Source organism: Solibacillus sp. FSL H8-0538 (assembly GCF_038003525.1).
Lineage (GTDB): Bacteria > Bacillota > Bacilli > Bacillales_A > Planococcaceae > JBBOPI01.
In genome coordinates, this window is the sequence record NZ_JBBOPI010000001.1 from 518,700 (window position 1) to 749,385 (window position 230,686).

Genomic DNA, 230,686 nt, shown 5'->3' on the forward strand with positions numbered 1-230,686 from the left:
TGATTCGTCACGTATACGGAGAGGCGTTCTTTGCAAAAAATGTGATTATCAAGTAGTAATGTTGTTCAACTACGGAAAATTTGAATGTCCTACATGTCGGACGCGAAGCAACGAAGGGTTACTTGAAGCACTGGAGGATTATCGATTATTAGTAAGTGAGTGGATTTCGAATAGAGAGTTTCGGATGTTTTTTGGAATTGATTCAATAGATGCGACAAAACGATTGTTAAAGTCTCTGAATTTAGAGTACGAGGGTTCTTATAAGGATCGGAAATATAGGATTAGGGCTCTTAATTTGTGAAGTTGCCAGTATTTGTCCCGAAGTCGCCAGTATTTTCAGTTTGTCGCCAGTATTTGTTCCGAAGTCGCCAGTGTTACCAGTTTGTCGCCAGTATTTGTTCCAAAGTAGCGAGTGTTTCCAGATTGTTGCCAGTATTTGTCCCGAAGTCGTGAGTATTTCCAGTTTGTCGCCAGTATTTGTCCCGAAGTCGCCAGTATTTCCAGGTTGTCGCCAGTATTTGTCCCGAAGTCGCCAGTGTTTCCAGTTTGTCGCCAGTATTTGTTCCAAAGTAGCGAGTGTTTCCAGGTTGTTGCCAGTATTTGTCCCGAAGTCGTGAGTATTTCCAGTTTGTCGCCAGTATTTGTCCCGAAGTCGCCAGTATTTCCAGTTTGTCGCCAGTATTTGTTCCGAAGTCGCCAGTATTTCCAGCTTGTCGCCAGTATTTGTTCCGAAGTCGCCAGTATTTCCAGTTTGTCGCGAGTATTTCACCCGAAGTCGCCATTGTTACCAGGTTGTCGCGAGTATTTCACCCGAGGTCGCCAGTGTTTCCAGGTTGTCGCCAGTATTTGTTCAGAAGTCGCCAGTATTTCCAGGTTGTCGCCAGTATTTCACCCGAAGTCGCCAGTAAACCCCAAAAAAAACGCTCGGCACTAAGCCGAGCGGACCCCAAAAATTAAACCAGCAACGCAAACAATGTGCTGTCGTTGTTCACTTCTTTGTATTCAAATCCGTTTGCATGCATACGCTCAAGTAGGCCGGCATAATCGTCGCGGTGACCAAGCTCGATGCCAACAAGGGCTGGACCGCTTTCTTTGTTGTTTTTCTTTGTATATTCAAACGTTGTAATATCATCATTCGGTCCTAAAACACCTGTTAGGAACTGGCGAAGTGCGCCTGAACGCTGCGGGAAGCTAACGATGAAATAGTATAGTAAGCCTTCATAAATTAACGATTTCTCTTTAATTTCCTGCATGCGGCCGATGTCATTGTTACCACCAGAAATAATGACGACAACAGACTTACCGCGAATTTCTTCTGCATAAAAATCAAGTGCTGCAACAGATAGGGCGCCTGCAGGTTCTGCGATAATAGCATGCTTATTGTATAAGTCTAAAATTGTTGTACACACTTTGCCTTCTGGAACAGCTACGATATCGTCTAAATACTGTTTGCAAAGGGCATACGTATCATTGCCGACGCATTTTACTGCAGCGCCGTCGACGAATTTATCGATCCAGTTAAGTGCAAGTGGACCCCCATTTCCAAAAGCGGCCTTCATGCTACTTGCGCCAGCCGGTTCAACACCAATAACTTTACTTGATGGTGAAAGGTTTTTTACATAAGCAGAAACGCCAGACATTAAGCCTCCGCCACCGATACTGCCAAACACATAATCAATCGGTTCTTCGATATCATTCATAATTTCAACGGCTACCGTACCTTGACCAGCCATGACGTCAAGATCATCGAATGGGTGGATAAAAATTCGCCCAGCTTCCGCGGAATATGCAAGTGCGCTTTCAGCAGAATCATCAAAAGTATCGCCAGCTAATGTAATTTCAACGAATTCACGGCCGAACATGCGAACTTGATCAATCTTTTGTTTTGGTGTCGTTTTTGGCATAAAGATGTTTGCTTGAATTTCAAGTTTCGCACAGGCATAGGCAACACCTTGTGCATGGTTACCTGCACTTGCGCAAACAATACCTGCCAAACGTGCAGCTTCTTCAATTTTCTTTATTTTATAGTAAGCGCCACGTAGTTTGAATGAACGAACATGCTGTAGGTCTTCGCGCTTGAAGTAAATATTAGCGCCGTACTTTTCTGATAAATAATCATTGTGCTGTAAAGGCGTGTGAACAACAACATCTTTTAAAAAATGATGTGCGATTAAAACATTTTCGACAGCAACTGTCTTTGTTTGTACAACTTCCATCTTTATGTGACCTCCGTTTTGGCTAAAACATTGACTAATTTTATCACAAATACATGATAGAATGTTGGAAAAATTCCGTTAATTTTAAAAAATACTCAAATGTTCATAATGAAAGCGTTTTACTCCAAATTGTCGAAATTTAATCAAAAAAAAACCCGAGCAAACGAGCTCGAGTCTTTTGAAATTAAAATATCAGATGCGCAATTAACGCGATAATTGGTAGTGAAATGATTGTACGGATTAAGAAGATAATAAATAAATCCCATAATTTAATCGGTAATTTAGTCCCTAAAATTAATCCGCCTACTTCTGACATGTAAATTAGTTGCGTTACAGAGACGGTTGCAATAACGAAGCGTGTCATTTCTGACTCAATGCCTGCACCTAAAATTGAAGGTAGCAACATATCCGCGAAACCGACGATCATCGTTTGTGCGGCTTCACCGGCTTCGGGAATTTGAAGAAGCGCTAAAATTGGTTCAAACGGCATCCCTAAAATACGGAAGAAGCTTGTGAATTCAGCAAGTGCTAAAGCGATTGTACCGAATGCCATAATAATTGGTGCTACAGCGAACCACATTTCAAGTACATTTTTTAAGCCAGAACCAACTATTTTGCCTAGGTTTTTATTTTCCTCTGCTTTTTCTAGCGCATTTTTTAAACCATACGTAAACACGTTAAAGCCTTCTGGAACTTCTTCGCGGTTACCTTGAGGCGCAGTGCCATCAATAAATGTGTCTGATTTTCGTTTTAATGGGTAAATACGAGGCATGATAATCGCCAGTAAAATCCCTGAAAAAATAACAGTGCCGTAAAACTCTGCGAAATAATCTTGAATGCCGATTGTTTCAACAACAACTAAACAGAATGTAATCGATACAACTGAGAATGTAGTCGCAATCGTTGCGGCCTCACGTGCGGTATAGTTTCCATCCTCATATTGCTTGCTTGTTAGCAACACACCGATTGTACCGTCGCCAACCCATGATGCTAGACAGTCAATTGAAGCACGACCAGGAATTTTGAATAGTGGGCGCATGATTTTTACCATCATCGAGCCAAAGAAATCAAGTAAACCAAAATCTGTTAGTAGCGGCAGTAGAAGTCCGGCAAAGAAGAATAGCACGAACATGTACGTAACTAGACCGCTAGCAGGATCTAGTAAAACGCCTGCTGTTACATCACTATTAATTTGTGATGGACCAAAATCAAATAAATACATTGTTGCAAAGATTACTGAAAAGACGCGCATGCTTGTCCAGAACCAGTTGACTCGGAATAATGAATCAAATAGATTGATCTTAGCATTTTTTTGTTTTGGGAATGCCTTAATAATAAGAGACCCAAGCGCTGCAATAACAAATACAGTATATGTGAACCAGTGAATGTATGGTTCTACTTTTCCTGCAAGTGTGTTGGCTAAAATGGCGATTGGTACCTTCGTGCCGTCAGCTGTACTAACCGGTGTAATGAATAAGAACACCCCTAAGGAAGACAGAACGATGAAGAGTGACCATATATATAGTGAATACTTTTTCATATTATAACCCCATAAAATTTTATTTTTGAATATTTATACACTATATACCTTGTAAAATGCAGTTGTCTATATTTTTGAATATAGACGGAGTATTCAGAAAAAAACTCCGAATACATTTTGAATATACAATTTGGTGGGAATAATAGTAGATGTATTAACCACAACAATAGTAGAGTATCAACTACATTAAAAAGAGTAGTTAGAGTGAATATTTATACAAAAAATAGAATGCAAAAGCGAGTAGTGCATAAGAGCAACTACTCGCTTTGAAATATTAGTTAAATTACAAATGTGCACTGTCCATTGATTGATCTACCTCGTCTTCATGACGAATAACATAAAATTTCTCCACGTTCAGCCAGCTTTCACTCATAGGCTCACCGTCTTCTATACGTTTCGTCGTTTCGTCCATCATCCAAGCAGTTTGTGAGGCATGTGCGCGCAATGTATCAAGCTTATCCATTTTCACCGAGCTGACGTCAGTTACAATATGCGCCTCACCGTTTTTCTCGATAGTGTCGTTGGCAAAGGCACAGCCGAGAATACGTGGACGCTGTTCTTTTGGCATACGGCGAACTGCTTCCACAACCGCACGTGCAGTAGCTTCGTGATCGGGATGTACGGCGAAACCAGGTAGGAATGTGAAAATTAATGAAGGGTTTAACTCGTCGATTAAATCTGCTACCAGTTTCACCATTTTTTCGTCATCTTCAAACTCAATTGTTTTGTCACGTAGACCCATCATACGCAAGTCTTCAATACCCATTGCCTCACATGCAAGCTTCAGTTCACGGCGACGAATTTCTGGTAGTGATTCACGTGTTGCGAATGGTGGATTGCCAAGGTTACGTCCCATCTCACCAAGTGTTAAGCAGGCATATGTAACGGGAACACCCATATTACGGTATAAACGAATCGAGCCTGCTATAGAAAAGGCTTCATCATCCGGGTGAGGATAGACAGCTAAAATATGACGTTCATTTTGTAAGGTCATGTGCAATTCCTCCTTAATAGGCAAATGGCGTTTCGCTAACTTCGAGCGCGATGGCCAGTTTCCCAGAATAATCAAGACCAGCCATTAGTAGGCGACCTTGTTCGTCTAATTCATAATGTGTAATTCCTTGTGCGTAGACCCAGCCATGCTCCATTTTTAAGCCGACGCGGTGCGGCGTATCTTCAATTACTTTACCAAGCTCATAACGAATTTTAACGTTTCGAATGAAAGCCCCGGCATTAAATACATTTGCATCAAAATGTGTTGCGTAAGACCCGTTCGTCGTTTCTAAATGTATATATACATCTTTGTTCGCAAAAGAATTAAGTAATTCCTGGAGCGCTACAATATTTACTTCCTTCATCTTAACTCTCCTTTCGAATCGTTCTACGTATAAGTATAGTAAAGTTTAAGTATGAATGAAAAGGAAAAGTCACATAAGATGAAATTCATCCAATGTGACTTTTGGTTTTATAGCGTTGTAACAGTTACTTCTGGAGCACCGAAACGAGGTTTTGCGCCGTGCATAACAGGTCCCACATGTTCATTTAATGCCCAGCCATGTTTAATAGCAGCTGAAACGAATTCTTTTGCTTCGATAATTGATTCTTCTACAGAAAATCCATTTGCAAGATTTGCGCATACAGAGGCAGCAAATGTGCAGCCGGCCCCGTGGTTGTAAGTTGACGCTACTTTTTCTGTTTCTAATAGTTTGAATTCATTTCCATCGTAGAATAAGTCTACAGCTTTTTCATGTGCTAATGCTTTGCCGCCTTTAATCACAACGTTTTTTGCACCTAGCTCGTGAATTTTTGCAGCAGCTACTTGCATTTCTTCGATTGTTTTCGGTGTACCAGTGCCAGCAAGTTGACCCGCTTCAAAAAGGTTTGGTGTCACAACTGTCGCGTAAGGAAGTAAGTAATTAATCATTGCTGTTGTGTTGCCAGGATTTAATACTTCGTCGTCACCTTTACATACCATAACTGGATCAATTACGACTAAATTTGTGCCTGATTTTTGAATCGCATCAGAAGCGATTTGGATGATTTCTGCAGAAGCGAGCATCCCAGTTTTGATTGCGTCTACACCCGTTGATAATGCAGTATCAATCTGCATTTTTAATAATTCAGTTGGGAGTGGAGTAACATTGTGGCTCCATGTTTTAGGGTCCATAGTTACGACTACTGTAAGTGCTACCATTCCGTATGTACCATGCTCTTGGAATGCTTTTAAATCCGCTTGCATGCCTGCTCCTGCAGAAGTATCAGAGCCGGCAATTGTTAATGTTTTTTTTAATGACATATATACGCATCTCCTTGAGTTGACTAAAGTTTAGTTATAGTAAATTATAAAGCAGAACTGACTGCATAAAAATGGTCAGAATTATAATTTTCTATACGGTCAGTGCGAAATTGCTATGAATTTAGCTTGTGTTTCTAAAATAAATTATATACCGTGTTAGAAAGAGGTGAATGTCGTGAAAAATCAATTAACAAATGACTGGAAAGTGGTGCTAACTAAAGAATTTGATAAGCCGTATTTTAGCCAGCTCGAGCAATTTTTGCAGCAGGAATATGCAATGGCTACTGTGTATCCCGCAAAAGAAGCTGTATTGCGTGCGCTACAGGTAACGGCATTTCAAGATGTCAAAGTAGTGCTGCTCGGACAAGATCCATATCACGGGGCAGGCCAAGCACAAGGATTAAGCTTTTCGGTACAACCGGGTATACCGCATCCACCAAGCCTTCGCAATATGTTAAAGGAACTCCAGGATGACATCGGTTGTAGCATTCCGCAAGAGGGTAGCTTAATGAAATGGGCACAACAGGGAGTTCTTCTATTAAATACTGTATTAACTGTACGTGAGGGAAAGGCGAATTCGCATAAAGGGCAGGGGTGGGAGTTGTTTACTGATGCTGTAATTGAAACACTAGCCGAGCGAGAAGAGCCGATAGTATTTTTATTATGGGGTAAACATGCGCAAGCAAAACGAGCATTGATTGAACGCATTAGTGTGCATCACATTATTTTAGAAGCCCCACATCCAAGTCCATTTAGTGCACGTCTTGGTTTTTTTGGAAGCAAACCATATTCACATACAAATGAGGTATTAATTCGCCTTGGTAAACAGCCGATTGATTGGAGTTTAGGTAATCAATAAGCTAAACATTTCAATTAAATCATGGTAAAGTGTACTAGAAAGAGAGGGAGTAAAGATGAGAGTAGATTGCTTTAAATGCAAATATTTTCGTGTCACGTGGGATCAGAATAATCCACGCGGCTGTTCTGCTTACGGCTTTAAAACAAAGCAGCTTCCTTCTATATTAGTCAAACAATCTTCTGGCATGGACTGCCTGAAGTTTTCACCAAAGCCACAGCAGGAGGGCAAGCGATGATTTCATATACAACGTTAGTGAAGCAAATTGAAAGGCATGTTACAGCAGCACAGCAAGCAAGTACGGAGCAGCAACTACGTGAGCAATTAACAGCTGTACGTGCGCTGTGTGATGTTGTTCTAACAGGTGATCAGACAGTGCAGCCAATGGAACGAGTAATGGTGCGCGACATTACGGAAGAGCCGGTATTTGTAGCTGCACAGCCGGTACAAACAGTGCCTTCACAAAAACTTCAAGAAAGCGATGCAAACGGCGATTCAATATTTGATTTTTAAATGCCATTATTGGGTGTACGCATGGTGAAATTGATATAGAAAGAGGTAACAGGGAAATGAAGGGTTCAATTATTTCAGGTGCGATTCATGGCTTTTTAGCAGTAGCATTGGGTGCATTCGGTGCACATGCACTAAAAGAAATACTAGATGATTACGGTGTGGGAATTTGGAATACGGCTGTACAATATCAAATGTTTCATGCCACTGCACTTATATTCGTTGGAATTTTAATGAGTTCGTCACTTTTTCGTGCGGTAAAACAATTAAAATGGGCAATGGTTTGCTTTAATGTAGGTATTGTTTTCTTCTCTGGAAGTTTACTTGTACTAGCTGTAACAGGCATAAAAATTTTAGGCGCGGTTACTCCTATTGGTGGCGTGTTCTTTTTAGCTGGTTGGGTTCTTGTAATCATCAGTGCAGCGAAATACGCAAAATAATAAAAGATGTTCAATTTGTATGAAATATGACAAATTGAGCATCTTTTTTTTTGAGTAGACTTAATAGTTAGAAAATACTGTATAGTATAAGCAACGTATATTTTAGAAAGTAGGGATTGTTAATGAACGAATTATATATAAAGCTCCAGTCGAAATTTGAGGAAATGGTAGTCATTCGTCGTTATTTACATGAACGTCCAGAGTTATCACATCAAGAAGTACATACACCGGCTTATATTGCTAATTATCACCGGAAATTAGGGCTAGAAGTGCGCGAGGGTGTTGGTGAACGCGGAGTTGTAGCAACATTACGTGGTGGCAAGCCTGGTAAAACGGTTGCGTTGCGTGCGGATTTTGACGCATTAGCCATTCAGGAATTAAATGATTTACCCTATAAATCAAAAAATGATGGTGTTATGCATGCTTGTGGTCATGATGGACATACGGCAACGCTACTTGTTTTAGCAAACGTATTAGCGGAAATGCGTGAAGAGATCGAAGGAAATGTAGTGTTCATTCATCAACATGCGGAAGAGCTTGCTCCAGGTGGTGCGAAGGCAATGATTGAAGACTGCTGTTTAGAAGGTGTGGACGTAATTTTCGGTACGCATTTATGGGCACCTACACCTCTAGGCGATATTTTAGTGCGTGAAGGCGCAATTATGGCGGCTGCCGATCGTTTCGAAATTACGATTCAAGGAAAAGGTGGTCACGGTGCGGAGCCGCATCATTCAATTGATGCAATTGTCATTGGTTCACAATTTGTAACACAGCTACAAACACTTGTTTCTCGCCGTGTAGATCCACTTCAATCGGCTGTCGTTTCAGTAGGTCACTTTGAAGCAACCAACCCATTCAATGTCATTGCAGATACAGTTCGATTAAAAGGAACGGTCCGCACATTTGATGAAAATGTCCGTACATTACTAGAGAAGGAAATTGAGCAATTATTACAGGCGGTATGTACAGGAATGCATGCAACATATGAATATAGCTATATTTTAGGCTATCCACCAGTTGTCAATCACGTCAATGAAACACATTTCGTTGCAGATGTTGCAGCACAAGTTCCAGGTGTTGAACGTGTGATCGAATGCCCACCGTTTATGATTGGGGAGGATTTTGCCTACTATATGGAGCATGTTCCAGGGACGTTTTTCATCACAGGTGCAAAACATCCAGAGTGGGAGCAGGCTTATCCGCATCATCATGCCCGTTTTGATTTTGATGAGCGTGCGATGCTCATTGCTGCACAAGTGTTAGGAGAAGCGACGTTAAACTACTTGAAGGCGGAAGAATCGAATCGTTGATAATAAAAGTCGAACGTTAAAAACAATAATAAAAGATGAAAAATGCTGCTTTAGTAGTTTATAATATTTAAGTACCCTACAATGTAATATGTTGTTAATTATGGAAAATATTTTAATAGTATGTATACAAACAAGAGAGAAGGAAATCAAGTGAGTGTAGGTAAAAAACTGAATGCCTCGTTTTACTCAATTATTATTCTTTTATGTATTACAATCGGGATAAACTTTTTAAGCTTAAATAATATTGAGAAGAAAACCGAAGAAGCATTTGATCAACGTGTAGAACAAATTCGTATAACAGATCAAATTAAATTTAGTTTAGCGATGCAAGGTTCATATGTACGTGCATTAATGCTAGAAAACACGAAACAGAACGAAGAAAAACTAATGTATTATCAGACCTATTTAGATGAACAAATAGCACTTCTGGCTTCGGTGGCTCTTAGTGATACGATGAAGGGTTATATTAGTGAAATTGAAGGGTTTAATAGTAAATTTAATGAAGATGCGGCAAAAGCATTAAAAGCTTATAAGGAAGGCAATATTCAATTAGCAACGGAAATTGTAAACAATGAACTAGAAATTTCCAACGACGGTATTTTAAACAGCGCATCAGAGATTATTACCTATCAGGAGAAGCAACTAGATGGTATTAGTGAAGAAACAGTAGAGGCCATTGCTAGCTCAAAAACAACGTCTATTGTTGTATTAGTTATTAGTTTATTATTTGGCGTAATTTTAGTCATTTTTGTACGCAAAACAATTACAGTTCCACTAAGAATGGTTGTAAATGAGGCGAATATTATTGCATCAGGTGACTTGTCAAAAGAAGATATTTCGATTCGTACACGTGACGAAATTGGCGATCTTGGTAAAGCCTTTAATACAATGAAAAATAATTTAGCAAATTTAATTAAAAACGTGCAGAATAATACTGAGCAGTTAAGCGCAGCGGCCGAGGAGTTATCTGCAAGTACCCAAGAAATTTCTGCGACGACAGAAGACGTCACGAAGCGTGTAAGTGATACGGCAGAAGCAGCTCAAGCGTCATCACAATCTGCTGTAGAAAGTGCACGTGCAATGGAAGAAACGGCAACAGGTGTGCAACGGATTGCAGAAGCAACGCAAACATTACATTCAAGCTCTATTGATGCGAGTGAAACGGCAAGTCACGGTGGCGAAATTATTAATCACGCGAAGAAGCAAATGCAAGTCATTAATGATTCAACAAATTCTGTAAATACACTAGTAAATAAACTAGCGATGCAAACTGAAGAGATCGGTAACATCACGAAGGTTATTACTGATATTACAGATCAAACGAATTTACTTGCTCTAAATGCTGCCATTGAAGCAGCTCGTGCAGGTGAGCATGGGAAAGGATTCGCCGTTGTAGCTGACGAAGTTCGTAAGCTAGCCGAAGAATCGAAAAACTCAGCGAGCTCAATTGTCGCGTTAACACTCGAAATTAAATCGGATACAGAAAATGTAGAAAAGGCTGTTTCTGACTCATTAGTTTCTGTAAAAGAGGGTGTTGCCATTATTAGCGATGCAGGCGAGTCATTTACTGCCATCGTACAAGCTGTTGAACAGATGACGACGCAAATCCAAGAAATTTCGGCAACATCAGAAGAAATTTCAGCAAGTGCTGAGGAAGTAACTGCCTCAGTAAATGAAATCGCAAACGGTGCTAGTAATGCAGCAGCAAGCATTGATATGATTGCAGCCGCAATGGAAGAACAAGCAGCGACAATGGAACAAGTAAATGGTGTTGCAGTAGGCCTAAGTGAAAGTGCGCAAGCGCTACAAACCGAAATTCAACAATTCCGCGTTTAAACGACATAAAAGGTCGACTTTGCCAATGGGCGAAGTCGACCTTTCTCATTTATGGCGTTTGTGTAAAGTAAGCCATCTCTTCATCAAATTCCGCATAATCAAAATAAATCATTGGGAATAGGAAACGGTGATCGGTTTTTAGGTCACGTATAATGGCATGATCACGACCAGCAGCTTCTACAACTCCACGCACAGCTTTCGTCTTTGAACCTTCTATCGCATTATCAAAAGAAAAATAAAACGTTGCTGGTTTTCCGCGATTTAGTCGTAAAATATTTTCAATGTAAGATTCCTCGCGAGGACCAGCAAAACCTCGTGTATTGGCGGGAATCGTTATACCAGTAGGATTCATTTGCTGCATAGGGGGTGTCCAGTAATAAGTCAATTTAGCATCCTTTCTTGTTCATTATTAAACTTCTGGGCAATCAGATTCTGTCGGGGCAAAGAAACAATGGGCTATAAAGCGCCCAGTATTCCATTGACCGTACCATTGTGCGGGGCAGTCACCATCTGGCCTAAAAAACCAAAGTGAATGTGATGCTGGATGAAAGCGTTCGCCTTTAATGACGCGCTCCGCTAATCGAATGTCTTGCGGACGAGCGCGCTGATAAAAATAGCTTTTCGTCGTTTTCTCAAATCCACCAGGACGCTGAAAAACCATTTGTTCTAAATTGCGAATATCGCCAAAATCTAAACAGTTCGCTAAGACGCGGTTGACACCGACATTGCCGACCATTTACATTCCGAGTTCGCCGTCACCTTCTGCTTCTGCACGCATGAGTCGTGCAAGTAATGATGTATAACTGTCAGTAGTTTGAATGGCTGGCGATGGAGTAACCTCCTTTTTTTAGTGGATAAGAAAGTATAACTTTCCAATTCATTTAAGGAAGGACATCAACTTGCCCTGTTTTCGGGGAGCTGAGTCTTTCTAACAGTGTATGCACGTACAACAAAAAAATGATGCCCAATTTAATGTATAATGCCGATTGAATATTTATATACTAGTAGTCATAGCGATATAAAGATGCCGTGAGGGATTTTTAAAATTACATGTAGTCTCAGAACTTAAATAAAATTACACGGGGATGTAATGTAGTATTAGATTTGTGGGTATTATCTTAAGACGATATAGAAGAGAAATGTTGCCTCGTGTATAGGATAACCCGAGGAGTGAAGAAATCATGCAAGTTGGTGTCTGGATTGGTATTTTACTCAGTGCAATTTTGTCTTTTATTGTGGGGGATATTTACGGTCAGCCATTACATTGGTACCTATTTATTATCCTTGTAATTATTGGTGTTTTCATTAACACAATTATTTTAATTTTAAAAGCACACGACGATAATACGTAAAGATTTGAGCCAAATAGTATGAGTACATCTCTTTTATTTTCGTGATTTTTTTTCCATAGAGAAAGTATAAACGCCTGAGGGAATTCCCTCAGGCGTTTGTGTTTTTCTAATTAGACAGATAATAATTTTACTAATTTATCGTTATCAAGTAAGTTACCTACTAGGAACTCACCGAATTCACCGTAACGAGCTGAAACTTCATCAAAGCGCATTTCGTAGACGATTTTTTTGAATTGTAGCATGTCATCAGCGAATAATGTTACGCCCCATTCGTGATCGTCAAGACCAACTGAACCTGTAATAATTTGTTTGATTTTACCCGCATAGCTACGACCAATCATGCTATGAGAGCGCATTAAGTTTTTACGTACATCCATATCAAGCATATACCAGTTGTCATTGCCTTCACGACGTTTGTCCATCGGGTAGAAACATACGTATTTTGAACGTGGAAGCTCTGGATATAGACGTGCACGTACATGTGGATTTTGGTATGGATCTTCATTTGACTCGCCCGATAAGTAGTTTGAAAGCTCTACTACTGAAACATAAGAGTAAGTAGGGATTGTGAAATCAGCGATCGCTAATTTATTGAACTCTGTTTCTAACTCGTTTAATTCTTCAGGTGTTTCACGTAAAGTCATAATCATGAAATCTGCTTTTTGACCAATAATCGAGTAGAAAGCATGAGAACCCGTTTTTGTAACATCGGCTAAACTTAATTTTTCTAGGTATTGAATAAATTCTTCAGTAGCTGCTTTGCGCTCCTCTGCAGAAACTAATTTCCATGAAGCCCAGTCAATTGAACGGAAATCATGTAGTGCGTACCAACCATCTAGAGTAATTGCTGCTTCGTTCATGTATAAACACTCCTTGTAATTGAAAATCATTCACAGTTAAGTGTAGCACAAATAGTCAAAAATTCATTCATGAAACATACAAATTTAGGGGATTTCACGAATTTGACATGACTTTGAATTGCGGTATGCTAAAGTTATTCGCAAAACGGGGGAGTTAGCAACATGGAATCTCTATTAACACAAACAAAATGGCGCTTTATCGATCAGTCGATTAGCGCAAAAACAGCATCACCACTTGAATCGTTCGCCATGGACGATACACTTTGCCATCTTGTCGGACAGCAGCTAGGAAAGCCAACGATTCGCACGTGGGTACATAATGACTCCGTTGTGCTCGGTATTCAAGATCACCGCCTGCCGTATGTTGAGGCAGGAATGAATGAACTCTGTGCAAACGGGTATAATCCTATTGTAAGAAATTCAGGAGGCTTAGCGGTTGTTTTGGACAGCGGTGTTCTAAACGTATCAGTGATAGTAAGTGAGCAGCAGCCTATTAGCATTAACAGGGCATTTGAGGTGATGGTAGAATTTATTAAAGCCATATTTCCTGAACTACAAGATAAAATAGAAGCGTTTGAAATCGTTGGCTCGTATTGCCCCGGTTCTTATGATTTAAGTATAGGTGGACAAAAATTCGCAGGTATTTCTCAGCGCCGAATGAAAAACGGTGTTGCTGTACAAATTTATTTATGTGTTGAAGGAAGCGGAAGTGAACGAGCTGAACTGATTAAGAAATTTTATCAAATAAGTTTGCAAAATGAGCAGACGAAATTTAAATACCCAACGATTACACCGCATGTAATGGCATCACTCCAACAACTGACAGGACAACAAATTACAGTAGAAGACGTGAATTTACGTATTCAGCAGCTTCTTTTAGAGTGGGATGACCAGCTAGAAATCATGCCATTACAGCAAGATGAAGTTGAGCTTTATTCGTACTATTTAACACGAATCTTTAAGCGTAATGAATCACTTCTACGCTAAAATTGTAAACTCTTGATAATTTCTTTTGAAATGAGAAATTATCAAGAGTTTTTTTGATGTAAAAAATATTTCAAGGTTTATATTGAAATAAGAAAATAATTTTCATATAATGTGAAAGTGCTTACATTTCGATAAGCATTAGACAGACACATCTCGCTTCAAAATAGGGCAAGATGATGTCCTTATTATGTGGTTAAGGGGGCGCAAAGTGGACGCTTATTTATTAATTATTACGTTGTTATCAATCGTACTCGTTATTGTAGGGGTATCGGTTTTTAAATGGCATGCTTTTATTAGTTTACTCATGGCTAGCTTATTTTTAGCCATTTTCTCTGGCATGAACTTTACGGAAATTGTTGCGGCTTATGAAACAGGTGTTGGCGGTCAGCTCGGACACTTAATTGGAATTTTAGCTTTAGGAACAATTTTAGGTAAGCTTTTAGCGGAGTCTGGTGCAGGTCTTCAAATTGCAAACTTCTTTATTAAAGTATTTGGTGAGAAGAAACTTCCGTGGGCAATGTTTGCTTCAGGTTTTATTATCGGGATACCGGTATTCTTTGAAGTCGGGATTTTAATTCTGTTACCATTAATCATTTCAATTCAACAATCAACGAAGAAAAATATTTTATTAATCGGGTTACCAGCCATTGCTGGTTTATCCATCGTACACGGTTTAGTTCCACCGCATCCAGGTGCTGTTGCAGCCATTGGAATTTACGGTGCAAACCTTGGTACAGTATTACTTTACTCATTAATCATCGCGATTCCAACAGGGATCATTGGTGGACCGCTATTTGCGAAATTTATCTCAAAACGTGTAAAACCACAAGGTGAGCCTGAATTGCTTCAAGCAGGCGAACGTCCAGAAGGAATTACATTACCAAGCGTATTTTTATCATTCTTCTCAATCTTGTTACCAGTTGTGTTAATGGTACTTGGCACAATCGCAGGAACTATTACGAGTAATGAAACAGCACAAGGCGTACTTGGATTTATCGGAAGTCCGCTAATTTCATTATTAATCTCTGTATTCTTTGGAACATATGTTTTAGGTTATATGCGTGGACGTGACCGCAAAACGATTAAGAAGTTTATTGAAGAATGTTTATTACCAGTCGGTTCAATTGCACTTATTATCGGAGCGGGATCAGGCTTTAAACAAATTTTAATCGAATCAGGTGTCGGTACGATGATTGGGGAAATGGCACAGGACATGTCATTATCGCCACTTGTACTAGCGTTCATTATCGCGGGTCTTATCCGTATCGCAACGGGTTCGGCAACAGTAGCATTAACAACAGCTGCAGGTATCGTAGCGCCAATTATTGAATCAATGAGCGGTGTAAACTTAGAATTACTTGTTATTGTAACGGGTGCGGGTTCATTAATGTTCTCTCACGTAAATGATGCCGGCTTCTGGATGGTAAAAGAATATTTAGGTCTAACTATTGAAGAAACGTTTAAAACATGGACGGTTCTTGAAACAATTCTATCATTCGTAGCATGTGCTTGCGCGCTTGCGTTAGACGCGTTCCTATAAAAAAGCGTATTCGTGTCCGTTTACACCGGACAAGCGCTACGAACTCTTTGCGAGCGGGAGAATGCCGAGACATAAAAAAAACTAATCCTACTTAATCGTAGGATTAGTTTCTTCCGTTATTAGATTCGTGTTTGAGAAATCGCTTTACGCATTTTTTCAAGTGCATGTTTCCCCTTATCTTTATGCAGCACCATAATATTCACGTACAGTGCATCAACTATGCTGAGCTGCGCAATCCGTGATGATAATGCCTCAGAGCGGTATTCGGTTTCCTCCGAAGTAGTGAAAAGTGCGATATCTGATTTTTGTGCAATAGCCGATTTAGGGAAGGCAGTAATGGAAATTGATTTTGCCCCGTTCTCTTGAACCGTTTTTAAAATGTTGATCGTATCTTTATTCGCGCCTGAATGTGAAAAAATGACAGCAACATCCTCTTCAGTTAGTTGGGATGCCGCCATTAGCTGGAAATGGGAATCGATAAAGGCGAATGATGGAATGCCTGTACGTAAAAATTTATGGTAACCATCCATCGCGATTACCGAGGAGCCACCAGTACCGAAAAAGTGGATTTGCCGTGCATTGCTTAACAGCTTCACCGCTTCTTTCATCGCAGAAGCCTCAATAATATGTAACGTGTTTTCAAGCGTTTGAATATTCGACTTGAAAATCTTTTGTGTAATCGCAAGCTCGTCATCTAGTTCAGAAATTTCCTCGTGAATTTGCTGGATTGGTGTGACCGTGTCTGTTGCGAGTGCAATTTTAAAATCTTGAAAGCCGTTAAAACCGATACGTTTACAAAAACGGAACACTGTGGCATCAGCCATCGCTAAATTTTCAGCTACTTCACTAATTGTAGCGTGAATAATATTTTTTGGATTTTCGATTATATAATCTGCAATCTTCTTCTCTTTTTCACTAAGACGTGCATACAAAGATTGGATTTTGCGAATCGTATTTTGAGTCATAGAAAGGCTCCTTCAACATCAATTAGTAACTGTAGTATAGCATACACAAAAGCGTTTCATAGCGTTCTTTAAAACACCGAAATAATAGAAAGTAGGCGGACATTTATGCAAGTTGGTTTAGTTGGATTAGGAAAAATGGGCTTTAACTTAGGGTTAAATTTAATGGATCATAACTACGAGGTGCAGGCGTTTGATATTAACGAAGCAGCTGTAAAAGAATTCGAAGCAAAAGGAGGCAAAACATATACTTCAATTGAGGAATTAGTTGCTAGTATGGCTACTCCACGCGTACTTTGGTTAATGGTTCCAGCGGGTGAAATTACGAAAGAAACAGTAGCGAAAGTCGCACCTTTACTTGAAGCAGGCGATATTTTAATTGATGGCGGGAACTCTCATTATAAAGAATCCACAGCATTTGCAGCTGAGCTTGCTAAACAAGGCATTCACTTTATGGACGTTGGTACAAGTGGTGGAACAGAAGGCGCTCGTCACGGTGCATGTATGATGATCGGTGGACCGAAAGAAGCGTTTGACCATATTGAACCATTTATTAAAGATATTTGTGTGGATAAAGGCTATGTGTATGCTGGTGCAGCAGGTAGCGGTCATTTCCTGAAAATGATTCACAATGGGATTGAATATGGCATGATGCAAGCAATTGCAGAAGGCTTTGAAGTATTAGAAAAAAGCCCGTTTGATTTCAACTACGAGCAAGTAGCGCAAGTGTGGAATAACGGTTCAGTTATCCGTTCTTGGTTAATGGAATTAACACAAAATGCGTTTTCAAAAGATGCAAAATTAGACGGCATCCGCGGTGTTATGAACTCATCTGGTGAAGGGAAATGGACTGTTGAAACAGCGCTTGAACTACAAGCACCAGTACCAGTTACTACACTTGCACTAATGATGCGTTACCGTTCTCAAGAAGACGATACATTCACTGGAAAAGTTGTTGCAGCACTACGCAATGAATTCGGTGGCCACGCAGTCGTAAAAAAATAACTAAAAAAAGGCTGTTTTTCGGAATTAGATTTCCGGAAAACAGCCTTTTTAATGGGTGGGGAGTAGGAAGCTAGCTGGACGAATTCTGGTCGAGCCTCATCAGTATTGCGGCCAAAGTCGCCAGTATTCCAGTCAAAGTCGCCAGTATTCCAGTCAAACTAGCCAGTATCCCATAGCTCAACAACGTCACGTCACACTCTATTTCACCCATTTATTTTGGAATTCAACGATAGGCTCATATTCTTCATTAAATTTGCGAGATAAACGAATGTAAATTGGGGCAAGTTCATTATAAATTTCAACATGCTCTTCAATTGGCTCGTGATGATGCGTGGAACCTACCCATTCAGAAATAATAGAGAAGTCTTCAATTTCTCCGATAGCATAAAGTCCAAGGACAACTGCACCAAGGCATGAACTTTCATAGCTTTCTGGCACCGTTACAGGCTGATTGAAAATATCCGCCATCATTTGACGCCATAAATCAGAACGCGCAAAGCCGCCTGTTGCTTGGATTTTCTGTGGAATACCAATCATTTCCTCAAGCGCTAATAGCACAGTGTACAAATTGAAAATAACCCCTTCAAGTACAGCACGAATCATATGCTCGCGCTTATGATGCAAGCCAAGTCCGAAGAAAGAACCACGCGCATTTGCATTCCATAGCGGCGCACGTTCTCCTGCTAAATACGGATGGAATAATAGACCGTCCGCACCTGGTTGAACGCGTTCAGCAATTTTTGTTAATACCGTATAAGCGTCAATGCCAAGACGTTTTGCCGTTTCTACTTCTGCAGACGCAAGCTCATCGCGTACCCAGCGGAACGTCATGCCACCGTTATTCACAGGTCCGCCAATTACCCAGTGCTCATCTGTTAATACGTAACAAAAAATACGTCCTTTTGAATCTGTTGAAGGTTTATTCGTTACTGTACGAATAGCTCCGCTTGTACCGATTGTTACAGCCACAACACCCGGGTCAATGGCATTTACACCTAAATTTGATAGTACGCCATCATTGGCACCGATAATAAAACGAGTAGTAGGAGCAATGTTTAGTTCTGCTGCAATCTCCTCATGTAAGTTTGTAATCACTTCCGTCGTTGGCACAAGTGTAGAAAGGTGATCTTTCGAAATACCCGCAACCTCAAGTGCCTCCGCGTCCCAGTCTTTCGTAAATAAATTAAACATCCCGGTTGCAGATGCAATCGAATGATCAACTAGGAAGCGACCAAAAAATTGATAAAAAACATATTCTTTAATACCGATAAATTTTGAAGTGGCATTAAATAACTCTTGTTTGTCATGACGAATCCATGTGATTTTTGCTAGTGGTGACATCGGATGAATCGGCGTCCCTGTGCGTAAATAAATTTCATGGCCGTTCAACTCAGACTTTATTTTATTTGCCCACTTTGTCGCACGGCTATCCGCCCATGTAATACAATTTGACAACGGTTTGCCCCTTTCATCAACAGCAATGACACTATGCATCGCTGCGCTAAAAGAGATAAATTGCAATTCATGTTCCAGCTCGTAAGAAACTGCCTCGCGAATCGAATGTTTTACTGCTGCGTAAATCTCATCTGGATTCTGTTCGGCAACAGATGGAATGGGACTATAAAGTGGATATTCACAGCGACCAACATGTAACACTTGCCCTTGATCGTTGTATAATACGGCTTTTGTCCCAGTTGTGCCAATATCGACACCTAAATAGGTAGAAATTTTGCTCATACTCAAAGTCCTTTCGTATATAAATATATTTTCATAAGTATATTATAGTTTTGAAATAAATTTTCTTCTCTTTTATTTTACTTAATAATAGGGAAGTATGAAAGCATTTTCATAACGAAAAAAAATAAAAAAACGAAGTGCTACATATGCACTTCGTCGGACTCACTAGAATGAGTGGATGCTATAAGGTTCCCATTCTTCTCCATTTTAAACATAGGGGCAACTCGTTCTTCATCTGTTTCAAGCGTAACGAGTCTGCGTGCACGGTTCATAATCGAAACGAATTGCTCGTAGTCTTCTTTTATCTCTTTATTTTCCCTTTGTAACTTTTCGAGCTGCTTTTCAAGTTCGTTTTTCTTGTCTGTTACGATGCTTGCAACTTGCTTCCATTTTAGTGCTTCATGTTCCGCGGTATGAGTATGTTGCAAACGCACTAAATATGCAATAACGATATCTAATGACAATGCAGATAATGGGATTGATTTCGTTTCCTCTTCGGAATTAGAAGGGAGTAAGTATAGGTGATTCACACGGCGTTTTGGAGAGACACCTAGCACTCTCATTCTTTCTTTTCTCTCTTTTTTTGCTAAAGCAAGCTCGTTTTCATAGATGCGACGAACGACGGCATTCCAGCGAAAGCCACATGCAGCTGCTGTACGATTGAGAGTGTCTCCGGCTTCCTCAAATGCATTTAATTGCGTACTACCTTCTTTAACATGACGTAGTACGGCTTCGGCTAACAATTCATCATTTTCTTTCATCCAAGCGTCCTGTCTAATTTTTACCAATGTGTAAACCTCCTGACATGTTCATAGTTTTGTTGTTCAAAATCTATCATGTCCATCTATATCCATAATTATTCATTCTTTGTGACAGAACATTAGAGAAAGATATAAATTCAATTAAGACCTTTGACGGAGATAGTCTGTTATTGCTTGAAGGAAGGACGTATTTTACGCTACAATAGCTGATAGGTTAAAACTTATGACACAATAATGTATGTAAATTAAAAGAGAAAGGGTGTTGACACAATGGCAAACGAATTCCGAGTTTGCGATGAATGTCAGGCCGTTAATTTAAAAACGTTAATTCCCAAATTAAAAGAGATTGATCCAGAAGCGACGATTGAAATTGGCTGTCATTCATACTGCGGTCCAGGCCGTAAAAAAACATTTACATTCGTAAATAGCAGACCAGTAGCTGCATTAACTGAAGATGAGTTAATGGAAAAGGTATTGGCAAAACTAAAAAAGCAATAATGTAAAACTACCTTCACCTATTAGTGTTGGTAGTTTTTGTTTTATTAATCCGTGTAAACACCCGCATTGTCACATATAATTGAAAGAAAGAACAATTGGGAGGTAGGCAATTGTGATGAACTATGCAAATGCAAAATTACAAGAAGAAAAAGTATTTAAAGATCCTGTCCACCGCTATGTTCATGTGCGCGATCAAGCCATTTGGGATTTAGTCGGGACACGAGAATTTCAACGCTTACGCCGCATTCGCCAACTAGGCACTACATATTTAGTCTTTCACGGAGCTGAGCATAGCCGCTTTAATCATTCGCTCGGCGTTTATGAAATCGTGCGCCGAATTATCGATGATGTATTCAAAGGGCGTCCTGAATGGGATGAGGGGGAACGTTTACTCGTATTATGTGCGGCTCTTTTACATGATTTAGGTCACGGTCCATTTTCCCATGCGTTTGAAAATGTTTTTGAAACAGATCACGAGCAATTTACGCGTGAAATTTTACTAGGTGATACCGAAGTGAATGAAGTGTTGCGCCGAGTAGCTGTTGATTTTCCGGAAAAAGTAGCTCAAGTAATTGAGAAGACATATCCGAATGAACTCGTTGTCAGCTTAATATCTAGTCAAATTGACGCCGACCGCATGGATTACCTACAGCGCGATGCTTATTATACAGGGGTTAGCTACGGCCACTTTGATATGGAGCGTATTATGCGCGTCATGCGTCCACGTGCGAACGGCGTTGTCATAAAGGAAAGCGGGATGCATGCAGTAGAAGATTACATTATGTCTCGCTATCAAATGTATTTGCAAATCTACTTCCACCCGGTGTCACGTAGCGCAGAGGTCGTGCTCAATAATATTTTAAAACGAGTAAAGCAGCTGCGTGCGGAAGGCTACTGGTTTAAGTATGATCCGCAGCACTTTTTACCTTTTTTCGAAGGAATGGTTACATTAGAGGATTATTTAGCATTAGATGAAAGCATCATGCTGACATACTTCCAATTTTGGATGAAGGAGGACGACGCTATTTTAAGTGATTTAAGTCGTCGCTTCGTCAACCGCAAGTTATTTCAATATGTGAATTTTGATCCGCATGAGCGTAGGGAGGATTTTGAAGAACTACAGCGGTTATTTACGGAGGTAGGACTTGATCCGAATTACTATTTAGTACATGACTCAACGTCTGATTTGCCATATGATTTCTACAAACCGGGTCATGAAAGCACGAAGCGGCCTATCTTCCTACTAATGTCAGATGGGCAGCTGTGCGAGCTTTCCGAGAAATCACTAATCGTGGAATCAATTGCTGGGCGCATTAAAGTAGATCATAAAATTTACTTTCCTGAAGAGTTATTAAGCGATTCGAGCATTTCACAATCGCTGATAACGAAAGTAAAAAAACTGTTACTTTAATAAAAAATTCACTAAAACATCTTGTTGATGAATTTCATAAATCATTAATTAGGAATAATTTACATTTTTTTGGCTCATCACCAAAAGTCGGGGATGAGCCATTTTTTTGCAAAAAAGACATTCTGTATATAGAAAAAGAGAACCCGCAGTTGGATTCTCTCTATGTAAGATTATTTATCACTATAACGTACGCCGGCAGTTGCGTAATGAGCTTTCGCCATTTCTTCAATGATAATTGATACATTTTCTACTGGTGCATTGACCGTTTTTGACACAGCTGCAGTAACTTCTTCAACTAGGGCACGCTTTTGCTCGTCTGTGCGGCCTTCAATCATTTTAATTGTAACGATGGGCATAATATCGCCTCCTAAGTGGAATATAGTGTATATTATTAATAATAGCGTAATTGGAGGTATTTACAATGGCAAACGAAGAAAAACCAAAACAAAAAATGGGATTTACTATTATAAAAAATGATCCGACAGACGGACATAAAGGCTATGGGATTGGCTCGCTATCACTTGAAAATGTGTCACCCGTCATTTTAGATGTGGAAGAGAAAACGGCGATTGTTGATGTTGGGGCGATGCATGCACGCAGCGATGTGGAGCGCGGCATTAAGTTCACAACAGACCGTGCTGATTCAGAAGGTGGGAAAAATTACTGGCTCATTTGGGTAACCATTGATCACAAGGAAGACGGGGCGTATTTTGCAGGCGTATCTGCATGTGAGATGGTCGTAAACCGTGAAAAACGTCGCGGCTATAAAATTTTAGCGGACCATGTGAATAAAATGGATAAGTCGATGAAGCGTCATATTTTAGTCGATCATATGGACGAAGCATCGAAAAAAGTGCTTGCTAATTTCCTACAAACGCATAATAACGACATGTGGTTGCGCAGTGATGAGAAATTACGACAAGATTTAGTATAATTTAAAAGTAAAGAAATTCTTACACAGTCAACAAATTTTGTTAAATAAACCTAAAAATACGTGAACAAACTGTGACATTTCTTCTAAGCAACTAATAGGTAGTTGAAAGTGCTTACGAAAAAAAGTACACTTGAACTACAGCTTGCATGTAGTAAGCTAGGACACATGGGAAACGACAGTGATGAGAGCTATGCGGCATTTGACCCTTCCCAAGCCGAATGCCCCATGATTCTCATCCTTCGCGTACCATAATAGAAAAGCTCTTTCGTCTTACGGACTTGTGCCGGAGACGAAAGAGCTTTTTTAATAGATAAGAAAGTATAACTTTCTTATCTACATAAGTAAGGACAGCATCTCGCCCTAAATATGTTGAGATACGTCTTACTAGGTTTCAGTTCGAAAGCGATGTAGACAACTTAATATCCCCAATATTCCCGGATCGCTTCATATGGAAGCATTTCTAAAATATTATCCCACATATTATCATTAAACAAATTAAACGTTGAACAATTTTCAGTCGGAACATCCTCAGTTTTAACATAAATAATGCGCTGGTTTGGGCATGCATCTGTTGCTAGCTTTCCAGTGTCAATATCGATCTTTACCGGCTGTACACCATTTGGAATCGTAAACCCTTCATTTGCTTTACCCTTGTTTACTGTTTCCATAAAATCAATCCACACTTGTTTCGAGGCTGCCATATCTGCTTGCACAGAAAGCGTTTTACCTTGGTCATAGCCATTCCAAACACCGGCTGTCAGGCTAGGCGTAAAGCCAATCATCCACTGGTCACTGTTCGTTGTACCCGATTTTGCTGCATACGTATGTGTCATTCGAGAGCGGAGGGATACACCTGTTGCCGGTGAGTAGTCGCTAAACACTGGATCAAAAATGCCTGTCATCATTTCTGTTAAAAGAAATGCATCTTCCTCTGACAGAACTGCAGGCTGTTCCTCCTCCTTATATTCATAAACGACATTCCCTTTCGCGTCGGAAATAGATAAAATTGTCGTCGCATGACGCTGTTCTCCACCTGAAGCAATTGAGTTGTAAGCATTTGTTAAGTCGAAAAGTGATGTTTCAATCGTTCCAAGTGCTATGGAAGGATTGTCCTCATCGGAATAGGCTAAATCAAAGCGCTTGAGCATACCACGGAAATTTTTATAGCCAACTTGCTCTAATGTTTTGACTGCATAAATATTGTCAGAAATTGCTAGCGCTTGAGCGAGTGATATTTCGTGGTCCGCAAACTTATTATTAACGTTTTTCGGCGAATAAGTTGCGCGTCCGCTATCATACGTAAAGGTTGTTTGTCCCGCATCTAAAAATGTGAGCGGTGTAAAGCCGTTCTCCAGTGCCGTCGCATATAAAATAGGTTTAATCGCAGAACCAGGCTGGCGTTCTGCAAGGGTGACGCGGTTGAACGAACTCTGGCTATAATCACGTCCGCCAACGAGTGCGGTCACAAAGCCTGTATTAACGTCCATACTAATAAAGCCAACTTGTAGCTCGTTATCGGGCATATTATTTTTTACTGCGTCTTCAGCTGCCTTTTGATGTGCTTGATTTAACGTTGTTTGAATTGTCCAGCCACCTTCACTAATAGCTAGATTTTTTTCTTCTAAAATGTCACTTGCTTCTGTCCAAACGACATCTAAAAAATATGGGGCAATTGATTCTGTCGCCATCCACTCATCATTTTTTAGCGTAATGGCTTCAGCAACGGCACGTTCTTTTTCTTCTGCTGTGATAACTTGTTGCTCATTCATTAAACGTAAAATTAGTTTCTGGCGATTAGAAGCCTTCTCAAAATTTGCAATGGGTGAGTAGATGCTCGGTCCTTTCGGTACACCGGCCAGCATAGCAGCTTCAGCTAAAGTAAGGTCACTTGAAGATTTACTGAAATAGTAGCGGCTCGCAGCTTCCACACCATACATGCCATGGCCGTAGTATACAGTATTTAAATAGCCCTCTAAAATCTCATCCTTTGAATAGAAAAGTTCCAAACGATACGCATATAGTGCTTCGTTTATTTTACGATTCCACGATTTTTCATGCGTTAAATATAGATTGCGTGCATATTGCTGTGATAATGTACTGGCACCCTGTACTTTACTACCCGCCTTAATATCTGCGAGGACAGCGCCAGCAATTCGTGAATAATCGAAGCCACTATGCTCATAAAAATCCTTATCCTCAACGGCGATCGTTGCCTTTACTAAATATGGAGAAATCGTATCTAGTTCCGCCCAATATCTTCGCTCAGATGTAAAGTGATCGCCAATTTGGTTATCTTGGCTATCAAGGAAGATGGACGCTTTTGGTACGGTAAGCGTAGGTGCACCAGCGACCTGTGCATATATACGTAATGAAAGAAGGGTGACAGCCGCTGCACAAACTACACCAATGCATAGAAGCATCATTTTTCTGCTCCATTGTTGTCGTCTTTTTTTACGGATATATTGCTGTCTGTTCATTTCGTTTCACCCCGGTTTCTACAATTGTGCTTAGTATGTGTTGAATGTTTTTTTTTTAATACTAAAAATCTAATAAAACTATTGAACTTTCATGGAAAACATCTATACTTTTTGGTACTGCCTTAAACTATACGAAAATAGTGAAATAAAGTTTCAATTTAGTAACCTTAGTGTGGGCAAGTATTCTCTTAAATATGCATCTCTTTACAATAGAAAAAAATATGAAAGTGATAGGTGAACAAAATGAGATTTGATGAGAGCTATTCAGGTAACGTCTTTATTAAAAGTCATCCAAACTACGAAGAATCGTCAGCTGTGCTATACGGTATGCCAATGGACTGGACAGTGAGCTACCGTCCAGGTTCACGCTTTGGTCCAACCCGCATTCGTGAAGTATCAATTGGGTTAGAGGAATATAGCCCGTATTTAGATCGCGAATTAGAAGAAGTACAATATTTTGATGCTGGTGATATTCCGCTGCCATTTGGTAATCCGGAAAAATCACTTGCTGAAATCGGAACATTTGTCAAAAAAGTGTTAGCTGATGGCAAAGTTCCAATCGGCATGGGCGGGGAGCATTTAGTTTCTTTGCCCGTGATGAAGGTCGTTTATGAAAAATATAATGATCTAGCGATTATCCATTTTGATGCGCATACAGACTTGCGTACAGATTACGAAGGCGAGCCATACTCACATGCAACGCCAATTCGTAAAATTGCTGATCATATCGGACCAAAAAATGTCTATTCGTTCGGAATTCGTTCTGGTTTAAAGGAAGAGTTTGAGTGGGCAAAAGAAAATGGAATGCATATTTCTAAATTTGAAGTGCTAGAGCCGCTAAAGGAAGTATTACCAACACTTGCAGGACGTAATGTGTATGTAACAATTGATATTGATGTACTGGATCCAGCGCACGCACCAGGTACAGGCACAGTAGACTGCGGCGGTATTACATCTAAAGAATTACTAGCATCTATTCATGCAATCGCAGGCAGTGATGTGAACGTTGTAGGCTTTGACTTAGTCGAAGTCGCACCAATTTACGATACATCCGAAATGACTGCGAATACAGCAGCAAAACTAATCCGAGAAATGATTCTTGGTTGGGTGAAATAAGCGTCATGCTATAAAAAAAGCGATGTTGGGCTACCCAACATCGCTTTTTTAACGACATAATAAAGAACACACCTCGCCCTTTAAATAGATGGCCAATAAATTAAGGGTCTTTACCAAAACATGTACTTTACTTTAAAAGAAAGTGTACAAATTTATAAGCACATGGAACGGAAAGCGTCCGCCTGGAGTGGAATGTGCTGTCGAGTACAGATTTTAATTTAGAGCTTAAATTTTCACAGCATACAATAAAGTAATAAGCACGATAGAAGTTGACTTGTACCTTGATTAAATAGCGCTAGTTATCCTATAATAAGAAGGTTATAGAATTACATGCAAGGGAGCTGACCGTAGTGATGAACGAGGCAGGAACTGAAGTCAAAATTAAACTAGTTTCCTCAATCATTCCGACAGAGGGAGAGCTTGAAACATACGAAATGTGGCTACAAGGTACCTTTGTTGAAAAGACCGGTAAACCATACTTACGATATGAAGAAGTACAAGAAGATAAAACAATTCGTACAACGGTAAAATTAACAAATGATCAAGCATTGATTATGCGTAGCGGTGGTGTTAATATGCGTTTACCACTCAATACGACACAGCGTGAACAAGGGTCTTATGAAAGTCCGTATGGCTCATTACCAATTGAGACAAAAACGCATCAACTTGCTGTAGAGCTTGAACAAGGTAGCAATGTATCAGGGCGTTTTATAACGCAATATGATCTTATTATAGGCGGCACATCCGTCGGCAATTATACTTTAGAAATACACTATTCGGAGGTACAATCATGAACGCTGTAGAACAATTACAACAATCGATTAAAGTAGCACTGCTAGTGGCAATCGAAAAAGCAGGCTTAGTAGAAGCAGGCACAGAATTAACTATCCACCTAGAAACACCAAAAGACAAAGTAAACGGTGACTTCGCAACAAATATCGCGATGCAATTAACAAAATTAGCGAAAAAGCCACCACGTGCAATTGCTGAAGCCATTTTAGAAGCAATCGAAACAGAGGGAACAGATATCGAAAAAATCGACATCGCAGGACCTGGTTTTATGAATATTACTGTACGTAAAGACTTCCTTGCAGGTGTTGTGAAAGCAGCTGTTGAGCAAGGTGAAAACTACGGTCGTTCAATCGCAGGTAATGGTGAGAAAGTACAGGTTGAGTTCGTATCAGCGAACCCAACAGGCGATCTTCACTTAGGTCATGCGCGCGGAGCTTCAGTAGGTGACTCATTATGTAACGTACTTGATTTTGCAGGTTACAACGTTTCTCGTGAATACTACATTAACGATGCGGGTAACCAAATTAATAACTTAGCTTACTCACTTGAAGCACGTTATAATCAAGCTTTAGGATTGGACGCTACGATGCCAGAAGACGGCTACCATGGACAAGATATTATTGATATTGCCGGTAAATTAGCTGAACAATTTGGTGCATCAATCTTAGAGAAATCAGACGAAGAGCGTTTTGCATTCTTCCGTGAACACGGCTTGAAATTAGAGCTTGGCAAGTTACAAAAAGACTTAAAAGATTTCCGTGTGGATTTCGATGTATGGTATTCAGAAACTTCTTTATACAACAACGGTAAAATCGAAGTGGCATTAGATAAATTAAAAGCAAACGGCCATGTCTACGAAGAAGAAGGGGCGACTTGGTTCCGTTCGACTACTTTTGGGGATGATAAAGACCGCGTATTAATTAAAAATGACGGTTCATTCACATACCTTACACCTGATATCGCGTACCACGAAGATAAAATCGTGCGCGGCTTTGGAAAATTAATTAATATTTGGGGCGCTGACCACCACGGCTATATCCCTCGTATGAAAGCTGCAATTGAGGCGCTTGGTTACGATCGTGATACGCTTGAAGTAGAAGTAATCCAAATGGTCCAGCTATACAAAAACGGTGAGAAATTCAAAATGTCTAAACGTACTGGTAACGCGGTAACAATGCGTGAACTAGTAGAAATGGTTGGCCTTGATGCAGTACGTTACTTCTTTGTTAAAACGGCAGGCGACTCTCACATGGACTTCGATCTTGATTTAGCTGTGTCTCAATCAAACGAAAATCCAGTGTACTATGCACAATACGCACATGCACGTATTTCATCAATTTTACGTGCAGCAACAGAGCAAGGCTTCAACGCTTCACTTGAAAACTTAGGCCTGTTAACTGCGGAAAAAGAAGAAGATGTCCTGAAAAAAGTAGGCGCATTCCCACAAATCGTGGCAGATGCAGCGAAGCACCGCACACCGCATCGTATCGCCAACTACATTCAAGACTTAGCAGCTGCATTCCACAGCTTCTATAACGCTGAAAAAGTAATCAATGCAGATAATAAAGAACTAACAGAAGCACGTATTGCATTAATTACAGCAGTTCGCACAACAATCGCCAATGCAATGCGTTTAATTGGCGTATCAGCACCAGAAAAAATGTAATCAAATATTGATAAAGAAAAGCATCTCGAAATTCGAGGTGCTTTTTGTTATTTTTAGACTCTGTTAAAAAGGGTCTTTACCAAAGCATGTGCTTTACTATAAAAGAAAGTGTACTACTTTATAAGTACAGATTTTGGCGTAGAGCCATAAAAAATGGTTAATTTTTTTTGTTGGAAAATGTGAATTGACGAATTCTAGATACAACTTATTCGTAAATAAGTGCCAATGACGCTTAATTTCTAATAAGTTGTATGTCAAACTCGCTAAATGGAACAACTCGCGATAAAAAAAATATACGCTCTAAAAAAGCCGCAATAATATTTTTTAGTTTGCAATAATGAAAGTTGTATTTACGTAACCACAAAAAACGGCCATAAAATTTTACATAGTCATAAAAAAACTTTTATTGAAGAATGCTGTTAAAATAACGATGTAAGCGCAAACAAATTAAACCTATAAAAAAACTCGGAATAAACCATTGACTTTGTAATTTTCAGAAAGTAATATTAAATTCAACAGTTCAACAACGAAACTGAATTTACAAAAATAGGTGGCGTTAATTTTGAGTAAACAATTATTTATTCAAACCGAAGAACAACAGCGATGGCTAGATAAATTAGCGACGTTAGAAGAGCGCTTCAAGTCGAGAGCCCAAGAAATCGATGAACAATCCATTTTTCCAACAGAAAATTATAAAGAACTACGCGAAATCGGTTATACAAAAATTACTTTACCAAAGGAATTTGGCGGAGAAGGTTTCTCTGTATACGATGCGGTACTAGTTCATGAAACATTATCAAGCTATTGTGGTAGCACAGGCTTATCGGCTGCTTGGACGATTCAAAATGTCGGAGAGCTTTTTGAAAATCGTTACTGGCCAGAAGAGAAGTTAATTGAGTTTAGTGAAGCCGTGAAAAACGGCGCAACAATTAACCGTGCAGTAAGTGAATTTGCTATGGGAAGCCCAGTACGGGGTGGCCGCCCAGCAACTTCGGCAAAACGTGAAGGTAGTAGCTGGGTCATTAACGGTCGTAAAAACTACACAACGGGTTCCCCAGAGCTTGATTTTTTCCTTGTATCAGCTTGGGTAGAGGATGACGATCATTTAGGATTTTTCCTTGTACCAAAAACAGCACAGGGTGTGTCAATTGATGAAACATGGGATGTTGTCTCAATGCGCGGCACAGGCAGTCATGACTTAGTGTTAGAAAATGTTCGCGTACACGAATCAAATTTAGTTGAAATTCCGAGTTATACTACCGGTTTTAAATTAAATGGCTGGTTACTACTCATACCGGCAACATACTTAGGGATTGCACAAGCAGCACGCGATTATGCCGTGGATTTTGCCAATACACACTCTCCAAATAGCTTAAATGGCCCAATTGCACAGCTTCCAAATGTGCAGTCATTAATTGGTGAAATTGAGCTAGAGCTAATTAAAGCGCGCTTCACTCTTTATGGTGTAGCTAAGCTTTATAATGATCCAGCTAATAAAGACAAAATTATTAATGAAGTTAACGCTGCAAAACACGTCGTAACAAACGCCGCCATTAAAGTTGTCGATAAAGCGATGCGTCTAGTTGGTGCGAAAAGTTTACAACGAAGCAACCCATTACAACGTTATTACCGCGATGTTCGTGCAGGGCTACATAACCCGCCTATGGATGACATTACGATTAAAAAGTTAGCAGAGTCAGCAATCCAACAAAACTTAAAAGAGAAAGAGGTAATCGTATGAAATTTAATAAATTTGTGAAATTAGCAGCAATTGGTTTTGCATCAATCTCCATTCTAGCAGCATGTGGAAATGACACGGATAAAAGCGCAGCATCTGCATCAGAAGAGGGCGCAAAAGTAACGAAAGTAAAAGTGGCTTATGACCAAGCAAGTAAACCAATGACGTATATCGATGAAAACGGTAATGCTACAGGTTACGACGTAGAAGTGATGAAATTAGTGGATGAAGCTCTAGAAGATTACGAGTTTGAATATGTGGGTACGACAAGCGATGACTTATTAATCGGTGTTGAGCAAGGGAAGTATAATGTCGGTGTTAAAAATGCCTTTTGGACGGAAGAACGTACAGAAAAGTACATTTTCCCTCAAGAATTCCTAGGCTTAAGTAGCGCAGGGTTAGTACTGAAAAAAGAAAATGCAAATATTAAAAACTTAAGTGATTTTGCATCAGCGGGCTATACGTTAGCGCCAATCGCGGCAAACAACGCACAGTACACAGTAATCGCCGAATACAATGAAGCAAATCCAGGTAACGAGGTTAAATTACAAGCGGGTGAAGACTTCATAGTAGACGTTGTGCAATGGGTAAATGAAGGGCGCGTTGATGGCGGTGTTATTATTGAAGGTAGTTTCACAGGGCAAGTATTAACAGAAGGTGGCCCCTACTACAACTTAAAAGATGAAGTCGTTTATAACGAATTTGCGGTTATTAAAACATGGCCATTATTCAATAAAAAAGAACAACAATTTGCAGATGCTTATGATAAAGCAATTGCTGAAATTAAAGAAACTGATGCATTATCTAAGCTAAGTTTAGAATTTTACGGGAAAGACTTATTTGAAGTGCTAGAGTCAGTAAACCGTTAACAAAGCGAGCTGTTTGAGTCATTGCGCTCAAGCAGCTTTTTAAATACAGTGGAGAGTGGTGGGGTAGCGAGTGGAAAAATATTTTGATTTATCGTATATTTCGTCTGCATTGCCAACGTTAATTCCATATTTATGGGTGACATTATACATTGCAGCCTTTTCGGTCATCTTTGGTTCGTTCTTAGGCTTACTATTAGCTGCGGCGAAGCTTAGTAAAAGTAGAGTTCTTCAGTTTTTAGCGAATGGCTATACAACGATCATGCGTTGTACGCCATCCATCGTCTTATTATTTCTTGTGTATTACGGCATTCCAGCCTTTTCTGAAAATCTATTCGGTATAGACCTGCAAAGTGTATCGACAGGCGTTTTCGTTGTCATTACGTTTAGCTTACAGTTTGCGGCAATGATGTCTGAAGTCATTCGTTCATCCTATATGGCCATTGATAAAGGGCAGTTTGAAGCGGCAGTAAGTGTTGGATTAACTCCCTTTCAAGCGTATCGCCGAATTATTTTCCCGCAAGCCTTTGTCGTAGCCTTACCGAACTTTGGTAACGGACTTATTTCGGTGCTGCAAGAAGGAGCACTTGCATATACGATCGGATTTATTGATATCGTCGGCAAAGCAAACTTGATTATTGCAAATAATTATGGCACACATACTTTAGAAATTTATATTGCACTCGCTGTGATCTACTGGATTTTATCGATTACAATTGAGAAAATTTTCGCTTTACTGGAGAAAGCATTTAGTAAGGGGAAGCAGCCATTAAAAACAACTTAAGGAGGCGCACAACATGAATTTTATAAACTGGGATTTTTTAGTCAATACATTTTTTGTTGCATTAAGTGGTGTACCTGTTGCGCTCCTTGTAACAGTTGTGGCAATGGCTTTTGCTGTACCACTTGGATTTTTATTAGCACTGACACGAATTCATGAAATACCGGTACTGAATTTCTTTACAAAAATATATATTTCCTTTGTTCGTGGGACACCGGTTATTATTCAAATTTTCGTGCTGTATGCAAGTATACCGTTAATTTTAGATGGCATTTTCAAGAAATATAATATTGACTATGCGATTTATGATATTAATCCGCTTTGGTATGCGTTTATTATTTTCTCGTTCAATACAGCAGCGGTCTTAATCGAAGTATTCCGTTCTGCCTTACAAACGGTACATAAAGGCCAGCTAGAGGCGGCGCATTCTGTTGGTTTAACGACACCACAAGCGTACCGCCGCATCATTATCCCTCAAGCACTCGTAGCTGCGATGCCGAATTTATGTACAGCGACAATAAATTTAATCAAAGCGACGTCACTTGGATACGCGATTTCATTGCAGGAAATCACATTGAAAGCAAAAGTAGCGGCAAACTTTGGTTACAATTATTTAGAGGCATATATTGATATTTTTATTGTGTACTTAATTGTGTGTATGACGGTTGAATATTTATTTAAGTGGTACGAAAAACGTTTGAGTCGTTATAAATATGTAGGTGCATAAGGAGGAAGTCAAATGTTAGAAATTAAAAACATCCATAAATCATTTGGGAAAAACGAAATTTTAAAGGGTGTAGATTTAACGATTGATCAAGGAGATGTCGTCGTGATTTTAGGGCCGAGTGGTTCAGGCAAAACAACGCTTCTCCGCTGCATCAACTTTTTAGAACGCGCAGATGAAGGAACAGCAAATTTCGGTGAGATTCACGTCAATTTGAATGATGCGTCCAAGAAAGATGTGCTTGCGATTCGCAAAAAAACCGCTTTCGTATTCCAAAACTATAATTTATTTAATAATAAAACCGCACTTGATAATGTGGCAGAAGGGCTAATTATTGGACGCGGCATGAACAAAGAAGAGGCGTATAAAATTTCGCGTGAAGCATTAAATAAAGTAGGACTTTCGGAAAAATACGATTCGTATCCAAGTCAGCTTTCAGGTGGGCAGCAGCAACGTGTTGGGATTGCGCGCGCAGTTGCGTTGAATCCTGACATTATTTTATTTGATGAACCAACATCGGCGTTGGATCCGGAGCTTGTTGGGGAAGTGTTAGGTGTCATGAAGGATATTGCCAAAGAAGGAACGACAATGCTAGTCGTGACGCATGAAATGTCCTTTGCGCGTGATGTAGCAAATCGCATCATCTTTATGGATGGCGGGAACATAATAGAAGAAGGCTCACCACATGAAATTTTTGTGAAGCCGAAAGAAGATCGTACAAAACAATTCCTACGACGTGTTTTACCAGAAGAATTTGATTACCAAATTTAATTGTCAGAAAACTCTTGCGGATTATACGTACACTTTTTTCTGATTTCCGCTATAATAAATACTGTTACATAATTGGATAATCAAAGTAAAGGTTCTTGCCGCTGCGGTGGTAGGAAGTAAAAGGGAAGTCGGTGCAATTCCGATGCGGTCCCGCCACTGTAAATGCTAGTTTACTGTACAATGCCACTGTAAAGGGAAGGCGCAGTAAATGCTTGATGCATAAGCCAGGAGACCTGCCTTTACGTACACCAGTTGGACCTACGCGGATAGGAAGATGGCTTTTAACAGTGTTTTTTTGCGCGATTATTAGCTAGTCTCAGTCTCTCTGTCCATGGAGAGGCTTTTTTTTGTGGTTAAGTAAGTATGACTTTTTTTAACCATATAACAAAAGACACCATCTCGTCTTATTTTGGAGTGAGATGTGGTCATTCTATTGCGGCAAAAATTAGGAGGAATTACGATGAAGAAGTTTTGGCAATTAGGGTTAAGCGCAATATTAGCGGTATTGATGTTAGTTGGATGTAGCGGTGATACAGCAGAAGATTCCTTGCAAGTTGAAGAAACATCTGAAATAGAAGATGTAGCGCAAGCATTCCCAGTAACTGTAACTGATGCACAAGGGACCGACATAACGATTGAACAAGCACCAAAGAAAATTATTTCGTTAATCCCGTCGAATACAGAAATTTTATTTAGTTTAGGATTAGATGAACAAATTATTGGTGTGAATGACTATGATAATTTTCCAGAGGCAGTTACAGAGAAAGAGCGCGTTGGTGGTATAGAATTTAATTTAGAGCAAATTATTGCATTGCAACCAGACATCGTGTTCGCGCATGAATCAGGTTTATATGTAATGGGTGAAGGGATTGCACAGCTTGAAGCAGCAGGTGTAAAAGTATTTGTAGTGAAAGATGCTGTTGATTTTGATGAAACATATGAAACGATTGAGCAAATCGGTTTATTAACAGGTAAGTCACAGGAAGCGACAAAAATTATTGCGGATATTAAAACAAAGCTGACAAATATTGAAGAGAAGGTAGCTGGGCTAGAAGCTAAATCAGTGTTTGTTGTAGTAGGGACAGACCCGGATATTTATGCGGCGGGTACAGGTACGTTTATCGATGAAATGCTACAAATAATCGGTGTTAAAAATGCAGTGGAGACAGACGGTTGGCCGATGTATAGCTCAGAGCAATTTGTTGCAAGTAACCCAAATACAATTATTGTGACATATGAAAATGATATTGAATCAATTAACACAAATGAAGCCTATGCGATAATGGATGCGGTAAAAAACGGGAAGGTTATATTAGTTGATGGTGATACAACAAGCAGACAAGGTCCACGTTTAGCTGAAGGTGTCGAATCGATTGCGAAGGCAGTTTACCCAGAGGCTTTCGGTGAATAAAAAGTATTTCATCTCGTATAGTTGCTCCCTTGCTGTATTGCTGATGAGCATCTGGTTTGGAATTTCATTTGGGTCGGTTGATGTTCCGCTCTCAACGTTATGGGATAAGGAAACAGATCCGGTTGCCTACAGTATTTTATGGAAAATCCGTATGCCGCGAGTCGTACTATCCGTATTAGTCGGCGCATCACTTGCGATTGCAGGAGCAGCATTCCAAGGATTATTAAAAAACCCACTCGCTGATCCATATACATTAGGGATTTCATCAGGTGCATCAGTTGGAGCGGTCACAACAATCTTTTTTGGTATTTCAATACCGATTTTAGGCACCTTTACTTTACCAGTTTTCAGCATGATTGGAGCTGTTTTAACGATTGTTTGTGTGATGAGCTTTGCGCGTGTAGTGGATCGTACGATGAAAATGGAAACGCTAATTTTAACGGGGATCATTTTTAGTTCATTTTTAGGGTCGTGTATTTCGCTCATGGTCGCATTAACAGGTGAGCAACTGCGGGAAATTATAGGCTGGTTACTTGGAAGCGTGTCGATGCGCGGCTGGCCATATGTGAAAATGATTTTACCGTTCGTCATTATTGGGACGATTATTATTTGGTTTAATCGTCGTGAATTAAATGCGATGGTTTACGGTGAGGAACGTGCACAGTATTTAGGTGTTAACGTTAAACGGAGTAAATATATGATCTTAGCAGGTGGCTCGATGCTGACAGGAGCTTCCGTTGCTGTATCGGGAACAATCGGCTTCGTCGGCTTAGTTGTTCCTCATATGGTACGTATGATTTGTGGTGCGGATCATCGACATTTATTACTGCTGTCGTTACTCAATGGAGCGAGTTTACTCGTCATTTGTGATTTAGTATCACGTACAATTATTGCACCAACTGAGTTACCAATTGGTGTTATTACAGCATTTATCGGGGCTCCCGTATTTGCTTATATCTTTTTTAAACAGCGTACAAAGGGGGGCTAACATTGCTAAAGGTACAAAATATTTCAGGTGGCTATAGCTCAACCCCAATCATACACAATGTTTCGTTTGAAGTCGGAAAAGGGAAAGTGCTCGGTATATTAGGGCCAAATGGTAGTGGGAAATCAACGCTACTAAAAATTGTGAGTGGCATTATTACACCAACGACAGGCAATGTCTTCATTGATGGGCAAGAAATGCAAAGCTATTCAGTAAAGCAGCTTGCGAAGAAGATGGCAGTTTTACCACAGCTCCATGCGAATACATTTTCAAACTCTGTACGTGACGCGGTATCTCTTGGGCGTTATCCTCATCAAACAGGCTTTTTCTCAACGTGGTCCGAACAGGATGAGCAGGCTGTACAAACGGCAATGGAACAAACGGGTGTAACAAAATATGAACATACGTTTTTAGAGTTTTTGTCGGGAGGCGAGCAGCAGCGCGTGTTTATTGCACAGGCGCTAGCGCAAAATTCCTCTATATTATTATTAGATGAGCCAACGAATCATTTAGATATTGCCCATCAAAAGCAAATTCTCGATATGATTCGTAAAGAAGTAGTAGAATGTGGCTTAACGGTCGTGTCTATATTTCACGACATAAATTTAGCTTCTCTGTACTGTGATGAGCTTTTGTTAATGGAAAATGGGCAAGTGAAGGCGTTCGGCATGCCACATGAAGTGATTTTGCAGGAACAAATTGCCTCCGTATATGATGCACGTGTTGCTACATATCCACATCCGGAAATGCCAAAGCCTCAAATTACAATACTCCCAGCGAGTGAGCAGCAGCGAAAATTCGCTCATATTACAAAAGAAGACTTTATTATAACCAAAGATTATATTCAATTACTTGCCGACGCACCTTTAAAGGTTGTATCGTCAGCTGTACATAATGCAGGCATGGGCTGGTATGAAAATATTATAAATCGTTCCATTTCACCATACTATAATATTGAGCATGTTAAAGAGGAGACATTAGACTTTTTAAAGGCACGCAATTTTGCACCGACGAATACAGTTGTAATGATGACAGCTGTTTCAACAGAGACTGTTGCTCTTGGAACATTTAAAGGGCATAGCTGTGAGATTGTTGTTATGGTAACAGCTGGCGTTGGCAACGGAGTGGATGTGACTCGGACGTTTGAGCGCAATGATGAAGCTTATATTGGTACGATTAATACGTGGGTGATCATAAATGGGAAACTGTCCGATGAAGCGTTTTTCCAGGCGATGATTACTGCCACCGAAGCGAAAACAAAGGCGCTTTTACAGGAAAAGATTCAAGATCCCCATACTGGCACAATTGCAACCGGAACAGCGACGGATAGTTTACTCGTTGCAGCAACGCAAAGTGGTGAGGAAATGCCATATGCAGGTCCTATTACTGAAATTGGAAAGTTAATCGGCCGAGGTGTTTTTGAAACGACGGTACAGGCAATACAAAATTATAAGGCGAATAAATAAATATAACTGATTTAAAAAATTGGTCTTTACCAAATCATGTGCTTTACTAGAAAAGAAAGTGTACTACTTTATTAGCACATGGAACGGAAAGCGTCCGCCTGGAGTGGAATGTGCTATCACGTACAGATTTTGGTGTAGAGCCTAAAAAATAGATAGAAAAGGATGATGTACATGAAACTTTATACGAAAACGGGCGATACGGGAAAAACGAGCATTATTGGTGGACGTGTAGACAAAGACCATTTACGAGTAGAGGCTTACGGGACAATTGATGAATTAAATTCATTTATTGGCAAGGCAATTACTGAGTTAGACCAAACTATTTTTGCAGACGTAATAAAAGATTTAGTGACGATTCAACATGAATTATTTGATGGCGGCGGCGATTTAGCCAATGTGATGAAGGAACGCAAATACAAATTAACGGAAGCGCCGATTGACGTACTTGAGCAGCGTATTGATGTGCTGTCAGATGAGGCACCACCCCTGCAAAAATTCATTTTACCTGGCGGGTCACCTGCTGCTGCAACATTGCATATCGCCCGTACAATTGCGCGCCGTGCAGAACGTAAAACGGTAACTTTAATGAAGTCTGAAGAGGATTTACCAGTAGTAGTACAAAAATATTTAAATCGTTTATCGGATTATTTATTCGCTGCAGCACGCGTAGTAAATTTCCGCTTGAAAGTTGCAGATGTAGAATATGAACGCAGTGCAAATGTATTTAAATAAGCTTCCACAATAACAAAGGGCTAGGCAGAAGTGATGTTCACTTTTACCTAGCCCTTTCTAATGGGTAAAAAACTATTACTTTAATAACAACATAATAAAGGAATTCATCTCACCTTTTTTGGAACGGGCTATTTTTATCTGAAAATTTTATATAGCGATATATAAGAAAGCGCTGTTGCAAGTTAAAATTTTCTGAATTAACAATAAATACTGTTGACTGAATGCTCATTCATATTTACAATATATATTAATATGGAAAGATAGCTTATTTATAGGATGTTTATATTCACTTGCAATGAATGCAGAGAAACAGAGTTCATTCAAAGAGAATTGCAAGAATTGACGTTTCCAAAGGGGGAGAAAAGATGAGTACACTACTAATTGTGAACTGGGTGTTTTTCATTGCAGTATTACTGTACGGCGGGGGGTTATTTGTATACTTACTAAAAACACGATATGAATTCGTTATGCTGGGAAGAAAAGAAGAATTCGATTCGAAAATACAAGAACGTGTTGCCGATATCGTCGAAAAAGTTTTCGGACAGAAAAAGTTATTGAAGGATAAGAAAAGTGGGTTAATCCACGTCATGTTCTTTTATGGTTTCTTAATGGTTCAGTTAGGGGCGATTGATTTAATTTGGAAAGGGCTTGCACCTGAATCGCACTTACCATTAGGACCATTTTATGAATTCTTCACATTCTTTGAAGAAATCGTTGCATTAGTTATTTTAGTAGCGGTTGTTTGGGCATTCCACAGACGTTACGTTGAAAAACTAGTTCGCTTAAAACGTGGCTGGAAAAACGGCTTAGTCTTAATCTTTATTGGTGGTTTAATGGTTTCAACATTAATCGGAAACGGTATGGGTCTAATCTGGCATGGACATGGCTTTACTGGTTCGGAGCCAGTAGCATCGAGTATCGCTGCTATTTTTGGCTTCCTAACGCCAACTGCCGCAACTGTTGTTTTCTACATGATGTGGTGGGTGCATTTATTAATCCTTTTAACATTCTTAGTTTACGTACCACAATCAAAGCATTTCCACTTAATCGCAAGTATTGTCAACGTAGCATTCAACCGTTTAGATCGCAAAGGAACACTACGTCCAATCGACTTTACTGCACTTGAAGAGGCAGAAGACGAAGCGGATATGCCAGCACTAGGGGTAGGCAAAATTCAAGACTTCACACATAAGCAATTAATCGACCTTTACGCATGTGTTGAATGTGGTCGTTGTACAAATATGTGTCCAGCAACAGGTACAGGTAAAATGCTATCACCAATGGATTTAATCGTAAAATTACGTGACCATTTAACATTTACAGGTGCTGTTGTAACGAAACAAAAGCCTTGGGTACCTTTCTCATTCTTTGCGAAAACGCAAGGAAACCAGTTAGCGATGGCAGCTGGAGCTGAAGGTGCAGTAATCGAGGACGTTTATAGCCCATCATTAATCGGAGACATCATTACAGAAGAAGAAATCTGGGCTTGTACAACTTGCCGTAACTGTGAAGACCAATGTCCAGTAATGAATGAGCACGTGGATAAAATTATTGACCTTCGCCGTTATTTAACGATGACAGAAGGGAAAGTAAATCCAGATGCACAACGCGCGATGACAAATATCGAGCGTCAAGGAAATCCATGGGGTCTAAACCGTAAAGAAAAAGAAAACTGGCGTGACATTGATCCATCAATCTCTATTCCAACAGTGAAAGAACTGAAAAAATCAGGCGAAGAAATGGACTATTTATTCTGGGTCGGTTCAATGGGTGCGTTCGACAATCGTTCACAAAAAACTGCGCTTGCCTTTGCGAAACTGATGAACAAAGCAGGGGTGAAATTTGCGATTCTAGGTAATAAAGAGAAAAACTCTGGCGATACACCGCGTCGTCTAGGAAATGAATTCTTATTCCAAGAGTTAGCAACAGGCAATATCGACGAGTTTGAGAAAAACGGCGTAACAAAAATCGTTACAATCGATCCGCATGCATATAATATTTTTAAAAATGAATACCAAGATTTTGGCTGGAAAGGGGAAGTACTTCACCATACAGAGCTGCTATATGATTTAGTAAATGAAGGTCGCTTAACAATGGATTACCGTGTTGAGGAAACAATCGTCTTCCATGACTCATGTTACCTTGGTCGTTACAATGATGTATATGATCCACCGCGCGAGTTACTAAAAGGTATTCCAGGCGTGAAGCTTGTTGAAATGGAACGTAACCGCGAATCCGCTATGTGTTGTGGTGCAGGTGGTGGTTTAATGTGGATGGAAGAACATGTTGGAAACCGCATTAATGTTGCACGGACAGAGCAAGCATTAGCAACGGAAGCATCGGTTATTTCTTCAGGTTGTCCTTATTGCTTAACGATGCTACAAGATGGTACGAAAGCGAAGGAAGTCGAAGAGCAAATCGGTACGTACGATATCGCAGAGCTATTAGAGCGTGCTGTATTTGGTAATGGCTCACCTACGGAAGAGGAGGTCGCTGAGGAATTGGTTGAGGAAGTCACAGAAGTGTTAGCGGAAGCTGCAGTTGTTGCACAGGACGTTTCGGCTGGCGTACAAGAAACAAATGTGGATGCGAAACAAAAACAAGTCGCGGCTGAAGAAATTGTAGCTGAAACAATGGTAACTGAGCCAAAATCCGTAGAAGAACCTATTATTTAAGGGGAAAAAGAAAATTGTTGATTATATTCAAGTAATTAAATTGCGAAAATTTAAAATATTTTGTACAATTTCATTAACAAAGAAATGGGAGTTTACTAGACTCCCATTTTTCGTACGCTTTCATTGAGCGAGCGTTCAGTCGATTTTGAATTTCGTAAGAAAATAGTAACAATTTTTATATGTCTAGGCATTCGCGCGACATCCTCGAGGTCGCTTTAACTCCGCAAGCACACTTGTCAGGAGTCTCCAGCGCTTGTCGGGTGTAAACGGACGGGAATGCACTTTTCCTAAAGGGGTGGGATGATTGACAAAAACGGTGATTATAGACGGGGCAAGAACTGCTTTTGGAAAGTTTGGCGGCGCACTAGCAACATTAACAGCAAGTGATTTAGGTGGATTAGCGATCAAGGCTGCACTTGAAAAATCAAATGTTCCAGCAGAAACGATTGATGAAGTAATCATGGGAACAGTTTTGCAGGCAGGGCAAGGACAAATTCCTTCAAGACAAGCGGCGGCAAAAGCAGGTATTCCGTGGAGCGTAAAAACGGAAACAATCAATAAAGTATGCGCTTCGGGTATGCGAAGTGTCACACTTGCAGATCAGCTTATTCGTTTAGGGGACGAGGAAGTGGTAGTAGCAGGCGGCATGGAATCGATGTCGAATGCACCGTACTATTTGCCAAAGGGGCGTTTTGGTTTACGGATGGGTGATGCACAAATCGTTGACGGAATGGTTTATGACGGACTATCGTGCTCGTTTGATCCGAATCATGTACATATGGGCTCATACGGCAACTCGACAGCCGATGAATTTCATATTACGCGCGAGCAGCAAGATGCATGGGCTGTGCGTAGCCACGAACGTGCACTGCAAGCCATCCAAACAGGCAAGTTTGCCGAGGAAATTATACCGGTTGAAATACCTCAACGAAAAGGCGAGTCAGTTTCTGTAACTGAGGATGAAGCACCGCGAGTAGGCACAACCTTGCAAACGCTTGCAGGACTAAAATCAGCGTTTAGTAAAGAAGGTACAATTACAGCGGGCAACGCACCTGGGATTAATGACGGCGCTTGTGCACTGGTACTCATGAGTGAGGAGCGCGCGGCAAAGGAAAATCGCACACCACTTGCGATGATTATAGGGCATGCAGAAATTGCGATAGAGCCAAAAGATTTCCCGCAAACGCCAGGGTTAGTAATTAATACACTACTCGAAAAAACAGGGAAATTACTACCGGATATTGACTTAATTGAAATAAACGAAGCATTTGCAGCCGTAGCACTTGTGAGCAATCAACTAGCTGGACTCGACCCAGAAAAAGTGAATGTTAACGGTGGAGCAGTAGCGCTAGGCCATCCAATTGGGGCGAGCGGGGCACGAATTATTTTAACGCTTGCTTACGAATTAAAAAGACGTGGTGGTGGTCTTGGTATTGCGGCGATTTGCTCAGGTGGCGGTCAAGGGGATGCCGTGTTAATCGAAGTACCAAAACAGGGGGAGTAAGAGAAATGACAATTCAAACGGTAATGGTAATTGGTGCTGGGCAAATGGGGTCTGGCATCGCACAAGTTTATGCACAAGCAGGCTTTAACGTTGTATTGAATGATATGAAGCAGGAATTTCTCGAACGCGGCTTAGGTGTTATTTCAAAAAACTTAACGCGCGATGTGGAAAAGGGACGTAAAACTGAAGATGACAAACTAGCGATTTTAGAACGCATTTCGTTGTCATTAGCGCTTCGAGATGCAGCAAATGCGGACATTATTATTGAAGCCGCTGTTGAAAACATGGATATTAAGCAGTCTATCTTCAAACAGTTAGATGACATTGCACCTGCACACGCAATTTTAGCAACGAATACATCGAGCTTACCAATTACAGAAATTGCGGCAGTGACAAAACGTCCAGCCCAAGTAATTGGCATGCACTTTATGAATCCCGTTCCTGTTATGAAGCTCGTTGAAATTATTCGCGGCCTTGCGACAACGGATGAAGTTTATAAAGCGGTAGAACATATGACACGCAAGCTAGATAAAACACCGGTTGAAGTAAATGACTTTCCAGGCTTTGTTTCGAACCGTATTTTACTGCCGATGATCAATGAAGCGATTTACACGCTGTATGAAGGTGTGGCATCAAAAGAAGCAATTGATGATGTGATGAAGTTGGGGATGAATCATCCCATGGGCCCACTAACACTTGCGGATTTCATCGGCTTAGATACGTGTTTATCGATTATGGAAATCTTGCATGAAGGTTTGGGCGATAGTAAATACCGCCCGTGTCCGTTACTTCGCAAATATGTGGCAGCTGGCTGGTTAGGTAAAAAATCAGGACGCGGCTTCTACGTTTACGAATAGGGGGCGATTGATGTGCATTTACAGTTTACAGCCGAGCAATTAATGCTGCGTACGATGGTGCGAGATTTTGCAAAAGCAGAAATAGAACCATTCATCCCCCAAATGGAAGTGGGTGCTTTCCCAAAGGACATTGTCACGAAAATGGGCGAACTCGGTTTAATGGGCATTACAGCACCAGTATCTTTAGGTGGAGCTGACATGGATTTTACTTCGTATATTATTGCAATCCATGAATTATCAAAGGTTAGTGCCGTCATGGGGGTCATTTTATCCGTACACACTTCAGTAGGTACCAATCCAATTTTGTATTTCGGCAGTGATGCGCAGAAGAAAAAATATGTGCCGAAGCTTGCTAGGGGTGAATATTTAGGTGCATTTTGCTTAACGGAACCAGCTGCGGGCAGTGATGCAGGCTCATTAAAAACACGTGCCGTCAAAAAAGGGGATCATTACGTATTAAACGGCTCTAAAGTGTTTATTACAAATGGCGGTGAGGCAGATGTGTATATCGTTTTTGCTTCCACAAATCCAGACAATCGCTCACATGGTATTTCGGCGTTTATCGTTGAAAAAGAGACACCTGGATTCATCGTTGGCAAAGATGAGCGCAAAATGGGCTTACACGGCTCGCGCACCGTTCAGCTGACTTTTGAAAATATGATTGTACCAACCGAGAATCTACTTGGCGAAGAAGGTGAAGGCTTTAAAATTGCACTCGCTAATTTAGATGTCGGTCGGATTGGCATTGCTGCACAAAGTCTTGGTATTGCCGAAGCAGCACTTGAAGCGGCAACGGATTATGCAAAACAGCGCGTCCAGTTTGGAAAACCGATTGCCGAGCAGCAGGGGGTGGGGTTTAAGCTGGCAGATATGGCAACAAGTATTGAAGCGGCAAAACTACTCGTTTACCGGGCAGCCGACCTTCGTGCACAAGGACTCCCGTGCGGCAAAGAAGCGGCGATGGCTAAGTTATTTGCTTCAAAAACGGCCGTGCAAACCGCTATTGACGCGGTACAAATTTTCGGTGGCTATGGCTACACAGAGGACTATCCCGTCGAGCGTTATTTCCGTGATGCGAAAGTGACGGAAATTTACGAGGGCACAAGTGAAATTCAACGCATTGTCATTAGTAAGCATTTACTAAGCTAGTTTTATTCGACATTCTACCGTCTTACAAATATAGATTCATAAAACAAAGGGGAATTTGACAATGAACTTTCAACTATCAGATGAGCATGAGCAATTACGTGAAATGATTCGTGATTTTGCACTAAATGAAGTAGCGCCAACAGCAGAAGAACGCGATGAAAATGAACATTTCGACCGCGCGATTTTTGATAAAATGGCGGAGCTGGGTTTAACAGGTATTCCGTGGCCAGAAGAGTACGGCGGCGCAGGCTTTGATTATCTTGCATACTGTATAGCGGTGGAAGAATTATCCCGCGTATGTGCATCTACAGGGGTAACGTTATCAGCCCATACATCACTTGCAGGTTGGCCGATTTATAAATACGGTAATGAAGAGCAAAAACAAAAATATCTTCGTCCTATGGCAGAAGGTAAAAAAATTGGTGCTTACGGCTTAACAGAGCCAGGTGCAGGTTCTGATGCTGGCGGCATGCGCACATATGCAGTAAAAGACGGTGACGACTATGTACTTAACGGCTCGAAAATTTTCATCACAAACGGTGGGGTTGCGGATATTTATGTTGTGTTCGCAGTAACAAATCCGGAAGCGAAAAACCGCACATCAGCATTTATTGTAGAAGCGTCTTCACCAGGTTTCTCAGTAGGAAAGAAAGAGAGAAAGCTAGGGATTCGTTCATCACCAACAACGGAAATTATTTTCGATAACTGTCGCGTACCAAAAGAAAACTTACTTGGCGAAGAAGGCGAAGGATTTAAAATCGCAATGAAAACACTTGATGGTGGTCGTAATGGAATTGCTGCGCAAGCAGTAGGTATTGCCCAAGGTGCATTAGATGCAGCGGTTGACTATGCAAAAGACCGCGTACAATTCGGTAAACCAATCGCAGCAAATCAAGGTGTATCATTCAAATTAGCAGATATGGCAACTCAAATTGAGGCCGCGCGCCTACTCACATATCAAGCAGCTTGGTTAGAATCAAATGATCTACCATACGGCAAAGCGTCTGCAATGGCAAAATTAATGGCTGGAGATACAGCGATGAGTGTAACAACTGAAGCGGTGCAAGTATTCGGTGGTTACGGTTATACAAAGGATTATCCGGTAGAACGCTATATGCGCGATGCCAAAATCACACAAATTTATGAAGGTACACAAGAAATACAACGCCTAGTTATTTCGCGTATGCTGACGCAATAATGTATGCCGAACAATAGGGATAGGCTACGGGTTGAAACGTCAGTAAAAGATGAAAGTCTCATAGAGGTGCGTCGACAGCAAATTGTACGTGCTAGCGTTAAGTTATTTAAAGAAAAAGGCTTTCACCGTACGACAACACGAGAAATTGCCAAAGCGGCCGGGTTTAGTATCGGGACTTTGTACGAGTATATTCGTACGAAGGAAGACGTACTGTATTTAGTGTGTGATAGCATATTTAATGAAGTAATGAAGCGCTTATCAAACTTCCCGAAGAGTTCCGGTACAAAGGAAGATCTAACGGAAGCAATCAGGCAATATTTCCTGCTCATTGACAGTATGTTCGATGAATTTACAATTATGTACCAGGAAACGAAGTCATTGCCAAAAGATGCAATGCATTATGTACTCGACAAAGAGCTCGAAATGGTCGCTATTTTTGAGACAATTTTACGTGGTTGTGTGAAATCAGGAGAAATTCAGTTGACAGAGGAAGCCGTTTATTTAGCAGCGAACCATTTAGTTGTACAAGGTCAAAGTTGGGCATTCCGTAAATGGGCCATTCAAAAACATTATACAATTGAACAATATATTGAATTGCAAACAACGATGTTTTTACAAGGCATTATCCATTTTCAAAATGAATGATTCGCACGCCGCATATAGCAACCGTTTAAAACGATGCTTTACGCGGTGTTTTCTTATTATTTTAGGATAATAAAAAACTTCAGGGTGTTATGTCAAAATTAGATAGTTAAAAGGGGAATGTTCATATGACAAAGGTTGAAGTGTATCGTCCAAAAAATTACGTTCGATTTGTCACGGCATCTAGTTTATTTGACGGTCATGATGCATCGATTAATATTATGCGCCGGATTTTACAGGCAAGTGGAGTGGAGGTTATTCATTTAGGGCATAATCGCTCTGTAGAAGAGGTTGTCAATGCAGCCATTCAAGAAGATGCGCAAGGGATTGCCATTTCCTCTTATCAAGGGGGGCATATGGAGTATTTTAAATATATGCATGATCTACTGAAAGAAAAAGGTGCCCCTCATATTAAAATTTACGGCGGTGGAGGTGGAGTAATCTTACCGCGTGAAATAAAAGAGCTGCATGATTATGGGGTTGCAGGTATTTACTCGCCAGAAGATGGGCGCCAACTTGGACTACAAGGGATGATTAATAAAAATATTGAAGGAACGGATTTTTCAACGCTACGTGGTGGATACATCGAACTGCTGGAGCAGCTTACAACAGACACGCCTGAAATTTTAGCGAATTTAATTACAGCAGCTGAGGCTGGAGAATTAGACGTAAAACAACAACTAATTGAATCAGCGCGCTCAAAATCAAAAAATACACCGGTGCTCGGCGTTACAGGAACAGGTGGCGCAGGAAAATCCTCGTTAACAGATGAGCTCATTCGTCGTTTTTTACAGGAATTCCCGGACAAGAGAATTGCGATTTTATCAGTAGATCCGACGAAACAAAAAACGGGCGGGGCGCTACTTGGTGACCGTATTCGCATGAATGCCATTTTTGATCAACGTATATATATGAGAAGTTTGGCGACACGTGGCTCTCGTACGGAATTGTCTGCGTCTATTGGGGACGTGCTTGATGTTGTAAAAGTAGCTGGTTTTGATTTAATCTTAGTAGAAACGAGCGGGATTGGGCAAGGAGACGCTGAAATTACAAACTACACGGACCTTTCCATGTACGTGATGACGAGTGAATTCGGTGCGCCGACACAGCTTGAAAAAATCGACATGATTGATTATGCAGATCTTATTGCGATTAATAAATTCGAACGAAAAGGCTCTGAGGATGCGCTACGCCAAGTACAAAAGCAGTACCAGCGTTCACATGAATTATGGAATGAACAACTGGATACAATGCCAGTTTACGGGACAATCGCGAGTCAATTTAATGACAAAGGAACGAATGCACTTTTTGCCGCACTTGTGGCGAAAATTAATGAAAAGTTCGGCTTTAACTGGAAAACAGCTTACGAGCAGTTTGCGAAAACGCAAAAGCAGGACGTGATCATTCCAAATGACCGCCGTTATTATTTACGTGAGATTACGGAAACTGTGCGCGGCTATCATAAAAAAGCACAAGATCAAGCAATGCTTGCGACCAAACTGTATCAGCTAGAAGGTACGAAGAGGATGCTTCAGCTTTCTGAAACGGCTCTTCTAGCATCAATTGATTCCCTTATAGAAAGTGTACAGCAAGAACTATCGGCTGAGTCGAAGCAGGTTTTAGCGAACTGGAATGCACTAAAAGAAGCGTATGCAGGAGACGAACTTGTAACGAAAGTTCGTGATAAGGAGATTCGTACAATTTTAACGTCAACGTCTTTATCGGGTATAAAAATTCCAAAAGTCGCTCTCCCAAAATTTAAAGATTACGGTGAAATTTTGCGCTGGGTATACGCAGAAAATGTACCGGGGGAGTTCCCTTATACGGCAGGTGTATTTCCGTTTAAGCGTGAGGGTGAGGATCCAAAGCGCCAATTTGCAGGAGAGGGAACACCAGAACGAACGAATAAACGCTTCCATTATTTATCAAAGGATGATGATGCGAAACGTTTATCTACAGCGTTTGACTCGGTAACTCTATACGGTGAGGACCCACATACACGTCCGGATATTTACGGCAAGGTTGGGGAATCTGGCGTTAGCATTTGTACGCTGACTGATATGAAAAAGCTTTATGATGGCTTTGATTTATGTGCGCCATCCACGTCGGTTTCCATGACAATTAACGGCCCAGCGCCAATTATTTTAGCGATGTTTATGAACACAGCAATTGATCAGCAAGTTCGTCTACGTGAGGAACAGCTGAATCGCAACTTAACTATAGAGGAATTTACAGAAACACGCGAAAAAACACTTCAAGTCGTGCGCGGTACAGTTCAGGCAGATATTTTAAAAGAAGATCAAGGGCAAAATACGTGTATTTTCTCCACAGAATTTGCGCTACGCATGATGGGCGATATTCAGCAGTATTTCATTGATCACAAGGTGCGAAATTATTATTCTGTATCCATTTCGGGGTATCATATTGCTGAAGCAGGTGCAAATCCGATTTCACAGCTTGCCTTTACGCTTGCAAATGGCTTTACGTATGTAGAGTACTATTTAAGCCGCGGAATGCATATTGATGACTTTGCGCCAAACCTGAGCTTTTTCTTCTCGAACGGCCTTGATCCTGAGTACACAGTTATCGGGCGTGTTGCTCGCCGCATCTGGTCGGTTGTGATGCGGAATAAATACGGAGCGAATGAGCGTTCCCAAAAGTTGAAATATCATGTACAAACGTCTGGACGTAGCTTGCACGCTCAGGAAATTGATTTCAATGATATTCGCACAACACTTCAGGCACTTATGGCGCTTCATGATAATTGTAATTCGCTTCATACAAATGCATACGATGAGGCGATTACAACACCGACAGAGGAATCTGTCCGTCGTGCAATGGCGATTCAAATGATTATTACAAAGGAACATGGTCTTACAAAAAATGAAAATCCGCTACAAGGTGCTTTCATCAATGAAGAGCTGACAGATTTAGTAGAAGCTGCTGTTTTAGAGGAGTTTGACCGCATTAATGATCGTGGCGGTGTGCTCGGAGCGATGGAAACACAGTACCAGCGTGGTAAAATCCAAGAAGAATCGATGTACTATGAACATTTAAAGCATTCAGGGGAACTTCCGATTATTGGAGTAAACACGTATTTAAATCCGAACCCACCATCTGCTACTGATATTGATAACATGGAAATTGCGCGTGCTTCAAAAGAAGAAAAGGAACTACAAATCGCAAATTTACAGGAGTTCCAAGCGGGTCATATAACAGTCAGTGAACAGGCATTAGCAAAATTGAAGGAAGTGGCTGTTTCAGGAGGAAATATTTTCGAGCAATTAATGGAGACAGTAAAAGTAGCGAGTCTAGGTCAAATTACACATGCGTTATATGAAGTGGGCGGTCAGTATCGACGTAATATGTAATCGAGTATAGAAAAAGAACAATAGCTATGTTATCAATTTTACTCATTCCATCTACTTAAATAGTTAATTTCTCTAATTTAATTAGACTTTTGAGAAATCATGAAAAAATCGTCATAAATTTACAACCGTGTCACTGAAATTTCGTTATACTGAATGTACCAAAAAGGGAGGAGTCCAGGCGATGACGCAATATTTACGTTATATTATAATACTAGCTTGTTTAGTCGCAACCTTCTTTTTATACAACAAGCAATTAGCATCCATTCCTCTTCTTATTTTGTCACTATTTTTGTTTTATATGGGTATTAAAGAAGTATCCAAATTAAAAAACAAGAAATGAAGCTAGCATAGTGGTAGAATCTTTGTATATAATGGGTATTATGCTTATGGTATGACATGTATTTAAAGAAAGGACGTGCACGATTTGAACTTTCGTGATATGACAAAAGAACAACTAGCAGAAGAGTCGTTAATCGACTTAGCATACGCAATTTTAGAAGACAAGAAGATGGCCTTACCACTGAATGATTTATTAAAGGAAATCCAAGACTTAAATGGGATGTCTGATGCCTATTTAAAGAGTCGCTTACTACAATTTTATACTGATTTAAACGTAGAAGGCCGTTTCCTACTGAACCATGAGAATGGCTGGGGACTTCGTGAGTGGTACAAAGTAGAAACAATCGAAGAAGAAACAGCGCCGACAGTAAAAATCCGTAAGAAAAAATCAAAAGCTGCTGTTGACGAAGACGAAGAGTTAGTAGACCTTGACGAGGACGACGTAGTATTTGAAGAAGACTTCGATGAATTCGCCGAAGAAGAAGAGGAAGAAGAAATCGAAGAAGATGTACTAGACTTCGTTGAGGAAGAAATCGAAGATCTAGATGCTGAAATTGATGAAGAGTTAATCGTTGAAGATGATGGCTTTATTATTGAAGGCGAAGAGGAAGAAGAAGAAGAAGAAGAAGAGGAAGAAGAATTGGAAGAGGAAAAATAAGACACTTTTCATTTTTAACATGAAAATACTTGACTTCTTTTTGCGTTCCGTATAATCTTTTACTTGGGCTCCTTTAAACAGGAGAATGACCGTATAAACTATACGCTCCCCCTGCAAACTAATGCAGGTGGAGCGTTTTTTGTTTTTATAAAAGGAAAGTAAGTAGAGAATAGAATCTTTTTAGCAGATAGGAAAATATAAAGATTTTAGGCTATTTGCATAACAATGGTCACCATCTGGATTTCTTTTTTGGTCGAGATGTGTCTTTGTAAGCTTCGAATTCATTACGTTTGAGCATATTAACTGTGTAAAACGTATTAGTTCTCAAGCTTTTCTTTTTTTAGTGGATAAGAAGGGATAATTTTCATATTCACATAAGAACGGACATCATCTCGTCCTATTTGGGTAGATAAGAATGTATACCTTTCCTATCTACATCTGTAAGCACATCATCTCTCCCTATATTGAGCGAGATGTGTCTTTCTAAGGACGAACGATGTCTTTCTAAAAGCAAGGATAGTAATAAGGAGGAATTTGCAATGACAAAGTATATTTTCGTAACAGGTGGAGTTGTATCTTCACTTGGTAAAGGGATTGTCGCAGCATCACTAGGGCGCTTACTGAAAAACCGTGGTCTGCAAGTAACAATCCAAAAATTTGATCCATATCTTAATATCGATCCAGGTACGATGAGTCCATACCAACATGGTGAAGTATTCGTAACAAATGACGGCGCAGAGGCGGACTTAGACTTAGGTCACTACGAGCGTTTCATCGATATTAACCTTGGTAAACACTCAACAGTAACATCGGGTCGCGTGTACCAATCTGTTTTACAAAAAGAACGTCGTGGCGATTACAACGGCGGCACAGTTCAAGTAATTCCTCATATTACGAACGAAATTAAAGACCGAATCCAACGTGCTGGCCGTGAAACTTCAGCAGATGTTGTTATTACAGAAGTTGGCGGAACTGTAGGGGATATCGAATCACTACCATTCCTAGAAGCAATTCGTCAAATGAAAACAAACCTAGGCCACAACAACGTAATGTACGTTCACTGTACATTAATTCCATACATCAAAGCTGCTGGTGAGATGAAAACAAAACCAACGCAACACTCTGTAAAAGAATTACGTTCACTAGGTATCCAACCTAACATTATCGTGGTACGTACGGAACAAGCCGTTTCTCAAGAAATGAAAGAGAAATTAGCATTATTCTGTGACGTTCAACCACATGAAATCATCGAATCTCGTGATGCAGAGCACTTATATGAAGTACCACTTAACTTACATGCGCAAGACTTCGACGATATTGTCCTTGATCACTTTGGCATCGAAGCACCAGAAGCGGATATGACGGACTGGAAAGAGCTTGTAGATCAAGTTAAAAACCTTAAAAACAAAACACGTATTGCCCTTGTTGGTAAATATGTCGAATTACAAGATGCCTACATTTCAGTGGCAGAAGCATTAAAACACGCTGGTTATGTATACGATTCTGAAATCGATATTAAATGGGTAAATGCAGAAGAAGTTACCACTGCAAATGTCGCGGAATTACTTGGCGATGTAGATGGCATCTTAGTACCAGGTGGCTTCGGTGATCGCGGTGTTGAAGGTAAAATTTTAGCTACTCAATATGCACGTGAAAACGACGTACCATTCTTTGGTATTTGTTTAGGTATGCAACTTGCAACAATTGAATTTGCACGTAACGTAATGGGTCTTTCAGGCGCGCATTCTACAGAGCTAGACAAAGAAACGCCATACCCTATCATCGACTTCTTACCAGATCAATCAGATGATATTGATCTCGGTGGTACATTACGTCTTGGTTTATATCCATGTAAATTAACACCAGGTTCTCGCGCAATGGAAGCTTACGGTGAAGAGTTAGTGTATGAACGTCACCGTCACCGTTACGAGTTCAACAATGAATTCCGTGAAGCAGCGGAAGCAGCAGGTCTTGTCTTCTCAGGTGTATCTCCTGATAACAAACTTGTTGAAATCATTGAACTTCCAGAGAAAAAATTCTTCGTGGCTGGTCAATTCCACCCAGAGTTAATTTCTCGTCCACAACGTCCACAACCATTATTTAAGGAATTTGTAGGCGCAGCATTTAACAACCAAAAATAATTAACTTGAAATCGCTGAAAGCTCTGTGCTTTTAGCGGTTTTTTGTTGTGTGAACGAACTAAAAGGAGTCGCGAACGAACTAAAGGAGCGGCTGAACGCACTAAAAGGGTCCGCGAACGAACTAAAGGAGCGGCTGAACGCACTAAAACTAGGGGAACGCACTAAAACTTGTCGTGAACGAACTAAACGAGGCCGCCAACGAACCAAAACGGCCACTAAACGCACTAAATGCCACCACTGAACTCACAAAAAAAATCCACTATACTAAAGCACAGTGGATTACATTCTCTCAACTATTCTTCTAACTCATCATCGTTGGTCATTTCATCATAAGAAAGCTTGATCGCCTCATAGATGAATAATGCAGCGATTAAATGCGGGAAGACAATGCGTTCACCTAAATTTGTTGGATGGGGTAAAATTCCACCGCGCATTTTCATTGAAACGTACGTATAAGCGAGTTCACTCAATTCATTCGATTCACTTGCAACCTCACTAGCTACAGCTGAAAAAGGAATGAACGCATCATTTAGCTTTTTAGCAAGTGCGACAGCCTGTGAATCATTGCCGCTGCGTGTGAAAATAATAACACGGTCAGCTGATAGTAATTCTGTTTCGGGTGTCCATTTTGCAAATTTCACAAAAGGTTCCGCGCTCGTTACGGCATTCATTGCAATGCCTTCGAATTCGCCGAAGCAGGCAAAATAAACATAACCTTGTCCGATGCCGGCCTGTGCTAGCAGGCGAGCAGTTTCTTCAATTGATTCTTCCTCACCTTGCTGGATACGTTGCAATAAACCAGTCAATTGAGTCGTTAGTATTTTAGACATATTTCCACCTCTCACTTAGTATAAAATTGTGAGTAATAAAAAGCAAAAAAGCAGAATTTGTAAAAAAGAAGGGAAATGTAATAAAGTGTAGAATACAATATTTACTGACAATAAAAGAGGGGAATGCTAAGTGAAAGAAATTTTAATAGTGGACGATCAAAGTGGTATTCGACTATTGCTTAATGAAGTATTTAAAAAAGAAGGCTATAAAACACATCTTGCTGCAAATGGTTTAGATGCACTTAAAATAGCACAAGCAGAAAATGTTGATTGTGTGCTTCTCGATATGAAAATCCCAGGAATGGACGGGATTGAAATTTTGAAGCATCTAAAGGAACACCAATCGCAATTGCCAGTCGTGATGATGACTGCTTATGGGGAGCAGGATATTATGGAGGAAGCAATTAGTCTAGGAGCGGAGCGCTATTTTACAAAGCCATTTAATATTTTTGAAGTGCGCGACGCAGTGAGGGGGATTTTAACAGATTAATCCAAAAAGGACCGAAAATATATTATGAACAACCGTACAGGCAGTAGCGGATACTGCCTGTTTTTGTTATGATGAATTTGAATGTTTTAAATAAAAAATATTTATGTATCTCCGAGGAGGATTTTTATAATGGCATTAGTTTCAATGAAAGAAATGTTAATGACAGCAAAGGCTGAAGGGTATGCAGTTGGACAGTTTAATATTAATAATCTTGAATGGACACAAGCGATTCTACAAGCCGCACAAGAAGAGAATTCACCAGTAATTTTAGGTGTATCTGAAGGTGCCGCTAAATATATGGGCGGTTTCATTTCAGTTGTACACATCGTAAAAGGCTTAATTGAAAGCTATAATATTACTGTACCCGTAGCAATCCATTTAGACCACGGTTCAAGCTTCGATAAATGTAAAGAAGCAATTGACGCTGGTTTCACTTCAGTAATGATTGATGCTTCACATCATCCATATGAAGAAAATGTAAGCATTACAAAAGAAGTTGTAGCATATGCACATGCGCGTAACGTTTCTGTTGAAGCAGAGCTAGGTACTGTTGGTGGCGAGGAAGACGGCGTAATCGGTGGTATTATGTATGCTGACCCTACGGAGTGCAAAAACTTAGTAGAAGCAACGGGTATTGATTGCCTAGCGCCGGCACTTGGTTCAGTTCATGGACCATATAAAGGCGAGCCGAACCTAGGTTTTGCTGAAATGGAAGAAATCTCTAAATTAGCAGAACTTCCATTAGTACTTCATGGAGGCACTGGAATCCCAACGAAAGATATCCAACGATCAATTTCGTTAGGAACAGCAAAAATTAATGTAAATACTGAAAATCAAATCGAAGCAACTAAAGTCATTCGTGAAATTTTAGACGCAGACAAAAAAGTATATGACCCACGCAAATTCCTTGGGCCAGCTCGCGAAGCAATTAAAGCAACTGTAATCGGTAAAATGCGCGAATTCGGCAGCTCTCAAAAAGCATAATTTCCGTAAGTAGCAAACACATACTCAAATAATTGATTGCAAGAGAAGTGTCCGATATTCACCGGCCTTCTCGTAGTGGATAGAAAAGTAGAAGTTTCTAAAGTAATCCACATAAGAAAAGACAACATCTCGCCCTATTTTTCGGGCGAGATGTGTTTTTCTAACTTTTTGGCAAGTAAACACGCTTAGGCGTCAGGAGGATAATTTATAATGAAATTTTTTATCGATACAGCTAATTTTGAAGAAATCCAAGAAGCATACTCATGGGGGATTTTATCTGGCGTTACAACAAATCCATCTTTAGTAGCAAAAGAACAAAATGTTTCTTTTCACGATCGCTTACGTCAAATCGCAGAATTAGTAGACGGTTCTGTAAGTGGCGAGGTTATTTCGCTTGATGCTGAAGGTATGATCAAAGAAGGTATAGAACTTGCAGCAATTCACCCAAACATTACGGTAAAGCTACCAATGACGCCAGAAGGTTTAAAAGCATGTAAATTCTTTTCAGAAAAAGGAATTAAAACGAATGTAACGCTTATTTTTAGTGCAAACCAAGCATTAATGGCAGCTCGTGCTGGTGCAAGTTATGTTTCACCATTTCTTGGGCGTTTAGACGATATTGGCCAAAATGGTGTGGAGTTAATTTCAACAATTGCTGATATTTTCACAATCCACGATATAAAAACAGAAATTATTGCAGCGTCAATCCGTCACCCACAACATATTACAGAGGCGGCATTAGCAGGTGCACATATTTCAACAACACCATTTAAAGTATTAAAGCAATTATTCCACCATCCATTAACAGACAAAGGAATTGAAGGATTTTTAGCGGATTGGTCTAAGCGAGAAGGGAAATACTAAATACAAGCAAATACACCAAGGCAAAAAGTTTATTAGATGTGCATAAATTTGCCCGCTTAATAAATTTGAAACTTTCCAATCATGAGGGAGAACGCATAATGGATGTTTATAAAATTACAGGCGAACGACGTCTAAAAGGTACAGTAAAAGTCAGTGGTGCAAAAAATAGTGCAGTCGCTTTAATTCCAGCATCGATATTAGCAGATTCTTCCGTCACTATTGGAGGGATACCAGAAATTTCAGATGCATGGACACTAAAGGCACTGCTCGAGGAAATTGGCGGTGAGGTCACTTTTGAAAACGGGAGAATGAAAATTGACCCAAGTAAAATGATGGCCATGCCACTACCGAATGGCAATGTAAAAAAATTACGTGCTTCATATTATTTAATGGGTGCAATGCTAGGCCGCTTTAAGCAAGCGGTTATCGGTTTACCGGGTGGATGCTTCCTAGGTCCACGTCCAATCGATCAGCACATTAAAGGCTTTGAGGCATTAGGTGCCAAAGTAACGAATGAGCACGGGGCGATTTATTTACGTGCGGATGAATTAATCGGTGCGAAAATTTATCTTGATGTAGCAAGCGTTGGTGCGACGATTAATATTATGCTAGCAGCTGTTCGTGCAAAAGGACGTACGGTCATTGAAAATGCAGCAAAAGAACCAGAAATTATTGATGTAGCAACACTGTTAGCGAATATGGGTGCAAAAATCAAAGGGGCAGGTACGAGCGTTATTCGTATTGACGGTGTGGATGAACTACATGGGACGAAGCATACAATTATTCCAGACCGTATTGAAGCTGCAACATTTATGATTATGGCTGCCGCAATTGGTGATGGTGTGCTCATTGATAATGTTATTCCGCTACATTTAGAAGCAGTAACAGCGAAGCTACGTGAAATGGGTGTAATAGTAGAGGAAGATGAAGAAAGTATTTTCATTCCAAAACAAGGTGCACTACAAGCAGTAGATGTGAAAACACTAGTATACCCCGGCATCCCTACAGATGTGCAGCAACCAATTTCGGTGTTAATGACGCAAGCAACAGGTACTTCAAAGGTAACAGATACAATCTATTCTGCTCGCTTTAAGCATATTGATGAATTGCGCCGTATGAGTGCTAATGCACGTGTAGAAGGCAATACAGCCATTATTAAAGGACCGTCAAAGCTAGAAGGATCTACAGTAACGGCAAGTGATCTACGAGCTGGTGCTGCGCTTGTATTAGCAGGATTACTCGCTAAAGGTGAAACAGAAATCCACGATATTTACCACATTGAACGTGGCTATAGTGCATTAATAGAAAAGCTTTGTGCGTTAGGTGCAAATATTCGTAGAGAAAAGATTGTAACGAGTGCCAAAGAACGTGCAGAATATTAATATTTACATCTACATGTAAGTGAATGATAAATAAAGTATGCTACAATAAAAATAAATTTAGTGTTACTGATCATCAGTACTGTGAATGTTCAAAGACATTTACTTGACTGATGTTGTAAGTTTCGGCTTTAACCGATAACAGGAGGCAAATGAATAATGGAACGTAGTTTATCAATGGAAGTAGTACGCGTAACAGAAGCAGCGGCAATTGCATCTGCAAAATGGATGGGTCGAGGACTTAAAAATGAAGCAGATGACGCAGCAACAACAGCTATGCGTATTATGTTCGATACAATTCCAATGCACGCAACAGTAGTAATTGGTGAAGGTGAAATGGACGAAGCGCCGATGCTTTATATCGGAGAAGAGTTAGGGTTACGTAATGGTGGACCAGAAGTGGACATCGCAGTAGATCCACTTGAAGGAACAAATATCGTAGCAAAAGGAACAAACGGTGCCATGACAGTACTTGCCATTGCAGACCGCGGTAACCTTTTAAATGCACCAGATATGTATATGGACAAAATTGCAGTAGGTCCAGAAGCAGCTGGTAAAGTCGATATTAATGCATCTGTTACGTATAATCTATTACAAGTAGCAAAAGCGAAAAACAAGGACATTTCAGACGTAGTGGCCGTCTTATTAGATCGCCCACGTCACCAAGCCATTGTTGATGAGATCCGTGATGCTGGTGCGCGTATTAAGTTCATCCAAGACGGAGATGTAGGTGCTGCTATTAACACAGCATTTGACGAAACAGGTGTCGACATTATGTTCGGTATGGGCGGCGCTCCAGAAGGCGTCATCGCAGCGGTTGCATTAAAATGTTTAGGCGGCGACTTCCAAGCAAAATTAGTTCCAGAAGATGAAGAGCAGCTAGAGCGATGCAAAAAAATGGGGATTGATGTAGACAGAGTTCTTTATATGCATGATTTAGTTAAAGGGGACGATGCAATTTTTGCAGCGACTGCTGTAACAGATTCGGAGCTTTTAAAAGGTGTTCAATATAAAGGTTCTTATGCATTAACGCACTCTGTAGTAATGCGCGCAAAAACAGGTACGGTTCGTTTCATCGAAGGCCGTCATAGTATTGAAAAAAAACCAACTTACGTTAAATAACTTCTAACATACTGATGCCCGGTGATTCGCCGGGCATCTTCTACTAAAAATTTCTCTGAAAAGAAACCCTACGATAAGAAAATCCTAAATAACAAAATAAAATATAGACTGGAGTCATAAGATGGCAGCATTAACAATTGCTCAATTAGAAAATATGACGTTAAAAGAATTATATGCTCTTGCACGTGATTACAAAATTTCTTATTATAGCAAGCTAACAAAAAAAGAATTGATTTTTGCGATTTTAAAAACGCGCTCGGAACAAGAAGGATTCTTCTTTATGGAAGGTGTTCTTGAAATCGTTTCACAGGAAGGTTTTGGCTTCTTACGCCCAATTAACTACTCGCCTTCTAAAGAAGATATTTACATTTCAGCATCACAAATTCGTCGTTTCGATTTACGTAACGGGGATAAAGTATCAGGAAAAGTACGCCCCCCGAAAGAAAATGAGCGTTACTACGGACTACTTCAAGTTGACGCTGTAAACGGAGAAGATCCTGAAGTGGCAAAAGAACGCGTGCACTTCCCAGGCCTAACACCACTTTATCCGGATCGTCAAATTAAACTAGAAACAGAATCTAATAAATTATCAACACGTATTATGGATTTAGTCGCGCCAGTAGGTTTTGGTCAGCGTGGCCTAATCGTTGCACCACCAAAAGCGGGAAAAACGTCTTTACTAAAAGAAATTGCGAACTCCATTACAACAAATTATCCGGAAGCAGAGTTAATTGTCTTATTAATTGATGAGCGTCCAGAAGAAGTAACGGATATCGAGCGTTCTGTCAAAGCGGATGTGGTCTCTTCAACATTTGATGAAGTACCAGAAAACCACGTAAAAGTGGCGGAAATTGTATTGGAACGCGCACGCCGTTTAGTTGAGCATAAACGTGACGTAATTATTTTAATGGATTCAATTACACGTCTTGCGCGTGCTTATAACTTAGTCATTCCTCCAAGTGGTCGTACACTTTCAGGTGGTATTGACCCAGCCGCATTCCACCGTCCAAAACGCTTCTTCGGTTCTGCGCGTAATATTGAAGAGGGCGGAAGCTTAACAATTTTAGCGACAGCTTTAGTTGATACTGGCTCACGTATGGATGAAGTCATTTACGAGGAATTCAAAGGAACAGGTAACTTAGAGCTTCACCTAGATCGTCACTTAGCAGAACGCCGTGTGTTCCCAGCGCTTGATGTTCGTCGCTCAGGTACGCGTAAAGAAGAGTTACTTCTTGAAAAAGATCAGCTTGAAAAACTATGGGCTATCCGTAAAACATTTAGTGATTCACATGATTTCTCTGAGAAGTTATTACGCAAATTGCGCACAACAAAATCAAACGAAGAATTTTTCGAAAAGCTAAATGAAGATATGAAAAAGGCGACAAAAGGTAAAGGCTTGCTATAATTAGTTGTTTTATAACGCATAAAAGCGATTTCGCTTTTATGCGTTTTTTTTTGGTCTTTACCAAAACATGTCCTTTACTTTAAAAGAAAGTGTACTACTTTATAGGCACATGGAACGGAAGGCGACCACCTGGAGTGGAATGTGCTGTCAAGTTCAAATTTTGGTGTAGAGCCTTTTTTTGAAAAAAACTTTTATTTCACGAATTGCTTATGTTAATTTGGTTTGCACCGTCATATTGTGTAAAAAGAAGTATTTTGTCGATTTGATAAAACCGAGGAGGAAATTAGTGTAAGAAAAGATTGAATTCTTTGTTTGATGGATCCCGTATCGAGTGTGATTTTGAAAAATAAAAGGAGGCACTGTAATTGGATAATGCGAATTTAGCGTTACGAATACTCAAAATTTTTGTTTTATTCGCAGCAGCTTTATTTGGATTCTTCGTATTTTTAGGAAACATATTGGATTATGATTCAAATTATCAATTTGTCCGACATGTACTAAGTATGGATACGACTTTTGAAGGCAATAATTTAATGTGGCGTGCTATTGAAAGTAGCGATATGCACACATTTGCCTATTGGCTACTCATAATAGCAGAATGCGTATTTAGTATTTTAGGATTTATCGGCGTATGTAAAATGGTGAAAGCATTAAAAGCACCAGCAAAGCAGTTTAATAGGGCAAAGGCATTTGGCTATTATACGTTTATTATAGGTGTAACTATTTGGTTCATCGGTTTTATCGTGATTGGTAGCGAGTGGTTTGCGATGTGGCAGTCTTCAATTTGGAACGGTAAGCAAACCGCGATGGATATTGTTGGAGTTTGGTGCGGATTCTTCGTACTATTTGCACTACGAGATGGTGAATTAGAAGATTAACTAGTTGCATTATTATTGGGTGATATGATAAAATAACTTTCGTATGTAACGTGTACATATGTAGCCGACATATTCGGGCTATGTAAGGTACAGTTCGAAAATACTCTGTTCCAGATGGTTCAGGGCGAGAGGAGAAAACGAATATGAAACAAGGTATCCACCCAGATTACAAAGTAGCATCAGTTACTTGTTCTTGCGGGAATTCATTCCAAACTGGTTCTGTAAAAGAAACAATCAACATCGAGTTCTGTAACGAATGTCACCCATTCTACACAGGCCGTCAAAAATTCGCGTCTGCTGATGGACGTGTTGACCGTTTCAACAAAAAATACGGTATCAACAAATAATTTTCAAAAAAAGTGCCTGCCGGCGATTTCGCTTGGCAGGCATTTTTTTCAGTGGTTAAGAAAGTATAACTTGCTTAACCACTAGGCTATTCTGGAAGGGCAGCCTGAATGCCTAAACCTTTATAGGAAATTTTCTTTTTAGACAAGATAAAAGTTTTGGGAGGTCATCTAAATGGCACAATTATTTTTTAAACATGGCGCAATGAATAGCGGGAAATCAATCGAAATTTTAAAAGTAGCACATAATTATGAAGAGCAAAACAAGGCCGTTCTTATCTTTACATCTGGCATTGATACCCGTGATGAAGTCGGTGTCGTTTCCAGTAGAATTGGTTTACGCCGTGATGCAATTGCCGTTTTTGACGATACAAATTTATTTGAAATGGTCAAAAATCATGAAGAAAAGCTTTTTTGTGTTCTGATAGATGAAGTGCAGTTTTTAGCTAAAGAGCAAGTACAGCAGCTAACGAAAATAGTCGACGAACTTAATATTCCAGTAATGTGCTTTGGACTAAAAAATGACTTCCAAAATGAACTCTTTGAAGGTAGTCGCTATATGCTCATTTATGCTGACAAAATTGAAGAGATGAAAACAATTTGCTGGTTCTGCCATAAAAAAGCGACGATGAATTTACGCGTTGATGAAAACAAAAAACCAGTGTATACAGGTGATCAAATTCAAATTGGGGGGAATGATTCATATTACCCTGTTTGTCGCAAATGCCATAGCAACCCACCGCTATAAGAAAAAGTATTTTTATTAATGTTTTAGTTGAACTTCCTTAGAATAATGAATTCAAGTCATTTTTCTGTTCTTTACCAAAACATGTGCTGTCGTGTACAGATTTTGGTGTAGAGCCCATTTCTCCTACTGAAAACTCTGAGTCAGCATATATAACAACAAATTCCAAACCGAGTTTTTATGGCATAATTGTAGCACGTACGCTACATTTTCTTTATACTAATATAGGTAGAATTATCGTGAAACGTAATTTAAGAAATTTAAAATAGAGGTGATAGACATGTTTGATCGTCTGCAAGCAGTAGAAGACCGATACGAAAGATTAAATGAGTTACTAAGTGACCCTGAAATTGTAAGTGACACAAAGAAATTACGTGAGTATTCAAAAGAACAGTCTGATATTCAAGATATGGTAGACGTATATCGTGAATACAAGCAAGTAAAAGAGCAACTAGCAGATGCACGTGAAATGCTAGAAATCGAAAAAGACCCAGAAATGCATGACATGGTGAAGGAAGAGTTTAACGAATTAAGCGCTCAAATGCCAGATTTAGAAGAACGTCTGCGTATTCTTTTAATTCCAAAAGACCCGAATGATAATAAAAACGTTATTATGGAAATTCGTGGTGCAGCTGGTGGTGACGAGGCGAACATCTTCGCAGGTGACCTATTCCGTATGTATTCACGTTATGCAGAAGTGCAAGGCTGGAAAATGGAAATTATGGAAGCACATCCGAATGCAATGGGTGGCTACAAAGAAGTAATTTGTATGATTAGCGGCCAAGGTGCCTACTCCAAGTTCAAATATGAAAACGGTGCACATCGCGTTCAACGTGTCCCAGCGACAGAGTCACAAGGTCGTATTCATACGTCAACAGCAACAGTTGCCTGCCTTCCAGAGGTAGAAGAGGTAGACGTAGAAATTCACGAAAAAGATATCCGTGTTGATACATTCGCATCATCTGGTGCAGGTGGTCAATCCGTAAATACTACGATGTCAGCTGTACGTATGACCCACTTACCAACAGGCGTTGTCGTATCGATGCAAGATGAGCGTTCTCAGCTGAAAAACCGTGACAAAGCAATAAAAATTCTGCGTGCACGTGTTGCGGATATGTATATGCGTGAAGCGCAAGCAGAAGTTGATGCAACGCGTAAGTCGGCAGTTGGAACAGGCGACCGTTCTGAACGAATTCGTACGTATAACTATCCACAAAACCGAGTAACAGATCACCGAATTGGTTTAACAATTCAAAAACTTGACCAAATTATTGAAGGTAAGCTGGATGAGATTATTGATGCGTTAATTTTAGAAGAGCAAGCATCAAAACTTGCAGGTCTTAACGACTAATGCGTAAAACAATTTTTGAGGCCCTAAATGGGGCTTCTTCTTTTTTAGAGGAAAAAGGTCGCGAAGGTCATGCCGCAAGACTATTGCTACAGCATGTATTAAACACAAATTATTCTGGATTAATGATGCACATGCAGGACCAACTAACCGATGAGCAATACGCTACGTTTACTAAGTATATTGAAGCACATGTGGAAGGGCGTCCGGTTCAGTATATTACAGGGGTGGAGGAGTTTTATGGGCGCATTTTTGAAGTGGATGAGTCAGTCCTAATTCCACGTCCAGAGACAGAAGAACTTATTGTTGGCACAATCGACCGCATGACAAAGCTATTTGGCTCTCGAGCGGCTGTCCAGCTAACAGATATTGGAACAGGTAGCGGTGCAATAGCTGTTACGATGAAATGCGAGTGGCCACAAGCAAGCGTAACTGCAACAGATATATCACAGCAAGCACTAGCAACCGCTGAAAAAAATGCGCAACGCCTGCAAGCACTTATAGAGTTTAAGTTAGGTGATTTAACAGCGCCAATCGCGAATCAAAAATGGGATGTCGTGTTATCCAATCCGCCCTATATTGCCTTTGATGAAGCTTGCGAAATGTCGGATGTGGTATTAGAACACGAACCACATTCTGCATTATTTGCAGAAGAGGACGGGCTTATTTTATACCGCAAGTTAGCGGAGCAACTGCCTTCACTTATGAAACGTCCAGCATTAATTGGTCTAGAAATTGGGTATACACAAGGACAAGCCGTTGCACAAATGTTCCAAACACATTTCCCAAAAGCGCTTGTAGAAATTGTAAAAGACATTAATGGTAAAGACCGAATTATTTTTTGTGAAATATATGAATAAAATAGTTTCTCCTTGCCAACGCTAGTTTGCAAGGGGGAATGAAACATGTTAAACGATTACGAGATTAAAAAACATCCACGTAGTGAATTACTGCGTTCAGTATTTAAATTATTTTTTAGTTTACTAGTATTATATAGTGCTACCTTATTTGTTCCAGCATTGGTATTAGATGTACAATCGCAGCACGAACGGCAAGCCGAGTCACTGAAAATACGTGTAGTTGCCAATAGCTCATCTGAAAGTGATCAACAATTTAAACAACTTGTTGTGGAAAATATCCAAGCTTTTGTCAAAAACAACGTAAATACAGTGCAAAATGATAAGATGTTTGAACAACTACAAACACATTTACAAGAAAAATTTCCGAACGACAGCATTACCATGAAAACTGGGGATAACTTATTACCACCCAAGTTCCAATTTCATACATTTTACCCTCAAAATTTTCACAATTCAGTTATTTTCGTGATAGGTGGAGGGCGCGGTGAAAATTGGTTTTGTTCAGTATTCCCAACGGTTTGTGAACGTTCAGATCAGCAGGAAAAAAGCAAAACTAAATTTCTTATATACGAATGGATAAAGGAAAAATCGGGCTGAAAGTTATGCACATTTTCTGAAAACTTATACACAATCAATTAGGGATTATCAACATAATGTGTATAAAATTGTAAACATCAACAACAGGAAGGGGATATGTTATGAACACAATGCAGTTAACTGTGGATAACGATGTGGATAAAATGGAAAAATATTCACAAGCTGTGGATTTATTGAATAATGGTGAAGTCGTAGCATTCCCAACAGAAACTGTTTATGGATTAGGAGCAGTTGCAACGGATGACGCTGCAGTGAAGAAAATTTTTGCTGCAAAAGGGCGCCCATCTGATAATCCTCTTATTGTTCATATTGGAAACATTGAGGAGCTAGCTCTTTATATAGAAGAAATACCTGAAGTTGCAAAACGATGCATGGATGCTTTTTGGCCAGGACCACTGACGATTGTCATGAAGGCTAAGCAAAACGTGCTAGCACCGAGTGTGACAGCAGGTTTACAAACTGTGGGTATGCGTATGCCAGATCATCCGGTAGCGTTGGAATTATTACGCACGCTGAAAAAACCACTTGCTGCACCGAGCGCAAATCGAAGTGGTAAGCCAAGTCCGACAAAGGCCGCGCATGTAGCGGAAGATTTAGCTGGTGTTATCCCCTGCATATTAGATGGGGGCTCAACTGGAATTGGCTTAGAGTCAACAGTGCTTGATGTAACACTTGAGCAACCTGTCATTTTACGTCCTGGTGGGGTGACAAAGGAAATGCTCGAAGCTGTTATTGGTTTTGTACTAGAGCCAAACTTAGAAGAGCAAAAAATTGAATCTACACCGAAGGCACCAGGTATGAAATACACACACTATGCACCAAATGCCCCTGTATATTTAATTGAGCAGGAGCCACAAATAATAGCGCAAGCCGTGTTACAACTGCAACAAGAAGGGCACCGGGTAGCATTATTAGCACCAACTCCATTCTGTGATCTAAAGGCAAACTTCTTCTTCACATTTGGTGATGAATCAAACGTAGAACAAATGGGAGCAGTACTCTATGATGCACTACGAGCCTGTGATAAAACCGATGCAACAATTATTTTAGCGACGTCAACTGAACTGCAAGGTGTAGGCGTAGCTATTATGAACCGTCTTGAAAAAGCAGCCGGTGGAAAATGGTATAAATAATTTTTTTTGAAATCCTCCAATATTTTTCGGGGGATTTTTAATTATGTAAAAATAGTAAGTAATTGTGCTAGGTAGAAGGATATTCAATTGGTGGCACGCATAAAATGAGTAATAATTTATACAACGAAGGGAACTAAAATTGGAAGAAATAATTACGGGTGTCATAATGGCTTTTGATGTTGTGGCATTATATTTGCTAGTGCCGAAAGTATCTTCAAAGCTTTTACTTGCAATTTGGACAGCCTTTTTACACGCACTCTTTCCATTAATCGGGTTTCAATTTGGCGAATGGCTTACGTTACTTTTCACGGAATGGACAAACATAATTTCCTCCATTTTACTATTTTGTGTTGGGCTTCAATTTTTGTTATCATCTAAAAATAAAGATTTTCCTCCCATACCATTGCCACTTTTAGCTATTTTAGCAAGCTTTGACACCTTTTCAGTTAGTCTTTCTTTTGGTATGCTGAGTTTACAAAAAAATTTATTTATTTTAAGTGCAGGTGTGGGGACTTTTTTATTTTCTTATGCTGCACTAGTCATTGCAGAAAGAACGCATGTAATTCAAGGCTATTTTTTTAAATGGGTTGCAGGTATAACACTAATTACAATTAGTATTATATCTATTTGATACACTATTACATGATATGAAGAAAAGAGAGGGCTATATGAATATTTATTTTGTGTGCACAGGAAATACTTGTAGAAGTCCAATGGCTGCGGCTATATTAAAAAATAAAAATATTCCGGATAGCGAAGTTCGTTCAGCGGGGATCTATGCGCTAGAGGGAGGAGAAATGTCGGAAAACTCACGTGCGGTGCTACTGCAGGAGAATATCCCTTATGATCATTTATCACGCCAAGTAAATGCGGCTGATATTGAATGGGCCGATTTGATTTTGACGATGACTTTAGCGCATAAGGAAATGATTATCCGTGCCTATCCTGAAGCAAAGCCTAGAACCTATACATTAAAGGAATACACCGCGCCTTATAGTTCACAAGATGTATTTGATCCGTTTGGTGGAGATCTTAATACATATAAGCAAACCTATCAAGAACTGAAGCGTTTAATAGATGAACTTGAAACGAAAATTACCGAGGGGGTATAACAGGCCATGAATTCTCAAAAAAAATCGTTTAACTTACGAAATAAATTAGTATTATTTGTTGGAGTTTTAGCACTTGTTACATATACAACTAGTTTTGTGTGCATCGAATTTATTCAACCAATGTTCTTTGAGACGGTAGACCGTAAATTATTCGAGTTGATTACATATGGCCTTGGGATTTTTTGGTCCGGATTGTTAGCAGGAATTTTCAGCATTATTATTGTACGTCCATTACAGCGTTTAGAGGAAACGGCAACACGTGTGGCAGAGGGGAAAATTGGGAAAGACGTGGAAATGCCAAGAACGCATGACGAAATTCGTTCCGTTGCAATAGCGTTTCAGTTAATGGTGACCAACTTGCGTAAAATGGTAGATAGCATTGAGGATAATTTCAAAACGACAAATGCTACAGTTATAGAGCTTTCAGATCAAACGGGATCTGCTGCGAAAAAAGCGGATCAAATTGCGCATAATGTGGGCCATATTTCTTCAGGTGCGGAGGCGTCCGCAATAGCTGTCCAAGAAACAGCAGAGGCGATTGAAGATGTACGCGAGCTTGCTTCTGAAGTAAATGAAAAAGCAGTCAATTCAGCAGCAAAATCAAAGGTCATTATTAGCAATTTATTGAACACAACAGGTGCAATTCAAAGTTTAGTTGATAGCATCCGTCAAATTGCGGACGGTAATGAAACAGCACTGGAAAATATTCATGAACTAGAGAAAAATGCACAGCAGGTTGAGCGCATTATTAGTCTTGTTGGTGATATTGCTGCGCAAACGAATTTACTTGCATTAAATGCATCCATTGAAGCCGCACGTGCAGGCGAGCATGGCAAGGGATTTGCGGTTGTAGCAGAAGAAGTGCGCGGCTTGGCAGATGAGAGTGCAAAGGCAGTACAAGGCATTACAACATTAATTCAAACAATGCAAAATAACGTAGAACTTGTTGTGAGACAAATGAATGAGCAGGTGGCATTCGCTGTTAAGGAGTCAACGCGTGTATCAGAAACGACGTCCGCTGTAGAGGGTATGTCAAAAAGTGTTTATGAAATGGCAGATGACGTTATTGGTATTTCGAAGCTTATAGAAAAACAAATGCATAATATTGAGAAGACTGCCCGCCAGTCACAAGAGGTTGCAGCGATTGCAGAGCAAACATCTGCAAGTGCTCAAGAAGTTCGTAGTGCAACAGAGGAGCAAGCATTCGCAATTGAAAAAGTAGAAAATTTATCGCTAGATTTAAAACGTCAATCTGAAGATTTATATAAAGTGATACAACAATTTGATCGCTCAAAATAATGTGGGTTACTATTTAGTAGCGTTATATAAGTGGATTTAGCTAAAATGAACCAAAGGATACAAAGAGCAAGTATTCCCGTATTTATTATCGTTAAAGAAAATAATTAAGAATGCCCTCGAATTAACAGAAGGCATTCTTTTTTTGCGATTAAGAAAGTATAACGTACTTAATCACGAGAGCATATCGTGTTAATTAGGGGCGAATGGTGTCTCTTCAACGTTTCATTAATTCGTTACTTCGAATAAATATGAATTATATTCAAGGATACTTGAATTTTCAGTATAATTAGAATAATATATAATTAGTTACTAGTACATAAATCGTTTTCCTTTTGAGCTACCAAAGAAATAGAAGATTTTCGACATATAAAAACTCAATAAAAAAAGCAACTATATTACTCTAAAATACTAATTTTGTACCAAAAACGCACTGTATTTTTACTATAAAAATAGTGAAAACAGAGTAGTAGTCTGCTTCCTTATTATTATGTTAATATCCGAATTTATCGACATAGTATTCATGAATTCAACATAAAAATCCCCTAAAAAATTAACATTTATATATTTAAATTAAAAATCATTCGTATTTAGAGGGAATGTTTTATTGCTTTGTTGGAAAATGCATGTTTTTCTTGTGAAAGAAATGGTACACTAATGTTGACTATATTTCGAAAAGAGGGAACCTCATTGAACATTGCGATTTCTTCCGATCATGGCGGTAATAATTTACGTAAAGAAATTATGGCGCTATTAGATGAACTAGCTATTAGCTATGAAGATTTTGGTCCACAATCAAATGACTCTGTTGACTATCCGGATTATGCAAAGCCTGTATGTGATGGTGTTGCAAGTGGGAAATTTAACCGTGGGATTTTAATTTGTGGAACGGGCATTGGTATGTCCATTGCAGCAAACAAAGTGAAAGGCATTCGATGTGCTTTAGTACACGATGTATTTTCGGCAAAAGCAACACGTTGTCACAATGACTCAAATATTTTAGCGATGGGTGAGCGAGTAATCGGCCCAGGACTTGCACGAGAAATTGCTGAAGCGTGGTTAAATACACAATTCGAAGGTGGCCGTCATACGCGCCGCGTTGAAAAAATTACAGAACTAGAAGGGTGATGTGCGTTGACTAACTTACACGATTTGCAGCAGGATTTAGCGCAAGCCTTAAACGAATTCGAGCAACAAGTGAAGTTTGCGCCAAAGCAGTTATTCGTTATCGGCTGTTCCACATCTGAAGTGATCGGTGCTAAAATTGGCACTTCGGGTGCAATGGATGTGGCGGAAGTAATATACGAGGAGTTTGCTAAGTTCGCACAAAAGCATGATCTTTATTTAGTTTTTCAAGGCTGTGAGCATATTAATCGCGCACTTACGATGGAAGCCGCAGCTGCTATACAGTACAATTTAGAGCCTGTCGCAGTTGTTCCAGTACGAACTGCAGGTGGCTCGATGTCAGCATTTGCATTCACACAATTAAAAAATCCGGTAGTCGTGGAAGCAGTTTCCGCGCACATGGGGATTGACATTGGTCAAACATTAATTGGGATGCATTTAAAATTAGTAGCGGTTCCAATCCGCACGTCTGTCAAAATGCTAGGTGAGGCTGTCCTAACAATGGCCACAACTCGTCCGAAATTAATTGGCGGCACGCGCGCTCAATATGAGTTACCAAACAAATAAAAGAGAAGCATCGGGTATTCCGGAGCTAAGTTTAGGGGGATTTAAAGACAATGGCATTTGAAAAATTAGCAGTACAAGACAAGGCAGTTCTAGAAGGCATTTATGCAGAAAAAAAACGTCAACAGGAAAACATCGAATTAATCGCATCAGAAAACTTCGTGTCAGAAGCAGTAATGGAAGCTCAAGGCTCAGTTCTTACTAACAAATACGCTGAAGGTTACCCAGGTAAACGTTACTATGGCGGCTGTGAACACGTTGACGTAGTAGAAGATATCGCACGCGACCGCGTAAAAGAAATCTTCGGCGCTGAATATGCGAACGTACAACCACACTCAGGTGCACAAGCAAACATGGCGGTATATCACACGATTTTAGAGCCAGGTGACACAGTTCTTGGAATGAACCTTTCTCACGGTGGTCACTTAACACACGGTTCTCCTGTAAACTTCTCTGGTATCCTATATAATTTCGTAGAGTACGGTGTAACAGAAGATACGCATGTGATCGATTATGAAGATGTACGCGCGAAAGCATTAGCAAACAAACCAAAACTTATTGTTGCGGGTGCTTCTGCATACCCACGTGCAATTGACTTCGCAAAATTCCGTGAAATCGCGGATGAAGTAGGCGCATATTTCATGGTAGACATGGCGCACATCGCAGGTTTAGTAGCTGCTGGCGAACACCAATCTCCAGTACCTTACGCTGACTTTGTAACGTCAACTACACATAAAACATTACGCGGTCCTCGTGGTGGTTTAATTCTTGCTTCAAAAGAATGGGAGCAAAAACTAAACAAATCAGTATTCCCAGGTATTCAAGGTGGCCCTTTAATGCACGTAATTGCTGCTAAAGCAGTAGCATTTGGCGAAGCATTACAACCAGAATTCAAAGACTATATTAAACAAGTTAAAGTTAACGCGATTACTTTAGCTGAAACGTTAATAGCTGAAGGCGTTGAAATCGTATCAGGTGGTACGGATAATCACTTAGTATTATTAAACGTAAAATCTTTAGGGTTAACAGGTAAAGTAGCTGAACATGCACTTGATGCAGTAGGAATTACAACAAATAAAAACACAATTCCTTACGATACAGAATCACCATTTGTGACATCGGGTATTCGTATTGGTACACCTGCAGTAACTTCTCGTGGATTCAAAGAAGAAGACATGAAAGAAGTTGGCTTAATTATCGCTGCAGTTCTTAAAAACCCAGAAGACGAAGCAACAAAAGCAGATGCAAAAGCTCGTGTAGCAGCATTAGCTGACAAGCACCCACTATACGCGTAATGTACTGAAAGAGGATACCTTTGCTTATTGCAAAAGTATCCTCTTTTTTTGAAAGTACTCTTTAGAAAATAGAGCTCCCCGACAATATCGGTTCTCGCTTTTAACATGATTACAAAAAAGAGCATAGTAGTAGCAAATATCTTTGCTGTATCGTAGTATCGTGCGGAAGTAGGAGACCTAAACTTTTGTGAATGCTGTTTTACTTTCGTGGCAAAAAGTGGACGGCTGTTAACTTGCCAATCCGCTACTTAGGGTCCTACAAGTTGCGGCAAGAGCGGAGGCTACTACATCAATTGTTCAAATTAAGGTCAAGCACATGTTTTGATAAAGAGCCGAACGTTGCGCATAGAAAAGTTTACAAAAGCAACACAAGAATAAAGTCACTAATTAAAAACTTTTGAGGGACGTTCTTTTCTGTTATACTAACTTAGATTAAAAACAGTTAGGAGATGTCTACATTGAGCAAAGTATACGTATTCGATCACCCATTAATTCAACATAAGTTAACTTATATTCGTGATAAAAGTACGGGAACAAAAGAATTCCGTGAGCTAGTAGATGAAGTAGCGACATTAATGGCATTTGAAATTACTCGTGATTTACCATTAGAAGAAATTGAGGTTCAAACACCTGTAACTACAGCAAAAACTAAAGTATTATTAGGTAAGAAAATTGCAATTGTCCCAATTTTACGTGCAGGTATCGGCATGGTTGATGGCATTTTAAAATTAATTCCAGCAGCTAAAGTTGGCCACATTGGTCTTTACCGTGATCCAGAAACGTTAAAACCAGTAGAATATTATGCAAAACTTCCTGCTGATGTAGAAGAGCGCGATTTCATCATTGTTGACCCTATGCTTGCAACAGGCGGTTCAGCAGTGGAAGCGATTAACTCACTTAAAAAACGCGGCGCAAAAAACATTAAATTTATGTGCTTAATTGCTGCTCCAGAAGGCGTTAAAGTAATTCAAGAACTACACCCAGATGTAGATATTTACATTGCAGCACTTGATGAAAAGTTAAACGACCACGGTTACATCGTGCCTGGACTAGGCGACGCTGGAGACCGACTATTTGGTACAAAATAAAAATATCATGCGTCCTTTTAGTTTTACGCTAAAGGGACGTTTCACTATGTAATGGAGGATGAAAATGACGAAGAAATTTAAAGTAATGACGATTTTCGGCACGCGTCCAGAAGCTATTAAAATGGCGCCTCTTGTACTAGAACTTGAAAAACACCCAGAACAAATCGAATCGATTGTAACCGTGACAGCACAGCATCGCGAAATGCTCGATCAAGTTTTGGAAACATTTAAAATTACCCCAGATTATGACTTGAATATTATGAAGGAACGTCAAACTTTAGTTGATGTAGCAACAAATGCATTACAAGGCTTAGATAAAGTGATGAAGGAAGCGAAGCCGGATATCGTACTTGTACATGGCGACACTGCCACTACATTTGTCGGGAGCTTAGCTGCATTTTATAACCAAATTGCAATCGGACATGTGGAGGCGGGTCTTCGCACAGGGCAAAAATATTCGCCTTATCCTGAAGAAATGAATCGCCAACTAACGGGTGTGATGGCCGACCTGCATTTTGCCCCAACAGAACAATCTAAAGAAAATTTATTAAAAGAAAATAAGCTAGAAGAAGCAATTTTTGTTACTGGAAATACTGCGATTGATGCATTAAAAACGACAGTTAGTGAACAATATAGTCATCCGGTGTTAGATAAAATTGGCAAGGACCGCATGATTTTATTAACGGCACATCGTCGTGAAAATTTAGGCGAACCAATGCGTAACATGTTCCGTGCCATTAAGCGTTTATTAGCTGAGCATACAGATGTACAAGTTGTGTATCCAGTGCATATGAACCCCGCAGTTCGTGAAATTGCCAAAGAAATTTTAGGGGATGATGAGCGCATTCATTTAATCGAACCGCTTGAAGTATTTGATTTCCACAATTTTGCTGCGCGTTCGTTTATGATTTTAACGGATTCAGGTGGCGTACAAGAAGAAGCGCCATCCCTTGGTAAACCTGTTTTAGTTTTACGTGATACAACAGAACGTCCTGAAGGAATTGCTGCAGGCACATTAAAGCTTGCGGGTACAGATGAAGAAACAATTTACGACATGGCCAAAGAACTACTAGAGGACGAAAAAGCCTATGCAACAATGTCTCAAGCATCCAATCCATACGGAGATGGCTTTGCATCGCAGCGAATTGTGAAAGTTTTGATTAACTTTTTTCAAACTGGTGAATAATAAAACTGTATAAAATATTTTTTTTGCATAAAAAAAGACTGTTTACAATATTTATGTAATAAATAGCGAAAATTAGCGTTTGTGAAAAATAGTGAGATTTATTGGTAGTTTTTCATACACAAATTTGTCAACAATTTGACAAGGAATTGTATCATGTGAAGTTTTTCACCTTTACTAATTGACATCAAATACCCCCTATTGTATGCTTACAAAGGGTAAGAATGATAAGGGTTTCGTATAGTCTGAAGGCGTTGAAACACTTGTTATATCAAGTTTCTACTAGATTGACAGTTGAAACTAAAACTTGTCAATTTGCAACGTTTTTCTGCGTCTGGATTAAAGTCCATAGGGCGAGGGTACTTAGTAGTGTACAATTAATTTGTCTTATTATATAAAATTATGTCGGACAAGTTAGTTATAAGCTTCGATTTAACCAAGCTTGTAGTGCATTCACTACGATTTTATTTCACGTAATGGTCGAAAGACACTTTCTTAACTCGAAAAAATGATTCAGGAGATTAATTGCCAATGCTAGATTTGCATCACATTTTCGCTATGCAGAAGAAAGCGTTATTTTTTTTGCTCGCTCTTTGTGCTTTAGGCTGGGGATTTACAACATTTGAGACACTCTTCGCTGGTATAGCCCTAGGTGCGTTCTTTGGTACGTATAACTTTTGGATATTAGTTCGACGAATGGAAAAGTTTGACCGCTCCATTAGTGAAGGGACGAAAGCACCATCTATAGGTACGGCACTCCGGTTCGGATCAGGTGTTGCGGCAGTCGCTATTGCAATTTCGTTGCCACAATATTTTCACTTAATTAGCACGGTCATTGGGCTAATGATTCCGTACGTCTTTTTATTAGTAGAAAGAATCGTACATCATGTTAACAACCATTAAGGTGCATTGGAAAGAGAGGTGAATGCAAAAATGGATCATACAGCTCCAGAACTAGATTTAGACTTAGGCTTTATGACGCTTACGTTTAACTTATCTACAGTAATGATGCTGTTAATCACTGCTGCCATTGTGTTTATAATCGCTGTTATTTCAACTCGTAAATTAGCGCTTAAGCCAACAGGTATGCAGAACTTCATGGAGTGGATTATGGACTTCGTGAAAGGTATCATTAAAAGCAATATGGATTGGAAATCAGGTGGTCGATTCCATGTACTTGGAATTACCCTAATCATGTTTATCGCAGTAGCCAATTTAGTTGGTTTACCATTCGGTGGAATTGCTTATGGACATGAATTATGGTGGAAATCACCGACAGCCGATCCAACAGTTACAATGACATTAGCGGCAATGGTTCTTGTACTTACTCAGTACTACGGCGTGAAAATGCAAGGTACAGGAGGGTATGCAAAAACTTTCTTCCAACCGATGTCATTCATGTTCCCATTAAAGATTATCGAAGAGTTTGCGAATACGTTAACTCTTGGTCTACGTCTTTACGGTAACATTTATGCTGGTGAGATTTTAATCGCGTTAATCGCAGGTTTAGCAATTTCAAGTCCAGTAGGCTTCTTTGGGGCAATTATCCCAATGATGGCATGGCAAGGATTCTCGATCTTCATCGGGTTTATCCAAGCTTTCATTTTCACTATGTTAACGATGGTTTATATGTCTCATAAAGTGAGCACAGACCATTAATTATAAATTTCCGCATTCAAAGTAGTGCGGTAATTTGAAACAAAAAAAACACACATAATCCAAGGAGGATATTAAAATGACAGGTTCATTAGGTTTATTAGCAGCAGCAATTGCAATCGGTTTAGGTGCACTAGGTGCAGGTATTGGTAACGGTCTTATCGTTTCTAAAACAGTAGAAGGTATTGCTCGTCAACCAGAAGCACGTGGCGTTCTTCAAACTACAATGTTCATCGGGGTTGCATTAGTAGAAGCATTACCGATCATCGCAGTAGTAGTAGCATTCATCGTAATGAACAAATAATCTACGGATTATTGACAAGTGGCGGAGTACATTCCATGGGAAAACCTTCGCCATTCCTTTTGTATGAATAGGATTTTCTTATTCAACAAGCTTTTTGCTAAAAGTGAAATTAAAGATTTACACACTATAGATTTTGAACTCAAAGCTCTTGAAGGGAGTGAAACAATCGTGTTATTAGATTATCTTGTACTAGGTGCTGGTGCTGAGAAGTTTAACAGTGGTGACGTATTAGCAACACTTGCGATTTTCCTACTATTAATGTTCCTTCTTAAAAAGTTCGCTTGGGGTCCTTTAATGGGAATCATGCAAGAACGTGAACAATTAGTTGCTAGTGAAATCGACGCAGCTGAAAAAGCTCGCACAGAAACTCGAGCATTACTAGAAGAACAAAAGAGCCTTCTTAAAGAAGCTCGCACAGAAGCGCAATCAATTATTGAAGGCGCTAAGAAGCAAGGTGAAGCTAGTCGTGAAGAAATCGTCACAGCTGCTCGCACTGAAGCTAACCGTCTAAAAGAATCTGCTGTTCGTGAGATCGAAACAGCGAAAGAGAAAGCAATTGCTGCTGTACGTGAAGAAGTAGTTTCACTATCAGTACTTGCTGCATCTAAAGTTCTTGGAAAAGAAATTTCTGAAGAGGACAACAGCGCATTAATTAAAGAAACGATTGCGAAGGCAGGCGAAGCAAAATGAGTCAATCGACTGTAGCTAAGCGTTATGCTCAAGCATTATTTGAACTAGCAGCAAGCCAAAACCTTCTAGTTGAAGTTGGCGCAGATTTAAAAGAGCTTACAAAAGTATTAGAAACAAGCGATGAGCTAATTTCTTTACTAAGTGCTCCAAAAATCTCAAAAACTCGCAAAAAAGAACTTGTTGCACAAATTTTCTCTGGCGCACAACCAGCTGTTGTAAACACACTTTTATTATTACTTGATAAAAAGCGTGTAAACGAAGCGGTAATTGTAGCTGAAGAATTCCAAGCATTAGCAACTGCGGCTCAAGGCGCTGCAGATGCAAAAGTTTACTCTACTCGTGAACTAACTGAAGCGGAGCGCGCAGAAATTTCAAACGCCTTCGGCAAATTAGTTGGCAAAGAGAAACTAAATATTTCAAACGAAATCGATGCGTCATTAATTGGTGGCGTACGCGTTCAAATCGGCAACTACATTTACGATAGCACTGTAGCTTCTAAGCTAGAGGGTCTAAAACGTTTGTTAGTTGGCTAAATCTTAAGAAATGTGAGAGGTGAACATACATGGGCATCAAAGCTGAAGAAATCAGCAGTCTGATTAAACAGCAGATTGAAGGTTATCAATCTGAACTACAAGTAAGCGAAGTGGGTACAGTTATCCGTATTGGTGACGGTATCGCACTAGCTCATGGCCTCGACAACGTCATGGCTGGAGAGCTGTTAGAGTTCTCTAACGGTGTTATGGGTATGGCTCAAAACCTAGAAGAAGGTAACGTAGGTATCGTTATCCTAGGTCCATACACAGACATTAAAGAAGGCGATGAAGTTCGTCGTACAGGTCGTATTATGGAAGTACCAGTTGGTGAAGAACTAATTGGTCGTGTTGTAAACTCTCTTGGTCAACCAGTAGATGGTCAAGGTCCAATCAACACTACAAAATCTCGTCCAATCGAAAGCCCAGCTTTCGGTGTAATGGCTCGTAAATCAGTACATGAACCATTACAAACGGGTATCAAAGCGATTGACGCTTTAGTACCAATCGGTCGTGGTCAACGTGAGTTAATCATCGGTGACCGTCAAACAGGTAAAACATCTGTTGCAATCGATGCTATCTTAAACCAAACTGGCGAAGACATGATTTGTATCTATGTTGCTATCGGACAAAAAGAATCAACTGTACGTGGTGTAGTTGAAACTTTACGTAAACACGGTGCATTAGATTACACAATCGTTGTTACTGCAGCTGCATCTCAACCAGCTCCACTATTATACCTAGCACCATTTGCTGGTATTTCTATGGCTGAAGAGTTCATGTTACAAGGTAAACACGTTCTTATCGTGTATGATGACTTATCTAAACAAGCATCAGCTTACCGTGAACTTTCACTATTACTAAAACGTCCTCCAGGTCGTGAAGCATATCCTGGTGACGTATTCTACTTACACAGCCGCCTACTTGAGCGTGCTGCGAAGTTAAACGAAACTTACAACTGTGGTTCTATCACAGCTTTACCATTCGTTGAGACTCAAGCTGGTGATATTTCTGCTTATATCCCAACTAACGTTATCTCAATCACTGATGGTCAAATCTTCTTACAATCTGACTTATTCAACTCAGGTGTACGTCCAGCAATTAACGCGGGTCTTTCTGTATCACGTGTAGGTGGATCTGCTCAAATTAAAGCAATGAAAAAAGTTGCCGGTACGCTACGTCTTGACTTAGCTGCATTCCGTGAGCTTGAATCATTCGCTCAATTCGGTTCAGATTTAGATAAAATTACACTTGCTAAACTTGAGCGTGGGAAACGTACGGTTGAAGTTCTTAAACAAGACCTTAACAAACCACTTAAAGTTGAAAAACAAGTTGCAATTCTATTTGCCTTAACTAAAGGCCATTTAGATGATATTCCAGTACAAGACATCGTTCGTTTCGAAGGTGAATTCTTAAGCTGGTTAGATACAAACCACACTAACGTTTTAGATCATGTTCGTACTACTAAAGAACTTGCTCCAGACGCAGAGTACGTTGCAGCTCTTACTGAGTTCAAGAAAACTTTCGCAAAATCTGAGTAAGTAGAAAAGTGCATTCATGGCCATTAACCCACGAGTAGCGATGTCGCATCCATGTGACATCGCCTCAATGACCAACAGCGTGTTGGCCTCAAGCGACCTCGGGGGGGCATAAATGCCTGAACATCTCTTTTAGTATGGCAAGAAAAAAACAAAAGGTGGTGAAATACCAGTGGTAAACTTACGCGAAATTAAAGGTCGTATTAACTCTACAAAGTCTACGAAACAAATTACAAAAGCGATGCAGATGGTTTCTTCTTCGAAATTACGTCGTGCAGAGCAAAACGCTAAAGCTTACGTTCCTTACATGGAAAAAATCCAAGACGTAGTAGGAGCTATCGCTTCAGGTACAAAAGACAGTGGGCATCCAATGCTAACTTCTCGTCCTGTTAAGAAAACTGCTTACTTAGTAATTGGTTCTGACCGTGGTCTTGCAGGTGCTTATAACTCAAGTATCCTACGTGAGGTACAACGTAATATTAACGAACGTCATAAGTCAAAAGACGAATACGTTATTTTAGCAGTTGGACGTGTTGTTCGTGATTACTTTGTAAAACGTGATCATAATGTTATCGCAGATGTTGTTGCTCTTCCGGACCAACCTACATTCGCAGATATTAAAGAAATCGCTCGTAACGCTGTTGGTATGTTCACTGAAGGTACGTATGATGAACTTTATATGTACTACAATCACTTTGTCAGCGCAATCGCTAATGAAGTGACTGAAAAAAAAGTTCTTCCGTTAACTGATCTTGCTCCTTCAAATTCAACTGCTTCTTATGAATTCGAGCCATCTGGCGAAGCAATTCTAGAAGTACTACTTCCACAATATGCGGAAAGCTTGATTTACGGTGCTTTATTAGACGGAAAAGCAAGTGAACATTCAGCACGTATGACAGCTATGAAAAACGCAACGGATAATGCGAATGATCTTATTTCGGATCTATCGTTGCAATATAACCGTGCGCGTCAAGCGGCGATTACACAAGAAATTACAGAAATCGTTGGTGGAGCTGCAGCCCTAGAATAGGCCTGCGCTTCTCCAATGTCGTATAAGAATACGATAGGAGGGTACACAGTAATGAACAAAGGACACGTTCTTCAAGTAATGGGTCCAGTAGTAGACGTAAAGTTTGCTAATGGTCAATTACCAGCTATTTATAACGCATTAACAGTTACAATCGAACGTCCAAATGAAGAACCAACTACTCTTGCATTAGAAGTAGCACTTCACTTAGGCGACGATGCTGTTCGTACGATTGCAATGTCATCTACTGATGGCTTACAACGTGGAGCAGAAGTAACAGACTCAGGAAAAGCAATCTCTGTACCAGTTGGACAAGCAACTCTAGGTCGCGTATTTAACGTACTAGGAGAAGTAATCGACTTAGGTGAAGAAATTCCAGCGGACGTTCGTCGTGATTCAATTCACCGCGAAGCACCGTCTTTCGATGAGCTTTCAACTACTGTTGAAATCCTTGAAACAGGTATCAAAGTAGTAGACTTATTAGCACCTTACATCAAAGGTGGTAAAATCGGTCTATTCGGTGGTGCAGGTGTAGGTAAAACAGTATTAATCCAAGAATTAATCAACAACATCGCACAAGAGCACGCAGGTATCTCTGTATTCGCAGGTGTAGGTGAGCGTACTCGTGAGGGTAACGACTTATTCTTCGAAATGACGGATTCAGGCGTAATCAAACAAACAGCAATGGTATTCGGTCAAATGAACGAGCCACCAGGCGCACGTATGCGTGTAGCTTTAACTGGTTTAACAATGGCAGAATATTTCCGTGATGAAGATGGTGCAGACGTACTATTATTCGTTGATAACATTTTCCGTTTCACACAAGCAGGTTCTGAGGTTTCTGCCCTATTAGGTCGTATGCCTTCTGCCGTTGGTTACCAACCAACACTTGCTACTGAAATGGGTAAATTACAAGAGCGTATCACTTCTACGACAAAAGGTTCTGTAACTTCTATCCAAGCGATCTATGTACCAGCCGATGACTATACTGACCCGGCTCCGGCTACAACTTTCGCCCACTTAGATGCAACAACTAACCTTGAGCGTAAACTTTCTGAGATGGGTATCTATCCTGCGGTAGATCCACTTGCTTCGACTTCACGTGCATTATCACCTGAAATCGTTGGTCCAGAACACTATGCAATCGCTACTAAAGTACAACGTACAATCCAACGTTACCGTGAGTTACAAGATATCATCGCCATCTTAGGTATGGATGAGTTATCTGATGAAGATAAACAAACAGTTGAACGTGCTCGTCGTATTCAATTCTTCTTATCTCAAAACTTCCACGTTGCGGAGCAATTCACTGGTCAAAAAGGTTCTTATGTACCTGTAAAAGAAACTGTTCGTTCATTCAAGGAAATCCTTGATGGCAAATGGGATCACTTACCAGAAGATGCTTTCCGTCTAGTTGGATCTATTGACGAAGTAGTTGAAAAAGCGAAAAGCATGGGCGTAGAGGTTTAATACTAGGGACGAGGAGGAAAAAATATGAAGACAGTAACAGTCAATATTGTCACTCCCGACGGCCCAGTATACGATTCTGAAGTAACAATGGTTATCGCGAAAACAACTTCAGGTGAGATTGGTGTTCTTCCAGGCCATATTCCTATGGTCGCTCCACTTGCAATTGGTGCAGTGAAGCTTAAAAAAGAAGATGGATCAACTGAACTTGCAGCTGTTGGCGGTGGTTTCATTGAAGTACGTCCAGAGAAGATTTCGATCTTAGCTCCTTCTGCAGAAGTGGCTTCAACGATCGATTTAGCTCGTGCTAAAGCAGCGGTAACGCGTGCTGAAGAACGTCTTCAAAAGAAACAAGATAACATTGATTTCAAACGTGCTGACTTATCGTTAAAACGTGCGCTGAATCGTATCAACGTTCATGAGGGTAATATCTAATTCAAATTTTCAAGCGGACAGAGCAATCTGTCCGCTTTTTTAGTAGATAAGAAAGTATAACTTTCTTATCTACATAAGTAAGGACAGCATCTCGTCCTATGTGGGGCGAGATGTGTCTTTCTAAACTAATTAGAGGAGGCATCGATCACTATGGATGTGTACACACAATTAGGCCAGCAAGCCATCGTTGGCATCGCTTCACATATTTTCTTTATTGGTATTGCATTTTATGCGTTGCAAGCTTTTCGTTTAGAGCAATTATTTAAAAAGGGAAAAACATTTCAAATTCAATTGATTTATATATTACTCAGCATTACTATCGGGGCATCTGTGTCTAATTTCTTCCTAAGCTTTTCTGGATGGTCAAAGCAGCTTCAGTATATAATTAATTAACGCCGTATTTTTATGAGGTATATGCCTTGTAGGGGGCAATAATTTGTTGTTGCTCGCTACAATGCCTATAGATTTCCCAGGGAATGAAAATTGTTTCTTCATATGACTACTGTGGGGACTTCTTTAAAAATAACAATTTTTTAAGAATGTTTGTAAATTCACCATATTTATAGAGTCTGCGTAATATAAAAGTGTAGCTAATTAATTAATTTTGCCGTAAAATAGTGATTTGGGTGCTTGAATGTAAGTATCTTTAGCTGTAACATTAGTTTTGTTTGTAAAAGTGATTGACTATTGAAATTTTAAAATAAATGCTGGACTTATAGTATTGTAAGAATCGAATTCGGAGGGACGAATTGTGGAGAAAATTATCGTTACGGGAGGCCAGACGTTAAAAGGTAACGTTCGAGTAGAAGGCGCAAAAAACGCTGTATTACCAATCCTGGCTGCATCATTGTTAGCTTCTAAAAGTGTAAATATTATTAAGGACGTTCCTAATCTAGCGGACGTATTTACTATTGGGGAAGTATTAAAAAGTTTAAATGCAAATGTTGAATATATTGTAGAAAAAAATGAAATGATGATAGATGCTACTTGTGAGTTATCAAGTGAAGCACAGTTTGAGTTCGTGAGTAAAATGCGTGCATCAATTTTAGTAATGGGCTCATTACTTGCACGTAATGGCTTTGCACGTGTTGCACTACCTGGAGGCTGCGCAATCGGCTCACGTCCAATTGAGTTACATTTAAAAGGCTTTGAGGCAATGGGCGCTGTCATTTCATTCGGTCACGGCTATGTAGAAGCAAAAGTTACAGATAAATTAAAAGGCGCTGAAATTTATTTAGATTTCCCAAGTGTTGGTGCAACGGAAAATATTATGACAGCTGCATCTTTAGCAGTGGGTACGACAATTATCGAAAACGCTGCAAAAGAACCGGAAATTGTAGATTTAGCGAATTTTATTAATGCGATGGGTGGACGCGTTATTGGCGCAGGAACAGCTACAATTCGTATTGAAGGCGTCAAAGAGTTACACGGCGCAGAACATTATATTATCCCGGATCGTATTGAAGCAGGTACATTTATGGTTGCTGCTGCAATTACACGCGGAGATGTCTTAATCGAAAACGCGCTACCAGAGCATATGACAGCTTTAATCGCAAAAATGCGTGAAATGGGCGTTGAAATTACAGAAGAGGGCGAAGGTTTACGTGTACGCGCGAACAATCCATTAAAGGCAGTTGATATTAAAACGATGCCGCATCCAGGTTTCCCAACAGATATGCAATCTCAGATGATGGCGTTAATGCTAACAGCACAAGGCACAAGCATTATTACGGAAACTGTTTTCGAAAATCGTTTTATGCACGTAGAAGAATTCCGCCGCATGAATGCTGAGGCGAAAATTGAAGGTCGCTCTGTATTTATTGAAGGAGGCAAAGAACTTCAAGGTGCAGAGGTTTCTGCAACAGACCTACGTGCAGCAGCTTCGTTAATTTTAACAGGGCTTGTCTCGAATGGAATGACACGCGTAACAAAATTACACCATTTAGACCGTGGTTATGTAGATTTCCACAAAAAACTAGCATTACTTGGTGCAGACATCGAACGTATTTACACGGATGTGGATGCAGAAGTAGAAGTAGAAGTAGAAGTAGAAGTAGAAGTAGCTACAGTAAAAGAAAAAAATCAATTTTCAGCTTAAATATAATAGAAAAGAAACCGAGATCTCGGTTTCTTTTCTATTATATACACTTAAAACGATTCTATACGTAAAAAAAGCGTGCATGCAACATCAACAATCCTCTATCCAGCTGTAACCCCTTCACATCTGCCTATAACTCATAATCCTAACCATCTCACCCGCAGGAATAAACGACTTTACAAAACATACAATACGATATGAAAAAATACATGCTACTTTTGATTATTCCGCTGTTATTTTTTTTGCCCATATTAATGTTTAAAGAAAAAGTATTGACTGACGTGTCACAACCGGCTCCTCTACCTTGTACTATTTATATAACGGTAGATCAGGCAGAACCAATTGAACTTGAAAGCTACTTAATTGGTGTTATTGCAGCAGAAATGCCGGCAAGCTTTCATATAGAGGCGCTAAAGGCACAAGCGATTGCCTCTAGAACGTATGCGATTTACAAAACAAATTATGGACAAACCCCGATTAAATCGACAACGGCTCATCAAGTTTTTTCAAGCCCTGAACAGCGTGAGGACAAGTGGTTGGCAGCCTTTCAGCAATACGAAGCGAAAATTGAGCAGGCAGTCTTACAAACGCAAGGGCAAATCATCATGTACGACGCACTACCAATTAGCGCTATGTTCCATGCATCCTCCAATCAGCTAACAGAATCCGCACAAAATTATAGTGGTTATGCAATCCCTTATTTACAGTCTGTAAAGAGCGATGAGCAACTTGACCCTGTTTCGCAGCACTTCACTTTCTCCGATCTAAATACGGCACTTCGCACGAATTTAGCAGCAAAGAATTTTCAATCCATTCGTTTACAAAAAAATAACACTAACCGCGTCAGCACGGTTCAAATCGGAACAAAATCGTGGACGGGCAGGGAGTTTCGGGATGCCTTGCAACTCCGTTCGACGAGCTTTACAGTGACACCATCGAATAGTGGCCTTACGATCGTCACAAAGGGTTACGGCCATGGGGTTGGCATGAGTCAGCACGGTGCAAATGAAATGGCTGGGAGGGGGGATACAGCAGCGCAAATCATCAAGCACTATTACCCAAAAACAAAGATTGAGCCTGCTGCTTGCCAGCCAAATGAAACAAATTCATCCAATTAAAGTGCTTAGACTAGAAAGCTACCGAAAAAATTCCAAATACTATGTTTAAAACTAGCCTCTGCTGTTTACACTGATGTCAGAGGTGATGGATATGGGAGAAGAAAAACAAGGAAAACCTTCCCAAAAAAATTGGCAACAGCGACCATGGTTTTGGCCAGCTGTTTATAGCGGAATTGCGCTCGCTATTATTGCCCTGATAATTAGCTATAATGCATTAATTGAGCGTCAGGAAGAACAACTCATGGAAGAAACGGCTGTACCGGAACAAACATTGGTAGAAACAGCTGCGCGTCAGGAAACGATGAAATATCCTTTTAAGGAAACTTACTTAGACAAAGTGACTGTGTTGCAAGATTTTTATGATATGAGTGCAGATGCTGAGACTCGTGAAAATGCATTACTTGTTTTTAAGCAAACGTTTTCGACTTCAACAGGCATTTCGCTAGCAATTAATAGCGAGCCGTTTGAAGTAGTGGCCGCAATGAGCGGAGAAGTGGCGGAAATTAAGGTTGATGAGTTTACAGGTAATTCGATTACGATCAACCATACAAACGGCATGCAAACTCGCTATAGCTCGGTTGCTGATGTGCTAGTGAAGGAAGGCGACTATGTAGGGCAAGGCGAGCAAATTGCGACATCTGCTCAAAATGAATGGAATCCTTCAGCTGGTATTCACTTGCACTTTGAAGTATTAGAAGAAGGAACGCCGGTTAATCCGCGTAATCTTCTAGCATTTTAGGAAAACAAAAATTCGCGCACCAATACATCCCTATCGTCAATAACACCGCGTCCATGCGGCATTGACGATAGGACTGACATCGTGTCAGGAGGCAAAGTGACCTCTTGGCGAGAGTGCGAATGCCTTGACAATTTAAAATAAACTCTTCCAAAAAGTTCTGAATTGCAACGGTGACTCATATCGTGAAGAAATAGCTGATTTACTACTCATCGTACTACTTAGCGACAATAGAATTGAAGGATTAGACGGCACATTCTTACATCCGATAGAGAGGGAGAGAACGTGCACGAACATATTCGGCACCGTTGTGTTCGACTGGGAGAGTTATTAATTGAGACAGGTGAAACCGTGCGAGCCCTCGCCAAAATGACAGGCTACTCGAAAAGTACAGTGCATAAGGATTTAACTGAGCGACTAGCGCAAATAAATGAGTCGCTCGCTCGCGAAGTAAAAGAAGTTTTATTGTACAATAAATCGATTCGGCATTTACGAGGTGGCGAGGCAACACGAAAGAAATGGGAGTCAAAACAAAAATAAAAAAGCATTTAGATGAATTCAAAAGTACATCTAAATGCTTTTTTATGTTCAAAATTAACGCACTTATTACTTTCAAATAGGGAAAACCCTTCCATAAAATAAGGTGTAATTCGTTATTGATTATGATAAAATGGTCAAGATGAAGAGATATAGATACGTATACATGTTTGATTTGGTAGGAAGGAGATAAAAACATGTTTTCAAAGGATATTGGGATTGATTTAGGTACAGCGAACGTACTGATTCATGTGAAAGGAAAAGGAATTGTTTTAAATGAGCCTTCCGTAGTAGCAATTGATAAAAAAACAAATAGGGTGCTAGCAGTTGGTGAAGAGGCACGTCAAATGGTAGGACGTACACCAGGCAATATTGTAGCCATCCGCCCATTAAAAGACGGTGTGATTGCGGATTTTGATATTACAGAAGCAATGCTCAAGCATTTCATAAATAAATTAAATGTAAAAGGGTTTTTATCAAAGCCACGTATTTTAATTTGCTGTCCAACAAATATTACGAGTGTCGAGCAAAAGGCCATTCGTGAAGCAGCAGAAAAATCAGGTGGTAAAAAGATCTATTTAGAAGAAGAACCAAAAGTTGCGGCAATTGGTGCAGGCATGGATATTTTCCAACCAAGCGGGAATATGGTTGTTGATATTGGTGGTGGAACGACAGATGTTGCTGTACTATCAATGGGCGATATCGTTACGAGCGAATCAATAAAAATAGCTGGTGATGTATTCGACAATGACATCTTGCAATACATAAAGAAAGAATACAAGTTACTCATCGGTGAACGTACATCAGAGGCAATTAAAATAACAATCGGTACCGTCTTCCCAGGAGGCCGCAATGATTCAATGGACATCCGTGGGCGTGACATGGTGACAGGTTTACCAAGAATAATTACCATCCAATCCGATGAAATTGAGCGTGCTTTACATGAATCTGTAGCAATGATTGTGCAATCAGCGAAAAATGTCTTAGAAAAGACACCACCGGAACTTTCTGCAGACATTATTGACCGCGGCGTTATTATTACGGGCGGCGGTGCGCTGTTACACGGGATGGATCAGCTATTAATAGAAGAACTTAAGGTGCCAGTTTTTATCGCAGAAAACCCAATGGATTGTGTCGCAATTGGTACAGGCATCATGTTAGATAATATTGATCGTGCGGCAGGTACTAAAATTTAGATTCATTCATTGGATATGGGGCTGCACGATGCAGGCCAGTCAGTCGTTGTCGTATGGATGTGACGAACTTAGGCGAACCTCCTTTTTAAAAGGAATAAATCGTCCAGACCCGTACGATTCAAAATCTAGATACATTGTTTTTTTGTGTCGATAGCGTAACGACAGAAACAAATATGCCAAGGCGAATTTGAACTAAAAATAAGAGGTGAATGGTTTGTTTAAAGGATTTTATACAGTTGCATCTGGTATGATTGCCCAACAGCGTAAAACAGAAATTTTAACAAATAATATGGCTAATGCCAATACACCTGGGTTTAAAGCAGATCAGTCCACAATTCGGTCATTCCCGGATATGCTCATGTCAGCAGTGAAGTCCACGACACTCCCAACAGAAAATGGGCTCACTCTTTCTTCAGCATCTCCAATTGGCGCATTAAATACAGGTGTTTATTTACAAGAAACACTTGCAAATTATACACAAGGCACTATATATTCAACGAACTTTTCAACAGATGTAGCGTTAATCGATACGGCCATGCCAGTAGATGCTGATTCCGGTTCAAAGGGTTCGATTTTCTTCCGTCTGGAAAATCCAAACGGGGGAGAAGCTTATACGCGTAACGGGAACTTCACATTAGATGGTCAGGGCAACTTAGTAAACAGCAACGGCTTACATGTGTTATCGGATACAGGTGAACGTATTCAGCTAGCAAACGATAACTTCCAACTAACTCCAGAGGGTGCTATTTATGATGAGAATGGCGTACAAGTTGCAACAATTGGCGTTTCCTTCTCAGCCAACCCAGACGTTTTAGTGAAGCAAGATAACGGTCTTTTCCAAACGATTGATGGGACAGTATTACCAACAGCCTATGGACAAGATGGCGTAGTATTCGCGATGCAACAAAGCTACCTAGAAGGCTCTAATGTCGATGCTGCAAGATCAATGACAGAATTAATGACAGCTTACCGAGCTTTTGAAGCAAACCAAAAAGTATTGCAAGCATACGATAAAAGTATGGACAAAGCAGTAAATGAAATCGGACGAGTATAAAATTAGACGCATAGGAGGATTTATAACATGCTCCGTACAATGTTTACAGCAACGAATACACTGTCACAATTACAAACGCAATTAGACAATATTAGTAATAATATTTCTAACAGCAATACTACCGGCTATAAAACGAAGCAAGCTAATTTTTCTGAAATGCTTTACCAACAGTACAATACTGACAAACTGGACAAAACAGTTCGCCAATCACCAGTCGGCATACGCTATGGTGTAGGTGCACAAATTAGCCAAATTCAAGCAAATCAGTCACAAGGCTCACTCCAAATGACTGATCGTGATTTAGACTTTGCTCTTACAAAAGAAAACCAATACTTCAATGTCCTGATGCCAGAAGGTGAAGGCACGCGTACGGCATACACACGTCAAGGGAACTTCTACGTTTCGCCAACCGATAATGGACAAGTAATGCTTGTTAATAGTGATGGCTACGCGGTTGCTGATTCAAGTGGGCAACCTATTTTTTTTCCTGATAATGCTACTGGCTTTACTGTAGATGCTAATGGTACATTAAACGTGAACTATGCGGACGGCGATACACTAAAAATAGAGTTAGCCATCACCGCACTTCAAAAGCCACAAGCGATGGAGCAACTTCAAGGCGGTACGTATATTGGTCTACCCGGGAACCTGCAAGAGCTTGGACTAAATGAAGCAGATATTTTAACTGATTTACAGGGCATCAACCGGTCAACAGTTGGGATTCAAATCGGTGCGCTTGAAATGTCGAACGTTGATTTATCAAAGGAAATGACAGATTTAATTGCCGCACAGCGTTCTTATCAGTTCAATACACGTGCGGTTTCGATTGCAGATCAAATGCTAGGCTTAATTAATGGCATTCGCTAGCCAGAAGTTTTAAGGGAGAACAGCTTATGACAAACGAGTTAAAAGGGAATGAACCACAATCGGAGCATGAGAACTTAGAACCGAAAAAGAAACGTAGTCGAGCACAAGAACCTTCAGACAAACCGACTCGCTGGGTACAACTCCGACTTATTCCAATCTGGCTACGTATTATTTTAGTTGCTGTCCTATTCATAGTGTCAGCAGCAATTGGGATGATCGTTGGTTATGGTTATATTGGCGATGGTGACCCAGGTGATGCACTAAAGTGGAGTACCTGGCAGCATTTACTTGATATTATTGAAGGAATAGAATAAAGCTAGCGAGCGCTCGCATGGAAGAAACGTGAGTGCTCACTTACTAGTCATTGCTTTTTAATTCGTTTTTAGTAGATAAGAAAGGACATCATCTCGCCCAATACTAGGCGAGATGTGTCTTTCTAATAAAGTATACATAATTGGGACATCATACATACAAAAAGGGGTTAGATAATATATGTTAAGCGCAGAACAAATTCAAGCAATTTTACCGCATCGTTATCCATTTTTATACGTCGACCGTATTACGGAGCTAGAGGATGGAAAACGTGCAGTTGGAATCAAAAATGTATCAATTAACGAAGACTTTTTCAATGGACATTTTCCAGGCTATCCAGTAATGCCTGGCGTACTCATTGTAGAAGCGCTCGCACAAGTTGGCGGAGTGGCTCTTTTAAATGCGGAGCAATTTAAAGGGCGTATTGTTTTTTTAACAGGCATTGATAACTGCCGCTTTAAACGACAAGTCGTACCTGGAGACCAATTAAAACTAGAAGTAGAATTCGTAAAACTTCGTGGCCAAATGGGGAAAGGACATGGGATTGCGACAGTAGACGGCGAACTTGTTTGTGAAGTTGATATTTTGTTCGCAATCGGTCCTGTTCAACCAAAGTGACGTGATTTGCATTTATTTCGTAAAGGTTATAGAATGAATGGGTTGAATATAATCATTTCAAGTACAATGAACGGAAGTTTGGCTTTAAACGTAGGAGGTTTTAAATAGATGTATAAACAACTGTCTTCCGGTGTGAAAATAAGTATTACACGATCAATCTCAACGTCGTTTGAATCATATTTAGCGAGCATTGATTGGGACGAAGAGAAATTTTCAATGGAAAATTTCATGGAAAACTGGCAAAAATATTTTACGGAAAGTGCTGCTTGGTTTGACAAAGTACCACAAGAAGTATTACTAAGTACAGAATTTCATGCTGAAATTGCGAAAAAGATGGATGAAGTGATCGCAAAGGTGTTGAGCGAAGAGCCAACAGCGAAGCAAATCGCATCAATCGACAAAATGCAAAAGCAATTAGGCACGAATTACTCATATGATTGTAAAGCAGAAGCGGCCTATGTTGAGCAACTGTTAAAAGAAAAATTAAAATAGTACCATTTAATTGTTAGGATAGTTCCTTCCGTTCTCGGGCACTCTATGAACGATCACAATTGTGATTAAGCGCTCGAAGAAAGGAGGGATTTTTTTATGTTGAAAAGCACATTCATCGCCTACATGCTAGGTACAGTTTTACTCGTTGGCTGTAATACGAACACGGACAAAGTAAATGAAGAAACACCGATGGAGGACGTTAAAAATGGCGTTAATAACGGTGTCAATGACGTTGAAAACGGTGTCAATGAAGTGATTGATGACGTTGAAAATGGTGTAAACAACAACGAAGTCGACATGAACGGTACCGACACAAACGGGACTAATGGCCAAATTAATGAAGGTACAATTAATAATGGCAACGGAGACTACCAAAATGGTGTTACCGCGCCTGATACAGGTAATAATGTAAATAATGAAGACATTATTGAAGATAAAGCTGATCGGAAAGATAAAGACAATATTGATAATCGTTAATAAAAAAATCAGAAACGTGCGATAGGCATCGTTTCTGATTTTTTTTATTGTAAAGGAAATAATAAAATTTCGCCTTGTGGAGAACAACCAACTAAGTAATTGCAACGTCTAGGTGAAAGCGCCAGCCCCTCGATTCCGATAGTGAAGGCAAAGAGCGCCTTCACTTTGAACTTGCAAGCAGCTTGTCGGGGCGAAGCAGGCGATTTAACGCTTTTATTAATGATTAAGAAAGGACATTATCGCGTCCTAATTTGGAGCGCGATATGTCCTATTAATTGTCTTTTAAGGTTGGTCGTTCCTTCATCCCATGTTCAAAGCGCTTCAGTAGCTCCTCATGTTGCAAGCCCTCTGCAAGAAGTTGTTTAAGTAATTGCTCGGCATATTTTTTGGGCTGTGGCTTCAAACGACCTTGCAATAAAACTGAAATATGATCGCCGATGTCCCGAATGGTGCTGACAACAACAGCAAACGGAGCTGGCTCATTATCAGGTGCAGTAATAACCGCACAAGCATGAAATAACTCCCCAGATTGTAACAAGCGTTGAAAGACGTCGCGGTACGTTGCTGGAATAAAAAGCTCTAAAATCCAAAGCTGATGACTATTTTCTTGGTTAATAATAATCCCATCCGTTAACGGGAATTTTTGTACACCATCTGCGGTCATCATATCAAACGACAGCATTTTAAACATCTTCATAACCGCTCCCTCCTGCAATCTTTTCCTAATTTTTAATATAACATAGAAAAATTGACAAATTAATTATTTCCATTTCGACGAAAAACGTAGTAAGATGGCGAGTTTTGTATCATTTACAAATTATGAAGAAATGTACTAATACGTCAAAAAACTCATTTCAACGTATAAATCCATTGAAATATCATCTTTCCGCTTTTGCCAATATTTATAGAAATCGCTTAAGATAAAGGCGAAGCAACGAAAGGAGGTGTCTCAATGAATCAAGTCGGATTAGTCGGTCGGACGACAAAAGATCTCGTACTTCGACAGCTATCGGACAAAAAGGCCCAAACAAGCTTCGTCGTCGCAGTCAATCGCAACTTCCGAAACAATCAAGGCGGTATCGATGCAGATTTCGTGCTATGTGTTGCATGGGGAAAATTAGCCGAAAGAATCGTTCGCTACTGTGGAAAAGGATCATTAATCGGAATAAACGGGCGACTGCATTCTAGAACGTATATAAATAAAGCTAACCAAAAAGTATACACGACAGAAGTAGTCGTCGAGGACGTCCGATTTTATTCGCTCAAGTCACGTGGAAATGATGCTACACATCAGCTCGTCACAAGTGACAACGTGCCAGAACATTTTACGCTTCCCGACAAAGAAGCGGAACTACCAATTTTACAAATTTAAAACAAGTGGGCAAGCGTGGTACATGGAATTGTTTTCGTTATGTCAAAAGATTTGAGGTGATTTACTTATCTACTGCGTGACCGCACAGTAGTTAAAACCATTCTCCTATTCCGTCATTATATGCTATCGCTTCATGATGAACGGAAAACTTACAACTGAATATGTGTAGAGAAGTAAGCAAAAATAAGAGAGTCCAGCTTCAAGGCGTAGAGGCCAGACTCTCTCTATTATTTCAACACAGTCGTATCGAGCATCATCAAATCGAATAGCTCATCATTTTGTAGCTCAGTTAACCACTGACTCGATTGAATAAGCTCCTCAGATAATGCAGATTTCATCGTAATCATCTTATCAATTTTTTCCTCGATTGTTCCGATTGTAATAAATTTATGAACTTGAACGAACTGTGTTTGTCCAATTCGGTAGGCGCGATCGGTAGCCTGATTTTCTACCGCCGGATTCCACCAACGATCCGCATGCAGCACATGATTCGCAGCTGTTAAATTCAGCCCCGTCCCACCAGCCTTTAATGACAAAAGAAAAATCGGGAACTCACCAGCTTGGAACGCTTCAACCAAACGATCGCGCTGCTGCTTGGGCATACTACCTGTTAAAAAAGGTACGTCAATATCATAAATCTCAGACAAGCAATGTTGAAGCAAATTGCCCATGCCAATATATTGCGTGAAAATCAAACATTGCTCACCATTTTCAACAATCCCTGCAGCGAGCTCAACAATACGCTTTAACTTCACAGAACGGTTCAGCATCGTCTGTGCATCATCAAAAGGCTCCTTTAAATACAAAGCTGGATGATTACATAGCTGTTTTAACTTACTCAGCATCTTTAAAATACGGCCCTTTTTTTCAAAACCGGTCATTTGCTCTAGCTGTGCAAGCGTATCTTCAATATAGCCTTCATAAAGCGCAGCCTGTTCACTCGTTAGCGCACAAAACTCCTGTATTTCCTGTTTATCCGGCAAGTTTAACATTAAATCCGGATCACGCTTCGTACGGCGCAGTAAGAACGGGCGAATTTTTGTACGTAAAATGCGCTTATGCTGTTCGGACTCGTCTCGTTCAATGGGTAAAATAAACTGCTCCTGGAATTTGCCGAAGCTACCTAGATAACCTTTATGAATAAAGTCAAAGATCGCCCATAGCTCAGAAAGACGATTTTCTACCGGCGTTCCTGTCAGTGCAATATGGTGAATGCCTTGTAGCTTGCGGATCGAACGAGATTGAAGCGTTTGCATATTTTTAATATTTTGTGCTTCATCGAGCGTCACGGTTGACCATTCGACTTGCTGTAAAAACTCAGCATCTTGTGACACGGTTCCGTACGTTGATAAAATAACGTGTGGCTTATGTTCTTTTAAATAGGTAGTGAATTCCACTTCTTTTAAGCGCTTCGAGCCGTAATGCGTATAGACATTTAACATTGGTGCAAAACGAGCAAGTTCTTTTTGCCAGTTGCCTACAACGGACGTTGGACAAATGATAATTGTCGGCTTATCCTCCTGTAGCGTCTCAATGGTATACAGTAAATACGTAATGAGCTGCACAGTTTTTCCAAGGCCCATATCATCAGCAAGACAAGCGCCAAACTTTTGCTCGCGCATAAACACTAGCCATTCAAAACCTTCCTGCTGATATGGACGGAGCTCTGCTTGCAGTAAGCTTGGCACCATCACTTTAGGCAAGCCTTGCTTATCATGTAGCTGCTCAATATACTCTTTTAAAGAATTTTGCATTTCAAAAGCGAAAAACGGGTCATCGCGTTCGGCATCTTCCTCGTCATCTTCAAGCGGTGCCGTTAACGTTTCAGGAAGCTCACGGAACAGTAATTCACGTACCGTCCAGTTTTCCTCGTCCGCTTGTTCCATTAATTCGCGCATTTCCATCATCCAGTTCGCATCAATACGGAACCATTCCGCACCAATTCGTACAAACTCACGCTTTTCTTCAACAAGCTTGCGGAACTGCTCGGCGGACATATCTTCTCCATTCATCGAGAACTGCCATTTGAACGTTAAAATATCATCTAGTCCAGCAACCTTTCTCGCAGAAGCATTGCCTGCACTCACACGGACACGCATTTTCGACTGTTTTAGTTCTTTTAACCATGCCGGCAAAATAATATCAAAGCCAAGCGCCTGTAATTTTGCTAACTCATCACGTAAAAAGCGACGTACGTGAGCATCCTTCATCGGTACATGTATAAATGTTGAAGCAGTAGGAAACATATCAGTATCCGTCAAGTCCATCAGCTCTAAGATTTGGTGCTGCAGGCTTTCAATATCTGCTGCTAAATGTACCCATTTTTCAGGTAGCGCCATTTCAAGCGGCAGTGCGCGCTTACGAATGGCAGGTGTCCAAAGCTTCGCTGAGGTAGGACCTGTGAGCACCGTTTCAAGCAGCCACATTTCTTCCATTTCCTCGGGCTCGCTTAAACGTAGTGAAACTTTAATACCATCAATGACACGTTCCGTTTGTAGCGGCCAGCCACCATTACGGAAAAATGGGATAAGCGCTGGTACATCTGCGGTTAAAATGCCTGCAGCGGCTAGCTTTTGTTCAGTCGCGACCGTTAATAATTCGGCATTGTCCATTGCAAATGTAAAACGTCCATCAGTTAGCTCGGCAAAATCCCATAGCTTTTCACTCGTCCAGTACGGCAGTGTTTGCTGAATTTGTTCAAATAGCTGCTGTGTCTCTTCGTCTGCCGCATTTGTTTGGATAAACGGATGCTTATAAGCAGGGGACAGTACTTCGAGTAGCTCTGCAGCGGTCATCGTTAGATCTCGTTCCTCAAGTGATGCTTGAAGTCCGTAAAAATTCGCTTCATATTTAAAAAATAGCGTAGGAATCCAGTTAATTGGTGGAAGAATTAAGCCTGCATCATTGACCGCCATGACAGAAAAAAGACCGGGGCGAATCGTGGTGATTTTGAGGCGTAGCGATTTTACGAATGGCATTGTCTTGTCAAATGTTTTGTTCATAACTTAAGCGCTTTACGCGTAAAACGCATCTGCACCTCCTTTATGTGAGTAGATTACTCTTTTCAATTTCCTCCTGCAATGCACGGAGTCGTTTATAATTTTGTCGTACGGCTTGAATATAATCATGCCAAAACGTCATTTTACCTGCTTTTTTAGCTGCAGACTTCATTGACCTCCAAATTCGCACAGCTTGCTTATAATTCATCCGTGATTTTTGGCCAACTTCATCCATCGCATAATAATGGTAGAGCGGCAATGTTACTTCCGGTGCTTCAGCAAGCACAACCTTCAAGCCGCATGCATCTAGGTACGAAATCGACGAAGGGTATAGCTGATGCAACGCCGCCCAGTCTGAAAAACGCTTTTTGCGAATTAAATACTCAGAAAAAGGCTGTACCCCGTACTTTCCAAAAGCCGAATAAAGCGTCAGCTCCTGTTCCTCCGTTAGCTCAATCTCTGCATACAGCTGATCAATTGAGCGCGTAAACATTTGGCGTCGCATCGGCTGTAAGATTTGCTGAATAAACTGTTCTAAATACGGCAGAACGGCTTTTAAAATTTGTGCTGAGGCCTCTATGAAAGACTGTTTTTGTGAAAAGCGCGCAATTGCAATAAATGTGTCCAAATTGTCTGGTGAAACCTTCGTTAATACTTGCTCGAGCGCTTCGTCGTTTTTAAGCATCACATAAAACAACGCAGGAATCGTGTCAATCGCAATATCCGTTTTAACCAGTCTTAGTCCTTCTAGCGCAACAAGTTCAGCCGTAATTCGCTTGTTTTCGGTAAAGACGCTCGACCAAAACAGCAAATATATATTTAGACGTAAATGAGGCACTCCTTTTTCTTGAAGGAGTAGGGTAAGCACCATGTCCTGCAATGCATCATAAAACGGATCCGTTGCGAACAAGCGTGATCTTGCCTCCAGCTCTTTGACGTAGGACGCAATCGTTTCCAATGATTTATCAACAAAATACTGGAAATAATCCGATTCGATGGGTGAACTTGTTTTAATCAAATGCGCCCACACTTTATTTAACATTGCCAACTCGATGAATAATTTATACAATGGCTGCCACTCACGTTCAAATGGCATATGACGGAGTAGCTTCGTCCGTGCTGCATCTACTAAAGAAGCAACTAAATAGCTCTCAATGCGGCGATCTTCTTTTAGTAAATGGCTAAGCACTTCATCGACCATGCGCTGCCAACTTTCGGGGCTACGATCACTCGCTAATGAATTCAGCTGCACACTTCTTTTCGCGCGCCATGTACTCGACCAGTCCTGCACCGAACCAAAATATTGATACAGAGCTAATATGACGCCTACTTGATGACGGCAAATGTCTGGTTGCGGACAACTACAGGTAATTTGCTTTCGCTTAAAATCAACTAACACGTCAGCAGCGCGTACATCTTGAACAATGGTATATAACACCGTACTAAATGGAATAAAACGATCAAATAGTATGGATTTATTACGAACAGAAAAAACTGCCCGTCGCACGAGTTCTATATCCTCACTTGAAGATGGGTGCAATTGTTGCTCGTATTTCTCGAGCTCTTGCTGAATAAACATCGCATTGTCACGCGCAATTTCGGAAATTGATAATCCCATTTCATCTCTCCTTAGAAAACTCGGCGATTACCGAGCCTTTTGACGACCGTAAAGTTTAATTGCACTTTTTAGATCGTCAATATTAAATACTTTCTGACGTTCCAAAAAAGTCGTTCCTTTCATTATACTTCGAAAACGAATCGTGCGTAAATGAGAACGACTGCATACAATTTTCGACAAACAAAAAAGCAACCATCTACTGGCTACTTTTTGTTTTCAAGCATATAATTTTTTCCATTTTATGTGATCCAATAACCCAACAATGAACTTAATTCTTGAAGTGCGAGCAGAGAAGTGAATAATCGGAAGTACTTATTACCGAAATTCACAATATTTAAGTTCCTTAGGAGGCGGCGGATATTTATATACAGTAGAAATTTATATTCCGCGATGCTGAAGTCACAAGTAAGGAACATCGCTTTTCAATGGTTTCTGGAATTAAGGCATACGAATTATGTAAATCAACATAAGTTAATTGTATGATGCATCCTTCCGGTATACACAGACACACGTTTTTCGTTTAACAGTTTTGGCAAAAGACCCATTCGAAAAAATAATAAAGTACTACAAAATGTGGTTGTTTGAAATGGAGCAAGTATGGGGAAAATAGTGAGGAAGTAAGCTCTGATTAATCAGATTTTACCGACTTTCTGATGATTCTACCAAAAAATAACACACTATTGTTCGTATTTAAAGGTATTCGTCACTTGAAAGCACTAAGCGTGCCATGGACATCTAAATTTACCTATCCTCATATACTGTGTTAAAATTAGAAAAATCAGAATATTTTAACGTTAGGAGGGATATTATGATTCACGTGCAATTCATGAAACCATTCTATACAAAAGTGTCCGGTACTAAGCTACGACTTGTTTTCGCATATCAGTACTTTTCAATTACGAAAGACGACGAGGTTTTTCACTTCATTCCCATTGAAGGTAAAGAAATGGTCGTTAATTTAAATACGATGCAAGTCGAAAATTTATCTGAAGTATTTGTTTTTCAGCGCGGCAATCGATTTATCCGCTTACCACTCTACCAGCTCCTACTCATTTCAAACGTACACGAGCATTTAATGCCAATTTTGGAGAACGCTTCATCCCACGTCCCAATGGCGCAGTTCGTACCAAATGAAATGGACGACGAAGTGCAAGAAATCATTCACGCACTGGAAGAGGAAAACCTAGCTCGCCTAATCGACGACGCCCTAACCGATCGGAACGAACTCCTTTTCAACGACCTCTTGCTTCAAAAAGCAAAGCTCAACGGAGGATATACAACGTGAACAAAGCTTACATTTAAAGCACTTTCGATTAAGTTAATCGGAAGTGCTGTTTTTTTATCGATTGAACGCACCAACACAGCTCCAGAACGAACTAACAGACATCACCAACGAACTAAGCCCACCAAAAACCGCATCAAATCGCACCCAAAACCCCACATTCTACACCAATCCCAATAAAAATATTTCACACAACGAGAAGAAAGTTGTATACTTTCATGTAGGATAATTTTATTTCCTATTAAATGCAACTTACTCAGAACAGCAAGCGTTCTAATAAATGCAGGATTCGAATGGATACGTTTCGGGAATAATAAGTTATTATGCGGAACAACCTAGAGCGCAGCATAACAACTAAAGCGTATTTATACTAAGCGAATCACCCATAAAAACTACAACAATCACATATATTCGTTTTCGAAATTGAAAGGAAGTAACGGTCATGACAAAATCAATTTGTGTCGTTGGATTAGGGTATATTGGTTTACCAACGGCGGTAATGTTTGCAAATCACGGCGTAAAGGTACACGGAGTTGACTTGAATCCGGCAGCAGTGAAAAGTATTCAAGAAAAACAATTGCACATCGAGGAAAACGGTCTTCAAGAACGTTTAAATAATGCAGTAGATGGAGGTTTCCTAACAGCATCTACAACACCAGTAGTCGCGGATGTGTTTATTATTGCCGTTCCATCGCCGATTAATCCGGATAATACAGCGAACTTAGAGTATGTTCGCCTGGCGACAGCCTCGATCGTTCCTTACGTGAAAAAAGGGGACTTAGTAATTTTAGAGTCTACAGTACCACCGAAAACAGTTGAAAATATTATGCTACCAGAATTAATTAAGTCCGGTCTTGAAATTGGCACGGAGCTATATGTGTCTCACTCACCTGAGCGCGTGATTCCGGGCCGCATCTTTGAAGAGTTAGTAAATAATGACCGAATTGTTGGCGGTATCAATCAAAAATCTGCGGAATTAACAAAAGAGCTATACGAAACATTTGTACAAGGTGCTATCCATATAACGGACGCAACGACTGCGGAGCTCGTAAAAGTTATGGAAAACACATACCGAGACGTAAATATTGCGTTTGCCAACGAACTTGCGAAAATGGCTGAAAAGTTAGACGTAAACATTTGGGAAGCGATTAAATTCGCGAACTATCACCCACGCGTAAACGTTCACTTCCCAGGTCCGGGCGTAGGCGGTCACTGTATCGCAGTCGATCCTTGGTTCCTAGTGGAGCTAGGTGGGGATACGGCACAAATTATTCACCTTTCTCGTCACACGAATGACTCTATGCCAAGCTACACGGCACAAAAAACGCAAGCCATCCTGAATCAAAACGGCATCGCGGGCGCAACGGTAGCTGTTCTTGGACTAGCATTCAAAGGAAACGTGGATGATATGCGCGAAAGCCCATCGACAATCGTAATCGACGAGCTGCATAAACTTGGCTTAACTGTTATTTCGCATGATCCACATATTAAAGAAAACAAACATGCAACGCAGACACAAAGCTTGGACGAAGCGGTTGAAAATGCAGACATCCTGCTATTCTTAACGGATCACAACGAATTCAAATCACTAGCAGCGGCTACAGTAAAATCGAAAAACAAAATTGTTTTCGATACGAAAAATTGCTTAAACCGCTCACAATGGGAGCAAGCAGGCTTCCAGTTCCACCTATTAGGCGACGCAAAAAACTAATGAAGTAATTACTGGCAGTGTGCACTCGCGCACTGCCGTATCTTTTATATTGGTATGTTACATTTCGTTGTTTTTCTAACGCGTATTGTTACAATCGGCGAAATTGACATACAACTTATTTGAAATTAAGCGTCATTGGCACTTATTTACGGATAAGTTGTATCTCCAATTCGTCAATTTTCGTCTTTTAACAAAAAAATTCTATGTTCTAAAAATGACATTTATATAAACGAACCAACATCCAACAACAGACATAAAAAAATCCCACCCAAAGAAAGGAATATCCAAATGAAAGAATCCGTACTCGGTATTCAAGTAAACACGGAAAACTATGATGAATTGTTGCCGAAAGTATTCGAACGCATCGAAACGCAGCAGAAATCTCTTGTCGTAGCGATCAATCCGGAAAAAATAATAAAAGCCAAAGAAGACCCAGCGCTAAAAACGCTCCTAAACAATGCGGAATTCCAAATTCCAGATGGGATCGGTGTTATCCTTGCCTCGAAAATCCAAAAGGGGCAAATCACAACGCGGGTTACCGGTGTAGATATGATGATGCGCCTTTGCGAAGAATCAGCGACACGCCAAAAGCCAATCTTCTTATATGGAGGAAAGCCGGGCGTTGCTGACAAAGCTGCACAAAAACTAAAAGAACTGTACCCCAACATCCTAATAAGCGGCACACAGGATGGTTATGAAAAGAACAACCAAAACGTACTCGACAAAATCAACGCGGCCAAGCCAGACCTCTTATTCGTTGCGATGGGTTCACCGAAGCAGGAAAATTGGATCAACGCGAACCGTGACCAGCTGCACCCGACGATTTATCAAGGTGTTGGAGGCTCATTTGACGTGCTGGCGGGAACGGTGAAGCGCGCACCGGAGATTTTCCAAAAGGTAGGGATGGAGTGGTTTTACCGTTTAATGAAGGAACCCCACCGAATTAAACGTCAAATCGCACTACCATTATTTCTATTAGAAGTAGCACGCAACTCGAAAAAGCAGTAGTGTCAAGCATTTACACATGGCAGTAAAAAAAATCCTGTAATCTTTGTAATATTTCATTGTACATTTGTAATGTAAGTGTTACACTGTATGCAGTAGTAAGATTTCCTCTATGATATACAGTAACTTTCAAACTTTTCCCTGCAAGGAAAAAAAACGGTTGGTAGCCCGAGAAGAAGGCTTTAGCATTTAGATGCTAAAGCCTTCTTCTTTTTTTTGTGGATAAGAAAGTATAACTTTCTTATCCACATAAGTAAGGACATCAACTCGCCCTATTTTGGGCGAGTTGTGTTTTTCTAATCATTAAAAAGAAAATGAGACATATACTGATTCGGTACTGCGCAAAAATTAAAAAACAACAAAATAACTATATTATAAAAGTTAAATATTAGTAATTTGTTTTGCTGTACAAAACTCAAACTAAGCACCACAGAATCTAGCATTATTGGTAGAAAAATACCCATCAAAAAACACTGAATACAATATATACCATGAAAAATAACTATATTAATATACTATTATACTATTAGAGGTAAAGAAAACATTGTTTTTATTAGTAATATTATGTCATAATGGAAGAAATTCTAAGTTATTTGAATTTACATTATGTCACTCACTAAATTACAACTAATTAGTATATTTATGGATTTGTTGTTAAAAAATGATTGACATAGTAAGTGTATACTACTAGAATTTATGTGTAGTTAGCTTTTCTGCATGTCACTATGTAGGGATGACTAAAATATTATTTTTTTACTTATGAGGAGGAAATTTTTCAATGGCTAACCAACCAAAGAAATACAAAAAATTCGTAGCAACAGCTGCGACGGCTACATTAGTAGCATCAGCAATCGTACCAGTTGCTTCGGCAGCATCATTATCAGATATCTCAGGTACACATGAAGAAGCAATCACTTCATTAGTGGAAGCTGGCGTAGTATCAGGATATGCGGATGGCACATTCAAACCTAATAAAGAATTAACTCGTTCTGACGTAGTTAAATTATTAGGTAAATTTTTAGTAACTAAAGGATTCGAAGTTCCAGCAGATGCTGTAACTAACCCACGTTTCAACGACTTAAATTCTAAGTCAAACAAAGAATTACTTGAGTATGCTGCAGTAGTTTACGATGCAGGTGTATTCTAAGGCTCTAACGGTAAGCTACTAGCAGGTGACAAAATCACTCGCGAAAACATGGCTGTCGTTTTAGTTCGTGCTTTCAACACAATCAATGATATCAACCTTGAAGCTTATGTAGCTGATCAAGACTTCTCAGGCGATGTAAAAGATCTTTTCGTAGCTAAAGCTGAAGCTCGTTCTGCTATCGAAGTATTAGACTTCTTCGATATCACAAACCCATCTGTAGCGAACTTCAATCCAAAAGGCTCAACTACTCGTGGCCAATTCGCTACATTCTTATACAAAACTATCAATACTGATTTCTCATCTGTAACAGGCGCTGTTGGTGCTGTAGCTTCTATTAAGGCTATTAACACTACAACGGTTGAAGTAACTTTCAAAGATGCTATCGAAGACATTAAAGCAGTTGACTTCGCTATCGAAGGTCTTGAAATTTCTAACGCAGTAGTTAAACAAACGGACGCTAAAACTGCAGTATTAACTACAGCAGTACAAACTGGCGATAAAGTTTATACATTGACTGTTAATGGAAACAAAGCTGGTACATTCAAAGGTGTATCTGCTGTAATTCCAACTAAAATTGATGTTGTTACTAAATCAATCCAAGGTGTTCTTGGTAAAGAAGTAACTGTATCTGCTAAAGTAACAGTTCCAGAAGGACAATCTGCTGCAGGTATACCTGTAACATTCAACGTTCCACAACAAGGCTCTTTAGCAAACGCGATCACTGCTGAAGCAATTACTAACGCTGACGGTGTAGCATCTTATACTTACACTCGTTATACAAAAGTAACAGACGATGTTGTAGCATACGCTACTGGTGATCGTACGAAATACTCTGCTGGTAAAGTTTACTGGGCTGACAAAATCCAATTAGCAGTTTCAGAGATTACTACAGGTAATGATCTGACTAATAACACTAAAAAATCATACAAAGTAACTGGTGCTAAAAACACAACTTACTTTGTAACAGTTAAAGAAAATATCGATGTTACACCTGATAAAATTACAAAATTAAATGTTCAAAATGCTGGCTCAAGCCTATTTGTAATTCCTACTGAATTATCAACAGGCGGAAATAATATAGTTGCAGAAGTTCGTACTGATGCAGATGGTGAAGCAACATTCACTGTATACGGAGAAAACTTAACAGCAACTCCAGTTGTATATGATGCTAATACAGTGTCTGACAACTTAAATTCTGCAGGTACTCGCATTGATGATGAGTATTCTAAAACAGCATTACAAGCTGAAGCTCCAGCCGTTAAATACTCAAAAATTGATGCATTAAAAGTATCTGTAGTAGCAGAAGGTACTGCAAACTCAGCAGAATATGTTGCAACTCCATTTGCTTATAATCAAAATTCAGTTGGTGGTCGTACTTATACAGTTACTGTAACTGATAAAGATGGAAAATTAGCACCAGAAGGTTCAACTGCTTATGTTACGTTCGAAAAAGATAACTTCTTTGGTTCTGTTTACTTCACTACAGCTAAAGAAAACTTCAGAACAGTAGTACAAGATGTTGCTTATGCAATTACAGTTGGTAAAGATGGTAAAGCAACATTCCGTGTAGCTGGTTCTGGTGCAACTTCATTCGCCAAACCAACGGTATTCTTAAATACTGCAGGTAATGAAATTCCTGCAAAATTAAATAAAGAAGACGTTCAACAAGTTGCTGAAGTAACTTACTTCAAATCTCCAGTTGTTAAAAATGCAGTGATTAAAGTTAAAGATGCTAATGGAAATGAAATTACATCAACAACTGCTGGTACAGAAGCATATGTAACTTACCAATCAGTAGACCAAAATGGTTTTGCTTATAGACCGACTACTGCTAACTACCAATTAGCATTTGATGTAACTTCTACATTCGGAAACGCAATCGTAACTGATAATGTTTCTGGTAGTGTATTAAATCCATCACAAAACCTTGGTAATACAAAAACTTACCAAGTAGTATCTAATTCAACTGGTGAAGCGACTATTCGTGTAACTACAACTAGTGCAGATACAGTTACTGTAAATGTAACTGGAGCAAATGGAATTCTTCCAACTCAAGCTGCAACTGTAAGCTTTACAAATTCAAATGTAATACCATCTATATTTACTGGTGATGCAAAAATTGATGCAGTTAAAGATGAAATTACATTCGCTAAAACAACTGGTGGATTCTACCAATCTGTAAGCTATGCTAATGCATCATTTGCAGAATATGGATTAACTATCGATAAAGATAAATTTGAAAGCTTAATTTCAGAGGATAATGATGATGATAATCTTTATTCTGAAGTAACAGCTATTCGTGATGCAAATGGTAACTATAAATTCGATTATCGTGGTTCAGGCAATCCATTGCCTACTACACCAGCTCCAAGTGTAACTGGAGATGTTAAGTTTACAAATGCAACATTCAATGCTTCAGCTAGCCAAACAATTACTGTTACAGATGCTGACTTAAATACAAGTACAGCATCTCAACAAACAACTACTGTAACTGTTGCAGATACTACTGGTAGAACAGTTTCTGTAACATTAACTGAAGTAGATAATGATGATTCAGTATTCACAGGTACTATTTCACCAGCTCAACTTGCAACTTTAGCCGATGGAACGTTAACTGTAACTTATAACGATGCTAAAACAGCAGCTAATGTTGCTGGTGTTGATACAGATACTGCAACGCTTAATACTACAGTTGCTACATTATCAAGTGCAACAACAGTTGCTACACCAGCAACTGCGATAATTAGTTCTCTTGGTCAAACAATCACTGTAGGTTTAGAAGGTGCTGTAGCTACTTCTCATGCTGGTGCTTTCGGTAACGAACTTGACATCGTAATCGCAGATGGTACTGGAAATAGTGCTGCTACAACTATTCTTTTAGCTGGCAATGTTTTAACAGTAACTCGTGCTACAGACGCTGGAGGAGCTCAATTACCACTAGATCAATTAACACTTGCTTCACTAATTGATGGTCATGCTGGTTTCACTGCAACTCTAAGTGGTACAGGAACACCAACTGTTGCTAATGGCACTACTGACTTCACGGGCGGTAAAGATGTAGTTACAGTTAACTTCTCTAAAGCAGTTACTGCATCTACTGTAAATCTTGCTAATGCAACTACGGACTTTGCTTTAAGTGGTCCAACTACATTTGCTGGTACTACAGTACTAGGCGCTGACAATAAATCTGCAGTAATCACTATTACTACTGCTACTGCTCTTGTAAAAGGTAAAAACATTAATGTTATTGCAACTGAAATTGAAGATGAAAATGGTACTGATCTTTCTGCAGCACCTACTGCTATCCAATAATTTAAGTTTTGATACATTATATTTTAAAACAACTCTAGTTAATGCTAGATGTTAGATTACGCGATTCAGATTATATAGTTTAGTAAAGATGAATTGTGAAAGTCGAAAAGGCTCTGTAGAGAGAAAATCTCTACAGGGCTTTTTTGTATGTTTTGAAAACCCCCTGCTATGCGAGGGCACTGAAAAAGTGGATTTCTACTGAAAACTCCACTAAATATAGGCTAAATAGTGATAGGGCATTGGTGCCGCGGTACACGCTTTTTTGCGGGCGTTGGCGACCCTCCTCGAGGCTACGCTCCTGTAGGATCTCACCTGTACTACGTCCCTTGCAGAAGTCTCGCATCGCCGTGCCTATGCTTTTTGGATAAAATATCGAAGAAGTATAAAAATACTGATTAAGGGTTTTTCAGTGCTCTCTGCTATGCGGGGGGTTCCAAAAAGCTTTTAGCTATGGACAAAAAAAAAACTCCAGTCGTACAATAAAGTCAGGTCTAGTCAACCGACTTCGTACGAAAGGAGTATCCAAAATGGATAATAAAAGTTTAGCACATACAACATGGAATTGTAAGTATCACATCGTCTTCGCACCAAAGTACAGAAGACAAATTATTTATGGTCAAATAAAAGCGGACATAGGTCGTATACTACGCCAACTATGTGAAAGAAAAGGTGTAAAAATTATTGAAGCAACGGCATGTCCAGATCATATTCATATGTTAGTAAGTATCCCACCGAAGTTAAGCGTATCGGCATTTGTAGGTTATTTAAAAGGGAAAAGTAGTCTCATGATATTCGATCGACATGCGAATTTGAAATATCGATATGGAAATCGTAAATTTTGGTGTCGAGGATATTATGTAGACACTGTAGGACGAAACCGAAAAGTAATTCAAGAGTACATCAAAAACCAATTACAAGAAGATATCCTGGAAGATCAAATGACAATGAAAGAATTCATTGACCCATTCACAGGAGAAGAAATCAAGAGAAAGAAAAGATAAAATAAGCCGCTTTAGCGGTCTGTGAGGAAACGGAGTGCGGTTGGCGGACCTTTCAGAATGTCTTTAGACATGAGCCAGTACCCCAGCGTTTCACGCGTAGAGCAAACCACCAGTTATACTGGTGGTTTTGATTTTAGTCTCAGTTCCCTTTTCAAATATATTATCGTGCACAGGGTGTCCCCTTCAAAAAATATATACGAGTTTAAATCATCCTATTTTTAAAGAAGGATTCGTTTTTATCTTGAGTGGTAAGTCTATTTTTGACGAAATGGAATCGGAACATACGAGAGGAATGAAAGAATGTGAAAAAGAAAGGAATGACAAATAAACCTTTCCATGAAGGTTTTAAAAAAAAGATAGTGATGGATTATGCTACATTTTTATAGGTATGATAAAGACCGTTTAACACGATGGTTGCTTCTAGTTTTGTTTCCGCTGCTGATGTCGGAAGATAGATTGGAGAAGCAATAGGTGTTTTTCCTTCAATTCCTTGATGTGTTCGATTCGTATTGTAGTAGTCGTTGATGTATTCGTGAAGTAGTTTATGTAAGTGTAATTGGTTAAGTGGGATGATGTGGTTTACTAGCTCACGCTTAAACGTACCAATTACTCTTTCTGCATAAGGATTCTGCCACGGAGAGCGATAAGACGTTCTCTTAGAGGTAATCCCTGATGATAGTAAAAAACGTTGGAATGCTTTAGAACGGAAAATAGGATCATAATCATGAATAAGGTATTTAGGTACTTCACCAAAGGGCGTTGCATTTCTGAACTGTTGTATGGTCCATTGTGCAGTAGGATTAGATGTGACGCCAAAAGAAATAATCTTTCGGTTTTGATGATCAATAATTACTAATACATAAAGTACATTGAAAGTTAATGTAGGTATCGTAAAGAAATCAGTTGCCCAACTAACAGACTGATGGTTATTCAGGAAAGTCTGCCATGTTTGAATTCGTTTTTCAGTAGGTGGTTTTCTTGTACTGGGTATATATTTAGCAATTGTATTTGGTGCAGGTGGTTTTTCAATTCCTAATAGAAGTAGTTTTTCATTGATTTTTTCTGGTGATAGTAAAGGGTTTTCATGATGTACTTGCTTTATTAGCTTGATCGTATCTTGAGATATTTTCGGTCGACCTGTTTTTCTTGATTTACGTTTCCAGTATAATTTGAAAGCTGTTTGATGCCATTTAATGACGGTTTCTGGTTTCACAACAATTAAGTAATCCTCCAGTTTTCTAAATACTTGGAAAGGAATACCCAAAGCTTTCGAAAGGCTGGTGTCGGTCTTGGCTTCGGGAGTTTTTGTTTTTCGTATCGTTGGACATATAGTGCTAGCTGACTTCTGAGAGCTATATTTTCCATTTTAATAGCATGCGACGTTTTAAAGTAGAGTTGTAGAAATTGAAAAAGATAGTGAAACCATTCTTTGGAGCATACATATAAAGAACGAATAGACGCTATTGTTAATCCTCCTAGTAGTTTATATACTTTTATTAATAAATTTATACAAGTTTTGTTTGGAGTTCCAGATAAAATGATGTAATGCTTTCTCATAAATACAAGGTGGATAGAAAAAAATTCTCGCCCAAAACAGCTATTAAATATTCAACCAGCAGAGGACAATGTGGTAAGTAATGAACTACTAACTCTTTTAGATGAGTTAGCAGAAGTTGAAACTAAAATGGATTCATTAATAAGTAAAATTGAATCATTGCCATTAATGGCAGTAGACTAAAGCACTTGTCAAAGCATGAACATACATAAAACCGCATCAAACAAAGCTTCAAGCATATACCATAATAATGAATAGTATCACTAAAAGCCTTTCATTCCATCGTGGAGTGAAAGGCTTTTTCTAATTTGTATTAATTCTATCTTATAGGGTACATTTTAAATCCTTCTGAAGTTTTATGAAGCGGTAGAAGAAGCTGATATTCCAGAGTTTAAACGCAGTGTGAAAAATCTCTAAAATTGGCAAACAGAAATCCTCAACTTTTCAAACGGCTTCGTAGAAGGTTTAAATAATTTAACAAAAGTAATTAAACGCAATGCTTTTGGCTACCTTCGATTTGATCGATTACCGCCAAAATTGTATTATCACATCAATACAAAACAATAAGCAATGAAATAGGATAAGGGTGGATAATTGTATCCCCACCCCAACTATTGACAAAGAACCATTTTTTTTAAGTCGCTTAATTTTCCGATGCCCATTTCGATATTTTGTTGGCTTACACAATTAAATTATCTTTTGCTCCACATCCGTTAATTCTTCATTCACTCCTTCCTTCAACCAACGATAATACGTCGCTCTAGGAATGCCTAAAACCTTTAAAATCATTGTCACTGTCTATTTTTTACGTAGTTTCTCGACAGTTGGTAGTGCTACGTTCCGTTCAACTCCTTTTCGATCGCCATCAACTTTTTTAAGATTTCATTTTCCATTTCTAAATGCGCCATTTTTCGGTTCATTTTATCTGTTTCTAATTTACCCTTAGGATAGGTATATTGCTTGTCAATCGGCTAGTCAAATCGATAGAGTTCATTGTTTCTATACCATCTCATCCATATTTTAATTTGTGATCTATTTTTAATGACAAATTACATCATGATTTGTTCGTTTGTTAACTTACCTGTAATATTTGACTTTACTACTGCCCATTTAATATCCTTTGCATTTGATAGTTCTATTTACCTGACGTTTTCCGTTACATTTATCGTGATTTCTTCTTGTAAAATACAATTCCATAGCGTCTAAATTTAGTACATATAATTCAAAAGAATGATGCTATATTAAGCTAGATTAAGTAAATAGTAAATTTAATATAATCTAATATAGGTACATATTATCCATGGTATTTAAACAAATAGTCTACAAAATTGGTAATTATATAGAAGTACCTGGTTATTTATTATATAATTGTATTGTTCAATAAATATAGAATATTTTTTTAATATAGGAGGAATAAAGATTGAAGAAAAATACAAAGAAGTATGCAAAAACTTCTATGGTAGCTGCTGTAGCTGTAGGTAGTATCGTAGTTGTGGCACCAGTGGCAACTCAAGCAAGTACTCAATTCTCAGATGTGAAGGCAAACGATTATTTCTATGGGGACGTTTTACAGTTAGCGGAACGTGGTGTAATAGGCGGCTTTAGCGATGGCACATTCAAACCCAAACAAGATGTGACACGTGGACAAGCAGCAAAAATTATTGCGGGTGTTTTAGGGCTAGATACGACAAATGTTACGAACCCTGGCTTTAAAGATGTTCCTACTTCTCACCAATATTACGGAGCAATCGCTGCTCTAGCCAATGCTGGGATTATTAATGGTTATGAGGACAGCACATTCCGTCCAGGTGCTGCTGTACAACGTAATCATATGGCGAAAATTATTGCTGGCGCATTTAACTTAGAAGCACCAGCTAATTCTAAAACACCATTAAGAGATGTAAGAGCAGACTATGCACAATATGTTAATGCACTTTATTCAGCTGGTGTAACAACTGGTAAAACAGCTACAACATTTGATGGTTCTTCAAACGTAACACGTGGTCAGTTAGCTTCATTTGTAATTCGTGCAGAAACGACAACAGCAGTTGTTACAAAAGATGTAACATTCACAATTTCACAAGTAGCTGATAATAAAGTAGGGGAATACAAAATTTCAACAGCATTAAAAGGACTATTAAATGAAGCAAATAATGCTGCTTTAGAGGGTGCCGTTGTAAATGCAACATTATTAGGTGATGAAATTGTAGGAATAAACTCATTACAATTAAATGTTGCGGGTGCAGAAGGTGCGCTTGTCACATTAGATGGCGGTAATTTGACAATTGCAGGTGATTTAGTTGTCAACGCGGATTACGTGAAAGTGAAAAATATTACAGTTCAAGGCAATATCTCACTTACTAACAGCGTCGTGAACGAATTTTCTGCAGATGCATTAATAAACGATGGTGATTTCATTGTTGAAGATGCTAGTGGTCCAGTTGCCTCAGTTACACCAATCTTTGCAAACACAACAAAAGGTCCGAAAATTGGCTTTAAAAATAGTAATGTGAAGAACGTACACGTAAAGCGTGACAATGTAGCTTTAGCTTCAGATGTAAAACTACCAGAGTTAACTGTGTCAGCAAAAGTTTCTGCAATTCAAGTAGATGCAGATGTAGCAAAAGTAACAGTTAACGTAACAGTAAATATTGCAATTTCAGGTGCAGGGTCATTTGATGAAGTAACACTTGAAAAGGCAGTAGATGTAGCTTTAGGAATTATTGGATCTATTGCGAAATTGGTAGTTAACAATACAGATGCAAGAGTAGATGTAGCAGCATCCATCAAAATTGGTGAGGTAACTTTGCCGGCAAATACTACAGCTGCAGGCATCATCAAAAACTACGAATCAATTAAATCAAATATAAATAATGTAGTAACTGGTAATGCCACTACACCACCAGGAAGCAATGGTTCAGGCACAGGATCAGGAGGCAGTGACTCAAACTCGGGAATTGAGACTACTGTAACTGTTACTGGAGTAAGTGCCATTACAGATATAGCAGTAGTAAATAAAGCTTATACATTGCCAACTACAGTAACAGTAACTTTAAGCAATGGTAAAACAGATACTAAATCTGTAACTTGGACTGCTCCAGAAGGTATTACGATTACAGGTGGTAAAGTAACATTTACTGAATATAAAAAGGATGCTATCTTCACAGGGACTGTAGCAGGTACACCAATTAAAGCATCATTAAAACTCACTGCAATTACTGAAATTGAAGCAATAACAGCAGAAAATCTTATCTTAGAAGCAGAAAATCTTAAAAATGAAATTAACGAAAAAGTAGCTAAAGCAGATGAATTAATCAAACAAATAAAACAGGCTGAAGAAGCAACATCAGCAGCATTCAATAATAATGTTCGTTTAGCATCACTTACACCAGTACTTGCTAATGCGACAGTCGATGTCGATACATTAAAACAACAATTGGCCAATCTGTTGGGAGAAATTACAACATTAACTAAGAAATTAGAAAACTGTGTTACAGGCTTAGGAAAACTTGAATTAACTAATGAGCAAAAAGCAAAGGTTGAAAAAGCTACTAAAGCAGTTACCGAAGCTAAAAATGTAGAAACAGCAGCAAAAGCAGTTGGTGTAGATCCAGCAGTAACGATTAATGCTGTAAATGCAATTATCGGTACTGACGGTAAGAGGATTACAATAACAGCTTCAGTAGCAAATTCAAAAGCGACAAAAGCAACTGTTGAATTTTATAAAGTAGAAAATGATGTAGTAGCCAGTACTCCATTAGCTGACTACACTCGTAATGCAGATATTATAGATGGTAAAGTTGATTTCTCGTCTTCGGAATTACCAGCAGGCACATATCAAGTAAAAGTAACTGTAGGTAGTGTGTCAGGTGTAGCATCTGAATATGTAACTGTATTTTCAGGTGACCAAACTGCGCCAACATTAACAGTAGGTTTACCTTCGATTGGAGAAGGTGAAAATGTATATTTTAAGAGCAATGAAATAGGTGAAGTTTACTTAGTACATGGTTCACAAAGTCCAACTAACAAAAGTGAATTAGAAAACTTGGTTTCAGGAAATAATGCTAAAAAAACTTCAGTATCTACTGCGAATACGGATTTTAAAATTACTACAACAAATTTAGCTCCAGGTGAGTATAAAATTTATGCAGTTGATAGTGCTGGTAATGTCTCAACGCCACAAGTAGTTACTATTATTAACAATGTAACTGATGGGGTTGATGTTCAAGCTATAAAAACAAATAATAAGTGGGAAATTCAAGCTAGTGTAACGAATAGTGAAGTTCCACAAGGTACACAAAAAATTGCTATGCTTAGTAATAGAGCATACAATTTATTAAGTCAATTTATAGAATACGAGTTGCCTAATGCAGTAAAACAATCATTAAGTACTGCGTCAAGTACAGGAATGACACAGGACTTAAGTAGTTATGATAATCCTGATGGTAGTTATAATGTATTTGTACTATTCTTTGACGCTAATGACAAAGTAATTGCTTATCATTATAAATCTGTATTGGTGGGTGACCTACCTGCGCCAACACCAGGAGTGGATGCATTAGCAGTAGCGAAAGATGCGGCATCTAAGTTAGTAGCAGCAAACTACACTGCAGAGTCATATAAAGCAGTAACAGACGCAGTGGCAGCAGCAGATGCAGCAACAACAGATGGCGAAAAATTAGCAGCAGCGAAAGTAATCACAGATGCGATCGCGGCATTAGTAAACGCACCATCAGCAACACCAGGAGCGGATGCATTAGCAGCAGCGAAAGATGCGGCATCTAAGTTAGTAGTAGCAGACTACACTGCAGAGTCATATAAAGCAGTAACAGACGCAGTGGCAGCAGCAGATGCAGCAACAACAGATGGCGAAAAATTAGCAGCAGCGAAAGTAATCACAGATGCGATCGCGGCATTAGTAAACGCACCATCAGCAACACCAGGAGCGGATGCATTAGCAGCAGCGAAAGATGCGGCATCTAAGTTAGTAGCAGCAGACTACACTGCAGAGTCATATAAAGCAGTAACAGACGCAGTGGCAGCAGCAGATGCAGCAACAACAGATGGCGAAAAATTAGCAGCAGCGAAAGTAATCACAGATGCGATCGCGGCATTAGTAAACGCACCATCAGCAACACCAGGAGCGGATGCATTAGCAGCAGCGAAAGATGCGGCATCTAAGTTAGTAGCAGCAGACTACACTGCAGAGTCATATAAAGAAGTAACAGACGCAGTGGCAGCAGCAGATGCAGCAACAACAGATGGTGAAAAATTAGTAGCAGCGAAAGTGATCACAGATGCAATCGCGGCATTAGTGGACAAAGCTACGCCTACAACTGTGTTACAAGCAGCAAAAACTGCGGCATCAGGTAAGCAAGAAGCTGATTACACAGCAGCAAGCTGGACAGCATTCCAAGGTGCATTAACAACAGCATTAGGATTACCAGAAACAAACGATACAGAAAAAGCAGACAAAACAACTGCGATCAACGATGCGATTGCGTTGTTAGTATCTAATGTAGATGGAGCATTAACAGTAGCAAAAACTGCGGCATCAGGTAAGCAAGAAGCTGATTACACAGCAGCAAGCTGGACAGCATTCCAAGGTGCATTAACAACAGCATTAGGATTACCAGAAACAAACGATACAGAAAAAGCAGACAAAACAACTGCGATCAACGATGCGATTGCGTTGTTAGTATCTAATGTAGATGGAGCATTAACAGCAGCAAAAACTGCGGCATCAGGTAAGCAAGAAGCTGATTACACAGCAGCAAGCTGGACAGCATTCCAAGGTGCATTAACAACAGCATTAGGATTACCAGAAACAAACGATACAGAAAAAGCAGACAAAACAACTGCGATCAACGATGCGATTGCGTTGTTAGTATTTAATGTAGATGGAGCATTAACAGCAGCAAAAACTGCGGCATCAGGTAAGCAAGAAGCTGATTACACAGCAGCAAGCTGGACAGCATTCCAAGGTGCATTAACAACAGCATTAGGATTACCAGAAACAAACGATACAGAAAAAGCAGACAAAACAACTGCGATCAACGATGCGATTGCGTTGTTAGTATTTAATGTAAATGGAGCATTAACAGCAGCAAAAACTGCGGCATCAGGTAAGCAAGAAGCTGATTACACAGCAGCAAGCTGGACAGCATTCCAAGGTGCATTAACAACAGCACTAGGATTACCAGAAACAAACGATACAGAAAAAGCAGACAAAACAACTGCGATCAACGATGCGATTGATCTGTTAGTAGCAAATATAGATGGAGAAAATTCTACTGTAACACTTGGAACTGTTGCGGAAGGTAATGTTGAATTATCCATTGTAATTAAAGATGATGCAGGTAATCTAATAACAACACAACCAACATACAGTGTTGTTGTTTTATCTGAAAATGAAGTAGATAAATTAGCAACTGTAAACGGTGTAGTATTCAATGATAAAGGTATAGCTACAACAACTATAACTTTAGAAGAAGGTAATTATACAGGCTTAAAAGTATTAGTGAATGGTGTCGAAATTGGAACAATAAATGTTAATGTTACCATTTCAAATCCTTAAAATGGAGTATCTAATCATTTTAAATTAGTTGTTCTGTGATTCTGAACAAAACTCTACCAAACTACGGGGTATAGGTTCTAGGAACTACCAATAGACATTTTGCTAGATTTGTTCAGGTCGGATGAATAGTTAAAAAGGGAGTTATCGCATTCAATTGCGGTAACTTCCTTTCGCTTACTTCTAAACTCGCATCAACTAACATTTCAACCATATATTATATTCATAGAATAGCTATTCTAACTTACCCAGCTCTAATTCCTTTCGAGGGATTAGAGCTATTTTTATTTTAGGAGGAATGTGAAATGAGAAAGTATGATTACACCGTACAGTTACCGTTGCCATTTGTTGATGTTGTGAAGGAAGAGAAACAGGAGCAAGCGAAGCGAGTGAATATTGTGAGTGTAAAATTAGTGAGGGAAAAAACGATGATGTACAAGAACCGTCGTATTCGTTCTCCACATGATGCGTATTTATTAATGAAAGAGTTTTTAGGTGATGTAGATCGTGAGCACTTTGTGGTCCTATGTATGGACACGAAGAATCAGCCAACTTGCATTCAGACGGTTCATATTGGCAGCCTTAACTCTAGCATAGTACATCCTAGGGAGGTACTGAAACCAGCAATACTATCTAACTCTGCAAGCATAATTTGTTTTCATAACCATCCTAGCAACGACAGTACACCAAGTCCTGAAGACATTGCTGTTACGAAAAGATTAGTAGAAGCAGGTGAAATCATAGGCATTGAAGTAATCGATCATTTAATATTGTGCGAAGATAATTTCCGTTCACTAAAAGAATCAGGTTACATTTAAAGGAGGAATTCAAATGGCAGCTGAACAACGTCTATCGCAAGTGTTAACGAAGAAACTAGGTTACTATGTTCCGATAAGTGAGATCGGCTACGAAACGATTTGGTTTGAGAAAGATGAAGTGGATGAAACAATAGTACTTCCGCACGTCATTGAACAATTAGCTGATCCATATAAAGTATGGCTTGTTAATGATGAAGTCGTATCAAACTTTACAGAGGGAGTTGAGTTAGCCAGTTAAACGAATCTAATATTAGCGTAACTATTGACCATGAAACCTACTATCGTGAAATTTTAGCAGATGATAAGTTAGGTGAATTGATTTCTGAAAATGAATTTCGTGAATTACTTTTAGAAGAAGCACTTTCACAAGTAGTTAGTGATGAATACATTGTCAATCTAAACCGAATCAATAGAATTTTTGAGAGTTTAATAGATTTAGGTGATCGAAAAATCATGCGGATCGATGGGATTCTCTAAGGAGCTCACGACATTATTAAAGTAAATCTTACGACAAAAGTAAATGTAGAAAATAGTTAATTGGAGAAGTGCATACGATACATGGCATGTGCTCATTTTGCGTATTTAAAAACTGAAGTCATTATTATAATACTGTCGTGAATTCCTTCTTTTTCCCGTTTTAGTAGATGAATATGTAAACAAAAAATTAGACAACTACGTAGACGTAAACATCTACTAAAAACGGAGTGAGTGAAATGAATAGTCGGGATGGATTTAAAAGAACTGTTGAAAAGTACCAAAAGCAGAAGGAGTTGCGGGAACCGTTGGCTCAGGAAAATCTAACATCAACTACGGAGCCAAATGTCGAAGAACAGCCGAAACGGAGAGTCATCAAAATAAAATCGAAAAGTGAGGAAACAACATTGGAAAAGGTCATTCCCCATACACAAGAATTGTTAGAGGCTTCAGAAAAAGCTGTGAATTTTCCAAATGATGCTCGTCGTCCACCTAAGAAAGCAACATCGTTTGAAGAAAGCCATAAGCGCTTTACTAATTACGTGAAAAAAGATTACTACCAAATCATCCAACGATTAAGAATACGAGATGACATTGAATCCATGACAGCTCTATTAAACGATGCTATTCATTAATATCTAGTAAGTTACTTTTCAAATGACCTAAAAGAATGACCAATCTCTCATGGCAGAGGTTGGTCTTTTCATAAAAGGGGGTGAAATGAAAATGTGGAATGTAATCCTTTCTGATTCATGTATTTGCGCGATGATCATTAGTTTCAGTAACTTAGAGGCTGTCAGTTTTTTGAGGTATTTATCCACGTCAACGCAATTAATCAATGTAGAAAAAGTTCACTCATCTACAACTTTTAATAGTTCATTTAATGCGATGCCAGTGTAATGGGTTATGTTACAATTATGTTATCACTTTCTAGAATATGAAATTAGTGGAGGTTTAGGATGAGACGAACGTTTGTTATAAGTATTTTGACAGTCATCATGTTTATAGTTGGCTACCAACCTTCATTTGCTGCAGCAGATGTAGAACGTGCTGTTATCGTACATTTTGCGAATGAAGAGGGCAAACAAGCTACGATAAATGCAAGTACAGACATCATTACAAGCTACGATCATTTACAAATGCTTGCTGTCACAATGAATAATAGTGAATTAGTGCAGCTACAAAAGCATCCAGACATTGTAACAATTGAAACAAATGACACAGTCCAGTTGTTGGAAGAAGCAGTGAGCATTAGCCCGACATTTGCTACAACTGAGGCGAATCAATGGAATATAACAGCGGTTAATAGTTCGGTGACCTGGCAGGAAGGGTTGACTGGTAAAGGGGTTAAAATTGCTATTATTGATTCCGGTATTGCAAGTCATAATGACCTTTCTATTGCAGGTGGTGTGTCCTTTATTAGTGATGACTATGACGATGAACATGGTCATGGCACACACATAGCTGGCATTATCGGAGCACAGCATAATGGTTTTGGTGCGGCAGGAATTGCGCCTAATTCCGAAATTTATGCAGTGAGGGTGCTAGATAAAGAGGGTGTCGGCGATGTTGCACATGTGTTACAGGGCATTGACTGGGCGATCGAAAACGGCATGGATATCATTAATTTAAGTTTTGGTGATACTAGTGATCTCGGTCCGTTAAAAGAAGCGATTCAAACGGCTTACAGTAAAGGAATACTCGTTGTTGCCGCTAGCGGAAATAATGGGACTTCAAATGTGTCAGAGAACACTGTATTTTATCCTGCACTCTATGACGAAGTGATTGCGGTTGCTGCGCTTGATCAAAATTTTAGCCGCAGTGGCTGGAGTGCAACCGGACCGAAAAATGAATTTACTGCACCAGGCGAAGGCGTGTATAGTACGTTTTTAAATGACCAATTCGCGACGAAGCAAGGTACTTCTGTAGCAGCACCTCATGTTGTAGGAGTTTTAGCATTATTAAAAGAAAAGTATCCATATTTATCGAATGACGAGCTGCGACTAGGTTTGCAAGTATATGTTAGAGATTTAGGGGCGACAGGTCGCGATGAATTATACGGCTACGGTCTCGTGCATTATGTTACATCTAGCGCATCTAGCCCACAAGAGGCGCAATTAGTTACAGAGGCACTACAAAGTTCTTCCGCTGTTACCGTCGAACAAGCAAGAACAGCTGTAAATAATATGAAAGCAAGCACGACAAAGCTAGAGCTCATCAATGAGTTGAATTCCATTCATTATAAGCTCTTACAACATCTGCGAACAGCGATTACGGAATTTGAAAAAAGACCATCTACAACTAATTATGAACGTGTAGAAGCGCTACTTAGCAAAATGGAAGAGACAAACTTGAAAGCTGAAGCGGAGAAAAATCTAGCGCTCATTATGGAACAGCTAAGCGAGAGTGCCGTAGAAACGGTAAACACCTTTGAAAAAAATAAAACGGTTGTCAATTATAATCGTGCTGCCGTAGAGCTCGCTACTTTGCCAAAAAATGAAGTGAAAAACAAGTTGGCCAAGCAATTAGAGGAAGCGTTATACATAATGGTCGCTAGTAATCTGGAGGTTGTCGAGGCTTTTGAGAAAGCCCCAACTGCTAAAAGTTATAAGGTTGCCCAAGTAGCAATTAATAATATTCCGGCGTCGGAGCTTCGAACTTCATTGAATGTACGGCTACAACAGCAGGTAAAAACTTTGTTAGCAATAGCGAACTCAACTGTTGAGGCATACGAAAATCACAAAAGCTCGCAAGTTATTCAGTTGCGATAAAAGCTCAGAATCAAGTATTTATTACCGCGGAACAAGCAATTTTACAAAAGCGCGTAAATAAAGTACATGCAAATAGCTTAAAAAAAGCGACGACACGCGTAGTAAACTATGAAAAATCCAAAACGACTAAAACATATAATTTAGCGCTTGCGTTAGTAAATGAGCTACCGAATAGCAAAGATAAAACGAAGTTATTAAACCGTATGACAAAAGTGAAAAAATAAAGTATTGTGCACCACAGGTATTTCAAAAATAAAGAGTCATGAATGCATAAATAGCATTGATGGCTCTTTATCGTTAGCAAGGAAAATCAATGTGGATTATATAACAAATCATGATATTTTTTTGCAAAAACCTACATTTTAAGTTCCTTATGTAAAGTTGAATCGTTGCATACACTGTACAGGTCACAATATTTTACAGGAGGTTTGAGATGAATAGGAAGACTTATATAAAGTTTGTTAAAGCTGGCCTAACGACAGCATTGGTTACTTCAGCGGTTGTTGCAGTAGCACCAAACACCTCAGAAGCAAACGGAAAGAAAGAATCAGAGAAGGAACACGGAAAAGATCAAGACAAAGATTATGGGAAAGGACATGGAAAAGATCACGACAAAGACCATGGAAAAGGTCACGATAAGGATCACGACAAAGATCATGAAAAACCAACACCTATAGTGGACAAGGCCAAACTACAGACCGCCATTAATAATGTAGTTAGTCTAAAAAAAGAAGATTATACAATAGATAGTTGGAATAAATTGCAACAAGCTCTTTCAGAAGCACAAAAAGTAGTAAAGGATAAAAAAGCTTCTTCAAAAGACGTAGCAAAAGCTTTAAATGATTTAATAGCGGCGACCGATAAGTTAGTCGTAAAAATTGATCCAACTGTAGCGACAGTCAATACATTTAAAGAATTAAAAGCAGCAATAAACAATCCAAAAGTTAAGACTATTTCTATTAATAACGGTATGGAAATAACAGAAAAGCTAAAGGTTTCATCAGAAAAGCATATTTATGGAAATGGTTATACGTTGACTAGCGATTTTTCGGGAAAAGGGGATAATTCCTATGTCCTGCAATTTGATAAAACGAGCGGCTCAATAACAAATATTAAATTGACAGGTGCAGATACTGCAATTGAAATAAGTGGTTCATCGGTTACGTTAAGCGGAACAATTGATGTGAGCGGCAACAAATTAGGTGGCATCATCGTGTCAAAAGATTCCGGAGCCAAGTCCAAATCGAAATTAGACATTACGAACGCGACACTGTTGAATAAAGACGAAGCGAATAATAAGCCGACCATTCTTGAGGAGCAAATTGAAAGCACGGATGCACCTAACAGAGTCGTTGGATATGAAGGAATGTATGTTGATTACAATCAAAAAGCAGCTAATAATCTCCAAAGATTCTACTTTATAAATCATGAATTGAGACCACCAAATCCTCTGAAATCTTTTACCTTATCACTCATGCATTCCAATGACACGCATGCAAATTTAAATCAAATCGCTAAAAAAGCGACGGCTGTGAAGGAAGTTCGAGCAGCTAAACCAAACGCGCTACTTGTAGATGCGGGCGATGTATTCTCTGGTACATTATATTTCAATGAATTTAAAGGACAAGCTGATCTTCAATTTATGAATGTAATGGGTTATGACATCATGACATTTGGTAACCATGAATTTGATTTAGGGTCCAGTGCTGAGGGACATAAAGCATTGGCAGACTTTGTTAAAGGCGCGCAGTTCTCGTTTGTCAGTTCTAATGTGAATTTTTCAAATGATGCTAATCTTCAAGGTTTATTCTCCGACTTGATTTCAAGTAATCCTAAAAACGGGAAAATTTACAATGGTATTGTGAAAGAAATTGACGGGGAAAAAGTAGGTTTCTTTGGACTTACAACTGCAGAAACACGGGATATTTCAAATCCAGGGGCTATTACGTTTGAGAACTATATCGAAGAAGCAAATAAAGCAGTCAAAGCATTTGAAGGAATGGGTGTTAACAAAATTGTTGCCATCACACATATCGGATATGATGACAACCCGGCCTTTGACAATGATCTAAATTTAGCGGCAATGGTTGAAGGGATCGATGTCATTGTTGGTGGACATAGCCATACACAATTAGCTACGCCAGTGATCGTTGATGCAGATGGAACACCTACAATTATTGTGCAAGCCTATCAATACAATGATTACTTAGGGACGTTAGATGTTGAATTTAATAAAAAAGGTGTTGTTGTTAAACATGAAGGTCAGCTAATAAAAATAGCAGACAAAGTAGACGATTTAGAGGCTTCAACATTACTTGGACCATATAAAGCGAAAGTAGAAGAGTTAGCAGCTCAAGAAATCGGTGCAACAGCGGTGAGCCTCTTAGAAAATCCACGTACCAATGGAGATAATACAAAACCGAGTGTACGTAAAAATGAAACACCACTAGGAAACGTAATTACTGACGGTATGCTTCAAAAAGCAAAGACATACAATCAAAACGTAATTATGGCATTCCAAAATGGTGGTGGAATTAGAGCGGGGATTAATGAAGGGTCGATTACAATAGGTGAGGTTATTACAGTGCTACCATTTGGCAACACATTAGCAACGATGAATTTGACAGGAGCTGAAATAAAAGAAACGTTTGAACATAGCCTGAAAGATCTCCCGCGAGAAAATGGTGGATTCCTTCATGTATCGGGTGCAAAAGTAGAATATGATTCTTCCAAACCTGCTGGAGAACGCATCGTCTCTATTAAATATAAAAATGCAGATAATACCTACACGGAAGTACTAGATAATGCAACGTACACAATTGCAACAAATGCCTTCACAGCGAAAGGCGGAGATGGTTTTACTGTTTTGGCTAAAGCGTACAGTGAGGGTCGAGTAACGGATTTAGGTTTATCTGATTGGGAAAATTTCCGCGATCATCTAGTGAGTCTAGGTAGTGTTGATCCAAAAGTAGAAGGACGCATTGTAGACGTAATAGGAAAAGGAACGGAACTTCCAGGTGGAAATATTTCAGAAAGAGATTTCTCGGGCACAATGGAAGCACCAAAAGTATACAAAGGCGACGTGACAGTAAATATTACTGATGTGGCCCTCCTTCGTCATGCGGTAGTAAAAGGGAACTTAATTATTAGAGGAACCCGATCAGGTGCATTTTCTTTAGCGGATATACTTGTGGAAGGTAACTTGGACCTCTCTGGACTTGATGCAAGTGACTTTGATCTTGGGAATATTGAAGTCTATGGAGATACTAATTTTTAGTTTAGTAATATTTTGATAAAAGCTTGGAGGAGAAATGTTGGAAAAACAGAAACGTAAAATTTCCCTGATTCTCATCTTTATGATGATTGTCAGTCTGATTAATCCGTTAATAATAAACAAGTCCCAGGCAGCAACGTTCGCAGAAAACTTTAACAATCTCACTATTGCAGGAACTAGTTATGTTGACGGTAGTTTTCAAGGTGAAAATGGCGTTGTGTGGTCTTATAGCGGGGCAAGAGCAGCTACAGGATATGAAATTGATGGTAAAGGGATTTTATTTAGAGATACTGTAAAATTTATTGAATCTAATACCATAGAGGGTGGTATAAGCGCCTTTTCCGTTAAGTTCAAAAAAGCATTTACAGGAGCAGGAGAAAGAAAGATAGAAGTATTTATAAACGGACAATCCATTGGGGTCTCCACTGGTTATGATGACACAGAGATTCATAATTTTACTGTTGATAATTTAAATGTAGAAGGTCCATTTACGATTAAAATCACGAATGCCTCTCCGGGTAATAAACAAATCGTATTAGATGATATTAGCTGGTCAAGTGCTAAGAATGAGGATCCCATAAATGTCTCCACGGTAACAGCAACAGTTTCTTCCGGTCAAGTAAATGCTGGAACGAAAGTGGAGTTATCAACAAAAACAGATAATGCAACAATCTACTATACGACTGATGAATCAGCTCCAACTACCTCAAGTATTAAATATGAAGCTCCTATTGTTATTGACAAAGATATGATTATTAAGGCCATCGCTGTTAAAGAGGGGCTAGAGGACAGTGCGGTATCAGAGTTCACGTATACAGTAGCAACGGAATCGGGGATACTTTCCATCGCAGCAGCTCGTAACACAGCTATTGGTGAAACCGTTACGATTAAAGGCATAGTAGCTGCCAACTTGAAGAATACAATTTCCGTACAGGATTCCACTGGTGGTATTGCTGTACGTCCGACTAGTTTACCTATAATAGTGGGCGATGAGGTAACACTTACTGGTAAATTAGCGAATTTCCGTGGTCTTCTTCAATTAGATAGCGCAACAGTCGTTGAAAAGACAGGAACTATTGGAGCCCCAACAGCTAAAGTTGTGACAGGTGCTGAAGTGACTGAAAGCAATGAATCACTTCTTGTTCAAGCAAAAAACATAACATTAACTGCAGTTAATGCACTTAACTATACAGCAACAGATGGAACGACAGACTTCATCGTACGTGATGAAAACAGTTCATTAAATTTAGTGGTAGGCCAAAAATATGAGTCAATTACTGGTATTGTCCAACAATTTGATGCTGTCTATCAGATTATCCCGCGCTCGGTGCAAGATATAGTGGAGGATAGCTCTATATTACAACCGGTTGTAGCAAGTCCTGGAAGCGGAACGTTCATTGGTAGTACAACAGTAACATTGTCTACAACTACGGCAAATGCTGAAATTTATTACACAATAGATGGAACGGAGCCAACAGTAACTAGTACAAAATACATTTCGCCCATTACTGTTCAACAAAATACAACACTCAAAGCAATTGTCATAACAGCAAATGGCTCCTCTGAAGTGAAGACATTTAACTATATTATTACAGATAGTCTTCAAATTCATGATATTCAAGGTGGAGGGCATGTTTCTTCCTTTGATAATAAAACAGTGGAAGGTATTAAAGGGGTTGTTACCTACTCATTTGTTTTGAATGGTTCAAATTACTACAACATCCAAACGCCAGATGAATTAGCGGACAATAACCCCGATACTTCTGAAGGGATTGTTCTTTACAGTGGTAATAACAATTGGCCAATTCAAGTAGGAGACCTAGTAGCCGTAACAGGTAAAGTAAGTGAATTTGCATATGATGGATATGATGATCGTCAACAAACCGATTTGAAAACAACGCAAATCAATGTTCGAAATGATCAAGGTGGAAAAGTGACAGTAGTAGAACGAGGCGTCGCATTACCAGCGCCGATCATCATTGACGAATCCAAAATGTCGTTAGCGAAAATCGATAGTGATAATCTACAAGTTTTCAATCCAACAGTAGACGCGATTGACTTCTGGGAAAGTATTGAAGGGATGCGCGTACAGGTTGGAAATGTGAAAACTGTAGCACCACAAGAGCATGGCGATTTGATTACCGTTTTGGAAAGTGCACGTACGAACTCACTTCATGGGGGCCTATTATATGAAGAAATGAATCAAAATCCAAACCGAATTCAGTTCCGTTTAGAACCAAATGGACCTGGTCGAGATTTTGAAGTGGCGACAGGTGATAAGTTCAGGGGTCCTATTACGGGAGTAGTTGGATACTCTTATCAAAACTTTAAAATCTATGTTTCTTTAAATGAAATGAAAGCAGCACATTTAAAAGGTACAGCAACACCAGAAAAAACAACAATTGTTAAAGCAGAGGATAAGTTAACAATTGCTTCATACAACTTAGAAAATTTCTCGAATAATAAAACATCGTCTTCTGACGACAAAGCGCGAAAACTAGCAAGAGCTTTTGCGCAAGACATGAAAAGCCCGGACATCATTGGCGTAACAGAAGTGCAGGATAATAACGGTGAAACTACTGGAGACTCCAAGGCAAATCAAAGCTACGAAAGATTGATTCAAGCGATTGTTGATGCGGGTGGTCCGAGATACAACTACCTCAACATCGATCCTATCAACAATGCAGATGGTGGTGCACCAAATGCAAACATCCGTGTAGGATTCCTTTATAATCGAGAACGCGTTTCGTTACCAGAAGGCATTCTAGTTGGGAATGCGACTACTGCGGTTGGTTACGAAAATGGCAAGTTAACACTTAACCCAGGTCGTATCGATCCAACTAATGCCGCATTTAACAGTAGCCGTAAACCTTTAGCAGCACAATTTACCTTCCAAGGTGAAGAAGTAATTGTCATTGCCAACCACTGGAACTCAAAATCAGGTGATACGCCATTGTTCGGAGCGATCCAACCACCTGTTTATAACAGTGAAATTCAACGTAAGAAAATTGCGCAAATCGTTTATAGCTTTGCAAATGATATTAAAACAAAAAATCCTGATGCTAATATCGTTTCCTTAGGTGATTTTAACGACTATCAATTCGCAGATGCCCTTAAAATTCATGAGGGCGAATTGATGACAAATATGATCAATAAAGTAGAAACTTCTGATCGCTATACGTATCTATATCAAGGTAACTCACAAGTTTTAGACCATATTTTAGTTTCTAATAACCTAGTAAGCAAAACAGTCATTGATATTTTACACATCAATGCAGACTTTACGGATATGGCTGGCCGTGCAAGTGACCACGATCCTGTCATGGTACAAATTGATTTGGCAGGTGGAGAAGTTGTAGAGCCAATCACTGCTGAAAAAACAATCAATATCAAAAATCTTCAAACGAAGAAATTAACGATTGGCAAACCAAGTGTATCCGTAACACTGGATGAGGATTCCGTAATAACAGAAGGTATTTTATTCACAGGAAACTATGCAGAATTCCACGGGGTAGGTTTTGCAGCGCATACTGTAAAGCTTAAACCAATAAATACTGGAGCGATTATTGATTTTAAAGGAACAGTAGTGAAAAAAGTTATCATCGATGGTACGAATGTGAAAGAAATTAGAGGCGCTGAAAATATTCAAGAAATTGAATTTAGTAATGGTGCGAGTAGCAAAAATATTAAATTCACAAATTCGAAAGGGGAGCCCATTGCGGTTCCTTCTTTTCCAGGTGAAAACAACGCGCCTATTGTGAAAAAAAATATCCCTAACGCAACAGTAAAAGTAGGAGAGTCTATATCTATTTCATTAACGGATTATTTTTCTGATTCTGATAATGACGTTCTAACCTTTGTCGCGACAAAAGGAACGATAGAAAGTTCTACTTTAACATTAAATCTTGAAGAAGGAAGCCATATTGTTGGTGTTACAGCTTCAGATGGTGAAAAAAGTGTTACGACGAGCTTCAGTGTAACCGTAACATCCAGTGAATCGCCAGCTGATGAATACTACAAAGACGCATTAGGCAAAGAGGGGCAAGCATTAAAAGCAGCCTTACATGAAATTATCGAGGGTCATACTCAACTTTCATATGACCAAGTATGGGATGCACTGCGTGAAACAGATGAAGATCCAAATAACTCGAATAATGTTATTTTGTTCTATTCTGGTGTATCACGTTCTAAAACGAGTAATGGTGGGAACGTGGGGCAGTGGAATCGTGAACATACATGGGCACAATCACACGGCGGCTTCGGTACTAGCAAGGGACCTGGGACTGACATCCACCATTTGCGTCCGACAGATGTACAAGTAAATAGCTCTAGAAGTAATTTGGATTTTGATAATGGGGGAAGTCCTGTTAATGGTTGTAATGGGTGTTATAAAGATTCGGATTCCTTTGAACCACCTAATCGTGTCAAAGGCGATGTCGCTCGAATATTATTCTACATGGCAACTCGCTATGAAGCTGGAGATAGTGTTGACCTCGAATTAAATGACAGAGTAAATAATGGGAGCATTCCTTTCCACGGCAAACTGTCCGTTCTTTTACAGTGGCATGAGCAAGATCCAGTCGATGAATTTGAAAGAAAACGTAATACTGTCATTCAAAAGTGGCAAGGTAACCGCAATCCATTTATCGACCATCCAGAGTGGGTGAGTTCTATTTGGGAGTAATGTAAATTTATAGAGAGACAATCTAAACTGCATCAAAAACCGTGAGCTATGTATTCCTAGCTGGCGTTTTTTGGTAAATAAGTAAGCTCAGCATCTCGTCCAATTTTGTGCGAGATGTGTCTTTTTAATGCAGTAAATTCCAAATATTGTATAAAGCATGAAATGCGCACAACATCTAACTATTTACATGCTGGATGTTGTTTTTTGGAAATTGAAGGCAAGCTCGTATTTAATATCTCCCCCACAGCTCCCACCATCTTTGTTAAAATACTAATATTGGTATATAAAGAAAATTAGGACATTTTATTGTTTTGAAGTGTTCGGGTTAATGAAGCGAGGACATACGATGAAATACATTTTTTCGATAGTGATGGCCGCTGTGCTGAGTGTATATGTTCTGCCTTCCACGAGTCAGGCTAATGCGACGCCTTATTATATCGTAACGCCGGAAGTGGGTGTGACTATGACGGCGACGGCTGATGCGGCAGGGATGACAGTGGCAAAATTGAAGCAAGGCGCGCGCGTGGAGCCGATTGCGCAAGAGAATGGGTGGACGAAGGTGCTCTATCATAATCGGCTTGGCTGGGTGAAGAGTGATTTCATCAAGCCCTTTACGATTGATTTGACACGTTCGTATTCAACCTATTACAAGCAATTGTCAGAGACGGCGAATATTGTGTATGCACTTGTCCATGACTTTACGCAGGACGGTGTGGAGGAACTGTATGTTGTGACGGATTCGGATACATCAAAAGGGGAGTATGTTGAAACGGTTTATAGTGGTCCGGATGTCATTTACAAAAAGACGCTCACAGACGGTTTAACTATTGTAAGAAATACAAATGATTACTACGTCAAGCATGATACCCGTACAAAGCGAGGCTCAGCATATCCGTTATCAAAGTTAAATGACCAAGCCAAAACAGATTACTATGTAATAAGCGGCGGCAATGAAAAATATGAAGTGCCAACAAACTCATATTTCAATTCTCTATTTGTACTGCAATCAGGGAGTGGTGCCGTTAGTGAACGGACTTATTTAATAGAAGAAGTTGTATCGAAGGAATACTTTGGTGGTCAACAAAAAAATGCCTACAATGAAACCATTTACGCCATGCATTATTCAATGACTGAAAACGGTAAGAAAAAATCTGTGACGAACAAAGATTTCGAAATGGAAATTTCCCCATATGTGAACGCAAAAGCAGTCATGGAAATTTATAAAGATGACGATCAATCAGCAACACTTTCAAATTCTTATTCATTTCATGTAGAAAACGTGCAGCAACAATTATTAGCGTTAGCCGAAAAATCTACCGGTACGCAGCAAGAACTAGTGAAGTCGTATGCAGGGTGGGATGAGGAAGAACTAGTAACATTACAACAGAAGTTAGCTCAGTCATTAATTTTAGAAATTCCATTTAGATTCGAGATGGAGCGGAATTTAGTTTCTTATTTTTCTAATGTTGAAATCGGCATAGCAAGGGGGCTCCCTTACTATGATCCGGTGTTTTTCACTCGCAGTCGAACGGGTGAAGATGAGCGCGGCTATACATATTACGACAGAGCGCCAATTGATCAAGTCATTTATGATTTTTATGGTGTGAAAATGGATACAGCAACATTTAATGCGCAAGCCGGTGAAAATGGTCCGTCAGTAGATGATTTTCAGTACATCTCATTATTTAGTGAAACTCAGCCAGGTGAAACCTATCCATACCGCCAATTGATCGACATTAAAGAGCTGGAAAATGACTATGTGGCCATGCAATTTGACGATTATTCTGTGCCATGGGATATCATCATTGACCATACGAATGAAAGTGCATTAATCGCAGGAACGTATGACAAATCAGGCTCGGTTATTTTCAAACGTCTTCCGTTCGAACAAGGGACAAAGTGGGTATATATTGATACGGTCGAATCCTTAAATGAAGTGAATATTGAACAGTACAAACACTATGTAAACAATTTACACGTTATACAAGAACTATCTGCTGAGCAAAAAGTAAACGAGGTAGCGGTTACACCAGCCCAAACAACTGAACAACCGTTGCTAGCACCAGTTGAAGACCGAGCTGAATCATCAATTGGAATCTGGCTTATCTTTGCAACGCTAATCTTTGCGTTAGCATCAGGTGGAGCTTTATTTTGGTTTAAAAGAAAAAAAGATGCGGTATAGAGCTATTTCTGAGGAGTTAGCTAGTCAGAATTATGAACATCTAAAAGCATTTGATAAGGAATCTAAAATAGCTGTACAGATCATTTAAAAGAAAGAAGTAATTTTAGAATATACGAAATAAGCAAAAGAAAACGGCTTCGAAGTAGTTCAATCTACTCGGAACGGGTTTTGTCTTTATTCGATTAAACGGTTTAAAATGGTACTACTCTCTTAGATTAGATCTGGGTTCATTACTAATATTTTCAATGGATTAGTGGTGGTGATTCTACCAAAGATTATATCTACTTTAGTATAAATAGTTTCCAATAAACAATATATAAAGGAATTATATTCTTTTATACAAAAATATAACCATGAATAATAACATTATGTATTAATATGTAAAATAGACCTACAATTAAATAGTCAGCACACCTAAATCCTTTTAATCAAAAAAATGTTAAAAATGGTAATATATAAAACAGTAAAACATAAGATAATGCTATATTTATATACTAAATAATACCATGAGTTAAATTATTTACCAATAATATGTCTATTAAATTAAGGGAATGATAGTTGTGATATCAAGACTTGCATCTATTACCGTATATTTCTTAAAATAGCATTGACAATGAAATTCCATACTAATATACTTTTAGATGTTATCGTAATTTACGAGACAACTTTACTACTATAGTAAAATTTTGTTATTTATTAGGAGGAAATTATTCTATGGCTAACCAACCAAAGAAATATACTAAATTCGTAGCAACTGCTGCGACTGCTACTTTAGTAGCATCTGCAATCGTTCCTGTAGCTTCTGCTTCATTCTCGGACGTTGCTGAAACTAACTCACACGCGGTAAACATCAACGCTCTAGTTGAAGCTGGAATCATCGGTGGATACGCTGACGGTACATTCAAACCAAACCAAGATTTAACTCGTGGTCAAGTTGTTAAAATGTTAGGTAAATGGGTTGAAGCTCAAGGGCACACAATTCCTGCTGACTACGCAACTGTAGCTCGTTTCACTGACGTAGCTGTAGACGCTAAAGACCAAGAATTAGTTAAATATGCTGCTCTTGTAAAAGACACTGGCGTATTCAACGGTTCTAACGGTGCTTTAAACGCTGCTGGTAAAATCACTCGTGAAAACATGGCTGTAACATTAGACCGCGCTTTCAAAGCTGTAAACGGTACTTCTTTAGTAGAATTAGCTGCTGACATCGAAGACGTAACAGTTGCTGACTTAGCTACTGCTAAAGAGGAAGCTCGCACTGCAATCCAAGCTGTACGCGACTTAGGTATCTCTGGTGTTGAAAACTTCAACCCTAAAGCTGCTGTAACTCGTGGCCAATTCGCTTCATTCTTAAACAAAACAATCAACGTTGAAGTAAAAGCTGCTGAATTAACAGTTAAAACTGCAGTTGCAACATCTGCAACTACTTTAGAAGTTGTTCTTTCTGACGATTCTAAACACACTGTAACTTTACCAACTGCTTTAGAAGCTAACAAAGCAACTACAGTAACTTTCACGATCGGTGAAAAAGAATACACTGCTGAAGTTACATACGTATTAGACGTTAAAACTGCAACTGTTGTTGATGCAACAACTTTAGAAGTAGTATTAACTGATGACACTAAACACGAAGTAGCTTTAACTTCTCCATTAGAAGCTAACAAAGCAACTACAGTAACTTTCAAAATTAACGGTGTTGATTACACTACAACAGTAACTTATGTAGTAACTGACTTAGCTGTAACTTCTGTACAAGCTACTAACTCACAAATCGTAGTAACTTTCAGCAAAGCAATTGACAAAGATACTGTTGTTCAAGCTGACGGTACTTTAGTAGATGGCGTTGTTAAAATTGACGGTACATTAGTTAATACGTATATCGCTGAATTAAGCAAAGATGGTAAAACATTAACACTTACTCCAGCTGCTGAAACTGCATTTGCTGAAGGCGTATACAAATTCGAAATCGCTGCAAACACTGTAGAAACGGAAGCTGGCGAGCAATTAAAAGCTTTCCAAGAGTCATTCCGTGTAGCTAAAGATACTACTCGCCCAGAAATCACTGGCGTAACTGCTACTTCTAAATATGTTTATGAAGTAAAATTCTCTGAGCCAGTAACTGATGCTTCTGCTAAGGCATTCACAGCTTCTTACAAAAATACAGAAGTTGAAACTACATTAACAGCTCCAGTTGGAAATTTATCTAAAGATGGTAAAACATTAACTCTTACATTTGCTCCTACAACTGAAGTTAATGAAGAAATTAATATTTTATTCTCTGGTTTAACTGACTTCGCTGGTAACAAAGCTGTACCAACAACAAAATCAGTTACAATTAGCGATGCTGACAAAACTAAACCTGAAGTAACTTCAATCACAGCTACTTCTGCAACAACAATGGAAATTAAAGTAAGCGAAAAAGTTGCAAACTTAGACGCTTCAAAAATTACATTTAAAGGTGCAGCAGTTGTTAAAGCTGAAGTTTCTGACAAAGATGCAACAATTATCGTAGTAGAAGTAGCAAGCACAATTACTACTGGTACTCTTGAAATTGCTAAAAATGCATTCGAAGACTTAAGTGGTAACACAAATGCTGCTAAATCTCAAACAGTTTACTTCAACGCTGACAAAACAGCTCCAACTTTAACTTCTTCAACAGTTAAAAAAGTAAACAACAACAACGTTTTAGTACTTAAATTCTCTGAAAAAGTTACTGAAAACGTAACTTCTGATTTAACATTAAAATATGTTGATGAGTACGGTGTAACTCAATCAGTAGTAGTACCAGCAGCTAACCTTTCTGTAGATGCTGACGATGCTACTAAAGTAAACGTAGAATTAACTAAAGCTGATGCTTCAGCTGTAAAAGTTGATGTAAACTACACTATCGAATTTGCAGCAGCTAGCTTCACAGATTTATTCACAAATGATTCTGCTAAATTCTCAGTATCATTCAAAAATACTGGTGCAGCTATTTCAACTAACAAATTAGAAGTAGTTTCAGTAACTCCTGCAACTGTAGGTCAACGTACTACAGAAGGCTCTGCATTCGTAGACGTAGTATTCAACAACGCAGTAGACTTAGCAACAGCTAAAAATGCTGCTAACTACACAGTTGAAGGCGCAACTGTTACTTCAGTTGAATTAACTGCAAACAACCCAGCTGCATCAACTGCAACAGTTCGTGTATTCATCACAAACGAAACAGTTGAATTAACTGGTACTTACAACGTAACAGTTTCTAACGTTAAAGGTTACTCTTCTGACGTAACAGTAATGGACGTTGCAACTGAAGGCGTAACAATTGCTGAAAACGTAACTGCAGTTGTTAAAAAAGCAGTAATTAAAAATGCTACTGACGTTGAATTAACATTCAGCGAAGCGGTATCATCAGTAGATGGTACTGACTTCGAATTCTTCGTAGACGGTAAAAAAGTAACTGCTACAATCACTGCTTCTGCTTCTTCAGAAGTTGTAACTGTATCTGTAACTGATAAAGACATCTATGAATTAATCGCTGATGGCAAAAAAGTTGAATTACGCGCTGCAAGCACAATCAATATTGCTGATGCTGCTGGTAACGTAACTTCTTTCAAAGCTATCGAAGTTAAATAATTTATCCCATCATTTGATGAGTAAATTTCAAACCCCCTACCTTTCCGGTAGGGGGTTTTTCTTTTCCTTCTTTCCCGATAATGGTAAAATTAACTATAATAATAGAATAATATACCATTGGAGGATACATATATGAAACAACATTCAAGATTCATCGCATCCGCAGCAGCGATCACTGTAGCTACTTCGGCAATCATACCAGCAGCTTCAGCGGCAACATTCACAGATTTAAAAGGCAATGCACATGAAAATACAATCATGTCATTAGTGAATATGGGGGTAATTAATGGCTATCCAGATGGCACATTCCGCCCGAACCAATCATTAACACGCTCGGATGTTGTAAAATTGCTTGGGAAATATTTAGTGTCACTTGGTCATAAAGTGCCAACAGATTACAAAACGAAAATGCGTTTTGCCGATTTAACTGCAAAATCGCAGGACGAGCTTTTACAATATGCGGCGCTTGTGAAAGATGTGGGTGTCTTTAATGGAAGCAACGGCAAACTAATGCACAACGATGTCATTCGTCGCGATCAAATGGCTTCAGTGCTTGTACGTGCATTTAAAGTAATCAATGACTTCGATTATGTTGCACATGTGAAAGAGCAAAAGTTCACAGGGGAGATTACGGACCTTAATAAGACGACAGAGGAGCATCAAGAGTCAATTAACGTCTTCGATTATTATGATATTACAAAACAAAAAATATTTACGCCAAAGGACGAAACAAAGCGCGGCCAATTTGCTTCCTTCCTATATAATATGATGAAAGTTGAAACACCGAACAAAACGCCAGAAGAGCCGGAAGCACCAATATTAACAATTAAAACGGTTGAAGTGCAAGCAAACAACAAGCTACGCGTTGTGTTATCAGATGACAAAGCGTATATTGTGACGTTAAAAACACCACTTGTTGATAATGTTGCAACAGAAGTATCCTTTGAAATCGGTGATAAAACATATAAAACAACAGTGAAATATGAAGTAGCGGATTTAAAAGTTACATCGATTACAAATGACAATGGTAGCCAGTTTAAGATTCAATTTAATCATCCAGTGAAACTTGATAAAACATTAAATGCAGCAGCGATTGCGAAGTTAGTATCGGTAACAGGGATTGACCGGATAGGTGCGGTGCAGTTATTGAAAGCCGAACTAAGTGAAGACCAACGTACACTAGTAATTACAACAAATAATGCAGTAAGCCTTGAAGGACGTTATCGCATCGTTGTAGATGGTATTACATCACAAACAGCAAAGCCATTAGTAAAATTTGATGATATTGTAACATTTACTGGCGATAAAACAGCCCCAACAATTACTTCTGTTCAAAATATTAGTGCAACGAAAGTAAAAGTACTATTCTCTGAACCAATTAATAATCCAGTAGGTTCAACGCGTTTCACATTAGTGGATGGTACCGTTGTATCAGGTATTACAGGAACAATTGGCACAAATGCGACTGAGGTTATTTACGATTTAGCGGGAGCTACAGTGAGAGGAACGTTACTAGCATCAGGCACAACAGTTCAAGCGACATTTGGTACAATTATTGACCTTGCAAACAATTTATCATCACCAAATCCATTAACAACGTATTTAACAAAAGGGAATAAAGATGGGTTTGTACCAACGCTTGTTAATGTAACGCAGCTCGGAGCGAAAAAATTTAAGCTAACCTTCTCTGAAGAATTGTATGCGATTCAGCCAAGTGATTTAACAATTGTTCAAAATACATACACACCAGGTATCGTATCTGTTCAAGTAGATCCAACTGATGCGAAATCATATATTGTCACGACAAATGCTTATTTAACAGGCTATATGACAATTTCTACAACACCTGGTCGGACAATTACCGATTTATCTGGTGAAGTAAATTCCTTCTCAACTGCGTTTAATTTTGTAACAGATACAACAAAGCCTACAGTTATTAACTCGGCAGTTGTATCGGACAAAGGGGAAGAGTATTTAGAATTTACGTTTGATCGTAATGTTGACATTCCAACAGTAGCAACTCTATCGATGACGGGAAGCTATGTTGCACAAGGCTATACAGTGGATATTCCTGCAAACCGTGTAACACAAATGACAAAGCATGCGACGAATGACCGCATTATTCGTGTAAAACTTGCTCATTTACTCGGTACAACCGTTCCTGCTGGTGCGACCGTGTATGGCAATGTGAGTTTTACGGGTTTAACTGGTGAATTTGGACAAGAAGTAAATAATTATGCATCAACAACTTTTGTACGTGGCTATGATTCACAGTATTCAGACCAACAATTATCGCTGCTATCTGTGCAAACATCAGCGACAGCAACACCAGGTACAGCGATTGATAATAATACTATTGTATTAACGTTCTCGGCAAATGTGGACCCAATTACAGGATCTAACCCAGCGAACTATTTTATTGGTCAAAATGCAACAATTGAAAAAGCAACCATTCGTCAAGATGCACCAACTAAAGTAGTATTAACATTGAAGGATAACGAGCGTTATGTTCAACGTGGTGAAACATTAACAATTAGCAATTTGAAGGCGAATGGCTCGACTTTCATCATGCCAACGAGACAAGAAATTATTTACTTACAAGAGAATATTCGTCCAGTATTTGAAACAGGCTATCAATTTGTAACCGGCTATGACACGGTTACATTAACATTTAGTGAAGAGTTGATAAATGTATTGGATAGTTCATTTATTGTCTACGTAAACAATATGCCTGTTCAAGTAAAAACAGCGATGGTATCACCACAAAATCGCCGTCAGGTTTCAATTCAACTAAATCATTTGTTTAGTTCGAATCAATTTGTTTCGATCAGCTTATCACAAAGTGCTGCGATTACAGATTCGGCGAAAAATCCATTGCTATTACAAACACCTATTCAATTTACAGTTCCAGCAGGTATATATTTCTAATATTCGAAAGCACACTCGGTCATTGAGTGTGCTTTCATTTTGTAAGAGGTCTAGGGAAGTATGAACAAGGATTTGTAGCCACTAGTAGTTAACAATGGATTTTGCAAAAATGCTCATTAAATGAGGGGCATCTTTCTACTTTTATAATAGAAGAAAAACATTTCATATGATTATAGAAGGCGTCCAGTTTCTTGTATAATAGAAGTACTGTAGCAAGGAGGAACAAAATATGAAAAAATCTACTGTTTCTAACAACTTTTTAAAATATAGTGCGGTACTTTTAGCTGCCGCAACAACCGCTGCATTCGTAGCACAAGCACCGGCAACAGCCCAAACGAATCCATTTACCGATGTGAAATCAAATAATACACATTATCATGCCATCATGAACATGTACAGTGAAGGAATCGTCACAGGGGTAACGGCTACATCCTACAAACCAGGGCAGGATGCTACGCGCGGAGAAGCGGCATTATTTCTTGCGAATGCGCTCGGTCTTAATACGAAAAACGTTAAAAATCCTGGCTTTACCGATGTTTCTTCTTCAAGTAACTATTACGGAGCGGTTGCTGCATTGTATGAAAAAGGGATTGTCGGTGGCTACGGTACAATGTTTAAACCGAATAATACGCTAACCCGAGCACAACTTGCCAAAATGTTAACGCTTGGTTTTGAGCTTGAGCAATCGGCTGCTACAACGACAAAGTTTGCAGATGTGAATAAGTTAACGGATGCTGCGACCAAGCGTTATATTCAAACGCTCGTGCAGTACAGTATCACAAGTGGTACGACAGCAACAACCTTTAGTCCGAACAAAAATTTAACACGCGGACAGCTCGCAACCTTTTTAGATAATGCGATGAATGCGGTTAGTGATGATTTTGATGTAATCGACGTACAGTAATTGGAAAAGTGAATGCATCTGCATTCACTTTTTTATTTGGGCTGTAAACGGTATAATGGTTAACGTTAATAAGTTTGTAAGGAGGAATTTTACGAAAATGAATAAAATATTTTCGGCTTTCTTGTCAATGATGCTACTTTGTTCTACTGTGCTACCTGCGAATGCTTTTGCAGCAGTAGGGACAGTAGTGGAAGAGGGGATCGTACAGCAGGAAGAAAGCTTAAATACAGAAGGAACGAACGTGGTTGATCCACAAAATGCTGCGGATTCCACAACAGTAACGGAAGCAGAGGAAACGACAAAACCAACTGTGGAAGATGAAGTAGTAAAGGAAACGATTACAGAAGAAGAGACAACAAAACCTGAAGCTACAGAAGTAGAAAAAGAAAAAGAAACGACGGAAGAAGAGTTAACAGAAGAAACAAATCCAACAACTCCTCTAAATCCGCAACAGTTAAACGTGGCACAAAAGCTAGCAGATATTCCAAATGACTTTTGGGCAAAAAATGAAGTCATGCAGCTTGTTGAAATGGAAGTAATCAATGGTTACCCAGACGGAGAATTCCGCCCATCACTTGCGATTAACCGTGGACAGGCAGCGAATCTTTTTAAAGGAGCACTAAAGTTACCAGAGGCTACATATCAAGCGAAGTTTTCTGACGTTAGCAGTAAGTCAGGCTTTATTCAAGGTGTATTTTCTACATATGCAGCAGGTATTTTTAGCGGGAAACCAGACGGACGCTTCGGTGTGGCGGATGCGCTAACACGTGAACAAATGGCGACAACTTTAGTTCGTGCTTTTAAATTACAAGATACAGGCGAACAATTAACGTTTAAGGACTGGGATACTATTAGTGTGTCGCACCGTGAAAATGTAAAAATTTTAGCACAGCACGGCATTACAACGGGACGCGCGGACGGAACATTTGATCCGAAGGCAACAGTAAATCGCGTGACATTCTCAGTTATGCTGCACCGTGCACTAGTAGCATCGAATCAAATTGCAGCAAATGACTATACAATTCAAGAAGCAGATACGTCAGCTAATTTCAATTTAAGTCGGGTTGCTACGAACTTTGTCCAAGTGACAAACGGTACTTCACCGCTTTATATTCGTTCGGCATCAAGTGTTGCGCTGAAAAGTAAAAAAACTGCAAGCTTCGGCGTAGCAGAGGATACGATTTATACGTATGCGATAGGCTCTCAAGGGGCAACATTACAAATTACAGTTCGCGCATTAACAAATGGCGATGAATTTGTATTTTCTACATTAAATAACACAACAAAAAATAAAATCTCGGTGGATTTATTCCAAAAGGCAACGAATGTAACGAATTACCGTTTATACCGCTATGATCGTTTCCCAATCGATAAAAATGCAACGGATGTATTTGGTCACGATTCATCAAGCTATCCAACAGGACTACTACGTTTCATGACGGACGGCAAGCTTGCAAATGATCGTATGGTTGGTCAAGCGTATCGTTCAGCACAGCTAACACAAAAGTATCCAAATGGTGGCACAAGCTATATGCGCGATTTGCAGGCAGAATATGAAGCTCTCTCTACTATTTGGCTAGAATCTGATTTTATGAGCTTCTACACGCTCTCATCAAAAGGTCAAGATATTGTGGATACATGGTATATGGATTCAACGGAACGCTTATTTACAACAGACGAAAACATGAATGACTGGATGCTCGAGACGGCGCGTAACTATAAAAAGCGCAATAATTGGTATACAGCAAACGGCCCGTACAATAAAATGGCGACAACAACAGAGCCGATGCCAAGCTCATATCAAGGCTTCGGGCGTAATTTACTCCTTGTAAAAGAAGACCGCGCACTTGTTCTTTATAAGGAACAGGGTGATCGTTATTTTGCCAACCTTGTGAAAAACTCCTTCGTCAGCCTGACAAAGTTTAAAGGGGACAAGTCATACTGGGAAACAGAAGTAACGAGTACGTATTTAAAAAGTTTGTACAATATGAATGCACCGTTCATTGATACACGTTTTAATGAACAAATCGCGTTATTCTACTACAACTCAGGTGAGGAATTTAATATTCCAAACTATAAGCAACCGCTGAAAAACTATGCAGACTTACTCGTATCGCGTAAAGCGGCTGGACATGTTATTGAAGTACAAAGGGATGCATACTATATTTCAGATTACTTCCCAATCAATCAAAATATCACGACACATTCTTCTATGAACCATATGCTTGGTGGGATGAACCTCCTATTAATGGCCTACAAGGAATTTGGCGACACGAAATATATCGAAACGGCAACAGCGATTCAAAAAGGTATTGCCATCGAAAAGGATAAATGGATTCGTTCAAATGGCGACATTTGGTACCGCGTTAGTCCAAAAGGTCAATTTGCTGGAACGGATTACCAGCACTTAACGCTAGAGGATTTAATTAATTCGTATTGTTTATGGAAAGACATTGATACAACGTATTTACCAGTATTAGAAGAAATGATCGCTTCAAAGTCAGGTTATTTATCGATCCATCAATACGGCTACACTATTAAAATTAAAAAAGGTCTTGAGGAACTTGATATGCTGAAATACCTACCACAAGGCCCTCAACATACAGACGCATTATAAAAACAAAGGCATTGTCCCGAAAGTGAATTCGGGGCAATGCCTTTTTCGGTAAGAATACGTTAAGTTTGTCATTTTAGTGCCCATTACTTTAAAAAAATGCTATTTTGTCGATAGTACTGTTAGAATAATGGAAATTTATTCATCGTTCAGTTCGGTTGTAAATGCCATTGAATGAAGATAAATTCTCCAACGGATATAACTGATTTGGAATTGTATTTTTACATAGAAAAGGAAGGGTGAGAAAATGAAGAAAAATTTACGTGTTGGTATTTTAGCTAGCTTACTATTAGCCCCAGCAGCAGTTGCTCATGCGAATGACGCAGAAATAATTACAAATTTAAGTCAAGCACCTTATAATACGGTAGCTTCCGTTACATCAGTTGAAAGTTTATTAAATTTATTTACGGGAGTAGATGAATCGTACTCAAGTGCCAGTATTTCAGTACACAGAGGATATTATAATAGTTTGACAGATGCAGAGAAAACATTACTAGGCACTGAGAATATGGCGTTGATCAATGCGAAGTTAACTTACTTAGAGCAGTTTGAGCAATTCAAAGTTAGCGCGAATAGCTTGAAAACGCTAATTGATAAACTGACATTAACGAGTAAAACCTTAGTTGTGGATACTGATACAGCAACGGCACAACATAATAAATTAATAGTAGATGTTTCCGCAGCAGGAGCTACACTTTCAACAGTAGCGGGCGGTACAGATGCAACAGTAGCAAAATCATTACTTGCAAGTTTAGATTATTATAGTGGAACAGGTCCAGATGATTTTGTTAAAGGGATTGTCACGAATTTAAGCACACTTGAAACGCGTAAAGGTGAAATTGTCTTACCAAAAGAATTTATAACAACGTATATTGGGCCAATCGAAGCAGCCGCTACAGATGTGGACAATCTAAATAAAACGTCTTACGGAGCGGCAATTGATGGGGCGCGTGCGGCATATGATCTGCTCGAAAGCTCTGTGAAAACAATTGTGAATGCGCAGTTAATGACATCGGGTGTAACAGCACAAAAAACATTAACAAATGCTGAAACGGATTTAACGAAGGCAGCCGCGGTAGAAGAGCAAATTGCAGAACTTAAAACGACTGAATTTGAAACGGCTTCCGCCTTTAAAACTAAAATAACGGCTGTTACGAAAGCCTATAATGAGTTAAGTGTGCTCCAAAAGAAACTAGTTGATAATTATAGTGAGCTCGAAACGTATGACAGTGTAATGAATGTTATTAATGCCATTGATCTATTAAAAGTAGCACCTACAAAGGATTTCCGTGATGCGGTAGATGCTGCAGATCTACTTTATAGCGCATTAGAGGGCACGGTGTTAAAAAGCTATGTTACAAATGCTGAGAAATTAGAAGAAATGAAAATATTAATTGCAAAAGCAGAAACGGTAGAAGTAGTTATTGACGCGATTACCCCAGCTAATGCATCAACACAAGTAACACTAGCGCGTGCGGCATACAAAGGGTTACTGTCAGTAGAAAATAAATATGTGTTAAAAGAAAAATATGAAGTATTAACAGCATGGGAAAAATCAGCTACAACCGCTGCAACTGTCGTGAAACAAATAAATGCAATTGTAGTGTCAAAATCAGACTTCGTATCGAAAACGAAGACGGCTATAGCAGGCTATACAAAAATTGGTTCAACGACAACAACTGGGCCAACGCGTGAGCAGGAGCTTGTAACAAATTCAGCGCGCTTACTCGCATTACAACCATTTGCTGACATTGCAAATCTCGTAAGTACATTAAAGGTAACGAGCAAAACGTATGTAGCTGATTTAGAAGTAGCAAAAACTGCTTTTGAAGGTTGGAGTACGATTGGCTACGCTGGACTTGAGCAAGTAGACATAGATGCACTTAATACGTTAGAAGAAGCTCTTTCTACAAAACTAACAACAGCTGTTAATGAAAAAGAAATAGCTGCGGGTTTAGTTGCGCGAATTGATGCGGTCAAGAACAATATGAACTTAGCAGAGATGGCTGCTATACGCGCAGAATATAATGCTAAAACATTCTCATCAAACGCGAAAAAGCTCGTAACAAATATTAAAGTGTTAACGGATTTAGAAAAACAATATAAAGCCGCATTAAATGTTGTGACACTTATTAACAAGTTAGATGTAAAGGCAAAGGATTACGCAAAAAAGGTAATTGCGGCAGAGGCGGCTTACTTGAAAATTTCACCAACTACGTTACAGCAATATGTAAACAATTACGCAATAGTTTCTACAAACTTACCAGCAGTAAATCTTATGATCGAAATTGATGCATTAAAGCCGACAGATGCCGATTTTAGAACGAAGCTAAATGCTGCAAAAGAGAGATACACAACGATTGCAGGTTCAACAGCAGTACAAGATGAGCCAAAAAATGCGGTTGATCTCCTCGTGAAGAACTACCCGGCAAAACTGAGTGTTTTACAAGAATACTTGACTGATGCAGATGCGATGATTGCAGATATTACAAAACTTCGTGGATTAACAGGTCAACCGTTTATGGATGCATTAAACACAGCAACAGAAAAGTTCAAAAAATTGCCAGCAACGACAAAAAAGCTAGTTACAAACGCCAATGTTTTAACAGATATACAAAAGGATTATACGGCTTCGTTAAAGGTATTTAATTTAATAGAAAATCTACCAACAACAATAGATAAAACATGTTCGAATAAGGTTGCAGATGCCGAAAAAGCCTATCAAAAGCTAACAACGGTACAAAAAGGGTATGTGTATAATTACGCAACGAAGATAACGCCTATATTAAAGATTGCAGATTTAATTGGTCGTATTGAAGCGCTAAAAATATCGAGTAAAACGTATGAGGTAGAGGTTGAAGCAATTCGCTCAGAGTACAATGTATTATCTGAGGCGGAAAAAGCGCTTGTGCATAACTATAAAAAGCTTGAATCAGCAGAATCAAATATGTCAGGTGCGGATGCTGTGATTTTATTAATTGATCAGGCTATACCGAATGCAGCAGACTATATTGCAAAATTATTAGCAGCACGTCAAGCCTTTGACTCCCTGTCAAAAGATCAGCAAAAGCTTGTGTTAAATATAAAAGATTTAACGACGCGCGAAAATTCAGTGAAGCCTGTTTTAACATTAGATAAAGAAATTATTGCACTAGATCCATCCAACGCAAAAACGTTCATCAGTAAATTCAGTGCGGCAATCAAGGCTTATGAAAAACTTTCTTATTCAGAGCGTTCGCTATTGACGAAGGAAGATCAATTAAGTAAAGTCCTTCAACCTTTATACAATGTTATAAATGGTATTAACGTCATTAAGTCTTCTAGTAAAACATTTGTGCAGGAAACGCAAGCCGTGCGCAATGCCTATAATGCCTTAACAGAGGAGCAGAAGGCATTAATTTCAAATTACAGTACATTACTTGAGCATGAGATGAATGTTCAAGGTGGAGCAAGTGTAGATGCATTAATTCAAGCATTAAGAAGCAATAGCCCAGCTGAATATGTCCAAAAAGTAAAAGAGGCTCGTGAAGCATATAATGCACTGAGTTCAGCGAATAAAAAGGCTGTGACATTGCTTGATACACTAACTACAGAAGAAAAGTATATTAAGCCGGTAGAGACGGTCATTGATGCGATTAACGGGTTGAGTAATCCACGTAATGATTTAAGTAAACAATATGATAAGGCAAGGGCTGCACTTGAAAAACTAAATGCAGAGCAAATCACTTTTGTTTCCAATTATGACCGTTTCACTGATTTATCACAGGTTATTAACGTCTACCAACTAATCGCAAAACTAAAACCATCCGATAAATATTATTTGGGGAACTTAGAAGCAGCAAAACTTGCGTATGAACGATTGACGGTAGAAGATAAGCAACGAGTGACAAATTATTATAAATTACAAGAGGCTGAAACAGATGTGGGTGAAATACAGCAAGTTATTAATATTATTGCATCGCTTTCTTCCAACTCAAGCACATACTTTACGGATATTGCAAATGCGGTGGCTGTGTATAAAAAATTGCCATCTGCTTCAAAAAAACAAGTGATGAACTACTCGGTATTACAAGAGGCTGAGAAAAATATGAAGGCCGCTCAAAAGGTAATGGATTCAATCAACGAATTAGACCCGGATTTACGCACGTTTGAGTCCAAAACAAAAGCAACTTTAAAAGCGTATGATAAATTAACAGATGAGCAAAAGAAAATCGTATCGAATTATAACTTATTAAGACAATACGCGTTTGATTTAGGTCTTTAACTCATACCTAAATATTTAATGGAATTTCTATGTTATACTGCTAAAATGATTTGAAAATTATTTATTGTATTTCAAAGAAAATTTGATAATATAGATTAAGTGTTTCTTGTTAAAATTTCCACAATAGGGAAACGATAAATCTTAATAAACATGCCTTTCACTTTGCGGAGTGAAAGGCTTATTTTTCTACATAAATTTACAGAGGCAAACGAAGGAGGTACATGAAATGAAACGAATGGTAGTTGCAGGGTCACTTACGATGCTGCTCATGCAACCTGTACTTCCTACGACAGCTTTTGCACTAGAAAAGCCAGTAGTTACAGAAAGCACCCATTATTTTTCGGACTTAAAGAAAACGCACTGGGCTGCGCCAGCAATTATGCAACTCGTTGACAAGGGCTTTATGGATGCTTATGCAGATCATAGCTTCAAGCCCAATAACTATACAACTCGAGCAGAAGCGGCGGCGGTCATCGCGCGTACTATGGGTATTTCACTTGAATCAGATTTTAATCTACAGGCAATGGACGTCACAAAATCGCATCCTTATTATAAGGAGATTCGTAAGCTTGCAGAGCTTGGAATTATTCAAAATGGGGAATGGTTTAACCCAGAGGAGCCACTGAAGCGCGCACATATTTCAAAAATGATTGCCCTAGCATATGACATTGAAGTGGATGAAAAGAATAAAATGTCTTTCAAGGATTTCCCCAAAAACTACTGGGCCAAAAATTATATTGAATCACTAGCCGATACAGGTGTTGTAACAGGTAAAACGTCAAAAACATTCGAGCCGAATAGTTATGTTACCCGCGCTCATGTAGCGGCACTCACAGTTCGTGGGATGGAATTTCAGCGAAAAGTGAAAAACTTAGAGATGGCCTATGATTATTTATCAAAGAATTACATCCCAACAACTAATGACTATAGCAAATGGACCCAAGAGGTTATCGAATTAGTGAATAAAATACGTGTTGAAAAGGGGCTTCAACCTTTATTACAAGATCTAGCCTTAACACAACTTGCAATTATTAAAGCACAGGATATGCTGGTTCATAATTACTTTGAGCATCAGTCACCGTTTTACGGAAACCCGTGGGATATGGCGACATTATTTGACTATGAATATTCGAGCTATGGGGAAAATATTGCCCGCAACTTTAAAACACCGAAAGATACAGTCGCAGGGTGGATGGCTTCGCCGAAACACCGCGATAATATATTGAAGCTAAATTACACGCATATTGGGGTAGGAATTAAAAAGACAAAAAATGACAACTTTTACTGGGTTCAACAATTTTCTAGTAAGTAAATGGTAAATAATAGTTAGTAATATTACAATACTATTACAACTCAATATAATAGAGTTTAAATATTGTTCTTTATACCTTTATTTTCTGCTTAATGATGTAAATTCGGTAGTTTTTGTTTTTGTGCGAATATTCGTGTTCTGTTACAGAAGTGAAAAATTACTATACTCTTTTCTATGGTAGGCTATTAGTAGGTCAAAAAAGCCTTCGTTTTGAGAGGAGTATTAATTTACTATGAACAAGAAATGGTTACTTCCGATTTTTGCAGCATTTATGTTATTTGCAGGAACGGATCATAATACAGCTGAAGCAGCATCAACTACAGAATTAACTTCAACAGCAAATAAATACATAGGCGTGCCATATGTATATGGTGGCACAACAACGCGCGGATTAGATTGCTCAGGATTTACACAATTAGTATTTTCTGATTTAGATATTAAATTAAATCGCACAGCAGCAACACAATATACTCAAGGAACGAGCGTGTCTAAAAGTAATTTAAAAGCTGGCGATCTCGTTTTCTTTAACACACTTGGTGGTGTCTCACACGTAGGTATCTACGTTGGAAATAGCAAATTTGTTCACGCTGGATCAAGCACAGGCGTAACAACAGCAAGTTTAAACAGTTCTTACTGGAGCCAGCGCTATATAGGTGCGAAGCGTATTTCAACATTTACTTCGGGCACTGAAGTAGCAGTTTTAGATAAAGAAGAAGTAAAAGATGCAGCAATTGATTTCTCGATCTACGCTTCACGCGGAGAAGTAGCAATCCAACTTGCTGAAGCTCTTGGGTTAGACACTTCTGATACAAACTCACCATTTTCGGACATAAAGCCAACTTCTAAATACGCAGGTGCAGCCACTGCTCTACAAAAAGAAGGCGTATTTACAGGGGATGAAAACGGTAAATTTAATCCCGCTTCACCGTTAACACGAGGACAAATGGCGAAAGTATTAGTTGTAGCATTTGATTTAGCGCAAAAAGGTGAAGGAATGACATTTACAGATGTTCCAGAATCACATTGGTCAAAAGAATACGTATCTGTATTAGCATCAACAGGAATCACAGTTGGTAAGGGTGACGGTACATATGGCTTAAATGACAATGTAACATTAACACATTTAGCGGCATTTATTGATCGTGCAACACGTTAATTTGGTTATAAGGTACTTTTTGTAATTCGGGGCCAACCGATTTTACACCTTGCAGGGAAAGTTCTTTAACATAATATGAAATAGGAGAGGACGCAAATAAGCGCCTCTCCTATTTTTTTAATTCTAACTATTTTCCAGAAAAGGATTTCGTTTACAAGGTAAATTTATTACAATAAATAGTAAGTTTGGGTGCTAGTGTTTTAATAGGCTTTGTTTAATAGAAAGAGTCTGCTTTTGAAACTATTAAACTACAAGAAAAAACACCTTGTAAACTATGAATAAGGTAGATTAGCCCGATGTTTTTTGTGAGAATTTTTTGATAAAATGGTTTTTAATTGGAAGGGAGGAAAGAGACATTGTCTTTTAGAAAAGTCAGTCTGATGCTTGCAGTTATCATCATGTCAATGTTAAGTCTAAACCCAGTGTTTGCGAGTCAACGCTTCGCTGATGTCCCTTCTTCGCATGGTGCGTATGAAGAGATTGCTTATTTAGTAGATTTAAACGTTATCAAGGGTTATACGGAAAATGGCAAAACGACTTTCAAACCAAATGCATCCGTTACGCGTGGACAAGCTGCTAAAATGGTCATTGTGGCAACGAATAACAAGCCGTTAGCCGTTACGAATTCATCATTTTCTGATGTGAAAGATAAGGAGCTTTCGGGCTATGTAGAAAGCGCAATTAAACTAGGTTTTTTCAAGGAATATTCAAATGGTAAGTTCGGGCCGAATGTGCCTTTAACTCGAGATGAAATGAGTAAGGTGCTTTCAATCGCATTTAACTTAAATGTGGAGCAATATTCAAAGTTGGCGCTACCATTTACAGATATCGTAGAAACGAATAGCTACTATAAATATATTGCAGCTATTTATTACAATGGTATAGCAAAGGAAAGTATAAAATACAATGCAAGTGATGTGGTCACGCGCTCACAATTTGCATCATTTGTCACACGTGCAAGCGCGATGGAGTACCGACTAGAAATACCAGTACAAGGTGTAACAGTACCAGATGACAGTGGAGTAATCGCTACTGTAAAAGCAACCGTGGATAATTTAAATGTTCGTTCATCCGCCTCATCGACGTCTACAGCGAATATTTTAAATAAGGTAAATAAAGGTACGACTTTCCCTGTTTATGAAGTACAGGAAAATGGCTGGCTAAAGGTTTCTTATAATGGGCGCTATGCTTATATTTATAAGGACTATATTCAGTTTGTAGATGAGGCAGGGAAGGAAATTGGCTCGGTTCAAAAACAAGTAAAAGCATTCGGTGCCATTGAGGTTTATAAAACGCGAGATGTCGCTGGCAAAGTAATTAGTACTGTGGCAGCAGACGAAACGATTCCAGTATACGGCTTATTCGGTAATTGGTATTTAACAATGGTGAACGGGATTCCTGGTTATGTGCGCATATCACAAACAACAGAAATCGTTGCAACCCCAACTCCAACACCGGATGAAGAGAAACCAGTCGACAATATTGTAGAGGAAGAGCAGACGATCGTTGAGGAAGTAGAGGAAGCAGAATCTGGGGCGGCTACTGAACCTGAACTTGAGCAAGAGCCTCAAAAGTTAACAACGAAGACAATTGGGCGTGCGACGGTAGATAACTTACAAATTCGCGAAAAAGCATCCGGATCATCTACGTCCCTTGGTAAGGTTGCTCGAGGAACATTAGTGGAAGTGCATTCGATTTCAGGAAATTGGGTAAAAGTTACTTCCAATGGCGTCAACGGGTACATAAATAAAACGTATTTACGGTTGCTCAACCAAAATGGGACAGCGGTTGAAGGGCGTATTATTGTGCTAGACCCAGGTCATGGGGGCAAAGATCCAGGCACCTCTCGTGATAAGGCAATCGAAAAAACAATTACTTTAAAAGTGGCAACATTAGTGAAGCAAAAGCTTGAGAGTGATGGAGCAATTGTGAAAATGACTCGATCTGGAGATACGTATCCAACCTTACCAGAGCGTGTACAATATGCGAAAGATCAATTCGGCGAAGTATTCGTCAGCATCCATGCAAATTCAGCCACAAAATCATCAGCTAAAGGAACGGAAACCTATTATAGTGTGACATCTAATGATAACGAAAAGGAAGATTTTGCGTTAGCTTCTGCTATCAACAATCAAATTGTCACAAATGCGCATATGTATAATCGCGGTGTGAAGCGTGCGGATTATGTTGTACTAAGAGGAACGGTTATTCCGGCCGTTTTAGTCGAGTTAGGTTTCGTATCCAATGATGAAGACCGCGCGAAGCTGGTGGATGACGCCTATCTTGAAATATTCGCACAATCGATTTATAACGGGATTGTGAAGTACTATACGAAGTGATGGAAAGAGGAATGGCTAGTGCCCATTCCTCTTTTTTCATTTGGTTTAGCAAAGCATAATCTTTTGGCACAACCATATCGTAAATCGTCATAAACGGGCTTAATTTTAGTGTTTCCTGATTTTAAATAATTTAGAAAAACTGTATTAAAATATATTATTTTAGAATATAAAAAAATCATCCCTTCTAGATGAGAGAATGACGCATTCATTATTAACAGGTACAAGTTGATTGGAGTGGAGGCGACGACTTCTAGGGGATTAGCGAGCAGCTTGAGACCCTGGAATGAGGCCAACACGATGTTAGTCACAAAGGCGTTGCCACAGGACGTGGCGTACTTAGCCTTTGTTCCTTTGTTACCCGAAAGCGGCTCAAGGCTCGCCCCCAGAAAAGCGTTCGCCGCAACGGAAATCAACGACATCGAAGAAAAAAGCCAGTTCTTAAACGATGTCTCGTTCAAGAACTGGCTAAATTACTTTATAGACTTTTTCATTGCCCACCCTTAATAAGCAGGTAATTTTTTTACTAAATCTGAACGAATCCATACATATTGTTGTGCTGGTGGGTTATCGTCAGAATAGACTTTGTACCAAACATAGCCGTCTGCAGCTGATGTTTCTTCAAGAATGATGACAGGATAGCCGAACATGCCTGTTTCACCAACAACTTTAGCCTTATAGGTAAATACTTTTGTAGAAGATGCAGATGCTTCTGCACGTGTATTAACGAGATCGCCACCATTGACTGCCATGGCTAACTGGCCGTTACCGAAATCCTTCTTACCAAAACGGTTGTCCATGCGGTACATATGACCAGCAATTTTACTACCCCAGAACGGATCCGATGCATAGTGAACATTCATGCCGGCCGTTTTATTACCAGGAGCAGCCCCTTTTGCAAAGCCACCTGATTGTGGTACATAGTTAAGGTTTACATACATATTTAGGAACGCCATGACACTATCATCACGTGATGCATAGCTTGACCCTAATGTTGTATCTGAATCGAATACTTTAATTCCAAAAATATTGTTTTTCTCAAGTGAGTTTTTACTAATACCATAATCCCCTTCATGCATCGACGCAGCTAAAATGAATAGCGCGTTTACGTTATGAGAGGCTTCCACTTGTTTCAGTAATGCCCCCATACCAATTAGACGAGATTCAGTTGTTGCCTTTGCATAGCGGGCGATCCCTGTTGCTTGACGCTCTTGTAAAAGTGTCATAATCATGTTGTCTAGTTCTTCGGCAGTATAATTTGAATGTTGACGAATCGATGCGAACTGGAAATATTGATAGTCTGTGCCGACAAGCTTTGTTTGCAGCTTGTCACTATAGAAATTCACACCGTCCTGGCTGTAATAGTTTACGTTAGATTTCATAAATGCAGGGGCGGCTCCGACAACATAATCTCCGTTATAGCTTTGCGTTATGTGATTATATGTTTTATGCGTTAAAAAACCACCTGCAATATAATAATAGTTTTGTCCTTTAATTAGGCTAGTTGGTGTTAACGTGACTTCGCTCATTTTCACATAGCCCTTTGTATCCGCTAACTGGACGATTGCATAATCTTCACCACTGCCGATATATTTGAACTCAGAACCTTCAACTGCATAGGTAACTGCTTTTTTAAAGTCCTTCATTGAATAAACTGATACAGTATTTAATGATGTGTCAGCTGCTGATGCAATGCCGCTGCTCATTTTGATAATTTTATCGTCTTGAAAAATTAAATTCAGTGAATCCGATGCTTTGTAAGCCGCTTCAGCTTGCTCATAAGTGAAGTAAACGGTCGGATTTTTTGTCACTGTAGCGTTTGAAATTGACCCGACATAAAAGACGTTTACTTCGGGTTCAGGTGTCGGTGTTGGCTCCGGCGATGGATCAGGTGTTGGTTCTGGATCCACATTTACCGCATATTGCTTGACGGTTGTATTCATACGGAATAGAAAGGCAGCTGCGTGTGCAATCGTTGCCGATCCTTGAGGTTCAAAATAGACACCTTTATTTGTATGAGAACCACGGATGATATTATAGTAAACATTCGTAGCAACAGCTGGTTTAAACTGATCACTAATTTTAATATTATCTTTAAATGTTAATGGTGTTACTTCAAGTGGTACATTTTGATAGCGCAGCGCCTTTTGTAATAAGGCAGCCATATGTTGACGTGTAATTTTGTCATTTGGTCTAAATGTACCGTCTGGATAGCCGCTTAAAATGTTTGACCCAGATGCCGCTTGAATTTCTAAAGTCAGGGCAGAGCCTTCTTTTAAATCCTTAAACGTATGCTGCGTTGATGCTGGTAGATTTAATGCGCGCGTTATGTAGGAAGCGAATTCACCACGTGTGACCGCGCGATTTGGATTGTAATTGCCTTTCGCATCTGGACGTATTACATTTAAGTTAGCCCAATATGTAAGTTCATTGACCATTTGATGACCCGTTATGTCACTTGCGTAAGATTTTGATTGTGTTGAAATGGATACGATTAGCATTAGCGCTAATAGTAGTCCGATAGTTTTTTTGAACACGTAAACACTCTCCTCTCAATCTTTTACTATTTTATCAATTTATTTGTGCGAATCATAGAAAAATCCGAATCTTAAAACGTTTGTAATATAAATGTAACCATATTATACTTAAGTTCGTCTTATTTACTAGAGAGATTATGACCTTTATAATAATAGAACTATATAGAGAGAGGGTAAGGACATCAATGAAAGATATTTCTGTGAAAATCGGAAAACAAGAATGGTTGGAACTGCTGCTAGCAATTGCTGTATTAATTGCAGCGACACTTTTACCTTCACAAATTGCACTTTATAGTACAGCTGTGTTCTTTACGATATTTGCATTTTTCAAGCCGTTTCAAGCTTTAGTTATTTTAGTGCCATATGTTATTTTCCGTTCATTATTTATTGAAATTAATCCAGGAATGAAGTTAATCGGGGATTTAATGACATTTGTTGTTTTAGCCCGTTTATTCCTTTTGAATATTCGTCAAGTTAAAACATGGTTCCACTTTAAGCCATTTGAATGGTTCTTCTTTGCCTTTTTACTTTTTGGGGCAGCAATCGGTTATAAAAACGGGGTATCAATTGGCGCGATCGTGTTCCAATTACGTACGTTCCTCATCATGTATATTCTGTACTACATTTTAAGCCGTAGTGAATTACCGAAAAACTTCTTCGTGAAGCTGGCGTGGATAACGGTATTATCAGGCGTCGTTATTTTTGTACAAGGTGTTGTAGAAAAATTAACGTTACGTCAAGAGCTGATGCCAGAAGCATGGGCGCAGAAAACCTTGTCGTCTACAAACTTTGTACGGATATACGGATTATTAAATAATCCTAACTCATTAGCACTTGTCATGTTCTTTGCGATTTGTGCGGCGTTCTTCCTACGCTGGGCTTATAAGGACGTGCAATATAAATGGATACTAATCATTGCAAATGTAGCGTTTGTCGGTATGCTGTTGTTAACACTATCACGCGGTACATGGATTGCATCATTCGTGTTCGTGGTATTCTTCATGTTGCTAGCGCGTAATTGGAAGCTATTTAAACAAATTGTCATTACGTTTATCGCGGCCATTGTGTTAGTGTATTACCCTGTGAATTTAGGCCTTTTAGTGCTACAAAATATGGGGATGGATAATGACACAGCCCCAGATATTTCTGAAAGTGGAATTAGTAACCGCTTCACTGCAACATTTGATGATGAGACACTTACACTCATGAACGAGAGTGGCCGTGTATTCTATATTAAAAAAGGCTTTGAAGTATTAAAGGACTATCCAATTACAGGAGCTGGCTTTGGTACATTTGGTGGCTCAGCAACACTTTCATATGATTCACCAATTTATGAGAAATACGAGATTCGCTCAGATATATACGGAGGGAAAAACTTCTACTCTGACAACCAATACATTCAAGTTATCGCAGAAACAGGTGCGGTCGGCGTCTTATTATTCGCGGGCTTCTTACTGTCAATGGTATGGATGTTCTGGAAGGAACGAAAAACAGTATTCGGCCAGTATATGTTTGGTTTATGGTTTGCTACAGGGGCAGCCGGCATGTTCTATAATATTTGGGAGCTGAAAGTTTATACAATGTTCTTCTTCATGCTATTTGCACTGTTTGTAAGTAGTCGTGCCCTATATCCGATGCTCGAGCTAAGTAAATCAGAACGAGAGCAAGCTGAATAACAACTAAAACGGTAGCGTCATGCTATCGTTTTTTATGTGGTTAAGAAAGTATAACTTTCTTAACCACATAAGTAAGGACATCAACTCGCCCTATTTTGGGCGAGTTGTGTCTTTCTAACATTCTATTGGGTTTCGCTACTGAAATGTAATATTAATGTTATAGTATGCAACGCCAAAATTTGTTAAGGTAAAGTGTAACAACTAAGAAAGGAAGGTGAAATGCTTCAAGTTTTGATGAAGCAACACTATGAAAATTAAACATTTAATTATTACATGTATGGTCATGTTGTCTATTGTTTTAGGGGCGCAGGAAAAAGGCTATGCAGCACAAACGACGAATGAATCGTACCCGGTATCACAAGGTGTAGAGTATTCCAATTATACATACAAAGGGTTAAAAACGAGCGTTGTAAATCATTTACAAGTAGATTTATCAAATCCATTTACAAAAATTGGACTTGGATTACCAACACCTATTAATACGTTAATGACGACGACAGAGCATGCGAATAAACATTCTAAAGAGGGCAACCGTGTCGTTGGGGCAATTAACTCAAACTTCTATAATATGAGTGACGGTTATCCATTGTATTTAATTTCTCAATATAATTCTATTGTGACACCGAGCGTTATTTCAGACTCAAGCTCAAACTATGTGAGCCAGCCAATTGCCTTTGGGATTACGGCGAATGGCAATGCAGATATAGCTTATTATAATAGTGATATTACCGTAAATTACAAAGGTGAAGCGCTGAAAGTAAATGGGCTTAATGTTAAGCGTGGTGACAATGAAGCGATTATTTACACACCGCAAAATCATAGCTCACAAACACCAAACGGCGAAAAGGGAATCGAATTTATCGTGGAGACAGGCTCTACAGTATCTTCAACAAAATTCGGCCAGACGTTAACAGGGAAAGTAACGGCGATTCGCGGTTACGGCGACACTACGAAGGCGAAAATCCCACGTAACGGTTTTGTATTATCGTTTAACGGTTCAACATGGGGCGATAAATTCCGTAATATCACAATCGGAGAGGAAGTTTCGGTTACATTCTCGATTGATGATCGCTGGATGGATGCGCAGTTTATGATGGCGAGCGGTCCTTTACTCGTATTAGATGGTAAAAAGAATTTAACGATCAATACATCGAGCTCACGTGCAAAAGAAGTAGCACCACGTTCAGCAATAGCGATTAGTAAAGATAAAAAGACCGTGCATTTAATAACGGTGGATGGTCGAACAAGCGCAAGTGCGGGGATGAATTTATCGCAGTTTGCAGATTACTTAGTAAGCCTTGGCGTTGACCGCGCAATTAATTTAGATGGTGGCGGCTCGACAACGATGGGCATCCGTAAATACGGTAGCAATACAGTGGTACTTGCGAATCAGCCTTCAGGTGGCTCACAGCGCCGCGTGTCGGCAATTATTGAAGCAATTAGTACAGGTGCAACGAGCTCAGCAAAGCATATTAAAGTATCCCGCGATAAAATAGGCTCATTACTTGTTGGTGCGACCGTAAAATTAGCACCAGAATATGTCTTAGATGAGCATTATAACCCATTAACGGTGAATGCTGCTGATTTTGCAGTAGCAGCACAAAATAACAAAGTAACGGTTAATGGCCTAAGCTATACAGGGGTAGCGGGTGGTACAGAGCGCGTAACGGTGACAAACGGCGGAGCTTCTCAAACGATAGCTTTTAACGTAGTAGAAGCACCAGTTGGCTTCTCGATTTCAGCCGGCTCGACAACAACGATTGACCCGGATGCATCAGTGCAATTAAAAGTAAATGTAACAGGTCAAGACAATGAACCATTAATTTACAATGATTCACAATTACAATGGTCAATTGACGGAGATATTGGTACGATCTTCTCTTCCGGCGTATTCAAGTCAAACGGAAAAGAAGGCAAGGCAACGGTAACGGTAACACTTGGGTCAAAATCAGTTTCTAAAGAAATCATAGTGAAGGCTGTCGAAAAACCATTATTTAAAGATATTTCGGTAAATAATCGTTACAAAACAGAGCTAAGCTATTTAGTGGAACATGGATTAATTAGTGGTTACCCAGATGGCACATTTAAACCGGATCAAGCGTTAACACGTGCACAAGCTGCAGCATTATTAACACGTGCACTAAACTTATCAACGTCGGACGTAGTTAATCCGAACTTTGCAGACGTTTCGACGAGCAATACGAATTACAAGCAAATTGCGGCGATTGTCAATGCAGGAATTATGAACGGTACGGGCGATGGTAAATTTAATCCTGGTGCGCCGTTAACACGTGCACAAATGGCGAAAATTTTAGTTGTTGCCTATGATTTAACAGGCACAACGGATACGAAATTCAAGGACGTTAGCAGTAAGCATTGGTCATATGAATATGTGCATACATTAGCTGCGAATAAGATTACCACTGGTTATGAAGACAATACATTCAAGCCAGGTGTCGAAGTTTCGCGTATGCATTTTAGCTTATTCCTATATCGAACAATTACGCAGCAACAATAATAAAACCTTTGCGGAAGTTTGCGAACGAAACATGCAACTTCGAGGGCACTGAAGAAGTCTATAAAGTAGTTTAGCCAGTTCTTGAACGATGTCTTGTTCAAGAACTGGCTTTTTTCTTCGATGTCGTTGATTTCCGTTGCGGCGAACGCTTTTCTGGGGGCGAGCCTTGAGCCGCTTCCCTCGCTGCGCTCAGTCCAGGGTCTCAAGCTGCTCGCTAATCCCCTAGAAGTCGTCGCCTCCACTCCAATCAACTTGTATTTGTTAGAAATGAATGCGTCATTCTCTCATCTAAAAAGAATGCTTCATTGTATTCTTAAAGGAACATATTAAAGGTAGTATTTCTAAATTTTTCCAATCCAATAAACACTCAACTTTAGCCTGTTTATGGCGTTTTACGATGTTAATGTGCCAAAAGATAACATGCTTTGCCAAATCAATGAACTTGATGATTTTTCATTCATTTTAGAAGAGTTAAAAATAAAATATTGTTTAGACAACGGGTGGAACGCGATACATGATGTATCAGACGTCTACTTAGTGGAACCCTCAAAATACTGAATAATTTAAGCAATTACCCGCAAATTACTACAAAGTAGAAAAGAAGAATAGTGAATTGAAAAAGGAAACGGCATCGGGTCTATTGGGCATAGAAATTCAAAGTGCCACAACGATATTTGCTGTCAAACTGAAACAAATATTAAAGCTACTGAATGAAAAAGAGTAAGGAATAGAGAAGGAAATAATTCATTTTCTGTTCAAAATTGAACAAGAAGTGAATTATTTTTAACTGAAAAAGATTCGTTATTATTAGGGTCTTTACCAAAACATGTCCTTTACTTTAAAAGAAAGTGTACTACTTTATAGGCACATGGAACGGAAGGCGGCGACTCCTGCGGGAAAAGCGTGAGCCTTGAGACCCCGCACGAAGCGAAGCGGAGGAGGAGGCTCAAGCCACGCCCGCGGAAAGCGACCGCCTGGAGTGGAATGTGCTGTCAAGTTCAGATTTTGGTGTAGGGCCCATTATTAAAATATAAGTTTTTCAGTGCCCTTTGCAACTTCCGCAGAGGTTTTTTCGTTTTAGAGACATTATGCTATACTTGTAGCAGATAAAAGCAGTGTAGAATAAGCACGAACAACGCATGTAAACAATAGGTTCTGTTAAATCTATTTGTTGGTAGTTATTAATAAATAACATTGCACACTTGCTTGCAAATCAACAGCAGTGTTTAACAGCGCCAAAATAATAAAAGGATGTATGAAAACGTGAAAATTGGAATTGTTGGTAACTACGGAAATGATAATAATGGGGATGAAGCAATTTTACTAAGCATCATCCGTCAACTGCAAAAAGTGTTTAACATCCCGACTAAGAATTTAGTCGTATTTAGTAATAATCCACAGCAAACAGCGGACCGCTATGAGGTTGAAAGCTACCCGCTATATTATAAAAATGGCAATGCCCCGAAAACATTTTTCAAAACGTATAAGGAAAATTCAAAAGTGGTGAAAAATCTGGATTTCGTTGTCATTGGTGGCGGCGGTATTTTAATGGATTTGTACAAGCGTGAAGCACCGTTATATGGATCTTATGCGATGATGGCGAACAATGCGGGCGTACCCTATGTAGTATATGGCTGTGGTGCTGGTCCATTAAATACGGGTCTAGGCAAATGGTTTATTCGTTATATGGCCAAACATGCAGAAAACATTTCAGTCCGTGATCCACAATCGCAAAAGCTATTGAAGTCAATTGGTGTGAAGCGTGACGTGCATGTTATTGGCGACCCTGCGTTTAGTTTAGAAGTAGCACGTACACAGTATAGCGAAGCACCGAAAAAGGTTGGTGTAACAGCTGTCCCTTATTACAACGCATCTTATTGGCCAACAGGGGACGAAACGCTGTATAACAACTACATTGACGGCATGGCGAAAAACCTAGACCATTTAGTAGCGGAGCATCATGTAGAAATTACGTTCTTTGCGACAAAATATCCACAAGATGCAGATGTGACGAAAGAAATTCAACAGCGTATGCGACATGGTGCAACAGTAACCATTATTGATGAAAACTTACCACCACAGCGCATTTTAGATTTAACTGCATCATTTGATGTGTTAGTTGGGACGCGCCTGCATTCACTAATTTTAGCAACGGATGCAAAAACGCCGATTATTGGGGTGTCTTACCATGTGAAGGTTAATGACTTTTTGCAAATGGCTGGTTTAGGCGACTATTCTTTACCGATTCATTCTTTACATGAAACAGACGATCAATTTGCCAAGCTATTTAATCAAATGGCGACAAATTGGAACGGCGCGCAACAACTTGCTGCTACGACGAATGCTTCATTTAAAGAGAAATCAAGTCTTGGTGAACAGCTGTTAAAAGAAGGTGCTGCGAAGCGATGAAAAAAGTATTAGTCATTAGCAATATGTATCCGACCGAGGAGCATTTGGCTTACGGCATTTTCGTCAAAAATCAGGTCGAGCAACTTGAAGCTGAGGGTATTGAAACATTACTTGCCGTGAATACCAATCCTGCGACGGGCAAGAAAAATGTACTGCTAAAGTATGCAAAATGGGCACTAAATGTAGGCAAGGTATTCCGGGCAAATAAACACGATATAGGCTTAACCCATAGTCATTATGTGTTCCCGAGCGGCTTGTTTAGCTATTATTTAAAGCAACGTCATAATATCCCCTATATCGTGACAGCGCATGGCGGAGATATTAATAAAATGGCGAAAAAAAGTGGACGCATTCGCGATTTAACGGAGAAAATATTGCAAAATGCAGATCATGTCATTGCGGTAGGAGAAGAGCTTGCACAAACGATTCAGCAAGACTTCCGAGTAGGAAAGGACCGCATTACGGTAATGAGCATGGGCATCGATCGTACCGTATTTGCAGAAGCACCGAATAAGGCTGAAGCTGCACAAAAACTTGGGATGGACCCAACGAAAATCAATTTCTTATTTGTCGGCAATATTATTCGTGAAAAAGGTGTGGCGGAGCTCATTAAAGCGTTTAAGAAGCTAAACAGCAGCCAACCAAGTAAAGCCGAATTGTATTGTGTTGGTTCAACGAAGGACGTTAATTTTACTACGCAAGTAAAAGAGCTTGCAGTTGGGGAACCGGGGATTCATTTTATTGAGCCGATGCCACAGCAAGAGCTTTCTGCGTATTTCAAAGCGGCCAATGTGTTTGTGCTGCCATCTTATATTGAAGGACTTGGGCTTGTTGCACTAGAGGCGATGAGTTGCGGGACGCCGGTTATTGCGTCAGATGTTGGCGGCCTTCATTATTTACTAGCTGATGAAGCGGGTGTATTAGTACCACCAAAAGACGAGATTCTACTGTATAATGTGCTGGCAAAAGTTGTCCAGGACTGCGGTCTTCAAGTAAACGAAGCGCAAGTGGAAGAGCTACTGCAAATACATGATGCAAAAACAATCATTACGCGTTTAATCGCGCTCTATGGCAATTATTCAAAGTAACTAGGCGCAAATGTGCTTTTCTAAAAGGAATGTGATTTAAGTTGAATCGAATTTTAAAAATCGTTGGAGCGGTAGCAGTTATAAATATACTCGCTCGACTATTCGGCTTTCTCCGAGAAATTATTATCGGAGTTCAGTTTGGGACAACCGAACTTGCCGATAGTATCATTAATGCATATACGATTCCCAACTTTATATACTTAGTAGTGGGTGGTGCATTCACAACCGCCTTCATTTCGATTTACCATAAAACGAATGCGTCGATTGAAGATTATATTCGTCGCACATTTACGACGATTGTATTGTCGATTACAGTTATTACGGTTGCGTTTATCGTGCTTGCGGATCCCATTTTACATTGGTATTTTAAAGAGAAAACAGAGGCAGAGTTTGAGGTATTAAAATCACTTTATATGTGGATGATGCCTTCGACGATTATGCTTGTGCTTTCGACATGGCTCAGTGGTGTACTTAATGTACAGGGGAAATATAATTTATCCAGTTTTTCCGTGCTCGTTTATAATTTATCGTTTTTAATTGTGTCAGTGGGCTTGTCACTAATTATTGGGCCAGTTGGATATGGGGTTGGGGCATTAGTAGGCGCCTTCTTTATGTTCGGATTTTTAATTTATGGTGTGCGTAATGTCGACCATATGTCATTTAAGCTAAGCTTCATGCGAGCAGAGGATCAAAAGGAATTGTGGAAGGTAGCACTACCTATTATGCTTGGTGGTGCCACGGCACAAATGTATATTATGATTCAACGCTTCTTTACAAATGACTTAGCGGATGGTGTTGTATCAGCGATGAACTATGCAACGAAAATGTCGCAATTCCCGCAGGCTATTTTAATGACAGCTGTCACGACAGTCATTTTCCCGCTACTTAGTAAAAAAGAGGGCGAGGGCGATACGGCAGCGGTTAAGGGACTATATATTCGGGGGTTACGCTTACTTTACTTACTCGTTATGCCGATTTCGGTGTATTTCTATTTCCAAGCAGAGCCCATCGTTAAAATTGTCTATGAATATAATAAATTTGATGCCGCTTCAACGGCAATGACAGCACCGCTCGTACAAATTTTTAGTACGACGATGTTCTTCCTGGCAGCGAATTTATATGTGACGCGCTTCTATTACGCAAAAGGGAATTCCATGACACCGGTTATTTTTAGTTTAATTACGGTGTTTGGGGTAAATATTGCGGTCATTATGGCTTTTATTGATGAGCTGGGTGCAGATGCGATTGCTTGGGGGACATTAGTAAGCGCAATCGTTAACTTCCTGCTACTTGTCCTAGTGTTACAAACGAAGTATAAGTTAAACATCGTGCAAAATAATTTAGGGCAGTACGTAAAATTCATCCTTGTAACAATTGGATATATTGTAGTAACTGCAACTGTGAGTGAGTTTATTGTCATCGATCAAAAGTGGGTACATGTGATTGTGACGTTTATGCTAACATTCATTGGTTATATTATTTTACTATTATTAATCAAGTTTTCTGAGTTTGATGATTTAATTAGGAAAGTAAAGAAGAAACTAGTTAAATAGTAATTAAAATAGGTTTGGGTTCCGATTCTTTCATCGGAGTTCAAGCCTTTTATTGTTGTTGAAAACCTTAAATTACTCATAAATAATTTAAGCTTACTACTAAAAATGAGAAAATATGTTATTTTTATGGCGAAAACCTTTATTTTGAAAAAATTTTAATATATAATGAATGTGCAATATTTGGCAATTATAAAGTGCATAAACATCTAAAATAGAGAGATAAAGGTGGATAAATATGGCAAGAGGACGCAGAGTAAATTCAAGTGGAGAAAAAAGTAAGCAGTTATTATTGGAAAAAGCGATTGAGCAATTTTCAACTTATGGATACCATCAAACTAAAATTAGTGATATTGTGAAAGCGGCTAATTTAACGCAGCCAACTTTTTATTTGTACTTCAAAAGTAAAGAATCGTTATTTAAAGATTTGAATGAGCAATTCCAAAATGATTTAGGCGAAGTTTTTTCAGATGGTTATACTGCTAAAAAAAATGACTCTAATGGAATGAAAAATCACATTCAAGAAAATCTTACACGCATATTTTCTTACTTTGTAGAAAATCCAAAATTAACGAAGATCGGATTTTATGAATCGGAGCAAGCGGCAGATGTGAAAGAAATGCTGGTCACTCGATTATTGAATGAAATTGAAAATGAACAACACCAAATAAATACGTTAACTCATGTAGATACGCGAATATTAGCGGACAGCTTACTAGGCTCGATGGAACGGTTGACGTGGACAACCTTATTGACGGAAAAATCGAACCCTGAGAAACTTTCTGAAGATATCGTTAATATTTACTTTGCATAGCAACGCAATAGTGTGCGATAAAAAAGAACATGTCCAGTTCATTTACTGGACATGTCAGAGTGTAGAAGTAGTCGGAATGTTGACTACCTCTACACTTTTATTTTTTGGGAGCTACTGTAATGTGAAGGTAGTAACCTCTTTTGATTTTCTTGCCGGATGCATCTTTAATCGTTGGGTGAATAATTAAAGCATACTCACTACCAGCATTTAGCGGCTTTGTAGGCGTTATGATTAATTGACGGTCCTGTTGTGTAAACTTTGTTGCCACAGTATCGCCGCCTAATTCCACAAGCTCTACGGCACCAGAAGCAACTAATTGTGTTAAGGAACCGTTAAAAGAAATGGCGAACGATTTAGTAGTGGGGACATTCAGTAAACTAGTTTTTTGTCTGTACGTTCGTAGTTGCTCTGTTATTGCATCTAAATGCGCTTGATAGAGCGGATTAGAAGTCGTCGTTATTGTCGGCTTCACACCGACATTATTAATGACGGTATTTGCTGGACCCATGAAATGGCCAATCGTTAATTTTAAATAACTGCCGTCAGAAAGCTCAAAGAAGGATTGCATAGAGCCCTTCCCGTATGTTTGCTCCCCGTATAAAACAGCGGATTGCTGGTCAAGTAGTGCAGCTGCAGTCATTTCAGAAGAACTTGCACTAAAGCGATTGACGAGTAGTTTTGTATTTGCCGGAAACTTGACGGCTTGAGGGATTGCTTTTGCTACGGACGTGCCCGTTGCTAGCTTTAGTTTATAGGCATTCACTGCATTTGGAAACATTCCAATGAGCTGTTCAGCTGCTGTAACATAGCCGCCCCCATTATTTTGCAAATCTAAAATAAAGGAAGTCGCACCTTTACGCTTCAAACTTTTCACAGCTTTTGCTACAAGGCTTGCTGCATCATTGGAGAATGAGCTTAATGAAATATAACCGACATTCCCGTACAGTAATGAACTCGTTACATTTGGTAGTGAAAAAGCTTTTCGTTCAATTGTTTTTGTTTCACTGCTGCCATTTTGCTTTAGGAGTGTCAGTTTAACGGACGTATTTTCTTTTCCTAAAATAAGTGAGGATGCCTCCTGTACCGACATTGTCACAGTAGAGGTATTATTTACGGCCGTAATAACATCCCCAGCCTCAATGCCAGCCAGTTGCGCACTTGCACCTTCAATGACTTGTAAAATTAAAATGCCATTGTCGTGTTTTTCGATGACCACGCCAATGCCGACAGATGTTAAATCGACGGAATTGAGAAATTCTTCAAACTCATCGGCAGTAAAATAAGTAGAGTAAGGATCTAATAATTCGATGACCGACTCAATTGAGTTTGCCTTGTTCAAATTGCCATTCATATCCCCGACGTAATTATCGCGTACGTATTCTTTTACTTCATCTAGTGGACTAGCAAAAGTGGCTAGTGGAAAGGTTAATAACACTAAGCAAGTAAGGAACAAGGATAGTTGTCTTTTTATCATACATTCACCTCTATTTTTTAAGTGGATAAGAAAGTATACCTTTCCCATCCATATAAGTAAGGACATCAACTCACCTTATTTTGGATGAGTTGTGTCTTTCTGATAAATCTATTATATACATTAAAGACTAAATATTGGAACTATATGCGATGTAGGCGTTGTAGGTAAATAATATTGTTATTGATTCTATAGTATTTTATACAGAAAATAACAAATGTATGCGTTGGTCAATTAGAAAATAACAAAAAGCAGTACAATGAATTGAATGTAGGAAATGAAAGAAGTGAACTACTATTTTAACATTAAAAAAAGCGTAGTCATTCTCCAATGTTGGAGAATGAACACGCTTTTTGTTATTTCTTAAGCAATTGTATAATAAACCCGATAATCGCACCGATGATTGCTGGAATCAACCAACCAATACTTTGTTCATATAAAGGAAGCTTTGCTAGTAAATCACCATAAGCGGCAATTTCAATTCCAATTGCTTTTATTCCATCATATAAACTAACAACACCAGTAAAAATTAGGGCCATACCGTATACATATGAAGAATGATTAAATACTTCGCCGAATAATGAAAGAATCATTAAAACGATGGCAATTGGATAAATCGCTAGTAAAACAGGTAAAGAAATAGAAATTAAGTTTTCTAAGCCAACGTTTGCCACAGCTAAACTAAATACTGCAAATGCGATTAAATATGTTTGGTATGAGAACTTCGGAAGAATTTTAGCGAAAAATGAAGCATTCGCAGATAGTAAACCGACTGAAGTTGTTAAACAAGCCAAAATAATTGTTGCAGATAAAATGACGCTACCTGCACCCCCGTAAAGCACTTTTGCAGACTCAGAAATAATTTGTCCGCCATCACCGAGAATACCAATCGCACTTGTACTCGTTACACCTATATATGCTAAAGCAATATAAACAAATGCTAGACCGACTGCCGCAATAATACCCGCGAAGATTGAAATTTTTACTTGCTTCGAACGTTCTGTAATCCCGCGTGAATTTAACGCTTGTACAATAACAATTCCGAATACTAATGCACCAAGTACGTCCATTGTTAAATACCCTTGAACGAACGATTCACCAAATGCATTGTCGATATAAGGACCTTGTGCCTCACCGATGTCACCCATTGGCGAAATAACTGCCTTAGCAGAAAGTAAACAAATAACAATAATTAATGCAGGTGTTAACACTTTACCGACGCGATCAACAATTTTTGTTGGATTAAACGCTAAGAATAATGTGATACCAAAGAAAATTACTGTCGTAATAAATAGTGGAATCCAACTATTTTGTAAAGAACCAGATAATAGTGGTGCAACCCCGATTTGGTAAGATACTGCACCTGTACGCGGAATCGCAAACAATGGTCCAATTGATAAGTAAACAATTGATGTGAAAATAATCCCGAAATACGGATTTACTCGGTTTGATAATACTTGTAGATCTCCACCATTTTTTGCAACAGCAACAATCGCTAGTAGTGGCAAGCCTACACCGGTAATTAGAAAGCCGATAATCGATACGACGATTGTTTCACCAGCCTGCTGTCCAAGTAGGGGAGGGAAAATAATGTTACCAGCTCCAAGGAATAAGGCGAATAGCATAAATCCTACAGCGATATTTTCCTTAAAAAAGCTCATATTGTTTTTCATAATGTAAAGTAAACTCCTTTTTAATTAGAAAAGCCTAAACTTTCAAATAATTTATCTTGTATACAAATAAGAATTGTATCATAGAAAAGATAATTTTCAAACTGTTTAGTCATATATACACGGCTAATGTCGAAAAAATGATATAATACAGATTTTTTCGAGCGTATAGTCCCTTGCAATGGGTGCTTTTTTTTCAGTAATATGATACTAGAGTTTAAGTTTCGCTGGAAAGGATGAGTTTTCAAGATGAACAAAAAATGGAGAATTTTAGTAGCTGGGGCGGTTCTAGCAACAGCAATTGTTGCACCAACTGTAGAAGCATCAACTTACACTGTTCAAAAAGGCGATACACTAACAAAAATTGCGAAAGCTCACAACACGACGATACAGCAGCTGAGACAATGGAATAGTTTAAAAACTGATAGTATTTTTATTCAACAAAAGCTTGTCGTATCAAAAGTTAGTAACGAAGAAGTATCAAAACCAACTGTACCCGTTCCACCAAACCTAGTTGAAACATCCGAAAAAACGACTACACATAAAGTAGTAAAGGGTGATGCATTAGCGAAAATTGCAAAACAATATAATACGACTGTGGCGAATATTAAACTATGGAACGCATTAAAATCAAACAATATATATATTGGCCAAAGCTTAATCGTAGCTAAAACTACGGTGAAGCCTAAACCAAATGATAATAAAGAAGAGTCACAAGTCACGGGTGAAGAGATTCCAGCTGCTGAGGTAGAGGGCGTTGTCGATTTTGTACCAACAGAAATCTCCGAGGCGGACAAGGTGATAGCGTCTCAGCTTGCAAGTGAGCAGATCATAACATATGTACCGACTACTACAGGACAAGCTAAGTATAATAATGTAATAACATTAGCGAAGGAACTAATCGGTATTCCTTATGCTTACGCAGGCAACACGGTAGCAGGCTTTGATTGTAGCGGTTTTATTAATTATGTTTACGCAGCTTCAGATGTGAAAATATTAAGGAAAAGTAGTTTAAATTATTTCCTACAAGATACGACGCAAGTGCAGGATCCGCTACCAGGTGATATAGTGTTTTTTAAAAATACGTATATTCCTAATATTTCTCATATGGGTATATATATTGGAAATAATGAGTTCATTCATGCCGGTACGCGCGGGATTGAAATTTCCAAGCTAGATTATAGTTACTGGGCAGAACGCTTTGTCGCATTCAAACGCTTTAACGAAATTCGCTAAAAAACTAGGGTGCTGTCTAATAAGTAAGATTTTGAATGAAACTTAGATAGCCTAATTAAAAAGACACAACTCGCCCAAAATAGGACGAGTTGTGTTTTTCTAATTGTTTGAGTACATGATAAAGGACATTTTCTTTCCCTATTTAGGGGAATATGTGACTTTATAAGGTATATAGAAGACTATGATTGTTACAAATGTTACAAAATGTAAAATTAAAGTAATGCAAAATACATAAAAAAGTAGATTGTAAGTTTAGAAACTAGAGTAAAACCTTGATATATAAGGATGGAAGCAATATGTTGAAAATTATTACATTATAGGTTTTATGTAACTATAATGTTATGAAACTGTAATGTTATGAAATGGTATAACATGATAATCTAAGAATAGTTAAGTTTTCAGAAAATTACTTGGGATTTTGGAGGAATACGATGAATCACTATAAGTTATTAGGAAATATGGTTCTAGCATTTGTTGCAACATTCGTCATTTTCTTCACACCAATTGGAGAAAACGAGGCAGCAGCGGCATCAAGCGCGACATTAACAACTGAAGAACTTAAAACAACAGCTTCAAAATATATTGGGGTTCGCTATTCATACGGCGGGACGACAACAAGTGGTTTTGATTGTTCCGGTTATGTTCGATATGTATTTAACGAACTAGGCGTTTCATCTCTACAACGTACATCTTCTTCAATGTATGGACAGGGTGAAGCAGTAAAAAAGAGCGATTTAACTGAGGGAGACTTAGTATTCTTTAATACATCAGGAAGCGGCATCTCTCACGTAGGTATTTACATAGGTTCAGGGAAATTCATTCACTCGTCAACTAGTGAAGGTGTTACGATTACAAAGTTAGATGATCCATACTACTGGAGTTCAAAATATGTAGGGGCGAAGCGTATCGCAACTGTACAAACAGCAAAAGAAGTGGCTGCAGAAAATAAAAAAGTAGAAGAAAAAGAACAAACAAACGAATCATAATATCCACTACTATACATAGTAATCTCAAAATCTCCTAGCTGTTTAATAGCTAGGAGATTTTTTTTAGCCTATTAATATATGCCAATAAAAAAAAGTGGGAAGAGCATTTTAATTGCTCTTCCCACTTTTAACTATTCTTACTATTGAGGTACACGTGCTGTCCAACGAGAGAAATCGGCACCATCAGCTGTTACAAGCTGCTCTGGGAAAATAAATGTCCAAGGCTTCGTCGAATTCGGTTGAACTGTTAAAACTGGATCTAACTTGAATGAACCTTTAGCTACTAGATTACTGTTTGCATCAATAATTTCTAGAGGTAATTGCTCTAAATTAATCGCTTTTTCATTCCCATTACGAATGAAAATTGACGTGTGTAGTGTGTTATCATCTTGTAGCTTAATTTGTAGGCCAGTGAAATTCACTTCTGTTTTACCAAGCTTCGGAAGTTCTTTAACAATTTTCGCTAACGCTTCTTGCTGCTCTTTTGGTAACTGTTTTTTCCATGTGTCATCAAGGTCTAATTGGTGACCGCGTAATGAAATTAGGTTGAAGGCAATTTTCCAACCGTCTTCAGGTACTGTTTCTGCATCGATTGAGGCAGCGTCGAATGTGAATACCCAAGGGCGAGCACTTTCTGGAGGAATCGTTCCAAGGTCTTTAAAGTTGAACGTTTTTGCTGCTAAACGGTTGTCCTCTTTATCTAAAATGAATAGTTCGATTTCACTAAGCTCAATTGCTTGTGCTAAAGATGAACGGAAAAATGCTTTTACATTCCACGCACCAGAACGAATATCTTCTTCAATATTAATCGCAGATAATGATAATTGGTTCGGCTTTAATGGTTGTAAGTCATTTGCTAAAAAGTTAAATACATATTGTTGTTCTTGTGGAACTTGCCACTCTGGGTGGAATGATAGTTTCGTTTTTACGTCTTGGTCGTTGTTCTTTGATGATTTTGCGTTTTGACCTAATTGTGCCGAGTCGATTGCGCTATCTTTTCCGACTTTATCTTTTTTGTTGAAAAATGAAAATAATGCCATTTTAAATTTCCTCCTGATTCGTCGAGATTGTTTTCATAAATGTAATGAGTTCTTCAACAATGCTTCGACGTAATTCCTGGTAGTTTTTCCCGAATAATTCTAAACCTTCACGCTGGTAAATACGCATCGGATCTTCTTGTTGGTAATGACGTAAGCCAATACCTTCTTTTAAGTGTGCCATTTGCTCTAAATGTTTTACCCACATACGGTCAATAAATCCAAGCATTACTTGTGGGATAATGGCCATTACTTGTTCGTTTTCTTGGAATGTATCGATCGTTGCTTTTAGCGCATCCATTTCTGGTTGCATCGCTGCTAAAATACGTGCCACTTTCGCTTCTTCGCGGTCAACAATGACATCTGTTAAGAACAGTGAGTTGACTGTGCGTTCCATTTTGTCATAATCCCATTCAATGCGGTCTAATTCTTCTGGTGCCGCATCTCGAACAGCGAAATCAATTGTTTCATCGAACATGCTCTTTAACTGAGCAATTAAATCTTCACGACGTAAAACACTATCACGTAATGCATAAACGACACGACGTTGGTCATTAATAACATCATCTAGCTTTAAGTTGTATTCGCGCATCGAGAAGTGTGCACCTTCTACAATGCGTTGTGTGCGTTCGATTAGCTCGTTAACTTCTTTATTTTCAATACGGCCGATTTCGTTTCTGACCATTTTTTTATTGAATTTCTCAACATCGTCTTTGGCGAAGCGTTTAAACATATCATCTTCAATTGATAAGATAAACTGAGTTTCGCCAGGATCCCCTTGACGACCTGAACGTCCACGAAGTTGATTATCAACGCGACGGCTTTCGTGCTTTTCAGTACCGATTACATATAGTCCGCCTAGCGCTTCAACGCCTTCGCCTAGCACGATATCAGTACCACGTCCAGCCATGTTTGTTGCGACTGTAATACGATTTTTTTGTCCGGCTTCAGAAATTAATTCAACTTCTTGCTCAACCGTTTTTGCATTTAATAATTGGAACTTTAGACCATATTTTTTTAAGTAACTTGCGACTTTTTCGGATTGTAAAATAGAAGTTGTCCCGATTAACACGGGCTGTCCTGTTTCATGACGACGCAGTGCCTCTTGTGCAACATACTCATATTTTTCTTCTGAAGTGGCAAACACAAGATCGGTTTGGTCTATACGTATGCGCGGACGGTTTGTAGGGATTTGAATAACCGACATAGCGTATACTTCCATAATTTCTTTTTCCTGTGTTTTTGCTGTACCCGTCATCCCTGATAATGTTGGATACATACGGAAGTAGTTTTGGATGGTTACTTGTGCTTGTGCTTTATTTTCTTCCGTAATTGTTACGCCTTCTTTAGCTTCGATTGCTTGGTGTAAACCGTCTGACAGAGAACGGCCTTCCAAAATACGTCCCGTGAACATATCGACTAGCTCGATTTTATCGTCACGTACGATGTAATCTACGTCACATTCGAACATTACGTGTGCACGAACCGCCTGAATAACGTAGTGATAAAGTGTTTGGTGCTCAAGATCATAAAGATTGTCCACGCCAAATGCAGCTTCAACCTTTTCAATTCCTGTTTCAGTTAAAGAAGTCGCCTTCGTTTCATCGTCAAAGTCATAATCTTCTTCTACTTTGAAACGTGTTGCTAGCATCGCAGCAATTCGGTGAAGTTCTTCATTTGCTGACATTTTACCAGCAATGATTAACGGTGTTTTCGCTTCATCAATTAATACTGAGTCAACCTCATCGATAATCGCGAAATGGTAAGGACGTTGAACTTTATCTGCAATCGAATGCGCCATATTGTCACGTAAATAGTCAAAACCAAATTCTGTACCTACTCCGTATGTAATATCTGCATTATATGCTACCTTTTTATCCGCAGGCTCCATCATTGGTACGTTTAAACCAACTGTAAGACCTAGGAAACGGTGAATTTGACCGATTAACTCAAAGTCACGTTTCGCTAAATAGTCATTGACCGTAATAACGTGAACGCCTTTGCCTTCTAAAGCTCGTACATACGACGGAAGAGAGGCTACTAATGTTTTCCCTTCACCTGTTGGCATTTCAGCAATATTGCCTTCTGTTAATACAAGACCACCGATCAACTGAACGTCGAAGTGACGCATGTTTAAGACACGTTTCGACGCTTCACGCACGACTGCAAATGCATCAGGAACAATTGCTTGTATCGTTTCGCCGGCATCTAAACGCTCTTTAAATTTTAAAGTCATCGCTTGAAGCTCTTCATCTGTCATTGGAGAATATGTTGCTTCAAGTTGATTAATTTGCTCTACGATTTTGTAGTATTTTTTTAACTCTCGAGCACTTGTTTGCTCTTTACTTCGCTTGAAAATTGAGAACATGTTTTTACGCTCCTTTAATCTTGTCTACCTTATTAGAAGACACTACCTTATTTTATCAAACTATGAGCAAAATGACTACCAGACAACAGGTAAAACATAGGAATTTATAAAGAAATATGGTATTAATTGGAGCTGAAACTTACTATAAATTTGATTTTTACTTTTTAAGCACTATTTGCTTGTTCAGTTTATTAGAAAAACTATATTTAAAAATTTGTTCATGGTATAATTAGTATGGATGAAATTGTATATAAGAAAAGATATTATTTATTTTAAGGAGGAGAGACATGATTTACGTGTCTTTAATCGTGGCGTTTTTAGCGTCTATTTTACTAACTCCACTTGTGAAGCGTTTAGCATTTCGTATCGGTGCTGTCGATGCACCTAACTATCGGAAGGTTCACGCACGCATCATGCCACGACTTGGTGGATTGGCAATTTACTGTGCGTTTATTATAGGGTTTATCTTTTTAAAACTAACAACTGGCTTTGAAAGTAAATATGCATATGCAATCCTAATTGCCGCAACAATTGTTGTCATTACAGGTGTAATTGATGATATGCGCGAAATTTCTGCTAAAGCAAAGTTACTTGGGCAGATCATTGCCGCTTGTATTGTTGTGTTTGCTGGCGGGATTCAAATAAATGAGATTAACTTACCATTCGGTGGTGAGCCATTAGCATTTGGTTGGTTAAGTATTCCATTAACGATATTATGGATTGTTGGGATAACAAATGCGATTAACTTAATTGATGGGTTAGACGGCTTAGCAGCAGGAGTTTCCACGATTGCGCTTGTTACATTAGCGGCAATGGCGATGTTGATGGGGAACGGTTTTGTTATTGCCATGGCGTCTATTTTAGCGGCAGCATCAATCGGATTTTTGTTTTATAACTTCCACCCAGCCAAAATTTTCATGGGGGATACAGGAGCGCTGTTTCTAGGCTTTATGATTTCGGTTTTTGCCTTGTTAGGGTTTAAAAATGTAACAGTCATTTCATTAATCATCCCTATTATTATGCTAGGTGTACCAATTTCGGATACATTTTTCGCAATCGTACGTCGCGTGCGTATGAAACAAAAATGGTCAGATCCAGATAAATCGCATTTACATCACCGTTTACTCGATCTTGGTTTTTCGCATCGTCAAACGGTATTACTCATTTACGGTATTGCCATTATGTTTGGCTTAGCTGCAATTATTTTCTCCATGGCGAAAGTATGGGGAGCGATATTACTCATTACGGTTATCTTAGTTATTTTGGAGCTTTTCGTTGAAATTATCGGACTAGCTGGCAAAAACTATAAGCCTCTATTAAATCTTGTACGTATTTTTAATAAGTGATTTCAGAGCTGTTCGCGTTTCATGCGAGCAGCTTTTTTCGTCTTAGAAAATCGCATTTTGTGCTATAAATAGGGTGGGATGATGGAGGGTACTGAAAAAGTCTATAAAGTAGTTTAGCCAGTTGTTGAACGAGACATCCTAAAGAACTGGCTTTTTTCTTCGATGTCGTTGATTTCCGTTGCGGCGAACGCTTTTCTGGGGGCGAGCCTTGAGCCGCTTCGGGGAAATAAAGGAACAAAGGCTAAGTACGCCACGTCCTGTGGCAACGCCTTTGTGACCAACATCGTGTTGGCCTCAGTCCAGGGTCTCAAGCTGCTCGCTAATCCCCTAGAAGTCGTCGCCTCCACTCCAATCAACTTGTACCTGTTAAGGATGAATGCGTCATTCTCTCATCTAAAAAGAGTGATTTTCTTATCTACTAAAAGGAACGATTACTAACCAAAGCCAAGCATACTATTTTGATATTGAAAAGTGCAATTAAGCCCGTTACAAAATGGATGTTAAAAAGAAGGCACAAAAAGTAAAACGTATTTTGTCATAATTAAGTCGGATACACTTGCGGAGCAGGGAGCTTTTTAAAATAAGGTATCATTTAAGTAATTAGCCTCAAATTGCTATAACATAGAAGTGAAGAATATTGAATTGAAAAACAGACTCGGGCACGATACGACAACGGGTGCTGGTCTATTTGGCATTGAAATTCAAGGTGCCACAAGATATTCGCTTTCAATCTGAAACCGATATTGAAGTTGCTGACTGAAAAAGATTCGTCATTATAAAACATTAGTTTTTCATTGCCTTCAGCTCATGCTATTCCCGCAGGTGTCGCCGCCTCCGCTACAATCAACAGGAACAAAAATACGCGATTTCGAAAATATCGAAATCGCGTAGTATTATTAGGCCATCTTCATGTCACTCGAAATCTGACTTAGTAGATAGCGCACTATTTTTTATTGTTGGTCAATCGAAGAGTTGTTATCCACTTGTGTTTGTTCAATGCCAGTTACGTTATTTGTTCCTGAAATACTTGATGAATCAGGAATTAAACCGAGATGGCTTTGCAGAATATGTTTCGTTTCCTCTAAAGATTCTTGATCCAACTGGTAATAATACGTACCTGTCGACATATCATCATAGCCGTTAAGCGTCAATGAATCGATACGTGGCATACCGGCTGATAAATAACTGAAGAAGGACTTCATTTCAGAGAAAGTCATATCCGTTTTCATATTGTCACCAACTGCTTGAATGACATCATCATACTTGGTAATTGATGTTACGGATGAGGCTTGCTTGGCGACTGCCTTTAAAATTTCTTGCTGACGCTTACCTCGCTCAATATCACTATCTTTTTTGCGGGTACGTGCTAAAGCAAGTGCCTCACTACCGTCTAGTTTTTGTAAGCCAGGCTGTAAATGAATTGCGTTACGATCAAATTCATCCTTTTCATTTAATACGTACGGAACTTCCGCTTCAATTCCACCTAATGCGTCAACGACATCGATAAATGCATTGAAATTCATACGTACATAGTAATCGATTGGAATATCAAATAATTCTTCGACTGTTTCAATGGTAGCGAGTGTACCACCGTAAGCATGAGCGTGGGTAATTTTATCGTTATAACCTACATGTGGAATATAAACCTTAGAATCTCGTGGAACACTTAATAGTTTTACTGTTTTCGTTTTATTGTTCAATGTTGCGAGTAAGAGTGCATCCGAGCGAGAACTGTCCGCACCTTGTCCGCGTTTATCGCTATCGTCTACACCCACGAATAAAATTGAAACATTATCATCGACTGGTTCAACTTTTGCCTCGCGTTTACCAGATACTTCACGGTTTTCAATAGCTTCATAGGCGCTATTTGCGGCATGTTCTGCTTTTTTTGTTAAATAAATACCGTAAGCAGTTACGCATATTAGTAGAGATACAGCTAATAAAAGTGAAGTTTTTATGATGAGCGAGAGCTTGGACGATTTCTTTTTCGCTTTTTTCTGCGTAATTTTCATTTTTATTCTCCTCTGAATTAGGAATCATGTAGTTACTATTTGGTAGTTGATGGAATTTCTCGATAACTTCTATTATACTATTACGAACAATTGCAGTAAATCAAAATAAATTTATAAGCGAATAAATTCAAGGAATTGCTCGCCCTCAAAAGAAATTACTGCTTGTCCGCTCGTAAGCTCGGTCATCCAATCAGTAAAAGCGTGCTGTTCGGCCTTCACAACCAATACATAAAGTTGGACACCTTCCGCATAATTAATATCGCGCAATATATAGTCGGAATCGCGGATTTCATTTTCTACTTTACCGAGCCAAGTATAATCAATGGCAATTTTCATCACATAATGTAACTTTCGCTCAACAACCTGAGCCGCTGTAATTCCTTCTGACGTCGCCTTGCCGTAAGCGCGGATTAAGCCGCCACCGCCAAGCTTAATTCCACCAAAATAACGGGTAACGACAACAACGGTATCCTTTAATCCTTGTTTTTTTAAAACTTCTAGCATAGGGACGCCCGCCGTTCCACTAGGTTCCCCGTCATCATTCGCCTTTTGGATATTATCGTGCTCTCCAATCATGTAGCAGGAGCAATTATGAGTAGCATTAGCATGCATTTTTTTGATTTTTTCGATAAAAGCTAGTGCTTCTTGTTCAGTTTCAGCTCGATTTACATACGTAATAAACCGAGATTTAGAGAGGATTATTTCAGATTCTCCGTAGCTCTTCACAGTAAAATAGTCATTTCGCATTATTAAATCTCCTTTATATTACAAAAAATCAAGTGTTATGTGGTTATAAAATATGTTAAAAAATGTTCATTTAATGCTATAATAGTAAAGAATTATATTGTTTGCTATGTTAATGCAGTAAATGAAATATATTAAAATAGCATTCACACCAATGAGATTGGGGAAAAACTATGTTTCCAAACGATAAAATTGATATTGCTTCGCTGGATGTAATTTTTAATCGAATGTTAGAAACAATTACAAATTCAAAAGATGATATATTCATTATAAGCGAACAAAGCCGAAGAAGCTTTGAAGATATGCAAAATGAGTTAGAAATTGTTCGACAAGAAATTTCAATGATTATTGACGAGGGAGATAATTTTGAAAAATTAACGCAACTCGCAAAGCAAAGACTTGTTCAAGTGAGTAAAGCTTTTAATAAATATACTGAAGAGCAAGTTCGAGCAGCCTATGAAAATGCAAATAGTTTACAATTGAAACTTTCACTATCTCGAGAACGTGAAAAACAATTGCGAGATAAGCGTGATGATTTAGAGCGTCGAATGAAAAAGCTTTATGATACGATTGAACGCGCTGATCACATTGTGAATCAAGTCAATGTTGTGATAAATTATTTAACTACCGATTTAATACATGTTAGCCAAGCACTAGAACAAGCAAAAATTAAGCAAGAATTTGGCATTCGTATTATTGCCGCTCAGGAAGAGGAGCGAAAACGCCTCTCAAGAGAAATTCATGATGGCCCAGCGCAAATGATGGCGAATGTATTAATGCGATCCAATTTAATAGACCGCACATTCCGCGAAAGGGGTGTAGAGGCGGCTGTTCAAGAAATTAGTGATTTAAAAGGATCGGTACGTAATGCCTTATCCGAAGTACGTCGAATTATTTATGATTTACGTCCTATGGCATTAGATGATTTAGGCATTGTCCCGACGTTGAAAAAATATTTATCAACTGTAATGGAGTATAACTCAGGTGTTGATATCCAATTCCAGTCTTATAGCAATGAAAAAAGAATTTCATCAGATTACGAAGTATCGATTTTCCGCCTTGTTCAAGAATGTGTAACAAATGCATTGAAACATGGCAAACCGACAGAAATTTCTGTCAAAATAGAGTGGCTAAGAAGCGATATAAATATTGTTGTAAAAGATAATGGTGCAGGTTTTGACAAAAATAATACCAAAGAGCAATCATTTGGTATTATCGGCATGACTGAGCGCGTGGAACTTTTAAATGGCACTATTGATATTACAACTTCAGTGGGAAAAGGAACAATCGTTATGTTCAAAATCCCATATCAAGAAGAAGCTGACTTAGTTTAATCCGTACCGAAATTAGGGGGAAAAAAGATGACAAAAATTATTATTGTAGATGACCACCAACTATTCCGTGAAGGTGTGAAACGAATTTTAGATTTCGAAGATTCATTCGAAGTTGTTGCAGAAGGTGATGACGGTGTTAATATCGTAAGTCTTTATGCAAAAAATTTACCGGATGTTGTATTAATGGACATTAACATGCCAACTAAAAATGGTGTAGAAGCTACGGCAGATTTAATTGCTGAATATCCAGAAGCAAAAGTCATGATGTTATCGATTCACGATGACGAATCTTATGTAACGCATGCATTAAAATCAGGTGCACTTGGTTATATGTTAAAGGAAATGGATGCAGATGAAATCGTTGACGCGATTAAAGTAGTGTCAAATGGCGGATCATACTTACACCCGAAAGTAACGAAAAACTTAGTAGCGGAATTCCGACGCCTGTCAGAGCATGAAAACAAAGGGAATTTCCATCAAACAGAAATTCGCCGTCCATTCCACTTACTAACGAAACGTGAGTGTGAAGTGCTTCAATTATTAACAGATGGCCAAAGTAACCGTACAATCGGTGAGACACTTTATATTTCTGAGAAAACGGTAAAAAACCATGTATCTAGCATACTTCAAAAAATGAATGTGAATGACCGTACACAAGCAGTCGTTACGGCAATTAAAAACGGTTGGGTAGAAGTACGCTAATCGTCAGTCCCTGATTTTCTTCTGTTATTAGAAGAAGTCGGGGATTTTTTTTTGAAGAAGGTTGTTTGGCATAGAGCGGACACAAGTATTAAAAATTTGTACTAATAGCTTCAATTCATGCAACATCGCTACCATTTGAGCGTCCTATATTGAGGACTAAATGGAAAAAACCATCTGAAATAGTCTTTTAAAAAGTTCTATGCTACAATATTTCGCGGGAGGGTTTTTGACATATGAAGAAATGGTTAATCGCAGTAATGGCGGTATTTACGCTGGTTGCTTGTAATGATACAGAAGAATTAAACACGGATGAAACAGCGGACGTTATTGAACAAGGCACAGTGGGCTTCGAGGTATCGGGTGGTACTGTTGAGGAAGCGACAGGTGTTCCAAATGATGTAAAGAAAGACATCTTGGCAGCTTTTGAAGAATATATGGCAGCCTTTAAAGAAAAAGACATTGACCGGTATGCAGCAACACTTTCACCAAATGCGAGTGGCTTTGATTATGATGATGATATAGCTGAAGCTGCAACTATTTTTGAACAATATGAAATTCAGCGTACAGCAGAAGATGTGACGATTATTAAATATAGCGAACAAGAGGTGCAAGTGTTTGCCCATGTTGCAATTGAAATGACCCAACTCGAAACAGGGGCAGAACTTTCGGATAAGGGTCGTCAAGTAACGGTGTTTGTTAAGGAAGACGAATCTTGGAAGATTTCGAGCATTTATTATATTGGAAATGAATAAAGTGTTTTTTGCATAGCAATAGCGTCCTGTGATGGAAAATCGCAGGGCGTTTTGTAATATTACCAATTCACAATTATACACAGATACGGTAATATAGTGGACATAGGAGAGTGGGAGATGAATGAAGACTGCGATCGTAACCGATAGTACAGCATATTTAACGCCAGAAGAACGTACACGCTATAATATTCGCATGGTGCCTTTAAGCGTCAATTTAGCAGGTGGTACGTACGATGAAGAGGTTGACATTACAGCTTCTGAATTTTATGAGAAAGTACGAGGGTCGAAGGAATTTCCGAAAACGACTCAACCACCAATTGGTAAGTTTATAGAGCTATTTGAAGATTTAGCAACAGAGTATGAAGACATTGTTACTATTCACTTATCAAGTGGTATTAGTGGCACATACCAAGGTGCAATTCAAGCTGGAAATATGGTTGAAAATATAGATGTTTTTGCATTTGATAGTGAAGTAGCTTGCTATGTGCAAGGAATGTTCGTAATCGAAGCAGCAAAAATGGCGAGTCTAGGCGCTTCAGGTAAGGAAATTATGGCTCGGCTAGAAGAATTAAAAGAAACAATGGATGCTTACTTCATTGTAGATGACTTAGCTCACCTGCAACGCGGCGGAAGACTGTCAGCAGCAGCAGCGTTAATCGGGGGATTACTGCAAGTGAAGCCAGTTCTTCACTTTCAAAACAAAGTAATCGTGCCGTTCGAAAAAATTCGGACGCGAAAAAAAGCGCTGCGTAAAGCAGAGGACCAGTTAGTAGCGGCAATGGAGAAACACGGCGCGCTTCAAGCAACGGTTATTCATGGGAACTGTGAAACCGAAGCAAGAGAGTGGATGGCGTATTTAGCACAAACGTATCCAACCGTGGACTTTACATTGAGTTATTTCGGTCCAGTAATCGGCACCCATTTAGGTGAAGGCTCAGTTGCACTTGGTTGGATGAAAAAATAAATAAAACAATCTTTAGGCAGTCTCTACATAACTAGTAGAGGCTGTTTTTTAGTCGTTATGCAAATATCTCTTTCATAACGATCTTCCAGCTTTACACCAAAATCTGTAGTTGACAGTACATTCCACTCCAGGCGGACGCTTTCCGCGGGCAAGCACCGAGCCGCTTCCCTCGCTACGCTCAGTCCAGGGTCTCGGATCGCTTGCTTTTCCCGCAGGAGTCGCCGCCTTCCGTTCCATGTGCTTATAAAGTAGTACACTTTCTTTTAAAGTAAAGCACATTTTTTAGTAAAGAACCGATCTTCCAAAGGATTTTTTCGCACGATTCTTACGAGATGTATTTTTTCAATCGTGATTTGTGCAATTTGGCGAGATTGTCATACGACTTATTAGAAATTAAGCGACATTGGCACTTATTTACGGTTAAGTTGTATGTTCAATTCGTCTGTTTTAGAAATTTGCGATTTGTAAATAAGTCTGAATAAAATGGAGGTTAATAAAATGAGAAGGGAAAATAGTTTTCGAGCTTATAAAGGGATGATTATCGATCCAACCATTCAATCTTTTTTTACCGGGCGCATTTGGCCGCGTACTGAAACACCATTTCCATCAAATAAAATTGAAGCCTATGTGAAGCGCGGTTATTTTACCGTTATCCCAGCGATTGAGCAACTAAATAGTAAGTGGCAGCAGCGCTATAAATGCAATCGTTGCCATAATGACAATCCGAAAAGCTTCATTACATTTCATTGTGCGCGTTGTCAGAAGTCGTGTCGGTACTGTCGCCACTGTATTAATATGGGCCGGATGAGCAGCTGTACGGAATTAATTGTTTGGAACGGGCCAGCACCTAAAGCGCAACGGTCACATGCACTCTATTGGAAAGGTCAATTTACACAAGCGCAGCAACAGGCCTCGTTGGAGTTGACGCAAAGTATCGAGTTGCGGCGTGATCATCTTATTCATGCTGTATGTGGGGCAGGAAAAACTGAGATACTCTTCCAAGCGGTACACAAAGCATTAAATGAAGGCTTGCGCGTTTGTGTAGCAACACCGCGGACCGATGTCGTATTAGAATTATTCCCGCGTTTTCAGCAAGTATTTCCACAGACAACCATTCACGCATTATACGGCGCGGCACCAAAGCAAGCTGGATTTGCCCAACTTGTGTTAGCAACAACCCATCAGCTATACCGTTTTGAGCAGGCATTTGATGTCATGATTGTCGATGAGGCAGATGCCTTTCCGTACACAATGGATGCATCCCTTCAAAAGGCTGTTATGAAGGCCAAAAAAACGTCAGCGCCCATCACCTATGTCACCGCAACACCATCACCACAGCTATTATCGCGCTGTAGAAAAGAGCACTGGGGCTATTCATTTATCCCGAGACGCTATCATGGCTATCCATTACCGGTCCCACGATTCCAGTCTTTATGGAATTACGATAAAACATTGGAAAAGGGAAGAATCCCGCCGAAGTTAGGTCACTGGCTACAGGAAAAAATCGACAATAAACAACCATTTCTCATATTTTTCCCGACAATTGAACTAATGGAAAAAGCTGTCCCATTATTTCAACAAATCGACCCATCTATTATTTGCGTACATGCGGAAGATCCTGACCGTAAAGAAAAAGTAGTGCAGCTGCGCAATGAACAAATAAAAGGACTGCTCACAACGACCATTTTAGAGCGCGGCATTACGATTAAAAATGTACAAGTAGCGGTCATTGGTGCAGAAAGTCCAATCTTTACGGCAAGCGCACTTATTCAAATTAGCGGTCGCGTCGGTAGGAATATCCACTATCCGGCAGGTGACGTTGTATTCTTCCATCACGGTATCACAACGGAAATGGACGTGGTGAAGGCTGAAATTACCCGGTTAAACAATGCGGATATGAGGGGGGACGATCATGAAGCAAGCCGTTACTAACTGTTTACTATGTGGGCGGGAATTACAGGGCGTGATTTCATGGACTGCGATTTTTAGTAAGCAACTACCACAAACGATTTGCACTCGTTGTGAAGGACGTTTCACTAAAATTGTCGATCAAAAGGAAGTTGGGGTTGTTTCTTTATATGAATATAACGACGCAATGAAAGATTATTTGCATCGCTATAAGTTTATGCATGATATTGTACTTGCGAAAGTGTTTAATCGTGAGTTGAATAAACAGCTAGTACATCAAGCTGCGACGATTATTCCAGTTCCGATGCATGAGGACAACTTGAATAATCGGACATTTGCTCATTTAGATGAATTACTACATGCCGCAAAACTACCATTTGAACAATTATTATATAAAACAACAACCGAAACACAAGTAGGTAAAACACGTGAACAACGAATCTGCAGTGAACAATTGTTTCAGGTAATAGACAATCGTAAAATAATAAATAATAACTTTATAATCGTAGACGATATATATACGACAGGTACAACAATGGCGCATGCGAAAAGGGCATTATTAGAAGCGGGTGCACAAGCTGTCGAAGGATTTACGCTTATTCGCGGATAGAAAGTTATCATTGAACTATAGGAAACAATTAAAATAGTAGGATTTCCGAAAGAAAATAATGAAATAGGATACGATTAATGTATAATGTGTATAAATCTAAGCTCGGAATAAACGGAGGTCTAATGATGGCTGAATTAAGAAACTGCCCGATGTGTGATGAATTTTTCAACTATACAGGGTTACGCGAAGTTTGTCATAAATGTGCGAATAAAGAAGAAGAAATGTATCAAGTCGTGTATCGCTTTTTACGAAAACGTGAAAATCGTGCAGCAAATGTCGATCGAATTGAAGAAGCAACAGGAGTATCCCGCGATTTATTGTATAAATGGGTTCGTAAAGGTCGATTGCATCCAGCAACATTCCCAAATTTAGGCTATCCTTGTGATAATTGTGGTAAATTAACGCATAAAGGAAAGCTATGTAAGGATTGTCAAGATGATTTGAAATCCGATTTACGCACGTTTAACGCGGCGAAGGAATTCCGTGATGATATTATACGCCGGGACCGTGGAACATACCATTCAGATCGCGACAAAAACTAATGCAGTTACCGCTTATCGGTCGAGTATCATACGACGCGATAAGCTTTTTTCGTTATAATCGTTAACAATCTAGAGGATGAACCGAAATATAAAGTAGATAATGTATCACATGAGGGGAGGTTTTATGATGAAAATTAATTCTTTCGGTGTGCAAGCAATTAGTGCTTACAATAATCAACAACGTACAGTTAAAGAAACAAAGTCAGGTGCATCATTTGCCGATAAAATTGAAATTTCTTCAAAGGCTAAAGAAATGCAAGTGACGTCAAACCTTACGACAGAACGAGCAGAACGTGTACAAAAGTTAAAAGCAGATATCCAATCTGGTGACTACCAAGTAAACGCACGCCAAGTAGCACAAGATATGCTGAAATATTACCGAGGTTAAATGTTAATTTGTATATAAAGGAGTTCCGGTCCATGTCCATCGAAAAAATCGTATCAACACTCGAAAAACTTGAAAAAATGCATAAAAGTTTACTCGATTTAGCGTATAAAAAAACAGAGCATGTTAAACAAGGTGACATGGAAGAACTAGACAAAATGCTAAAAAATGAGCAGGCTCATGTAGCCGCTATTGAAACGCTCGAGCAACAGCGTCAGTTGATGGTAACGGAATATCTTCGAGCAAAAGGATTTGCTCTCACTGACCAACCGACTGTAGCCGACGTCATCGAAGCTGCTTCAGCAGGTGAAGAAACACAAAAGCTAACAGTAGTTCGTAATCGCTTAATGCAGGTCATTGAGGAATTGCGGAAACAAAATGATCTCAATCAAAAGCTCGTGTTCCAGTCATTACAATTTGTAAATATTACACTCGATGCTATGCGCCCACAACGGACGGAGCAATTTAACTACTCCGGTCAAGAAGTAAGCGGTACGAATACAATTGCGAAAAAAACATATTTTGATTCTCAAGCATAAACGCATGTAACGCAACCGCATGCCGCGGCCAACTTACAGGCGTTTTCATCTGAAGGAAAAAGGAGGAACACTAAATGCGCTCAACATTTATGGGGTTAGAAGCAAGTAAACGCGGCCTGTTCACACAACAAAGTGCGCTTTACACAACAGGACATAATATTTCAAATGCCAATACTCTCGGGTACTCTCGCCAACGAGTAAATTTTGAAACAACACAAGGCTATCCAGGTACAGGCTTAAATGCCCCGAAAACACCTGGTCATATCGGGACAGGGGTACAAGCATCATCTGTACAACGTATCCGGGATGAGTTTATTGACCGTCAGTATCGTCAGGAAACGAATAAGCTTGGGTACTGGGAAGCGAAAAGTCAGTCGATTTCTCAAATGGAAGATATTATGTCAGAGCCTTCTGAGTTTGGGATTAATCAGGCATTCAATGATTTTTGGAAGTCACTACAGGATATTAGTACAAATCCAAGTGACGTTGCAGCTCGTAAGGTGGCACTTGCTAAAGCACAGTCACTGGCACAGTCATTTAATTACAATGATACCCAGCTTAAAACAATTCAAGGGAATATCGGAAATGAGATTGATGTTTCAACAGATCAAATTAACTCAATTCTTAAACAAATCGCTGAAATTAACAAACAAATCCAAGCGGTGGAGCCGAATGGTTATATGCCAAATGATTTATATGATGCACGCGATATGTTAGTCGATCAGTTAAACGAATACATGCCGGTATCCGTGTCATTTGAAAAATCAGGTGGGAACGCACTCGACATTGCTGAAGGGAGCATGACGGTTAAATTTAAGCCCTTTGGCGGTACCGATGCGGATGCAATCACATTAGTACAAGGAAAAGATTATGCAACACTTAAGACTTTAGATACTACTGGGACTAAAGTTGATGGTAATATTGATAACCCAAATACTTCACAAGTTTATAATGCCTTTGGGAAAATTAGTGTTACTGGAATGGGCAATATTCCTAATGGAGAAATGGAATATGGTGATTTCGAGGCTTCTAAAGGGAAGTTACTATCACTAATTAATTCATATGGTTATACGCAGACAGATGTTAATGGAAATACAGTAACCAAGGGTCATTACCCAGAAATGATTGCCAACTTAGATAAACTGGTCAACGCTTTTGTACAATCATTTAATGCTGTACATAATGCTGGGTATTCATCAAATTCGGACTCTACTCTAACATCAGGAGATGGTGGTGATTTCTTTGATGCTACTGGATTGACTGCTGGAACGATTAAAGTAGCTATTACAGATCCTAGTAAAATTGCTGCGTCTTCAGGTACTGGTGAGGAAGGAAACGGTAAATGGGCAATCGAGCTAGCAAACCTTCAATTTTTAGGGATTAAGGATGGAGCTGGAGTGTCAATAGGTAACATTACTGCAACACTTCCTAATGGTCTAAACTTAGAAGGCGCAACGTTCCAATCATTCTATGAGGGTCTGATTGGTCAGCTTGGTGTAGACGGAAAAGAAGCCGTTCGCCTAGAGTATAATTCTGCAACAATTCTTTTAACCGTAGAAAATAATCGTTCATCAATGAGCTCAGTATCACTCGATGAAGAAATGACAAATATGATTACATTCCAGCAAGCATACAATGCCAACGCACGTATGATTACGGTAGTCGACGAAATACTAGACAAAATCATCAATGGCATGGGCCGTGCAGGACTATAAAACTAACATCTTAGAGTAAACAGAAGGAAGGTTCTTAATTTAATATGCGCGTTACACAATCAATGCTTTCTAATAATATGCTACGTAACCTGAATAGCAGTTTCAGTAAGATGAGCAAGCTACAAGACCAGATTAATTCAGGTTCAAAGATTTCACGACCATCCGACGATCCCGTTGTGGCCATTAAAGGCATGGGATACAGAACTGATTTAGGAAAAATTGAACAATTTACGCGTAACTTAAACGAAGCGAACAGTTGGCTAGATTCGACGGATGAAGCGCTAGACCAAGTTGGTTCAGCACTTAAACGTGTGCAAGAACTAGTGACTCAAGCGGGAAACGATACAAACACTGCGGAAGACCGTCAAAGTATCCAAGTTGAAATAAGCCAAATTCAACAGCAAATTCGTGATGTAGCGAATACTCAAATCTCAGGAAAATATATTTTCTCTGGGTCACATACGTCATCGCCTTTATTTAAAGATACTGCTTCGACTGACGTAGGTGCGGATGCAATGATTAGTATAACAGACAAGTTAGGCTACAATAATGATATCCGTATTGAAGTAGCAGATGGCATTCAACTAGCTGTCAATTCACCTGCCTATGATTTATTTAAGGGAGTCGATGAAATGATGGCGGGGGTAAATAAAGCGCTAAAGGATGGATTGTCTGGCGATGATATTCGAGGAAAACTAACGGATATTCAAAATTCATTAAATAATGTACTTGAGGTACGTGCGGATGTTGGAGCAAAACAAAACCGTACAGAATTGCTTTCCAATCGCTTTGCTATTCAAGAAGTAAATGTCACAAAACAAATGTCATTAAATGAAGATGTTGATTATGCAGAAGCCATCACAGAAATGACAACACAAGAATCAATTCACCAAGCAGCACTTTCTGTTGGTGCAAAAATTATTAGACAAACATTAGTGGACTTTTTATAACATGTAAATGAAGTGGTAAAACACAATCATCCAGACTAGAAAACACCAAGAGCGTAAAAGTGTTTGTCACCATTTCTTCATTTGAAAGGGGAATGACAATGCGCGTTACACAATCGATGTTATCAAGTAATATGCTACGTAATTTAAATTCAAGTTACGGCAAAATGTCAAAGCTTCAAGATCAAATTAACTCTGGCAAAAAAATTACCCGTCCCTCTGATGATCCCGTCATAACGATTAAAGGAATGGGCTACCGAACAGATTTAGGTAAGGTTGAGCAGTTTATCCGTAACACGAATGAAGCAAATGCGTGGATGGATACAACAGATGATGCGCTAGCACAAGTGGGAGATCGACTTAAACGTGTACAAGAACTCGTTGTGCAAGCTGCCAATGGTACGAATACAGCAGAAGACCGCGATAAAATTAAAAGTGAAATGGAACAAATTCAACTGCATATGCGCGATGTGGCAAATACAAAAATTTCCGACAAATATATTTTTTCTGGTACGAATACACAGAAACCCCTATATAAAAGTGGTGACTCGATGATAAATCCAGAGATTACTGCGCCTACAGGGGAAGTCCGTATGGAAGTATTTGATGGCATCCAATTGACGGTTAACTCTCCAGGAAAGACCTTGTTTAGTCAAATTAATAGCGTACTTGACGATGTTTTAGGCGCATTAACGAGCAATGACGGATCAAAACTTAGTTCATTACTAGGCGATGGGAGTTCTATTTCGAAGAGTCTCTCCAGTGCACATAATTCGGCGCTAGAGCTACAGGCAGATATTGGCGCAAAGCAAAATCGTCTAGAAATCATGGAAAACAGACTGAGCATGCATGAAATCAATGTTACAAAACAAATGTCCAATAATGAGGATGTTGATTATGCAGAGGCAATTACACAAATGACGACGCACGAGTCCATTCATCAAGCAGCGCTATCTGTCGGCGCGAAAATCATTCAACAAACTTTAGTAGATTTTATGAGATAAAATCTACTAAAGTTCTGCCCCGAAAGCGAAGCGACAGGGGTAAACGGTTTACAGCTATGAATACGCGTAGTTGAAGTAGATTTTATGAGATAAAATCTACTAAAGTTCTGCCCCGAAAGCGAAGCGCCAGGGGCAAACGGTTTTCGGCTATGAATACGCGGAGTTGAAGTAGATTTTATGAGATAAAATCTACTAAAGTTCTGCCCCGAAAGCAAAGCGACAGGGGCAAACGGTTTTCAACAATGAATACACGGAGTTGAAGTAGAATTTATTTGATAAATTAGGAGCGTTTGAACAATTTGTTCAAACGCTTTCTTTGAAGGGAAGGTAAACTAGATGAGACTCCCACAAATTCAAATTACAACTAACGATCTTAAAATGAATTATGAAATACAAGATGCTACTCAAAAAATACGACAGCCAAAAGCAGAGCAAACGATTGAGCAACCAGCTGCAACCTTAGAAATTAATACGACGAATGGAAAGCTGTCTATCGATTCATCACAGGCTCGTCGGGATATAGGGATGATTGGTCCTCTTGAATCGACAAAGAATTTTGCACAAAAAGGAACACAAGTAAATTTAGAGGGAATTGCAAAGCGAGTTCGAGAAGGACGACAGATGATGTTAGGTGCGGGGAAAGGTCAAGGCCGGGCAACGATCCAAAATATCGCAAAGCAAAATCATGGTCCGAAGCGTCCGGGCCCGTACAATATTAAATTTGTCCCTTCAATAGGTTCAGTAAAAATTGATTATACGCCAGGAACGACCAATATTGATATTGAAGCAAACAGCCCAAAAATTGACACAAAGGTGAACAAACCAATTCATGACTATACAGGAGGAAAAGTAACTGGCACAATGGTACAAAGACCGACTATTAGCATAGACGTGCTCAAATAAAAGGAGTGTCCGGTATGAACATTGAAACAAAATTTTTAGGTGAAGTAGAAATAAATGAGCTTGATATTTTAACATTTGAATACGGCTTACCAGGATTCCCCTTACTAAAGCAGTTCGTCTTATTACCCATTGAACAGGATATGCCACTTGCCCTATTACAAGCGGTGGAACAGGCTGAAATTGGTTTTATTGTCGCGTACCCATTTGCTTTTAAAAAAGACTATGCCTTTGATCTTAGCGAGGACGATAAAGAGGATTTACAAATCATGGATACAGAGGACGTTGTGACGTATGTGATTGTGACATTAAAAGATGCACTATCAACCTCAACGATGAACTTAATGGCTCCAGTCGTCATTAATATAAAAATGAAACTAGCAAAGCAAATCGTGCTACAGGCAAGTGATGCTTACCCACTACGTCATCCTATCGGCGTTATGGAAGGAAGTGCAAAGTAAATGCTTGTACTTTCACGGAAAAAAAATGAATCCATTATTATCGGCGATCAAATTGAAGTAAGAGTATTAGCAGTTGAGGGCGACCAAGTAAAGCTTGGCATCGTAGCACCCAAAAAAGTAAAGGTGCACCGTGCTGAAATTTTCGAAGCCATCCAAGCCCAAAATGAAGAAGCTTTGAATGTTTCTACCGATATTTTTAAAAATATAAAAAAATAAACTTAAAAAATTTGGAAAAACTATTAAACAATCAAAACTAGATACGATATATAAATTGTAAAGAGAGTGAAGGTAACTTTTTTCTCCGAACATTCCACAAGGACGTGGATTAAAAAACAAATTCAAGGAGGAATTCCAAATGAGAATTCAACACAATATCGCGGCATTAAACACGCACCGTAACTTAGGTGCCAACCAAACACAATCTGCAAAAAATCTTGAAAAATTATCTTCAGGTTTCAAAATCAACCGTGCTGGCGATGACGCTGCAGGTCTAGTAATCTCTGAAAAAATGCGTTCTCAAGTACGTGGTCTTGATATGGCTACAAAAAACTCACAAGATGGTATCTCTTTAATCCAAACTGCTGAGGGTGCACTAAGCGAAACTCACTCAATCCTACAACGTATGCGTGAACTAGCTGACCAATCTGCAAACGGAACAAACACAGCTGCAGACCGTGACGCAATCCAAAAAGAAGTTTCAAACCTTAAAGACGAAATCGACCGTATCGGTAACACAACTGAGTTTAATACACAAAAATTATTAGACGGTAACTTGAAGTCTGCTGGTGGTGTATCAGTAGGTCAAAACCAAACAATTGGTGCTCAAGTAGCGAAATTAACGAACGGTAATGTTACAGGTAGTGGTACTATTACTTCTGGACTAAATATATTAAGTGGTGGAAGTGCGGAATTTAAAGAAGAAACAATTAAAATCGATGGTACAGATATTAAAGTAAATTGGGGTTCTTTAACGCAAGATGAAAAAAATACACTGACAGGTGTCGGCACTGATGCTACTTCTCGTGGCAAAGCAGCCGAGTTAATTGTGAACAAAATTAATGAAGCGATTGATGCTCAAGGTGGACCAGTAGAAAAAATTTCTGGCTATATCGATGGTTCTGGTAATTTAGTTCTTGAGAGTGGTTCGGAAGGTATTGATTCTGAAATTACAGTGACTGCTGGTGGTATCGTGGGACACGCATTAGGTTCAGCTGCAGCAACGGGTACTTCTACAGCTGGTACGACTAACTATAATGGTTCAACAGTAGCTTCAGGTGAAAAGTTTACTGTTGAAATTAACGGCGCAACAATGACAGCTCAACTGGGTTCGGGTATTACTACTGGTATGTCGATGGCATCAGGTGCAGCGCTTCTTGAGTCTGCTATTAATGGTGCTATTTCAGGGGCGAATACGAGTGCAGGAGCAACACAAGCTGGTGACCCTGGCTATATAGCGAAAGTGAAAGTAAATGTAACGGATGATGGACGTTTTGAAATTACGAGTGAAACAGGTCCTGTAAAAATCAGCGATAAAACAGGTAAAACAGCAGTAAAAGATTTAGGCTTAACAGATGCTCAAACATCTGCTTCTGGAAATGGTGGTATGACACTACAAATTGGTGCTAATAAAAATCAATCTTTAACATTTGGTATTGCTGATATGCGTTCTGCATCATTGGGTGTGACAGGGGTTAATGTATCATCAGCTGCTGGTGCTCAAAATGCACTTGAAACATTAGATAAAGCAATTGCAAAAGTTTCTGACCAACGTGCAAGCCTTGGTGCGGTACAAAACCGTCTTGAGCACACTATCAACAACTTAGGTGCGACTTCAGAAAACCTAACAGCTGCTGAATCTCGTATCCGTGATGTTGATATGGCAAAAGAAATGATGGAATTCACTAAAAATAACATCCTAACGCAAGCTGCTCAATCTATGTTAGCTCAGGCTAACCAACAACCACAAGGTGTACTACAATTATTAGGTTAATACGTGTGCTCCTTCCAAAACCTTCCGATATTTTTCGGAAGGTTTTTTCTATATAAAAGTAAATGGTAACCGATATAATGAGTAGATAACAAATGAAGTAGGGGGTTTTATCAGTGATCGAAAAAAAAATAGAGATGTTGGATAGTAAGATAAATCTCCCAATTATTCAAGTAGAGCATGAGGGGCATATGCTGCCAATACATAGTAAATACAATCCAATAGCTGAAGCGGAGCGATTAATCGATTCTTATGCAGAACAAATCGAACAAGCTGACCATATATTTTTCTATGGCGTTGGCTTAGGCTATCATGTAAAAATAACTCAGGAGCGCTATCCAGAAAAAATGATTTCGACATATGAACCAATTGCAAATGTACACAAAGTATTTGCAGAAAATGCAAAAAAAATTGGTGTCAACGTGGTCGATATTGTTAATCAATATATAGAATACACAGAAGATGATATAATAAAAAACTTGACTCAATTTAAACCATATTTTGCACAGCGTATAGTAATATTAATTCATCCTGTATATGGGAAAATAGCTCAAGGTCAATTTAAACAATTTTCAGATATTTTTCAGCAGTTTATTCAGGATACACGATTCAATACACAGACAAAGCTAGTATTTAATGATCGCTGGGTCATTAATATGATTATGAATGCGCAATGGACTTTAAATACACCGAATATTTTAGCTCAATCGAATAATCCTTTTAAAGGGAAACCAATAGTATTAGTAGCTGCAGGTCCATCGCTTTCTGAGGAAATAGACAATTTGCGTTATATTAAAGATCGAGGTTTAGCTTTTATTTTTACTGTTGGATCAGCAAATGAAGTGTTAATTAAGCAAAGTATTTACCCTGATGCTGTGTTGTCCTATGATCCAGGGGATGACAATTATACAGTATTTATGGAGCTAGTTAAGCAAAATATAAAAGATATACCTCTTATTTTTGGAACAACTGTAGGGCATGAAACTGTACCAATGTTTCCAGGACCTAAAATACATATGGTAATGAATAGGGATAAATTTTCGCTGTTCTTACATGATGAACTTTTTGAAACTATCAATGATTCTGGGACAATTTCAAATGTAACATTGCAATTAGTAGCAAAACTAAATGTGAGCCAAGTTATATTAGTTGGACAAAACTTCGCCTATAAGAAAGATGCATTTTATGCAAAAGGAATTAAAACATATGATGACAAGCGTTATATTGATAGCATATTGCAAAAAATCGAATTAGGTGAGACATTTTATGTAGAGGATGTACATGGTGGACAAGTACAAACTGAGCAAGGGTTTAATCAAATGCGTCGTGAAATGGAGTTTTATATTCAACAAATGTCAAACCTAAAGATAGTTAATACGACACAAGGAGGGGCAAAAATTGAAGGCACAGTATTTCAATCCTTAAAAGAAGTGATTGATACGGAGCTAACTGATAAAGCAGTACTAACAAAATGGTGGGAGCAGTTAGAGCAACCTACAAAAATAGTAAATACTAAATTGGTCGAAAAGATGAAAAAAGCCTCTGTTGAGTATCGATTATTATATAATGATATGATGGATATATTAGAGAGACTTGAAAAAAAACATGACTCTACAAATGGCAAGCAAATTAATCAATTGTTGGATAAAATGTATAAATTATTAGGTAAATTAACGAAAAACCTGCTGTTTGAGCTTATTTTTTCTCCGATAATGAGTGTACATACAGAACGTATTTATTCGAATTTAACATTATGTCAACGAATGAGTGATAATAGTGAAAAAATAAAGAAAGTTATTAAAATTTACCGTGAATATATGCTGATTACTTTAGATATTTACCGGAGTATCAATCCGGTTATACAACTACAGCTATTACCACAAATCGAAAATAAGGAGCGGTGGAAATATTACGAATCGATATGTGGTGTTGTACATTATGAAGGAGATTGGAAGAAAAAGTCGTTCCTGCGAAAGGAGCCTAAGGGTGAGATAGTTAGCTATGGTGCAAGTGCAGAAACTACACAGTCTGGTGCAATATTTCACTTCAAATTTACAGGCACTGCCTTACAACTATTAGGTACAAATGCTGTGAAATCTACATTAAAATTAAAAATAACAATTGACCGACAAGAAAAATTAGTTTCTGTTTTTGAGTATATTGATGAGAAGTTCACTACATTCCACCAACAAATTTTATTTGAAACTTCAAAGCTTTCAGAAGGAATGCATGAGGTGACAGTAGAAATTTTATCAAATGAAGTGCATTTCAATTTACTAGGCATCCGAGTTAACAATGAAAATCGAGCTTATCATATACATGAAGTAGAAAAAATAGGGGAATTAGTAGTAGGTAAATGCATTCGCTGTCATTATGAAGCTAGTTTTAATACCCTTGGTGAGTTTACGAGGGCAGGAGAAGAAAGCGGAGAATATTTATCATCTAGCACATTGTCAAATCCAAATGGGGATTTTTATTTCATTATGGTCAATGATAGTAATGGAGAAAAGATATTGATTGCAGACCGAGTATTACAAAATAGAATAAGTAAAACTGCCATAGTGGATAAGGAAATTATATTGTGTAGTAACAAAGCTGGAATTTCTTTATTGACTAGTTCTGTAGACTTGGAGAAAAGCGAGTGGGATCAATATTTAGCATCAAAGCAAAATATTAGAAATAATAATCTACAATGGAATGCCGATTCTTTTTCAGCAAGCTGGGTGGAGGATGTTGATAAGACTGACAAAGAACAATTCCTTCTTCGAGGTAGTTATCTAGGTGATGATGGGTCCATTAACATGGATGATGGTTTAGAACACAGGACAATTAACTTATCTTCTGAGGCGATGAAAATGACTGGTTATAGACCTAAATTGGTGATCTACAGTATATAAAATATGTTTTTGTTATAATTAATGTATATAAAGAGAGAGTGAATATTATTGAATGCATTAGAAAATAAAACAATATTAGTAACAGGCGGTACAGGTTCTTTCGGGAAAAAATTCATCCGAAAAGCTCTTAAGTTGGGTGTGAAAAAAATTATTGTATTTAGCCGTGATGAGCTGAAACAATATGAAATGAAACAAGAATTCAGAGACGAACGCATGCGCTTCTTTATTGGTGATGTACGTGATAAAGATCGATTATATCGTGCATTTGATGGGGTTGATTTTGTGATTCATGCTGCTGCAATGAAACATGTTGAAGCATGTGAATATAATCCATTTGAGGCAGTGAAAACAAATATTAACGGTGCACAAAATATTATAGAAGCTGCGATTGACCGTGGTGTTAAGAAAGTTGTTGCTCTTTCAACGGATAAGGCATGTAGCCCTGTCAATTTATACGGAGCTACAAAACTTGCCTCTGATAAGTTATTTGTCGCTGCTAATTCCTATGTAGGTGACAAGAATACAAAATTTGCCGTAGTGCGTTATGGAAATGTAGTAGGTAGTCGAGGAAGTGTAGTACCTTTCTTTAAAAAAATTAAAGATACAGGTAAGGTACCGATTACAGATGATCGTATGACACGTTTCTGGATTACCCTAGAACAAGGTGTACAATTCGTGCTTGATAATTTAGAGCGGATGCAAGGTGGAGAGATTTTTATACCTAAAATTCCAAGTATGAATGTAACAGACTTAGCAAAAGCTATTGCGCCGAAATGTGAAATTGAAATTATCGGTATTCGTCCTGGTGAAAAATTACATGAGGCAATGATTATGGAAGATGATGCACGTCATACGGTTGAATATGATGATCATTATGTGATTCAACCGGAGTTTTCTTGGTGGACAAATACAAATTTAAGAGGCGGTAAGCAATTACCAGAGGGATTTACTTATACAAGTGATAATAATACTGACTGGTTAACGATTGAACAATTAAAAGATTTAGTTGAAGAAATGTAGTCACTGACTACATTTTTTTTAAGGAGAACATACGATGAGAGATTCCAATTTACCATATGGCAAGCAATGGCTAGATGATGCCGATATAGAAGCAGTAGTAAATGTGTTGAAAAGTGATTATTTAACAACAGGTCCTGCAATTCAAAAATTTGAAGAGAAGTTTTCAAATTATGTAGGGTCAAAATATTCTGTAGCTTTTTCGAATGGAACTGCGGCTTTACATGGTGCTTGTTTTGCCGCTGGGATTGGCGAGGGTGATGAAGTTATTACAACACCGATGACATTTGCAGCAAGTGCAAACTGCGTGCGTTATGTAGGCGGAACTATTGTATTTGCAGATATTGATGAAAAAACATACAATATCGATCCCATTGAGGTGGAGAAAAAAATTACTGCAAAAACAAAAGCTATCATCCCTGTGCATTTTACTGGACAACCTGTTGATCTAGATGCCATTCACCAGTTAGCAAATGAGTTTCATCTAGTAGTTATTGAAGACGCTGCACATGCATTAGGTGCTTCATATAAGGGGCGGAAAATTGGTGCACTTAGTGATATGACAATGTTTAGCTTCCATCCAGTCAAGCATATTACTACTGGTGAAGGTGGCATTATATCGACGAACAATGAGGAATATTATCAAAAATTGCAGCAGTTCCGTTCACATGGGATCACAAGAGATAAAGATAAAATGACTAAAACAGAAGGAGCATGGTACTATGACATGCAGTTTTTAGGTTATAATTACCGCATGACAGATATTCAGGCAGCACTCGGTGTTAGTCAGATGTTGAAATTAGAAGGCTTTGTGGAAAGGCGCAAAGAAATTGTTAAGCAATATAATGAAGCATTTGCTGATATAGATGGAATCATTACACCATATCAAAGTACTGAATGTGATTCCAGCTGGCATTTATATATTATTCAATTAAGGTTAGAAAAGTTAAAGGTTACACGAAAGGTGATTTTTGATACTCTTCAGAATAAAAATATCGGAGTAAATGTTCATTATATTCCTGTACATAAGTTAAGTGCGTATAAAAATATCGGTTATAATAAGGAAATCCTTCCAAAAGCCGAGGCATTGTACGAAGGTATTATTACATTGCCATTATTTCCGGCAATGGTTGAACAAGATATAAAAGATGTTATTAAAGCAGTAAAAGAAGTTATTCAATATTATTCAATATAAAGGAATTAGTCTAAATGAAACTTGCATTGGGAACAGTTCAATTTGGAATGGATTATGGCATTACCAATTCAGAAGGAAAGACCTCCTTTCAAGAAATAGAGAGTATTTTAAGATTTTCACATGAACAAGGTATAGTACTTTTAGACACTGCTCCTTCATATGGTGATAGTGAAAAGGTATTGGGAGGGAATTCCTTAAATGACTTTGATGTTATTACCAAAACCCCATATATTAAAAATGAGGTAATTGCGAAAAGTGATATTGAGGAAATTGAGGAAGTATTTTATCAATCTTTAGAAAATTTAAATGTAGATTCATTATATGGCTTATTTGTGCATCAAACAAAAGATATGTATAAAGAAGGTTCAGATAAATTATACGAAAAAATGCTCGATTTTAAAGAAAGAGGAATTGTTCAAAAAATTGGTGTATCTATATATGAAAAATCAGAAATCACAGATCTATTCAATCGGTATAAATGGGATATGGTTCAGATTCCAGTTAACGTCTTAGATCAAAGGTTGATAAAAGATGGAACACTATCTGAGTTAAGTGATAAGGGTATTGAGATTCATGCTCGTTCAATTTTTTTACAAGGTTTACTTTTAACAGATTCCTTTAAACTGGAAAGTCGATTTAAGAGTGTCAATAAATATCTCGCTCAATATTATAATGATTTACATTTAATTGGTATGACAAAAATAGAAGGTGCATTAAACTATATTAATGAGATATCAGAGATTGATTATGCTGTAATTGGAGTAAATAATTTGCTGCAGTTAAAGGAAATATTACTAGCCTATAAAAGGATTAACAATGATAATTCTTTTAGAATTGATTATTCTAATTATGCTGTAGTTAATGAAAATATTATAGATCCTAGAAAATGGGGATGAAGAGATGAATTTAGCTATTCTTCAAGCACGCATGTCATCAAGTAGGCTGCCTGGTAAAGTTATGAAGCTATTATTGGGTAAACCCATGCTTCTTAGACAAATAGAACGAATTAAGAGAAGTAATGGAATTGATGCTTTAATCGTAGCAACAACAACAGAAGTGGAGGATGATGAGATAGCATTTATGTGTAAAGAAAATAACATTCTATGTTATCGTGGGAGTTTGGAAAACGTATTAGATCGTTTTTATAAAATTTCAATTAAATACCAACCAGATAATATCATACGTCTGACGGGTGACTGTCCTCTAATTGATCCAGATATTATTGATAAGGTTATTGAATGTCATTTAAATAATGGAAATGATTATACAAGTAACATTATTCCACCTACGTTCCCAGATGGTTTAGATACGGAAGTGTTTACAGTAAATGCACTTGAAAAAATATATAATGAGGCTAATCGACCATCATTAAAGGAGCATGTAACTTTATATGTTAATGAGAATCCGTATCTATTTAAGAGAGAAAATGTAGTAAATACAGTAGATTTATCCCTCCATAGATGGACGGTGGATGAGCAGGAAGACTATGAATTAGTATGTAGAATTTATGAGAATTTATTTCCGGAAAATCCGAATTTCAATATGCATGATATATTACATTTTTTAGAGGATTACAAAGAATTACAAAAAGTGAATGCAATTTTTACGAGAAATGAAGGGTTGACAAAATCGCTTCAACGAGAAAAATAGATATCGCTTATAGAAAGAAGTTGGATTGAATGTCTAGAACATACGAACAGTCAGAATTAATTTTAGAGAGAGCAAAAAAATCTATTCCACTTGGTGCTCAAACATATAGCAAAAGTATTACTCAGTTGCCGTACGGTGTTTCGCCTTACTTTGCTAGCCGTGGTGAAGGAGCATATTTATATGATGTTGATGGAAATAAGTACATTGATTTTATAAATAGTCAGGCGGCAATTACTCTGGGATATAATAATTCAGAAGTTAATCTTGCTGTCAAAAATCAATTAGAAAACGGTTCTATTTTTTCTTTGTCCCATTCACTTGAAACAGAAGTAGCTGAAAAAATAATAGAAATGGTACCTTGCGCGGAAATGGTTCGTTTTGGTAAAAATGGTTCTGACGCTACAGCAGGTGCTGTTAGACTAGCACGTGCCTATACAAGTAGACAATATATAGCTGTGTGTGGTTACCATGGATGGCAAGATTGGTATATTGGCTCTACAACTAAGGATTTAGGGGTGCCTGATGCCGTTAAAGAATTGACATTAACATTTGAATATAATAATTTGAATTCATTACAAAAGTTATTTGAAAAATATCCAAATCAAATTGCAGCAGTGATTATAGAACCAATGAATGTTAAGGAGCCAGAGCCAGGATTTTTAGAAGAGGTTAAAACTATAACGCACCAAAATGATGCCATATTAATTTTTGATGAAATGATTACAGGATTTAGATTTGCAAATGGAGGAGCTCAAGAATACTTCGGAACAATACCTGATTTAGCCACTTTTGGCAAGGGATTAACTAATGGATTTCCTTTATCAGCTATAACAGGTAAAAAGGAAATTATGATTTTAATGGAGGAAGTTTTCTATTCTTTTACATTTGGAGGTGAAACGCTATCATTAGCGGCAGCACTTGCAACTATGAATAAATTACAAAGAGAACCCGTTTTAGAAGCTATTAAACAAAAAGGTATTAAAGTAATAGAAACTGTTTCTAAGATAATCGATCAATATAAATTAACTGATGTGTTATCAGTTTCTGGACATCCAAGTTGGTCGTTTTTAAATATTAAGGATACTGAACATTATTCTAGTTATGAAATTAAAACATTCTATATGCAGGAAATGTTTAAAAGAGGAATTTTAGCTTATGGTACGCACAATATTAGCTATGCTCACTCAGAAGCGGATTTAAATCAGTTATTTACTGCATATGATGAAATTTTGGAGAAGTTAGCTTTATATTTAGAATCAAATTCTCTATTAAAATATTTAGATTGCGAACCTCTAGTTCCATTATTTAAAGTAAGGTAAATTTGACCCTTAATAGATTTTCTGGAGTTTTTATTACCTTATGCTATTGCAGCATAGCACAGTTGAGGTGCTTACGTTTTGACTGAGTCTAAAGTATGCACCTCTACTATCCACGGGTTTAATTTCTGAATAATCTAACTACAAAAGAGATGTAGGTTCCTTCCTGTATATTTAAATATGTATAAGGGGAAAAGAATTAAAGGAGGAAATTATGAGGAATTTTCAAAAAGAAATATTTCTTGAATCTGAAGGTGATAAGTGGTATTTGAGAAATAATATGAAATTAGTCAATGAAATTGAAATGAATTTTTATTCGAAATTTCTTTCTGATGGAAAAAAAATCTTAGAAATTGGATGTTCTAATGGCACAAAATTAGATTTCCTAAGACAAAGATATAATTGTGAATTTTTTGGAATAGATCCTTCTTCTGAAGCCGTTGAAATAGGGAGTAAAAAATTTCCTGGAATTATTTTAAATATAGGTACAGCAGATAATTTGAATTTTGAAGATGAATTTTTTGACTTCGTAATATTTGGATTTTGTTTTTATTTGATTGATAGGGATTTAATTTCTAAAGTTGTTGCAGAAGCAGATAGAGTTCTTAAGAATAAAGGATATTTAGGAATAACAGATTTTGATGTTAAAATACCACAAACGAGAGAGTATAGTCATTTTGAAGGAGTGAAAACATTTAAAATGGATTATTCGCAATTATTTCTAACATATCCTCATTTTGTTCTTGCGGATAAATGTTGTTACTCCCATAATTCGGACCTTTTTGTTGATGACATAAATGAAAGGGTTAGTTCAGTAGTTTTATACAAAGATCATAGTGGAGCATATTCCTTAATATAAAGAAAAGGTATCTAAAGATGAATATATTTATTAGAGTAGATGCTTCAGTAGAACTTGGAACAGGGCATTTGATGCGCTGCTTAACACTAGCAAACAGAATAAAAAAAGAAGGTAAAGAAGTTTCCTTTATTTGTCGTAGAGCTAAAGGGGACTGTATTCAATTAATAAAGGATAATGGTTTTGAAGTTTATACGCTACCTGCCGTAGAATTATCATTATGGGTTTATGCAAAAATAGAGTGGCAAATAGATGCTACACAAACTATCGAGATTTTACGTAAATTTAATGTTCAGCAAGTTGTGGTTGATCATTATTCATTAGATGAAAAGTGGGAAAAACAAATTCGTCCTTTTACAAAGGAAGTTATGGTCATTGATGATTTAGCGAATCGCCCACATGATTGTGATTTACTGCTAGACCAAAATTATTATTTGAATATGGGGTCACGGTATAATGGATTAGTACCATCGCATGCAAAGTTGTTACTGGGGCCACAGCATGTCCTTTTACGTGAGGAATTCAAAGAGGCAAGAAAGTACATTAAGCCTTTTAATGGAAAAGTAGAGAGACTATTTATTTTCTTTGGTGGGAGTGATCCTACAAATGAAACAGAAAAGGTACTTCGAGCTATTAAGCCACTGGTGCAAAAGTATCGATTAAAAGCAGATGTTGTTGTTGGCAATACTAATCCTAAAAAAGAAGTGATTGAAGCTTTATGTACTGAAATAACTGGAGTTTCATATCAGGGTCAAATTAATAACATGGCAGAGTTAATGGCAAGAGCTGATTTAGCTATCGGTGCAGGCGGTGCGACAACCTGGGAGCGTATTTATTTACAATTACCAAGTATTGTTATTACAGTTGCTGATAATCAAATTGAAATTGCGAAAGCTGTTCATTTCAAACAGCTGTGCTTCTATTTAACTCATTATAGTGAGGTTTGTCCTTATATGATTAGTGATTTTTTAGAGTATATACTATATTCACCTAAATGTATTGAAAATAGTATTTTGAATATGCATAATTTTATTATTAATTGAGGTATGGTATAGATGAATATTTTGTATTTGGGTCCGTTAAGTTCTAATTTTTTTAACAATTTAAAGAGTTTTTCAGATAATATAATTCAAACTGAAGAACGTATAACAATTGAATTTTTAAAAAAACATTCTATTGAATTGATAGTAAGCTATGGGTATAGACATATTATATCTAAAGAATTAATTGGATTTATGAAGAATAGAATTGTTAATCTTCATATTTCATATTTACCTTGGAATCGAGGGGCAGATCCTAACTTTTGGAGTTTTTTAGAAAATACTAAAAAAGGGGTAACTGTTCATTTAATCGATGGAGGTATTGATACTGGACCAATTATTGTACAAAAAGAAGTAACTTTCTCACATAATATAACTCTTCGCCAAAGTTATGCTATCCTTTCTAATGAACTTGAAAAACTCTTTTTTGAGAATTGGTCAAATATTCGAATAGGGAATTTTGAAGCAGTCCCTCAAAATTTTGAGATAGGAAATATACATTTTATTAAGGATAAAAAGAAATATGAACATTTATTAACAAACGGTTGGGATACACCTGTTTCAAAACTGAATGAATTGAGGCCAAAAAATGAAATTTGAAACGTCGTTATTAACGAATTCAACACAGCCATTTATTATCGCAGAAATGTCTGGAAATCATAATCAATCATTAGAACGTGCGTTAGAAATTGTTGATGCCGCAGCTAAAGCAGGAGCTCATGCATTAAAAATTCAAACCTATACAGCTGATACACTAACACTCAATATTGAAACTGAAGATTTTATGATTCGTGATGAAGACAGTTTGTGGGAAGGTAAGTCATTGTATGAATTATATGGAGAAGCCTATACACCATGGGAATGGCATAAGCCAATTTTTGATCGTGCGAAGGAATTAGGTATGATTGCGTTTAGTACACCTTTTGATGATACAGCTGTTGATTTTTTAGAGTACCTTGAGGTGCCATTATATAAGATTGCTTCATTCGAGAATACCGATTTACCATTGATTAAAAAAGTTGCTTCAACTGGGAAACCTATGATTGTATCAACTGGTATGGCTACAGTTGCAGAACTTTACGAATTAGTAACTACAGCAAAAGCAGCGGGATGTAAGGATTTGATATTACTGAAATGTACGAGTACGTATCCTGCTACACCTGAAAATACGAATATCTCTACAATCCCACATATGCGAGAGTTATTTGATGTACAGGTTGGCTTATCAGATCACACGATGGGGACGGGCGTTTCTGTTGCTGCAGTTGCATTAGGTGCTACCGTAATTGAAAAGCATTTTACACTAAATCGTGCTGATGGTGGCGTCGACTCTGCTTTTTCAATGGAGCCAACAGAAATGCAGTCACTAGTAGAAGAAACTAAACGGGCATGGCAGGCAATTGGTAAGGTTAAATATGGTCCTACTGAAAAGGAAAAATCATCATTAAAATTCCGTCGGTCACTTTATGTTTCAGAGGATCTTAGAGCAGGTGATTTTTTTACAAACGATAATGTGAAAATTGTTCGACCGGGCTACGGATTAGAGCCTAAGTATATTGAAAGTGTTCTAGGTAAGAAAGCAAAAACGGATATTGTAAGAGGTACACCACTTAATTGGAAACTGCTAATATAAAGTTCTTGAAAAAATTTAAGAGGTGAGACGATGGCTATAACTGAAAGTATCAATATTCCAGCACACCATAATATATACAATGGACAAAATGAAAGGAATTTACGAATTGATTTTGCAATTCCTGAAAAAGGAACTAATGCAGAGACAGGTATTTTTGTTTTTGTACCGGGCTTTGGAGGTCATATTGATTCGAATGTATATAAAAAAATGCGTGAACAGTTTGCTGATTTATATAATATGGTTACTGTTCAGTGCGAGTATTTTGGTAGCCAATTTATGCAGAGTACGGAAGAGTTTACGTTGAAAGATGGATATTCATCACTAGCAAATATATTTTTAGAGGAAGAAATTAAACAAATTAAAAATAATTTTGCTGATTTTATACCGTTATTATCAAATAAAACCGTGAATTTCCCTGTGCTTGCGAAGTTAGGTGAAAGTACGGAAGAGTTTGTAGATATGGGTTATATGCAGGCAATAGATGTTATCACATCTATTGAAGCAATCCAAATTATTCTAAAGGAAAATGTATTAGCATACGATGAAAATCGAGTAATAGGGTTTGGTCAATCCCAAGGAGCCTATTTATTGCATCTTTGTAATCGATTAGTCCCGCATTTGTTTTCTCAAATTATTGATAATGCTGCGTGGGTATCACCTGTTTATTTATACTCTAATCGTTGGCTTTATAAACAACTAAATAATGCAACATTATGTATTGAATTCGACTACATAGCAAAAAATATTATAGAGGATAAAAAGGCGTTATCTTTACATGAGTTATACAAGCGTTTTAAAAATGGCGCTTATATTTATTCTTGTATTGGTACGACTGATAATTTAGTAAATGTACAAGATAAACGAAGTAGCTTAAGTAAATTGAACTATGTTAAATTTGAAGTGATTGACAGCAAAAAAGTAGACGGCATTATTTTTAAATCAACGAATCATGGTTTAGATGCAGATTTTATACAACTGGTTGATTATGTATTTAGTCAAAAATCTACTCATCTTAATAAAAATAAAAAACGTATACAATATGATGTTGTTAGTTCGAAAACGAAAATACATGTAGATTATAGTTATGGTTTACCTTTATTTCAGTTTGTTGATTGAATTATAGCGAAATTAGAGAAAGTTTTTCACTTCCCCAAAACCAGCAATTCCGTTTATATGGAGAGCTGGTTTTATTTTGAATTTTAGTGAATGAAAAGTATTCTCATAATCGGGATATGTTGTAGTAAACTTATTCAATCATCATTACTATTTTTGGAAAGACTCTTGTACAATTGGCCCATTTATACATGGGGAAAAGCAACTGTTGTCCTTCCCTAAAATATTTGTGTATATATTTTACTCGGTATTTCCGGGGATCAATAACAATGCTATATAAAAGCAATTGTCAACCGATATAATAGAATAAAAGACAATGTACTTTTGGAGGAATTTATTATGAAAAACGAGTTATTAGTAGAAACACAACAATCATATTATGACTATGTAGTGAAAGTAAAAGGCGGTTGCCAACAAATTGCCGACTACTTGCGTGGAGGTAAACAGGCAGAAGCATTTGAAGTGATTGCGAATTTGAGTGAAGGAATTGCGTGGCTTGTATCTGTTGAGCAGCATATGTCTGAAAACTTCTTTCGCGTAAATAGTCGAATGAATGAAGTGTTAGACATGTTAAATGAAGTAAATCAAGCGTTAGAAATTGGTGATTTTGTTACAGTTGCTGATTTATTTGAATATGAAATTGCTCCGATGTTTGAAAGTGCTACAGAATGGACGTTTGAAAAGATAAAAAACTGATAAGCAGACAAATATGGGCATTCTTGTATTAGGGTATATACATAAGTATTTTTTTGTTTGGAAAGGAATACTATGGATCAAGATGAGCGAGAACGAAGAAAATTTCTTGAAGAACAGCTTGAATGGTGTAAAGAAAAAAATATTATTCTAGATGAGATAGACAATGTACTAAAACAAATGAAAGCAATAGCTGAAGACGTTCTTCAATCTGAGTTTGCACCGGATGAAATTGAGGAGTCAAATCGTCAATTGACTAAGTTGAAACTTAGAATAAACTTTTTGGAACAACAATTGTATGTTGAAGTTGTGAATTAATGAAGCTCTACATCAAAACTTCTGTTACTATTTAGGGCTTGCTAGAGGTAAGTCCGTTTGACGAGCCAGTTATTTAATGCTTGAGCAATTAATAGAAGAGGTAGTGACAAATATATGAACGAACAATTCAAACAGTGGTTAGAAAAATCCAATTACCGAGAGGAATTACAAGCAATTGAAAATAGCGAATCCGAAATCACCGATCGTTTCTATCAAACAGTTCCATTCGGTACAGGCGGTATGCGCGGTAAGCTTGGTGTAGGTTCGAATCGCATGAATACCCATACGATTCGTCTTGTGGCAGAAGGGCTTGCGCGACAAATTGAAGTGCAAGGCGAAGTAGCGAAAATACGCGGAGTCGTCATTGCGTACGACACGCGCCATTTCTCTCAAGAATTTGCATATGAGACTGCAGGCGTGCTAGCGGCACATGGCATTCAAAGCTATGTGTTTACGGAAAGCCGCCCAACGCCCGAGTTAAGCTTTGCAGTTCGATATTTAGCGGCATTTGCGGGTGTGGTCATTACGGCGAGCCATAATCCGAAGCAGTACAACGGTTTTAAAGTGTACGGTGAGGACGGAGCGCAGCTAACACCACTGTTTGCGGATGAAATTGTGAACCATATGACTGCGGTGGAAGATTTATTTGGGATTGCAGCGTTATCAAAAGAAGAACTACTTGCTTCAGGGCACTGCGTTGAGATTTTAGACAAGATTGATGATGTTTATGCGCAAGCGTTAATGAAACTACAACTTCGCCCATCTGTAAAAAAAGATGTTTCGATTGTCTACACGCCACTACACGGTGCGGGCTTAGTACCAACAAAGCGAGGACTTGAGCAATTCGGATTTTCGAATGTTCATATTGTGGCGGAGCAAGCGAAGCAGGACGGTGAATTCCCAACAGTTACTTATCCGAATCCAGAAGAATCTGCAACATTTGCCATGGCGATTGAACTTGGTCAGCAAGTCGAAGCAGAACTCCTTCTTGGGACTGATCCAGATGCGGATCGTCTTGGTGTAGCGGTTCGAAATGGTGAGGAATATAAACTATTAACAGGTAACCAGCTTGGGGCACTGTTGCTTCATTACATTTTATCTACGCACAAAGAACACGGTACTTTACCAAACAATGCGGCGATGTTAAAAACGATTGTGACGTCTGAGTTAGGTGCAGCGATTGCGCATTCATTTGGCGTAACTACAATCAATACGTTAACAGGTTTCAAATTTATCGCAGAACAAATCGCGGAGTTTGAAGCAACCGGTAGCCATACCTTTATGTTCGGCTACGAGGAAAGCTACGGTTATTTAGCTGGGGACTTTGTGCGCGACAAAGATGCAGTGCAAATCGCGCTACTTACAGCGGAAATGGCTGCGTATTATAAGGAGCAAGGCAAAACGTTACTAGATGCGTTAGACAACTTATACAAACAATACGGTCATTATCAAGAGTCCTTATTATCGTTAACGTTCGAAGGCATCGAAGGACAGCAAAAAATTGCATCGATTATGAAAAGTTTCCGAGATAATCCACCGAAGCAGTTTAACAATGTAGAAGTCGTGCGAGTTGAAGATTATCAAACAAGTCTTGCTAACGGTGTGGAGCAGCTCACATTACCGAAAGCCGATGTATTAAAATTTATTTTGGCAGACGGCACGTGGATTTGTGTGCGTCCATCTGGAACAGAACCGAAGTGCAAATTTTATATTGGGGTTTGTACAGATTCTATTGTGGCATCGGAAAAAAGATGTGATCAACTTGTTAGGAATTTAAAGGAATTGGATATAGTCTAACTATCTGGACCAATCTTATTTAAATCAATGCGATAAAAACAACTTGGCTTTTACAATTGAGCGTAGAGGACTAGGCACAGGCGATGAAATATTAAAAACGCAGGGCGAGAGAAATATCGCACCTGCATTTTTTTGTGCGCTTAGCACGGTTGTATTAGGGATTAAAAAACAGTAGCGTTTATTCGATCCTTCTTGTAAAGTAGTAAGTTATTTTTACTTGATTTTCTGATATCTTCTTTAATAATAGAAAAAACAATCCGATAGTAAGGGTAATAACATTAATTTCTAGAACGGAGGCACTGTTATGCGTATTACTTCGCAAAATACAGAAGCTACGATGAAAATGAGTTCGTTACCTCTGAAAAATAATTCGACGGTAACGCAAATGGAAGATTCAAAAGTTTCGACTCTAGTAAAAAAAGATGAAGTGAAATTAGAGAACTCACCAGAACAGTCTAAAACAAATTCTGTATCTCGTAGTGATCAAGTAACAAAGGACAAGCTAGAAGAAGCAGTTGCTTCAATTAATGAATTTATCCATACGGAGAAAAAGAATTCTAAGTTTGTATTACATGAAGGACTAGATAAATATTATGTACGTTTAGTCGATGCAGATACAGATGAGCTGATTAAAGAAATTCCACCAGAGCGATTACTCGATGCATTTTATGAAATGCAAAAGCTTGCTGGAATGATTGTAGACGAAAAAATTTAACACTAATTTTTAAAGGAGGTATTTGATTATGGTAAATCGTATTGGTGGTTTGGCATCAGGGATGGATATTGATAGTATGGTCGCAAAATTAATGGCAGCCGAAAAAACACCGTTAAATAAGTTATATCAAAAAAAGCAAACTGCAGAATGGCAACGGGATGCGTATCGTTCGGTTAACACGAAGATGAAAACATTTAGTGATCATACTTTTGATAATCTGTTATTAGCAAGTAATTTCAGAAAAAAGACTCCGAGTATTACTGGGACAAATAGTAGTAAAGTGACTGTGAATGCAGGTGCTGGAGCAACGGGGAATTTAGATATTCAAGCAGTAAAAAAATTGGCAACAAATGCAAAAACAGGAGTTGCTACAGTTAGTAATACAACTCACCGCTTGGCAAAAGGGGCAGATACTTTAGATAAATTTGGTGCTTCTGCTAGCGGCTCTTTTAAGTTAAGTGTAACTAATGCATCGGGAACTGTTGAGGAGAAAACTATTTCATTTGATGCATCAGATACAATTGACACTTTTATCGGTAATTTAAAAGCTGCAGGACTATCAAAATCAGCTTACGATGAGAAAACAGGGAAATTTACAATTGCTGGGGCTGATTATACAATCGCTGATGCGGATAGCGCTGGTGAGTTGGCGAAAATCGGTTTCTTACCTTCATCAAAAAGTCTTGCAGACACAACAACAAAGGACACTAAGTTAAGCGCTCTTGGCATTAGTGCCGGCGACTTTAAATTAGATGTAGGGGGTACAGAGAAAACTTTTGCAATTGATGCTGAAGATACAATTGAAACGTTTTTAACAAAACTAAATGCCGCGGATAGTGGTGTCAAAGCAACTTTTGATGAAAAGACAAAGCAATTTTCGATTGCCTCCACAACCGTTGGACAGACGGTAACAGCTGCTGATGACAGTACGTTTGTAGCTTTCCAAAAACTGGGTATAAGTTCAACGGCACCAGTCAGCTCTACTCAGTTCGTAGCAGCAGGAGCAGGAGCAGCTCCAACTGGCAGTACACTATTAGGAGAACTAGGTCTTGAAAATGGTTCAGTGACATTTAATGTCATACAAGCAAATGGTGAAACAAAAGAAACGAAAATTGCTTACAGTAATACGGATACGATTGACTCTTTGATGAAGCAATTAAATACTTCAGGTGTTGGTATTACAGCCCTATTCTCCAATGGAAAACTAACGATTGGTGCAAATAATTCTGGAGCAGTTAAAGATAGTAGTACAAGTGGAATTCAAGTAATCAATGATGGTAGTGCCAATGAGTTTCTTAATGCGTTAGGATTAAAGGCAGCGGGTGATACCGCGACAGGAGCTGCTAAAGGCGTTGCTAATACGGCATTCGACTTAGCATCTACGCAAGGTCAAGATGCTGAATATACGATCAATGGAATAGAGATGAAAAGTAATTCTAATTTAATAAATGTCTCAGGATATGAGATTACTTTAAATGGTGAATTTTCCGATAGTTCAGTGTCTGTATCTTCAACAAACGATATTAGTCATATGGTCGATAAAATTAAAGAATTTGTTACGAAGTACAATGAATTCATTGGTGGCATTAACGAACAGTTAAAGGAAACAAAATATCGTTCTTACGCGCCTTTAACAGACGAACAGCGCAAAGAAATGTCTGAACATGAACAAAAACTGTGGGATGAAAAAGCAAAGAGCGGGCTTTTACGAAGCGATTCCATGTTACGACAAGGCTTAAGTGACATGCGTAGTGCACTTGGTGGTCGTGTTAATGGTTTAGGTGATAATATTCTTGATACAATGGCAGAAATGGGAATTACAACGTCTAGTTCTTATAATGACGGTGGTAAATTAATCATTGATGAAACGAAACTTCGTAAATCATTAAGTGATGATCCAGATCGAGTGATCAATACGCTAACTCAATCAGGGGAAAAGAAAGCTGATGGCACGGATACACGTGGTGTAATATATAGATTACGAGATACAATGTCGGACCTTACAAAAAAAATAGATGCAAAAGCTGGCCGTACAACAATGACGGATAGCCAATACTCAATCGGAAAAAATTTGGTTGATATGGACAAACGTATTGACACTTGGAAACTAAAGCTAGAAAACATTGAATCTCGTTACTGGAAACAGTTTACTGCTATGGAAAAAGCGATTAGTAAAGCAAATGAACAATCTAGTTTCTTCACAACGGCATAATAGAAATTAGATAAGAGCTGGAGAGAATATGAATGAGTCAAGTCCAACAGTTGTTACAAGTATCAGCTAGACTATATCAGCATCTATCAGAAATTCCACACAGTGATCAACGTGATGCATATATCGAAACTATCAATATAATGCTTGATGAACGCGAGGGTATTATATATATGCTTCGTGAAGAAGGCTTTCTGGTAGATACTACGAATCGTGCTCATACTACGCTAGTAGAGCTAGATAAAGGAATACGCGAACGTTTGTCAAAAGTAATGGATGCAGTAAAGCATGATATGAAAGACTTACAAAACCAAAAGAAAAATGAAAAACAGTATATGAATCCATACTCAGACGTCCGCGTAATGGACGGCATGTATTACGACAAGAAGAAGTAATTATATATGTTTTGAAAAAATGTCATATTTAACTACACTTCTTCTTAAATACTCGGGTACAATTAGGCTAACAACATCAGCTTCAAAAGGAGTGTCTAACTATTGGCAGCACAAACTTCCGCATTTAATGCTTATAAACAAAATAGTGTTACGACAGCATCGCCAGGTGAGCTAACATTAATGCTATACAATGGCTGTTTGAAGTTTTTAACAAAAGCGAAAAAGGCGATTGAAGAGCAAGATATACAAGAGAAAAACTTAAATCTACAAAAGTCACAAGCAATTATTGCTGAACTCATGTCAACACTAAATATGGATATGGAAATTTCTAAGCAAATGATGCCTCTATATGAGTATATTAACCGACGCTTAATTGAAGCGAACTTAAAAAATGATGTAGCCATTATTGTAGAAGTTGAAGGTTTAGTATCGGAATTCCGTGACACATGGAAGGAAGTTCTACGTATTACACGTCAAAAACAATATGGTAATACTCAACAAATTTAAGTATTTTTTAAGACTTACATTTTATACTAAATTGTAAGTCTTTTTTTATTTGTATTTTTTGGTATTTAAGAAAGTATAACTTTTCCATCTACATAAGTAACGACACCAATTCTCCCTATTTAGGGCGTGTTGTGGCATTCTAATATTAATTTAATGAATTTAATAAGTGGATTTAGTTATAATGAATCAGAAATCTCAATTAATTAAATGGTATAAATAGGGAGTAAGTAGATAGACATATAGATGTTATTTAATGGATAATAATGTTAGATGGCTAAATAACTATGCAAGCTGGAGGAAATGATATGCTGTTTAAACGTAAAGAGGGTTTTCGCTTTGCTTTTGGTGAACCGGTACCAGCAAATTTTGTAATACTCGTAAACGGAAAGCCAGTTGATATTGAACAATCGATTAATCCTTGCCAAATTTTAGATATAAGTCCAAGAGGCATAAAAATGTTTACGGAAGTAGATATTGGTGAACATATGAATAAGCTGCTACAACTAGAAGTTATTTTTGTTTTAGATGTAACAACAATTCGGGCAGTTGGTGAAATCGTTTGGTCAAGACCCTATGGCCGCGGCAAACATTACGGACTGATTTTTGACAATCAACCACTTATTGAAGGATTAATTATAAGTGAGCTTAAAATGCGTCGCAAAAAAGAAATCAAGCGTGGGAAAGTTGGTAAATAACTACTTTTGTTGTTTATTGTCGATATTTGAAAAACATTTCTTAATGAAGCAGGACTTTTTGCAAGCAGTGTAGAAATAGTTAGTATAGCCGATTAAGGAGGAGTTCACATGCTAAATTTTAACATTCGTGGTGAGAACATTGAGGTAACTCCAGCGATTCGCGACTACGTTGAAGGTAAAATTGAAAAAATTGAACGCTACTTCAACGAAGATGTTAACGCAAACGCTAACGTAAATTTAAAGGTTTATAATGATAGACAAACAAAAGTGGAAGTAACAATTCCAATGAAAAATGTAACGCTACGTGCAGAAGAACGTCATAACGATATGTATGCTGCCATTGACTTAATTGTAGATAAGCTTGAGCGTCAAATTCGTAAGCACAAAACAAAGGTGAATCGTAAATTCCGTGAGCGCGAAGGAGTGGGTCTTTACTTTGCTAATGTCTCACAAACAGGAGTGGCAACGGAAGCAACGGAAGAAGAATACACGGTTGTTCGTACAAAGCAGTTTGACCTAAAACCAATGGACGAAGAAGAAGCAATTCTTCAAATGAACATGCTAGGTCACGATTTCTACATTTTCACAGATGCAGAATCAGAAAGCACAAACATTGTGTACAAACGTAAAGATGGTAAATACGGGTTGATTGAAACGAATTAATATAGGAAGTAAAAGCTCTCGTACATTGCGGGAGCTTTTATTTATTATTAGGCTATGTTAAATAATATTGTTGTTTTTATGGAATTAACCATTAGTAGTGGAATTTACTACAACCGTGCCTTGCACAAAGCGCGAAGACGAACCGTAGGATACCACACTACAGTGGGCTCATGCGGTTTGTGCGCTTAGCACGGTTGGATTAGCAAATAAAACAACAGTAGCGTTTAACAGCTCCTTTTATTATGTGAATGAATATTTAGGAAGAAACTGAAAAAGAATTAAATGAAGAGTGGGTCGACAATGAGGGCATTGAAAAACCCCGAAACAGTATATTCCATAGTACTTTTATGCTTTTGCTTTATTTTATTCAGAAAGCATCGGTGCGGCGGCACGAGACTCCTGCGGGAAAAGCGGTACAGGTGAGACCCCGCAGGAGCGTAGCGACGAGGAGGCTCGCCACCGCCAGCGGAAAGCGAGTGCCAGCCAGAGCACCAACGATCTATCACTGTTTAGTATATACTGATTAGAATTTTCAGTAGAAATCAACTTTTTCAGTGCACTCACGACAATGGCAGTTTATTTTTTATTGCCAAACTTTCTTTACCCAACTAGGATGTTAATTTGCACCATCTCTATACTAAATGTTAAAATGTAAGTTGAGACTATATTGGGAAGTGACCAATTCATGCTAAACATATTAAATAAAATGTTTGACTTTAATAAAAAAGAATTAAAAAAGCTTGAGAAGATTGCCGATCAAGTAGAAGCATTAGCTGGCAAAATGGAGGCGCTTTCGGATGAAGCACTTCAATCAAAAACTGCTGAATTTAAAGAACGCTACTTAAAAGGTGAAACAGTCGATCAGCTTTTACCTGAAGCATTTGCTGTTGCGCGTGAGGCATCACGCCGCGTACTAGGGATGTATCCATTCCGCGTCCAAATTATGGGGGCAGCTTCTTTAAATGAAGGTAATATTTCTGAAATGAAAACCGGTGAAGGTAAAACGTTAACTTCTACTATGGCCGTTTATTTAAATGCGTTAACGGGTAAAGGCGTGCACGTTGTAACAGTCAATGAATACTTAGCAAGTCGTGACGCAACGGAGATGGGTGAGCTGTATAACTGGTTAGGCTTATCGGTTGGCCTCAACTTAAATAGCTTATCGAAGGAAGAAAAGCGCGAGGCGTATGCTGCAGATATTACGTATTCAACAAACAATGAACTTGGCTTTGATTATTTACGTGATAATATGGTGCTTTATAAAGAGGACTGCGTACAGCGTCCACTTCACTATGCCGTAATTGATGAAGTCGATTCGATTTTAGTGGATGAAGCGCGTACACCGCTTATTATTTCAGGACAAGCGGGTAAATCAGCGCAACTTTATGTGCAATCAAATGCATTTGTGCGCATGTTAAACAAAGACGAAGACTATAATTATGAAGAGTCTACAAAAGGCGTTACATTAACGGAAGCGGGGATCGAAAAGGCAGAGCGTGCGTTTGGCATAGACAACTTATTCGATTTAACGCATGTTCGTTTAAACCATGCCATTAACCAATCATTAAAAGCGCATGCTTCTATGCATTTAGATGTAGATTATGTGGTACAGGACGGCGAGATTGTAATCGTCGACGGCTTTACGGGTCGTTTAATGAAAGGTCGTCGCTATTCTGATGGCCTTCACCAAGCGATTGAAGCAAAAGAAGGCTTAGACATCCAAAATGAATCGATGACAATGGCAACAATTACGTTCCAAAACTACTTCCGTATGTATGAAAAGCTTGCTGGTATGACGGGTACTGCGAAAACGGAAGAAGAGGAATTCCGTAATATTTACAATATGAATGTTGTTGCAATTCCAACGAACAAGCCGATTGCGCGTGATGACCGACCAGATTTAATTTATGCATCAATGGCTGGGAAGTATAAAGCCGTGGCGGAAGATATTGCTGAACGTCATAAAAAAGGACAACCTGTATTAGTGGGTACGGTAGCAATTGAAACGTCTGAAATCATTTCGGACTACTTAACTAAATACAAAATACCCCATAACGTATTAAATGCGAAAAACCATGAACGCGAAGCTGAAATTATTTTAAATGCTGGTCAAAAGGGTGCGGTAACAATCGCAACAAACATGGCTGGTCGTGGTACGGATATTAAACCAGGTGAAGGCGTATTAGAGCTAGGCGGTTTATCTGTTATAGGTACCGAGCGTCATGAATCTCGTCGTATTGATAACCAGTTACGTGGTCGTTCTGGACGTCAAGGGAATCCCGGGGTAACGCAATTCTATCTGTCACTTGAAGATGAGTTAATGCGTCGTTTCGGCTCTGACAACATGAAATCAATGATGACGAAGCTTGGCATGGACGATACACAGCCAATCCAGTCAAGAATGGTTTCTCGTGCAGTGGAATCTGCGCAAAAACGTGTTGAAGGTAATAACTTTGATGCACGTAAACGCTTATTACAATACGACGATGTATTACGTCAGCAACGTGAAATTATTTATAGAGAGCGCTTTGAAGTACTCGACACTGAAAATATGCGTGCATTAGTTGAGTCAATGATTCAGCAAGCGATTGAAAATGCAGTAGCGCTTCATACGCAAGGCGAGCAAGCAGACTGGACTTTAAATGCGCTTGAAGATTATATAGCAGCAAATCTTTTAGAAGAAGGCGTAATCACTGCAGCGGAATTAGAAGGTAAAACGGTGGATGAAATGGTTGAATTCATTTTCGCTGCGGTACTAGTTCGCTACAATGAGAAGGAAGAATTGATGACTCCTGAACGTATGCGCGAGTTCGAAAAAGTTATTTTACTCCGTTCAATTGATACGAAGTGGATTGACCATATCGATGCAATGGATCAGCTACGTCAAGGGATTCACCTACGTGCTTACGGCCAAAATGACCCGCTACGCGAATACCAACAAGAAGGCTTCGCAATGTTCGAGGATATGGTGGCATCGGTACGTGAAGATGTAGCGAAATATGCAATGAAGGCTGAAATCCGTAGTAATCTTCAACGTGAAGAGGTCGCAAAAGGTCAAGCTGTGAATCCAAAAGAAGAAGGCACTGCGAAACCGAAAAAGCTACCAGCACGCAAAGCCGAAAACATCGGTCGTAACGATCCATGTCCATGCGGTAGCGGCAAGAAGTTCAAAAACTGTCACGGAGTTGGGCAGTAACCAGATTTTGTGATAGCGGGGTTGTGACTTTACTGGAGGCTGCAACTTAGTTCGTTAAGGTGGGGAGTTAGTGCGTTCGCTGCAACTTAGTGCGTTCAGTGGCCAAGTTGGTGCGTTCACACCTGGAGTTGGTGCGTTCGCCAGCTAACTTAGTTCGTTCACACCTCAAGTTAGTGCGGAGCCTGCAACTCGGTTCGTTCAGATGGGAAGTCAGTGCGTTCACACCTGGAGTTGGTGCGTTCCCCAGCTAACTTAGTTCGTTCACACCTCAAGTTAGTGCGGAGCCTGCAACTTGGTTCGTTCAGATAGAAAGTTAGTGCGTTCACACCCCAAGTCAGTACGAATACCCACGAATTTAAAACACATCTTTATAGCAATAAATTAACCGTGGTCATCAGTGAGGGTGGCCCGGTTTTACTAATTTTATAATCGAGAAAATGCTTGAATAACAAGCACTCGGGTGACGGAGGATCATACATGATTGAATTAGCAGATGTAAGAAACACATTGGAAAATACAGCTACGAAACTAGCGGACTTTAGGGGGTCTCTTTGACTTAGAAAACAAAGAGGCACGTATACAAGAGCTTGATGAAATGATGCTGGAGCCGAACTTTTGGAATGATCAGCAAGGTGCGCAAGTAGTTATTAATGAAGCAAATGGCATTAAAGCTATAGTGAATGAGTATAACGATTTATTATCAACACAGGAAAATCTTGAAATGACACTGGAGCTTTTACGTGAAGAACCAGACGAGGAATTACAAGAGGAGCTGGGCAATGAGCTTGTAGAATTCAAAGCGAAAGTGGCTGATTTTGAGCTGCAGATGCTGTTATCAGAACCATATGACCGCAACAATGCGATTTTAGAGCTTCATCCAGGTGCGGGCGGTACGGAATCTCAGGATTGGGGTTCAATGCTGCTGCGTATGTATACGCGCTGGGCGGAGAAACGCGGTTTTAAAGTGACGACAATGGATTACCTACCAGGTGATGAAGCGGGAATTAAATCTGTAACACTATCAATTACTGGTCATAATGTATACGGCTATTTAAAAGCGGAAAAAGGCGTTCACCGTCTTGTTCGTATTTCGCCATTTGATTCATCGGGTCGTCGTCATACGTCATTTGTTTCTTGTGAAGTAATGCCGGAATTCAATGATGAAATTGAGATTGAAATCCGTACAGAAGATTTAAAAATTGATACGTACCGTGCAACGGGTGCGGGTGGTCAGCATATTAATACGACGGACTCAGCTGTTCGTATTACGCATACCCCAACTGGCACAGTCGTTCAATGTCAGGCGGAACGTTCTCAAATTAAAAACCGTGAAAAATGTATGAAATTGCTACAAGCAAAGCTCTATCAACTAGAAATTGAAAAACAACAGGCACAACTAGATGAGATTCGTGGGGATCAAAAGGAAATCGGTTGGGGTTCTCAAATCCGTTCTTATGTATTCCATCCGTATTCAATGGTGAAAGATCACCGTACAAATGAAGAAACAGGGAATGTTAATGCAGTGATGGATGGGGATTTAGATGCATTCATTAACGCCTATTTACGTTCTCGCATTGCCAATTAATAATATGGACCTTTTCAGCGTATTGCTGGGAAGGTTTTTTTGTGCTTAAAAAGGAAGTTTGATTTTTATAGTTGGTGCTTTCAGGAAATTACATTGTTTTACTTGCAATTGATATAAAAGCATGCGAAAATAAAAATACGAACAAATGTTCTTAAAGGAGGTTGGTTTTGTGACGCAAATTCCTTCTGGAGCGAGTCCATATTTTGAGGCGGGCATTTATTTGCCGATGCTACTCATTATACTCGAAAAAGATTACCTACTATTTGAGCAGGGGAACTTTAAATTTAAAAAGCCCTATTTACATTTACTTAATGAAACAAAAACTCGGATTGAACAGGAACTAAAAAAAACAAAGGCGTATTTTAATTGTAATCAGATGAGATTAACCCGAGGAAATACCGATGAGTTTTTTACAGAATATCTTTTTTATTATAAGGATTTCATGGAGTGTCGACGATATTCTAATATACGCCTTCGTAATTTTTGCGAGCAATTACTAATACAATATATGGAAAACCGTTAGCCGGTATATATTGTATTAGCGATGGAAGCCGCGGTTAAGTATTAAATGCTTATAGAACATCATGGCACGTACGTACTGTTGGTTGAATGATTTATAATGAATAGGAAGCACTTCCTCAGACATATCCGTTAAGGTAATAATCGTTTCGTCGCCACGTTCAACAATATTAGTGATTGACTGTAAATTAACCCAAATATTAGAGGTAGAATGTGGTGAAAATAGCGGGAAAAATACGCATGGATTGCCATAATCGATTGAAATCATAATCGGTAGCTTATGCCTGTTATCGCCAAAAAATAATTTTGCCATCTTTTGAGCTGCCTCGAATGTTGTTCCGTGAATTCTACAAGTCGCGCGCACAATTTTTATAGGCTTTTGCGCAAATTTTACCTTCCCTTGCTTGTCGTGAATTATTGTGTGAGTTTTTCCGTTTGCTGTTATAGAACGTAACAAAAATGTTGTGTTGGATGCGATGTAGCTAGTTACGTACCTAAAGTCTTTGTTCATTTTCATTCCTCCTATTTTCCTATAGTAAGCAGTAAAAAGAACTGCTTGTTACTAAAAGATAATATAAACAAATGGGAAAAGCAATCTAAAATTAGAAAATTCTGTATATTAATTAAAAATGAAATGTTCAGAAAATATTGCAAATTGATATTTCTTTTTTTATAATAGAAAAAAGGGTATCGGGGTGATATCGATGGATAAATATTATTCGTACACAGATTTTCTACGTGCAGTAGGGCAGTACCCTCGCGAGAATCAATGTGAGAAGCTGTTGAACGACATTTATTTAGATTTGTTTTTAAATCGTATACAACGATTGTACCGAATTGAACAATTGGAAAAGCTCATCGATGGGTCATTGGATCAAAGAAACAAGGCGGCATTTCTGTCTCATACGCTGGAATTAAAAGAGTTGCTAGAAACAGCTTCACAATAAGTTAGAGCCGCCTAAAATTAGGTGGCTTTTTGCATTTGTTGATGGTTAAGAAAGTATAACTTTCTTAACCACATAAGTAAGGACATCAACTCGCCCTATTTTGGGCGAGTTGTGTCTTTCTAATGTAAATTAAAAAGAATGTATGTTCGTTTTATTATCGCTATTAAAAAAAGGGTATGCTAAAATAAACATACTAGATTTTACGAAAGGACGAACCGTGCATGACTGAAACTTTTCATATCCAGTCTCATTACAGCCCAAGTGGTGACCAGCCTGTTGCCATTAAAGAACTGGTGCAAGGGGTTAATGAGGAAAAGCGCCATCAAACGCTTCTTGGTGCAACAGGTACCGGAAAAACTTTTACGATTTCAAATGTAATTCAACAAGTAAATAAGCCAACGCTCATTATGGCTCATAATAAAACATTGGCGGGGCAACTATATAGTGAGTTTAAGGAATTTTTCCCTAATAACGCGGTTGAATATTTTGTTAGTTATTATGATTACTTTCAGCCAGAAGCGTACGTACCGCAAACGGATACGTATATAGAGAAGGATTCGAGTATTAACGATGAAATCGATAAATTACGTCACTCGGCAACCTCTGCCTTATTTGAACGCAGAGATGTCATTATTATTGCGTCAGTTTCTTGTATTTACGGCCTCGGTTCGCCGGAGGAATACCGCGATATGGTCGTTTCTATTCGTACAGGTATGGAAATTGAGCGCAATCAGTTGCTGCGCAGATTAGTGGACATTCAGTATGAGCGTAATGATATAAGTTTCACACGTGGGACATTTCGTGTACGTGGAGATGTGGTGGAAATCTTCCCGGCATCTCGTGATGAAAAATGCATTCGAGTGGAGTTTTTCGGCGATGAAATAGACCGGATTCGTGAGGTGGATGCGTTAACTGGTGAAATTATGGGTGAACGTGATCACGTAGCCATTTTCCCAGCATCTCACTTCGTTACACGTGAAGAAAAAATGGTAAAGGCAATTGAAAATATCGAAAAAGAACTAGAGCAACAATTAGAAAAGTTCCGCTCAGAGAATAAATTACTGGAAGCGCAGCGTTTAGAGCAGCGTACAAACTACGATTTAGAAATGATGCGTGAGATGGGCTTCTGTTCAGGTATTGAAAACTATTCACGTCATTTAACGCTACGTGATGCGGGGGCGACACCCTATACATTGCTCGATTATTTCCCAGAGGACTTCTTACTGGTTGTCGATGAAAGTCACGTAACATTGCCGCAAGTGCGTGGTATGTATAACGGGGACCAAGCACGGAAGCAAGTTTTAGTAGACCATGGCTTCCGTTTACCTTCTGCACTTGATAATCGTCCGTTAAAGATTGATGAGTTTCAGTCAAAGGTGCAACAGGCTATTTATGTTTCAGCAACGCCGGGACCGTTTGAGCTCGAGCATACACCGGACATGGTGGAGCAAATTATTCGTCCGACCGGTTTACTCGATCCAACCATTGATGTGCGTCCAAGAGAAGGGCAAATTGATGATTTAATCGATGAAATTCAGGAGCGCATCAAGAAAAACGAACGTGTTTTAGTCACAACCTTAACGAAGAAAATGTCCGAGGATTTAACGGATTATTTAAAGAAAATGGGCTTGAAGGTTGAATATTTACACTCTGAAATTAAAACATTGCAACGTATTGAAATCATTCGTGAGCTACGTAAAGGCACGCATGATGTCCTAATCGGTATTAACTTATTACGAGAAGGCTTAGATATACCGGAAGTTTCGCTTGTCGTCATTTTGGATGCAGATAAGGAAGGCTTCCTGCGTTCAGAACGTTCACTCATTCAAACGATTGGGCGAGCAGCACGTAATGCAAGTGGCCATGTCATTATGTATGCTGACAATATGACAGATTCGATGAAAAAGGCGCTTGATGAGACAAAGCGTCGCCGTGATATTCAACGGGCATATAACGTGGAACATGGCATTACCCCAAAAACAATCATTAAGAAAATTCCTGAAATCATTCGTGCAACACAGGTGGCGGAAGAGGAAGAAACATATGTAACGAAAGTAACGAAAGGCAAGAAGCTGACGAAGGCGGAGCTAGACAAGCTAATGGCGAAGCTTGAAAGTGAAATGAAAGATGCTGCAAAGGCGCTTGATTTCGAACGGGCAGCAGAACTGCGTGATACGATATTTGAACTGAAAGTAGAAAGGTGACATAGCGTGAAAAATACAGAAATCGTCGTGCAAGGTGCACGCGCACATAATTTAAAAAATATTGATGTCACGATTCCTCGCGATAAGCTAGTTGTGCTAACGGGCTTATCTGGATCAGGGAAGTCGTCACTAGCTTTTGATACGATTTACGCAGAAGGACAGCGCCGCTACGTGGAGTCTTTATCGGCGTATGCGCGCCAATTTCTCGGTCAAATGGATAAGCCGGATGTGGATGCCATTGAGGGGTTGTCGCCTGCTATTTCAATTGACCAAAAAACAACGAGCCGTAACCCGCGCTCAACGGTAGGTACAGTAACGGAAATTTATGATTATTTACGTTTATTATATGCGCGCGTAGGAAAGCCAATTTGTCCAAATCACGACATCGAAATTAGCTCGCAAACGATTGAGCAAATGGTGGATCGCCTACTAGAATATCCAGAGCGTACGAAAATGCAGCTACTTGCCCCAATCGTGGAAGGGCGTAAAGGGACGCATGTGAAGTTGTTTGAAGATTTAAAAAAGCAAGGCTATGTTCGTGTCCGCGTGAACGGCGAGCTGCGTGATCTAGATGATAATATTGAGCTCGATAAAAACAAAAAGCATACGATTGAAGTCGTAGTGGACCGAGTTGTGATGAAGGAAGGCATTGCCACACGTTTAAGTGATTCATTAGCGGCCGCGTTGAAATTAGCGGAAGGTCGTGTGTTAGTCGACGTCATGGAACGTGAAGAACTGTTATTTAGTGAGCATCACGCATGTCCTCAATGTGGATTTTCTATTGGCGAGCTCGAACCGCGTATGTTTTCATTTAATAGTCCGTTTGGAGCCTGTTCGTCTTGTGATGGATTAGGGATGAAGCTAAAAGTGGATCCGGATTTGGTCATTCCAGATTGGAGCCGTACATTGCTTGAGCATGCAATTGCGCCGTGGGAACCGACAAGCTCGCAGTACTATCCGCAGCTATTAAAATCGGTTTGTGATCATTATGATATTCCCATGGATGTCCCTGTACAAGATATTCCAAAAGAGAAAATGGATAAAATTTTAAAAGGCTCAGGCAAGGATAAAGTTCAGTTCAACTATGAAAATGAATTTGGCAGAACATTTGATAAACAAGTTGAATTTGAAGGCGTATTAAAAAATATTGAACGCCGCTACCGCGAAACGAGTTCAGATTATGTTCGCGAGCAAATGGAAAAATATATGGCAGAGCAGTCCTGTTCGTCTTGTAAAGGTTACCGGTTAAATTCAGAATCGCTCGCGGTGAAAATAAATGACCAACATATTGCGGAAATCACGGCACACTCTATTGTCGAGTTAACGGCATTTTTCGAGCAGTTAACATTATCCGAAAAGGATGTACAAATTGCCCGATTAATTTTACGTGAAATTAATGAACGCCTTGGCTTCTTAGTAAATGTAGGACTTGATTATTTAACACTTTCACGGACAGCCGGAACACTATCAGGTGGTGAGGCGCAGCGAATTCGGTTAGCGACACAAATTGGCTCACGCTTAACCGGTGTGCTCTATATTTTAGACGAGCCGTCGATTGGTCTGCATCAGCGTGATAATGATCGCCTCATTGGTACGCTTCAAAATATGCGTGATTTAGGCAATACATTAATTATTGTCGAGCATGACGAGGATACGATGCTCGCTGCGGATTATTTAATTGATATTGGACCAGGTGCGGGTGTTCATGGTGGACAAATTGTTGCACAAGGTACACCAGCGCAAGTAATGAAAAATAAGAATTCCATTACTGGGCAATATTTAAGTGGGAAAAAATTTATTCCGCTACCGATTGAACGTCGCCAGTCAGATGGTCGTCACTTAACGATTAAAGGCGCGGCAGAAAATAACTTGAAAAAAGTAAATGTGGATATTCCGCTTGGTCAGTTTATTGCAGTAACCGGTGTTTCTGGATCAGGGAAATCGACGCTCATTAATGAAATTTTATATAAATCGCTCGCGCAAAAGCTCAATCGTGCCAAAACGAAGCCAGGTGTACATACAGCGGTGGAAGGCATGGAGCAGCTGGAAAAGGTCATTGAAGTGGACCAATCACCAATTGGTCGTACGCCACGCTCAAATCCGGCCACGTATATCGGCGTATTTGATGATGTTCGAGATGTGTTTGCGATGATGAATGAATCAAAAGTGCGCGGCTACAAAAAAGGACGTTTTAGCTTTAATGTAAAAGGCGGACGTTGTGAAGCATGTCGCGGTGATGGGATTATTAAAATTGAAATGCATTTCTTACCGGACGTGTATGTACCGTGTGAAGTTTGCCATGGCAAGCGCTATAACCGTGAAACATTAGAAATACGCTACAAAGATAAAAATATAGCCGATGTATTAGATATGACGGTTGAGGACGCTGTAGTGTTTTTCGAAAACATTCCGAAAATCCATCGCAAGCTCCAGACAATTGTTGATGTAGGCTTAGGTTATATGAAGCTTGGTCAGCCTGCCACAACATTATCCGGTGGTGAGGCGCAACGTGTGAAATTAGCATCAGAGCTACATCGTCGTTCAACAGGGAAATCCTTTTATATTTTAGATGAGCCAACAACTGGCTTGCATGCGGATGATATTGCGCGTCTATTACTAGTTTTGCAACGCTTAGTTGAGAATGGTGAAACGGTACTTGTCATTGAGCATAATCTAGATGTGATAAAAACAGCGGATCATATTATAGATTTAGGTCCTGAAGGTGGAGATAAAGGTGGCACGATTGTTGCAACTGGTACACCAGAGGAAATTTGTGAAGTAAAAGACAGCTATACAGGTCGCTATCTAAAGCCGATATTAGAGCGTGATCGCCAGCGTATGGCAGATGTGATCGAGAAGGCGACAAAAAAATAATCAGAAAGTTTCAAGAGCTCGCATGAAACTTTTTGTCCTCCCACCACGTATAATATTTATAGATATGGTAGAGGGAGGAATTTTTTTATGCAAAATGAACGTAAACGTATTTTACAATTAGTTGAAAACGGTACAATTTCAGCAGATGAGGCGATCACGCTATTTGAGGCGCTATCAAAACAAAAGGAATCCACTCAAACTGTAATGCCGGTCAGCTCAAAGACACAAGAAGATGCGCCGAAAGTGGAGCAAATTTTTGAAGAAGTGCCAAAAGAAGACCAAACAAGACGAAGAACAACTGGCTTCGAAGAAATTTTCGGACGAGCATTTTCAAATAAAGATGCCAATAAAAAAATTGATGAATTTATGAGTGATTTAAAAGAGGATTTGTCGCAATTTAGTACACGCATGACAAGTCTAATGAATTCAACATTTACTAAAATTAAAGATTTTGATATGGAATTCCCATTCGGAGAAAAAGTCGAATTCGATAAAATATATGCATTCCCAGCCGATGACGTAAAAGGCTTCGAGCTAGAAATCCCAAATGGTAAAATTTCGGTTGTGAAATCACAGGATGAAACAGTTCAAGTGGAAGCGCATGTGAGAACGGTACGTAATGGTTCGGAAGAAGACACGATCGAACGCTTTACAAATGAATTCGTAACATTAAACGATGGCAAATTATCGATTATAACGGATGAAAAATTAGCGCAAGTAACGGTGCGTTTAGTTATTCCACATAAACATTATGATGTCATTATTGCTCGTTTGCTAAACGGTAGTATTTCAGTAGAAAACGTTGATACGAAGCTATTGAAAGCAAAAACATATAACGGCATCGTGAAATTAGATGACGTGCAATTTACTCATGCAGAATTGCAATCAAGCAATGGTGTCATTGAAGCACGCAATGTAATCGGTGATGATTTAGAAGCCGAAACGGTAAACGGTCGTATTTATATTGATGGTGCATTAAAAGAAGTAGAGGCAGAATCAGTAAACGGCCATGTTGTCGTAACAACAACGAGCACAGAAGCACATAAAGTTAAAGCGCGTACAGTGGCAGGGTCAGTTGAACTATATGTACCTAAAACAGTTGCGCTAGACGGACAAGTTTCTTCTAACTTCGGGAAAGCAGATGTAGGTTTACATGATGTTGTGCTGCATGACGAGGAAGAGCAGTTCTTATTAAAAACAGTACGCTTTAATAAGGCACTCGAAAATGCAACATTATTAAAATTAGTTGGGGAATCACGAACAGGCACGGTACTTGTTCGATATACAACAGATTAAGATAAAAACGGACTCGCACATGCGGCAAGCACTGAAAAACTTACATTTTTAAAATGACCAATCTTTTTCAGTTAAAAATAAGGCAGTTCCTGTTCAATATTGAACAGGAACTGCCTTATTTCTTTCTCTATTCCGTACTCTTTTTCATTTAATACCTTTAATGGTTGTTTCAGATTGACAGCGAATATCGTTGTGGCACCTTGAATTTCCATGCCAAATAGACCCGCAACCGATGCCATATCGTACCCGTGTCCGTTTTTCAATCCACTATTTATTCCTCGCTTCGACTTTGCTACGATTTGCGGCTAATGGCTTAAATGATTCCGTATTTTGAGCGTGCCACTAAGTCAACGTCCGATACATCATGAATGGTTTTATTAATAAGTACTTAAACATACGGATTGGGGGAATCCCGTTACGTCCATTGTCTAAACAAGAGTTTGTTTTAACTCGTCTAAAATGAATGAAAAATCAACAAGTTCATCGATTTGGCGAAGCATGTGATCTTTTGGCACGACAATCTCATAAATCGCCATAAACGGGATTAAGTTGAGTGTTTCTTGGTTTGAAATCATCGGGAGTATCACCTGTAATTCGTTCCTTTTAGTAGACAAGAAAATCACTCTTTTTTGAAAAGAGAATGAACCACTCATTCTTATCAGATACAAGTTGATTGGAGTGGAGGCGACGACTTCTAGGGGATTAGCGAGCAGCTTGAGACCCTGGAATGAGGCCAACACGATGTTGGTCACAAAGGCGTTGCCACAGGACGTGGCGTACTTAGCCTTTGTTCCTTTGTTACCCGGAAGCGGCTCAAGGCTCGCCCCCAGAAAAGCGTTCGCCGCAACGGAAATCAACGACATCGAAGAAAAAAGCCAGTTCTTGAACGATGTCTCGTTCAAGAACTGGCTAAACTATTTTTTAAACTTTTTCAGTGCCCTCGCACATGCGCAATCCGTTTTCTTTATGTTATAAACTTCCAAATCACATAATAATAAACATCATATCGTGCTATTTCGGGGCGAGAAGTATCTTTCAACCGTTTACATAAGTTATTTCGACTATTACATGAAGGAAAGAAGGAATTTACACGAACTATGAGGAACTATAACCTAGAAGGATTTGTTCACAAACGTAAAATAGTCAGAAAACTCTTTTTTTCGAAGGGTGTAAAACATGTGAAAATAGGCATGTATTTAACGAATTTAGCCAAATAATGAAATGAAAATGTAATAAAACCAGCGATGCAAAGTGCTATAATGATAAAGAAATAAAATATCTATTCATAGAACTTAGGTGGTTTAGTCATGATTCAAATGAATAATGTAGTAAAAAAATACCCGAATGGTGTCGTTGCAGCAAACGGCATAACGGTTGATATTAAAAAAGGTGAATTTGTTTATGTTGTTGGTCCTAGTGGTGCTGGGAAGTCAACTTTTATAAAGTTAATGTACCGTGAAGAAAAGCCAACTTCTGGTGATGTCTTTATAAACGGAATCAATTTAACAACATTGAAAAACAGTCGTGTTCCGCATTTACGTCGACAGCTTGGTGTTGTGTTTCAGGATTTCAAATTATTACCGAGATTAAATGTGTACGAAAATGTTGCGTTTGCGCTTGAAGTAATTGAAGAACAACCAAAAGTGATTCGTAAGCGTGTCTTGGAAGTATTAGAGTTAGTAGGGCTGAAGCATAAAGTACGCATGTTCCCGAATGAGCTATCTGGTGGGGAGCAGCAACGCGTTTCTATCGCTCGTTCCATTGTGAATATGCCAAAAGTGGTGATTGCCGATGAGCCAACCGGAAACTTGGATCCGGAAACGTCTTGGGAAATTATGAATATTTTTGAGGAAATTAATGCGCGTGGCACAACAATTGTTATGGCAACGCATAACCGTGAAATTGTAAATACGATTCGTAAACGTGTCATCGCGATTGAGGGCGGCATGATTGTCCGTGATGAGTATGGAGGTGACTACGGTTATGAAGGCTAGAACAATCCGTCGTCATTTCAGAGAAAGCTTTAAGTCACTCGGCCGTAATAGCTGGATGACCTTTGCATCCATTAGTGCCGTAACTGTAACCTTAATACTTGTAGGTGTGTTTTCGGTCATTATGATGAACTTAAACAAAGTAGCTAATGATTTAGAAAATGATGTAGAAATTCGTGTATTAATTGATATTATTGCCGATGAAGAAGAAGCGAAATTGGTAGAGAATCAGCTGCTAGATGAGATCCATAGCTTGCCTGAAGTGGAAGAGGTTGTGTATTCGTCGAAATCTGATGAGCTGGACAAGCTGATTAAAGACTTCGGTGATGAATTAAGTCTATATGAGCAAAACAACCCATTGCATAATGTATTGTATGTAAAAGCGATCGATCCAAAGCAAACAGCGGAAGTTGCAAGCCAAATCGAGAAATTTGATCATATTAATGAAGTTAAGTATGGAGAAGGAAAAATAGAGAAGCTATTTAACTTCTTAGATATTAGTCGTAATGTAGGCCTAATATTAATTTTTGGCTTATTATTCACGGCAATGTTCCTAATTTCGAATACAATTCGTATTACAATTATCGCGCGCAGAGATGAAATCGAAATTATGAAGCTTGTAGGGGCAACGAATTCATTTGTTCGTATTCCATTTGTCTTGGAAGGCATGTGGTTAGGGCTACTTGGGTCGGTTATACCGATGATTGTCGTGACAATTGTCTATTACAATGTTCATAGTTTACTAGAGCCGCGTTTAAAAGGAGAGCTTCTGCAATTACTTGAAGTGGGTCCACTCATGTATCAAGTAAACGGTTTGCTTATTTTAATTGGTATGGCAATTGGCGTATGGGGTAGCTTTATGTCAGTTCGAAAATTTTTAAAAATATAAGTATGCAGTGAAAGGGGCACTATTCGTTGGAAAAGCTTAAAACTACACCATTCAAACTTATTACAACAGTAATCGCGCTACTATTAGTCTTCCAGGTGCCGGCCGTCTATGCGACAAGTTTGTCTGACCTTAAACAAGAAAAAAGTGGAATAGAACAACAGAAAAAAGAGCTCAATAAATCGATCGATCAAAAATCAAACGAAATTCAAACAATACAAAATACACAAGATAAATTACTAGCACAAATTCAAAAGCTAGGCGAAGAAATGACAAAGACGAATGAGGCAATTGAAGCTGTTATGGCGGATATTGAGCAGGCCAATCAAGAGATTTCAGAGCTAGAAGTAGCTATTGTAGAGCTAGAGCGTAAAATTGAGCAACGTGATGAGTTACTTAAGGATCGTGCACGTGCTATCCAGGCAGGTGGTTCTGTCGGTTATTTAGACGTACTACTAGGAGCGAATAGCTTTGTAGATTTCATTGACCGCTTTTCGGCAGTGAGTACGTTAATGGATGCGGATCGCCAAATTATGCGCGACCAAAAAACAGATAAGGAACAGCTGGAAGAACAAAAGCTTGTCCTTGAAAACAAGAAAAAGAAATTAGTAGAAAACTATACGGAACTTGAGCGTTTAAAGGCATCATTAGACGCACAACAAGCTGAGAAAGATAAACTAATTGATGAGCTAGAAGCAGAGCAGAAAAAGCTTCGTAGTGATAAGCAACTGCTTGAAGATGAATATTCGGAAGCACTAGAGATTAGTAAAGATATTCAAAGTAAAATTACAGCAGAGCAAAATCGAATTGCTGAAATTGCACGTCAACAAGCATTACAAAACCAGCAGGCAGCAGGCAGTAACAGTGGCAGCTTGCCGTCTGTTGCAGCAGGAACGTGGACAAAGCCTACAAATGGTCGATTTACTTCACCATTCGGTTATCGTAATATGGGCTCAGGTAGTGGATTCCACTACGGGATCGACTTAGCGAATTCAATTGGTACGCCAATTGTTGCTGCGGGTGATGGTGTTGTTTCCTATGCTTCTGCATTATCTACATACGGTAATGTTGTTATGATTACGCACTCTATTGACGGTCAAATTTGGACAACAGTTTATGCACATTTAAGTGCCTTTAATGTGAGTGTTGGCGATGTTGTATCAAAAGGACAAAAAATTGCCGCAATGGGTAATTCCGGTCGTTCAACAGGACCGCATTTACATTTCGAAATTCATAACGGTCCATGGAGCGGTCAACGTGCAAATGCATTGAACCCGTTACGTTATATATCTTTATAAAGATATGAAAAGACAAAGCTCATTATTTGGTGAGTTTTGTCTTTTTTAGTAAGCACATTGCGTCGCTTTATATAGATTGTGTGTTAACATTTTGTTATAGCAGGCGCTGTTAAACGTTACTGTTGTTTTATTGGCCTATACAACCGTGCTAAGCGCACAAACCGCATGAGCCCACTGTAGTGGTCTCCTACGGTTCGTCTTCGCGCTTTGTGCAAGGCACGGTTGCAGGAAGTGTTCACTACTAATCTTTATTTACATAAAAACAACAATGTTATCTAACATAGCCTAAATGTATAGAAGCTAAATATAGTCCAGTGTTATTGGTTAGGGAAATATTGAGAATTGAAAGAATGGCGTACATATTGTGGAGGAAATGAAATGAAGAAAAAGAATTTGGGATTAGTCTTTGTATTGCTTCTCATAGTCATTATGGTTGGAACTTATGTCAAGCAAGAAATTGAGGACAATGAAGCGATTAGTGAGCAATCAGTTGGCTATGAAGTTGATTTGGAGAAAAAAGAAGGCTTGCAAAAAGGTCAAACTGCGCCTGATTTCACATTAACAACATTAGCTGGCGAAGAAGTGACATTATCTGAGCTTCAAGGCAAAAAAGTTGTATTAAATTTTTGGGCTACATGGTGCCCACCTTGTAAGGCAGAAATGCCACATATGCAAGACTACTATGAAAAGTATGCAGACAAGGATAATGTAGAAATTGTTGCTGTAAATTTAACTTATTCAAATAAGCCAGTAGAAAAAGTTCAGCAATTTGTGGACAGCTTTGAGCTAACATTTCCGATATTATTAGAGGAGAAGGAATCAGTTAGTAAAACATATGAAATTCTATCAATTCCGTCCACATTTATAATTGATACGGAAGGAAAAATTCAACATCAAATTTTAGGTCCGCTCAATCAATCTACACTGCGCGAGTATGTCATTGGAATTGATTAATTAAACAGCATTCGGTTTTTCGAAGTATGATTTCCAGCTACTTTTCATAGTGTGATGAGTAGGAGGGGAAAATGTGCGGAAAAGCCGAATTTTTTTATATCTCGGCATTATTAGTTTGGTTGTGGCATGTGGAGTTTATTGGCAAGGGTTGGACCAGCCAGTACAGGGGAAGACGACCGATTTAACAGTAGTTGATGAATTGCTCAATCTAATTTCTCAGGAGTCTGTTTATAATACATCTCCAGAGAAACTGGTGGAAGGAGCATTACGTGGGATGGCTAGTGCCATTAAGGACCCGTATAGCACCTATTATTCAGAGCAAGAAGCGGCCTTGCATAAGCAAACACTTGCTGGAGAACGTGTGGGCATTGGTATCGAACTATCAGAAAAAAACGGGAAATTTATTGTCATTGCTCCAGTAAAATCATCGCCTGCTGAAAAGGCGGGAATTCGACCATTAGATGAACTTGTTCAAATAAATGATACACGACTAAATGGGAAAACGATGGGCGAGGTGATGCAGCTCATTCAAGGAAAAGCGGGTGACAAGATAGCGCTTGTGTTATATCGTCCAAGCCTTGATAGTCAAGTAAAAGTTACTGTGAAGCGACAGGCGATGAAAAATGAAACGGTGCATGCGGAGATCATTACTATGGATGACACTAAAATAGGCTATGTGACTGTGTCGATGTTTGGCGAGGAGACGGCAAAGGAATGGCAGCAGGCAATACAGAAAATGGCGGACAACAAAATGCAAGCACTCATTGTTGATGTACGTGACAATCCTGGAGGCTATTTACATAGTGTCGCACAAATGATGAGCATGCTCGAGCCGAATGGAAAAATATTTGCTTATATGCAAAATAACGAAGGGACTATGGAGGCATTGAAAACCGAGCCCAATAAGGAGTTAAAAGAAATTACTGCATCACTAGCTAGGTTACCAATTGTTATTCTCCAAAATGAAGGAAGTGCATCAGCCAGTGAAGTTTTTAGTGGGGCATTACAAGACTGGAAAAGAGCGACAATTATTGGTGTAACAAGCTTTGGCAAAGGGACCGTACAACAAACATGGGAATTGAAAAACGGCGGCGAACTTAAGTTATCTACAAATAAATGGTTAACGCCATCTAAGCAGTGGATACACGGGCTTGGCATTAAATCAGATATTGAAGTCGTACAGCATCCGCTCTTTGCTGTAGATACAAAAACATTAACTGGTAGCTATGAAGCAGGAGATTTTAGTGAAGAGATTGCTTACAGTCAACTTGTGTTAAGTGAATTTGGTTATCAGATTGTGCGCAAAGATGGATTTTTTGATAAAGACACGGCAGAAGCGGTAGCAACATTCCGTTCGCGTCATGATTTGCCTAAAGGTAATCATATTGATGAAGTGTTTTTCGCACAATTAACGAAGGAACTACAGCTATTTAAAGAGCAAAAAGAAAATGATATGCCACTGAAAATGGGGATAAGTTTCTTAATTCATGAATTAGAAAAGTAGCAAGAAAGTAGCAACTTACTCAGACTTATACAATTTAGGCTACGCATTAGGTATCGCATTTGATACAATGACAGTAGTTACTAGTAGACGGTAGGTGGAATGATGTATTCAACAATAGTAGTAGAAATCGTAATGGCTATTGGTCGATTTTTTATGAATCCGTTATTGTATATTGCGCTTATGGTCGCCCTTTTTATAGGCTATCGTCGTGTGAAACGAGAACGCAAATATTTCAATACTCGTATTTTAAGTGGTTGGTCTGAGTTCAAAGGTTTGTTTCAAGTCGGCATTTTACTGCCGTTAGTTATATCATTTATTAGCATTGCTGTAGGATTAACAGTATCAGTAGAGTTTTTACTGCTAGTGAGTATGCTTAGTATTATTGCGCTTATGTTATATGTATTTCATTTACTATCACCCATTATCATTTTTACAATCGCTTTTGGGGTATTAGTTGTGATGGATATGCAAAACTGGACGGTTTCTTATTTCGGCTTTGATTTTGCTGGTGTTAGTTATACGAGCGGGTTAGCGGTAACGATTCCTTTGTTAGCAGGTATGGTCCTTATCGCTGAGGGGATTTTCATTCGCAAAGATGGTAGTAAATACGCGACACCAATTATGGAGAAAACGAAGCGTGGGCTTAATGCTGTTGCCTATTTTAGTAAGAAGATTTGGGTGCTACCTGTTGTGTTTATCGTACCTGGAAGTGCAATAGATGCGTATTTTCCATGGTGGCCTCATTTTTCTTTAGGAGCGGAGCAATTTACACTTGTGCTATTCCCGGTTGTCATTGGTTTTCAGCAGCTAACAAGACGTACAATGCCACTCTATGTTTATCCGAAGCTTGGTCGTAGTGTCATAATTTTAGGGCAGCTTGTTCTGTTAGGTGGTCTTGGTGCTTATTTTGAACCGCTCATTGGTGTTGGGGTTCTACTACTTGGCTTAGTTGCGAGGTTAGGTATTTCAATTAGTTATAAGCGTAGTGAACGTAATGATTCCTATGCGGTAATCCGCAGTTCAAGAGGGGCAATGATCGCAGCAGTACTACCGGATTCCCCAGCTGAGAAAATGGGTTTGATTGCGGGTGAGGTTATTAAAAAGGTAAACGGCTTGGAAGTCCACACAGAGGATGAATTGTATGAGGCATTACAAATTAATGCCGCACATTGTCGTTTAGAAGTATTAGATCATCGCAATGAAATTCGCTTAACACAGCATGTCGTGCACAGTGATGACCATCATCGCATTGGCTTATTATTAGTGCACTAAAGGAGTCTTTCATGGAAGATCTATCCGTAAAAATTATGATGGCATTATTTATTCCAGGCTTACTCGTCGTGTTATTTATGCGTATTACATTTAATCATTATGTAGCCTTAGTGTTAGCAATCGCTTTAATCACGGCCTCTGTTTACGCAGGGTATACGACACCCTCTATTATTTTTGTAGTTGATGCGTTCTCGTTAACAGTAGGCTTTTGGTTTGCACGGACTGTAATGAGTAAGGGAAAAGAATAATTTGCATAAAAGAGGTATCTCACTAGGATGAGGTACCTCTTTTAGTGGAAATTGAGCTCCAAGGAAAGTGGGTAAAGTTCCAGACAAAGCCAACTTCCGAATAAGCCACCCCCAAAAAACGTTACCTCATATAACCAAACTATAAACCGCTAATACGCCAATCGCGCCAAGCACGACGAAGATAACATTAGAGCCAGCATAGGCAATACCAAAAGCAACTGCTGCTCCAAGTACGCCGAAGAACAGATCGCCTTCCTGTACATAAAGAATTGCCGGGAAAATAAGTGCGCCTAAAATCGCAAACGGTATATTACGTAAAATACCTGAAATAAACGGTGGTAGCTCCACCCCTTGTAAAAAGGTTAATGGAATGGCACGTGGAATATAGGTCACAAGCGCCATTCCAAGAATCATCCACCAATAAGAAATCCCCATCATAAAACCTCTCTCCGGAAATATTTAACGACTTTGTACAGGCATTTGTTCTCGCAAAGTTTGTAAGTGCGAGTTCTAAATTGCTCTGAATCATTCAGTTACTTCACGAACATGTTTTCTTCGCGCTACGTTTGCGTATACTAGTTCCACTACAACCGAAGCACTGAACGCTGAAATAATAATCGCCCACCCGGTTGATAGCAAGCCTGTCCAGTAAAATAGGCAGTTTAGTAAGCCCGCAAATGTTGCCAGTAATACGACTTTCCGATTGCCCCTCATCGATGGTACGAGTAGTCCGATAAACATTGCATAAAGCGCAATGGACATTGCTGCTTGAAGAAATTGCGGCAAGTTGGCACCGATTAAATGGCCGACTATCGTGAAAACAACCCAACTGCTATAAGCAATTAGATTGACGCCTAAGCCAAACGCTGTCGATAACCGTTCCTCCTTGCGAGTAGCGAGTACGGAAAACGTTTCATCGGTTACCCAAAAGGCAAATAATCCTTTACGCCATTTCGCATCCGAGTCCATTTTTTCATTTAATGCTGCCGACATTAAAAAATGGCGAATATTGACGACGAATGTATTTAACACAATGACGAGTGGATCAACGCCTTTAGTAATAAGTGTTAACGAGATATATTGAGAGGCCCCGGCATAAACAAATAAACTCATCGCCGCAGCTTCTAAAATCGATAGTCCCGTTGTTTTTGCCAGTAAGCCAAAAGTTAGTGCAACAGG

The 230,686-nt window shown here is 38.9% G+C and carries 190 protein-coding genes, 4 pseudogenes and 1 riboswitch (2 of these 195 only partly in view); of the genes and pseudogenes, 164 read left to right on the forward strand and 30 right to left on the reverse strand.

Annotated elements, in window-relative coordinates; genetic code table 11:
• Window positions 1-301, forward strand: the 3' end of a protein-coding gene (locus MHH87_RS02430; protein WP_340747741.1) for a nuclease-related domain-containing protein. The gene continues 626 nt to the left of window position 1, outside the view; the window shows 301 of its 927 coding nt (coding positions 627-927); its start codon lies off the left edge, out of view; the stop codon is at window positions 299-301.
• Between the two features lie 652 nt (window positions 302-953).
• On the opposite strand, the gene ilvA is transcribed toward MHH87_RS02430, so the two are convergent.
• The 5 genes from ilvA to thiD all read right to left on the reverse strand — a co-directional run bounded on the left by ilvA (window position 954) and on the right by thiD (window position 6,052).
• Window positions 954-2,216 carry a threonine ammonia-lyase IlvA gene (ilvA, locus tag MHH87_RS02435; protein ID WP_340747742.1) on the reverse strand — a complete coding sequence of 421 codons (1,263 nt, stop codon included), beginning with the start codon at window positions 2,214-2,216 and terminating at the stop codon, window positions 954-956.
• A 184-nt stretch (window positions 2,217-2,400) separates the two neighbouring features.
• Window positions 2,401-3,756 carry a YjiH family protein gene (locus tag MHH87_RS02440; RefSeq protein WP_340747743.1) on the reverse strand — a complete coding sequence of 452 codons (1,356 nt, stop codon included), beginning with the start codon at window positions 3,754-3,756 and terminating at the stop codon, window positions 2,401-2,403.
• Window positions 3,757-4,039: 283 nt separating this feature from the next.
• The gene (bshB2, locus tag MHH87_RS02445) at window positions 4,040-4,750 is read right to left on the reverse strand and encodes a bacillithiol biosynthesis deacetylase BshB2 (RefSeq protein WP_340747744.1); all 711 of its coding nucleotides are present in this window, start codon (window positions 4,748-4,750) and stop codon (window positions 4,040-4,042) included.
• A 13-nt stretch (window positions 4,751-4,763) separates the two neighbouring features.
• On the reverse strand, window positions 4,764-5,114 hold the full coding sequence (locus MHH87_RS02450; RefSeq protein WP_340747745.1) for a YojF family protein: 351 nt from the start codon (window positions 5,112-5,114) through the stop codon (window positions 4,764-4,766).
• 107 nt (window positions 5,115-5,221) lie between these two features.
• A complete protein-coding gene (thiD, locus tag MHH87_RS02455; protein WP_340747746.1) occupies window positions 5,222-6,052 on the reverse strand; it encodes a bifunctional hydroxymethylpyrimidine kinase/phosphomethylpyrimidine kinase in 831 nt (276 codons plus the stop codon).
• A gap of 175 nt (window positions 6,053-6,227) precedes the next feature.
• Between thiD and MHH87_RS02460 the strand changes: the two genes are divergently transcribed.
• The 6 genes from MHH87_RS02460 (at window position 6,228) to MHH87_RS02485 (ending at window position 11,004) form a co-directional block, all read left to right on the forward strand.
• Window positions 6,228-6,911 (forward strand): uracil-DNA glycosylase, encoded by a 684-nt coding sequence (locus MHH87_RS02460; protein WP_340747747.1) that lies wholly within the window; start codon window positions 6,228-6,230, stop codon window positions 6,909-6,911.
• 55 nt (window positions 6,912-6,966) lie between these two features.
• Window positions 6,967-7,146 (forward strand): uracil-DNA glycosylase, encoded by a 180-nt coding sequence (locus tag MHH87_RS02465; protein WP_340747748.1) that lies wholly within the window; start codon window positions 6,967-6,969, stop codon window positions 7,144-7,146.
• Entirely contained in the window at window positions 7,143-7,421 is a 279-nt protein-coding gene (locus MHH87_RS02470) for a YwdI family protein (RefSeq protein ID WP_340747749.1), read from the forward strand. Before MHH87_RS02465 ends, MHH87_RS02470 begins: the two co-directional genes overlap by 4 nt.
• A gap of 56 nt (window positions 7,422-7,477) precedes the next feature.
• Window positions 7,478-7,858 carry a DUF423 domain-containing protein gene (locus MHH87_RS02475; protein ID WP_340747750.1) on the forward strand — a complete coding sequence of 127 codons (381 nt, stop codon included), beginning with the start codon at window positions 7,478-7,480 and terminating at the stop codon, window positions 7,856-7,858.
• A 122-nt stretch (window positions 7,859-7,980) separates the two neighbouring features.
• The gene (locus MHH87_RS02480) at window positions 7,981-9,168 is read left to right on the forward strand and encodes a M20 family metallopeptidase (protein ID WP_340747751.1); all 1,188 of its coding nucleotides are present in this window, start codon (window positions 7,981-7,983) and stop codon (window positions 9,166-9,168) included.
• Window positions 9,169-9,318: 150 nt separating this feature from the next.
• A complete protein-coding gene (locus tag MHH87_RS02485; protein WP_340747752.1) occupies window positions 9,319-11,004 on the forward strand; it encodes a methyl-accepting chemotaxis protein in 1,686 nt (561 codons plus the stop codon).
• A gap of 49 nt (window positions 11,005-11,053) precedes the next feature.
• Here the strand turns inward: MHH87_RS02485 and gerQ are convergent, their stop codons facing one another.
• A complete protein-coding gene (gene gerQ, locus MHH87_RS02490; RefSeq protein ID WP_340750858.1) occupies window positions 11,054-11,365 on the reverse strand; it encodes a spore coat protein GerQ in 312 nt (103 codons plus the stop codon).
• A 48-nt stretch (window positions 11,366-11,413) separates the two neighbouring features.
• Window positions 11,414-11,782 (reverse strand): annotated as a pseudogene (locus MHH87_RS02495) (cell wall hydrolase).
• Between the two features lie 403 nt (window positions 11,783-12,185).
• Here MHH87_RS02495 and MHH87_RS02500 point away from each other — a divergent pair.
• Window positions 12,186-12,356, forward strand: a complete 171-nt coding sequence (locus MHH87_RS02500; RefSeq protein ID WP_340747753.1) for a hypothetical protein — start codon at window positions 12,186-12,188, stop codon at window positions 12,354-12,356.
• Between the two features lie 110 nt (window positions 12,357-12,466).
• Here MHH87_RS02500 and hemQ read toward each other — a convergent pair whose 3' ends face one another.
• Window positions 12,467-13,216 carry a hydrogen peroxide-dependent heme synthase gene (gene hemQ, locus MHH87_RS02505; RefSeq protein ID WP_340747754.1) on the reverse strand — a complete coding sequence of 250 codons (750 nt, stop codon included), beginning with the start codon at window positions 13,214-13,216 and terminating at the stop codon, window positions 12,467-12,469.
• A gap of 162 nt (window positions 13,217-13,378) precedes the next feature.
• On the opposite strand from hemQ, the gene MHH87_RS02510 reads away from it, so the two are divergent.
• On the forward strand, window positions 13,379-14,203 hold the full coding sequence (locus tag MHH87_RS02510; RefSeq protein ID WP_340747755.1) for a lipoate--protein ligase family protein: 825 nt from the start codon (window positions 13,379-13,381) through the stop codon (window positions 14,201-14,203).
• 208 nt (window positions 14,204-14,411) lie between these two features.
• A complete protein-coding gene (locus MHH87_RS02515) occupies window positions 14,412-15,743 on the forward strand; it encodes a GntT/GntP/DsdX family permease (RefSeq protein WP_340747756.1) in 1,332 nt (443 codons plus the stop codon).
• Window positions 15,744-15,862: 119 nt separating this feature from the next.
• On the opposite strand, the gene MHH87_RS02520 is transcribed toward MHH87_RS02515, so the two are convergent.
• The gene (locus tag MHH87_RS02520; protein ID WP_340747757.1) at window positions 15,863-16,708 is read right to left on the reverse strand and encodes a MurR/RpiR family transcriptional regulator; all 846 of its coding nucleotides are present in this window, start codon (window positions 16,706-16,708) and stop codon (window positions 15,863-15,865) included.
• A 105-nt stretch (window positions 16,709-16,813) separates the two neighbouring features.
• Here MHH87_RS02520 and gnd point away from each other — a divergent pair, with 105 nt between their 5' ends.
• On the forward strand, window positions 16,814-17,710 hold the full coding sequence (gene gnd / locus MHH87_RS02525; RefSeq protein WP_340747758.1) for a phosphogluconate dehydrogenase (NAD(+)-dependent, decarboxylating): 897 nt from the start codon (window positions 16,814-16,816) through the stop codon (window positions 17,708-17,710).
• 198 nt (window positions 17,711-17,908) lie between these two features.
• On the opposite strand, the gene gntK is transcribed toward gnd, so the two are convergent.
• Window positions 17,909-19,447 (reverse strand): gluconokinase, encoded by a 1,539-nt coding sequence (gene gntK / locus MHH87_RS02530; RefSeq protein WP_340747759.1) that lies wholly within the window; start codon window positions 19,445-19,447, stop codon window positions 17,909-17,911.
• Window positions 19,448-19,587: 140 nt separating this feature from the next.
• Window positions 19,588-20,235 (reverse strand): RsfA family transcriptional regulator, encoded by a 648-nt coding sequence (locus MHH87_RS02535; protein ID WP_340747760.1) that lies wholly within the window; start codon window positions 20,233-20,235, stop codon window positions 19,588-19,590.
• A gap of 243 nt (window positions 20,236-20,478) precedes the next feature.
• Here MHH87_RS02535 and MHH87_RS02540 point away from each other — a divergent pair, with 243 nt between their 5' ends.
• The gene (locus MHH87_RS02540) at window positions 20,479-20,706 is read left to right on the forward strand and encodes a DUF1450 domain-containing protein (RefSeq protein WP_340747761.1); all 228 of its coding nucleotides are present in this window, start codon (window positions 20,479-20,481) and stop codon (window positions 20,704-20,706) included.
• A 115-nt stretch (window positions 20,707-20,821) separates the two neighbouring features.
• Window positions 20,822-22,117, forward strand: a complete 1,296-nt coding sequence (locus tag MHH87_RS02545) for an HD domain-containing protein (protein ID WP_340750860.1) — start codon at window positions 20,822-20,824, stop codon at window positions 22,115-22,117.
• A gap of 170 nt (window positions 22,118-22,287) precedes the next feature.
• On the opposite strand, the gene MHH87_RS02550 is transcribed toward MHH87_RS02545, so the two are convergent.
• Window positions 22,288-22,473 (reverse strand): 2-hydroxymuconate tautomerase, encoded by a 186-nt coding sequence (locus tag MHH87_RS02550; protein WP_340747762.1) that lies wholly within the window; start codon window positions 22,471-22,473, stop codon window positions 22,288-22,290.
• A gap of 65 nt (window positions 22,474-22,538) precedes the next feature.
• Between MHH87_RS02550 and MHH87_RS02555 the strand changes: the two genes are divergently transcribed.
• The gene (locus MHH87_RS02555; RefSeq protein ID WP_340747763.1) at window positions 22,539-23,051 is read left to right on the forward strand and encodes a YwhD family protein; all 513 of its coding nucleotides are present in this window, start codon (window positions 22,539-22,541) and stop codon (window positions 23,049-23,051) included.
• A 416-nt stretch (window positions 23,052-23,467) separates the two neighbouring features.
• On the opposite strand, the gene MHH87_RS02560 is transcribed toward MHH87_RS02555, so the two are convergent.
• On the reverse strand, window positions 23,468-25,528 hold the full coding sequence (locus tag MHH87_RS02560) for a transglycosylase domain-containing protein (protein WP_340747764.1): 2,061 nt from the start codon (window positions 25,526-25,528) through the stop codon (window positions 23,468-23,470).
• Window positions 25,529-25,771: 243 nt separating this feature from the next.
• On the opposite strand from MHH87_RS02560, the gene speB reads away from it, so the two are divergent.
• From speB to MHH87_RS02665, 21 genes are all read left to right on the forward strand, one after another.
• Window positions 25,772-26,644: an agmatinase gene (gene speB, locus MHH87_RS02565; RefSeq protein ID WP_340747765.1), complete on the forward strand. Its 873-nt coding sequence runs from the start codon at window positions 25,772-25,774 to the stop codon at window positions 26,642-26,644.
• A 353-nt stretch (window positions 26,645-26,997) separates the two neighbouring features.
• Window positions 26,998-27,438: a DUF1934 domain-containing protein gene (locus MHH87_RS02570; RefSeq protein WP_340750862.1), complete on the forward strand. Its 441-nt coding sequence runs from the start codon at window positions 26,998-27,000 to the stop codon at window positions 27,436-27,438.
• A complete protein-coding gene (argS, locus tag MHH87_RS02575) occupies window positions 27,435-29,102 on the forward strand; it encodes an arginine--tRNA ligase (protein ID WP_340747766.1) in 1,668 nt (555 codons plus the stop codon). The genes MHH87_RS02570 and argS overlap by 4 nt, the downstream gene beginning before the upstream one ends.
• 562 nt (window positions 29,103-29,664) lie before the next feature.
• A complete protein-coding gene (locus MHH87_RS02580) occupies window positions 29,665-30,843 on the forward strand; it encodes an acyl-CoA dehydrogenase family protein (protein WP_340747767.1) in 1,179 nt (392 codons plus the stop codon).
• Window positions 30,840-31,709, forward strand: coding sequence for a transporter substrate-binding domain-containing protein (locus tag MHH87_RS02585; RefSeq protein ID WP_340747768.1), 870 nt, complete (start codon window positions 30,840-30,842; stop codon window positions 31,707-31,709). The genes MHH87_RS02580 and MHH87_RS02585 overlap by 4 nt, the downstream gene beginning before the upstream one ends.
• Window positions 31,710-31,779: 70 nt before the next feature.
• On the forward strand, window positions 31,780-32,490 hold the full coding sequence (locus tag MHH87_RS02590; protein ID WP_340747769.1) for an amino acid ABC transporter permease: 711 nt from the start codon (window positions 31,780-31,782) through the stop codon (window positions 32,488-32,490).
• A gap of 13 nt (window positions 32,491-32,503) precedes the next feature.
• Window positions 32,504-33,214: an amino acid ABC transporter permease gene (locus MHH87_RS02595; RefSeq protein WP_340747770.1), complete on the forward strand. Its 711-nt coding sequence runs from the start codon at window positions 32,504-32,506 to the stop codon at window positions 33,212-33,214.
• 12 nt (window positions 33,215-33,226) lie between these two features.
• Window positions 33,227-33,982, forward strand: a complete 756-nt coding sequence (locus MHH87_RS02600) for an amino acid ABC transporter ATP-binding protein (RefSeq protein WP_340747771.1) — start codon at window positions 33,227-33,229, stop codon at window positions 33,980-33,982.
• Between the two features lie 72 nt (window positions 33,983-34,054).
• A riboswitch (cobalamin riboswitch) is annotated at window positions 34,055-34,237 on the forward strand.
• A gap of 205 nt (window positions 34,238-34,442) precedes the next feature.
• Window positions 34,443-35,393, forward strand: coding sequence for an ABC transporter substrate-binding protein (locus MHH87_RS02605; RefSeq protein WP_340747772.1), 951 nt, complete (start codon window positions 34,443-34,445; stop codon window positions 35,391-35,393).
• Window positions 35,386-36,381: a FecCD family ABC transporter permease gene (locus tag MHH87_RS02610; RefSeq protein WP_340747773.1), complete on the forward strand. Its 996-nt coding sequence runs from the start codon at window positions 35,386-35,388 to the stop codon at window positions 36,379-36,381. Before MHH87_RS02605 ends, MHH87_RS02610 begins: the two co-directional genes overlap by 8 nt.
• 2 nt (window positions 36,382-36,383) lie before the next feature.
• A complete protein-coding gene (locus MHH87_RS02615; RefSeq protein WP_340747774.1) occupies window positions 36,384-37,844 on the forward strand; it encodes an adenosylcobinamide amidohydrolase in 1,461 nt (486 codons plus the stop codon).
• A gap of 171 nt (window positions 37,845-38,015) precedes the next feature.
• Complete coding sequence (locus tag MHH87_RS02620) at window positions 38,016-38,576, forward strand: cob(I)yrinic acid a,c-diamide adenosyltransferase (protein WP_340747775.1); 561 nt, start codon at window positions 38,016-38,018, stop codon at window positions 38,574-38,576.
• A 365-nt stretch (window positions 38,577-38,941) separates the two neighbouring features.
• Complete coding sequence (locus MHH87_RS02625; protein WP_340747776.1) at window positions 38,942-41,251, forward strand: (Fe-S)-binding protein; 2,310 nt, start codon at window positions 38,942-38,944, stop codon at window positions 41,249-41,251.
• 304 nt (window positions 41,252-41,555) lie between these two features.
• On the forward strand, window positions 41,556-42,755 hold the full coding sequence (locus MHH87_RS02630; RefSeq protein WP_340747777.1) for an acetyl-CoA C-acetyltransferase: 1,200 nt from the start codon (window positions 41,556-41,558) through the stop codon (window positions 42,753-42,755).
• Between the two features lie 5 nt (window positions 42,756-42,760).
• Window positions 42,761-43,612 carry a 3-hydroxybutyryl-CoA dehydrogenase gene (locus MHH87_RS02635; protein ID WP_340747778.1) on the forward strand — a complete coding sequence of 284 codons (852 nt, stop codon included), beginning with the start codon at window positions 42,761-42,763 and terminating at the stop codon, window positions 43,610-43,612.
• Window positions 43,613-43,624: 12 nt separating this feature from the next.
• Window positions 43,625-44,761 carry an acyl-CoA dehydrogenase gene (locus tag MHH87_RS02640; protein WP_340747779.1) on the forward strand — a complete coding sequence of 379 codons (1,137 nt, stop codon included), beginning with the start codon at window positions 43,625-43,627 and terminating at the stop codon, window positions 44,759-44,761.
• 61 nt (window positions 44,762-44,822) lie between these two features.
• Complete coding sequence (locus MHH87_RS02645) at window positions 44,823-45,959, forward strand: acyl-CoA dehydrogenase (RefSeq protein ID WP_340747780.1); 1,137 nt, start codon at window positions 44,823-44,825, stop codon at window positions 45,957-45,959.
• 3 nt (window positions 45,960-45,962) lie between these two features.
• Window positions 45,963-46,604 (forward strand): TetR/AcrR family transcriptional regulator, encoded by a 642-nt coding sequence (locus MHH87_RS02650; RefSeq protein WP_340747781.1) that lies wholly within the window; start codon window positions 45,963-45,965, stop codon window positions 46,602-46,604.
• Between the two features lie 125 nt (window positions 46,605-46,729).
• A complete protein-coding gene (icmF, locus tag MHH87_RS02655) occupies window positions 46,730-49,972 on the forward strand; it encodes a fused isobutyryl-CoA mutase/GTPase IcmF (protein ID WP_340747782.1) in 3,243 nt (1,080 codons plus the stop codon).
• Window positions 49,973-50,396: 424 nt separating this feature from the next.
• A complete protein-coding gene (gene rpoE / locus MHH87_RS02660) occupies window positions 50,397-50,969 on the forward strand; it encodes a DNA-directed RNA polymerase subunit delta (RefSeq protein WP_340747783.1) in 573 nt (190 codons plus the stop codon).
• Between the two features lie 539 nt (window positions 50,970-51,508).
• Window positions 51,509-53,110, forward strand: coding sequence for a CTP synthase (locus MHH87_RS02665; RefSeq protein ID WP_340747784.1), 1,602 nt, complete (start codon window positions 51,509-51,511; stop codon window positions 53,108-53,110).
• Window positions 53,111-53,403: 293 nt separating this feature from the next.
• Here MHH87_RS02665 and MHH87_RS02670 read toward each other — a convergent pair whose 3' ends face one another.
• Window positions 53,404-53,940: a DUF2529 family protein gene (locus tag MHH87_RS02670; protein WP_340747785.1), complete on the reverse strand. Its 537-nt coding sequence runs from the start codon at window positions 53,938-53,940 to the stop codon at window positions 53,404-53,406.
• 130 nt (window positions 53,941-54,070) lie between these two features.
• Here MHH87_RS02670 and MHH87_RS02675 point away from each other — a divergent pair, with 130 nt between their 5' ends.
• The 42 genes from MHH87_RS02675 to MHH87_RS02880 all read left to right on the forward strand — a co-directional run bounded on the left by MHH87_RS02675 (window position 54,071) and on the right by MHH87_RS02880 (window position 90,904).
• A complete protein-coding gene (locus tag MHH87_RS02675) occupies window positions 54,071-54,430 on the forward strand; it encodes a response regulator (protein ID WP_340747786.1) in 360 nt (119 codons plus the stop codon).
• 129 nt (window positions 54,431-54,559) lie between these two features.
• Window positions 54,560-55,414, forward strand: a complete 855-nt coding sequence (locus MHH87_RS02680) for a class II fructose-bisphosphate aldolase (protein WP_340747787.1) — start codon at window positions 54,560-54,562, stop codon at window positions 55,412-55,414.
• Window positions 55,415-55,624: 210 nt separating this feature from the next.
• Window positions 55,625-56,278: a fructose-6-phosphate aldolase gene (gene fsa / locus MHH87_RS02685; RefSeq protein ID WP_340747788.1), complete on the forward strand. Its 654-nt coding sequence runs from the start codon at window positions 55,625-55,627 to the stop codon at window positions 56,276-56,278.
• Between the two features lie 98 nt (window positions 56,279-56,376).
• On the forward strand, window positions 56,377-57,660 hold the full coding sequence (locus MHH87_RS02690; protein WP_340747789.1) for a UDP-N-acetylglucosamine 1-carboxyvinyltransferase: 1,284 nt from the start codon (window positions 56,377-56,379) through the stop codon (window positions 57,658-57,660).
• A 156-nt stretch (window positions 57,661-57,816) separates the two neighbouring features.
• Window positions 57,817-58,779 carry a class II fructose-bisphosphatase gene (gene glpX / locus MHH87_RS02695; RefSeq protein WP_340747790.1) on the forward strand — a complete coding sequence of 321 codons (963 nt, stop codon included), beginning with the start codon at window positions 57,817-57,819 and terminating at the stop codon, window positions 58,777-58,779.
• Between the two features lie 121 nt (window positions 58,780-58,900).
• On the forward strand, window positions 58,901-60,184 hold the full coding sequence (gene rho / locus MHH87_RS02700; RefSeq protein WP_340747791.1) for a transcription termination factor Rho: 1,284 nt from the start codon (window positions 58,901-58,903) through the stop codon (window positions 60,182-60,184).
• A 365-nt stretch (window positions 60,185-60,549) separates the two neighbouring features.
• Window positions 60,550-61,062 (forward strand): DUF2165 family protein, encoded by a 513-nt coding sequence (locus MHH87_RS02705; RefSeq protein WP_340747792.1) that lies wholly within the window; start codon window positions 60,550-60,552, stop codon window positions 61,060-61,062.
• Window positions 61,063-61,205: 143 nt separating this feature from the next.
• Complete coding sequence (gene rpmE / locus MHH87_RS02710) at window positions 61,206-61,409, forward strand: 50S ribosomal protein L31 (RefSeq protein ID WP_340747793.1); 204 nt, start codon at window positions 61,206-61,208, stop codon at window positions 61,407-61,409.
• 172 nt (window positions 61,410-61,581) lie between these two features.
• Window positions 61,582-62,154 carry a thymidine kinase gene (locus MHH87_RS02715; protein ID WP_340747794.1) on the forward strand — a complete coding sequence of 191 codons (573 nt, stop codon included), beginning with the start codon at window positions 61,582-61,584 and terminating at the stop codon, window positions 62,152-62,154.
• A 277-nt stretch (window positions 62,155-62,431) separates the two neighbouring features.
• A complete protein-coding gene (gene prfA / locus MHH87_RS02720; protein ID WP_340747795.1) occupies window positions 62,432-63,502 on the forward strand; it encodes a peptide chain release factor 1 in 1,071 nt (356 codons plus the stop codon).
• Window positions 63,502-64,359, forward strand: coding sequence for a peptide chain release factor N(5)-glutamine methyltransferase (gene prmC / locus MHH87_RS02725; RefSeq protein ID WP_340747796.1), 858 nt, complete (start codon window positions 63,502-63,504; stop codon window positions 64,357-64,359). The genes prfA and prmC overlap by 1 nt, the downstream gene beginning before the upstream one ends.
• 45 nt (window positions 64,360-64,404) lie before the next feature.
• Window positions 64,405-64,956 (forward strand): stage II sporulation protein R, encoded by a 552-nt coding sequence (locus MHH87_RS02730; RefSeq protein WP_340747797.1) that lies wholly within the window; start codon window positions 64,405-64,407, stop codon window positions 64,954-64,956.
• A gap of 101 nt (window positions 64,957-65,057) precedes the next feature.
• Window positions 65,058-66,089 (forward strand): L-threonylcarbamoyladenylate synthase, encoded by a 1,032-nt coding sequence (locus MHH87_RS02735; RefSeq protein ID WP_340747798.1) that lies wholly within the window; start codon window positions 65,058-65,060, stop codon window positions 66,087-66,089.
• A 139-nt stretch (window positions 66,090-66,228) separates the two neighbouring features.
• Window positions 66,229-66,720 (forward strand): manganese efflux pump, encoded by a 492-nt coding sequence (locus MHH87_RS02740; protein WP_340747799.1) that lies wholly within the window; start codon window positions 66,229-66,231, stop codon window positions 66,718-66,720.
• Between the two features lie 37 nt (window positions 66,721-66,757).
• Window positions 66,758-67,201 carry a low molecular weight protein arginine phosphatase gene (locus tag MHH87_RS02745; RefSeq protein ID WP_340747800.1) on the forward strand — a complete coding sequence of 148 codons (444 nt, stop codon included), beginning with the start codon at window positions 66,758-66,760 and terminating at the stop codon, window positions 67,199-67,201.
• Window positions 67,202-67,207: 6 nt separating this feature from the next.
• Complete coding sequence (locus MHH87_RS02750; protein WP_340747801.1) at window positions 67,208-68,500, forward strand: methyl-accepting chemotaxis protein; 1,293 nt, start codon at window positions 67,208-67,210, stop codon at window positions 68,498-68,500.
• Window positions 68,501-69,187: 687 nt separating this feature from the next.
• Window positions 69,188-69,625, forward strand: a complete 438-nt coding sequence (gene rpiB / locus MHH87_RS02755; RefSeq protein WP_340747802.1) for a ribose 5-phosphate isomerase B — start codon at window positions 69,188-69,190, stop codon at window positions 69,623-69,625.
• Window positions 69,626-69,631: 6 nt separating this feature from the next.
• Window positions 69,632-70,189 (forward strand): TIGR01440 family protein, encoded by a 558-nt coding sequence (locus MHH87_RS02760; RefSeq protein ID WP_340747803.1) that lies wholly within the window; start codon window positions 69,632-69,634, stop codon window positions 70,187-70,189.
• A 50-nt stretch (window positions 70,190-70,239) separates the two neighbouring features.
• The gene (gene glyA / locus MHH87_RS02765) at window positions 70,240-71,481 is read left to right on the forward strand and encodes a serine hydroxymethyltransferase (RefSeq protein WP_340747804.1); all 1,242 of its coding nucleotides are present in this window, start codon (window positions 70,240-70,242) and stop codon (window positions 71,479-71,481) included.
• A 458-nt stretch (window positions 71,482-71,939) separates the two neighbouring features.
• Window positions 71,940-72,569, forward strand: coding sequence for a uracil phosphoribosyltransferase (gene upp, locus MHH87_RS02770; protein ID WP_340747805.1), 630 nt, complete (start codon window positions 71,940-71,942; stop codon window positions 72,567-72,569).
• Between the two features lie 64 nt (window positions 72,570-72,633).
• Window positions 72,634-73,755, forward strand: coding sequence for a non-hydrolyzing UDP-N-acetylglucosamine 2-epimerase (wecB, locus tag MHH87_RS02775; RefSeq protein WP_340747806.1), 1,122 nt, complete (start codon window positions 72,634-72,636; stop codon window positions 73,753-73,755).
• A 528-nt stretch (window positions 73,756-74,283) separates the two neighbouring features.
• Window positions 74,284-74,655, forward strand: a complete 372-nt coding sequence (locus tag MHH87_RS02780) for an ATP synthase subunit I (protein WP_340747807.1) — start codon at window positions 74,284-74,286, stop codon at window positions 74,653-74,655.
• Between the two features lie 30 nt (window positions 74,656-74,685).
• Complete coding sequence (gene atpB, locus MHH87_RS02785; RefSeq protein WP_340747808.1) at window positions 74,686-75,411, forward strand: F0F1 ATP synthase subunit A; 726 nt, start codon at window positions 74,686-74,688, stop codon at window positions 75,409-75,411.
• Between the two features lie 76 nt (window positions 75,412-75,487).
• Window positions 75,488-75,712, forward strand: coding sequence for a F0F1 ATP synthase subunit C (gene atpE, locus MHH87_RS02790; protein ID WP_004269474.1), 225 nt, complete (start codon window positions 75,488-75,490; stop codon window positions 75,710-75,712).
• Window positions 75,713-75,880: 168 nt separating this feature from the next.
• Window positions 75,881-76,402, forward strand: a complete 522-nt coding sequence (gene atpF, locus MHH87_RS02795) for a F0F1 ATP synthase subunit B (RefSeq protein ID WP_340747809.1) — start codon at window positions 75,881-75,883, stop codon at window positions 76,400-76,402.
• Window positions 76,399-76,935: a F0F1 ATP synthase subunit delta gene (locus MHH87_RS02800; RefSeq protein WP_340747810.1), complete on the forward strand. Its 537-nt coding sequence runs from the start codon at window positions 76,399-76,401 to the stop codon at window positions 76,933-76,935. The genes atpF and MHH87_RS02800 overlap by 4 nt, the downstream gene beginning before the upstream one ends.
• A 29-nt stretch (window positions 76,936-76,964) precedes the next feature.
• A complete protein-coding gene (atpA, locus tag MHH87_RS02805; protein ID WP_340747811.1) occupies window positions 76,965-78,473 on the forward strand; it encodes a F0F1 ATP synthase subunit alpha in 1,509 nt (502 codons plus the stop codon).
• Window positions 78,474-78,642: 169 nt separating this feature from the next.
• Window positions 78,643-79,500: an ATP synthase F1 subunit gamma gene (gene atpG, locus MHH87_RS02810; protein ID WP_340747812.1), complete on the forward strand. Its 858-nt coding sequence runs from the start codon at window positions 78,643-78,645 to the stop codon at window positions 79,498-79,500.
• Between the two features lie 51 nt (window positions 79,501-79,551).
• Entirely contained in the window at window positions 79,552-80,967 is a 1,416-nt protein-coding gene (atpD, locus tag MHH87_RS02815) for a F0F1 ATP synthase subunit beta (RefSeq protein WP_340747813.1), read from the forward strand.
• A gap of 24 nt (window positions 80,968-80,991) precedes the next feature.
• Window positions 80,992-81,399, forward strand: a complete 408-nt coding sequence (locus MHH87_RS02820; RefSeq protein WP_340747814.1) for a F0F1 ATP synthase subunit epsilon — start codon at window positions 80,992-80,994, stop codon at window positions 81,397-81,399.
• Window positions 81,400-81,549: 150 nt separating this feature from the next.
• Window positions 81,550-81,792 carry a DUF1146 family protein gene (locus tag MHH87_RS02825; RefSeq protein WP_340747815.1) on the forward strand — a complete coding sequence of 81 codons (243 nt, stop codon included), beginning with the start codon at window positions 81,550-81,552 and terminating at the stop codon, window positions 81,790-81,792.
• 358 nt (window positions 81,793-82,150) lie between these two features.
• Window positions 82,151-83,497: a UDP-N-acetylglucosamine 1-carboxyvinyltransferase gene (gene murA, locus MHH87_RS02830; protein ID WP_340747816.1), complete on the forward strand. Its 1,347-nt coding sequence runs from the start codon at window positions 82,151-82,153 to the stop codon at window positions 83,495-83,497.
• A 209-nt stretch (window positions 83,498-83,706) separates the two neighbouring features.
• Window positions 83,707-84,615: a stage II sporulation protein D gene (gene spoIID / locus MHH87_RS02835; protein WP_340747817.1), complete on the forward strand. Its 909-nt coding sequence runs from the start codon at window positions 83,707-83,709 to the stop codon at window positions 84,613-84,615.
• Window positions 84,616-84,706: 91 nt separating this feature from the next.
• Window positions 84,707-85,354: a M23 family metallopeptidase gene (locus MHH87_RS02840; RefSeq protein ID WP_340747818.1), complete on the forward strand. Its 648-nt coding sequence runs from the start codon at window positions 84,707-84,709 to the stop codon at window positions 85,352-85,354.
• A gap of 282 nt (window positions 85,355-85,636) precedes the next feature.
• A complete protein-coding gene (locus MHH87_RS02845; protein ID WP_340747819.1) occupies window positions 85,637-85,891 on the forward strand; it encodes a sporulation transcriptional regulator SpoIIID in 255 nt (84 codons plus the stop codon).
• A 194-nt stretch (window positions 85,892-86,085) separates the two neighbouring features.
• Window positions 86,086-87,084 (forward strand): rod shape-determining protein, encoded by a 999-nt coding sequence (locus MHH87_RS02850; protein WP_340747820.1) that lies wholly within the window; start codon window positions 86,086-86,088, stop codon window positions 87,082-87,084.
• 214 nt (window positions 87,085-87,298) lie between these two features.
• Window positions 87,299-88,138: a flagellar hook-basal body protein gene (locus MHH87_RS02855; protein WP_340747821.1), complete on the forward strand. Its 840-nt coding sequence runs from the start codon at window positions 87,299-87,301 to the stop codon at window positions 88,136-88,138.
• A 27-nt stretch (window positions 88,139-88,165) separates the two neighbouring features.
• A complete protein-coding gene (locus MHH87_RS02860) occupies window positions 88,166-89,005 on the forward strand; it encodes a flagellar hook-basal body protein (RefSeq protein WP_340747822.1) in 840 nt (279 codons plus the stop codon).
• A 26-nt stretch (window positions 89,006-89,031) separates the two neighbouring features.
• Window positions 89,032-89,319, forward strand: coding sequence for a DNA-directed RNA polymerase subunit beta (locus tag MHH87_RS02865; protein ID WP_340747823.1), 288 nt, complete (start codon window positions 89,032-89,034; stop codon window positions 89,317-89,319).
• A 178-nt stretch (window positions 89,320-89,497) separates the two neighbouring features.
• Complete coding sequence (gene fabZ, locus MHH87_RS02870) at window positions 89,498-89,935, forward strand: 3-hydroxyacyl-ACP dehydratase FabZ (protein ID WP_340747824.1); 438 nt, start codon at window positions 89,498-89,500, stop codon at window positions 89,933-89,935.
• A 108-nt stretch (window positions 89,936-90,043) separates the two neighbouring features.
• Window positions 90,044-90,427: a hypothetical protein gene (locus MHH87_RS02875; RefSeq protein ID WP_340747825.1), complete on the forward strand. Its 384-nt coding sequence runs from the start codon at window positions 90,044-90,046 to the stop codon at window positions 90,425-90,427.
• Between the two features lie 96 nt (window positions 90,428-90,523).
• Entirely contained in the window at window positions 90,524-90,904 is a 381-nt protein-coding gene (locus MHH87_RS02880; RefSeq protein ID WP_340747826.1) for a hypothetical protein, read from the forward strand.
• 271 nt (window positions 90,905-91,175) lie between these two features.
• On the opposite strand, the gene MHH87_RS02885 is transcribed toward MHH87_RS02880, so the two are convergent.
• The gene (locus tag MHH87_RS02885; protein ID WP_340747827.1) at window positions 91,176-91,601 is read right to left on the reverse strand and encodes a YwpF family protein; all 426 of its coding nucleotides are present in this window, start codon (window positions 91,599-91,601) and stop codon (window positions 91,176-91,178) included.
• A gap of 255 nt (window positions 91,602-91,856) precedes the next feature.
• Here MHH87_RS02885 and MHH87_RS02890 point away from each other — a divergent pair, with 255 nt between their 5' ends.
• Window positions 91,857-92,276, forward strand: coding sequence for a single-stranded DNA-binding protein (locus MHH87_RS02890; protein WP_340747828.1), 420 nt, complete (start codon window positions 91,857-91,859; stop codon window positions 92,274-92,276).
• 227 nt (window positions 92,277-92,503) lie between these two features.
• On the opposite strand, the gene MHH87_RS02895 is transcribed toward MHH87_RS02890, so the two are convergent.
• Together MHH87_RS02895 and MHH87_RS02900 are read right to left on the reverse strand one after the other, a co-directional pair.
• Window positions 92,504-95,278 carry a DEAD/DEAH box helicase gene (locus tag MHH87_RS02895; protein WP_340747829.1) on the reverse strand — a complete coding sequence of 925 codons (2,775 nt, stop codon included), beginning with the start codon at window positions 95,276-95,278 and terminating at the stop codon, window positions 92,504-92,506.
• Window positions 95,279-95,318: 40 nt separating this feature from the next.
• Entirely contained in the window at window positions 95,319-96,893 is a 1,575-nt protein-coding gene (locus MHH87_RS02900) for an SWIM zinc finger family protein (RefSeq protein ID WP_340747830.1), read from the reverse strand.
• 808 nt (window positions 96,894-97,701) lie between these two features.
• On the opposite strand from MHH87_RS02900, the gene MHH87_RS02905 reads away from it, so the two are divergent.
• From MHH87_RS02905 to tnpA, 6 genes are all read left to right on the forward strand, one after another.
• On the forward strand, window positions 97,702-98,178 hold the full coding sequence (locus MHH87_RS02905; RefSeq protein ID WP_340747831.1) for a transcriptional regulator: 477 nt from the start codon (window positions 97,702-97,704) through the stop codon (window positions 98,176-98,178).
• Between the two features lie 439 nt (window positions 98,179-98,617).
• Entirely contained in the window at window positions 98,618-99,886 is a 1,269-nt protein-coding gene (locus MHH87_RS02910) for a nucleotide sugar dehydrogenase (RefSeq protein WP_340747832.1), read from the forward strand.
• A gap of 288 nt (window positions 99,887-100,174) precedes the next feature.
• Entirely contained in the window at window positions 100,175-100,894 is a 720-nt protein-coding gene (locus MHH87_RS02915; RefSeq protein ID WP_340747833.1) for a WecB/TagA/CpsF family glycosyltransferase, read from the forward strand.
• 775 nt (window positions 100,895-101,669) lie between these two features.
• Window positions 101,670-102,038, forward strand: a complete 369-nt coding sequence (locus MHH87_RS02920) for an S-layer homology domain-containing protein (protein ID WP_340747834.1) — start codon at window positions 101,670-101,672, stop codon at window positions 102,036-102,038.
• 48 nt (window positions 102,039-102,086) lie between these two features.
• Window positions 102,087-105,350 carry a hypothetical protein gene (locus tag MHH87_RS02925; RefSeq protein ID WP_340747835.1) on the forward strand — a complete coding sequence of 1,088 codons (3,264 nt, stop codon included), beginning with the start codon at window positions 102,087-102,089 and terminating at the stop codon, window positions 105,348-105,350.
• Window positions 105,351-105,877: 527 nt separating this feature from the next.
• Entirely contained in the window at window positions 105,878-106,351 is a 474-nt protein-coding gene (gene tnpA / locus MHH87_RS02930) for an IS200/IS605 family transposase (RefSeq protein WP_340747836.1), read from the forward strand.
• A gap of 367 nt (window positions 106,352-106,718) precedes the next feature.
• On the opposite strand, the gene MHH87_RS02935 is transcribed toward tnpA, so the two are convergent.
• On the reverse strand, window positions 106,719-107,564 hold the full coding sequence (locus tag MHH87_RS02935; RefSeq protein ID WP_340747837.1) for an integrase core domain-containing protein: 846 nt from the start codon (window positions 107,562-107,564) through the stop codon (window positions 106,719-106,721).
• 687 nt (window positions 107,565-108,251) lie between these two features.
• Here MHH87_RS02935 and MHH87_RS02940 point away from each other — a divergent pair.
• The 19 genes and pseudogenes from MHH87_RS02940 to MHH87_RS03030 form a co-directional block, all read left to right on the forward strand.
• Window positions 108,252-108,490, forward strand: a pseudogene (locus tag MHH87_RS02940) (transposase); the annotation flags it as partial.
• Window positions 108,491-109,326: 836 nt separating this feature from the next.
• The gene (locus MHH87_RS02945) at window positions 109,327-114,483 is read left to right on the forward strand and encodes an S-layer homology domain-containing protein (RefSeq protein ID WP_340747838.1); all 5,157 of its coding nucleotides are present in this window, start codon (window positions 109,327-109,329) and stop codon (window positions 114,481-114,483) included.
• 302 nt (window positions 114,484-114,785) lie between these two features.
• Window positions 114,786-115,298: a JAB domain-containing protein gene (locus tag MHH87_RS02950; protein ID WP_340747839.1), complete on the forward strand. Its 513-nt coding sequence runs from the start codon at window positions 114,786-114,788 to the stop codon at window positions 115,296-115,298.
• A gap of 13 nt (window positions 115,299-115,311) precedes the next feature.
• Window positions 115,312-115,536, forward strand: coding sequence for a hypothetical protein (locus tag MHH87_RS02955; RefSeq protein ID WP_340747840.1), 225 nt, complete (start codon window positions 115,312-115,314; stop codon window positions 115,534-115,536).
• A gap of 475 nt (window positions 115,537-116,011) precedes the next feature.
• Window positions 116,012-116,407, forward strand: a complete 396-nt coding sequence (locus MHH87_RS02960; RefSeq protein WP_340747841.1) for a hypothetical protein — start codon at window positions 116,012-116,014, stop codon at window positions 116,405-116,407.
• Window positions 116,408-116,498: 91 nt separating this feature from the next.
• Window positions 116,499-116,672: a hypothetical protein gene (locus tag MHH87_RS02965; RefSeq protein WP_340747842.1), complete on the forward strand. Its 174-nt coding sequence runs from the start codon at window positions 116,499-116,501 to the stop codon at window positions 116,670-116,672.
• 59 nt (window positions 116,673-116,731) lie between these two features.
• A complete protein-coding gene (locus MHH87_RS02970) occupies window positions 116,732-118,543 on the forward strand; it encodes a S8 family peptidase (RefSeq protein ID WP_340747843.1) in 1,812 nt (603 codons plus the stop codon).
• Between the two features lie 433 nt (window positions 118,544-118,976).
• Window positions 118,977-121,820: a 5'-nucleotidase C-terminal domain-containing protein gene (locus MHH87_RS02975; RefSeq protein ID WP_340747844.1), complete on the forward strand. Its 2,844-nt coding sequence runs from the start codon at window positions 118,977-118,979 to the stop codon at window positions 121,818-121,820.
• Window positions 121,821-121,857: 37 nt separating this feature from the next.
• Window positions 121,858-126,501 (forward strand): endonuclease, encoded by a 4,644-nt coding sequence (locus tag MHH87_RS02980; RefSeq protein ID WP_340747845.1) that lies wholly within the window; start codon window positions 121,858-121,860, stop codon window positions 126,499-126,501.
• A gap of 346 nt (window positions 126,502-126,847) precedes the next feature.
• The gene (locus tag MHH87_RS02985; RefSeq protein ID WP_340747846.1) at window positions 126,848-128,683 is read left to right on the forward strand and encodes a hypothetical protein; all 1,836 of its coding nucleotides are present in this window, start codon (window positions 126,848-126,850) and stop codon (window positions 128,681-128,683) included.
• A gap of 714 nt (window positions 128,684-129,397) precedes the next feature.
• Window positions 129,398-132,298 carry an S-layer homology domain-containing protein gene (locus MHH87_RS02990; protein WP_340747847.1) on the forward strand — a complete coding sequence of 967 codons (2,901 nt, stop codon included), beginning with the start codon at window positions 129,398-129,400 and terminating at the stop codon, window positions 132,296-132,298.
• Window positions 132,299-132,430: 132 nt separating this feature from the next.
• Window positions 132,431-135,226, forward strand: coding sequence for an S-layer homology domain-containing protein (locus tag MHH87_RS02995; protein WP_340747848.1), 2,796 nt, complete (start codon window positions 132,431-132,433; stop codon window positions 135,224-135,226).
• 229 nt (window positions 135,227-135,455) lie between these two features.
• Window positions 135,456-136,130: an S-layer homology domain-containing protein gene (locus MHH87_RS03000; RefSeq protein ID WP_340747849.1), complete on the forward strand. Its 675-nt coding sequence runs from the start codon at window positions 135,456-135,458 to the stop codon at window positions 136,128-136,130.
• Window positions 136,131-136,227: 97 nt separating this feature from the next.
• Window positions 136,228-138,747 carry an S-layer homology domain-containing protein gene (locus MHH87_RS03005; protein ID WP_340747850.1) on the forward strand — a complete coding sequence of 840 codons (2,520 nt, stop codon included), beginning with the start codon at window positions 136,228-136,230 and terminating at the stop codon, window positions 138,745-138,747.
• Window positions 138,748-138,991: 244 nt separating this feature from the next.
• Window positions 138,992-143,008, forward strand: coding sequence for a hypothetical protein (locus MHH87_RS03010; protein ID WP_340747851.1), 4,017 nt, complete (start codon window positions 138,992-138,994; stop codon window positions 143,006-143,008).
• Window positions 143,009-143,234: 226 nt separating this feature from the next.
• Window positions 143,235-144,320: a CAP and S-layer homology domain-containing protein gene (locus MHH87_RS03015; protein WP_340747852.1), complete on the forward strand. Its 1,086-nt coding sequence runs from the start codon at window positions 143,235-143,237 to the stop codon at window positions 144,318-144,320.
• Between the two features lie 232 nt (window positions 144,321-144,552).
• Window positions 144,553-145,476, forward strand: a complete 924-nt coding sequence (locus MHH87_RS03020; RefSeq protein WP_340747853.1) for a C40 family peptidase — start codon at window positions 144,553-144,555, stop codon at window positions 145,474-145,476.
• Between the two features lie 356 nt (window positions 145,477-145,832).
• Window positions 145,833-147,815, forward strand: a complete 1,983-nt coding sequence (locus MHH87_RS03025) for an N-acetylmuramoyl-L-alanine amidase (RefSeq protein ID WP_340747854.1) — start codon at window positions 145,833-145,835, stop codon at window positions 147,813-147,815.
• A 297-nt stretch (window positions 147,816-148,112) separates the two neighbouring features.
• Entirely contained in the window at window positions 148,113-148,319 is a 207-nt protein-coding gene (locus MHH87_RS03030) for a hypothetical protein (protein WP_340747855.1), read from the forward strand.
• Here MHH87_RS03030 and MHH87_RS03035 read toward each other — a convergent pair.
• On the reverse strand, window positions 148,316-150,349 hold the full coding sequence (locus MHH87_RS03035; RefSeq protein WP_340747856.1) for an S-layer homology domain-containing protein: 2,034 nt from the start codon (window positions 150,347-150,349) through the stop codon (window positions 148,316-148,318). The genes MHH87_RS03030 and MHH87_RS03035 overlap by 4 nt on opposite strands.
• A gap of 185 nt (window positions 150,350-150,534) precedes the next feature.
• Here MHH87_RS03035 and MHH87_RS03040 point away from each other — a divergent pair, with 185 nt between their 5' ends.
• From MHH87_RS03040 to MHH87_RS03065, 7 genes and pseudogenes are all read left to right on the forward strand, one after another.
• Window positions 150,535-152,025 (forward strand): O-antigen ligase family protein, encoded by a 1,491-nt coding sequence (locus MHH87_RS03040; protein ID WP_340747857.1) that lies wholly within the window; start codon window positions 150,535-150,537, stop codon window positions 152,023-152,025.
• A 247-nt stretch (window positions 152,026-152,272) separates the two neighbouring features.
• Window positions 152,273-154,543, forward strand: coding sequence for an S-layer homology domain-containing protein (locus MHH87_RS03045; RefSeq protein ID WP_340747858.1), 2,271 nt, complete (start codon window positions 152,273-152,275; stop codon window positions 154,541-154,543).
• A 384-nt stretch (window positions 154,544-154,927) separates the two neighbouring features.
• Window positions 154,928-155,098 (forward strand): annotated as a pseudogene (locus MHH87_RS18860) (IS5/IS1182 family transposase); the annotation flags it as partial.
• Between the two features lie 708 nt (window positions 155,099-155,806).
• Window positions 155,807-156,952: a polysaccharide pyruvyl transferase family protein gene (locus tag MHH87_RS03050; protein WP_340747859.1), complete on the forward strand. Its 1,146-nt coding sequence runs from the start codon at window positions 155,807-155,809 to the stop codon at window positions 156,950-156,952.
• A complete protein-coding gene (locus MHH87_RS03055) occupies window positions 156,949-158,040 on the forward strand; it encodes a glycosyltransferase (RefSeq protein WP_340747860.1) in 1,092 nt (363 codons plus the stop codon). The genes MHH87_RS03050 and MHH87_RS03055 overlap by 4 nt, the downstream gene beginning before the upstream one ends.
• A 41-nt stretch (window positions 158,041-158,081) precedes the next feature.
• Window positions 158,082-159,593 (forward strand): murein biosynthesis integral membrane protein MurJ, encoded by a 1,512-nt coding sequence (gene murJ, locus MHH87_RS03060; RefSeq protein ID WP_340747861.1) that lies wholly within the window; start codon window positions 158,082-158,084, stop codon window positions 159,591-159,593.
• 235 nt (window positions 159,594-159,828) lie between these two features.
• A complete protein-coding gene (locus MHH87_RS03065; RefSeq protein ID WP_340747862.1) occupies window positions 159,829-160,404 on the forward strand; it encodes a TetR/AcrR family transcriptional regulator in 576 nt (191 codons plus the stop codon).
• Window positions 160,405-160,501: 97 nt separating this feature from the next.
• On the opposite strand, the gene MHH87_RS03070 is transcribed toward MHH87_RS03065, so the two are convergent.
• Both MHH87_RS03070 and brnQ read right to left on the reverse strand, forming a co-directional pair.
• On the reverse strand, window positions 160,502-161,878 hold the full coding sequence (locus MHH87_RS03070; protein WP_340747863.1) for a S41 family peptidase: 1,377 nt from the start codon (window positions 161,876-161,878) through the stop codon (window positions 160,502-160,504).
• A 353-nt stretch (window positions 161,879-162,231) separates the two neighbouring features.
• A complete protein-coding gene (gene brnQ / locus MHH87_RS03075; RefSeq protein ID WP_340747864.1) occupies window positions 162,232-163,548 on the reverse strand; it encodes a branched-chain amino acid transport system II carrier protein in 1,317 nt (438 codons plus the stop codon).
• A gap of 246 nt (window positions 163,549-163,794) precedes the next feature.
• Here brnQ and MHH87_RS03080 point away from each other — a divergent pair, with 246 nt between their 5' ends.
• Together MHH87_RS03080 and MHH87_RS03085 are read left to right on the forward strand one after the other, a co-directional pair.
• Window positions 163,795-164,781 (forward strand): C40 family peptidase, encoded by a 987-nt coding sequence (locus tag MHH87_RS03080; RefSeq protein ID WP_340747865.1) that lies wholly within the window; start codon window positions 163,795-163,797, stop codon window positions 164,779-164,781.
• Between the two features lie 431 nt (window positions 164,782-165,212).
• Window positions 165,213-165,767 carry a C40 family peptidase gene (locus MHH87_RS03085; RefSeq protein ID WP_340747866.1) on the forward strand — a complete coding sequence of 185 codons (555 nt, stop codon included), beginning with the start codon at window positions 165,213-165,215 and terminating at the stop codon, window positions 165,765-165,767.
• 140 nt (window positions 165,768-165,907) lie between these two features.
• On the opposite strand, the gene MHH87_RS03090 is transcribed toward MHH87_RS03085, so the two are convergent.
• Both MHH87_RS03090 and secA2 read right to left on the reverse strand, forming a co-directional pair.
• Entirely contained in the window at window positions 165,908-166,807 is a 900-nt protein-coding gene (locus MHH87_RS03090) for an accessory Sec system S-layer assembly protein (protein WP_340747867.1), read from the reverse strand.
• Window position 166,808: 1 nt separating this feature from the next.
• Window positions 166,809-169,172, reverse strand: a complete 2,364-nt coding sequence (secA2, locus tag MHH87_RS03095; protein WP_340747868.1) for an accessory Sec system translocase SecA2 — start codon at window positions 169,170-169,172, stop codon at window positions 166,809-166,811.
• A gap of 287 nt (window positions 169,173-169,459) precedes the next feature.
• Here secA2 and MHH87_RS03100 point away from each other — a divergent pair, with 287 nt between their 5' ends.
• Window positions 169,460-170,518, forward strand: a complete 1,059-nt coding sequence (locus tag MHH87_RS03100) for a glycosyltransferase family 4 protein (protein ID WP_340747869.1) — start codon at window positions 169,460-169,462, stop codon at window positions 170,516-170,518.
• A 950-nt stretch (window positions 170,519-171,468) separates the two neighbouring features.
• On the opposite strand, the gene MHH87_RS03105 is transcribed toward MHH87_RS03100, so the two are convergent.
• Both MHH87_RS03105 and MHH87_RS03110 read right to left on the reverse strand, forming a co-directional pair.
• Window positions 171,469-172,530: an LCP family protein gene (locus MHH87_RS03105; RefSeq protein WP_340747870.1), complete on the reverse strand. Its 1,062-nt coding sequence runs from the start codon at window positions 172,528-172,530 to the stop codon at window positions 171,469-171,471.
• Window positions 172,531-172,641: 111 nt separating this feature from the next.
• Window positions 172,642-173,277 carry a YigZ family protein gene (locus tag MHH87_RS03110; protein ID WP_340747871.1) on the reverse strand — a complete coding sequence of 212 codons (636 nt, stop codon included), beginning with the start codon at window positions 173,275-173,277 and terminating at the stop codon, window positions 172,642-172,644.
• Between the two features lie 170 nt (window positions 173,278-173,447).
• On the opposite strand from MHH87_RS03110, the gene MHH87_RS03115 reads away from it, so the two are divergent.
• The 39 genes from MHH87_RS03115 (at window position 173,448) to MHH87_RS03305 (ending at window position 214,037) form a co-directional block, all read left to right on the forward strand.
• Window positions 173,448-174,608 carry a sensor histidine kinase gene (locus tag MHH87_RS03115; protein ID WP_340747872.1) on the forward strand — a complete coding sequence of 387 codons (1,161 nt, stop codon included), beginning with the start codon at window positions 173,448-173,450 and terminating at the stop codon, window positions 174,606-174,608.
• A 27-nt stretch (window positions 174,609-174,635) separates the two neighbouring features.
• The gene (locus MHH87_RS03120; RefSeq protein ID WP_340747873.1) at window positions 174,636-175,310 is read left to right on the forward strand and encodes a response regulator transcription factor; all 675 of its coding nucleotides are present in this window, start codon (window positions 174,636-174,638) and stop codon (window positions 175,308-175,310) included.
• Window positions 175,311-175,543: 233 nt separating this feature from the next.
• Window positions 175,544-176,062, forward strand: coding sequence for a nuclear transport factor 2 family protein (locus tag MHH87_RS03125; protein WP_340747874.1), 519 nt, complete (start codon window positions 175,544-175,546; stop codon window positions 176,060-176,062).
• Between the two features lie 121 nt (window positions 176,063-176,183).
• Window positions 176,184-177,026: a DegV family protein gene (locus tag MHH87_RS03130; protein ID WP_340747875.1), complete on the forward strand. Its 843-nt coding sequence runs from the start codon at window positions 176,184-176,186 to the stop codon at window positions 177,024-177,026.
• Between the two features lie 498 nt (window positions 177,027-177,524).
• The gene (locus MHH87_RS03135) at window positions 177,525-178,958 is read left to right on the forward strand and encodes a DEAD/DEAH box helicase (protein ID WP_340747876.1); all 1,434 of its coding nucleotides are present in this window, start codon (window positions 177,525-177,527) and stop codon (window positions 178,956-178,958) included.
• Window positions 178,939-179,544, forward strand: coding sequence for a ComF family protein (locus MHH87_RS03140; RefSeq protein ID WP_340747877.1), 606 nt, complete (start codon window positions 178,939-178,941; stop codon window positions 179,542-179,544). The genes MHH87_RS03135 and MHH87_RS03140 overlap by 20 nt, the downstream gene beginning before the upstream one ends.
• A 125-nt stretch (window positions 179,545-179,669) precedes the next feature.
• Window positions 179,670-180,086: a TIGR03826 family flagellar region protein gene (locus tag MHH87_RS03145; protein WP_340747878.1), complete on the forward strand. Its 417-nt coding sequence runs from the start codon at window positions 179,670-179,672 to the stop codon at window positions 180,084-180,086.
• A gap of 127 nt (window positions 180,087-180,213) precedes the next feature.
• Entirely contained in the window at window positions 180,214-180,474 is a 261-nt protein-coding gene (gene flgM / locus MHH87_RS03150) for a flagellar biosynthesis anti-sigma factor FlgM (RefSeq protein ID WP_340747879.1), read from the forward strand.
• A gap of 32 nt (window positions 180,475-180,506) precedes the next feature.
• Window positions 180,507-181,010: a flagellar protein FlgN gene (locus MHH87_RS03155; protein ID WP_340747880.1), complete on the forward strand. Its 504-nt coding sequence runs from the start codon at window positions 180,507-180,509 to the stop codon at window positions 181,008-181,010.
• A gap of 74 nt (window positions 181,011-181,084) precedes the next feature.
• The gene (flgK, locus tag MHH87_RS03160) at window positions 181,085-182,725 is read left to right on the forward strand and encodes a flagellar hook-associated protein FlgK (protein ID WP_340747881.1); all 1,641 of its coding nucleotides are present in this window, start codon (window positions 181,085-181,087) and stop codon (window positions 182,723-182,725) included.
• Window positions 182,726-182,769: 44 nt separating this feature from the next.
• Window positions 182,770-183,675 carry a flagellar hook-associated protein FlgL gene (gene flgL, locus MHH87_RS03165; RefSeq protein ID WP_340747882.1) on the forward strand — a complete coding sequence of 302 codons (906 nt, stop codon included), beginning with the start codon at window positions 182,770-182,772 and terminating at the stop codon, window positions 183,673-183,675.
• Between the two features lie 98 nt (window positions 183,676-183,773).
• Window positions 183,774-184,676 (forward strand): flagellar hook-associated protein FlgL, encoded by a 903-nt coding sequence (gene flgL / locus MHH87_RS03170; RefSeq protein ID WP_340747883.1) that lies wholly within the window; start codon window positions 183,774-183,776, stop codon window positions 184,674-184,676.
• 336 nt (window positions 184,677-185,012) lie between these two features.
• The gene (locus MHH87_RS03175; RefSeq protein ID WP_340747884.1) at window positions 185,013-185,579 is read left to right on the forward strand and encodes a DUF6470 family protein; all 567 of its coding nucleotides are present in this window, start codon (window positions 185,013-185,015) and stop codon (window positions 185,577-185,579) included.
• Between the two features lie 14 nt (window positions 185,580-185,593).
• Window positions 185,594-186,037: a flagellar assembly protein FliW gene (gene fliW, locus MHH87_RS03180; protein ID WP_340747885.1), complete on the forward strand. Its 444-nt coding sequence runs from the start codon at window positions 185,594-185,596 to the stop codon at window positions 186,035-186,037.
• Complete coding sequence (csrA, locus tag MHH87_RS03185; RefSeq protein WP_340747886.1) at window positions 186,038-186,253, forward strand: carbon storage regulator CsrA; 216 nt, start codon at window positions 186,038-186,040, stop codon at window positions 186,251-186,253.
• Between the two features lie 139 nt (window positions 186,254-186,392).
• Entirely contained in the window at window positions 186,393-188,027 is a 1,635-nt protein-coding gene (locus MHH87_RS03190) for a flagellin N-terminal helical domain-containing protein (protein WP_340747887.1), read from the forward strand.
• Between the two features lie 113 nt (window positions 188,028-188,140).
• Window positions 188,141-190,921 (forward strand): motility associated factor glycosyltransferase family protein, encoded by a 2,781-nt coding sequence (locus MHH87_RS03195; RefSeq protein WP_340747888.1) that lies wholly within the window; start codon window positions 188,141-188,143, stop codon window positions 190,919-190,921.
• 48 nt (window positions 190,922-190,969) lie between these two features.
• On the forward strand, window positions 190,970-191,941 hold the full coding sequence (gene pseB / locus MHH87_RS03200) for a UDP-N-acetylglucosamine 4,6-dehydratase (inverting) (RefSeq protein WP_340747889.1): 972 nt from the start codon (window positions 190,970-190,972) through the stop codon (window positions 191,939-191,941).
• 34 nt (window positions 191,942-191,975) lie between these two features.
• A complete protein-coding gene (pseC, locus tag MHH87_RS03205; protein ID WP_340747890.1) occupies window positions 191,976-193,133 on the forward strand; it encodes a UDP-4-amino-4,6-dideoxy-N-acetyl-beta-L-altrosamine transaminase in 1,158 nt (385 codons plus the stop codon).
• Window positions 193,134-193,147: 14 nt separating this feature from the next.
• A complete protein-coding gene (locus tag MHH87_RS03210; RefSeq protein WP_340747891.1) occupies window positions 193,148-194,029 on the forward strand; it encodes an aldo/keto reductase in 882 nt (293 codons plus the stop codon).
• Between the two features lie 4 nt (window positions 194,030-194,033).
• On the forward strand, window positions 194,034-194,783 hold the full coding sequence (locus MHH87_RS03215) for a glycosyltransferase family protein (RefSeq protein ID WP_340747892.1): 750 nt from the start codon (window positions 194,034-194,036) through the stop codon (window positions 194,781-194,783).
• 29 nt (window positions 194,784-194,812) lie between these two features.
• Complete coding sequence (locus MHH87_RS03220) at window positions 194,813-196,102, forward strand: aminotransferase class III-fold pyridoxal phosphate-dependent enzyme (RefSeq protein ID WP_340747893.1); 1,290 nt, start codon at window positions 194,813-194,815, stop codon at window positions 196,100-196,102.
• Window positions 196,103-196,313: 211 nt separating this feature from the next.
• Window positions 196,314-196,958, forward strand: coding sequence for a class I SAM-dependent methyltransferase (locus MHH87_RS03225; RefSeq protein WP_340747894.1), 645 nt, complete (start codon window positions 196,314-196,316; stop codon window positions 196,956-196,958).
• 17 nt (window positions 196,959-196,975) lie between these two features.
• A complete protein-coding gene (pseG, locus tag MHH87_RS03230; protein WP_340747895.1) occupies window positions 196,976-197,998 on the forward strand; it encodes a UDP-2,4-diacetamido-2,4,6-trideoxy-beta-L-altropyranose hydrolase in 1,023 nt (340 codons plus the stop codon).
• A 12-nt stretch (window positions 197,999-198,010) separates the two neighbouring features.
• Window positions 198,011-198,595, forward strand: a complete 585-nt coding sequence (locus MHH87_RS03235; protein ID WP_340747896.1) for a formyltransferase family protein — start codon at window positions 198,011-198,013, stop codon at window positions 198,593-198,595.
• Window positions 198,585-199,628: a pseudaminic acid synthase gene (gene pseI / locus MHH87_RS03240; protein ID WP_340747897.1), complete on the forward strand. Its 1,044-nt coding sequence runs from the start codon at window positions 198,585-198,587 to the stop codon at window positions 199,626-199,628. The genes MHH87_RS03235 and pseI overlap by 11 nt, the downstream gene beginning before the upstream one ends.
• Window positions 199,629-199,658: 30 nt before the next feature.
• Window positions 199,659-200,744, forward strand: a complete 1,086-nt coding sequence (locus MHH87_RS03245) for a DUF2920 family protein (RefSeq protein WP_340747898.1) — start codon at window positions 199,659-199,661, stop codon at window positions 200,742-200,744.
• Window positions 200,745-201,080: 336 nt separating this feature from the next.
• Window positions 201,081-201,437: a hypothetical protein gene (locus tag MHH87_RS03250; protein ID WP_340747899.1), complete on the forward strand. Its 357-nt coding sequence runs from the start codon at window positions 201,081-201,083 to the stop codon at window positions 201,435-201,437.
• 72 nt (window positions 201,438-201,509) lie between these two features.
• On the forward strand, window positions 201,510-201,752 hold the full coding sequence (locus MHH87_RS03255; RefSeq protein WP_340747900.1) for a hypothetical protein: 243 nt from the start codon (window positions 201,510-201,512) through the stop codon (window positions 201,750-201,752).
• Between the two features lie 114 nt (window positions 201,753-201,866).
• Window positions 201,867-203,549: a phospho-sugar mutase gene (locus tag MHH87_RS03260; RefSeq protein WP_340747901.1), complete on the forward strand. Its 1,683-nt coding sequence runs from the start codon at window positions 201,867-201,869 to the stop codon at window positions 203,547-203,549.
• Window positions 203,550-203,853: 304 nt separating this feature from the next.
• Window positions 203,854-204,264 (forward strand): flagellar protein FlaG, encoded by a 411-nt coding sequence (locus MHH87_RS03265; protein ID WP_340747902.1) that lies wholly within the window; start codon window positions 203,854-203,856, stop codon window positions 204,262-204,264.
• A gap of 28 nt (window positions 204,265-204,292) precedes the next feature.
• Window positions 204,293-206,476, forward strand: coding sequence for a flagellar filament capping protein FliD (gene fliD / locus MHH87_RS03270; RefSeq protein WP_340747903.1), 2,184 nt, complete (start codon window positions 204,293-204,295; stop codon window positions 206,474-206,476).
• A gap of 32 nt (window positions 206,477-206,508) precedes the next feature.
• On the forward strand, window positions 206,509-206,868 hold the full coding sequence (locus MHH87_RS03275; protein ID WP_340747904.1) for a flagellar protein FliT: 360 nt from the start codon (window positions 206,509-206,511) through the stop codon (window positions 206,866-206,868).
• 102 nt (window positions 206,869-206,970) lie between these two features.
• Window positions 206,971-207,375 (forward strand): flagellar export chaperone FliS, encoded by a 405-nt coding sequence (gene fliS / locus MHH87_RS03280; RefSeq protein ID WP_340747905.1) that lies wholly within the window; start codon window positions 206,971-206,973, stop codon window positions 207,373-207,375.
• 305 nt (window positions 207,376-207,680) lie between these two features.
• On the forward strand, window positions 207,681-208,070 hold the full coding sequence (locus MHH87_RS03285) for a PilZ domain-containing protein (RefSeq protein WP_340747906.1): 390 nt from the start codon (window positions 207,681-207,683) through the stop codon (window positions 208,068-208,070).
• Between the two features lie 108 nt (window positions 208,071-208,178).
• Window positions 208,179-208,733, forward strand: coding sequence for a ribosome hibernation-promoting factor, HPF/YfiA family (hpf, locus tag MHH87_RS03290; protein ID WP_340747907.1), 555 nt, complete (start codon window positions 208,179-208,181; stop codon window positions 208,731-208,733).
• A gap of 685 nt (window positions 208,734-209,418) precedes the next feature.
• Window positions 209,419-211,929: a preprotein translocase subunit SecA gene (secA, locus tag MHH87_RS03295; protein WP_340747908.1), complete on the forward strand. Its 2,511-nt coding sequence runs from the start codon at window positions 209,419-209,421 to the stop codon at window positions 211,927-211,929.
• Window positions 211,930-212,406: 477 nt separating this feature from the next.
• Window positions 212,407-213,514, forward strand: a protein-coding gene (gene prfB / locus MHH87_RS03300; RefSeq protein WP_445683070.1) for a peptide chain release factor 2 whose coding sequence is annotated in 2 segments (ribosomal slippage) — window positions 212,407-212,481 and window positions 212,483-213,514 — 1,107 coding nt in all. Because the reading frame shifts where the segments join, the coding sequence is not laid out codon by codon here.
• A 169-nt stretch (window positions 213,515-213,683) separates the two neighbouring features.
• The gene (locus MHH87_RS03305; protein WP_340747909.1) at window positions 213,684-214,037 is read left to right on the forward strand and encodes a hypothetical protein; all 354 of its coding nucleotides are present in this window, start codon (window positions 213,684-213,686) and stop codon (window positions 214,035-214,037) included.
• A 15-nt stretch (window positions 214,038-214,052) separates the two neighbouring features.
• Here the strand turns inward: MHH87_RS03305 and MHH87_RS03310 are convergent, their stop codons facing one another.
• Complete coding sequence (locus MHH87_RS03310) at window positions 214,053-214,544, reverse strand: competence protein ComK (protein WP_340747910.1); 492 nt, start codon at window positions 214,542-214,544, stop codon at window positions 214,053-214,055.
• A gap of 193 nt (window positions 214,545-214,737) precedes the next feature.
• On the opposite strand from MHH87_RS03310, the gene MHH87_RS03315 reads away from it, so the two are divergent.
• From MHH87_RS03315 to MHH87_RS03330, 4 genes are all read left to right on the forward strand, one after another.
• A complete protein-coding gene (locus MHH87_RS03315) occupies window positions 214,738-214,980 on the forward strand; it encodes an IDEAL domain-containing protein (protein ID WP_340747911.1) in 243 nt (80 codons plus the stop codon).
• A gap of 221 nt (window positions 214,981-215,201) precedes the next feature.
• On the forward strand, window positions 215,202-217,184 hold the full coding sequence (gene uvrB / locus MHH87_RS03320) for an excinuclease ABC subunit UvrB (protein ID WP_340747912.1): 1,983 nt from the start codon (window positions 215,202-215,204) through the stop codon (window positions 217,182-217,184).
• Between the two features lie 6 nt (window positions 217,185-217,190).
• Window positions 217,191-220,058, forward strand: coding sequence for an excinuclease ABC subunit UvrA (uvrA, locus tag MHH87_RS03325; protein ID WP_340747913.1), 2,868 nt, complete (start codon window positions 217,191-217,193; stop codon window positions 220,056-220,058).
• An 87-nt stretch (window positions 220,059-220,145) separates the two neighbouring features.
• Window positions 220,146-221,354, forward strand: coding sequence for an SHOCT-like domain-containing protein (locus tag MHH87_RS03330; RefSeq protein ID WP_340747914.1), 1,209 nt, complete (start codon window positions 220,146-220,148; stop codon window positions 221,352-221,354).
• A gap of 71 nt (window positions 221,355-221,425) precedes the next feature.
• Here the strand turns inward: MHH87_RS03330 and MHH87_RS03335 are convergent, their stop codons facing one another.
• Together MHH87_RS03335 and MHH87_RS03340 are read right to left on the reverse strand one after the other, a co-directional pair.
• On the reverse strand, window positions 221,426-221,617 hold the full coding sequence (locus MHH87_RS03335; RefSeq protein ID WP_340747915.1) for a hypothetical protein: 192 nt from the start codon (window positions 221,615-221,617) through the stop codon (window positions 221,426-221,428).
• Between the two features lie 62 nt (window positions 221,618-221,679).
• A pseudogene (locus tag MHH87_RS03340) lies at window positions 221,680-221,929 on the reverse strand (IS5/IS1182 family transposase); the annotation flags it as partial.
• A 166-nt stretch (window positions 221,930-222,095) separates the two neighbouring features.
• Here MHH87_RS03340 and MHH87_RS03345 point away from each other — a divergent pair.
• From MHH87_RS03345 to MHH87_RS03380, 8 genes are all read left to right on the forward strand, one after another.
• On the forward strand, window positions 222,096-222,329 hold the full coding sequence (locus tag MHH87_RS03345; RefSeq protein ID WP_340747916.1) for a hypothetical protein: 234 nt from the start codon (window positions 222,096-222,098) through the stop codon (window positions 222,327-222,329).
• A gap of 332 nt (window positions 222,330-222,661) precedes the next feature.
• A complete protein-coding gene (gene ftsE / locus MHH87_RS03350) occupies window positions 222,662-223,348 on the forward strand; it encodes a cell division ATP-binding protein FtsE (RefSeq protein WP_340747917.1) in 687 nt (228 codons plus the stop codon).
• Entirely contained in the window at window positions 223,338-224,234 is an 897-nt protein-coding gene (ftsX, locus tag MHH87_RS03355) for a permease-like cell division protein FtsX (protein ID WP_340747918.1), read from the forward strand. Before ftsE ends, ftsX begins: the two co-directional genes overlap by 11 nt.
• A gap of 26 nt (window positions 224,235-224,260) precedes the next feature.
• The gene (locus tag MHH87_RS03360) at window positions 224,261-225,529 is read left to right on the forward strand and encodes a murein hydrolase activator EnvC family protein (RefSeq protein WP_340747919.1); all 1,269 of its coding nucleotides are present in this window, start codon (window positions 224,261-224,263) and stop codon (window positions 225,527-225,529) included.
• A 378-nt stretch (window positions 225,530-225,907) separates the two neighbouring features.
• Window positions 225,908-226,483, forward strand: a complete 576-nt coding sequence (locus MHH87_RS03365; RefSeq protein WP_340747920.1) for a peroxiredoxin family protein — start codon at window positions 225,908-225,910, stop codon at window positions 226,481-226,483.
• Between the two features lie 73 nt (window positions 226,484-226,556).
• Entirely contained in the window at window positions 226,557-227,987 is a 1,431-nt protein-coding gene (locus MHH87_RS03370; RefSeq protein ID WP_340747921.1) for a S41 family peptidase, read from the forward strand.
• 102 nt (window positions 227,988-228,089) lie between these two features.
• A complete protein-coding gene (locus MHH87_RS03375) occupies window positions 228,090-229,259 on the forward strand; it encodes a PDZ domain-containing protein (protein ID WP_340747922.1) in 1,170 nt (389 codons plus the stop codon).
• Between the two features lie 11 nt (window positions 229,260-229,270).
• On the forward strand, window positions 229,271-229,507 hold the full coding sequence (locus MHH87_RS03380; protein ID WP_340747923.1) for a CsbA family protein: 237 nt from the start codon (window positions 229,271-229,273) through the stop codon (window positions 229,505-229,507).
• Between the two features lie 126 nt (window positions 229,508-229,633).
• Here MHH87_RS03380 and MHH87_RS03385 read toward each other — a convergent pair whose 3' ends face one another.
• Complete coding sequence (locus MHH87_RS03385; protein ID WP_340750866.1) at window positions 229,634-229,942, reverse strand: AzlD domain-containing protein; 309 nt, start codon at window positions 229,940-229,942, stop codon at window positions 229,634-229,636.
• Window positions 229,943-230,032: 90 nt separating this feature from the next.
• A protein-coding gene (locus tag MHH87_RS03390) for an AzlC family ABC transporter permease (protein WP_340747924.1) crosses the window boundary here: on the reverse strand, window positions 230,033-230,686 show its 3' portion. It continues 63 nt past the right edge of the window; the window shows 654 of its 717 coding nt (coding positions 64-717); the start codon falls outside the window, past its right edge; its stop codon occupies window positions 230,033-230,035.

Coding starts and splice junctions, on each gene's coding strand:
- prfA (WP_340747795.1), top strand. CDS start 62,432: ATGTTTGATCGTCTGCAAGCAGTAGAAGACCGATACGAAAGATTAAAT.
- MHH87_RS02840 (WP_340747818.1), top strand. CDS start 84,707: ATGGGAGAAGAAAAACAAGGAAAACCTTCCCAAAAAAATTGGCAACAG.
- MHH87_RS02925 (WP_340747835.1), top strand. CDS start 102,087: ATGGCTGTCGTTTTAGTTCGTGCTTTCAACACAATCAATGATATCAAC.
- fabZ (WP_340747824.1), top strand. CDS start 89,498: ATGTTAAGCGCAGAACAAATTCAAGCAATTTTACCGCATCGTTATCCA.
- spoIID (WP_340747817.1), top strand. CDS start 83,707: ATGCTACTTTTGATTATTCCGCTGTTATTTTTTTTGCCCATATTAATG.
- MHH87_RS03365 (WP_340747920.1), top strand. CDS start 225,908: ATGAAGAAAAAGAATTTGGGATTAGTCTTTGTATTGCTTCTCATAGTC.
- MHH87_RS03285 (WP_340747906.1), top strand. CDS start 207,681: ATGCTGTTTAAACGTAAAGAGGGTTTTCGCTTTGCTTTTGGTGAACCG.
- MHH87_RS03080 (WP_340747865.1), top strand. CDS start 163,795: ATGAACAAAAAATGGAGAATTTTAGTAGCTGGGGCGGTTCTAGCAACA.
- MHH87_RS03045 (WP_340747858.1), top strand. CDS start 152,273: ATGAAAATTAAACATTTAATTATTACATGTATGGTCATGTTGTCTATT.
- MHH87_RS03100 (WP_340747869.1), top strand. CDS start 169,460: ATGATTTACGTGTCTTTAATCGTGGCGTTTTTAGCGTCTATTTTACTA.
- secA (WP_340747908.1), top strand. CDS start 209,419: ATGCTAAACATATTAAATAAAATGTTTGACTTTAATAAAAAAGAATTA.
- ftsX (WP_340747918.1), top strand. CDS start 223,338: ATGAAGGCTAGAACAATCCGTCGTCATTTCAGAGAAAGCTTTAAGTCA.
- MHH87_RS02440 (WP_340747743.1), bottom strand. CDS start 3,756: ATGAAAAAGTATTCACTATATATATGGTCACTCTTCATCGTTCTGTCT.
- MHH87_RS02520 (WP_340747757.1), bottom strand. CDS start 16,708: ATGACTCAAAATACGATTCGCAAAATCCAATCTTTGTATGCACGTCTT.
- MHH87_RS02605 (WP_340747772.1), top strand. CDS start 34,443: ATGAAGAAGTTTTGGCAATTAGGGTTAAGCGCAATATTAGCGGTATTG.
- MHH87_RS02465 (WP_340747748.1), top strand. CDS start 6,967: ATGAGAGTAGATTGCTTTAAATGCAAATATTTTCGTGTCACGTGGGAT.
- MHH87_RS03130 (WP_340747875.1), top strand. CDS start 176,184: ATGAAGACTGCGATCGTAACCGATAGTACAGCATATTTAACGCCAGAA.
- MHH87_RS02540 (WP_340747761.1), top strand. CDS start 20,479: ATGGCAAACGAATTCCGAGTTTGCGATGAATGTCAGGCCGTTAATTTA.
- MHH87_RS02480 (WP_340747751.1), top strand. CDS start 7,981: ATGAACGAATTATATATAAAGCTCCAGTCGAAATTTGAGGAAATGGTA.
- MHH87_RS03175 (WP_340747884.1), top strand. CDS start 185,013: ATGAGACTCCCACAAATTCAAATTACAACTAACGATCTTAAAATGAAT.
- MHH87_RS03140 (WP_340747877.1), top strand. CDS start 178,939: ATGAAGCAAGCCGTTACTAACTGTTTACTATGTGGGCGGGAATTACAG.
- MHH87_RS03225 (WP_340747894.1), top strand. CDS start 196,314: ATGAGGAATTTTCAAAAAGAAATATTTCTTGAATCTGAAGGTGATAAG.
- fsa (WP_340747788.1), top strand. CDS start 55,625: ATGAAATTTTTTATCGATACAGCTAATTTTGAAGAAATCCAAGAAGCA.
- MHH87_RS02885 (WP_340747827.1), bottom strand. CDS start 91,601: ATGAAGATGTTTAAAATGCTGTCGTTTGATATGATGACCGCAGATGGT.
- MHH87_RS03375 (WP_340747922.1), top strand. CDS start 228,090: ATGTATTCAACAATAGTAGTAGAAATCGTAATGGCTATTGGTCGATTT.
- MHH87_RS02875 (WP_340747825.1), top strand. CDS start 90,044: ATGTATAAACAACTGTCTTCCGGTGTGAAAATAAGTATTACACGATCA.
- MHH87_RS02800 (WP_340747810.1), top strand. CDS start 76,399: ATGAGTCAATCGACTGTAGCTAAGCGTTATGCTCAAGCATTATTTGAA.
- prmC (WP_340747796.1), top strand. CDS start 63,502: ATGCGTAAAACAATTTTTGAGGCCCTAAATGGGGCTTCTTCTTTTTTA.
- wecB (WP_340747806.1), top strand. CDS start 72,634: ATGACGAAGAAATTTAAAGTAATGACGATTTTCGGCACGCGTCCAGAA.
- MHH87_RS02850 (WP_340747820.1), top strand. CDS start 86,086: ATGTTTTCAAAGGATATTGGGATTGATTTAGGTACAGCGAACGTACTG.
- MHH87_RS02680 (WP_340747787.1), top strand. CDS start 54,560: ATGGCATTAGTTTCAATGAAAGAAATGTTAATGACAGCAAAGGCTGAA.
- tnpA (WP_340747836.1), top strand. CDS start 105,878: ATGGATAATAAAAGTTTAGCACATACAACATGGAATTGTAAGTATCAC.
- rpmE (WP_340747793.1), top strand. CDS start 61,206: ATGAAACAAGGTATCCACCCAGATTACAAAGTAGCATCAGTTACTTGT.
- speB (WP_340747765.1), top strand. CDS start 25,772: ATGAGATTTGATGAGAGCTATTCAGGTAACGTCTTTATTAAAAGTCAT.
- MHH87_RS02690 (WP_340747789.1), top strand. CDS start 56,377: ATGGATGTTTATAAAATTACAGGCGAACGACGTCTAAAAGGTACAGTA.
- MHH87_RS02910 (WP_340747832.1), top strand. CDS start 98,618: ATGACAAAATCAATTTGTGTCGTTGGATTAGGGTATATTGGTTTACCA.
- MHH87_RS02895 (WP_340747829.1), bottom strand. CDS start 95,278: ATGAACAAAACATTTGACAAGACAATGCCATTCGTAAAATCGCTACGC.
- MHH87_RS03090 (WP_340747867.1), bottom strand. CDS start 166,807: ATGGCATTATTTTCATTTTTCAACAAAAAAGATAAAGTCGGAAAAGAT.
- MHH87_RS02620 (WP_340747775.1), top strand. CDS start 38,016: ATGAAACTTTATACGAAAACGGGCGATACGGGAAAAACGAGCATTATT.
- MHH87_RS03110 (WP_340747871.1), bottom strand. CDS start 173,277: ATGCGAAATGACTATTTTACTGTGAAGAGCTACGGAGAATCTGAAATA.
- hpf (WP_340747907.1), top strand. CDS start 208,179: ATGCTAAATTTTAACATTCGTGGTGAGAACATTGAGGTAACTCCAGCG.
- MHH87_RS02550 (WP_340747762.1), bottom strand. CDS start 22,473: ATGCCCATCGTTACAATTAAAATGATTGAAGGCCGCACAGACGAGCAA.
- csrA (WP_340747886.1), top strand. CDS start 186,038: ATGCTTGTACTTTCACGGAAAAAAAATGAATCCATTATTATCGGCGAT.
- MHH87_RS02670 (WP_340747785.1), bottom strand. CDS start 53,940: ATGTCTAAAATACTAACGACTCAATTGACTGGTTTATTGCAACGTATC.
- MHH87_RS02595 (WP_340747770.1), top strand. CDS start 32,504: ATGAATTTTATAAACTGGGATTTTTTAGTCAATACATTTTTTGTTGCA.
- MHH87_RS02995 (WP_340747848.1), top strand. CDS start 132,431: ATGAAACAACATTCAAGATTCATCGCATCCGCAGCAGCGATCACTGTA.
- MHH87_RS02450 (WP_340747745.1), bottom strand. CDS start 5,114: ATGAAGGAAGTAAATATTGTAGCGCTCCAGGAATTACTTAATTCTTTT.
- bshB2 (WP_340747744.1), bottom strand. CDS start 4,750: ATGACCTTACAAAATGAACGTCATATTTTAGCTGTCTATCCTCACCCG.
- fliD (WP_340747903.1), top strand. CDS start 204,293: ATGGTAAATCGTATTGGTGGTTTGGCATCAGGGATGGATATTGATAGT.
- MHH87_RS03310 (WP_340747910.1), bottom strand. CDS start 214,544: ATGAACAAAGACTTTAGGTACGTAACTAGCTACATCGCATCCAACACA.
- MHH87_RS03085 (WP_340747866.1), top strand. CDS start 165,213: ATGAATCACTATAAGTTATTAGGAAATATGGTTCTAGCATTTGTTGCA.
- pseG (WP_340747895.1), top strand. CDS start 196,976: ATGAATATATTTATTAGAGTAGATGCTTCAGTAGAACTTGGAACAGGG.
- rho (WP_340747791.1), top strand. CDS start 58,901: ATGGCAGCATTAACAATTGCTCAATTAGAAAATATGACGTTAAAAGAA.
- MHH87_RS03020 (WP_340747853.1), top strand. CDS start 144,553: ATGAACAAGAAATGGTTACTTCCGATTTTTGCAGCATTTATGTTATTT.
- MHH87_RS02960 (WP_340747841.1), top strand. CDS start 116,012: ATGAATAGTCGGGATGGATTTAAAAGAACTGTTGAAAAGTACCAAAAG.
- MHH87_RS03385 (WP_340750866.1), bottom strand. CDS start 229,942: ATGGGGATTTCTTATTGGTGGATGATTCTTGGAATGGCGCTTGTGACC.
- MHH87_RS02900 (WP_340747830.1), bottom strand. CDS start 96,893: ATGGGATTATCAATTTCCGAAATTGCGCGTGACAATGCGATGTTTATT.
- MHH87_RS03055 (WP_340747860.1), top strand. CDS start 156,949: ATGAAAAAAGTATTAGTCATTAGCAATATGTATCCGACCGAGGAGCAT.
- MHH87_RS02650 (WP_340747781.1), top strand. CDS start 45,963: ATGCCGAACAATAGGGATAGGCTACGGGTTGAAACGTCAGTAAAAGAT.
- MHH87_RS03210 (WP_340747891.1), top strand. CDS start 193,148: ATGAAACTTGCATTGGGAACAGTTCAATTTGGAATGGATTATGGCATT.
- MHH87_RS03345 (WP_340747916.1), top strand. CDS start 222,096: ATGTTGGTCACAAAGGCGTTGCCACAGGACGTGGCGTACTTAGCCTTT.
- MHH87_RS03015 (WP_340747852.1), top strand. CDS start 143,235: ATGAAACGAATGGTAGTTGCAGGGTCACTTACGATGCTGCTCATGCAA.
- MHH87_RS02510 (WP_340747755.1), top strand. CDS start 13,379: ATGGAATCTCTATTAACACAAACAAAATGGCGCTTTATCGATCAGTCG.
- MHH87_RS02820 (WP_340747814.1), top strand. CDS start 80,992: ATGAAGACAGTAACAGTCAATATTGTCACTCCCGACGGCCCAGTATAC.
- MHH87_RS03120 (WP_340747873.1), top strand. CDS start 174,636: ATGACAAAAATTATTATTGTAGATGACCACCAACTATTCCGTGAAGGT.
- icmF (WP_340747782.1), top strand. CDS start 46,730: ATGACAAAGGTTGAAGTGTATCGTCCAAAAAATTACGTTCGATTTGTC.
- MHH87_RS02715 (WP_340747794.1), top strand. CDS start 61,582: ATGGCACAATTATTTTTTAAACATGGCGCAATGAATAGCGGGAAATCA.
- gntK (WP_340747759.1), bottom strand. CDS start 19,447: ATGAGCAAAATTTCTACCTATTTAGGTGTCGATATTGGCACAACTGGG.
- glyA (WP_340747804.1), top strand. CDS start 70,240: ATGGCATTTGAAAAATTAGCAGTACAAGACAAGGCAGTTCTAGAAGGC.
- MHH87_RS03000 (WP_340747849.1), top strand. CDS start 135,456: ATGAAAAAATCTACTGTTTCTAACAACTTTTTAAAATATAGTGCGGTA.
- MHH87_RS03260 (WP_340747901.1), top strand. CDS start 201,867: ATGAACGAACAATTCAAACAGTGGTTAGAAAAATCCAATTACCGAGAG.
- MHH87_RS02825 (WP_340747815.1), top strand. CDS start 81,550: ATGGATGTGTACACACAATTAGGCCAGCAAGCCATCGTTGGCATCGCT.
- flgM (WP_340747879.1), top strand. CDS start 180,214: ATGAAAATTAATTCTTTCGGTGTGCAAGCAATTAGTGCTTACAATAAT.
- MHH87_RS02735 (WP_340747798.1), top strand. CDS start 65,058: ATGAACACAATGCAGTTAACTGTGGATAACGATGTGGATAAAATGGAA.
- MHH87_RS03265 (WP_340747902.1), top strand. CDS start 203,854: ATGCGTATTACTTCGCAAAATACAGAAGCTACGATGAAAATGAGTTCG.
- atpD (WP_340747813.1), top strand. CDS start 79,552: ATGAACAAAGGACACGTTCTTCAAGTAATGGGTCCAGTAGTAGACGTA.
- MHH87_RS03070 (WP_340747863.1), bottom strand. CDS start 161,878: ATGATAAAAAGACAACTATCCTTGTTCCTTACTTGCTTAGTGTTATTA.
- gerQ (WP_340750858.1), bottom strand. CDS start 11,365: ATGCAGCAAATGAATCCTACTGGTATAACGATTCCCGCCAATACACGA.
- MHH87_RS03010 (WP_340747851.1), top strand. CDS start 138,992: ATGAAGAAAAATTTACGTGTTGGTATTTTAGCTAGCTTACTATTAGCC.
- MHH87_RS02970 (WP_340747843.1), top strand. CDS start 116,732: ATGAGACGAACGTTTGTTATAAGTATTTTGACAGTCATCATGTTTATA.
- atpE (WP_004269474.1), top strand. CDS start 75,488: ATGACAGGTTCATTAGGTTTATTAGCAGCAGCAATTGCAATCGGTTTA.
- pseC (WP_340747890.1), top strand. CDS start 191,976: ATGAGAGATTCCAATTTACCATATGGCAAGCAATGGCTAGATGATGCC.
- MHH87_RS02950 (WP_340747839.1), top strand. CDS start 114,786: ATGAGAAAGTATGATTACACCGTACAGTTACCGTTGCCATTTGTTGAT.
- MHH87_RS03105 (WP_340747870.1), bottom strand. CDS start 172,530: ATGAAAATTACGCAGAAAAAAGCGAAAAAGAAATCGTCCAAGCTCTCG.
- secA2 (WP_340747868.1), bottom strand. CDS start 169,172: ATGTTCTCAATTTTCAAGCGAAGTAAAGAGCAAACAAGTGCTCGAGAG.
- MHH87_RS02665 (WP_340747784.1), top strand. CDS start 51,509: ATGACAAAGTATATTTTCGTAACAGGTGGAGTTGTATCTTCACTTGGT.
- MHH87_RS03315 (WP_340747911.1), top strand. CDS start 214,738: ATGGATAAATATTATTCGTACACAGATTTTCTACGTGCAGTAGGGCAG.
- MHH87_RS03330 (WP_340747914.1), top strand. CDS start 220,146: ATGCAAAATGAACGTAAACGTATTTTACAATTAGTTGAAAACGGTACA.
- MHH87_RS02470 (WP_340747749.1), top strand. CDS start 7,143: ATGATTTCATATACAACGTTAGTGAAGCAAATTGAAAGGCATGTTACA.
- hemQ (WP_340747754.1), bottom strand. CDS start 13,216: ATGAACGAAGCAGCAATTACTCTAGATGGTTGGTACGCACTACATGAT.
- pseI (WP_340747897.1), top strand. CDS start 198,585: ATGAAATTTGAAACGTCGTTATTAACGAATTCAACACAGCCATTTATT.
- flgL (WP_340747883.1), top strand. CDS start 183,774: ATGCGCGTTACACAATCGATGTTATCAAGTAATATGCTACGTAATTTA.
- MHH87_RS03255 (WP_340747900.1), top strand. CDS start 201,510: ATGGATCAAGATGAGCGAGAACGAAGAAAATTTCTTGAAGAACAGCTT.
- MHH87_RS03380 (WP_340747923.1), top strand. CDS start 229,271: ATGGAAGATCTATCCGTAAAAATTATGATGGCATTATTTATTCCAGGC.
- flgL (WP_340747882.1), top strand. CDS start 182,770: ATGCGCGTTACACAATCAATGCTTTCTAATAATATGCTACGTAACCTG.
- MHH87_RS03115 (WP_340747872.1), top strand. CDS start 173,448: ATGTTTCCAAACGATAAAATTGATATTGCTTCGCTGGATGTAATTTTT.
- MHH87_RS03040 (WP_340747857.1), top strand. CDS start 150,535: ATGAAAGATATTTCTGTGAAAATCGGAAAACAAGAATGGTTGGAACTG.
- MHH87_RS02545 (WP_340750860.1), top strand. CDS start 20,822: ATGAACTATGCAAATGCAAAATTACAAGAAGAAAAAGTATTTAAAGAT.
- MHH87_RS03125 (WP_340747874.1), top strand. CDS start 175,544: ATGAAGAAATGGTTAATCGCAGTAATGGCGGTATTTACGCTGGTTGCT.
- MHH87_RS02625 (WP_340747776.1), top strand. CDS start 38,942: ATGAGTACACTACTAATTGTGAACTGGGTGTTTTTCATTGCAGTATTA.
- MHH87_RS02985 (WP_340747846.1), top strand. CDS start 126,848: ATGAAATACATTTTTTCGATAGTGATGGCCGCTGTGCTGAGTGTATAT.
- MHH87_RS03245 (WP_340747898.1), top strand. CDS start 199,659: ATGGCTATAACTGAAAGTATCAATATTCCAGCACACCATAATATATAC.
- MHH87_RS02730 (WP_340747797.1), top strand. CDS start 64,405: ATGTTAAACGATTACGAGATTAAAAAACATCCACGTAGTGAATTACTG.
- thiD (WP_340747746.1), bottom strand. CDS start 6,052: ATGTCATTAAAAAAAACATTAACAATTGCCGGCTCTGATACTTCTGCA.
- fliW (WP_340747885.1), top strand. CDS start 185,594: ATGAACATTGAAACAAAATTTTTAGGTGAAGTAGAAATAAATGAGCTT.
- MHH87_RS02975 (WP_340747844.1), top strand. CDS start 118,977: ATGAATAGGAAGACTTATATAAAGTTTGTTAAAGCTGGCCTAACGACA.
- MHH87_RS03215 (WP_340747892.1), top strand. CDS start 194,034: ATGAATTTAGCTATTCTTCAAGCACGCATGTCATCAAGTAGGCTGCCT.
- ilvA (WP_340747742.1), bottom strand. CDS start 2,216: ATGGAAGTTGTACAAACAAAGACAGTTGCTGTCGAAAATGTTTTAATC.
- MHH87_RS02955 (WP_340747840.1), top strand. CDS start 115,312: ATGGCAGCTGAACAACGTCTATCGCAAGTGTTAACGAAGAAACTAGGT.
- MHH87_RS02600 (WP_340747771.1), top strand. CDS start 33,227: ATGTTAGAAATTAAAAACATCCATAAATCATTTGGGAAAAACGAAATT.
- MHH87_RS02890 (WP_340747828.1), top strand. CDS start 91,857: ATGAATCAAGTCGGATTAGTCGGTCGGACGACAAAAGATCTCGTACTT.
- MHH87_RS02780 (WP_340747807.1), top strand. CDS start 74,284: ATGCTAGATTTGCATCACATTTTCGCTATGCAGAAGAAAGCGTTATTT.
- MHH87_RS02865 (WP_340747823.1), top strand. CDS start 89,032: ATGACAAACGAGTTAAAAGGGAATGAACCACAATCGGAGCATGAGAAC.
- atpA (WP_340747811.1), top strand. CDS start 76,965: ATGGGCATCAAAGCTGAAGAAATCAGCAGTCTGATTAAACAGCAGATT.
- MHH87_RS03275 (WP_340747904.1), top strand. CDS start 206,509: ATGAGTCAAGTCCAACAGTTGTTACAAGTATCAGCTAGACTATATCAG.
- MHH87_RS02645 (WP_340747780.1), top strand. CDS start 44,823: ATGAACTTTCAACTATCAGATGAGCATGAGCAATTACGTGAAATGATT.
- glpX (WP_340747790.1), top strand. CDS start 57,817: ATGGAACGTAGTTTATCAATGGAAGTAGTACGCGTAACAGAAGCAGCG.
- MHH87_RS02500 (WP_340747753.1), top strand. CDS start 12,186: ATGCAAGTTGGTGTCTGGATTGGTATTTTACTCAGTGCAATTTTGTCT.
- MHH87_RS03030 (WP_340747855.1), top strand. CDS start 148,113: ATGTTAGTCACAAAGGCGTTGCCACAGGACGTGGCGTACTTAGCCTTT.
- gnd (WP_340747758.1), top strand. CDS start 16,814: ATGCAAGTTGGTTTAGTTGGATTAGGAAAAATGGGCTTTAACTTAGGG.
- MHH87_RS02920 (WP_340747834.1), top strand. CDS start 101,670: ATGGCTAACCAACCAAAGAAATACAAAAAATTCGTAGCAACAGCTGCG.
- MHH87_RS03065 (WP_340747862.1), top strand. CDS start 159,829: ATGGCAAGAGGACGCAGAGTAAATTCAAGTGGAGAAAAAAGTAAGCAG.
- argS (WP_340747766.1), top strand. CDS start 27,435: ATGAACGCTGTAGAACAATTACAACAATCGATTAAAGTAGCACTGCTA.
- MHH87_RS03250 (WP_340747899.1), top strand. CDS start 201,081: ATGAAAAACGAGTTATTAGTAGAAACACAACAATCATATTATGACTAT.
- MHH87_RS02635 (WP_340747778.1), top strand. CDS start 42,761: ATGACAATTCAAACGGTAATGGTAATTGGTGCTGGGCAAATGGGGTCT.
- MHH87_RS03190 (WP_340747887.1), top strand. CDS start 186,393: ATGAGAATTCAACACAATATCGCGGCATTAAACACGCACCGTAACTTA.
- uvrB (WP_340747912.1), top strand. CDS start 215,202: ATGACTGAAACTTTTCATATCCAGTCTCATTACAGCCCAAGTGGTGAC.
- MHH87_RS02745 (WP_340747800.1), top strand. CDS start 66,758: ATGAATATTTATTTTGTGTGCACAGGAAATACTTGTAGAAGTCCAATG.
- flgK (WP_340747881.1), top strand. CDS start 181,085: ATGCGCTCAACATTTATGGGGTTAGAAGCAAGTAAACGCGGCCTGTTC.
- MHH87_RS03220 (WP_340747893.1), top strand. CDS start 194,813: ATGTCTAGAACATACGAACAGTCAGAATTAATTTTAGAGAGAGCAAAA.
- MHH87_RS02750 (WP_340747801.1), top strand. CDS start 67,208: ATGAATTCTCAAAAAAAATCGTTTAACTTACGAAATAAATTAGTATTA.
- MHH87_RS03145 (WP_340747878.1), top strand. CDS start 179,670: ATGGCTGAATTAAGAAACTGCCCGATGTGTGATGAATTTTTCAACTAT.
- MHH87_RS02915 (WP_340747833.1), top strand. CDS start 100,175: ATGAAAGAATCCGTACTCGGTATTCAAGTAAACACGGAAAACTATGAT.
- MHH87_RS02555 (WP_340747763.1), top strand. CDS start 22,539: ATGGCAAACGAAGAAAAACCAAAACAAAAAATGGGATTTACTATTATA.
- MHH87_RS03155 (WP_340747880.1), top strand. CDS start 180,507: ATGTCCATCGAAAAAATCGTATCAACACTCGAAAAACTTGAAAAAATG.
- MHH87_RS03135 (WP_340747876.1), top strand. CDS start 177,525: ATGAGAAGGGAAAATAGTTTTCGAGCTTATAAAGGGATGATTATCGAT.
- MHH87_RS02860 (WP_340747822.1), top strand. CDS start 88,166: ATGCTCCGTACAATGTTTACAGCAACGAATACACTGTCACAATTACAA.
- atpB (WP_340747808.1), top strand. CDS start 74,686: ATGGATCATACAGCTCCAGAACTAGATTTAGACTTAGGCTTTATGACG.
- MHH87_RS02560 (WP_340747764.1), bottom strand. CDS start 25,528: ATGAACAGACAGCAATATATCCGTAAAAAAAGACGACAACAATGGAGC.
- MHH87_RS02570 (WP_340750862.1), top strand. CDS start 26,998: ATGAACGAGGCAGGAACTGAAGTCAAAATTAAACTAGTTTCCTCAATC.
- MHH87_RS02990 (WP_340747847.1), top strand. CDS start 129,398: ATGGCTAACCAACCAAAGAAATATACTAAATTCGTAGCAACTGCTGCG.
- MHH87_RS02905 (WP_340747831.1), top strand. CDS start 97,702: ATGATTCACGTGCAATTCATGAAACCATTCTATACAAAAGTGTCCGGT.
- MHH87_RS03005 (WP_340747850.1), top strand. CDS start 136,228: ATGAATAAAATATTTTCGGCTTTCTTGTCAATGATGCTACTTTGTTCT.
- brnQ (WP_340747864.1), bottom strand. CDS start 163,548: ATGAAAAACAATATGAGCTTTTTTAAGGAAAATATCGCTGTAGGATTT.
- MHH87_RS02585 (WP_340747768.1), top strand. CDS start 30,840: ATGAAATTTAATAAATTTGTGAAATTAGCAGCAATTGGTTTTGCATCA.
- MHH87_RS02880 (WP_340747826.1), top strand. CDS start 90,524: ATGTTGAAAAGCACATTCATCGCCTACATGCTAGGTACAGTTTTACTC.
- MHH87_RS02965 (WP_340747842.1), top strand. CDS start 116,499: ATGTGGAATGTAATCCTTTCTGATTCATGTATTTGCGCGATGATCATT.
- MHH87_RS02475 (WP_340747750.1), top strand. CDS start 7,478: ATGAAGGGTTCAATTATTTCAGGTGCGATTCATGGCTTTTTAGCAGTA.
- ftsE (WP_340747917.1), top strand. CDS start 222,662: ATGATTCAAATGAATAATGTAGTAAAAAAATACCCGAATGGTGTCGTT.
- MHH87_RS03235 (WP_340747896.1), top strand. CDS start 198,011: ATGAATATTTTGTATTTGGGTCCGTTAAGTTCTAATTTTTTTAACAAT.